This is a genomic window from Clostridium sp. AWRP, assembly GCF_004006395.2.
Taxonomy (GTDB): Bacteria; Bacillota; Clostridia; order Clostridiales; family Clostridiaceae; genus Clostridium_B.
The window spans coordinates 3,517,960-3,748,645 of the sequence record NZ_CP029758.2 but is presented as its reverse complement, the minus strand read 5'-3'; the positions used below and the strand labels follow the sequence as shown (position 1 = coordinate 3,748,645).

211 protein-coding genes, 6 tRNA genes, 2 other RNA genes, 5 pseudogenes, 3 riboswitches and 3 other annotated features (1 of these 230 cut by a window edge) are annotated in these 230,686 nt (G+C 30.8%); of the genes and pseudogenes, 166 read left to right on the top strand and 58 right to left on the bottom strand.

The genetic code is table 11. The features are described 5' to 3' along the window. Positions 1–551: 551 nt before the first annotated feature. The 4 genes from DMR38_RS17395 (at position 552) to yjfF (ending at position 5,198) form a co-directional block, all read left to right on the top strand. A complete protein-coding gene (locus DMR38_RS17395) occupies positions 552–1,544 on the top strand; it encodes an ABC transporter substrate-binding protein (protein WP_127722500.1) in 993 nt (330 codons plus the stop codon). Between the two features lie 78 nt (positions 1,545–1,622). Further along, on the top strand, positions 1,623–3,152 hold the full coding sequence (locus DMR38_RS17390) for a sugar ABC transporter ATP-binding protein (protein ID WP_127722499.1): 1,530 nt from the start codon (positions 1,623–1,625) through the stop codon (positions 3,150–3,152). 22 nt (positions 3,153–3,174) lie between these two features. Next, positions 3,175–4,194 carry an ABC transporter permease gene (locus DMR38_RS17385; RefSeq protein WP_127724139.1) on the top strand — a complete coding sequence of 340 codons (1,020 nt, stop codon included), beginning with the start codon at positions 3,175–3,177 and terminating at the stop codon, positions 4,192–4,194. Beyond that, positions 4,191–5,198 (top strand): galactofuranose ABC transporter, permease protein YjfF, encoded by a 1,008-nt coding sequence (gene yjfF, locus DMR38_RS17380; protein ID WP_127722498.1) that lies wholly within the window; start codon positions 4,191–4,193, stop codon positions 5,196–5,198. Before DMR38_RS17385 ends, yjfF begins: the two co-directional genes overlap by 4 nt. A gap of 77 nt (positions 5,199–5,275) precedes the next feature. Here yjfF and DMR38_RS17375 read toward each other — a convergent pair whose 3' ends face one another. Beyond that, a complete protein-coding gene (locus tag DMR38_RS17375; protein WP_127722497.1) occupies positions 5,276–6,025 on the bottom strand; it encodes a DUF2812 domain-containing protein in 750 nt (249 codons plus the stop codon). A gap of 3 nt (positions 6,026–6,028) precedes the next feature. Continuing rightward, positions 6,029–6,361, bottom strand: a complete 333-nt coding sequence (locus tag DMR38_RS17370) for a PadR family transcriptional regulator (protein WP_127722496.1) — start codon at positions 6,359–6,361, stop codon at positions 6,029–6,031. A gap of 186 nt (positions 6,362–6,547) precedes the next feature. On the opposite strand from DMR38_RS17370, the gene surE reads away from it, so the two are divergent. Together surE and DMR38_RS17360 are read left to right on the top strand one after the other, a co-directional pair. Then, on the top strand, positions 6,548–7,297 hold the full coding sequence (gene surE / locus DMR38_RS17365) for a 5'/3'-nucleotidase SurE (protein WP_127722495.1): 750 nt from the start codon (positions 6,548–6,550) through the stop codon (positions 7,295–7,297). Between the two features lie 31 nt (positions 7,298–7,328). After that, positions 7,329–8,129 carry an ABC transporter substrate-binding protein gene (locus DMR38_RS17360; protein WP_243124339.1) on the top strand — a complete coding sequence of 267 codons (801 nt, stop codon included), beginning with the start codon at positions 7,329–7,331 and terminating at the stop codon, positions 8,127–8,129. Positions 8,130–8,310: 181 nt separating this feature from the next. Here the strand turns inward: DMR38_RS17360 and DMR38_RS17355 are convergent, their stop codons facing one another. Together DMR38_RS17355 and DMR38_RS17350 are read right to left on the bottom strand one after the other, a co-directional pair. Continuing rightward, a complete protein-coding gene (locus DMR38_RS17355) occupies positions 8,311–9,684 on the bottom strand; it encodes an ISNCY family transposase (RefSeq protein ID WP_127722494.1) in 1,374 nt (457 codons plus the stop codon). A gap of 303 nt (positions 9,685–9,987) precedes the next feature. Next, positions 9,988–11,361 (bottom strand): ISNCY family transposase, encoded by a 1,374-nt coding sequence (locus DMR38_RS17350; RefSeq protein ID WP_127720638.1) that lies wholly within the window; start codon positions 11,359–11,361, stop codon positions 9,988–9,990. Between the two features lie 203 nt (positions 11,362–11,564). Further along, positions 11,565–11,776: a binding site (T-box leader), on the top strand. Between the two features lie 83 nt (positions 11,777–11,859). On the opposite strand from DMR38_RS17350, the gene DMR38_RS17345 reads away from it, so the two are divergent. Further along, positions 11,860–14,508 carry a valine--tRNA ligase gene (locus DMR38_RS17345; protein WP_127722493.1) on the top strand — a complete coding sequence of 883 codons (2,649 nt, stop codon included), beginning with the start codon at positions 11,860–11,862 and terminating at the stop codon, positions 14,506–14,508. Positions 14,509–14,605: 97 nt separating this feature from the next. Continuing rightward, entirely contained in the window at positions 14,606–15,952 is a 1,347-nt protein-coding gene (locus DMR38_RS17340) for a folylpolyglutamate synthase/dihydrofolate synthase family protein (RefSeq protein ID WP_127722492.1), read from the top strand. Positions 15,953–16,359: 407 nt separating this feature from the next. On the opposite strand, the gene DMR38_RS17335 is transcribed toward DMR38_RS17340, so the two are convergent. After that, positions 16,360–16,611 carry a TIGR03905 family TSCPD domain-containing protein gene (locus DMR38_RS17335; RefSeq protein WP_127722491.1) on the bottom strand — a complete coding sequence of 84 codons (252 nt, stop codon included), beginning with the start codon at positions 16,609–16,611 and terminating at the stop codon, positions 16,360–16,362. 146 nt (positions 16,612–16,757) lie between these two features. On the opposite strand from DMR38_RS17335, the gene DMR38_RS17330 reads away from it, so the two are divergent. After that, positions 16,758–17,645, top strand: coding sequence for a YncE family protein (locus tag DMR38_RS17330; protein ID WP_175413141.1), 888 nt, complete (start codon positions 16,758–16,760; stop codon positions 17,643–17,645). Positions 17,646–17,649: 4 nt separating this feature from the next. Here DMR38_RS17330 and DMR38_RS17325 read toward each other — a convergent pair whose 3' ends face one another. Next, positions 17,650–18,177 carry a DUF4364 family protein gene (locus tag DMR38_RS17325; protein ID WP_127722489.1) on the bottom strand — a complete coding sequence of 176 codons (528 nt, stop codon included), beginning with the start codon at positions 18,175–18,177 and terminating at the stop codon, positions 17,650–17,652. Between the two features lie 220 nt (positions 18,178–18,397). On the opposite strand from DMR38_RS17325, the gene pdaB reads away from it, so the two are divergent. The 3 genes from pdaB to DMR38_RS17310 all read left to right on the top strand — a co-directional run bounded on the left by pdaB (position 18,398) and on the right by DMR38_RS17310 (position 20,590). Further along, a complete protein-coding gene (gene pdaB, locus DMR38_RS17320; RefSeq protein WP_175413140.1) occupies positions 18,398–19,120 on the top strand; it encodes a polysaccharide deacetylase family sporulation protein PdaB in 723 nt (240 codons plus the stop codon). Between the two features lie 163 nt (positions 19,121–19,283). Further along, positions 19,284–19,781, top strand: a complete 498-nt coding sequence (locus tag DMR38_RS17315; protein ID WP_127722487.1) for a hypothetical protein — start codon at positions 19,284–19,286, stop codon at positions 19,779–19,781. Between the two features lie 80 nt (positions 19,782–19,861). After that, positions 19,862–20,590, top strand: a complete 729-nt coding sequence (locus DMR38_RS17310; protein ID WP_243124604.1) for a single-stranded DNA-binding protein — start codon at positions 19,862–19,864, stop codon at positions 20,588–20,590. Between the two features lie 99 nt (positions 20,591–20,689). Here the strand turns inward: DMR38_RS17310 and dapD are convergent, their stop codons facing one another. The 4 genes from dapD to DMR38_RS17290 all read right to left on the bottom strand — a co-directional run bounded on the left by dapD (position 20,690) and on the right by DMR38_RS17290 (position 23,607). Then, positions 20,690–21,406, bottom strand: a complete 717-nt coding sequence (dapD, locus tag DMR38_RS17305) for a 2,3,4,5-tetrahydropyridine-2,6-dicarboxylate N-acetyltransferase (protein WP_127722485.1) — start codon at positions 21,404–21,406, stop codon at positions 20,690–20,692. Between the two features lie 134 nt (positions 21,407–21,540). Beyond that, entirely contained in the window at positions 21,541–22,431 is an 891-nt protein-coding gene (gene hslO / locus DMR38_RS17300) for an Hsp33 family molecular chaperone HslO (protein WP_127722484.1), read from the bottom strand. A 29-nt stretch (positions 22,432–22,460) separates the two neighbouring features. Beyond that, positions 22,461–23,201, bottom strand: a complete 741-nt coding sequence (locus DMR38_RS17295; RefSeq protein WP_127724135.1) for a class I SAM-dependent methyltransferase — start codon at positions 23,199–23,201, stop codon at positions 22,461–22,463. A gap of 136 nt (positions 23,202–23,337) precedes the next feature. Continuing rightward, a complete protein-coding gene (locus DMR38_RS17290; RefSeq protein WP_127722483.1) occupies positions 23,338–23,607 on the bottom strand; it encodes a small, acid-soluble spore protein, alpha/beta type in 270 nt (89 codons plus the stop codon). Positions 23,608–24,068: 461 nt separating this feature from the next. Here DMR38_RS17290 and DMR38_RS17285 point away from each other — a divergent pair, with 461 nt between their 5' ends. The 3 genes from DMR38_RS17285 (at position 24,069) to dapB (ending at position 26,892) form a co-directional block, all read left to right on the top strand. Next, complete coding sequence (locus DMR38_RS17285; protein ID WP_127722482.1) at positions 24,069–25,061, top strand: aspartate-semialdehyde dehydrogenase; 993 nt, start codon at positions 24,069–24,071, stop codon at positions 25,059–25,061. Between the two features lie 58 nt (positions 25,062–25,119). After that, on the top strand, positions 25,120–26,001 hold the full coding sequence (gene dapA, locus DMR38_RS17280) for a 4-hydroxy-tetrahydrodipicolinate synthase (RefSeq protein ID WP_127722481.1): 882 nt from the start codon (positions 25,120–25,122) through the stop codon (positions 25,999–26,001). Between the two features lie 138 nt (positions 26,002–26,139). After that, positions 26,140–26,892 (top strand): 4-hydroxy-tetrahydrodipicolinate reductase, encoded by a 753-nt coding sequence (gene dapB / locus DMR38_RS17275; protein ID WP_127722480.1) that lies wholly within the window; start codon positions 26,140–26,142, stop codon positions 26,890–26,892. A gap of 101 nt (positions 26,893–26,993) precedes the next feature. On the opposite strand, the gene DMR38_RS17270 is transcribed toward dapB, so the two are convergent. Continuing rightward, positions 26,994–28,145 (bottom strand): aminotransferase class I/II-fold pyridoxal phosphate-dependent enzyme, encoded by a 1,152-nt coding sequence (locus DMR38_RS17270; protein WP_127722479.1) that lies wholly within the window; start codon positions 28,143–28,145, stop codon positions 26,994–26,996. A 123-nt stretch (positions 28,146–28,268) separates the two neighbouring features. Between DMR38_RS17270 and DMR38_RS17265 the strand changes: the two genes are divergently transcribed. After that, positions 28,269–28,385, top strand: a complete 117-nt coding sequence (locus DMR38_RS17265) for a L,D-transpeptidase (protein ID WP_175413050.1) — start codon at positions 28,269–28,271, stop codon at positions 28,383–28,385. Positions 28,386–28,488: 103 nt separating this feature from the next. Here DMR38_RS17265 and DMR38_RS17260 read toward each other — a convergent pair. The 4 genes from DMR38_RS17260 to DMR38_RS17245 all read right to left on the bottom strand — a co-directional run bounded on the left by DMR38_RS17260 (position 28,489) and on the right by DMR38_RS17245 (position 28,869). Continuing rightward, positions 28,489–28,562: transfer RNA gene (locus DMR38_RS17260), tRNA-Cys, on the bottom strand. 5 nt (positions 28,563–28,567) lie between these two features. Then, positions 28,568–28,642, bottom strand: a tRNA-Gly gene (locus tag DMR38_RS17255). A gap of 12 nt (positions 28,643–28,654) precedes the next feature. After that, positions 28,655–28,730: transfer RNA gene (locus DMR38_RS17250), tRNA-Phe, on the bottom strand. Between the two features lie 63 nt (positions 28,731–28,793). Next, a tRNA-Val gene (locus tag DMR38_RS17245) sits at positions 28,794–28,869 on the bottom strand. 372 nt (positions 28,870–29,241) lie between these two features. On the opposite strand from DMR38_RS17245, the gene ytxC reads away from it, so the two are divergent. Next, entirely contained in the window at positions 29,242–30,141 is a 900-nt protein-coding gene (ytxC, locus tag DMR38_RS17240) for a putative sporulation protein YtxC (RefSeq protein ID WP_127722478.1), read from the top strand. A 411-nt stretch (positions 30,142–30,552) separates the two neighbouring features. On the opposite strand, the gene DMR38_RS17235 is transcribed toward ytxC, so the two are convergent. Next, on the bottom strand, positions 30,553–31,926 hold the full coding sequence (locus DMR38_RS17235; protein WP_127720638.1) for an ISNCY family transposase: 1,374 nt from the start codon (positions 31,924–31,926) through the stop codon (positions 30,553–30,555). A 755-nt stretch (positions 31,927–32,681) separates the two neighbouring features. On the opposite strand from DMR38_RS17235, the gene thrS reads away from it, so the two are divergent. From thrS to DMR38_RS17165, 12 genes are all read left to right on the top strand, one after another. Next, on the top strand, positions 32,682–34,595 hold the full coding sequence (gene thrS, locus DMR38_RS17225) for a threonine--tRNA ligase (protein WP_127722477.1): 1,914 nt from the start codon (positions 32,682–32,684) through the stop codon (positions 34,593–34,595). A gap of 41 nt (positions 34,596–34,636) precedes the next feature. Then, positions 34,637–34,767 (top strand) — a sequence feature (ribosomal protein L20 leader region). A gap of 22 nt (positions 34,768–34,789) precedes the next feature. Next, positions 34,790–35,311 (top strand): translation initiation factor IF-3, encoded by a 522-nt coding sequence (gene infC, locus DMR38_RS17220; RefSeq protein ID WP_127722476.1) that lies wholly within the window; start codon positions 34,790–34,792, stop codon positions 35,309–35,311. A gap of 19 nt (positions 35,312–35,330) precedes the next feature. Then, entirely contained in the window at positions 35,331–35,528 is a 198-nt protein-coding gene (gene rpmI / locus DMR38_RS17215; RefSeq protein ID WP_013240073.1) for a 50S ribosomal protein L35, read from the top strand. A gap of 28 nt (positions 35,529–35,556) precedes the next feature. Continuing rightward, complete coding sequence (gene rplT / locus DMR38_RS17210) at positions 35,557–35,916, top strand: 50S ribosomal protein L20 (protein WP_013240072.1); 360 nt, start codon at positions 35,557–35,559, stop codon at positions 35,914–35,916. Between the two features lie 78 nt (positions 35,917–35,994). Further along, a complete protein-coding gene (locus DMR38_RS17205) occupies positions 35,995–36,777 on the top strand; it encodes an RNA methyltransferase (protein ID WP_127722475.1) in 783 nt (260 codons plus the stop codon). 106 nt (positions 36,778–36,883) lie between these two features. Then, positions 36,884–37,109, top strand: a binding site (T-box leader). Positions 37,110–37,170: 61 nt separating this feature from the next. Further along, positions 37,171–38,184: a phenylalanine--tRNA ligase subunit alpha gene (pheS, locus tag DMR38_RS17200; protein WP_127722474.1), complete on the top strand. Its 1,014-nt coding sequence runs from the start codon at positions 37,171–37,173 to the stop codon at positions 38,182–38,184. A 41-nt stretch (positions 38,185–38,225) separates the two neighbouring features. Beyond that, on the top strand, positions 38,226–40,607 hold the full coding sequence (gene pheT / locus DMR38_RS17195) for a phenylalanine--tRNA ligase subunit beta (protein WP_127722473.1): 2,382 nt from the start codon (positions 38,226–38,228) through the stop codon (positions 40,605–40,607). A gap of 162 nt (positions 40,608–40,769) precedes the next feature. Continuing rightward, a complete protein-coding gene (locus tag DMR38_RS17190; protein ID WP_127722472.1) occupies positions 40,770–41,369 on the top strand; it encodes a cell division protein ZapA in 600 nt (199 codons plus the stop codon). A gap of 210 nt (positions 41,370–41,579) precedes the next feature. Continuing rightward, positions 41,580–43,949, top strand: a complete 2,370-nt coding sequence (locus DMR38_RS17180; protein WP_127722471.1) for a U32 family peptidase — start codon at positions 41,580–41,582, stop codon at positions 43,947–43,949. Between the two features lie 56 nt (positions 43,950–44,005). Further along, positions 44,006–46,366 (top strand): endonuclease MutS2, encoded by a 2,361-nt coding sequence (locus DMR38_RS17175; RefSeq protein WP_127722470.1) that lies wholly within the window; start codon positions 44,006–44,008, stop codon positions 46,364–46,366. Between the two features lie 14 nt (positions 46,367–46,380). Then, positions 46,381–46,845, top strand: coding sequence for a DUF523 domain-containing protein (locus DMR38_RS17170; protein ID WP_127722469.1), 465 nt, complete (start codon positions 46,381–46,383; stop codon positions 46,843–46,845). A 121-nt stretch (positions 46,846–46,966) separates the two neighbouring features. Continuing rightward, entirely contained in the window at positions 46,967–47,983 is a 1,017-nt protein-coding gene (locus tag DMR38_RS17165; protein ID WP_127722468.1) for an alpha-hydroxy-acid oxidizing protein, read from the top strand. Between the two features lie 236 nt (positions 47,984–48,219). Here DMR38_RS17165 and mntR read toward each other — a convergent pair whose 3' ends face one another. Then, a complete protein-coding gene (mntR, locus tag DMR38_RS17160; RefSeq protein ID WP_127722467.1) occupies positions 48,220–48,690 on the bottom strand; it encodes a transcriptional regulator MntR in 471 nt (156 codons plus the stop codon). 194 nt (positions 48,691–48,884) lie between these two features. Between mntR and DMR38_RS17155 the strand changes: the two genes are divergently transcribed. The 6 genes from DMR38_RS17155 (at position 48,885) to DMR38_RS17130 (ending at position 54,927) form a co-directional block, all read left to right on the top strand. Next, entirely contained in the window at positions 48,885–50,195 is a 1,311-nt protein-coding gene (locus DMR38_RS17155) for an Nramp family divalent metal transporter (protein WP_175413049.1), read from the top strand. A gap of 181 nt (positions 50,196–50,376) precedes the next feature. Then, a complete protein-coding gene (locus DMR38_RS17150) occupies positions 50,377–50,718 on the top strand; it encodes a PadR family transcriptional regulator (RefSeq protein WP_127722466.1) in 342 nt (113 codons plus the stop codon). 36 nt (positions 50,719–50,754) lie between these two features. Next, positions 50,755–51,732, top strand: a complete 978-nt coding sequence (locus tag DMR38_RS17145; protein ID WP_127722465.1) for a permease prefix domain 1-containing protein — start codon at positions 50,755–50,757, stop codon at positions 51,730–51,732. 118 nt (positions 51,733–51,850) lie between these two features. Then, positions 51,851–52,192, top strand: a complete 342-nt coding sequence (locus DMR38_RS17140) for a PadR family transcriptional regulator (RefSeq protein WP_127722464.1) — start codon at positions 51,851–51,853, stop codon at positions 52,190–52,192. Positions 52,193–52,227: 35 nt separating this feature from the next. Beyond that, positions 52,228–53,211 carry a permease prefix domain 1-containing protein gene (locus DMR38_RS17135; protein WP_127722463.1) on the top strand — a complete coding sequence of 328 codons (984 nt, stop codon included), beginning with the start codon at positions 52,228–52,230 and terminating at the stop codon, positions 53,209–53,211. A 468-nt stretch (positions 53,212–53,679) separates the two neighbouring features. Then, entirely contained in the window at positions 53,680–54,927 is a 1,248-nt protein-coding gene (locus DMR38_RS17130) for a leucine-rich repeat domain-containing protein (RefSeq protein ID WP_127722462.1), read from the top strand. A gap of 255 nt (positions 54,928–55,182) precedes the next feature. On the opposite strand, the gene DMR38_RS17125 is transcribed toward DMR38_RS17130, so the two are convergent. Beyond that, positions 55,183–56,643: an aminotransferase class I/II-fold pyridoxal phosphate-dependent enzyme gene (locus tag DMR38_RS17125; protein ID WP_127722461.1), complete on the bottom strand. Its 1,461-nt coding sequence runs from the start codon at positions 56,641–56,643 to the stop codon at positions 55,183–55,185. A gap of 264 nt (positions 56,644–56,907) precedes the next feature. On the opposite strand from DMR38_RS17125, the gene DMR38_RS17120 reads away from it, so the two are divergent. From DMR38_RS17120 to DMR38_RS17020, 21 genes are all read left to right on the top strand, one after another. Then, positions 56,908–58,635 (top strand): phospho-sugar mutase, encoded by a 1,728-nt coding sequence (locus tag DMR38_RS17120; RefSeq protein ID WP_127722460.1) that lies wholly within the window; start codon positions 56,908–56,910, stop codon positions 58,633–58,635. A gap of 23 nt (positions 58,636–58,658) precedes the next feature. Next, the gene (locus tag DMR38_RS17115; RefSeq protein ID WP_127722459.1) at positions 58,659–59,741 is read left to right on the top strand and encodes a tetratricopeptide repeat protein; all 1,083 of its coding nucleotides are present in this window, start codon (positions 58,659–58,661) and stop codon (positions 59,739–59,741) included. Between the two features lie 35 nt (positions 59,742–59,776). Next, positions 59,777–60,694 (top strand): UTP--glucose-1-phosphate uridylyltransferase GalU, encoded by a 918-nt coding sequence (galU, locus tag DMR38_RS17110; RefSeq protein WP_127724131.1) that lies wholly within the window; start codon positions 59,777–59,779, stop codon positions 60,692–60,694. Between the two features lie 238 nt (positions 60,695–60,932). Then, entirely contained in the window at positions 60,933–62,771 is a 1,839-nt protein-coding gene (locus tag DMR38_RS17105; RefSeq protein ID WP_127722458.1) for a nucleoside-diphosphate sugar epimerase/dehydratase, read from the top strand. 18 nt (positions 62,772–62,789) lie between these two features. Next, positions 62,790–63,971, top strand: a complete 1,182-nt coding sequence (locus DMR38_RS17100; protein WP_127722457.1) for a glycosyltransferase — start codon at positions 62,790–62,792, stop codon at positions 63,969–63,971. Positions 63,972–63,978: 7 nt separating this feature from the next. Then, a complete protein-coding gene (locus tag DMR38_RS17095) occupies positions 63,979–65,091 on the top strand; it encodes a glycosyltransferase (protein ID WP_127722456.1) in 1,113 nt (370 codons plus the stop codon). Between the two features lie 32 nt (positions 65,092–65,123). Then, positions 65,124–66,125 (top strand): glycosyltransferase family 2 protein, encoded by a 1,002-nt coding sequence (locus DMR38_RS17090; protein ID WP_127722455.1) that lies wholly within the window; start codon positions 65,124–65,126, stop codon positions 66,123–66,125. A gap of 38 nt (positions 66,126–66,163) precedes the next feature. Next, positions 66,164–67,453 (top strand): O-antigen polymerase, encoded by a 1,290-nt coding sequence (locus DMR38_RS17085; protein ID WP_127722454.1) that lies wholly within the window; start codon positions 66,164–66,166, stop codon positions 67,451–67,453. Positions 67,454–67,509: 56 nt separating this feature from the next. Next, positions 67,510–68,490 (top strand): acyltransferase, encoded by a 981-nt coding sequence (locus tag DMR38_RS17080; RefSeq protein WP_127722453.1) that lies wholly within the window; start codon positions 67,510–67,512, stop codon positions 68,488–68,490. 180 nt (positions 68,491–68,670) lie between these two features. Further along, positions 68,671–70,215, top strand: a complete 1,545-nt coding sequence (gene murJ / locus DMR38_RS17075; RefSeq protein ID WP_127722452.1) for a murein biosynthesis integral membrane protein MurJ — start codon at positions 68,671–68,673, stop codon at positions 70,213–70,215. A 39-nt stretch (positions 70,216–70,254) separates the two neighbouring features. Further along, positions 70,255–71,457, top strand: a complete 1,203-nt coding sequence (locus DMR38_RS17070) for a maltose ABC transporter substrate-binding protein (protein WP_127722451.1) — start codon at positions 70,255–70,257, stop codon at positions 71,455–71,457. Between the two features lie 81 nt (positions 71,458–71,538). Beyond that, on the top strand, positions 71,539–72,855 hold the full coding sequence (locus tag DMR38_RS17065; RefSeq protein ID WP_127722450.1) for a nucleotide sugar dehydrogenase: 1,317 nt from the start codon (positions 71,539–71,541) through the stop codon (positions 72,853–72,855). 35 nt (positions 72,856–72,890) lie between these two features. Next, positions 72,891–73,994 (top strand): Gfo/Idh/MocA family oxidoreductase, encoded by a 1,104-nt coding sequence (locus DMR38_RS17060; protein WP_127722449.1) that lies wholly within the window; start codon positions 72,891–72,893, stop codon positions 73,992–73,994. A 68-nt stretch (positions 73,995–74,062) separates the two neighbouring features. Further along, positions 74,063–74,812, top strand: coding sequence for an N-acetyltransferase (locus DMR38_RS17055; RefSeq protein ID WP_063556021.1), 750 nt, complete (start codon positions 74,063–74,065; stop codon positions 74,810–74,812). Between the two features lie 20 nt (positions 74,813–74,832). Continuing rightward, positions 74,833–75,885, top strand: a complete 1,053-nt coding sequence (wecB, locus tag DMR38_RS17050) for a UDP-N-acetylglucosamine 2-epimerase (non-hydrolyzing) (RefSeq protein ID WP_127722448.1) — start codon at positions 74,833–74,835, stop codon at positions 75,883–75,885. Between the two features lie 34 nt (positions 75,886–75,919). After that, on the top strand, positions 75,920–77,179 hold the full coding sequence (locus tag DMR38_RS17045) for an O-antigen ligase family protein (RefSeq protein WP_127722447.1): 1,260 nt from the start codon (positions 75,920–75,922) through the stop codon (positions 77,177–77,179). A gap of 197 nt (positions 77,180–77,376) precedes the next feature. Then, positions 77,377–78,489, top strand: coding sequence for a glycosyltransferase (locus DMR38_RS17040; RefSeq protein ID WP_175413048.1), 1,113 nt, complete (start codon positions 77,377–77,379; stop codon positions 78,487–78,489). 14 nt (positions 78,490–78,503) lie between these two features. Then, positions 78,504–80,054 carry a murein biosynthesis integral membrane protein MurJ gene (gene murJ, locus DMR38_RS17035; RefSeq protein ID WP_127722445.1) on the top strand — a complete coding sequence of 517 codons (1,551 nt, stop codon included), beginning with the start codon at positions 78,504–78,506 and terminating at the stop codon, positions 80,052–80,054. 58 nt (positions 80,055–80,112) lie between these two features. Beyond that, positions 80,113–81,087: an acyltransferase gene (locus DMR38_RS17030; RefSeq protein ID WP_127722444.1), complete on the top strand. Its 975-nt coding sequence runs from the start codon at positions 80,113–80,115 to the stop codon at positions 81,085–81,087. Positions 81,088–81,192: 105 nt separating this feature from the next. Next, the gene (locus DMR38_RS17025) at positions 81,193–81,846 is read left to right on the top strand and encodes a sugar transferase (RefSeq protein WP_127722443.1); all 654 of its coding nucleotides are present in this window, start codon (positions 81,193–81,195) and stop codon (positions 81,844–81,846) included. A gap of 1 nt (position 81,847) precedes the next feature. Next, positions 81,848–82,561, top strand: coding sequence for a WecB/TagA/CpsF family glycosyltransferase (locus DMR38_RS17020; RefSeq protein ID WP_127722442.1), 714 nt, complete (start codon positions 81,848–81,850; stop codon positions 82,559–82,561). A 64-nt stretch (positions 82,562–82,625) separates the two neighbouring features. Here the strand turns inward: DMR38_RS17020 and DMR38_RS17015 are convergent, their stop codons facing one another. Both DMR38_RS17015 and pdaA read right to left on the bottom strand, forming a co-directional pair. Further along, positions 82,626–83,039, bottom strand: a complete 414-nt coding sequence (locus tag DMR38_RS17015) for an Rrf2 family transcriptional regulator (protein ID WP_127722441.1) — start codon at positions 83,037–83,039, stop codon at positions 82,626–82,628. 132 nt (positions 83,040–83,171) lie between these two features. Then, positions 83,172–84,038: a delta-lactam-biosynthetic de-N-acetylase gene (gene pdaA, locus DMR38_RS17010; RefSeq protein WP_127722440.1), complete on the bottom strand. Its 867-nt coding sequence runs from the start codon at positions 84,036–84,038 to the stop codon at positions 83,172–83,174. A 154-nt stretch (positions 84,039–84,192) separates the two neighbouring features. Here pdaA and DMR38_RS17005 point away from each other — a divergent pair, with 154 nt between their 5' ends. The 4 genes from DMR38_RS17005 (at position 84,193) to sigF (ending at position 87,928) form a co-directional block, all read left to right on the top strand. Then, complete coding sequence (locus DMR38_RS17005; RefSeq protein WP_127722439.1) at positions 84,193–85,947, top strand: TaqI-like C-terminal specificity domain-containing protein; 1,755 nt, start codon at positions 84,193–84,195, stop codon at positions 85,945–85,947. 437 nt (positions 85,948–86,384) lie between these two features. Further along, entirely contained in the window at positions 86,385–86,720 is a 336-nt protein-coding gene (gene spoIIAA, locus DMR38_RS17000; protein ID WP_127722438.1) for an anti-sigma F factor antagonist, read from the top strand. A 14-nt stretch (positions 86,721–86,734) separates the two neighbouring features. After that, positions 86,735–87,163 (top strand): anti-sigma F factor, encoded by a 429-nt coding sequence (gene spoIIAB, locus DMR38_RS16995; protein WP_127722437.1) that lies wholly within the window; start codon positions 86,735–86,737, stop codon positions 87,161–87,163. Positions 87,164–87,172: 9 nt separating this feature from the next. After that, complete coding sequence (gene sigF, locus DMR38_RS16990) at positions 87,173–87,928, top strand: RNA polymerase sporulation sigma factor SigF (protein ID WP_127722436.1); 756 nt, start codon at positions 87,173–87,175, stop codon at positions 87,926–87,928. A gap of 78 nt (positions 87,929–88,006) precedes the next feature. Here sigF and DMR38_RS16985 read toward each other — a convergent pair whose 3' ends face one another. Continuing rightward, positions 88,007–90,364 carry a PBP1A family penicillin-binding protein gene (locus DMR38_RS16985; RefSeq protein ID WP_127722435.1) on the bottom strand — a complete coding sequence of 786 codons (2,358 nt, stop codon included), beginning with the start codon at positions 90,362–90,364 and terminating at the stop codon, positions 88,007–88,009. A 156-nt stretch (positions 90,365–90,520) separates the two neighbouring features. Between DMR38_RS16985 and yunB the strand changes: the two genes are divergently transcribed. Continuing rightward, on the top strand, positions 90,521–91,159 hold the full coding sequence (gene yunB / locus DMR38_RS16980; protein ID WP_279230791.1) for a sporulation protein YunB: 639 nt from the start codon (positions 90,521–90,523) through the stop codon (positions 91,157–91,159). A gap of 51 nt (positions 91,160–91,210) precedes the next feature. Here the strand turns inward: yunB and hpt are convergent, their stop codons facing one another. After that, on the bottom strand, positions 91,211–91,732 hold the full coding sequence (gene hpt / locus DMR38_RS16975) for a hypoxanthine phosphoribosyltransferase (protein WP_127722434.1): 522 nt from the start codon (positions 91,730–91,732) through the stop codon (positions 91,211–91,213). Positions 91,733–92,068: 336 nt separating this feature from the next. Here hpt and hflX point away from each other — a divergent pair, with 336 nt between their 5' ends. The 7 genes from hflX to DMR38_RS16940 all read left to right on the top strand — a co-directional run bounded on the left by hflX (position 92,069) and on the right by DMR38_RS16940 (position 100,177). Further along, a complete protein-coding gene (gene hflX / locus DMR38_RS16970; protein ID WP_127722433.1) occupies positions 92,069–93,856 on the top strand; it encodes a GTPase HflX in 1,788 nt (595 codons plus the stop codon). 175 nt (positions 93,857–94,031) lie between these two features. After that, a complete protein-coding gene (locus tag DMR38_RS16965; RefSeq protein ID WP_243124337.1) occupies positions 94,032–95,012 on the top strand; it encodes an ISL3 family transposase in 981 nt (326 codons plus the stop codon). Then, positions 95,009–95,725: a transposase gene (locus DMR38_RS16960; protein WP_243124336.1), complete on the top strand. Its 717-nt coding sequence runs from the start codon at positions 95,009–95,011 to the stop codon at positions 95,723–95,725. Before DMR38_RS16965 ends, DMR38_RS16960 begins: the two co-directional genes overlap by 4 nt. Positions 95,726–95,924: 199 nt before the next feature. Then, positions 95,925–96,821 (top strand): nucleotidyltransferase domain-containing protein, encoded by an 897-nt coding sequence (locus tag DMR38_RS16955; protein WP_127722432.1) that lies wholly within the window; start codon positions 95,925–95,927, stop codon positions 96,819–96,821. Between the two features lie 169 nt (positions 96,822–96,990). Then, positions 96,991–98,385: a PLP-dependent aminotransferase family protein gene (locus DMR38_RS16950; protein ID WP_243124335.1), complete on the top strand. Its 1,395-nt coding sequence runs from the start codon at positions 96,991–96,993 to the stop codon at positions 98,383–98,385. Between the two features lie 270 nt (positions 98,386–98,655). Continuing rightward, positions 98,656–99,312 (top strand): YigZ family protein, encoded by a 657-nt coding sequence (locus DMR38_RS16945; RefSeq protein WP_175413047.1) that lies wholly within the window; start codon positions 98,656–98,658, stop codon positions 99,310–99,312. A 124-nt stretch (positions 99,313–99,436) separates the two neighbouring features. Next, entirely contained in the window at positions 99,437–100,177 is a 741-nt protein-coding gene (locus DMR38_RS16940; protein ID WP_127722429.1) for a YebC/PmpR family DNA-binding transcriptional regulator, read from the top strand. A gap of 479 nt (positions 100,178–100,656) precedes the next feature. On the opposite strand, the gene mltG is transcribed toward DMR38_RS16940, so the two are convergent. Further along, complete coding sequence (gene mltG, locus DMR38_RS16935; protein ID WP_243124334.1) at positions 100,657–101,451, bottom strand: endolytic transglycosylase MltG; 795 nt, start codon at positions 101,449–101,451, stop codon at positions 100,657–100,659. Between the two features lie 331 nt (positions 101,452–101,782). Here mltG and DMR38_RS16930 point away from each other — a divergent pair, with 331 nt between their 5' ends. The 21 genes from DMR38_RS16930 to ssrS (DMR38_RS16825) all read left to right on the top strand — a co-directional run bounded on the left by DMR38_RS16930 (position 101,783) and on the right by ssrS (DMR38_RS16825) (position 122,413). Continuing rightward, on the top strand, positions 101,783–102,607 hold the full coding sequence (locus tag DMR38_RS16930) for an MBL fold metallo-hydrolase (RefSeq protein ID WP_127722427.1): 825 nt from the start codon (positions 101,783–101,785) through the stop codon (positions 102,605–102,607). A 60-nt stretch (positions 102,608–102,667) separates the two neighbouring features. Beyond that, positions 102,668–103,270 carry a hypothetical protein gene (locus tag DMR38_RS16925; protein WP_127722426.1) on the top strand — a complete coding sequence of 201 codons (603 nt, stop codon included), beginning with the start codon at positions 102,668–102,670 and terminating at the stop codon, positions 103,268–103,270. 195 nt (positions 103,271–103,465) lie between these two features. Further along, positions 103,466–104,062 (top strand): Holliday junction branch migration protein RuvA, encoded by a 597-nt coding sequence (gene ruvA / locus DMR38_RS16920; protein WP_127722425.1) that lies wholly within the window; start codon positions 103,466–103,468, stop codon positions 104,060–104,062. A 14-nt stretch (positions 104,063–104,076) separates the two neighbouring features. After that, positions 104,077–105,123 (top strand): Holliday junction branch migration DNA helicase RuvB, encoded by a 1,047-nt coding sequence (gene ruvB, locus DMR38_RS16915; RefSeq protein WP_127722424.1) that lies wholly within the window; start codon positions 104,077–104,079, stop codon positions 105,121–105,123. A gap of 29 nt (positions 105,124–105,152) precedes the next feature. Further along, positions 105,153–106,178, top strand: coding sequence for a tRNA preQ1(34) S-adenosylmethionine ribosyltransferase-isomerase QueA (gene queA / locus DMR38_RS16910; RefSeq protein ID WP_127722423.1), 1,026 nt, complete (start codon positions 105,153–105,155; stop codon positions 106,176–106,178). Between the two features lie 15 nt (positions 106,179–106,193). Beyond that, positions 106,194–107,318: a tRNA guanosine(34) transglycosylase Tgt gene (tgt, locus tag DMR38_RS16905; protein ID WP_127722422.1), complete on the top strand. Its 1,125-nt coding sequence runs from the start codon at positions 106,194–106,196 to the stop codon at positions 107,316–107,318. A gap of 36 nt (positions 107,319–107,354) precedes the next feature. Continuing rightward, positions 107,355–107,681, top strand: coding sequence for a preprotein translocase subunit YajC (yajC, locus tag DMR38_RS16900; RefSeq protein ID WP_127722421.1), 327 nt, complete (start codon positions 107,355–107,357; stop codon positions 107,679–107,681). A 60-nt stretch (positions 107,682–107,741) separates the two neighbouring features. After that, entirely contained in the window at positions 107,742–108,110 is a 369-nt protein-coding gene (locus tag DMR38_RS16895) for a TIGR04086 family membrane protein (RefSeq protein ID WP_127722420.1), read from the top strand. A gap of 96 nt (positions 108,111–108,206) precedes the next feature. Further along, complete coding sequence (gene scfA, locus DMR38_RS16890; protein WP_127722419.1) at positions 108,207–108,344, top strand: six-cysteine ranthipeptide SCIFF; 138 nt, start codon at positions 108,207–108,209, stop codon at positions 108,342–108,344. Positions 108,345–108,429: 85 nt separating this feature from the next. After that, positions 108,430–109,797 (top strand): thioether cross-link-forming SCIFF peptide maturase, encoded by a 1,368-nt coding sequence (gene scfB / locus DMR38_RS16885; protein WP_127722418.1) that lies wholly within the window; start codon positions 108,430–108,432, stop codon positions 109,795–109,797. A 142-nt stretch (positions 109,798–109,939) separates the two neighbouring features. Further along, positions 109,940–111,214, top strand: coding sequence for a protein translocase subunit SecD (gene secD / locus DMR38_RS16880; RefSeq protein WP_127722417.1), 1,275 nt, complete (start codon positions 109,940–109,942; stop codon positions 111,212–111,214). A gap of 1 nt (position 111,215) precedes the next feature. After that, on the top strand, positions 111,216–112,091 hold the full coding sequence (secF, locus tag DMR38_RS16875) for a protein translocase subunit SecF (protein WP_127722416.1): 876 nt from the start codon (positions 111,216–111,218) through the stop codon (positions 112,089–112,091). 158 nt (positions 112,092–112,249) lie between these two features. Further along, positions 112,250–113,098: a DHH family phosphoesterase gene (locus DMR38_RS16870; protein ID WP_127722415.1), complete on the top strand. Its 849-nt coding sequence runs from the start codon at positions 112,250–112,252 to the stop codon at positions 113,096–113,098. Positions 113,099–113,200: 102 nt separating this feature from the next. Next, positions 113,201–113,719, top strand: a complete 519-nt coding sequence (locus tag DMR38_RS16865; RefSeq protein ID WP_127722414.1) for an adenine phosphoribosyltransferase — start codon at positions 113,201–113,203, stop codon at positions 113,717–113,719. Positions 113,720–113,825: 106 nt separating this feature from the next. Continuing rightward, the gene (locus DMR38_RS16860) at positions 113,826–116,003 is read left to right on the top strand and encodes a bifunctional (p)ppGpp synthetase/guanosine-3',5'-bis(diphosphate) 3'-pyrophosphohydrolase (RefSeq protein WP_127722413.1); all 2,178 of its coding nucleotides are present in this window, start codon (positions 113,826–113,828) and stop codon (positions 116,001–116,003) included. A gap of 14 nt (positions 116,004–116,017) precedes the next feature. Continuing rightward, positions 116,018–116,467 (top strand): D-aminoacyl-tRNA deacylase, encoded by a 450-nt coding sequence (gene dtd, locus DMR38_RS16855; protein ID WP_127722412.1) that lies wholly within the window; start codon positions 116,018–116,020, stop codon positions 116,465–116,467. A 204-nt stretch (positions 116,468–116,671) separates the two neighbouring features. Continuing rightward, positions 116,672–117,271, top strand: coding sequence for an MBL fold metallo-hydrolase (locus DMR38_RS16850; RefSeq protein ID WP_127722411.1), 600 nt, complete (start codon positions 116,672–116,674; stop codon positions 117,269–117,271). A 229-nt stretch (positions 117,272–117,500) separates the two neighbouring features. After that, positions 117,501–118,931 (top strand): coproporphyrinogen III oxidase, encoded by a 1,431-nt coding sequence (locus DMR38_RS16845; protein ID WP_127722410.1) that lies wholly within the window; start codon positions 117,501–117,503, stop codon positions 118,929–118,931. Positions 118,932–119,009: 78 nt separating this feature from the next. Next, positions 119,010–120,260: a histidine--tRNA ligase gene (hisS, locus tag DMR38_RS16840; protein ID WP_127722409.1), complete on the top strand. Its 1,251-nt coding sequence runs from the start codon at positions 119,010–119,012 to the stop codon at positions 120,258–120,260. Positions 120,261–120,275: 15 nt separating this feature from the next. Then, entirely contained in the window at positions 120,276–122,048 is a 1,773-nt protein-coding gene (gene aspS / locus DMR38_RS16835) for an aspartate--tRNA ligase (protein WP_127722408.1), read from the top strand. A 188-nt stretch (positions 122,049–122,236) separates the two neighbouring features. Further along, positions 122,237–122,413: non-coding RNA, 6S RNA (gene ssrS, locus DMR38_RS16825), on the top strand. Here the strand turns inward: ssrS (DMR38_RS16825) and DMR38_RS16820 are convergent. Beyond that, entirely contained in the window at positions 122,411–123,079 is a 669-nt protein-coding gene (locus DMR38_RS16820; protein ID WP_127722407.1) for a DUF6483 family protein, read from the bottom strand. The genes ssrS (DMR38_RS16825) and DMR38_RS16820 overlap by 3 nt on opposite strands. Positions 123,080–123,272: 193 nt before the next feature. Here DMR38_RS16820 and DMR38_RS16815 point away from each other — a divergent pair, with 193 nt between their 5' ends. Then, a complete protein-coding gene (locus tag DMR38_RS16815) occupies positions 123,273–123,911 on the top strand; it encodes a hemolysin III family protein (RefSeq protein WP_127722406.1) in 639 nt (212 codons plus the stop codon). 239 nt (positions 123,912–124,150) lie between these two features. Next, a complete protein-coding gene (locus tag DMR38_RS16810; protein ID WP_127722405.1) occupies positions 124,151–124,687 on the top strand; it encodes an MEDS domain-containing protein in 537 nt (178 codons plus the stop codon). Between the two features lie 127 nt (positions 124,688–124,814). Here the strand turns inward: DMR38_RS16810 and DMR38_RS16805 are convergent, their stop codons facing one another. After that, complete coding sequence (locus DMR38_RS16805; protein ID WP_127722404.1) at positions 124,815–125,465, bottom strand: hypothetical protein; 651 nt, start codon at positions 125,463–125,465, stop codon at positions 124,815–124,817. A 317-nt stretch (positions 125,466–125,782) separates the two neighbouring features. Here DMR38_RS16805 and polA point away from each other — a divergent pair, with 317 nt between their 5' ends. The 9 genes from polA (at position 125,783) to DMR38_RS16760 (ending at position 133,696) form a co-directional block, all read left to right on the top strand. Beyond that, entirely contained in the window at positions 125,783–128,413 is a 2,631-nt protein-coding gene (gene polA / locus DMR38_RS16800; protein WP_127722403.1) for a DNA polymerase I, read from the top strand. Positions 128,414–128,437: 24 nt separating this feature from the next. Next, positions 128,438–129,061 (top strand): dephospho-CoA kinase, encoded by a 624-nt coding sequence (gene coaE, locus DMR38_RS16795; protein ID WP_127722402.1) that lies wholly within the window; start codon positions 128,438–128,440, stop codon positions 129,059–129,061. Between the two features lie 19 nt (positions 129,062–129,080). Further along, a complete protein-coding gene (locus DMR38_RS16790; protein ID WP_175413046.1) occupies positions 129,081–129,680 on the top strand; it encodes a lytic transglycosylase domain-containing protein in 600 nt (199 codons plus the stop codon). A gap of 41 nt (positions 129,681–129,721) precedes the next feature. Then, positions 129,722–129,808: transfer RNA gene (locus DMR38_RS16785), tRNA-Leu, on the top strand. Positions 129,809–130,126: 318 nt separating this feature from the next. Next, entirely contained in the window at positions 130,127–130,333 is a 207-nt protein-coding gene (locus tag DMR38_RS16780; RefSeq protein WP_127722400.1) for a hypothetical protein, read from the top strand. 20 nt (positions 130,334–130,353) lie between these two features. Further along, positions 130,354–130,614 carry a spore coat protein gene (locus tag DMR38_RS16775; protein ID WP_127722399.1) on the top strand — a complete coding sequence of 87 codons (261 nt, stop codon included), beginning with the start codon at positions 130,354–130,356 and terminating at the stop codon, positions 130,612–130,614. A 283-nt stretch (positions 130,615–130,897) separates the two neighbouring features. Further along, a non-coding RNA gene (gene ssrS, locus DMR38_RS16770) (6S RNA) lies at positions 130,898–131,088 on the top strand. 411 nt (positions 131,089–131,499) lie between these two features. Next, the gene (gene glf / locus DMR38_RS16765) at positions 131,500–132,711 is read left to right on the top strand and encodes a UDP-galactopyranose mutase (protein ID WP_127722398.1); all 1,212 of its coding nucleotides are present in this window, start codon (positions 131,500–131,502) and stop codon (positions 132,709–132,711) included. Next, entirely contained in the window at positions 132,677–133,696 is a 1,020-nt protein-coding gene (locus DMR38_RS16760; protein WP_127724123.1) for a glycosyltransferase, read from the top strand. The genes glf and DMR38_RS16760 overlap by 35 nt, the downstream gene beginning before the upstream one ends. A gap of 109 nt (positions 133,697–133,805) precedes the next feature. Here DMR38_RS16760 and DMR38_RS16755 read toward each other — a convergent pair whose 3' ends face one another. Then, positions 133,806–134,531, bottom strand: coding sequence for a phosphatase (locus tag DMR38_RS16755; protein ID WP_127722397.1), 726 nt, complete (start codon positions 134,529–134,531; stop codon positions 133,806–133,808). Positions 134,532–134,792: 261 nt separating this feature from the next. Between DMR38_RS16755 and DMR38_RS16750 the strand changes: the two genes are divergently transcribed. From DMR38_RS16750 to DMR38_RS16710, 11 genes are all read left to right on the top strand, one after another. Then, entirely contained in the window at positions 134,793–136,097 is a 1,305-nt protein-coding gene (locus tag DMR38_RS16750) for a VanW family protein (RefSeq protein ID WP_127722396.1), read from the top strand. A gap of 231 nt (positions 136,098–136,328) precedes the next feature. Continuing rightward, complete coding sequence (locus DMR38_RS16745) at positions 136,329–138,023, top strand: methyl-accepting chemotaxis protein (protein ID WP_127722395.1); 1,695 nt, start codon at positions 136,329–136,331, stop codon at positions 138,021–138,023. A gap of 275 nt (positions 138,024–138,298) precedes the next feature. Then, the gene (locus tag DMR38_RS16740) at positions 138,299–138,979 is read left to right on the top strand and encodes a GntR family transcriptional regulator (protein ID WP_127722394.1); all 681 of its coding nucleotides are present in this window, start codon (positions 138,299–138,301) and stop codon (positions 138,977–138,979) included. 815 nt (positions 138,980–139,794) lie between these two features. Beyond that, positions 139,795–141,906, top strand: a complete 2,112-nt coding sequence (locus DMR38_RS16735; RefSeq protein WP_127722393.1) for an AAA family ATPase — start codon at positions 139,795–139,797, stop codon at positions 141,904–141,906. A 59-nt stretch (positions 141,907–141,965) separates the two neighbouring features. Then, positions 141,966–142,604, top strand: coding sequence for an oxalate oxidoreductase subunit delta (locus tag DMR38_RS16730; RefSeq protein ID WP_207670757.1), 639 nt, complete (start codon positions 141,966–141,968; stop codon positions 142,602–142,604). A gap of 30 nt (positions 142,605–142,634) precedes the next feature. Then, complete coding sequence (locus tag DMR38_RS22150; protein ID WP_207670756.1) at positions 142,635–142,928, top strand: 4Fe-4S binding protein; 294 nt, start codon at positions 142,635–142,637, stop codon at positions 142,926–142,928. Between the two features lie 31 nt (positions 142,929–142,959). Further along, entirely contained in the window at positions 142,960–144,150 is a 1,191-nt protein-coding gene (locus DMR38_RS16725) for an oxalate oxidoreductase subunit alpha (protein ID WP_127721322.1), read from the top strand. Positions 144,151–144,169: 19 nt separating this feature from the next. Further along, complete coding sequence (locus DMR38_RS16720; protein WP_127721321.1) at positions 144,170–145,114, top strand: oxalate oxidoreductase subunit beta; 945 nt, start codon at positions 144,170–144,172, stop codon at positions 145,112–145,114. Positions 145,115–145,262: 148 nt separating this feature from the next. Then, positions 145,263–146,159, top strand: coding sequence for an MFS transporter (locus tag DMR38_RS16715; protein ID WP_243124333.1), 897 nt, complete (start codon positions 145,263–145,265; stop codon positions 146,157–146,159). A 9-nt stretch (positions 146,160–146,168) separates the two neighbouring features. Then, positions 146,169–146,564 (top strand): MFS transporter, encoded by a 396-nt coding sequence (locus DMR38_RS22390; RefSeq protein ID WP_243124332.1) that lies wholly within the window; start codon positions 146,169–146,171, stop codon positions 146,562–146,564. 164 nt (positions 146,565–146,728) lie between these two features. After that, entirely contained in the window at positions 146,729–147,058 is a 330-nt protein-coding gene (locus tag DMR38_RS16710; RefSeq protein WP_127722392.1) for a hypothetical protein, read from the top strand. 120 nt (positions 147,059–147,178) lie between these two features. Here DMR38_RS16710 and DMR38_RS16705 read toward each other — a convergent pair whose 3' ends face one another. Beyond that, positions 147,179–149,182, bottom strand: a complete 2,004-nt coding sequence (locus DMR38_RS16705; protein WP_127722391.1) for an FAD-dependent oxidoreductase — start codon at positions 149,180–149,182, stop codon at positions 147,179–147,181. A gap of 353 nt (positions 149,183–149,535) precedes the next feature. Between DMR38_RS16705 and DMR38_RS16700 the strand changes: the two genes are divergently transcribed. From DMR38_RS16700 to moaA, 6 genes are all read left to right on the top strand, one after another. Next, positions 149,536–150,852 (top strand): M20/M25/M40 family metallo-hydrolase, encoded by a 1,317-nt coding sequence (locus tag DMR38_RS16700; RefSeq protein WP_127722390.1) that lies wholly within the window; start codon positions 149,536–149,538, stop codon positions 150,850–150,852. A gap of 41 nt (positions 150,853–150,893) precedes the next feature. Beyond that, the gene (locus tag DMR38_RS16695) at positions 150,894–151,697 is read left to right on the top strand and encodes a DUF3100 domain-containing protein (protein ID WP_127722389.1); all 804 of its coding nucleotides are present in this window, start codon (positions 150,894–150,896) and stop codon (positions 151,695–151,697) included. 1 nt (position 151,698) lies between these two features. Beyond that, positions 151,699–152,151: a hypothetical protein gene (locus DMR38_RS16690; RefSeq protein ID WP_013239973.1), complete on the top strand. Its 453-nt coding sequence runs from the start codon at positions 151,699–151,701 to the stop codon at positions 152,149–152,151. 139 nt (positions 152,152–152,290) lie between these two features. Next, entirely contained in the window at positions 152,291–153,265 is a 975-nt protein-coding gene (locus DMR38_RS16685; RefSeq protein ID WP_127722388.1) for a D-2-hydroxyacid dehydrogenase, read from the top strand. A 372-nt stretch (positions 153,266–153,637) separates the two neighbouring features. Then, positions 153,638–154,114 carry a spore coat protein gene (locus DMR38_RS16680; protein ID WP_127722387.1) on the top strand — a complete coding sequence of 159 codons (477 nt, stop codon included), beginning with the start codon at positions 153,638–153,640 and terminating at the stop codon, positions 154,112–154,114. Between the two features lie 235 nt (positions 154,115–154,349). Continuing rightward, positions 154,350–155,318 (top strand): GTP 3',8-cyclase MoaA, encoded by a 969-nt coding sequence (moaA, locus tag DMR38_RS16675; RefSeq protein ID WP_127722386.1) that lies wholly within the window; start codon positions 154,350–154,352, stop codon positions 155,316–155,318. On the opposite strand, the gene DMR38_RS16670 is transcribed toward moaA, so the two are convergent. Continuing rightward, complete coding sequence (locus tag DMR38_RS16670; RefSeq protein ID WP_127722385.1) at positions 155,319–156,131, bottom strand: lecithin retinol acyltransferase family protein; 813 nt, start codon at positions 156,129–156,131, stop codon at positions 155,319–155,321. Between the two features lie 400 nt (positions 156,132–156,531). Here DMR38_RS16670 and DMR38_RS16665 point away from each other — a divergent pair, with 400 nt between their 5' ends. The 3 genes from DMR38_RS16665 to DMR38_RS16655 all read left to right on the top strand — a co-directional run bounded on the left by DMR38_RS16665 (position 156,532) and on the right by DMR38_RS16655 (position 158,337). Continuing rightward, a complete protein-coding gene (locus tag DMR38_RS16665) occupies positions 156,532–157,074 on the top strand; it encodes a DUF2953 domain-containing protein (RefSeq protein WP_175413045.1) in 543 nt (180 codons plus the stop codon). 16 nt (positions 157,075–157,090) lie between these two features. Next, complete coding sequence (locus tag DMR38_RS16660; RefSeq protein WP_127722383.1) at positions 157,091–157,453, top strand: spore germination protein GerW family protein; 363 nt, start codon at positions 157,091–157,093, stop codon at positions 157,451–157,453. A gap of 83 nt (positions 157,454–157,536) precedes the next feature. Beyond that, positions 157,537–158,337, top strand: a complete 801-nt coding sequence (locus DMR38_RS16655) for a Cof-type HAD-IIB family hydrolase (protein WP_127722382.1) — start codon at positions 157,537–157,539, stop codon at positions 158,335–158,337. 88 nt (positions 158,338–158,425) lie between these two features. Here DMR38_RS16655 and DMR38_RS16650 read toward each other — a convergent pair whose 3' ends face one another. From DMR38_RS16650 to DMR38_RS16640, 3 genes are all read right to left on the bottom strand, one after another. Further along, positions 158,426–160,582, bottom strand: a complete 2,157-nt coding sequence (locus DMR38_RS16650) for a YhgE/Pip domain-containing protein (RefSeq protein WP_127722381.1) — start codon at positions 160,580–160,582, stop codon at positions 158,426–158,428. 450 nt (positions 160,583–161,032) lie between these two features. Beyond that, entirely contained in the window at positions 161,033–161,419 is a 387-nt protein-coding gene (locus DMR38_RS16645) for a DUF1634 domain-containing protein (RefSeq protein ID WP_175413044.1), read from the bottom strand. Between the two features lie 3 nt (positions 161,420–161,422). Continuing rightward, on the bottom strand, positions 161,423–162,259 hold the full coding sequence (locus tag DMR38_RS16640) for a sulfite exporter TauE/SafE family protein (protein ID WP_127722380.1): 837 nt from the start codon (positions 162,257–162,259) through the stop codon (positions 161,423–161,425). Positions 162,260–162,390: 131 nt separating this feature from the next. Between DMR38_RS16640 and DMR38_RS16635 the strand changes: the two genes are divergently transcribed. Then, entirely contained in the window at positions 162,391–163,263 is an 873-nt protein-coding gene (locus DMR38_RS16635; protein WP_127722379.1) for a LysR family transcriptional regulator, read from the top strand. A 22-nt stretch (positions 163,264–163,285) separates the two neighbouring features. After that, positions 163,286–163,717 carry a hypothetical protein gene (locus tag DMR38_RS16630; protein ID WP_127722378.1) on the top strand — a complete coding sequence of 144 codons (432 nt, stop codon included), beginning with the start codon at positions 163,286–163,288 and terminating at the stop codon, positions 163,715–163,717. 53 nt (positions 163,718–163,770) lie between these two features. Here DMR38_RS16630 and DMR38_RS16625 read toward each other — a convergent pair whose 3' ends face one another. Next, entirely contained in the window at positions 163,771–165,078 is a 1,308-nt protein-coding gene (locus DMR38_RS16625) for an aminotransferase class V-fold PLP-dependent enzyme (protein ID WP_127722377.1), read from the bottom strand. A gap of 114 nt (positions 165,079–165,192) precedes the next feature. Next, on the bottom strand, positions 165,193–166,824 hold the full coding sequence (aspD, locus tag DMR38_RS16620; RefSeq protein WP_127722376.1) for an aspartate 4-decarboxylase: 1,632 nt from the start codon (positions 166,822–166,824) through the stop codon (positions 165,193–165,195). A gap of 612 nt (positions 166,825–167,436) precedes the next feature. Here aspD and sdaAB point away from each other — a divergent pair. Next, positions 167,437–168,120 carry an L-serine ammonia-lyase, iron-sulfur-dependent subunit beta gene (sdaAB, locus tag DMR38_RS16610; RefSeq protein ID WP_127722375.1) on the top strand — a complete coding sequence of 228 codons (684 nt, stop codon included), beginning with the start codon at positions 167,437–167,439 and terminating at the stop codon, positions 168,118–168,120. Between the two features lie 3 nt (positions 168,121–168,123). Next, the gene (gene sdaAA / locus DMR38_RS16605) at positions 168,124–168,996 is read left to right on the top strand and encodes an L-serine ammonia-lyase, iron-sulfur-dependent, subunit alpha (protein WP_127722374.1); all 873 of its coding nucleotides are present in this window, start codon (positions 168,124–168,126) and stop codon (positions 168,994–168,996) included. 131 nt (positions 168,997–169,127) lie between these two features. Here the strand turns inward: sdaAA and DMR38_RS16600 are convergent, their stop codons facing one another. Continuing rightward, entirely contained in the window at positions 169,128–169,331 is a 204-nt protein-coding gene (locus DMR38_RS16600) for a cold-shock protein (RefSeq protein ID WP_013239953.1), read from the bottom strand. Between the two features lie 299 nt (positions 169,332–169,630). Beyond that, positions 169,631–170,266, bottom strand: a complete 636-nt coding sequence (locus DMR38_RS16595) for a hypothetical protein (protein ID WP_127722373.1) — start codon at positions 170,264–170,266, stop codon at positions 169,631–169,633. Positions 170,267–170,431: 165 nt separating this feature from the next. Here DMR38_RS16595 and DMR38_RS16590 point away from each other — a divergent pair, with 165 nt between their 5' ends. From DMR38_RS16590 to cbiM, 3 genes are all read left to right on the top strand, one after another. Then, positions 170,432–171,415 (top strand): lipoate--protein ligase, encoded by a 984-nt coding sequence (locus DMR38_RS16590; RefSeq protein ID WP_127722372.1) that lies wholly within the window; start codon positions 170,432–170,434, stop codon positions 171,413–171,415. Positions 171,416–171,487: 72 nt separating this feature from the next. After that, complete coding sequence (lipA, locus tag DMR38_RS16585; RefSeq protein ID WP_127722371.1) at positions 171,488–172,339, top strand: lipoyl synthase; 852 nt, start codon at positions 171,488–171,490, stop codon at positions 172,337–172,339. A gap of 280 nt (positions 172,340–172,619) precedes the next feature. Next, a complete protein-coding gene (gene cbiM, locus DMR38_RS16580) occupies positions 172,620–173,618 on the top strand; it encodes a cobalt transporter CbiM (protein ID WP_127722370.1) in 999 nt (332 codons plus the stop codon). A gap of 47 nt (positions 173,619–173,665) precedes the next feature. Here cbiM and DMR38_RS16575 read toward each other — a convergent pair whose 3' ends face one another. Continuing rightward, positions 173,666–174,817: an aminotransferase class V-fold PLP-dependent enzyme gene (locus DMR38_RS16575; RefSeq protein WP_127722369.1), complete on the bottom strand. Its 1,152-nt coding sequence runs from the start codon at positions 174,815–174,817 to the stop codon at positions 173,666–173,668. Between the two features lie 187 nt (positions 174,818–175,004). Continuing rightward, a riboswitch (TPP riboswitch) is annotated at positions 175,005–175,111 on the top strand. A 125-nt stretch (positions 175,112–175,236) separates the two neighbouring features. Here DMR38_RS16575 and thiC point away from each other — a divergent pair. The 5 genes from thiC (at position 175,237) to DMR38_RS22590 (ending at position 184,076) form a co-directional block, all read left to right on the top strand. Then, positions 175,237–176,550: a phosphomethylpyrimidine synthase ThiC gene (gene thiC, locus DMR38_RS16570; RefSeq protein ID WP_127722368.1), complete on the top strand. Its 1,314-nt coding sequence runs from the start codon at positions 175,237–175,239 to the stop codon at positions 176,548–176,550. Between the two features lie 357 nt (positions 176,551–176,907). Then, positions 176,908–178,398 carry a threonine synthase gene (thrC, locus tag DMR38_RS16565; RefSeq protein WP_127722367.1) on the top strand — a complete coding sequence of 497 codons (1,491 nt, stop codon included), beginning with the start codon at positions 176,908–176,910 and terminating at the stop codon, positions 178,396–178,398. Between the two features lie 386 nt (positions 178,399–178,784). Further along, on the top strand, positions 178,785–179,849 hold the full coding sequence (locus DMR38_RS16560; protein ID WP_127722366.1) for a sensor domain-containing diguanylate cyclase: 1,065 nt from the start codon (positions 178,785–178,787) through the stop codon (positions 179,847–179,849). 103 nt (positions 179,850–179,952) lie between these two features. Next, complete coding sequence (gene addA / locus DMR38_RS16555; RefSeq protein ID WP_243124331.1) at positions 179,953–183,657, top strand: helicase-exonuclease AddAB subunit AddA; 3,705 nt, start codon at positions 179,953–179,955, stop codon at positions 183,655–183,657. Positions 183,658–183,953: 296 nt separating this feature from the next. Then, positions 183,954–184,076: a hypothetical protein gene (locus DMR38_RS22590; protein ID WP_279230790.1), complete on the top strand. Its 123-nt coding sequence runs from the start codon at positions 183,954–183,956 to the stop codon at positions 184,074–184,076. 18 nt (positions 184,077–184,094) lie between these two features. Here the strand turns inward: DMR38_RS22590 and DMR38_RS16550 are convergent, their stop codons facing one another. After that, positions 184,095–184,733 carry an amino acid ABC transporter permease gene (locus DMR38_RS16550; RefSeq protein ID WP_065077839.1) on the bottom strand — a complete coding sequence of 213 codons (639 nt, stop codon included), beginning with the start codon at positions 184,731–184,733 and terminating at the stop codon, positions 184,095–184,097. Between the two features lie 20 nt (positions 184,734–184,753). Then, positions 184,754–185,560 (bottom strand): amino acid ABC transporter substrate-binding protein, encoded by an 807-nt coding sequence (locus tag DMR38_RS16545; RefSeq protein WP_127722365.1) that lies wholly within the window; start codon positions 185,558–185,560, stop codon positions 184,754–184,756. A gap of 82 nt (positions 185,561–185,642) precedes the next feature. Here DMR38_RS16545 and DMR38_RS22385 point away from each other — a divergent pair. After that, positions 185,643–186,008: pseudogene (locus DMR38_RS22385) on the top strand (undecaprenyl diphosphate synthase family protein). A 140-nt stretch (positions 186,009–186,148) separates the two neighbouring features. Here DMR38_RS22385 and DMR38_RS16530 read toward each other — a convergent pair. After that, positions 186,149–186,622, bottom strand: coding sequence for a MarR family transcriptional regulator (locus tag DMR38_RS16530; RefSeq protein WP_127722362.1), 474 nt, complete (start codon positions 186,620–186,622; stop codon positions 186,149–186,151). A gap of 355 nt (positions 186,623–186,977) precedes the next feature. Between DMR38_RS16530 and DMR38_RS16525 the strand changes: the two genes are divergently transcribed. After that, positions 186,978–188,348 (top strand): MATE family efflux transporter, encoded by a 1,371-nt coding sequence (locus DMR38_RS16525; RefSeq protein WP_127722361.1) that lies wholly within the window; start codon positions 186,978–186,980, stop codon positions 188,346–188,348. A gap of 233 nt (positions 188,349–188,581) precedes the next feature. Here the strand turns inward: DMR38_RS16525 and DMR38_RS16520 are convergent, their stop codons facing one another. From DMR38_RS16520 to thiD, 4 genes are read right to left on the bottom strand one after another with little or no spacing between them, the layout of a single operon-like run. Continuing rightward, positions 188,582–189,826, bottom strand: a complete 1,245-nt coding sequence (locus DMR38_RS16520) for an HAD-IIA family hydrolase (protein WP_127722360.1) — start codon at positions 189,824–189,826, stop codon at positions 188,582–188,584. Positions 189,827–189,859: 33 nt separating this feature from the next. Then, positions 189,860–190,471 carry a thiamine phosphate synthase gene (gene thiE / locus DMR38_RS16515; RefSeq protein ID WP_127722359.1) on the bottom strand — a complete coding sequence of 204 codons (612 nt, stop codon included), beginning with the start codon at positions 190,469–190,471 and terminating at the stop codon, positions 189,860–189,862. Continuing rightward, positions 190,462–191,271 carry a hydroxyethylthiazole kinase gene (gene thiM, locus DMR38_RS16510; protein ID WP_127722358.1) on the bottom strand — a complete coding sequence of 270 codons (810 nt, stop codon included), beginning with the start codon at positions 191,269–191,271 and terminating at the stop codon, positions 190,462–190,464. Before thiM ends, thiE begins: the two co-directional genes overlap by 10 nt. 30 nt (positions 191,272–191,301) lie before the next feature. After that, positions 191,302–192,105 carry a bifunctional hydroxymethylpyrimidine kinase/phosphomethylpyrimidine kinase gene (gene thiD, locus DMR38_RS16505; protein WP_127722357.1) on the bottom strand — a complete coding sequence of 268 codons (804 nt, stop codon included), beginning with the start codon at positions 192,103–192,105 and terminating at the stop codon, positions 191,302–191,304. A 121-nt stretch (positions 192,106–192,226) separates the two neighbouring features. Continuing rightward, positions 192,227–192,328: riboswitch (TPP riboswitch) on the bottom strand. 223 nt (positions 192,329–192,551) lie between these two features. On the opposite strand from thiD, the gene DMR38_RS16500 reads away from it, so the two are divergent. From DMR38_RS16500 to DMR38_RS16485, 4 genes are all read left to right on the top strand, one after another. Continuing rightward, positions 192,552–192,965: a universal stress protein gene (locus DMR38_RS16500; RefSeq protein WP_127722356.1), complete on the top strand. Its 414-nt coding sequence runs from the start codon at positions 192,552–192,554 to the stop codon at positions 192,963–192,965. Positions 192,966–193,176: 211 nt separating this feature from the next. Next, positions 193,177–194,199 carry a spore photoproduct lyase gene (gene splB, locus DMR38_RS16495; RefSeq protein ID WP_127722355.1) on the top strand — a complete coding sequence of 341 codons (1,023 nt, stop codon included), beginning with the start codon at positions 193,177–193,179 and terminating at the stop codon, positions 194,197–194,199. A gap of 17 nt (positions 194,200–194,216) precedes the next feature. Next, positions 194,217–194,954, top strand: a complete 738-nt coding sequence (locus tag DMR38_RS16490; protein WP_127722354.1) for an ABC transporter ATP-binding protein — start codon at positions 194,217–194,219, stop codon at positions 194,952–194,954. Positions 194,955–194,958: 4 nt separating this feature from the next. After that, entirely contained in the window at positions 194,959–196,020 is a 1,062-nt protein-coding gene (locus DMR38_RS16485) for an ABC transporter permease (protein WP_127722353.1), read from the top strand. Positions 196,021–196,028: 8 nt separating this feature from the next. Here the strand turns inward: DMR38_RS16485 and DMR38_RS16480 are convergent, their stop codons facing one another. Then, a complete protein-coding gene (locus tag DMR38_RS16480; protein WP_127722352.1) occupies positions 196,029–196,772 on the bottom strand; it encodes a DUF434 domain-containing protein in 744 nt (247 codons plus the stop codon). A 180-nt stretch (positions 196,773–196,952) separates the two neighbouring features. On the opposite strand from DMR38_RS16480, the gene DMR38_RS16475 reads away from it, so the two are divergent. The 8 genes from DMR38_RS16475 (at position 196,953) to DMR38_RS16440 (ending at position 203,561) form a co-directional block, all read left to right on the top strand. Continuing rightward, the gene (locus DMR38_RS16475) at positions 196,953–198,206 is read left to right on the top strand and encodes a hypothetical protein (protein ID WP_127722351.1); all 1,254 of its coding nucleotides are present in this window, start codon (positions 196,953–196,955) and stop codon (positions 198,204–198,206) included. A 51-nt stretch (positions 198,207–198,257) separates the two neighbouring features. Beyond that, on the top strand, positions 198,258–198,950 hold the full coding sequence (locus DMR38_RS16470) for a response regulator transcription factor (RefSeq protein ID WP_127722350.1): 693 nt from the start codon (positions 198,258–198,260) through the stop codon (positions 198,948–198,950). Then, positions 198,940–200,388, top strand: a complete 1,449-nt coding sequence (locus DMR38_RS16465) for a HAMP domain-containing sensor histidine kinase (protein ID WP_127722349.1) — start codon at positions 198,940–198,942, stop codon at positions 200,386–200,388. Before DMR38_RS16470 ends, DMR38_RS16465 begins: the two co-directional genes overlap by 11 nt. 50 nt (positions 200,389–200,438) lie before the next feature. Next, positions 200,439–200,789 (top strand): helix-turn-helix transcriptional regulator, encoded by a 351-nt coding sequence (locus tag DMR38_RS16460; RefSeq protein WP_127722348.1) that lies wholly within the window; start codon positions 200,439–200,441, stop codon positions 200,787–200,789. Between the two features lie 39 nt (positions 200,790–200,828). Then, positions 200,829–201,413 (top strand): ATP-dependent Clp endopeptidase proteolytic subunit ClpP, encoded by a 585-nt coding sequence (gene clpP, locus DMR38_RS16455; RefSeq protein ID WP_127722347.1) that lies wholly within the window; start codon positions 200,829–200,831, stop codon positions 201,411–201,413. Between the two features lie 193 nt (positions 201,414–201,606). Then, positions 201,607–201,948, top strand: a complete 342-nt coding sequence (locus DMR38_RS16450) for a PadR family transcriptional regulator (RefSeq protein ID WP_127722346.1) — start codon at positions 201,607–201,609, stop codon at positions 201,946–201,948. Further along, entirely contained in the window at positions 201,941–202,597 is a 657-nt protein-coding gene (locus DMR38_RS16445) for a permease prefix domain 1-containing protein (protein ID WP_137440577.1), read from the top strand. Before DMR38_RS16450 ends, DMR38_RS16445 begins: the two co-directional genes overlap by 8 nt. A gap of 4 nt (positions 202,598–202,601) precedes the next feature. After that, positions 202,602–203,561 carry a DUF4097 domain-containing protein gene (locus tag DMR38_RS16440; RefSeq protein ID WP_175413042.1) on the top strand — a complete coding sequence of 320 codons (960 nt, stop codon included), beginning with the start codon at positions 202,602–202,604 and terminating at the stop codon, positions 203,559–203,561. A gap of 200 nt (positions 203,562–203,761) precedes the next feature. Here DMR38_RS16440 and DMR38_RS16435 read toward each other — a convergent pair whose 3' ends face one another. Beyond that, positions 203,762–205,144, bottom strand: a complete 1,383-nt coding sequence (locus DMR38_RS16435; RefSeq protein ID WP_127722345.1) for an aspartate kinase — start codon at positions 205,142–205,144, stop codon at positions 203,762–203,764. A 319-nt stretch (positions 205,145–205,463) separates the two neighbouring features. Between DMR38_RS16435 and DMR38_RS22380 the strand changes: the two are divergent. From DMR38_RS22380 to DMR38_RS16400, 7 genes and pseudogenes are all read left to right on the top strand, one after another. Beyond that, positions 205,464–205,617 (top strand): annotated as a pseudogene (locus DMR38_RS22380) (MFS transporter); the annotation flags it as partial. A gap of 177 nt (positions 205,618–205,794) precedes the next feature. Continuing rightward, the gene (locus DMR38_RS16425; RefSeq protein ID WP_127722344.1) at positions 205,795–206,220 is read left to right on the top strand and encodes a YjdF family protein; all 426 of its coding nucleotides are present in this window, start codon (positions 205,795–205,797) and stop codon (positions 206,218–206,220) included. Between the two features lie 206 nt (positions 206,221–206,426). Next, positions 206,427–206,642 (top strand): helix-turn-helix transcriptional regulator, encoded by a 216-nt coding sequence (locus DMR38_RS16420; RefSeq protein WP_127722343.1) that lies wholly within the window; start codon positions 206,427–206,429, stop codon positions 206,640–206,642. Continuing rightward, positions 206,629–207,009 (top strand): hypothetical protein, encoded by a 381-nt coding sequence (locus DMR38_RS16415; protein WP_243124330.1) that lies wholly within the window; start codon positions 206,629–206,631, stop codon positions 207,007–207,009. The genes DMR38_RS16420 and DMR38_RS16415 overlap by 14 nt, the downstream gene beginning before the upstream one ends. 135 nt (positions 207,010–207,144) lie before the next feature. Continuing rightward, positions 207,145–208,587 (top strand): MFS transporter, encoded by a 1,443-nt coding sequence (locus tag DMR38_RS16410; RefSeq protein WP_127722342.1) that lies wholly within the window; start codon positions 207,145–207,147, stop codon positions 208,585–208,587. A 6-nt stretch (positions 208,588–208,593) separates the two neighbouring features. Further along, positions 208,594–209,535 carry a hydroxyacid dehydrogenase gene (locus DMR38_RS16405; protein WP_127722341.1) on the top strand — a complete coding sequence of 314 codons (942 nt, stop codon included), beginning with the start codon at positions 208,594–208,596 and terminating at the stop codon, positions 209,533–209,535. Positions 209,536–209,825: 290 nt separating this feature from the next. Continuing rightward, positions 209,826–209,912, top strand: a tRNA-Leu gene (locus DMR38_RS16400). Positions 209,913–210,102: 190 nt separating this feature from the next. Here the strand turns inward: DMR38_RS16400 and DMR38_RS16395 are convergent. Beyond that, positions 210,103–210,987, bottom strand: coding sequence for a LysR family transcriptional regulator (locus DMR38_RS16395; RefSeq protein ID WP_127722340.1), 885 nt, complete (start codon positions 210,985–210,987; stop codon positions 210,103–210,105). A gap of 179 nt (positions 210,988–211,166) precedes the next feature. Here DMR38_RS16395 and DMR38_RS16390 point away from each other — a divergent pair, with 179 nt between their 5' ends. Further along, a complete protein-coding gene (locus DMR38_RS16390) occupies positions 211,167–213,122 on the top strand; it encodes an FAD-dependent oxidoreductase (protein WP_127722339.1) in 1,956 nt (651 codons plus the stop codon). 129 nt (positions 213,123–213,251) lie between these two features. Here the strand turns inward: DMR38_RS16390 and DMR38_RS16385 are convergent, their stop codons facing one another. Further along, on the bottom strand, positions 213,252–213,986 hold the full coding sequence (locus DMR38_RS16385) for a Fic family protein (protein WP_127722338.1): 735 nt from the start codon (positions 213,984–213,986) through the stop codon (positions 213,252–213,254). A 497-nt stretch (positions 213,987–214,483) separates the two neighbouring features. Here DMR38_RS16385 and DMR38_RS16380 point away from each other — a divergent pair, with 497 nt between their 5' ends. Continuing rightward, entirely contained in the window at positions 214,484–214,780 is a 297-nt protein-coding gene (locus DMR38_RS16380; protein ID WP_127722337.1) for a hypothetical protein, read from the top strand. 413 nt (positions 214,781–215,193) lie between these two features. On the opposite strand, the gene DMR38_RS16375 is transcribed toward DMR38_RS16380, so the two are convergent. From DMR38_RS16375 to DMR38_RS16350, 6 genes and pseudogenes are all read right to left on the bottom strand, one after another. Further along, a complete protein-coding gene (locus tag DMR38_RS16375; protein WP_243124329.1) occupies positions 215,194–215,643 on the bottom strand; it encodes a DUF3788 family protein in 450 nt (149 codons plus the stop codon). Between the two features lie 2 nt (positions 215,644–215,645). Next, complete coding sequence (locus DMR38_RS16370; protein ID WP_175413041.1) at positions 215,646–216,089, bottom strand: effector binding domain-containing protein; 444 nt, start codon at positions 216,087–216,089, stop codon at positions 215,646–215,648. A 122-nt stretch (positions 216,090–216,211) separates the two neighbouring features. Then, a pseudogene (locus tag DMR38_RS22650) lies at positions 216,212–216,732 on the bottom strand (hypothetical protein); the annotation flags it as partial. Positions 216,733–216,764: 32 nt separating this feature from the next. Beyond that, the gene (locus DMR38_RS16360) at positions 216,765–217,061 is read right to left on the bottom strand and encodes a helix-turn-helix domain-containing protein (protein WP_127722335.1); all 297 of its coding nucleotides are present in this window, start codon (positions 217,059–217,061) and stop codon (positions 216,765–216,767) included. Further along, the gene (locus tag DMR38_RS16355) at positions 217,048–217,821 is read right to left on the bottom strand and encodes an acyl-CoA thioester hydrolase/BAAT C-terminal domain-containing protein (RefSeq protein WP_127722334.1); all 774 of its coding nucleotides are present in this window, start codon (positions 217,819–217,821) and stop codon (positions 217,048–217,050) included. The genes DMR38_RS16360 and DMR38_RS16355 overlap by 14 nt, the downstream gene beginning before the upstream one ends. 27 nt (positions 217,822–217,848) lie before the next feature. Next, positions 217,849–218,529 carry a TetR/AcrR family transcriptional regulator gene (locus DMR38_RS16350; protein WP_127722333.1) on the bottom strand — a complete coding sequence of 227 codons (681 nt, stop codon included), beginning with the start codon at positions 218,527–218,529 and terminating at the stop codon, positions 217,849–217,851. A 644-nt stretch (positions 218,530–219,173) separates the two neighbouring features. Continuing rightward, a riboswitch (molybdenum cofactor riboswitch) is annotated at positions 219,174–219,305 on the top strand. A 219-nt stretch (positions 219,306–219,524) separates the two neighbouring features. Between DMR38_RS16350 and fdhF the strand changes: the two genes are divergently transcribed. Together fdhF and DMR38_RS16340 are read left to right on the top strand one after the other, a co-directional pair. Continuing rightward, complete coding sequence (fdhF, locus tag DMR38_RS16345) at positions 219,525–221,663, top strand: formate dehydrogenase subunit alpha (protein WP_127722332.1); 2,139 nt, start codon at positions 219,525–219,527, stop codon at positions 221,661–221,663. Positions 221,664–221,724: 61 nt separating this feature from the next. Next, positions 221,725–222,294: a 4Fe-4S dicluster domain-containing protein gene (locus tag DMR38_RS16340; RefSeq protein ID WP_127722331.1), complete on the top strand. Its 570-nt coding sequence runs from the start codon at positions 221,725–221,727 to the stop codon at positions 222,292–222,294. A gap of 319 nt (positions 222,295–222,613) precedes the next feature. Here DMR38_RS16340 and DMR38_RS16335 read toward each other — a convergent pair whose 3' ends face one another. Further along, complete coding sequence (locus DMR38_RS16335) at positions 222,614–223,639, bottom strand: alpha/beta hydrolase (RefSeq protein ID WP_127722330.1); 1,026 nt, start codon at positions 223,637–223,639, stop codon at positions 222,614–222,616. 497 nt (positions 223,640–224,136) lie between these two features. On the opposite strand from DMR38_RS16335, the gene DMR38_RS16325 reads away from it, so the two are divergent. The 3 genes from DMR38_RS16325 to DMR38_RS16315 all read left to right on the top strand — a co-directional run bounded on the left by DMR38_RS16325 (position 224,137) and on the right by DMR38_RS16315 (position 225,207). After that, complete coding sequence (locus DMR38_RS16325) at positions 224,137–224,418, top strand: DUF3781 domain-containing protein (protein WP_175413038.1); 282 nt, start codon at positions 224,137–224,139, stop codon at positions 224,416–224,418. Positions 224,419–224,510: 92 nt separating this feature from the next. Continuing rightward, positions 224,511–224,720 carry a 4-oxalocrotonate tautomerase DmpI gene (dmpI, locus tag DMR38_RS16320; RefSeq protein WP_127722329.1) on the top strand — a complete coding sequence of 70 codons (210 nt, stop codon included), beginning with the start codon at positions 224,511–224,513 and terminating at the stop codon, positions 224,718–224,720. Positions 224,721–224,799: 79 nt separating this feature from the next. Next, complete coding sequence (locus DMR38_RS16315; protein WP_127722328.1) at positions 224,800–225,207, top strand: nuclear transport factor 2 family protein; 408 nt, start codon at positions 224,800–224,802, stop codon at positions 225,205–225,207. 330 nt (positions 225,208–225,537) lie between these two features. Here DMR38_RS16315 and DMR38_RS16310 read toward each other — a convergent pair whose 3' ends face one another. Next, positions 225,538–225,954: a GNAT family N-acetyltransferase gene (locus DMR38_RS16310; RefSeq protein ID WP_127722327.1), complete on the bottom strand. Its 417-nt coding sequence runs from the start codon at positions 225,952–225,954 to the stop codon at positions 225,538–225,540. Here DMR38_RS16310 and DMR38_RS16305 point away from each other — a divergent pair. Next, positions 225,950–226,321, top strand: a pseudogene (locus DMR38_RS16305) (glycine radical domain-containing protein); the annotation flags it as partial. The gene DMR38_RS16310 and the pseudogene DMR38_RS16305 overlap by 5 nt on opposite strands. A 46-nt stretch (positions 226,322–226,367) precedes the next feature. Here DMR38_RS16305 and DMR38_RS16300 read toward each other — a convergent pair. The 3 genes and pseudogenes from DMR38_RS16300 to DMR38_RS22375 form a co-directional block, all read right to left on the bottom strand. Beyond that, positions 226,368–226,814, bottom strand: a complete 447-nt coding sequence (locus DMR38_RS16300) for a DUF6194 family protein (RefSeq protein WP_127722325.1) — start codon at positions 226,812–226,814, stop codon at positions 226,368–226,370. 380 nt (positions 226,815–227,194) lie between these two features. Beyond that, positions 227,195–227,344 (bottom strand): annotated as a pseudogene (locus tag DMR38_RS16285) (transcriptional regulator); the annotation flags it as partial. Positions 227,345–227,425: 81 nt separating this feature from the next. Further along, positions 227,426–227,575 (bottom strand): shikimate kinase, encoded by a 150-nt coding sequence (locus tag DMR38_RS22375; protein ID WP_279230818.1) that lies wholly within the window; start codon positions 227,573–227,575, stop codon positions 227,426–227,428. Between the two features lie 180 nt (positions 227,576–227,755). Between DMR38_RS22375 and DMR38_RS16275 the strand changes: the two genes are divergently transcribed. From DMR38_RS16275 to DMR38_RS16255, 5 genes are all read left to right on the top strand, one after another. Then, positions 227,756–228,307: a phosphatase PAP2 family protein gene (locus DMR38_RS16275; protein ID WP_127722324.1), complete on the top strand. Its 552-nt coding sequence runs from the start codon at positions 227,756–227,758 to the stop codon at positions 228,305–228,307. Between the two features lie 323 nt (positions 228,308–228,630). Further along, complete coding sequence (locus DMR38_RS16270) at positions 228,631–229,794, top strand: 1-propanol dehydrogenase PduQ (RefSeq protein ID WP_127722323.1); 1,164 nt, start codon at positions 228,631–228,633, stop codon at positions 229,792–229,794. Positions 229,795–229,820: 26 nt separating this feature from the next. Beyond that, on the top strand, positions 229,821–230,174 hold the full coding sequence (locus DMR38_RS16265) for a BMC domain-containing protein (protein WP_127722322.1): 354 nt from the start codon (positions 229,821–229,823) through the stop codon (positions 230,172–230,174). Positions 230,175–230,185: 11 nt separating this feature from the next. Further along, positions 230,186–230,620, top strand: a complete 435-nt coding sequence (locus DMR38_RS16260) for a EutP/PduV family microcompartment system protein (protein WP_127722321.1) — start codon at positions 230,186–230,188, stop codon at positions 230,618–230,620. Positions 230,621–230,682: 62 nt separating this feature from the next. After that, positions 230,683–230,686 carry the beginning of a response regulator gene (locus tag DMR38_RS16255; protein ID WP_063600110.1) on the top strand. Its footprint extends 569 nt past the window's final position, so only the first 4 of its 573 coding nucleotides appear in the window; it begins with the start codon at positions 230,683–230,685; its stop codon lies off the right edge, out of view.

Here is a 230,686-nt window from a genome sequence, read left to right as displayed (position 1 = left end):
ATACTAATAAGGGCAAAATGGTCCAATATTTATACGAATAAATATTACTTATGCAATTATTTTTTAAGAATTTTTTATTTCAGTAAAAATATATGTATTTATTGAAATAATTATATTATCATAATATTCAATTAGAGTAATAAATAATAATATATGAAAATAATTGACATTTGTACCAATAAATATTATTATTATATTTAAGTAATCGCTTTCAAAACATTAATTGGTTGATTTCAAAAATGCAGGAGAAATATACAAAGAAATAATCCTAATTATATAAACAGATTTCTAAGTTTCAGGTGGAGTTTTTTCTCCATCTGAAACTTAGAAATTGTTATCTAGGGGCTTAGCAGCCGTTATTCCCAACTTTATAAGAAAAGCAGATATCCCAAATCTTTGATTTGGTGATAGTCGCTTGCACAGAGTGCGGCGGGAGTATTACGGCTGGCAGCCATCGGATAAAAAATTAAATTTTTACATATATGGTTTGGATGTTTTTATATATCCTGGGTTTTTTGAAATAAATATAAATATAATGGGGGGAAAGAAATATGAAATTTAAGAAGATTGCTGCTTTAGCAGCAACAGCAGTTTTAACAGTTGGTATATTTGCTGGATGCGGCGGCGGAAGTCAGCAGACAAGCTCATCAAATTCATCAAATAAGAAAAAGGTAATTGGTTTTGCACAAGTTGGAGCTGAAAGTGGTTGGAGAACAGCAGAAACTAGTTCCATTAAGGAAATTCCTAAATTAGATCCAAACTTTGAACTAAAGTTCTCTGATGGTCAGCAAAAACAGGAGAATCAAATAAAAGCTATAAGATCTTTTATAGCTGAAAAAGTTGATATAATTGCATTGGATCCTGTAGTAGAAACTGGTTGGGATACAGTATTGAAAGAAGCAAAAAATGCTAAAATACCAGTTGTTATAGTAGATAGAAATGTAAAAGTAGCAGATAATTCTCTTGTTACAGCTTTTCTTGGATCAGACATGGAAGAGGAAGGTAAGAGAGCAGCTAAAATTGTAATTGATAAATTTGGAAAAGATGCAAAGCTTAACATAGCAGAGCTGCAAGGTACTGTTGGATCAACAGCTATGATAGGACGTCAAAAAGGTTTCAATGAAACTATAAAAGATTGTCCAAACTATAAAATCATAAAATCACAAACAGGTGATTTTACTCGTGCAAAAGGTAAGGAAGTTATGGAAGCATTTTTGAAATCTGATGGAGATAAGATTAATGTTTTGTGGTCTCACAATGATGATATGGCAGTTGGAGCTATACAAGCTATAGAGGAATATGGTAAAAAACCAGGAAAAGATATTTTTATAGTTTCTGTTGATGGTATTAAAGATATGTTCAAATTAATGGCTGATGGAAAATCAAATGGTATAGTTGAGTGTAATCCTCTTTTAGGACCTCAATTGGTAGAAACTTCAAAACAGGTACTAAGTGGCAAACTTAAAGATAAAATTGTACACACTAAAGAGGGTGTATTTACTCAAGATCAAGCTAAAAAGGAATTACCTAATAGAAGATATTAAAATTATAAAATCATAATGTATGAATTGGATATTTCATATTCATACATTATGAAATTTTGATAAATGGGGGTGAATTTAATGGATGAAAGCGACATTGTTCTTAACATGGAAGGCATATGTAAATCTTTTCCTGGAGTTAAAGCTCTTTCTAATGTAGATTTTCAACTTAAAAAAGGTGAGATACATGCTCTTATGGGGGAAAATGGGGCAGGAAAGTCAACTTTAATTAAAGTGCTTACAGGGGTTTATGAAATAGATGAAGGAATCATAACTTTAAATGGAAAAAAAATTATAATTAAATCAACCCGTGATGCTCAGGAAAATGGGATAAGCACTGTTTATCAAGAAGTCAATTTGTGTCCAAACATTACTGTAGCTGAGAATATTTACATTGGAAGAGAACCAATGAAAAGGGGATTTATTGATTGGAATACCATGGATGAAAATGCATCAAAATTATTGGAAGAAAGATTAAATTTAAAAATAGATGTGAAAAAATTATTATCTAGTTATTCTGTTGCAATTCAACAAATGGTGGCTATAGCAAGAGCTGTAGATATATCAAGTGGAATATTAATACTTGATGAACCTACGTCTAGTTTGGATAGTAATGAAGTTAAACAGTTATTTAGTATTATGAGAAAGTTAAAATCTGAAGGCATGTCAATTGTGTTTGTAACTCACTTCATAGATCAGGTTTATGAAATTTCAGATAGAATAACAATACTTAGAAATGGAGAATTGGTTGGAACTTATGCTGTAAAAGATTTACCTCAAATGGATCTAATTTCGAAGATGATAGGAAAAAAGTACGAAGAAATGGTAAAAGAAAATAAACAATTATCTCGTGACTATTATAATAAGAAAGATAAAAATTTGATAGAAACCAAACAATTTGGCAAAAAAGGAACTATAGATTCTTTTAGCATGAATATAAAAAAGGGTGAAGTACTTGGACTAGCAGGACTTTTAGGCTCTGGAAGAACTGAATGTGCTAAATTGTTGTTTGGTATAGATAAATCAGATCATGGAACATTGATCATTGATGGTAAGGAATATTCATATATTTATCCTCAAAAAGCTATTCAGGAAGGTTTAGGACTTTGTCCGGAAGATAGAAAAGCAGCAGGCATAGTTGGAGAACTAACTATAAGAGAAAATATAATTTTGGCCCTGCAATCTATTAAAGGAATATTTAAATACATTCCAATGAAAAAGCAGCAGGAAATTGCTGAAAAGTATGTTAAACTCCTAAATATTAAAACCCCTAGTATAGAGCAGAGAATTGACAATTTGAGTGGTGGAAATCAACAAAAGGTTATACTGGCAAGATGGCTTGCCACAAATCCTCAAATTTTAATTTTAGACGAACCTACAAGAGGTATCGATGTAGGTGCTAAGGATGAAATAAAAAAATTAATTATAAAGCTGGCAAAAAAAGGCATGTCAATTATATTTATATCTTCCGAACTCTCAGAAATAGAAAGCTGCTGCGATAGGGTGCTCGTACTTAGAGATAGAAAAATTATAGGGGAGTTAGCAGGAGAAGAGGTACAAGAATCTAATATACTTAAGACTATTGCGGAAGGAGGCAATATTAGTGCATAATACTAAAACTTCCAATATATTTATGAAATTTTATCATATGCAGATATTTTGGCCGTTAGCAGCATTAATTGCGCTGCTTTTATTGAATTTTTTAGTAAGACCAGGTTTTCTTAATATAACAATTAGGGATGGACACTTATTTGGAAATGTAATAGATATACTTAATCATTCAGCGCCACTTATATTAATATCTTTAGGTATGACAATAGTTATTGCCACCCAAGGAATAGATATTTCTGTTGGATCTATAATTGCTATAAGTGCTTCCGCTTCTGCAACAGTTATAGTTGGAGGTGGTTCTGTTCCAGAGGCAGTGTTATCAGGAGCAATAGTAGGAGTACTTTGTGGAATATGGAATGGTTTCTTGGTAGCTTATATTGAAATTCAACCCATGGTTGCTACCCTTATTCTATACATAGTTGGAAGAGGTATAGCCCAACTTATTACAGGTGGCCAAATACTAACATTTACTAATAAGTCATTTATTTTTATAGGAACAGGATATATTTTTTTACCTGTGGCAATAATTATTGCTGCTGTAATTGTTTTTGCAATTTATTTACTTATTAGAAAAACAGCATTAGGTTTATTTGTTGAATCTATAGGTGTAAATAGCAGTGCCAGCAAATACTGTGGTATAAGGGCACGAAAAGTTATTTTCTCATTGTATATTATATCTGGTATTCTAGCAGGTATTGCAGGCATTATTTTATGCTCTAACATAAAGAGTGCAGATGCAAACAATGTAGGATTGTGGATGGAATTAGATGCTATATTAGCTACTGTTATTGGAGGAACCTCTATGGCAGGTGGTAGATTTTATTTAGGAGGAACAGTAGTAGGAGCAATATTTATACAAGCCTTAACAACAACCATTTATAGTATGGGAGTGGCTCCAGAAATTACTCTTGTAGTTAAAGCCATAGTAGTTATAATAGTTTGTATTATACAATCTGAGGCATTTAGAAAAATGCTAGTAAGAAAGAAATCAAAAAATAATACAACTAAAAGTAAACCTGAAAAAGAGGTGGCTCGTGTATGATAAAAGGGTTAACTAATAAGAAGAAGATTTTAAAATTGAATTCATCATTTATTTCGATTTACGCTACAATTGGTTTGTTTATAGTATTATTTCTAATTGGATCTGTTATGTTTAGTGGATTTTTTTCAGGACAAGTATTAGCAAACCTTTTTATAGATAATGCTTATTTAATAGTTTTAGCTATTGGCCAGACTTTTGTTATTATTACAGGTGGAATAGATCTTTCTGTAGGTTCTATGATAGCTTTTATAAGTATGATTACTGCAAGTTTATTGCAAAATGGAGTTAATCCATTTTTGGTTATGATTTTTGTTTTAATTGTAGGTATTGTATTTGGAACAGTTCAGGGGATATTAGTAGAAAAATTTGATCTTCATCCATGGATTGTAACATTAGCAGGTATGTTCTTTGCACGAGGCTCAAGTTATGTTATAAGTATAAATACTATAAGTATTAAAAATCCGGTATTTACTGCTATTTCAGGAGTTAGAATACCCATTGGGCCAGGTGTAGCGATATCTATTAATGTAATTGTTAGTTTGATAGTAGCTGCAGTTGCTATATTTGTATTAAAGTATACAAGGTTTGGTAGAACCGTATATGCAATTGGCGGAAATGAAAATTCAGCTATGCTTATGGGTCTAAATACTGGAAAAGTTAAAATTCTTGTTTATACTGTATCTGGTTTTTGTTCTTCTTTAGCTGGACTGTTATTTACTTTATATACACTATCCGGTTACGGTTTACATTGTATGGGAACGGAGATGGATGCTATTGCAGCTTGTGTAATAGGAGGAATATTACTAACAGGAGGATCAGGATATCCTATAGGACCTGTATTTGGTGTTTTAACTATGGGTATAATTCAAAGCCTTATAATGTTTCAAGGAAATCTTAATTCTTGGTGGACAAAGATTGCAGTAGGAATGCTGCTATTTATATTTATTGCACTTCAGAGAATTATTGTTATTAGAGAAGAAAAGAAAAAGGTTGTTATAAGCTGATGAGTTTTATATTTAAAGTTAGGATAAAATAAAAGGTGTTCAATTCATAATTGTTCACCTTTTATTTGGTTTATTTTTTATTTTACGAACATACTTAATAGACAAGTTATGAAAGCAATTAGACCAATTAACAAAAACGCTGCTATGCTTATAATTATAATGTTAAATAGACTTAAAAGGAACAGAGATATTACTAATATAGGTGCAATTGCTGCTAATGTATCTAATAATTTTTTTAATGTTTTATGATTTACATGAGTTGAAGAACCATCCTTAATTCTATTTAATGTAGTGTAATAAGATATACAAGGTAGTCCTGTAACAATAGTTATTATTAATGTTATTATTAATGTAGGTATTAAAATAATACCCCCAATTTTTATATATATGTGAGGTATATAATTATATTTAGCAAGTGATAATAAAATAATAAATAAAATAGAGCATACAATAAGGAATAAAAATGATGGCACTGCGATTTTTTTAGTTAATTTATACTGGCTTATATATTTTTCTGATTTGGTATCACTGTCTGTATAAATTGGTTTTGTATCTTCAGGGGCACTGAATATATGCATTGAATTTGATGCAGAACATATATGATTCCATCCTGCTTCTTTAAAGTACGAAAAGTATTCTTCATCTGCATTATATCTATAATCTAGAGAATATTGCAGTTTTTCAGGTTTAGCTTTTTTAAGTTTGTATCCCATAAAGCTAAATTTATATAAAACCCAGCCTTTGCTTGCATAATCAGAGAGCATTTCCATTTCTTCTTCTTCTCCAAAAGCTACTCCTTTGCTCATGACATATTTTGTGTTGGACATATACTATAACATCTCCTCGCTATTAAAGATTTCTTCTGCAATTTGAACCATCTTACGTTTCCTTCCAACTTCATTTTTTAGAAATTGAATACCTTTATCTGTAGCAATATAAACTTTTTTTTGATCTGATTCCTCTGTAAGTTTTATGAGTTTTGCATCAAGAAGTTTTTTTATACTTGTATATAAAGATGCAGGACCTATTGAAAACTTGCCTTCTGACATTTTCTCAACTGATTTCATAATCAAATAGCCGTGCTTTGGTTTTATTAAAGATAGCAAAATATAATAGTATGCGTCTGTAAGTTCACCCATTTCCAAAGAATTGTTTCTAGCCATTTTTACCTCCTGTATATCATTTAATGACATATCATTTAATATACTATATCATTTAATGATATATATGTCAACAGATATAAAAATAGTTTTAAATTATTATTTTTTATTTATTTCTACATTTAATTTTCTGTATTTGTAGTAGAATAGTTTTAAATGATCAATTTATATAAGTGTGGAGGCTAATTTATGAAATTATTATTGACCAACGACGATGGAGTTAATGCAAAAGGAATATATGCATTAGCTAAAGAATTAGAAAAAAAGCATGAAGTGATAATTGTTGCGCCGGATGTTGAAAAAAGTGCCAGCAGTCATTCTATAACAGTAAGAGATCCTTTATTTGTCAAACAAGTGAAGCTTGAAGGAATAAAATCGAAAGCCTACAGCGTCACTGGTACACCTGCAGATTGTGTAAAGATTGCAATAGATAAAATTGTAGATGGAAATATAGATATGGTGTTATCTGGAATAAATAATGGATTGAATATTGGATTGGACGTATTGTATTCTGGTACGGTTTCTGCAGCTATTGAGGCTGCTATTAATAAAATACCTTCACTGGCTGCATCTATGGAAGTTGAAGATGGAGTTGAAGGAGAATATGAGGATGCAGCAAAATGTGTTTCAGAAGTGCTGGAAAAGCTTGAAGATAAATATATGAAAGATGATGTTGTATTTAATTTAAATATGCCTATGAATATAAAAAAAGGAATTAAAGTATGCAAAATTGGTGAAAGAGGATATACTGGTTATTTTATAGAGGTGGATTCCAAAGATGAGGGAAGGACTTTTCAATTAAAAGGTAAGATGAGTGATTCTCTTGTTATTGACACAGATGGATATTTTATAAAACAAGGTTATGTTACTTTAACACCACTTCACTATGATCTTACTAATTTTAAACTGCTTAAACAGGTTGATAAAGTTTTTAATTAATAAAAAATAGATAAAAACTTGTGTTTTTGTAATGGTAGCAGATAAAACTATGCAGCAGGTACTTAGTAAAAGTTGTGATATTGGATTTTGTGGGCCGGAGCAGACAATATATATATATAACCAGAAAAGAAAGGATTACCCCGTACTGTTTGCACAACTTACAACTACAGATGGTTCTTTTTTAGTTGGTAGAAAAGCCGAAAAAAACTTTGATTGGAAATCTGTAAAAGGTAAAAGTATAATTGGGGGAAGACCTGGCGGAGTTCCCGAAATGGCTCTGGAGTACGTATTGCAGAAAAATGGAATTCAACCTGGAAAAGACGTTAACTTGATAACTAATATTGCTTATACTGCAACAGGAGGAGCTTTTAAAGCGAAAACAGGAGATTATGTTGCACTTTTTGAACCAACAGCTAGTATGCTTGAAAAAGATAAAACTGGATACGTAGTTGCTTCAGTAGGTAAATCTGCTGGTGTACTTCCATATACCTGTTATTTTTCAACTAAATCATATATGGAAAAGAATCCACAGACTATTCAGAAATTTACAAGTGCAATTCATCAAGGACAAATATGGGTTCAAAAACATAGTGATAAAGAAGTGGCTGAAGCTATAAAATCATTTTTCCCTGGAACAGATGAAGATATCTTGATTTCTGTAGTGAAAAATTATAGGGCTATAAATGCTTATGCGACTACTCCAGTTATAAAGCAGCAGGATTTAAACAGACTTGTGGATATAATACAAAACTATAAACCTAGTTTAATACCTTCAAGACCAGACTTTAACAAGATAGTTAATAACTCTTTTGCAGAAAAAGCTATTAAATAACTTATAGCATTTCAAAATGAAAACAAAATTTCTGTCAACTAATTTTGAAAATGTCCCAAAAAGTTTTAATTATTAGCACCAGCAATAGCTGGTGCTTTGTTACGCTTATAACATTATTTTTAGGTATAGCAAACACATCCATCAACTTAAAGTTTTTTAAGTAAAAGGGCTTTTTAGTTCTTTAAGCTATGTTTTCTTTTTGTCTATGAGCCTGCTTATTGCAATAATGTTCAAATGAAGCCTGCTTCCATGGGTGACTCATTGGCGGTATATAGTGTTTCTTTGGAGTTTTTGAGGTCTTCGCAAGATCAAAATTTTTTGATGAAGGAACATGATCCGGAAGCAATTCAAGTGCATAAACTTTTTCGTTTGCACAAAAATATAGATCATTGTTAAATGCCTTTATTACTATACCGCAGGTACCTTTATGGTAATATACTGGGTGACCATTAGCATCTACTGGAAGATAATATCCTTTATTGTATTTTACACAACTCCCATTGTCTACTTTCCTACTAGCAAGTACACCAAGAATTAAATTGATTTTCTCAATATCAGGTTGCGTTTCGAATACAGATTTGATATTATCAACAGGTAAAGCAAATCGAGCATTGAATTTTTTTATGTAGGAATTTAAAAATTCATTTGCCTGCTCAATCGTGCTTATACCAGCTAAACGCAATTCGATAGGAAGTCGTGATTGCAGTGTTTGAAACATTCGTTCCACACGCCCCTTGGCTTGTGGAATGCTGCTGGTTTTAATCTCAATTCCTAACTGCTTGCAGGCATAACCGAATTGGGTAAAAGTGTCCTCTTCGATAGAAGGGGATTTCTTTTGTTTATACTCAAAAACTGTACGCCTATCGGTGTAAAACATATAAGGAATACCATAGGTTTTCAATATTTGCTCAAGTACATGGTAATATCCATTTAGCGTTTCTTGAACATCGAAATAAGCACCTACAATAGCACCTGTGGCATCATCTACAGCTATATGAAGCTGACTTTTTTCTCCACCAAACCAAGGATGAAGAGAAGCATCCATCTGAAGCATTTCTCCAAAGTAGGCACATCTCGGACGCCTAGGATGAGCATCTTCGATAGCAAGAATAGAACTTTGAATAACACTAGCCTGCTTTTTTGACTTTGTAGATTTTTGCATATCTTTAAGTTTAGTGTATAGAGCCTTCTTAGAAGAACGGTTTGCCTTAGGAGACAGGATGAATTCCTGCAAAAGGATGGAACGTATAGTGTTTGATGAAACTTTGATTCCTTCAAATTCTTTTAAGAGTTCTGAAAAATGAGTTAAATTGGTGCCTTCATATTTTGTTCGATATAAGTCAACAATAGTCTGTTTTGTAGAATTATCTAAAGCATGGACAGGTTTTTTACCACGATTTCCATGTATAAAAAAGGCTTTTCCCTGCTCTTTATACCCTTTAATCATTCTGTTAATGTGCCTAACAGTACAGTTAATCTGTACAGCAGCTCTTTGCTTGTTACCATTGCTTTCTACTAATTTCTTGATTATGTTATATTTTGCATTCTCATTCATTGTTAAAACTACCTTTCTGATTTTGTCCACCTCACTTCTTAGTCATGAGGTTTTATTATACTATAAACTTATTTATTTGGGACATAATCAAATGCGGTATACTAAGACATTATCACAATTCAATCATAGCATTTCGAAATGAAAATAAAATTTCTGTCAACTAATTTTGAAAATGTCCCAAAAAGTTTTAATTATTAGCACCAGCAATAGCTGGTGCTTTGTTACGCTTATAACATTATTTTTAGGTATAGCAAACACATCCATCAACTTAAAGTTTTTTAAGTAAAAGGGCTTTTTAGTTCTTTAAGCTATGTTTTCTTTTTGTCTATGAGCCTGCTTATTGCAATAATGTTCAAATGAAGCCTGCTTCCATGGGTGACTCATCGGCGGTATATAGTGTTTCTTTGGAGTTTTTGAGGTCTTCGCAAGATCAAAATTTTTTGATGAAGGAACATGATCTGGAAGCAATTCAAGTGCATAAACTTTTTCGTTTGCACAAAAATATAGATCATTGTTAAATGCCTTTATTACTATACCGCAGGTACCTTTATGGTAATATACTGGGTGACCATTAGCATCTACTGGAAGATAATATCCTTTATTGTATTTTACACAACTCCCATTGTCTACTTTCCTACTAGCAAGTACACCAAGAATTAAATTGATTTTCTCAATATCAGGTTGCGTTTCGAATACAGATTTGATATTATCAACAGGTAAAGCAAATCGAGCATTGAATTTTTTTATGTAGGAGTTTAAAAATTCATTTGCCTGCTCAATCGTGCTTATACCAGCTAAACGCAATTCGATAGGAAGTCGTGATTGCAGTGTTTGAAACATTCGTTCCACACGCCCCTTGGCTTGTGGAATGCTGCTGGTTTTAATCTCAATTCCTAACTGCTTGCAGGCATAACCGAATTGGGTAAAAGTGTCCTCTTCGATAGAAGGGGATTTCTTTTGTTTATACTCAAAAACTGTACGCCTATCGGTGTAAAACATATAAGGAATACCATAGGTTTTCAATATTTGCTCAAGTACATGGTAATATCCATTTAGCGTTTCTTGAACATCGAAATAAGCACCTACAATAGCACCTGTGGCATCATCTACAGCTATATGAAGCTGACTTTTTTCTCCACCAAACCAAGGATGAAGAGAAGCATCCATCTGAAGCATTTCTCCAAAGTAGGCACATCTCGGACGCCTAGGATGAGCATCTTCGATAGCAAGAATAGAACTTTGAATAACACTAGCCTGCTTTTTTGACTTTGTAGATTTTTGCATATCTTTAAGTTTAGTGTATAGAGCCTTCTTAGAAGAACGTTTTGCCTTAGGAGACAGGATGAATTCCTGCAAAAGGATGGAACGTATAGTGTTTGATGAAACTTTGATTCCTTCAAATTCTTTTAAGAGTTCTGAAAAATGAGTTAAATTGGTGCCTTCATATTTTGTTCGATATAAGTCAACAATAGTCTGTTTTGTAGAATTATCTAAAGCATGGACAGGTTTTTTACCACGATTTCCATGTATAAAAAAGGCTTTTCCCTGCTCTTTATACCCTTTAATCATTCTGTTAATGTGCCTAACAGTACAGTTAATCTGTACAGCAGCTCTTTGCTTGTTACCATTGCTCTCTACTAATTTCTTGATTATGTTATATTTTGCATTCTCATTCATTGTTAAAACTACCTTTCTGATTTTGTCCACCTCACTTCTTAGTCATGAGGTTTTATTATACTATAAACTTATTTATTTGGGACATAATCAAATGCGGTATACTAAGACATTATCACAATTCAATCATAAGCATTTCGAAATGAAAATAAAATTTCTTGACAGGTTAAAAAATAACGTTATAATAGAACTATATAAATTTGAATTTGTTAACTGTGAAAAAGAGGATTAGAGATAATGGAGTATAAAGAGAGGAAAATCTGTTAGTTGAGAGGTTTTCTATATGGATTATCTTGAAGGTAGCTTTGGAGTTTCTTTGCTGAAATAACAGTAGGTAAAGACGGTTTTCTTAATCGTTATTTTTTAAGAGCCTGTATTTACAGGAAAAAAGGTGGTAACGCGGGTCTTCGTCCTTTATGGATGAAGGCTTTTTTGATTTAAGAATGTAAATACTTGAATTGGTATTAATATTAGAATATCTAATAATTAGGAGGAGATTTGATGGCACAAAAGAAAGAAATGGCAACTACTTATAACCCAAAAGAATTTGAAGACAGACTTTATGATCTTTGGCAAGAAAAAGGATATTTTACACCCAAAGCAGATAAAAATAAAAAATCGTATACAATAGTAATACCACCTCCAAATATCACAGGAAAATTGCACCTTGGACACGCGCTGGATGATACTATACAGGACATAATAATAAGAACAAAGAGAATGCAGGGCTACAGTACACTATGGCTTCCGGGTGAAGATCATGCAAGTATTGCAACTGAGGTAAAAGTTGAAAAAGAACTCTTGAAGAAGGGAATAGAAAAAAAGAAAATAGGAAGAGAAAAGTTCCTTGAAGAAACCTGGGATTGGAGTAATGAATACAGGGGCAGAATAAGAAACCAGGTAAAGAAGCTTGGTTGCTCTGCAGATTTTACAAGAGAGCGATTTACTATGGATGAAGGCCTCAATAAGGCAGTAAAAAAGTTCTTTGTAAAACTATATAATGATGGCCTTATATATCAGGGAAACAGGATAATAAACTGGTGTCCTAAGTGTCAGACAGCTATATCCGATGCGGAAATCGAGTATGAAGAGCAGCAGGGACATTTTTGGCACATAAAATATAAGATTGTAGGCAGTGACGAATATCTTGAAATTGCAACTACAAGACCTGAAACAATGTTTGGAGATACAGCCATTGCAGTTAATCCTAAGGATGAAAGATATAAGCATTTAGTAGGAAAGAAAGCTATACTTCCAATTATAAATAGGGAAATACCTATAGTTGAGGATGACTATGTAGACATGGAGTTTGGTACTGGAGCGGTTAAGATAACACCAGCCCATGATCCTAATGACTATCATGTAGGAAAGAGACATAACCTTCCTGAAATAATAGTAATGAATGAAGATGGAACTATAAAATTACCTGGGACAAAATATGATGGACTCGATAGATATGAAGCTAGAAAGTTAGTAGTAGAAGATTTGGATAAGCAGGGATATTTGGTTAAAATCAAAGAACATGCACATAATGTAGGATGTCATGACAGATGTGGTACTACTATCGAACCTATGCTTTCAAAGCAGTGGTTTGTGAAAATGAAATCACTGGCAGAACCTGCTGTTAAAGTTGTAAAAGATAAAAAAGTTAAATTTATACCTGAAAGATTTGAAAAGACTTATTTCAACTGGATGGAAAATATTCAGGATTGGTGTATTTCAAGACAGCTCTGGTGGGGACATAGAATTCCTGTTTGGTACTGTAAAGACTGCGGTGAAGTTATAGTAACAGATGGAGAAGCTACGAAATGTCCAAAGTGTGGTTCAACTAACTTAGAGCAGGATAAAGATGTACTGGATACCTGGTTTAGTTCTGCACTATGGCCTTTCTCAACACTTGGATGGCCAGATAAGACAGAGGATTTGAAATGCTTCTACCCTAACAATACTCTTGTTACAGGATACGACATAATATTCTTCTGGGTTGCAAGGATGATATTCTCAGGTCTTTACTGTATGGACGATATTCCTTTTGAAAATGTACTTATACACGGTATCGTAAGGGATTCTCAAGGAAGAAAAATGTCAAAATCACTTGGAAATGGTGTAGATCCAATAGAGGTAATAGAACAATATGGAGCAGATGCTCTTAGATTTACGCTTATTACAGGAAATGCACCAGGAAATGACATAAGGTATTATTCAGAAAGAGTTGAAGCATCTAGAAATTTTGCAAATAAAATATGGAATGCTTCAAGATTTGTACTTATGAACATAGATGAAGATTTGATGAATAAGTATAAAGACTGCAAAGATTACAGTGGTGCAGATAGATGGATAATGTCTAAATTAAATACTCTTGTAAAAGAAGTTACAGACAACATAGAAAAATTTGAACTTGGAATAGCTTCTCAGAAATTATATGATTTTATATGGGGAGAATTATGTGATTGGTATATAGAACTTGTTAAACCTGTTATGTATGGTGAGGATGAAAAAGCCAAGGGTGTGGCATACAACGTGTTAAACAATGTATTATCTACAAGTTTGCAGCTATTACATCCTGTAATGCCTTTCATAACTGAGGAAATATATACTCACCTTTATACAGAGTATGAATCTATAACTATATCGAAATGGCCAGAATATGATGAAAGCCTGAAGGATTTAAAGGCAGAAAAAGATATGGAATATATTATAGAGGCTATTAGAGAAATAAGAAATATTAGAACAGAAATGAATGTACCATTTTCCAGAAAAGCAAAAATCATGGTTCATGTAGCTGAAAAAGATGCATATGAAGCTTTTCAAAATGGAGAAGATTATTTCAAAAAATTAGCTTCTGCTAGTGAAGTTGAATTTTTAAAAGATAAAAATGATGCACCAAAGAATATAGTATCTGCAGTAACTAGGGGAGCAGAATTATTCATTCCACTTTTTGATCTGGTAGATATGGATAAGGAAATTGAGAGACTTAATAAGGAAAAGAAAAAATTAGAAGGAGAAATAAAGAGAGTAGAAAACAAACTTTCAAATGAAAAGTTTGTTTCCAAGGCACCAGAAACTGTAGTAAATGCAGAAAGAGAAAAAGGTGACAAATACAGAGAAATGCTGAATACTGTAGTTGAAAGATTGGAAAATATAAAATAGAATTTAATTTAGATGGGGTTTAAACTCCATCTAAATTAAATTTAACTTATCCAGAGACGCAGTCATGGGATAAAATAAAGTATGGGGGTGTGTTACTATGAATTATGATGAAGCAATCGAGTACATAGAAACTACTGCTAAGTTCGGGAGTAACTACGGACTTGATAGAACACAAAAAATGCTGGAGCTTTTAGGTAACCCACAGAAGAAAATAAAGACAATACATGTGGCAGGTACCAATGGTAAGGGCTCTATTACTGCAATGATAAACAGAATACTAATGCAAGCTGGATTTGAGGTAGGTATGTACACTTCACCTTATTTAGAGGTATTTGAAGAGAGAATCCAGATAAATGGTACTAACATACCTAGAGATGATTTGAGCAGGGTAGTAACCAAGGTATCAGAAACTGTTAAAAAGGTTATCAAGCTTGGATATGAAAATCCTACTGAATTTGAAATAATTACCTGTGCAATGTTCTATTATTTTTATGAAAAGAAAGTTGATATAGCCATAATTGAAGTGGGTCTTGGAGGGAGACTTGATGCTACAAATGTTATGGAACCATTTTCAAAAGAAGAAGATGGAGGAGTATTACTTAGCATAATTGCCTCTATAAGCTATGATCATATGCAGATACTAGGTGATACTTTGGCTAAGATAGCTCATGAAAAGGCAGGAATAGTTAAGCCGGGTATACCCGTAATACTTTATCCTGAAGAAAAAGAGGCAGAAGAAGCTATAGAAAAGGTATGCAGTGAAAGGGGAAGCACACTTATAAAGGTTCCTTGTGATTGTGTAGAGTCTGAAGATCAGGAAAAAATCAACAATAACAGTAAAGAATATGTGCAAAAGATAAAGGTACATACAAAAAAAGAAGATTACCATATTGAGTTATCTCTTTTAGGTAGACATCAGCTTACAAATTGTGCTTGTGCCCTATTTGCTATAGAGGAATTGTCTAGATATGGATTTCATATAGATAAGCAGACTATATTAAAAGCACTTTCTAATGTGAAGTGGATTGGAAGACTTGAAGTAATGCATCGTAAGCCACTAGTTGTAATAGATGGGGCACACAATAGAGAAGGAATTTCCATGCTGAGGAAAAACTTGTGCACCTATTTTAACTACAATAAGATGATACTTATACTGGGTATACTAGCGGATAAAGAAGTTGAAGTAATGGTAAAAACTATTGTTCCTTTAGCGGAGAGGGTAATAGCCGTTACCCCAAACAATACAAGAGCTGAAAATTCAAAAGAGTTAAAAAGTGTCATAGAAAAATATAACTCCAAATGTGAAGCCTTGGATAGTTATGAAGAGGCTTACGAAAAGGCACTTTCCTACTGCAGCGAAGATGATATCTTATTAATATCTGGTTCTCTTTATATGATAGGCGACATGAGAAAAATTATAAGAAAGCACAATAAAAGCAAATAATCACTATAGAGTTTCTAGATTGAAAGTTAACTTATACAAAGCATGTAATGACAAATTTTAGCACCATAAAAACTTTTGACAAGTCTAAAGCTTGGCATTTTGAAAATCTAAGAACCTCAGATAAACTCGTACCTCAAACATATCTAAGCTCCTAAGATTTTCTAAAATGCCTCGCTAAGACTTATGGAAAAGTTTTTAAAGGTGCTTTCAATTTTGTCATTACTTTTACGTATAAGATTAAATTTCAATTAGAAATCTTATATAGATTTAGATTTATATGGGCATTCTAACTTAAAAATCAACTTATACGTAGGCATATTTTTACAATAATGAACTGAAGGTTGCAAAAAATATCCGTAGAATAAGTTGATTTTTTGTTTAGAAGATCTATATGTTAAATAAATTTTTTACTTACGGCTTAAAACTAATTTTTTAAGGGCAGTTGCAAATTGATCAGGACAGGAAGTTCCTTTTCCACTGCAGGAAATTCCCTCTAATTTTTCAACAGCTTCAGCTACATCCATTCCTTCTACTAATTTTGATATACCTTGTAAGTTTCCATCACATCCTCCTACAAAATTTACATTTCTAAGTTTGTTTTCTACAACATCAAAATTTATCTGACTTGAACAAACTCCATTTGTTATATAACTGTACATTTCATCACCTTGTTTCATATAAAATAATGTATTAATAAAATAATTATATAGAATATAAAGTTAATATACAACAAAATAAATTAATTAATTAGTATTACCTATTTTAGCTAACATTCATATTATAGTTGTAAGGGGGCGATGGTGTGTTGGAGTATCTTTATATATGTAGCACTTCTTCTGATACGGTATCAAAGGTGAATTTGGATGATTTTCATGAAGAAACTAGAATACATTTAAAATCTGAGGACATGACCTATAGAGTTGGACCTCATGGTGTATGTTTAAATGATTCTAAACTTATAACGGCAAACAAATATAATAACAGTATATCTGTAATAGATATAAAAAATGAAATTCAGGAAGAAACTTATTATGTTGGGGCATGCTGCAATGATATTATTACCTATAAAAATAATGCATATATAATATGCAGTGATTTAAACAGTCTGCTTGTTTTTGATCTTAATATGAGAAGAGTGGTTGAAGAAGTTCCCTGCGGAAATCTTCCTTATAGTATATGTTTGAATAAGGAAAGGAAACTGCTAGTAATATCTAATATGGAAGATGATAGCATAACCTTAATAGACTGTAAAAAAAACGAACGTATAGCTAACATAAGAGTAGGATGCTATCCTACTAAGGCTGTGTTTGCAGTGGATGGACAGCATATACTTATCTGTGAAAGTAATATAGGCTCGGAGTTCAGGGGAAGTATAGCCATATTATCACTTAAAAACTATAAAATTATAAATAGAATTATTGTGGGAAATTCGCCAGTAGACATATACTGCAGCAGTAGATACTGTTTTGTATCCAATTTTGGAGATGGTACAATAAGTGTTTTGGATATAAATAACTATAAGGAGAAAAAGAGGTTGATTGTAGGGGGTATGCCTGCAAGTGTATTAAAGCGAAGGGGAAGTTTATATGTGGGTGATAATTATGACAATTTATTAATAAAGGTAAATTTAAAAGATGAGAATAAAAAATGTATACCTATAGGTGGAGAACCTACAGGTATGGTTGTAAAATAAATTTTTAATCGTCCATAAGTAATTCAACTATTTTATAATAAATTTCTGAAAAGTTTTTTTCCCACTTTTCACATAGTTTTTGGGCAGTTTTTTTAGAGTCCACATTTAGTTTTAAGTTCATTAAAGTGGAATTACTTTCTGATATTTTTAAATTTACCATAAAACTGTTTTTATGTTTAGTTGTATAATTTGCATTTACTGAAATTTTACTTTTTATGTCATTAAAATGCTCGTCTATATAGTTGTCTAATATATTTATTTTATCTTTGGAAATTCTATTTCCGAAGAGGGACAACACCTTTATGCCTTTTTTTGTAATTATAAATTTATGGTTATTTTGAGAATCTATCTGCTTGATAAAATTAGAAGATAGAAGTTCATTTAAATATTGCTGAAGAGTAAAATAATTTATGAAGTCATTTTCCAGTATGACTTCGGTTACTTGATTATTGGAAATAGGAAACTTGATTTTTTTAAATATGTAAAGCAGAAGTAATTTATTTTCTGCTAGTTCTAAAGTGTTTTCAAACATTTAAAATCCTCTCCATTGAATTAAGAATACTAAAATAATATATATGTATATTATAGCATAATTGTATAAAATTTTTGAATGCATATTTTTGAATGTAATATATCTACAATAAATTTTTTGAATGTTGTAATATTTGTTGTTATAAAATACTATATAAAATTATGAAATAAATATATTGTGGAGGTAAAAATTGAAATCAAAGTGTATAAAAAAAATATTTATGGTATCTATATTATTGCTTATAGCTATTGGCGTATCATTATTTGCAAATTATAGATATGAAGGGGCATTTGCAAGAGTAAATAGGAAATTACCCATTTATTGTGTTGACACAAAAGATAAAAAAATTGCTATAACCTTTGATGTTAGTTTAGGAGATGAATACATTGATAAAATATTAAATGTGCTGGATAAACATAATATAAAAGCTACATTCTTTGTAGTAGGGGATTGGGTTGATAGAAATCCGGATAAACTAAAGGAGATATATAATAAAGGACACGAAATAGGAAATCATTCAAATAGGCACCCTAATATGACAAAAATATCTAGAGATAAGATTATTGAAGATATAAATATAAATGAAGCTAAAATAAGAAATATAACAGGAAGTGGAACAAAATTGTTTAGATGTCCTGAAGGGTCTTATAATGACGATGTAATAGATACAGTAAAGAACTCAGGATATTACTGTATTCAATGGAATGTAGATAGTATAGACTGGAAAGAGCAGGGGGCAGATCTTGAATACAACAGGGTTATAAAAAGTACAAAACCTGGTTCTATAGTACTATTTCATAATAGTGCAAAGTATACACCATTTAATTTAGAAAGGATAATAGTAAACTTAAAGGAAAAAGGATACAAGTTTGTTAAGGTAGGAGATTTGATATATAAAGATAACTATAAAATGGACTATGACGGAAAGCAGATGAGAAATTAATATGGCTTATATTAAACAGTTATTGAAAAACACAATAAATATGTATTATAATGGCAATGAGGGTAAGTGTCAATGATTGGATTACAATTTACAAAATAGTATAAAAAAAAATATCCTGTTTAAAATAATTTTAAAACATATATTTTAACGGGAGGTAATAAAGATGCAATCTATAGAAATTATTGAAACTAACGCCCAGTTTAAGAGGTATTTGGCAGAGCTTCTTGATTTAATGGATTTAAACTACTGCACTTTTACAGACAATAGTACTAATAGAAAGGTAAATTATGTAGTACTAAATTCTGTAGATGCGAGATACAAAGTTTTAGATGGAGATTATTGTTTTGTAAATATGGATTTAATAAATAAAAAGAAAAATAATGTAGATATATCCGGTTGCATCATAACCTATGGACTGGGAAGTAAGAATACGGTTACTATATCGAGTTTAGATTATTCTAGTGGATTTGTATATTGCCTCCAAAGGGATATTATATATGAGGAAAAAAGGGTAATTGAAGCTCAGGAAATTCCAGTTAATATGGTACTTAGAGATATTGATGAACTTTACGCAGCTGTAGTAGCTATAACTATAGGTCTTATGGAAGACAAGTGCATTTGTGATTTGATCAAAAATAAAACATTTATGACTTTAAGCTAAATTATAAGTATATTTTTGTTTTTTGATGAATAACTATATGATAGTGAAACATTTAAAACTAAGGGAAAGAGGGGTTTATGATGGACAATTTAATGTTAAACAATAAGATCTATCTTGAAGGTACAGTAGTTTCAGAATTACAATTTAGCCACGAAATGTATGGAGAGGGTTTTTACACCTTTAATATTGAGGTTCCTAGATTAAGTGAAAGTAAAGATATACTATTCATTACAATTTCAGAGAGACTTATAGGGGGAATGGATATCAAAGTTGGAACTGATGTAATAATAGAAGGACAACTTAGGTCCTACAATAAATTTGTGGATGGGGCAAACAGATTGATATTAACTGTATTTGCAAGAAATATAGATTTTTGTACTGAAAGAAGTAAAAATCCAAATCAAATTTTTCTTGATGGATTTATATGTAAGGAGCCAGTTTATAGGACAACTCCCTTTGGCAGAGAAATCTCAGATATGCTTCTAGCTGTAAACAGGGCTTATAATAAGTCTGATTACATACCTACTATTGCTTGGGGAAGAAATTCTAGGTTCTGTAAGTCATTAAAAGTAAGTGACAATATAAGGGTTTGGGGAAGATTGCAGAGTAGAGAATATCAAAAAAAGATATCGGATACTGAAATTATAAAGAAAATAGCGTATGAAGTTTCTATATCTAAAATGGAAAAAGTTAATAGAGATAATGAAAAAACTCAAGAAGAAATGCAAGGAAAAGAGGAAAAAGAACAGCCTAAAAATGAAGATGAAAATAGCTTAGGGAATAACATAGGCGATAAGCGTATATCATAAACAGAGTTCTTGTCATCGGATAAACAGAATCTGTATTTACAGGGTATAGACCTTGTCCTTGAAATTTAAGGAGGTTATACCCTGTATTTTGCAGGTAAATTATTTTCTTAAATCTGATAAAATTTTAGTTTTGCCTTTAGTTTTATCATCTACTGATTTTACTATTTTTGCTGGACTTCCAGCAGCTACAACTCCTTCAGGTATATCTTCTGTTACTACTGAACCTGCTGCGATTACAGAGCCAGTTCCAATTTTTACTCCTTCTAAGATTACTGAGTTAGCTCCTATAAGTACATTGTCACCTATCTCACAAGGTGATTTACTAGGTGGTTCTAAAACTCCAGCTACTACAGCTCCAGCACCTAAGTGAACATTTTTACCAAGTTTTCCTCTAGCACCTACTACTGCATTCATATCTATCATAGTGCCTTCACCTATTTCTGCACCTATGTTTATAACTGCCCCCATCATTACTACTGCATTTTTGTCTATTTTAACTTTATCTCTTATAATAGCACCAGGTTCAATTCTGGCATTCATGTTTGTTAAATCAGCAAGTGGGATGGCTGAGTTTCTTCTGTCCTGTTCTATTCTAAATTGATTGATCTTATCTTTATTTTCTTCTAAAAATTTTGATATTTCATCGCTTTCACCAAAGAGAATGTAAAAATCACCGCTATTATAATTTTCTATACTGCCTAAATCACAATTTGACATGTCACCTTTAAGGTAAACTTTAACTGGAGTAGATTTTTTAGCCTCTTTTATATACTTTGCTATTTGGTATGGATCTGTAAGATCGTATTTTGCTTCCATTTTAAATCATCCTTTCCATTTTATTTATAATGAATAAATTTTAGTCTTTTATAGTAGGCATAACTACGTTTTTAGTTTTTTAAGCAAATTATAACATATAAAAGTTTAAGTATGTAGATAATTTATACTTAATATCAGGATTTTTTTGTGGAGTTTTTAAGAATTTCACCTATTTGTTCATGGGTAAACTTATAGGATGTCTTACAAAAGTTACATTTTAATTCTTCAGTTTTTCCTTCATTATAAATTTCCTCCAAATCTTTTGTGCCTATGCTTATAAGAGCTTTTTCAACTCTTTCTCTTGAACAATCACATTTATAAGTAGGTGTTAGTTCATCTAATATATTTAATCCCATATCCTTAAATATATCATTTAATATTTGTGAAATACTCATGCCCTTAGCTAACATATTTGATATAGGTGGAATTTCCTGTAATCTATATGTGACTAAGTCTGCAAGTAGATCTTCTGCTCCAGGAAGCATCTGAATTATGAATCCTCCTGAGGCCTTTATACTTAAATCTACATCTACGAGAACTCCAAGGGCTACTGCAGATGGAGTTTGCTCTGAAACTGTAAAGTAGTAAGCTAGATCATCTCCTATTTCTCCAGTTTGTATGGGAATTTTACTGGAGTAAGGTTCTCTAAGTCCCATATTTCTTATTACGGTTAAATTTCCATTAGTTCCTATGATTCCACCTACATCTAGTTTTCCTTTACTATTTGGTGGCAAATTTGCAAGAGGGTTTCCTATATATCCTTTTACATGACAGTCAGCATAAGAAGTTACAGATATACCTTTAGCTTCACCGCCTCCTGAAATTATAATGGATAAGCTATCTTTAGGTGATTTTAACATTGCCCCCATAAGGCTTCCTGCAGTAAGCATTCTTCCAAAGGCTGCTGCAGCTGTAGGGGCACATTCGTGGATTTTAACAGCTTCATTTACTAGGTTTGTAGTAGAGGCTGCTATTATTCGAATGTTATCATCTTTAGCTGTAGCTCTTATTAATTTATCTATCATTTAATTTTCATCTCCTAATCATATGTGTATTAAAGTTTAGTTACTATATATGATATTCTTTCAGAAATATCAGTTACAGTTTTATCACTGTAGTTGTCCAATTTGTTTATAATTTTAAATCCACAATTTTTCAATGTGGATTCTATATATTCACAAGTATAAGCCCTTTCACGATGGTTTTCATCAAATCGTTTATAAAAATTCTCATGACGTATAAAAAATGTGAGGTACATGTCCACAATGTCATCTTCTAAATAATTTTCCCATATGTAGGTAATATCTTCATCATCGTAAGTATAGGTATTATTACCTAGTATATTTGTAATTTTGTAATAGGAATTTATATCAAATAGGAATATTCCATTGTTTTCTAAGTGATTGGACACACTTTTAAAGTAACTTTGTAATTCTGATTCTTTTAATATATAGTTTGTAGAATCAAGACAGCAAGTTATGAGATTGAATTTCTTGTTTAACTTGAAATTAGTTATGTCTTGACATATAAAGTTTACTTTTAGTCCACTGTTTCTAAGCTTTATATCTGCTTCTGATAGCATTTCACTGGATAAATCTACTGCCCAGGTATTTTTAAAATAAAGTGCTAACTTTTCTGTCATATTACCTGTACCACAAGCTAAATCCAGATAATTTTTTCTATCTATATTTAATTTTTCACATATGTTCATAATTTTTTTAGCCCATGTGCTGTAATCTATATCGCTGTTTATTAGATTGTCATATATATGAGCAAATTTTCCATAGCAGTTCATTTGCATTTCCGTTATGAAATTTTCATAGCGGTCTTTAACTCCCTTCTTACAGGTATTTTTATAGGTGATTAAAATTAAAAAAGGTAAAATTGTATTTATCAATTAATATTATATATTTTTAAGGTATAAGTCAAATTTATTGTTTGTCTTTGCTTTTACTATGTTTTATTAGACTTTCATTTTTAGGTATATTTAGCTCCTTTTTTTTCTTAGTCATCATGCCGCCAATTCTTCCAGTTTCTTCAGCTGTTAAACTGCTCCAGCCAAATGAAGCAACTTTCTCTTTTAATCCTAGTTCTTCAGCTATTTCATATTTTAATTTTTCTCTGAGTTTTTCAGCTTCTGTAAGCTCTCTGTTTGATTTCAATTTTGCCTTTATGATTTTTTTTAATGGAGTTTTTGACATTGATACCATCCTCCCACTTTTACTATAGATTATTTTTACCCCAAAAGCGAGATTTATACATACTATAATAATTATAGTATATATTCTAAATATAATATATATTTAAAGGAGAAATTTCAATGATGTGAACGTAACTATAGGAATAATATGGTAATCAAATAAGCTTCGCAATTAGAATAATTATTTGACTTTTAAACGAAAACAATTAATTTTATTATAAGGTGCATTACATATTTCATATAATTAATTAAGAAGTATAAAGCATGCGTTATTTTTAATTCTCAATAATATTTATTTCTATGAACATATTTCAAAAGTTTAGTGTAAAATATTTAGTAAGATATATTTAAAATTAAATAGGTTATCTTTATTAAGATATCATGGTATTATATTTAATAATAGATCTTAAATTTAAATATTTAATCAATTTATATTATAAAATTTTTAGGAGGAATATTAAAATGAGTTGTAACGTGGCAGTAGTTGGATGTACTGGAATGGTAGGAAGAAAATTTATAGATGTGCTGGAAGAAAGAGATTTTCCAATAGAAAAATTGTATTTGTTTGCATCTGCTAAATCAAGTGGAAAAATATTAAAATTTAAAGATAAAGATTATACTGTAGAGGAATTAAAAGAAGATAATATAAAAAATAAAAAAATAGATATTGCTCTTTTCTCAGCAGGTGGAAGTGTAAGCCTTAAATTTGCACCTATATTTTCAAAATACGGTGCAGTAGTTATAGATAATAGTAGTGCTTGGAGAATGGATAAAGAGGTACCTTTGGTAGTTCCTGAAGTAAATCCAGAGGATATAAAATGGAATAAAGGTATAATTGCAAATCCTAATTGCTCAACTATACAAGCCATAGTAGCAATTAAACCTCTTTATGACAAATATGGAGTAGAAAGAATTGTATATTCTACATATCAGGCTGTATCTGGTGCTGGAATGGGAGGATATAATGATTTACTAGAAGGATACAAGGGAAATGCACCTAAGAAATTTCCTTATCCAATAGCAGGGAATATACTTCCTCATATAGATGTATTTTTGGAAAATGGATACACTAAAGAAGAAATGAAAATGGTAAACGAAACAAGAAAAATATTACATGATGATACTTTGAGAGTTACAGCTACTACAGCAAGAGTACCAGTAACTTATTCTCATAGTGAAAGTATAAATGTAGAACTTAAAAAAGACTTTAAAATAGAGGATATTTTTGAATTGTACAAGAATGCTGCTGGAGTAGTGTTAAAAGATGATGTGGACAATTTAGTATATCCAATGCCAGTAGAGGCAGCAGGAAAAGATGAAGTATTTGTAGGAAGAATAAGAAGGGACTTTAGCGTAGATAATGGATTAAATCTATGGGTTGTAGCAGATAACATAAGAAAAGGCGCTGCTACTAATGCTGTTCAAATAGCAGAATGCATAGTTAAGGATAAATAATAATACATTTTAAAATATGATAAGCATATTAAATTTCAATTGAGAAGGGGTGTTTTTAATGAGCTTATTTAAAGGTTCAGGGGTAGCTATTATTACCCCATTTAATGATAATGGGGTGGACTTTGATAAATTAAAAGAATTGCTTGAATGGCAAATAGAATCAGGTACAGATGCAATAATAATTTGTGGAACTACAGGTGAAGCTTCCACTATGACTGAAAAGGAAAGAAAGGATACAATAAAATTTACAGTAGATACTGTTAATAAGAGAATACCAGTTATTGCAGGTACAGGCAGTAATTGTACAGAATCTGCCGTAAACATGAGCAAATGGGCAGAAAGTATAGGAGTAGACGGAGTCCTTGTAATCACACCTTATTATAATAAAACTACACAAAAGGGATTGATAGAGCATTTTAAGGCGGTGTCTTCAGCTATAAAAACTCCTATTGTAGTATATAATGTACCTGGAAGAACAGGATTAAATATACAGCCTAAAACTTTAAAAGAATTATGCAAATTAGATAATGTGGCAGCTGTTAAAGAAGCTAGTGGGAATATAAGTCAAATTGCTAAAATGAAAGCTCTATGCGGGGATGATATTGATTTATATTCTGGAAATGATGATCAGACAGTTCCTATAATGTCTTTAGGAGGACTAGGAGTTATATCTGTTCTTGCAAATATTATTCCTAAAGATATGCATAATATGTGTAAGCTATTTTTAGAAGGCAATGTAAAAGAAGCGCTAAAGGTGCAATTAAATGCTCTTACACTTATGAATACTATGTTCATAGAAACAAATCCTATACCTATAAAAACTGCCATGAACGTTTTGAATATGAATGTTGGAAATTTAAGACTTCCACTTTGTGATATGTCCCAGGAAAATTTGGATATTTTAAAATCAGAACTTAAAAACTATGGACTTTTGAAATAAAAAGCAAGTCTATTTGAATTATTGTGTAAAATGAAAGCTAACTTTCTTTAATTTAACGTGAAAGATTAATTTCTTTCACGTTGATCAATATGTAATTTTGTAATTAATGATTATTAAATAATTTGAGGAGAGGTTTAAATGATTAAAATTATACTAAGTGGATGTAATGGTAGAATGGGAAAAGTAATAACCAATTTAGTAGAGAATTTCCCACATTTATCCATATCTGCAGGAATAGATAAGAAGGATGAAAAATCATCATTTCCTGTGTTTACCAATGTATTGGACTGTAATGTAGAAGGAGATGTAATATTAGATTTTTCAAGACCGGATTCCTTGGATTCACTTCTAGAATATGGTACAAAACATAATATAGGAATTATATTTTGTACTACAGGATATAGTGAAGAACAAGTTAAAAAAATTCAGGAAGCCTCAAAGTCTATTCCAATTTTTAGATCTGCCAATATGTCTATAGGTATAAATGTCATAAATAAAGTATTAAAAGATGTAAGTGCTCTTTTATATAAAAACTTTGATATAGAGATAATAGAAAAACACCATAATCAAAAAGTGGATGCTCCAAGTGGAACAGCATTACTTTTAGCAGATACAATAAAGGATTCTATACCAGAAAAAGTTGACTATGTAAATGGAAGAGAAGGAATTAGGAAGAGAGTTCATAATGAAATAGGTATTCATGCCGTAAGAGGTGGGACTATAGTAGGAGAACATGAAGTTATATTTGCAGGCCAGGGTGAGACTATTGAGATAAAGCATACTGCTATTTCAAGAGAAGTTTTTGCTGTAGGAGCACTTCATGCTTGTGAGTTTATGTATAATAGAGAAAAGGGCTTTTATTCTATGGAAAATGTAATTGATGGTAAATAATACAAAGGGCTAACACGCTAATTAATTAGTGAGTCAGCCCTTTTAAAGTGTATATATGTTTTTAAATAATTTACAATTAATAGTGGAAAGATATGGATGGTTTATATTTTTAAAGTGTCTAACCATCTTTCTATTTTTGATAGGGACAATTTAAGTTCTTCCATACTGTAGGCATAGGATATTCTAACATGATCTTCTCCACCTGGTCCAAAAGCTGAACCTGGTACTATGGCTACACCACCTTCTTTTAGAAGTTTTTCACAGAAATCATTGCTGTTCATACCAAATTTTTTTATTGATGGAAATATGTAAAAAGCACCTTTGGGTAGGTTTACCTCGAATCCCAGAGATTTTAACCTGTTGAAAACATAATTTCTTCTTTCCATAAATTTAGACTTCATGTAGTTTACATCTTCCATACAGCTTTTTAAACCTTCATAAGCTCCCCATTGAGAAATGGAAGGAGCACAGGATACATTGTATTGGTGCACTTTTATTATCTCATTCATAAAGTATGTGTTTGCACATACATAGCCTATTCTAAGACCTGTCATTGAGAACATTTTGGAAAAACCACCTATTAAAATAACTTTATCTTTTATTTCTTTGTATTGTGCAATAGAGTAATAATCTTTTTCAAAGCACAATGAAGCATATATTTCGTCACTTAACACTAATACATCATTTTCTTTCAGTAAATTAAATAAATTAGTACTGTCTTCTTTAGACAAAATAGCGCCTGTTGGATTACAAGGATAGGAGAGAACTATTAATTTAGGCCTTTCCTTCTCTAATATTTTTTTTAAACTGTCAAAATTAATAGAAAAGTCATGGTTTAAACTGTAGTTTATTACACTTCCACCTAAAATTTTTACACAGCTTTCATAAGCAGGATAGGCAGGAGTTGGTATCAATACTTTGTCACCTGTATTTACAAGAGTTGCAAATACATCCATTAAAGCTTCACTTCCACCTATGGTAATACAGGTTTCTTCTGCAGTGTAATGTATGTTTAAATTCGCAAGATATTTTGATATTTCTTCTCGGAGTTCTATAATTCCAGCATTTGAGGTATATCCCGTTTTGTTTTCTTCAATAGATTGTATCATGGTTGCCTTAATTTTTTTAGGTACATTAAAATCAGGCTGACCTAAGGTTAAAGATATGGCATCCGGGTAGTTAACTAATTTGTTATAAAATTTTCTAATGCCTGAAAGTTCTATAGAACTAACATTTTTTGATATACTATTCAAATTTTCACTTCCAATCTATATATTTATTTATTTGAATTGTACTCTAATTCATAAAATTATTCCACTTTTTATATATGCATATTTTCATTATGAAATAAAACACTAGTAAAGTGGAGGCTTATTTTGCTTTTCACTAATGCATCGATAATTAGAGTTGAGGAATCCAAGAAAAACATTGGAATACATGATACAAATAAACCACATAGTATAGGAGGGGAAGTTTCTCATGGATGTGTATGAAATACAGAGAAGGTTAATATAGGATAAATAATTGAATTTTAGCTGTATTATAAGACTCTTCATGTAATAAAAAAAGTAGCCTATTAATATAGACTACTTTTTATGGAGGCGCCATCCAGATTTGAACTGGAGATAAAGGTTTTGCAGACCTCTGCCTTACCACTTGGCTATAGCGCCATTACTGGAGCGGAAGACGAGATTCGAACTCGCGACGTTCACCTTGGCAAGGTGACGCTCTACCACTGAGCCACTCCCGCACGTTTTAAATCTGGTGGCCAGACCAGGAATCGAACCAGGGACACGAGGATTTTCAGTCCTCTGCTCTACCGACTGAGCTATCTGGCCAAAGACAATACATTACCTCGAATATCTATAAACTACACTATAAAGAAGTAATAGTTTATAAATTGGTGGGCACAACAGGGCTCGAACCTGTGACCCTCTGCTTGTAAGGCAGATGCTCTCCCAGCTGAGCTATGCGCCCTTACGACAATATTGTCACAACAACTAATATTATATCTTGATATATGTATATTGTCAATACTTGTGTATTAAAAATATTTGTAAAAATTTTATTTAATGACTATCTACTGTAATACTCCCACTAATTAAGATTCATTGATAAACATGGTTCTTGGCATCAGATGGAGTTTTGACTCCAATTGGTACTTATTAACATGGTTCTTAGTGATAGTCGCTTTCACAGAGTGCTTTGGAGTATTAGAGTAGGTAGTAATAGGATAAATTGATTTTTTATTGGACATTTTTGGAGAATTTGGCTGTCGATATTTGACAATAGAAATTTGAATATAGATTTATTTTAGACACATACTATTTTGGAAGGGAGTGTTGAGAGGTGCTGTTATTGACTATGGTATATAGTAAAGAAAGAGAGTGTATAATCCAGGGAATAAGAGATTTAAAAGAATATTTTAAAAATAAGAATGTACTCATTGGAGTATATGAAAATATTGAAAAGGGTACTCACTTCCTTAAAGTATTTTGTGATGGGGAAATTAGCGATAAACTTATGAATATATTTAATATGTGTGTTTCAAATATAATTTATAATATATTAGTAGATGAATTTTATGAAAAAGATGCTATGCTTTTTTTATCAGATACGTATTTCTTTTTAAAATATGAAGATTTAGAGAAAATCGGAGAAAAGAGCATGGAAGTATTAAAGGGAAGAAGCACAATTATAGATGAAAATTCTATTTACTGTATAAATAAAAAGAACGATATTTTGAATAAAATATCAGATTGTATGGCTGAAAATAAGGAAATAAACGTAGATGGTTTCATAACTTTTAGGAGAAAAGAGATTTTCAATGATTTAGAAGTTATAGTTGATAAAGTAGTGGAAAAATATATGGTAGAAAAAGAATACGATGAATTTATAAAACTTTTAAAGTATTTTGTGGATATTCAAGAGAGCAAAATAGATTATGTGAATATAATTATTGATAATGATGGAAGTTATATTATAAAGAATAAAAAAGGAGAAGAAATAACAGATAGTTTTTTTAGGGATTTAACGGAATTAAAATATGGAAGTGATAATTATTCTGATGATATTTTAATAAGTGCACTTATAACTAACTCACCTGAAAAAGTAGTTATTCACTGTGTGGAAAATTGTAAAAATACAGAACTTATTGATACTATTAAAAAAGTGTTTACGCATAAAGTACAATTTTGTAACAACTGCAGTATCTGTAAGACTATAAAAAATAGTTTAAATAGAGTGTAGATATTTTTAATTAATAGTTAAGAATGAAGAATTAATAGTTAATGTGGATTTTTTTTCGCTATACTACAAAAAATATTTGATTAAGCTTTTCATCACTCATTTCGCTAAAGCGAAATATTGATTAGTTATATAAATTTAAAGATTTTTTGCGGCAGCTAAAAATCATCCTTCACTATTAATTTTTCATTATTAATTCTTAACTTAAATTTTCGTATACGATAAAATTGGACAACTATAGAATAAAAAAATTTATATTCTTATATGTCAACTAATTTTGAAAATGTCCCAAAAAGTTTTAATTATTAGCACCAGCAATAGCTGGTGCTTTGTTACGCTTATAACATTATTTTTAGGTATAGCAAACACATCCATCAACTTAAAGTTTTTTAAGTAAAAGGGCTTTTTAGTTCTTTAAGCTATGTTTTCTTTTTGTCTATGAGCCTGCTTATTGCAATAATGTTCAAATGAAGCCTGCTTCCATGGGTGACTCATCGGCGGTATATAGTGTTTCTTTGGAGTTTTTGAGGTCTTCGCAAGATCAAAATTTTTTGATGAAGGAACATGATCCGGAAGCAATTCAAGTGCATAAACTTTTTCGTTTGCACAAAAATATAGATCATTGTTAAATGCCTTTATTACTATACCGCAGGTACCTTTATGGTAATATACTGGGTGACCATTAGCATCTACTGGAAGATAATATCCTTTATTGTATTTTACACAACTCCCATTGTCTACTTTCCTACTAGCAAGTACACCAAGAATTAAATTGATTTTCTCAATATCAGGTTGCGTTTCGAATACAGATTTGATATTATCAACAGGTAAAGCAAATCGAGCATTGAATTTTTTTATGTAGGAATTTAAAAATTCATTTGCCTGCTCAATCGTGCTTATACCAGCTAAACGCAATTCGATAGGAAGTCGTGATTGCAGTGTTTGAAACATTCGTTCCACACGCCCCTTGGCTTGTGGAATGCTGCTGGTTTTAATCTCAATTCCTAACTGCTTGCAGGCATAACCGAATTGGGTAAAAGTGTCCTCTTCGATAGAAGGGGATTTCTTTTGTTTATACTCAAAAACTGTACGCCTATCGGTGTAAAACATATAAGGAATACCATAGGTTTTCAATATTTGCTCAAGTACATGGTAATATCCATTTAGCGTTTCTTGAACATCGAAATAAGCACCTACAATAGCACCTGTGGCATCATCTACAGCTATATGAAGCTGACTTTTTTCTCCACCAAACCAAGGATGAAGAGAAGCATCCATCTGAAGCATTTCTCCAAAGTAGGCACATCTCGGACGCCTAGGATGAGCATCTTCGATAGCAAGAATAGAACTTTGAATAACACTAGCCTGCTTTTTTGACTTTGTAGATTTTTGCATATCTTTAAGTTTAGTGTATAGAGCCTTCTTAGAAGAACGTTTTGCCTTAGGAGACAGGATGAATTCCTGCAAAAGGATGGAACGTATAGTGTTTGATGAAACTTTGATTCCTTCAAATTCTTTTAAGAGTTCTGAAAAATGAGTTAAATTGGTGCCTTCATATTTTGTTCGATATAAGTCAACAATAGTCTGTTTTGTAGAATTATCTAAAGCATGGACAGGTTTTTTACCACGATTTCCATGTATAAAAAAGGCTTTTCCCTGCTCTTTATACCCTTTAATCATTCTGTTAATGTGCCTAACAGTACAGTTAATCTGTACAGCAGCTCTTTGCTTGTTACCATTGCTCTCTACTAATTTCTTGATTATGTTATATTTTGCATTCTCATTCATTGTTAAAACTACCTTTCTGATTTTGTCCACCTCACTTCTTAGTCATGAGGTTTTATTATACTATAAACTTATTTATTTGGGACATAATCAAATGCGGTATACTAAGACATTATCACAATTCAATCATATAGAATAAAAAAATTTATATTCTTATATTGACATACCCATTATAGAATAATATAATAAGCTCAAATAGGATAAAGGCCATGAAAAGGAAAAGTAAGTAAGTCAATTACCTTAAGAGAGAAGGATTTTAAGCTGAAATATCCTTTAGGCAAGATTTATTGAATACCACCTTTGAGTTGTATACTGAAATTAAGTAAGTATTTCCCGCTAATCTACGTTATGGATTCAAAGATAATAGCGTGTTGCTTTTAATTTTTTAATTAAAGCAGGCAGCTTAATCTATAAGTAATTGTGAAAAAGTTTTAATTTACATATAATGTGTAGTGTGTTTTTTGCAGTATTATTTATTTGTTTTATAAAAGATTAATGCTATTAATTTGGGTGGAACCGTGATAATACTCGCCCCATTTTGTGGGAGAGTTTTTTTATTGCTTAATTTTAAGTTTCAAGTACTGTTTGAAGATAAACAAAGTTCTTGGCATCAGGTGGAGTTTTAATTCCACCTGATGCTTAGAAATTGTTATCCAGGGACGTATCTGCTCTTTATTCCCACTTTGAGTTAGGAGTATTAGAGCAGGTAGTCATCGGATAAATTCAGTATAAAACTAACTATATGAGGAGGAGTAAATATGATAAAGATAATCTTAAAAGATGGAAAAGAACTTGAAGTAGAAAAAGGATTAAAAGTAGCTGATATTGCAGCAAAATTAAGCACTTCACTTGGTAAAAAGGCTCTAGGAGCTAAAATAAATGGTAAAGTAGAAGAACTTAACAAGGAAATTAATGAAGATTGTAAGCTTGAAATTTTGACATTTGAAGATGAAGATGGAAAAAAGATATTGAGGCATACTGGATCTCATATACTTGCACAGGCAATTAAAAGATTGTATCCAGAAGTGAAGTTAGCTATAGGACCTTCTATAGACGATGGATTTTACTATGATATGGATGCTGATTTTTCATTTACACCGGAATTGCTTGAAAAAATTGAAGGTGAAATGAATAAGATAATAAAAGAAAATGAAAAATTGGAGAGATTTGAACTCCCAAGAGATGAAGCTATAAAGTTAATGGAAGAAAAGAATGAGCCTTATAAAGTTCAGCTTATAAAAGATTTGCCTGAAGATGAAATTATATCTTTTTATAAACAGGGAGATTTTGTAGATTTATGTGCAGGACCTCATGTACCATCGACAGGTAAAGTTAAAGTTGTAAAACTTCTTTCAATTGCAGGAGCTTATTGGAGAGGAAATGAAAAGAACAAAATGCTCCAGAGAATATATGGTACTGCCTTTGAAAAAAAGAATGACCTTAAAGATTATTTAACAATGATAGAAGAGGCTAAAAAAAGAGATCACAGAAAACTTGGAAAAGAACTTGATCTTTTCAGCATACATGAAGAAGGACCTGGATTCCCATTCTTCCATCCAAAGGGAATGATCATAAGAAATGAACTTCAAAATTACTGGAGACAAGTTCACCAGAAAGCAGGATACGATGAAATAATGACTCCTATTATATTAAATGAAGAATTGTGGCATCAATCAGGACATTGGGATCATTATAAAGAAAATATGTATTTTACAAAAATAGATGATGAAGATTATGCTATAAAGCCAATGAACTGTCCTGGTTCCATACTTGTTTATAAGAACAAAATACATTCTTATAGAGACCTTCCTATAAGATATGGTGAAATGGGAATTGTTCATAGACATGAAAAATCTGGAGCTCTTCATGGACTCATGAGAGTAAGATGCTTTACTCAAGATGACGCTCACATATTTATGACTAAAGATATGATGACAGATGAAATAATAAAAGTAATAAGACTCATAGATAGCTTTTATAAAGTATTTGGATTTGAGTATTTTGTTGAATTGTCAACAAGGCCTGAAGATTCTATGGGAAGTGATGAAGATTGGGAAGCTGCAACTGAAGGTCTTAAGGCTGCATTAAAGGCTGCTGGACTTGATTATAAAGTAAATGAAGGTGATGGAGCTTTTTATGGACCTAAGATAGATTTCCACTTAAAAGATTCCATAGGAAGAACTTGGCAGTGTGGAACTGTTCAATTGGATTTCCAGATGCCAGAAAGATTTGATTTAACTTATGTTGGAGCAGATGGGGAAAAGCACAGACCAGTTATGGTCCACAGAGTTGTATTTGGATCTATAGAAAGATTTATAGGAATTTTGATAGAGAACTATGCAGGAGCATTTCCAGCTTGGCTTGCACCAGTACAAGTTGAAGTAATGAACATTACTGATGCCCAAGATGACTACGTAAATGAAGTAGTTGAAAAATTAAAGGAAAATGATATAAGAGTAGAATCAGATATGAGAAATGAGAAAATAGGATATAAGATAAGAGAAGCTCAAATGCAGAAAGTTCCTTATATGGTTGTACTAGGAGAAAAAGAAATGAAAGATAAAACTATATCTGTAAGAAGCAGAAAAGGCGGAGATATGGGAACTATGGCACTAGATGACTTCATTTCAAAACTTAAAGACGAAATAGATAAAAAAATAAGTGATATTTAAAATATATATTGACTATAAGCTATAACAATAGTATAATATAATTCGTTAAGAAGAAACTAGCCGTTTCTCACCTTACGGCACAGCCAGTAAGGTTATGAAGATTTCTTAGTTAAAAGGATTCTTTATTATTGATGTATTCAAAGGACGGCGGTAGCTGTCCTTTTTTATATGCTTTGTTAAATTCCACCTAGGAGGTGAAAATCATTAATAAAAGTTTTCTTATAAATCAGGATATAGTAGAAAAAGAAGTAAGAGTTATTTCACATGATGGAAGTCAAATGGGAATTATATCATCAAAAGAAGCATTAAGACTTGCAGAAGAAAAGGAATTGGATTTGGTTATGATATCTCCAAATGCAAAGCCACCGGTTTGTAAAATTATGAATTATGGGAAATTTATGTATGAGCAGGTTAAAAAAGATAAAGAGGCTAGAAAAAAACAGAAAGTTGTTAACATAAAAGAAGTTAGATTTAGCCCTAAAATAGAAGAACATGATATTTCCATTAAAGCTAAAAATGCAAGAAAATTTTTACTTGCAGGAGATAAAGTTAAAGTTACTGTAAGATTTAGAGGAAGGGAAGCTGATTATTCCTTTATAGGTAAAAAAATTTTAGATATATTTCATTCTAAACTTCAGGATGTTTGTGTAATAGAAAGGCAACCTAAGTTTGAAGGAAGAAACATGATAATGTTTTTATCAGCAAAGAAAGCATAATTGAGAGGAGGAATTTATTATGCCAAAAATGAAAACTAAAAGAAGTGTAGCAAAAAGATTTAAGATTACAGGAACTGGTAAGTTAAAGAGATCAAAAGCTTTTAAAAGTCATATACTTACAAAGAAAAGTGCAAAAACTAAAAGAAATTTAAGAAAAGCAGGACTTGTTTCAGAAACTCAAGAAAAAATTATGAAAAAATTAATGCCTTACGTATAATTGAAGGATTCTAAAAGGAGGTTTTACTATGGCAAGAGTAAAAAGAGCAGTAAACGCTCGTAAACATCATAAAAAAATATTAAAGCTTGCAAAAGGTTATTATGGCGGAAAAAGTAGATTATTTAGAACTGCTAATGAAACAGTTTTAAGGGCTCTAAGATATTCATATATAGGAAGAAGATTAAAGAAGAGGGACTTTAGAAAGTTATGGATAGCTAGAATAAATGCTGCAACTAGAATGAATGGACTTTCATATTCCAAGTTTATAAATGGAATAAAGACTGCAGGCATTAATATGAATAGAAAGATGCTTTCAGAAATAGCTATAAATGATCCTAAAGGATTTACTGAATTAGTTGAAGTAGCTAAAAAACAATTAAATGCATAATATTATATTACATAAGAAGTACAGCATAATTTTGCTGTACTTTTTTATAGGCAAATTATCGTAATAAGGTGGACTATTATGGATATAATTAAAAGTAAAGATAATGCACATATAAAAGAAGTAAAAAAGTTAAAGGAAAAGAAATATAGGGTTCAAGAAGGCAAATTTTTAATAGAAGGCTTTAGGTTTGTAAGAGAGGCGCTTTATTCTGATTTCAAAATATCTTCAATTTTTCTAAGCAGTGACTTTACAGATAAGTGGGAAAAATTTTTGTTAAAAGAAAACTTTGAATGCCATTTTCCTGTGTATTTTATGGAAAAAGGTGTATTTAAGGCTATGGTAAATACTGAAAATCCCCAGGGAATAGCTGCAGTAGTGGAAAACAGGGAGTTGAAAGTTAAAAAACAAAATGGATTTTATGTATTGGCAGATAAGATTCAAGATCCAGGCAATATGGGTACTATAATAAGAAGTGCACATGCTTCTGGAGCTTTAGGGGTTATAATTACAAAAGGAACGGTAGATATATACAATGAGAAGACATTGAGATCAACAATGGGATCTATATTTCATGTACCCGTAATCTATGATGAGGACTTGAAAAAAGTAGAACTTCTCAGGAAAAATGGATTTAAGTTGATAGGAAGTTCTCTGGATACGGATATTAACTTTTATAGTGCAAATTTAAAGGGAAAAGTTATAATTGCAGTGGGAAATGAAGCAAATGGTCTTAGCAAAACCATACAGGATGTTTCTGATATAAAGGTAAAGATACCAATGCCAGGTGGTGCTGAATCATTAAATGTGTCTGCAGCAGCGTCCATAATGATGTTCGAAGCAGTAAGACAAAATTTAATTTAATGTTGACAATATGTAAATATATATGTAAAATTTAAAGATATAAACAGAATTCTTAATATCATTTAGAGCAGGTAGTCATCGGATAAATAATAAAAGTTGAATAAGAACACTTACTGTGAAAGAGAAAGTAGATATATGATTTTTATCAGAGAAAAAAAGTCAGGGCTGAAAGCTTTTTTTAAAATATTATATATTGAAGTTCCTCCTGGAGTACTGGCTGTGAAATTATAATTAGTAGTCAGCGGTTAATTATCGTTAAAATATACAAAGAGGATATTATTTTTTAATAGTATCAATTTGGGTGGTAACGCGGATCAAAGTTCGTCCCTTAGAGGGATGGGCTTTTTATTTTTGTTTTAAATTAAAAAGATTGTAGTGAAAGGAGAGTTTAAAATGAAAGAAGAATTAAAACAAATAAAGGAAAATGCCTTTAGCGAATTAAAAAATAAAAAGTTAGATATAGAGGATATAAGAGTTAAATATCTAGGTAAAAAGGGAGAACTTACAAAAATACTTAGAGGCATGAAGGATCTTTCTAAAGAAGAAAGACCTGCAATTGGTAAGCTTGCCAATGAAGTGAGGAGTACACTGGAAAATGCTATAGAAGAGGCATCAAAAAAGATAAAATCAAGTGCTACACAAGCAAAGCTGCAGAATGAAACCATTGATATTACTATGCCTGGTATAAAGCAAACTGTAGGAAAGCGTCATCCTCTAGAACAAACACTAGAAGAGATGAAACAGATATTTATTTCTATGGGATTTACTATAGAAGAAGGTCCTGAAGTAGAGAAGGATTATTATAACTTTGAAGCACTTAATATACCTAAAAATCATCCAGCGAGGGGTGAACAGGACACCTTTTATATAAATGACAATGTAGTGCTTAGAACTCAGACTTCTCCAATACAGGTAAGAACTATGGAAAAACAAAAACCTCCAATAAAGATGATATCTCCAGGTAAAGTTTATCGTTCAGATTCAGTGGATGCCACTCATTCACCTATATTTTATCAAATGGAAGGTTTAGTAGTTGACAAAGGTATAACTTTTGCAAATTTAAAAGGTACTCTTGAACTATTTGCTAAAAAGTTATTTGGAAACGACATACGTACAAAATTTAGACCTCATCATTTCCCTTTTACAGAACCTTCTGCAGAAATGGATGCTAGTTGCTTTGTATGCCATGGAAAAGGCTGCAGGGTATGTAAAGGAGAAGGATGGATAGAACTTTTAGGATGTGGAATGGTTCATCCACAGGTACTTAGAAATTGTGGAATAGATCCTGAAGTTTACAGTGGATTTGCTTTTGGAATGGGTGTAGATAGGATGGTCATGTTAAAATACGGAATAGATGATATAAGAAACATGTATGAAAGTGACATGAGATTTTTAAATCAATTTTAATAGAGTTTGTAAAGATTAAAAATTTGAAAGGAGATTTTTGTATGAAGGTTCCAGTAAAATGGTTAAAGGATTATGTTAAAATAGATATTCCAGGAAAAGAATTAGGAGATAGATTGACTTTAAGTGGTTCAAAACTTGAAGAGGCAATTGTAACCGGAGATGAAATCCGAAATGTAGTTACAGGTAAGATACTTAAGATAGAAAGTCATCCTCAGGCAGATAAACTTGTTGTATGTCAGGTGGATATAGGAAAAGAAGATCCTATTCAAATTATAACAGCTGCTACTAATATGAAAGAACAAGATATAGTTCCTGTAGCACTTCATGATTCTACACTTCATGGTGGAGTAAAGATAAAAAAAGGAAAACTAAGAGGTCTTATGTCAAATGGAATGTTTTGTTCCGAAGAAGAGCTTGGCATAGCAGGAGATAAGCCTGTATATGGACTTATGATTTTAAAAGAAGATACACCAATTGGAAAGGACATAAAGGAAGTACTTGATATGACAAGTACTATACTTGATTTTGAGATAACTTCAAATAGACCTGATTGTCTTAGTATGATAGGAATGGCAAGGGAAACTGCAGCAACTTTAAATGAAAGCTATAAAATGCCGGAATTAGATTATAAGCCTTCTTGCAGCGAAAATATTGAAAACGCATTAAAAGTAGAAATAAAAGATAAACTTTGTAAAAGGTATATGGCAAGGGGCATAAAAGATGTAAAAATAGAGCCATCACCTTCATGGATGCAGGAGAGACTTTTAGAAGCAGGTGTAAGGCCAATAAACAATATAGTTGATATAACTAATTTTGTAATGCTTGAAATTGGAGAACCTATGCATGCTTATGATGTAAGGGAGATAAAATCTGGGACTATAGTTGTAGAGAGAGCTAAAGATGGAGAAAAGTTTACTACTCTTGATGAAGAGGAAAGGCAATTGGATCAGAATATGCTTACCATTAAGGATGGAGACAGAACTATCGGACTTGCAGGAATAATGGGAGGACTTAATTCGGAGATAAGAGATGATACTTCTTCTATAGTATTTGAGTGTGCCAATTTTGATGGTACTAATATAAGAGTTTCTTCACAAAAGCTTGCACTTAGAACAGAAGCTTCAGGTAGATTTGAAAAGGACCTTGATCCTAATTTAGCTGAGGTTGCTATGAACAGAGCTTGCAATTTAGTTGAGATGCTAAAAGCAGGAAAAGTTATGGAAGGTACAATTGATGTATACGATGAAAAAGTTGAACCTCACAGCGTAGACGTTGATTCCAACTGGGTAAATAAATTTTTGGGTACTGAAATACCTAAGGAAGATATGGTAGATTATTTAAATAGACTGGAATTAAAAACTCAGCTTAAAGGAGACATTTTACATATAGATGTTCCTACTTTTAGGGGAGATATAAATATAAGAGAAGATGTGGCAGAAGAAGTAGCTAGAATATATGGATACAGCAATGTACCTACTACTGTAATAAGAAGTGTAAGTACAAAAGGCGGAAAGAATCCAAAGCAAAAGCTGGATGATAAATTGATAGAAACACTTATTTCAAGTGGATTAAACCAATCTATAAGTTACTCTTTTGTAAGTAGAAAAGTATTTGACAAAATACTTTTACCTGAAGATAGCAAACTTAGAAATGCTGTAGCTATAAAAAATCCTTTGGGAGAAGACTATAGCATAATGAGAACAACTACATTACCGTCTATGATGGAATGCTTAGGTAGAAACTATTCAAGAAAAAATGAAATTGTAAGGTTATTTGAAATTGGAAGAGTGTATCTTCCATTAGAAAATGGCGATACTTTACCTGAAGAAGACAATATTGTAACCATTGGAACGTATGGTGAATGTGATTACTTTAATTTAAAAGGTATAGTGGAAAACATATTAGATACCTTAGGAATAGAGAAGATTTCTTTTAAGAGAGAAAGCGATAATCCAACTTTCCATCCTGGAAGAACAGCTGCCCTTTATGTAAATAGAAAGTTAGCAGGAGTGCTTGGAGAAATCCACCCAACTGTATCTGAAAATTATGGTATAGACGAAAGATGTTATGTTGCTGAATTAAACTTAGATGTTTTGTATAAACATGCTGATTCAGATAAAAAATATAGACCTCTGCCTAAATTCCCTGCAGTTTCTAGAGACCTTGCAGTTTTAGTGGATGACAATATAATGGTACAGGAAGTGGAGGATATTATAAGAAAACAGGGAGGAAACATCCTAGAGAAAGTTAAGTTGTTTGATGTTTATAGAGGAAAACAGATAGAAAGTGGAAAGAAGAGCATAGCTTATTCAATATCCTATAGAGCTGAAAATAAAACTCTTACAGATAAAGAAGTTAATAAAGTTCATAGCAAAATAATAAGATCACTAGAACATAATTTAGGAGCACAACTTAGACAGTAAGGATTCGTTGATCAATAAGGCTGGATGAATTTAATGTTCATCCAGCCTATTTTATGATGCTTTAGCTCTTTAAGGTAAAATAAAATATTTCATATGTGGAGAATTTGTGATAGAATGTTGTTATAAAGAATTGGAAACAGCATGATCTAAGAGGGTGTTTAAATGAGTATGGTGACGGTTTTTATAAATGGAATTGAATATAATTTAAAAGGTGACGAGCAAGAAGAATATCTACATAAAGTAGCAAGTTATGTGGATAAAAAAGTTAAGAGTATTATAAAAAATAATAGCAAATTAAGCACTTCCTCAGCAGCTGTTTTATCGGCACTTAATGTAGCAGACGATATGTTAAAAGCTCAGGAAAAAGAAGGCCAGTTGTCAGGAAGAGTGGATGAGTTAGAAAGGCTAGGAAAAGTATATGAGGATCAGATTAGTTCTTTGAGAAAGCAGCTTAGGTATACGGAAGAGCTCAATGCCGAACTTAAAATAAAACTAAAGAATAGCAGTAGTAGTGAGGCTTTAAAAGAAAAAGATGAGAAAATAGGCAAATTAGAAGAAGAAATAAAAATTATAAAAGAAGAAGCTCAAAAGTATATGAATGAAAATACCAAAATGACAGCACAAAACAAGGAACTGAAATTTCAAGTACAATCAGGTAAGTATAAAATAATAGATCTTCAACATAAGCTAGAAGAAAACCAGATAAGTCTGGCAAAAGAGAGAAAAAAGAAAAATGCTCTTTTAAATAATGGAGTAAAATAAAATCCGAACTGACAATGGTCTTGGTTCGGATTTTATTAGTGAGTGAATAAACAGAGTTCTTGGAATCAGATGGAGTTTTGACTCCACCTGATGCTTAGAAATCGTTATCCAGGGACGTAGCGGCTCTTTACTCCCACTTGGAGAAGTGGAAGTATTAGAGCAGGTAGTCATCGGATAAATTTAAATATTTAAACAGGAGAAGATGGAATAATGAAAAAAGTGGAATTATTAGCTCCGGCAGGAAATTTAGAAAGTTTATATGCGGCAGTTCAAGCAGGGGCAGATGCTGTTTATCTTGGAGGAAATAAGTTTTCTGCAAGGGCTTATGCTTCTAACTTTGATGATAGAACTATGAAAGAGGCAGTTGAATATTGTCATCTATATAATGTAAAGGTATATGTTACTATAAATACCATAATGAAAGAAAAGGAATTGAAAGAAGCTTGTAAATATGCTGAGTTTTTGTATAATGTAGGAGTAGATGCCCTTATAATACAGGATATAGGATTGGCATCTCTTTTAGGAGAAAAGCTTCCTGAACTTGAATTGCATGCTTCTACTCAAATGACAGTACATAATGGAGAAGCTGCCTTGTCTTTAAGCAAACTAGGTTTTGAAAGAATAGTACTTTCTAGAGAACTTTCATTAAAAGAAATAGAGTATATATCTAAAACTCTCAAAATAGAAACGGAAATATTTATACACGGAGCTCTTTGCGTTTGCTATTCTGGACAGTGTCTTATGAGCAGTATGATTGGAGGAAGAAGTGGAAATAGAGGCAGATGTGCCCAGCCCTGCAGGCTTCCCTATGAAATTGTAAATAAGAAAGATAAAGGTAAACATAAGGGGTATATTTTAAGCCCAAAAGATATGTGTACTATTGAAGATATTAGGGAAATAATAGAAAGTGGAGCAAGTTCTTTGAAAATAGAAGGAAGAATGAAAAGACCAGAATATGTGGCAGGAGTTGTATCAGAATATAGAAATGCCATTGATGATTTCTACCAGGAAGGTAAAAAATTAGAGGATTTATCTTATATAGAAGGTAGTAAAAAAAGACTTTTGCAATTATTTAACAGACAGGGATTTTCAAAGGCTTACTTGTATAAAAATACTGGAAAAGATATGATGGCGTATTCTTTCCCTAAGAATACAGGCATAGAAATAGGTAAAGTAAATAGTGATAAAAGCATTCTACTTACTGAAGATATATCAGAAGGAGATGGAGTGAGAATTGGAACTAGTGGTTTTACTATTTCTAAACTGGTGAAGTCCGGAAAAGAAACTGCAAGGGCTTTTAAGGGAGAAAGTGTCAAAATCTTTCCAGCAAATTATAAAGCAGGAGATAGGATATATAAAACTTCTAACTTAATTCAGCTTCAAAAGTTAGAAAAGATATATGAAGATCATTATGGCAAGAAAATCAATTTATATTTAAAAATACAATTTGAAGTTGGAAAGCCAGTTACTTTGTGCTGCAATTACGATAAAAATGATTTTAGGGTGGAAGGACAAATAGTAGAAGAGGCTCTAAAGCAGCCCTTGAGTAAAGAGAGAATATATAAAAGTTTAAATAAAACTGGAAATAATATATTTAAGTTTGACAGCATAGAATTTCAAATATTTCAACCTGGATTTTTACCTATATCTGATTTAAATGAAATTAGAAGAAGACTTTTAGATGAAATCAAGCAATACATACTAAACAAAAATAAAAAAAGTAATATTTCAAGCAAAAAAGTATATGAAATACCTGTGTTAAAAAACAATTTTGATAAAGTATATTTACCGCCTAAAATGGTATTTGTAAGTACTAATGAGCAATTGAAGGCAGCGATGGAATCAAGTTTTGAACATATATGTATAAATCCGTTCAAACAAATTAAAATAAATAATTTAAATCATCTTCAATCTAAAAAAATATATATTAAAGTTCCCAATATAGTTAAAAACGAATTTAATTATATAGAGAAATTTATAGATAAAAACTTAGATGAAATTGAAGGCATAGTTACTGCAAATTTAGGTATAATAAGTAAGTTTAGAAATAAGCTAAATATATTAGGTGACTATAAGTTAAACATAACAAACAGCTGTGCACTGGATTTTTATAGCAAAATTATGAATGGATCTTGTTTAAGTGTAGAATTAAGTAAATATGAAATAAATGAGTTAATTAGAAATAGTAATTTTAAAGCTCAAATGTTTGTATATGGTAAAGTGGAGCTTATGGTAAGTGAGTACTGTGCTGTAGGAAGCACTTTTGGAGGCAAAACTACTTCTAAAAATTGTAAAGGTATTTGTAAAGAAGGGGAGTTCTTTCTTATAGACAGAAAGAAAAAAGAGTTTCCACTAAATACGGATGAATTCTGCAGAAGCTACATATATAATTCTGTTGCAACTAACCTTATACCTCATATAGAAGAACTTAGAAATATGGGAATTGACAGTTTTAGAGTAGATTTTATTGATGAAGATTATAGCAAGACTAAAAAAATATTAGAATGTTTTGAAAAAGAAGAATTTCATGGTGATTTTAGTGAGTTTACCAGAGGACATTATAAAAATAGTATAGAGTAAGATTATAGGTAACACAAAATTAAAGTCATTTGATCTGAAGGGATTGGTAAATTTAAATGAACGAAAAATCATTAAAGGTTTTAGAATTTTATAAAGTAAAGGAAAGATTAAAGGATTATGCAAATACAGGAGCAGCTAAAGATTTAATAGAAAAATTAAGCCCTTATGACAACCTGTATGAAGTGAGAGAACATTTGCAGGAAACAAGAGAAGCTTTAAAACTTCTTGTGACTAAAGGCAATCCTCCTTTTGAAGGGGTTTATGATGTAAGACAGGGTATAAAAATGGCGGGAAAAGGTTCTACATTAATGCCAGGACAAATTCTTAAAATAGGAGCAATACTCAGGGCTGCTAGGAGAATTCAGAAGTATATAACTGCCGAAGAAGATGAAGAACATTTTAAAATTATAGAAGATATATGTGCAGGTATTGTTCCTTTAAAAAATTTGGAAGATGAAATTTTTATAGCTATAGAAAGCGAAGATGAAATATCTGATAAGGCAAGTTCTCTTCTCTACAATATTAGAAAAAGTTTGAAAGATAAAAATGCTTCAGTAAGGGATAGGGTAAATTCACTTATAAGAAGTTACTCTGATTACTTACAGGATAATTTGTATACGATGAGGGGAGACAGGTACGTGCTTCCTGTAAAAGCGGAAAACAAGTCATCCGTACCGGGACTTGTCCATGATCAAAGTTCAAGTGGGGCAACTCTTTATATAGAACCTATGGGACTTGTAAATTTGAACAATGAAATAAAAGAACTAAAATTAAAGGAAAAAGCAGAGATAGATAGAATATTAGCTGAACTATCTCAGCAAATATATGACAATATAACAGTGGTTGAAAGAGATGCAGATATAATATGGGAACTTGATTTTGTATTTGCGAAAGCTAAATTTGGCAGTGAGTTAAATGGAAATATTCCAAATGTAAGTGAAAATGGAGTAGTTAATATTATAGAAGGAAGGCATCCACTTATAAATAAAAAAACAGTAGTACCTATGGATGTATATATAGGTAGAAATTTTAGCTGTTTAGTTATAACAGGACCTAATACAGGAGGGAAAACTGTAACTCTTAAAACCATAGGACTTTTGCACATCATGGCACTAAGTGGACTTATGATACCTGCCAGGGAAAATTCTACTGTAGGATTTTTTACAGAGGTATTTGCAGATATTGGAGATGAACAGAGCATAGAGCAGAATTTATCTACATTTTCATCACATATGACTAATATAGTAAATATTATTGAAAAGTTTGATGAAAAATCTCTTGTTTTGTTTGATGAATTAGGCGCAGGTACTGACCCTACAGAAGGTGCAGCTCTTGCAGTATCGATACTTGAAAATTTGAGAAAAAGAGGATGTACTATAGTAGCTACAACTCATTACAGTGAATTAAAAGTATATGCTTTAAAAAATGAGGGAGTGGAAAATGCATCTGTAGAATTTGATGTAGAAACCTTGAGACCTACTTATAGACTTATGATAGGAGTACCGGGAAAGTCTAATGCCTTTGAAATATCCAAAAGACTTGGACTGCCGGATTTTATAATAGAAGATGCTAGAGAAAATATAGCTAGTGATGCCTTACAATTTGAAGATTTAATTCAAAGTCTTCAGGAGAAGAAATCAAAAGCTGAAACTTTTGCTAGAGAAGCAGAAATATTAAAAAGTGAGGCAGCTAAAATCAAAGAAAAATATGAAGAAAAAGCAAGTAAACTTCAAAATATAAGAGATAAGGCTATTATTGGAGCGCAGAGAGAGGCAAAGGAAATAATAAGAAGTTCTAAAGAAGAAGCTGATAAAATTCTAAAGGATATGAGAGAACTAGAAAGAATGGGATACACTTCTTCTGTAAGACATAAATTAGAGGAAAACAGAAAAAAACTTAAGGATAGGTTAGAAAAAACTGAAGAAAAGTTGTATGATAATAAAAATGATGCTGGAGAAGAGCTTAAATCTGTAAAAGAAGGCCAGGAAGTATTCATACCTTCATTAAATCAAAAAGCAGTGGTACTATCTAAACCTGACAGCAAAGGAGAAGTACAGGTTCAAGCAGGAATCATGAAAATAAGTGTTAAATTGAAAGAATTGAGAGCTTCTAGTGGCAATTCAAAAAGTGAAAAGAAAAAGTTAAAAAGAGAAGCCAAATTAAATTTAAGAAATGTTTCAAGTTCAGTGGATTTAAGGGGAATGGACTCTATAGAGGCAACCTATACTGTAGATAAATATTTAGATGATGCATACATGGGAGGACTTAAAGAAGTTACTATAATACACGGCAAGGGTACCGGAGTGCTTAGAAATTCTATAACTGATATGTTGAAAAAGCATTCTCATGTAAAGAATCATAGGCTTGGAGAATATGGTGAAGGTGGTACAGGAGTTACAATAGTTGAATTGAAATAAGGAGTGTGGCTGGAGTGATATTAGTAAGTGCATGCTTATGTGGTATTAATACTAAATATAATGGGGAAAATAATCTTTGCGAGAAAGTATTAAGTCTCGTGAAAGAAGGAAAGGCGCTGCCCTTATGTCCAGAACAGTTAGGCGGACTTAAGACTCCCAGAAATCCCTGCGAGATATGTAGTGGTACAGGTGAAGACGTTCTAAATGGAAAGGCTGATGTAGTAAGTTCTAAGAAAGAAAATTTTACAAGTGAATTTTTAAAGGGAGCTTATGAAACTTTAAAAGTAGCTAAGGCATGTAACATAAAAGAGGCTGTGTTAAAGTCTAAAAGTCCATCCTGTGGTTTTGGTAAAATTTATGATGGAAGTTTTAGTGGAAATATTATAGAGGGTGCTGGAGTAACAGCAGAACTTTTAAGTAAAAATCATATAAAAATATATGGAGAAAATGACGTTGATAAGGCATTTCAAAGAAAATAGGCTGGTATATGGATTAGCTAGTTCTCTGAAAATGCCTAAACTCAATATTTAAATAAAATATTATTTGAAAGGGGTGAAAAACTGTTAAATATTAAGAAATTTAATATTTGACGGCATTATTATGAACTATAAAGATGTATTAAAAAATGCAAGGGAAAATTTAAATGGAAGCTGCAGGGTATGTCCTGCCTGTAATGGAAACGCATGTGCTGGAGAAGTACCAGGCATGGGAGGAAAGGGAACAGGAGATTCTTTTAAAGAAAATTTTAATTCACTAAGCAAATGTAAATTAAATATGAGAGTTATACATGATGCTAAAGATCCTGACACCTCAATAGAGTTATTTGGAAAAAAGATGGACATACCTGTTTTTGCAGCACCTGTATCAGGAACTACTTTGAATATGGGTGGAAAGTTTACTGAGGAAGAGTATATTTCCTCGGTTATAGGAGGATGTCTGGATGCAGGAATATATCCTATGGTAGGAGATACAGCAGTAGATTCTTTTCTTATAACTAATCTTGAAAAACTTAAGGAATTTAATGGAGAAGGTATAGCTGTAATAAAACCCTGGGAAAATAAAAATGTTATAAGTAAAATAAAACTTGCTGAAAAAGCAGGAGCTTTTTCAGTAGGAATGGATATAGATGCTGCAGGATTAATAACCTTAGCACTTCATGGAAAACCTGTGGGACCTAAGACTTTAGAAGAAATAAAAGAAGTTGTAGAAAGTACAAAACTTCCTTTTATATTAAAGGGAATAATGACTCCAGATGAAGCAGAGCTTGCAGTTAAAGCTGGGGTAAGTGCCATAGTTGTTTCAAACCATGGTGGAAGAGTTTTAGATCAAACTCCTGGAGTGGCAGAGGTACTTCCAGAGATAGCGAAGTTAGTTAAAGGCAAGGTTACAATACTTGCAGATGGTGGTGTGAGAAGCGGTGTGGATGTACTTAAAATGTTGGCTTTAGGTGCAGATGCCGTACTTATAGGAAGACCTTTTGTAACTGCATCCTTTGGAGGACAAAGAGAAGGAGTAAAGGTTTATGTAGAAAATTTAAAGAGTGAACTAAAATCAGCTATGGTTTTGACAGGATGTAAGTCTGTTAAAAATATAGATGGTAGAATACTCTATAAATAGAAATTGAATCATATTCGAAATACAGATCATCAATAACTTCTGATTATAAAATCAGGGGTTATTTTTTTATCTAGAATTAAGAAATGCCACTACGTATAAGGTTTCCTTCGAAATTTTTATTGACAATAGCAAAACAAATAGTTTAGAAAAATGTAGAAAACAAAAAGGGCATTTCTGTCCTTAATGTTATTAGACAGTATAGAAATATTATAAATTTTTATACTGATGTATAGTTATTATTTAAAAGTATTTTTATAAGCTTTAAAACTATTAATTACTTCAGGGTTATCTTTAATAAATTCTAAAAAATCTTGAAAACATTTTGTTGTTTGCTTACTTACTGTATGCTCAATTTTTTCAGTTTCTTCCAAAACATTAGATTCTGAAACATCAAGTATCCTTAAAAAGTTTTCAATAATATTGTGACGATTTAATAATTCAGCTCCAAGAGCCTTTCCTTTCTTCTCAAGTATTAAAATTCCGTACTTTTCGTATTTTAAAAGTTGCAATTCTGATAATTTTTGTACCATTTTTGTAGCTGAAGGAGGCTGAACATTAAGTGCATGTGAAAGTTCATGAATTCTTGTAAATCCTGTATTTAAAGATAACCTATATATCATCTCAAGATAATCTTCCATGGAAGCAGTAAGATGTTTATCTTCTTTTTTCATATATTCATTAAAAGTGTAAAAATTATTTTTAGCCATATTTTCACCTACTTTCAGCTGTAGTCTTTTAATAAAGTATATGTTTGAACAAATAAAAAATTGCTTTATTGGAACATTTTTTTTGTTATTACATAGTTTATATTAGAAAAAAATTTAGTCTTAGCTAACAAGGTTAACTAGTAATAACTATTTTATTTGTGATTAACATATCTAATAAGAGGGGTGGCATTTTAATGCAGAGTGAAAAAAGTTCAATTGATGTTAGTTTAAATCAATCAGGAGATATCTCTATAAAAAAAGATATAAATAGGAAAAATGTAATAGGACAAGGTAAAATAAAAGAATTAATAAAATTTTTAGGGCCTGCTTTTGTTGTAAGTGTAGCATATATTGATCCTGGTAATTTTGCAACTAATATCAGTGGAGGATCAAAATTTAACTATACCCTAATTTGGGTGATTTTATGGAGTAATATAATGGCTATATTCTTACAAACTATGTCTGCTAAATTGGGGATAGCTACAGGACATAATCTTCCTGAAATGTGTGCCAAGGTATTCCCTAGAGCTGTAAACTGGGTGTTTTGGATTATTGCTGAGTTAGGGGCTATGGCAACAGATTTAGCAGAATTTCTTGGGGGAACATTAGGGTTATACTTATTGTTTAATATACCTATGATATATGCGGGACTTCTTACAGGATTAATAACACTTATAATTTGCTATATGGAAAAGTATGGACAAAAAATGATAGAAATTATAATATCAACACTTGTTGCTGTAATCTCTATTGCATATATAATAGAGATATTTCTTGCTAAACCAGATTGGACTCAAGTAGGCATCCATACAATAATTCCTATGCTGCCTAATGGTCAAGCTGTGTTAATTGCCGTAGGTATGCTTGGTGCAACAGTTATGCCTCATGTAATATACTTACACTCGCAATTGGTTCAAGATAGAAGTATTGATTTGTCAGATAGAGGAAAATTAAATCATTTAAGAATGGAAAAAATAGATATTGCTATAGCTATGAATATAGCTTTTATTGTTAATGCTGCAATGGTTGTGGTATCTGCAGCAGTCTTTTATAAAAACGGAATGATAGTAAATACAATGGAACAGGCTCATAAATCATTACAACCTTTAATAGGTTCTTTATCAAGTGGTGCATTTGGGATAGCATTGCTTGCATCAGGATTATCATCTTCAGCTGTGGGAACTCTCGCAGGTCAAACTATAATGAAAGGCTTTGTTAATTTAAGTATACCTATAAATTTAAGAAGACTTATAACAATGATACCAGCCTTAATTATTATTTCACTTGGAATTAATCCAATGTATGCTCTTGTTTTAAGTCAGGTAGCACTTAGTTTTATTTTGCCATTTCCAATAATCCAAATGTTAACTATAGCCAAACGTAAAGATTTGATGGGAATCTTAGTTAATAAAGGTTCTATACGACTGTTAGGTGTTCTAATAGCCACAATAATAATAATACTAAATATAGTACTTTTATACTTAACGTTTACTGGGCAGGCTTAATATTTTCTTCTATTTTTGAGTATTATTTTGCAAATAAATATGTTAATTAGAAAGTAAGGGTTCGTTAAATAGAATATGGAAATATTACCACAAACTACTTTACATTATGCAGTAGTTTGTGGTAATATAAAAATGTACTACATTATATGAAGTAATCCTTATTATAAAGAAGAGGTGTGGAATGAAATTTGAAAAGGAAGTTTTAAAAGGGTATATAGACACAATGATACTGTCAGTTCTGTATGAAAAGGATATGTACGGTTATGAAATATCAAAGAGAATTAAAGAAAAGTCTAATGATGAATTTCAAATGAAAGAAACTACACTATATGTATGTTTAAAAAGATTAGAAAAGAAAAATTACATTGAAGGCTACTGGAATGATGAAAAAAATACTGGTGGGGGAAGGAGGCGTTACTATAAAATTTTAGAAGAAGGAAAAAAGATTTTTAAACAAAAGACAAAAGAATGGAAGGCATTACAAAAGATAATGAACCGTTTCGTTTTAGATACTGATGAGTAAAGAGTTGATTCAAATTAAGCTTGGGAGGGGAAGGTCATGGACAGAATTAATAACTACATTAAGCAAATTTATAAAAGTTTTAATGATAAAGATAAAGATGTTAAGATATTAAAAGAAGAAATGAAAACTCACTTGAATGAGAGAACAAAAGAGCTTCAGAATAAGGGATTAAATGAAGATGATAGTATTGATATTGCTATAAAAGAGTTTGGACCAGTAAAGGAAGTAGATGGTGAATTATCATTGATTATTTCAAAACAGAAAAAGTTTTGGAAGTGTTTGTTTTTATGTGCTATAATTATTTACTTAATTGGTGCTGTACTAAGTTTAATATATAATAAAAATTCGAATATCCTTTATAAAAATGGTTTCGGTACCCATTACTATAAACAGTCTTCCTACATAGTTGCGGCTGAAATAAAGGATATTTTAAAAAACGAAGATAACTTTAGTAAAGACACTGAAAAAAAAATAACTGAAAAACTTGATAAGTATAATTCTCAAAACAATAATGGCATTTATTATTGTTCTATATGGAAAGATCATAAAGAATTATTTTCATATTATATAGGAAATAAAATTCCAATGTCAGAAAAGAATTCTGGTTTTGAAGTACCTTATATTTATGCTAAGGATAAAAAAACTTTAAAATATAAGGTTACTTTCAAGTATACAAATAGTCAAAATAAGTTAGACGGTAAAGGAATGGCTGAGTATGACGATTTGTATTATAAGAGCATTTGGAGTAAATTTAGAAATTATAGCTATATCTTATACCTTGCATCATGGATAGTATTTGCTATAGCATTTTTAGGCATAATTTATTCAGAAAAGAAATTACCTATATTTTTTATAGTATTAGTTTTTCTAGAAACTGGAGGTTTATTTTATCTACTCTTTGATAAACAAGGTTTGGTTGAATTTATGTCAAGATTCACCATATCAGCAATAGTTATTACTGGATTAATATCTGCAATCTTATATAAAAAGATAAATTTAAGAAAAGTGTTTTAAATTTGTTAATTTATGGCATGATTATCACAAACTATTTTATATTATGAAGTAGTTTGTGATAATATAAAAATGTACTACATTATATGAAGTAATCCTTAATATAAAGAGGAGGCGTGGAATGGAATTTGAAAAGGAAGTTTTAAAAGGATATATAGACACAATGATACTGTCAGTTCTATATGAAAAGGATATGTACGGTTATGAAATATCAAAGAGAATTAGAGAAAAGTCTAATGATGAATTTCAGATGAAAGAAACTACACTATATGTATGTTTAAAAAGATTAGAAAAGAAAAATTATATTGAAGGTTACTGGAATGATGAAAAAAATACTGGCGGGGGAAGGAGGCGTTACTATAAAATTTTGGAAGAAGGAAAAGAGATTTTTAAACAAAAGACAAAAGAATGGAAGGCATTACAAAAGATAATGAACTGTTTCGTTTTACATACTGATGAGTAGAGAGTTGATTCAATTAAGTTTGGGAGGGGAATGTCATGGACAGAATTAATAACTACATTAAGCAAATTTATAAAAGTTTTAATGATAAAGATAAAGATGTTAAGATATTAAAAGAAGAAATGAAAACTCACTTGAATGAGAGAACAAAAGAGCTTCAGAATAAGGGATTAAATGAAGATGATAGTGTTGATATTGCTATAAAAGAGTTTGGACCAGTAAAGGAAGTAGACGCTGAATTATCATTAATTATTTCAAAACGGAAAAAGTTTTGGAAGTGTTTGTTTTTATGTGCTATAGTTATTTACTTAATTGGTGCTGCATTAGGGTTAACATATAATAAAGGTTTATATGCTCTTTATAAAAACGGTTTTGGTACCCACTACTATAAACAGTCTTCCTACATAATTAAGTTTGAATTAGAGGATATTTTAAAAAACGAAGATAACTTTAGTAAAGACACTGAAAAAAAAATAACTGAAAAACTTGATAGATATAATTCTCAAAACAATAATGGTATTTATTATTGTTCTGTAAGGAAAGATCATAAAGAATTATTTTCATATAATAAGGGGAATGAAATTCCAAAATCAGAAAAGGATACTGGTTTTGAAACATACTATATTTATGCTAAGGATAGAAAAACTTTAAAATATAGTGTTGTTTTCGAGTATACAAAGAGTCAAGACATACTAGATGATAAGGGAATGGATGAGTATGGAAAGTTGTATAATAATAGCTTTTGGAGTAAATTTGAGTATTATAGCTATATAGTATACTTTGTATCATGGATAGTATTTGCTATAGCATTTTTAGGTATAATTTATTCAGAAAGAAAATTACCTATATTTTTTATAGTATTAGTTTTTCTAGAAACTTGCGGTTTATTTTGCATACTCTTTGATGATAATAACCATGGTTGGATGGGATTTATGTCAAGATACACCATAGCAGCAATACTTATTACTGGATTAATAGCTGCAATCTTATATAAAAAGATAAATTCAAGGAAAGTATTTTAAATTTGCTAATTTATAGTAGATGGACTTTCTTTTTATCTGATGGCTACCTACTGTAACACCTCCACATACACAGCGAAAGCGACTATCAAAGTTTGAGGTATTAGAACTCCTAAGCTTCAGCAATTTAGAGTTCTTATGCTATGCATAACATTAGCTACACTACTAGATAACTTATCTAAACTTAGTGGGAGAAACAAAACTCTAAAGAGAAAGTGATTCACTTTAAATCAAAGATTTAAGTTCTCTGCTTTTCCCACTAAGTAAGATTCATTGATACATAAAGATAAGCAGGTTGATTTATAAAACAACTAGGATGACGATAATAAAGCTGAATTTAATAATTTTATTATTTCTAAAATATATGAGAGTATTTTACAATACAGTGTTAAATAGTAAAAACCTTCCCTTATCATGTAGAATATAATTTACAAAAAAGGTATAATAATCTATAAGAAGGGGATGTATAAATTGAAAAATAAGTTTATAATGGTGTCTTTTTTATGTGCTTTTATATTATTTTCACCTAGTGTAAAAGCAGCTAATTTTATTAATAATCAAACAGTAGCTCCAAGCAAAACTTGGACAATTAAATTTACAGATAATATTGGGTTTGATGATGTAACTAAGCAGGGTATAACTGTTACAGACGGCTCAGGTGATGTCCTAAATGTAGGTATTCATTTAGGACAGGATGGAAAAACAGTTATAGTAACAGCTCCAAAAGGTGGATATACATCAGGAGAAAGCTACATATTGAATATTGGTAGTAAAGTACACTCTACTAAAGGGAAGGTATTGAAGAATGAATACAAGCTACATTTTAGTGTTAAAAATAACACTAATAATGATAATATAGTAATGTTCAAAGATAAAAAATTGGAACAATTAATAAGAAATAAAATAAGTAAATTAACTGGAGATATTTATAAAAGTGATATTAAAAAAATAACAGAATTAAATATAAGATATTGCGGAATTCAAGATATTAGTGGAATAGAGAAACTAACTAATTTGCAAGAGCTTAATTTGAGTGGCAATGACATTCGTTGCATAGATGTATTAAAGAATTTAACTAATTTGAAACGGCTTATTTTGTCTGATAATCCAATTAGTGGTACAGATATACGATCTTTAGAAAATGCTTTACCTGGATGCGAGATTATTGATATGGTTGTAGCTAAAAAACCTAATATATATTTATATCCAGAGAAAACGGAAGAATTATCAGTAAATGTTACACCTAAAGGTAAGATAATTAAATCAATTCCGAAATATAATGTGGGATGGAAAATAACAGTTGACCCAAGTGGAAAGATTGACAATACTTATGATTTTTTGTTTTATGAAGCTTCACTTAATTATAAATTTACCTTAAATAAAGGCTGGATCATAAATGAAGGTAATTTTAATGAAGAAATGAATAACATATTGACTTCTATAGGTTTAAATTCAAAAGAAAAAGTAGATTTTATTGAATATTGGTCAAAAGAGTTGAAATGGAAAAGCAGTAGATATGCAGCATATTATCTTGATCCGAAAGAAATAAATGAAGCAATTAAACTTAATTTATCTAAGAAACCTGATTCAATTTTGAGAGCTTATTTTTATTTTGTACCCCTTAATAATAATGAAAATTTAGACATTAAGAAACCAAAAATAAATAAATTTAAGCGTAATGGATTCACGGTTGTTGAATGGGGGGGAATTTGCAAATAATATTTCTAACTAAAAATTAAACTTATACTTAGGAATATGCTGACAAAATTGAAATTACATTTAAAAACTTTTTCAATGAGTTTCAGTAAGGTATTTTAGAAAATCTTAAAAGCTTATATATGTCTGAGGTACGAATTTACATAAGCTTTTTTAGATTTTCAAAATAGCGGACTTTAGACTTATTAAAAGTTTTTATTGTGATGAAATTTGTCAGTATGTCTCGCAGTGTAATTTTATTTTTGTTTGAGAAATATATTACTTTACTACTTTGATATATTCAACTTCAGGGTCTTCTGTACCTTGAACATATAATCCAGTATCTTTTAGCTCTTGTACGTAGTCTACAATATCTTTTGTTATTTCTTCGCCAGGGCAAAGTACTGGTATTCCAGGAGGATATGCCATTAAAAATTCTCCACTTATCATGCCTATGCTATTTTTTAATAGCACCGATGTTTTTTCAGAATTAAAAGCATCTCTTGGAATTTTTAATTGTACTGGTATAGAAGGTATATCCAGAAAATCTGATTTCCTATTTCCTCTCCCGTAGTATTCTGTGCTTACTTCTTCTAGAGAATTTATAAGGGCATCTATATTTTCTTTAGTATCTCCAAAAGAACCAACAGCTAAAATATTATATAAATCTGAGAGCTCCATTTGTATATGATACTTATTTGACAAAATCATATCTAAATCATAACCTGTAATACCCAAATCTCTACAGGTTATGGTTATTTTGGTAGGATCAAGGGATACTACGCCGGGGTTGCCAACTAGTTCTTCCCCAAAACAGTAGAATCCTGGGATATTGTTAATTTTATACCTAGCATAACTTGACAGGTCAATAGCTTTATTCAGCAGTTCTTTCCCCTGGAGAGCTATTTGTCTTCTGGCACAATCCAGCGAAGCCATTAAGACATAAGAAGGTGAAGTTGTCTGCAGTAGAGATAAAACTTGTTGAACCTTGTGTATATCAATACGTTCTGAGCGAACGTGAAGCAGCGAACACTGAGTCATGGCTCCTATTATTTTATGAGTACTTTGGGAACACATATCGGCACCAGCTTGCATAGCTGATATTGGTAAATTATCGTTAAAACCAAGGTGTGGTCCATGGGCCTCATCTACAATTAAAGGAATATCATAATTGTGTACTATATCTGATATTTTTTTAATGTCTGCAGCTACTCCGTAATAGGTAGGATTTATAATTAAAACAGCCTTTGCATCAGGATTTTGTTTTAAAGTATCCTTTACGGTTTCAGAAGTAACACCATGGGCAATTCCTATTGTTTTATCTAATTCAGGCTGCATATATACAGGTATTGCACCACTTAATATAATTCCAGCAGTAACCGATTTGTGTACATTTCTTGGAATTATTATTTTATCTCCTGAATTCACTACAGACATAATCATGGTTTGTATAGCACCAGATGTTCCGTGTATTGAAAAAAAAGCGGCATCAGAGCCATAGGCATCTGCAGCTAATTGCTGTGCCCTCTTTATTGGACCAGTAGGATGGTGAAGACTATCCACTAATTTAAACACGGTAACGTCAATTTTAAAGGGATTTTCTCCCATAAAATTTTTAAACTCTTCGTCTATACCGTTCCCTTTTTTATGACCTGGTACATGAAAAGGAATAGTATTTCTATTTACGTATTCCATTAATGCGTCAAACAGTGGAGTTTCACTTTGATCTAATTTATACACCTTGATAAACACCTTCCTTCAAAAAAAATACCCTTTAACTCTTGGAATTAAAGGGATAATCATACTTAGTAAAAACTAATATCATTATATGTTAATTCACATAGAGATTCAATAATACCAATTTATATAAATAAATTAACCTAAAATTAAGAAATAAGTTATATATATATATTATGAGGTAAAAATATGGTTGTATACATGTTTTTAGATATAGTTTATAGTATAATAGTAAATGTTAAATATTGCATATAGGAGGTAAAGATAATGTATAGAGAAAAATATGAATATTGGTTGAGTTCACCTTATGTGGATGACGATGGAAAAATAGAACTAAAAAATATAGAGGATGAAAAGGAAATAGAAGATAGATTTTATAAGGATTTGGAATTTGGCACAGGAGGTCTTAGAGGCGTAATAGGTATAGGAAGTAATAGAATGAATATATATACTGTGGGAAAAGCTACAGAAGGATTATCAAAATATCTTATAAAAAAATATAATACAAATATTTCCGTATGCATAGCTTATGATTGTAGAATAATGTCCAAGGAATTTGCACAGGCTGCTGCAAGTAATTTATGTGCTAATGGTATAGAAGTAAATCTTTTTAAAACTCTTCATCCAACACCAATGCTCTCCTATGCAGTAAGAGAACTTAAAAGCAAGGCAGGTATTGTTATAACAGCATCTCATAACCCAAAGCAATATAATGGATATAAGGTATATGGGGAAGATGGTGGACAGGTAACAGATGATTTTGCAAATAAAATACTATCTTGTATAGAAAGTATCAGTGATTTTTCAGAAATAAAACATATGGATTTAAAGGAAGCTGAAAGCAAAGGTATACTTCATATGCTGGGAGAAGATATAGATAAGTCCTATATAGATAAAGTAAAGAACCTGGCTATAAGGAAAGATCTTATAAAATCACATGCAAAAGATTTAAAAATAATATATACTCCACTGCATGGAACTGGTAATATTCCAGTGAGGAGGGCGCTTAAAGAACTTGGATATGAAAATGTGAATATAGTAAAAGAACAGGAAAGTCCAGATGGAAGTTTTCCAACAGCAGAATATCCTAATCCCGAAGATCCTAGAGTTTTTAAGCTGGCTTTAGATATGGCACAGACTATAAAACCAGATATAATATTTGGAACAGATCCAGATTGTGATAGAATAGGGATAGTAGTGAAAAATGTAGAAGGCCAGTATAAAACACTTACTGGAAATCAAGTAGGTGTTCTTTTAACCCATTATATTCTTTCATCCTTAAAGGAAACTGATAAATTACCGAAAAATGGTGTTGTAGTAAAAACTATAGTGACTACGGAGATGGCTCAAGATATAGCAAAAGAATATGGAGTAGAATTAGTAAATGTGTTAACTGGGTTTAAATATATAGGAGAAAAAATAAAAGAATTTAAAAGTAAGGGAAATAAAGACTATATATTTGGATTTGAAGAAAGCTACGGCTACTTAGCAGGAGATTTTGTAAGAGACAAGGATGCTGTAATTGCCTCTACTCTTATATGTGAAATGACATTGTACTATAAAATGAAGGGCATAAGTCTTTATGAAGCTTTACTAGAACTTTACAAAAAATATGGATTTTATAAAGAAAAATTGATTTCAGTAGAACTTAAAGGAAGAGAGGGTCATGAAAAAATAGAAAATATTCTTCAGTATATGAGACATTCCATGAAAAGAACACTTGGCGATACAAAAATAGTTAAAAAACTAGACTATAAGTTAAGTGTAGAAAAAGATTTAATAAATATAAATGAAAGTAAAATAGATTTACCTAAGTCAAATGTTCTGAAATTTATTATGGAAGATAAATCCTGGTTTGTAGTTAGGCCTTCAGGAACGGAGCCTAAAATAAAAATTTATCTTTCAATAATAGGAAATAGCTTGAAAGATGCTGAAGAGAAAATGAATGTATTTGAGAAAAGAGTTATGAAAATAATAGACGATGTAAATTGCTAATAAATTGTGTAGGTGGTAAATTAATGGATATAAAATCACATTTTGCAGAAAAATTATCTAAATTATTATTTGTAGAAGTAAATGAAAAAAGTTTAGAAAAAATATTTAAAGTTACTTTTTCAGGAGATATATATTTGCCTTTAAATTCTAAAAATATAGTTGACGATGTTAAAATTAAAAACAATATGGATAGAATACCAATAGGGTATTTTGTTGAAGGTATGTTTTACGTATTAGGTGCAGATGAAAATTTTAGGTTTAGCAATCACTATAAAAGTATAATAGTTGGAAATAATGAATATATTAGATTTATAAAAGGTATAATAGCGAAGAATTTTAAAAATAAAGAATATGAAGATGCCTATATATTATTAAAAGGCTTATCTATTATGGAAGATTCTACAGAAATATATGACAAACTTATAGTCATGGTAGATGAGATTAGAAAAACCAATAAAATCTATAAGGAAGAGGAGTTGGAAATATTAAAAAAAGCCGAATCCAAAGAAAATTATGCACTGCCATATCTTTATGAATCCCTTATTAAAAGAGAAGATGGAGATTATGAAAAAGCATTGTTTTATATAAATAACTATGTAGGAAAAGGTGGAAAAGAAACCTTAGAGATAACAGACATGAAAGAGGAACTCAAATCTATTGTACACTATGACAGGGGAAAAGAGCTTTTAGAAGATAATCCTGAAGAAGCATTAAAATTGTTGATACCTCTTATGGATACTTTTGGAGATAATGCTTCTTTGTATTACTACATAGCAGTTGGATATAGAAAACTAGAAAATTATGAAAAGGCAATTTATTACTTAAATGATGCACTTAATATAGACAGCAGTATAGTAGAAATTGTAAACGAAATGGGTATAAATTATGCATCTATTGGAGACTATGAAAAGGCTATAGCTTATTTGAGAAAAGCATTTGAAGCCACCAGATCCGTAGAAATATGCACTAATCTTATAATGTGCTATTTGGACTCTGGAAATTTACAAGATGCAAAAAAACATCTGGAAATCGCAAAGAAAATAGATCCTAAAGATGAAGTAGTTATTGAAATAGATAATTTTATTAAGAAGATTGAAAAAAAGTAATCTTATGTAACATGAATGTGAAAGGAGATTTTAAGGTGAATGTAAAAAAGGCTATAATACCAGCTGCTGGTCTTGGAACAAGATTTTTGCCAGCAACGAAGGCTCAACCTAAGGAAATGCTGCCTATAGTAGATAAACCTACCATCCAATATATTATAGAAGAAGCAGTAGCATCTGGAATAGAAGAAATTTTAATAATAACGGGAAAAAATAAGAGGGCAATAGAAGATCACTTTGATAAATCCGTAGAATTGGAACAGGAACTGGAGAATAAAGACAAGAAAGATCTTTTGAAAATGGTACAGGATATATCGAATATGGCAGATATATACTACATAAGACAGAAGGAACCTAAGGGCCTTGGCCATGCAATAAGTTGTGCAAAAACTTTTGTTGGAAATCAACCTTTTGCAGTAATGCTTGGTGATGATGTGGTAGATAGTAAGGAACCTTGCTTAAAACAGCTTATAAAATGCTATGATGAATATAAAACTTCAATTATAGGTGTACAGGAGGTTCCTAAAGAATACGTAGATAGATATGGTATAGTAAAAGGAATGTATATAGAAGATAAGGTATACAAAGTTAAAGATTTAATAGAAAAACCTAAAGTGGAAGAGGCTCCATCTAATATAGCCATACTTGGAAGATATATAATAACACCATCCATATTTGAAATATTAGAGAACACCACTCCAGGAAAGGGAGGAGAAATTCAACTCACAGATGCCCTGAGAACCTTAGCTCAAAATGAAGCTATGTATGCGTATAATTTTGAGGGAAGAAGGTATGATGTAGGAGACAAACTTGGATTCTTACAAGCCACTGTGGAATATGCCTTGAAGAGAGATGAATTAAAAAAGCCTTTTATGAAATATCTTTTGTCTCTAAAAGAACAAAAGATATTTAAAGAAGTTTATGATGATATAACTTCTAATTCTCAGAAGAAATAGAGTTTAATAAATTGCATCTATAATTTTAGAATTTATGTAAAATTATAGATGCAATTTATTTAGTAACAAAAAATTAATTAATTTATCAATACTGCTGGTGAAATAGAACAGCAGTATTAAATTGTGTGATGCGTGGCATTACCTGTTAAAAAACATGTTGAATAATTTCGTTTATGATGTAAAATAGATAAAGGGAGTTTTTATATAAAATTTTTACAATAATTTAGGAAGTGTTGAAATGCAAAAAGACAAAAAACTCATAGTATACGATATATTATTTCTTATAGGTTCCTTATATTTTGCCTTATTACTTAAATTTGATTTTAATATACAGCAGGAATATATAATATTTTTAAAAATTTCAGTTATTCCTATGGTAATTATAACTTTAGTATTTAACAAAGTTTTTAATTTATACGATAGTATATGGAAATATGCATCAGTAGAAGAGTTAATTTCTATTGTATATTCTGTTTCTGTATCCAATATTATATTTGTAATTTACAGCTATTTTATAAATTATAAGTTCCTTGAAAATAGGTATTATAGATTTCCATATACCGTACATATAATTTTTTGGATATTATCTGTGCTAACGTTAGGTGGAATAAGATTTATATATAGGCTGCTTCAAGATAAAAGCGTAGGAGAATATAAAAAAATAAGAAATAAAAGGCTGCTTATAATTGGTGCAGGAGATGCATCTGCAGTTCTTATAAAGGAAATAAAGAAAAATAGAAATTTTAATTATGATGTAGCTGGACTTGTAGATGATGATGAAACAAAAAGAAAAAAATTGATAAATGGTATAAAAGTTTTAGGAGGAAGAGATGACATACCAAGAATATGCAAGGAAAGAAGTATAGAAGAAATAATAATTGCAATGCCTTCTGCAGATATAAAGACTAAAAGGGAAATCATAAATATATGCAAAAGTACAAAATGCAAGCTTAAAACTTTACCTGGCATATATGAAATGATAGATGGAAATTTAAATATGAGCAAATTAAGAGATGTAAACATAGAAGACCTTCTTGGAAGAGATGAAGTTAAACTTAACAATGAAAATATAAATAAGTACATAAAGGATAAGGTTATAATGGTCACAGGTGGGGGAGGATCTATAGGATCTGAGTTATGCAGACAGATAGCTAGATTTGGTCCAAAGCAGCTTCTGATACTAGACATATATGAAAATAACGTTTATGATGTGCAGATGGAATTGAACTATAATTATCCAAAATTAAATAAAGCCATAATTATAGCTTCTATAAGGGATGAAGACAGATTAAGAAGTATATTTGACAAATATAGACCTGAAGTGGTTTTTCATGCAGCTGCTCATAAGCACGTTCCACTTATGGAAGGTAATCCGGCAGAAGCCGTTAAGAATAATATAATTGGTACCTATAATGTATTAAAATGTTGTGATGAATTTGAAGTGAATAAATTTGTTCAAATAAGTACGGATAAGGCAGTTAATCCAACTAATGTTATGGGAGCTTCAAAGAGATTTTGTGAAATTATGGTGCAGGCTTTTGACGAAGTTAGTGAGACTGAGTATGTAGCTGTAAGATTTGGAAATGTTTTAGGGAGTAATGGTTCGGTAATTCCACTTTTTAAAAAGCAAATAGCCCATGGGGGACCTGTTACAGTAACCCATCCTGAAATAAATAGATTTTTTATGACTATACCTGAAGCAGCACAGCTTGTAATTCAGGCAGGTGCCATAGCCCATGGTGGAGAAATTTTTGTACTTGATATGGGGAAACCTGTAAAAATAGTAGATTTGGCTAAGGATCTAATAACTTTGTCTGGATATGAACCTGATGTGGATATAAAAATAGAATATACAGGTTTAAGACCGGGAGAGAAATTATATGAGGAACTTCTTATGAATGAAGTAGCTTTAACTTCCACGGAACACGATAAGATATTTGTTGAAAAACCAGCTAAAATAGATATGACTTTTGTGGAGGAGTCTATAAAACAGTTTAGAGAAGTGGTAAATGAAGATAAACAGGAAATAATTAAACTTATAGAGGAAAAAGTACCAACCTATAAGAGAAAAAAATAGCAAAAGGATGAATAAGCCATGAAGAATGTACTAGTTATTTCACATATGTATCCCTCATGTTCTAACAGTGTTTTAGGTATTTTTGTCCACAAACAAGTGCAAAAACTCATAAATGAAGGCTGTAGGGTAAAGGTTGTGTGCCCTGTTCCCTATGTACCAGCTTTTTTAGGAAACATAAAGAAGTATAAAGCTTATATTGATATTCCATCTAAAATGGTACTTGATGGTGTGGAAGTTTTTTATCCTAGATATATAGAATTTCCGGGAGGGTTATTCCTTCAATACTCAGGATTTTTTATGTACTTAGGCATAAGGAAAATTATAAGCAAATTGTATAAAAAGTTTAAATTCGATGTAATACATGCACATACAGCTATACCAGTAGGATTTGCAAGTATAACTCTTAGTAAAAAGTATAAAGTGCCTTTTGTAGTGACAATTCATGGTCAGGATTTTCAATATACTATAAAAAAGAATAATATGTGTAGAAAAAATGTGACTAAAGTTTTGAAAAATGCAGACAAAATAATAACTGTCAGTAATAAGCTGAGAAATATTATAGAAAAAAAGGAGCTTCTAGATAAAACAGTAGTAATAAATAATGGAATTAACCCGGAAGAATATGTAGCAGATAAGCAAATTGAGTTAGAGGGAGATTATGTAATGCTCAGTGTGTCTGCTTTAATAAAGACAAAAGGAATAGATTTGAATATAAGAGCTGTTTCAAAACTTGTAAATATGTATCCTACTATAAAATATTACATAATTGGTGATGGAGAGGAATACAGGAATTTAAAAAGACTTGTAGATAATTTGAGTTTAAATAAAAATGTGATTTTCTTAGGAAAGTTACCTCATTCTCAAGTAATAAAATATATGTCCCCAAAGTGTGATGTATTTGCACTTCCAAGTTGGCAGGAAGGTTTTGGAATAGTGTATATAGAAGCGATGAATAGTGGTATACCCGTTATAGGTGTTAAAGGTCAGGGAATAGAGGATGTTATTGTGGATAAAAAAAATGGATTTTTGGTTGAACCTCATGATTTAGATGATTTAGTTTGTACTATAGATTATATATTGAGTCATAAGGATAAGGCTAAAATTGTAGGTGAAAATGGTAAGAAAACAGTATTAAGTGAATTTACCTGGCTTAGAAATGCTCAGAAAACTATTCATATATACAATGAGATTATGAGGTGAAATAATATTGAATATTGCAATGATACTTACAAATGGATTTGATCCTGATCCCAGGGTATATAAAGAGGCAAAGTCTTTGACAAAACTTGGCCATAAAATTACTATATTATGTTGGGATAGAGAAGGGACTTATATTGATAAGCCTGAAGAAAATTTGGATGGCATAAAAATAGTAAGATTTTTTGGAAATGCCCAGTATGGGAGTGGATATAAGCAGGCTTTTAAATTTTTAAATTTTAAAAGAGATGTATACAATTATTTAAAAAATAGAGATTTTCAGGCACTCCACTGCCACGACTTTGATGGACTTTTTATAGGCCTTGGTATAAATAAAAAACTTAAGTTGAAGTTAATATATGACGAACATGATCTTTTTTATATGTACTTTTATAACAGAAAAGGATTTTTAAACAAGTGTATTTATAATTTAATAATTTTAATGGAAAGACATATGTTAAAGAAAGTAGATACTCACATAGTAGTTACCCCAAAAATGAAGGAACTTTACAGTAAAATAAGTAAAAATATTTACATAGTAAACAATGCTCCTTATAAAAATCTATTTAATAACATAGAAAAAACCCCAAATGATAAACTTAGAATTGGTTTTATAGGATCTGTCAGATATTATGATGAAATGAAAGCATTAATTGATGCTTCTCAAAAATACAGCAAGTTTGTGCAAATAGTTGTTTGTGGAAGGGGAATATACTCTGAAAAGCTTGCTGAATATTCAAAAAAGTTTTCAAATGTAGATATAAGAGGAGCTTATCATATAGATCAATTAGAAGAACTTTACAGAAACATAGATGTGACCTATGCCTTTTATCCTGGAGATACGGCTACTATATCTATGCCAAATAAGTTTTATGAAAGTATAATAACGGAGACCCCAGTTATTGCAAACAAGATTACAGAGTTTGGATATGAAGTTTGCAAAAACAATTTTGGATATGGAATAGATGGTGCTAATCTTAAGAATACATTAGAACATATCATAGGAAAACTTATAGAAGATCGGGAAGAAAAGAAGAGTATAGTAGACAATATGAAAAGATTGAAGGATAATTATTTCTGGGAAGCCAATGAACCGATATTAAGTAAAATATATGAAAAGTAAACTACTTCCAGAAAACTGAAAGGGAGATTTGTATGTATAATAAGGATACAGTTTCAATAATAATTCCTGTGTACAATGAAGAAATACATATAGAAAAGTGCCTTAATTCCATAATAAATCAAACTTATGATAATATTATTGAAATATTGGTTTTAGATGGTATGTCTACTGATTCAACTAGAGATATAATAGGAAAATTTGAAAATGAGAAGATTAAAATAATAGATAATCCTAAAAAAATACAATCTGCAGGATTAAATAAGGGAATAAAGATGGCAAAAGGAGATATAGTTGTAAGAGTAGATGGCCATGCACTTTATGATAAAAATTATGTAAGTGAATGTGTAAGCACTTTAAATAAATTAAAATCACAAAATGTAGTAAATGTAGGAGGACCTACTTATCTTTTAACATCAAAATCCTATATAGAAAATTGTATTGTTTTTTTACATGAAAGTAAATTTGGGATAGGTGTAGCTAAATTTAGGCAGAAGGATTACCAGGGATTTGTAGATACAGTTTGGAATGGAGCTTTTTGGAGATGGGTATTTGATAAAGTAGGATTTTATAATGAAAGTTTAGCTAGAAGTGAAGACAATGATATGAATAATAGAATATTAAAAGCTGGATATAAAATATATCAGAATAAAGATATAATATCTTATTATAAACCAAGAAGCAGTGTAAAAAAGATAATATCTCAAAATTTTGCAAATGGGAAGGAAATAGGAGGTTCTTTAATTACAAACAGGGAAATAGTTAGAATAAGGCATCTTGTACCTTTAATCTTTCTTCTTACCATACTGTTGTTTGGTGCAACATATAGATTATTTTTACTCAGCAAAGTTATAGAAATTTTAGCACTGGGAAGTTATTTCCTTGTGGATATACTTGAATGTATAAAGATAGGTTCAAAGAATGGCATAAAGTATATGCCACTTATGTTTATATTATTTTTCTTACTGCATATTGCCTATGGCGCAGGAACTGCAGTTGGATTTTTTAAATCACTTGTGCTTGGTAGATCTAAATGATAAGTTATAAGTGATTAGTGAAAATAGGAGGTTTCTGGATGATACATAAAATTTATAATATGATAAATAAGGATAGCAAGATATTATCTATTATCTTATATTTATTCATAATAGCTGCACTAACATTTGGATATATACATTCAATAGAGTACTATAAATCTTTTAATTTTATAATAAATCAGGGTATTTTGAAAAGGTCACTTATTATGCTGCCTTTGTTTGTAGTTATAATATATACGGCTGTTTTTTTACTGCCTCATAGAATTGAAGAACTGACAAGTTTGTATTGGCTTTTGTTTTTAATTTTAAGTACTACACCACTTCTAATAGTATATATTATGAGTGGACTTGGAGATAGTAAAAATTCACCGGTATTTATATATACAATAGCTGCAGTAGGCTTAATAGGAGTTTTGCTTACTAGTAAGTTTGATTTTAAAATACCTCAAATAAATATTAGCCCTAAAACTTTTTGGATAGGCTTAATAGCATTTATGGTAGTTGGTTATGGATATATAATCTATAAGCTTGGAATGCCTACTAAAATAATTCAGGCTTTTAAAGATGTATATTCAGTAAGATTGGATTACAGGGACCACGCAGGAAGATTTGTAGATTATTTTGTACAGTGGCTTGGGAATATAATAAATCCATTTATACTTGCATTTTTAATATACAAGAGAAAATATAAACTTGTATTCATACCTTTTGTGCTTCAAATTATACTATATGGGTATGCTGCATATAAGAGTCAATTTGCAGTTCTACTTTTAGCACCGTTTTTTGGAATGATATTGAGATATGGAATAAAGAGGAGTTTTATAGAAAAAATAATGGCACTTGCTGTAGCTCTTGGAATTGCAGCATTATACCTAAAAAAATTATCGATATATTTGCTCATAATAATAAGAGTGTTCTTATGGCCTTCACTTATAGCACTAGAGTATTTTGATTTCTTTTCTATGTACCCTAAGATGAAGTTAGCTCAGAGTATACTAGGACATTTCTTTAAAAATATATACAATATGGATCCTAATTTCTATATGGCTACAGTGTATTATGGAAGACCGGATATGAGATTAAATGTAACCTGGTATGGAGATGCCTATATGAATTTTGGAATTATAGGCATAGTGCTATTTGCCATACTACTTTATTTCATAATGATAATCATAAGATCTGTAGAAAGTAAAAATATACTTTTAGTATCTACTCTGCTTTTTGGAGGCATAATGGCGCTGTTTAATGGACCTATACTTACTACACTGCTTACTAATGGCTTGGGTCTTGGGGTACTTCTGGCATATTTGCTGCCTAAGGAAATATAATATAATTAGTTTTACTAAATTTTTAGTGTTGATTGCTTGTGGAGGAGTAAAGAGTGATGAAGAAGTATTATAAGGATATGGATATAGCTAGAGGAATAGGTATATTTTTAGTAGTGCTGGGACATTCGTTCCCTGATTCACAGTTTAATGGCAGTGCGGTTTATGCCTATATATATAAACTCATATATTCATTCCATATGCCTTTCTTTTTTGTTATATCAGGTTTTTTTGCCTATAAGATATATAGTATAAAGACTGTAAGAGATTATGGTAGTTTTGTTTATGGAAAATTTAAAAGACTTATGGTTCCATATTTTGCAGTGTCACTAGTGGCGGTACCAATAAAATTGTATATGAATAACTATGCTGCGAGACCGGTAAAACTAAACAGTCTCATAACAAATATATTGATTTATCCTTTGGATATTCCAATACAATATTTTTGGTTTATATATACATTATTTTTCATATTTGCAGTTGCACCAATTTTTAAGAAATTACCTATAAATTTGACTTTAATAATAACTTTGTTTTTAAATCTGTTGTTTACAAAGCAAATAGGTTTATTTTATGTGTATGGTATAATTCATTATTTGTTTTACTTTTTCTTCGGAATATATTTGAAAAACACTTATGATAAATGGAAAAATATTAGAAATAAATATGCTGTAGTTTTAGTATTTTCCATAGTTCTTATGGCTATGAATGTATTTGATGTGGGAAAGGGAGCGTATCCTTACTACAACCTAGTTACATCTCTTCTTGGAAGCAGTATATTTTTAATGGTATCCCAACTCATAATGAATACTTCAGGTGGAGAATTGTTTAGAAAAGTGGGAAAATACAGCTATGATATTTACCTCTTGTCATGGTTTTCACAAACAGGAGCCAGGGTTTTATGTTATCAAATGTTGAAATTAAATTATAGCTTTGTAATTGTAATAATGATTTTAGTAGGATTTATACCTATTTTAATATGTAAATGGATACTTAATAAAATACCTATACTAAGTAAAGTATTTTTAGGACATCGATAAAGATGTTAACAGTCTATTTTCAATTCGTTGTATATGAAATTGATTAGTGATAAAATACTTGAAGATATAATTTACACATTAGGCATTTGAAAGAAAATAGGATAGCATACTAACTTGATATTTCTTTGAAAATGCTTTAGGCAGTGCTTAGATGCAGGTAGGATAATTTTGGAGGAAGATATGAAGAAAGATGGGCTTGTTAAAGCTGCTGGTGTAGTAATGGTAATTTCAATGGTAAGCAGGGTAATAGGATTTGTAAGGGATGCACTCATTGCCAGTGTATTTGGAGCATCTGCTAGTTCAGATGCCTACACTATGTCACTTACCATACCAAATTTGATGTTTAATTTATTTGGGATTGCGATTACTACCACTTTTATTCCAATACTCAGTGAAACATATAGTAAACATGGCAAAGAAGAAATGTTTAAATTCGCCAATTGCATAATGAACATTCTAATGATTATTTCGCTGATTTTATGTGCTTTAGGGTGGATATTTACTACAGATATAGTAAATATAATTGCTCCTAATTTTAAAGGTGCAAGGTATAACTTAACCATATTGTTAACTAGGATGAGTATGATAAATATACTTTTTTTGAGTTTAAACAGCGGCTATACGGCAGTACTTCAAACTTTAGATGATTTTACAGCTCCGGCATTAGTTGGAATAGCAATGAACATACCTATAATAGCTTATGTATTAACGGGAAGTTATTATGGGATTGTAGGACTCACAGCAGCTACTATGATTGGAAATGGACTTCAGATAGTGGTACAAATTCCGTGGCTTATAAAAAATAAGTATAAATACAGTCCTAAAATGGATTTAAAAGATCCTAAGATAAAAAAAATGCTTTCATTGATTGCTCCAGTTGTGATTGGAACAGGTGTTAATCAGGTAAATGAAGTAGTTCAAAAGAGAATGGCTTCTGGTCTTGTAATAGGAAGTATAGTGGCACTTGATTACGCAAATAAATTAAATATGCTTGTTTATTTCACTTTTGCATCTGCAATAGTTACAGTTATATATCCTTCTTTATCTAGGGATGGAAGTCTTAAAAATTATGATGATTTTAAATCACATATAAGCGCAGCAGTAAATAATATCAATATTATAGTAATACCAGCTATAGTAGGAATGCTGATACTTAGAGTTCCTGTAATAAGTGCACTTTTCATGCACGGTGCATTTAATAGGCAGGCAGTTAATATGACTGCTGATGCACTACTTTTCTTGGTATCTGGACTGGTATTTTGGGGCATAAGGGATGTATTCAACAGAGCTTTTTATGCTATTCAAGATACTACTACACCTATGATAAATGGAGCTTTAGGTGTAGCTGTAAATATAGTTATGAGTATAGTACTTGTAAAAAAGATGGGTATAGGAGGACTTACTTTAGCTACAACAATTTCTGCTTTTGTAAGCTGTGTTCTCTTAGCTAAGGATTTAAGAAAAAGAGTTGGAAATATAAATGGATTTAATATGTTTAAAGTTGGAACAAAGATAATGGCTGCTGCAGGTACCATGGGAGTGTGCATATTTTTCATAAATAATTACCTGGGAAATTTACTAGGTGGATTTAAGGGACAGCTTTTGACATTGATAATTTGTATTATAGTTGGTGTAGTGGTATATGTAATTATGCTGCTTGTTCTTAAAGTAGAGGAGCTCACTAGTATAATAAGTTTGATCAAAAAGAAATTAAAAATCGCATAGATTTGCCAATTATATAGTGAAAAGGAGAAGAAAGTTCTAATGAAGAAATTTTATAAACTTATATCTGTGGTTTTAGTATTTGCACTTTTTTTAACTGGCTGCACAGCAGATACGGCAGGTACAGGTAAAAATGAAAAGGAAATAGTAATTTGGTCACATCTTACAGATCCTGAAATAACCGAACTTAGGACTTTAGCAGATCAGTGGTCCAAAACCTCGGGATATAAGGTGATAATTCACTCAGATAAAGGAGACAACAGGGCTTATATTGAAGCATCCTTACGTAATATGGAACCAGATATAGAATTTGGGGTATCCCATGACAGAATGGAAAAGCTTCATAATGAAAAATTACTAGCACAGGTTCCAGATAACCTTATAGATAAAAATAAATATATACCATCGGCACTTGAAACTGTATCTTTTAAGAATAAGATGTATGGAGTACCTATATCTATAGAAACCTATGGACTTTATTATAATAAAGATAAAGTTAAAAAAGTACCTAAGACCCTGGAAGAATTGATTTCAATGGGAGAAAAGCAGGGATTTCAGTATGATATAAATAACTTTTATTTAAGTTTTCCTATCCTTCAAGCAAATGGTGCTTATATATTTAAAAAGGTAAATGGTGATTACAATGTAAAAGATATAGGACTTAATAATGAAGCTGCAATTAGAGGATATACCATGGTTCAGGATATGGTTCAGAAGTATAAGTTGATGCCTGAAAAGATAGATAGTATAACTGCGAGAAACAATTTTAAAAATGGAAAAACAAGTTTCTATGTAAGTGGATCTTGGGATCTTCAAGAACTAGATGCATCAGGACTTAATTATTCTGTAGTACCTTTCCCAAAATACAATGGTAAACAGATGACATCCTTTGTAACGGCACAGGTAGCTTATGTAAGTTCTAAGTCTAAGCATCAAAAAGAGGATTGGAGTCTTATGAAATATCTCATTAATCATTCTAGTACTCCACTTTTTAAAATAACAGGAAGAATTCCTCCATATAAAGTGGATTACAACATAAAAGAAGTGAAAAATGACCCTAAGGAAAGAACTTTTGTAAAGCAGTCCGAGTATGGGCAAATACTGCCAAATGTATCTGAGGTTCAGGCTCTTCAAAATGCAAACAAGGTAATGGCAGAGCTTACTTCTGGAAAGATAACTCCAAAGGAATGTGGACAAAAAATAGAAAAGGATATACTTGATTTTATTGTAAAAGAAAAGCAATAATAGGTATGTGAAGATGACAAAGAAATTGGGTTGTATTATAATGAAAAAAGTAGAAATGACGTTAAACTAGGAGGTAAAAAGATGTCGCAGTTGAGAGACGAATTAATTCAAAAATTAGAGAATAGGAAAGCTAAGCTTGGAGTAGTGGGATTAGGATATGTAGGACTTCCACTTGCAGTAGAAAAAGCTAAAGCAGGGTATGAAGTCATTGGGTTTGATGTTCAGGATAAAAAAGTTGAATCAGTAAATGAAGGACATAACTATATTGGTGATATAGTGGATTCAGATTTAGAGAAACTGGTTAAGGAAGGAAGACTTAAAGCTACTACAGATTTTAGTTTTGTAAAAGATGTAGATGCTGTTTCTATATGTGTTCCTACTCCATTAGATTTATATAAACAGCCAGATATATCATATGTAGTTAGTTCCACTAAAAGTGTTGCAAAATATTTGCACAGAGGAATGCTCATAGTACTTGAGAGTACTACTTATCCAGGAACTACGGAAGAAGTGTTAAAGCCTATACTAGAAGAAGGCGGACTTAAATGTGGAAAAGACTTTTTCCTTGCATTTTCACCAGAAAGGGTAGATCCAGGTAATAAACAGTATAAGACAAAGAATACCCCAAAGGTAGTAGGAGGATGTACTCCTGAATGTACAGAAGTGGCAGCTACACTATATAGAAATATATTAGAAAGTGAAATATATACTGTATCCTGTCCTGCAGTAGCAGAAATGGAGAAGATACTTGAAAATACTTTCAGAAATATAAACATAGGTCTTGCCAACGAAATGGCTGTACTTTGTGAAAGAATGGGAATAGACGTATGGGAAGTAATAGATGCAGCAAAGACAAAACCTTATGGCTTTATGGCTTTTTATCCAGGACCAGGACTTGGAGGACATTGTATACCTCTTGATCCATTTTATCTTTCATGGAAAGCAAAAGAATATGATTATCATACAAAATTAATAGAGACTTCTGGAGAAATAAATGATTTTATGCCAGAATTCGTAGTTGATAATGCTATGAAGCTTTTGAATGGACATAAAAAAGCTATGAATGGCGCAAAAGTACTTCTTCTTGGAGTAGCTTATAAGAAGGATATAGATGATTTAAGAGAGTCACCAGCCCTTAAAGTAATAGACCACTTGGAGAAAAATGGAGCAGAAGTAATTGTAAGTGATCCATTTATTCCTGAATTTGAACGCAATGGAAAAGTATACCATACGGTAAAATGGGAAGATGCAATAGATGAATCCGATATAGTAATTATAACTACAGATCACAGTCCTTATGATTATGAGGCTATAGCAGAAAGAGCTAAAATTGTTTACGATACAAGAAATGCTACTAAAGATGTAAAAAATAACAGAGAAAAAATTCATAAACTATAATTATACACAAATATTACTTTTTAAGAGGTGTTTTTATGAGTAAATTGAAATTTGCCATCTTAGGATGTGGAAGAATTTCTTACAAACATGTAGAAGCTCTAGCAGCTAATAAGGCAGAAGCTGTTTTGGTTGCAGTATGTGATTTGGTAGAAGAAAAAGCAGAGCAAAGAAAAAGTGAGTACATAGAAAAAGTTGGAGATGCTAAAGTATCAGTTTATACTGACTATAAAAAAATGCTTGAAGAGCAGGATATAGATGTAGTTACTATAGCTACTGAAAGCGGATATCATCCTGAAATAGCAATGTACTGCATGAACAACAAAAAGCATATAATATGTGAAAAACCTATGGCACTTTCAATAAAAGATGCAGATGATATGATAGAGTGTTCTAAAAAGAACAATGTAAAATTGTGCGTAAGCCATCAAAATAGATTTAATAAACCAGTGCAGCGGCTTAGATCTGCTGTGGAGGAAAATAGATTTGGTAGACTTGTAAATGGTACAGCTAGAATACTATGGAATAGAAATATGGGATATTATCATCAGGCACCTTGGAGAGGAACCTGGAAGCTGGATGGTGGAACATTGATGAATCAATGTATACATAATATAGACTTACTTCAGTGGATGATGGGAGGAGAGATAGACACTGTTTATGCTCAGTGTGATACTTTCTTAAGAGATATAGAAGCTGAAGATTTTGGAGCTATTGTTATAAGATTTAAAAATGGAGCTATAGGTATAGTTGAAGGTACTGCTTGCGTTTATCCTAAAAACTTAGAAGAAACTTTAAGTGTCTTTGGAGAAAAGGGAACAGTATGCATAGGTGGACTTGCAGTAAATAAGATAGAAACCTGGAATTTCGAAGATCACAAGGATTTAGATGATGAAATATTAAAATCACAAGAGGGAGATCCTGATACTGTATATGGTTTTGGACATATACCCCTTTTCAAAGATATGATAGATGCAATAAATAATAATAGAAAGCCACTTATAGATGGAGAAGAAGGCAAAAAGGGAATGTCTATAATTTTGGCGGCTTATAAGTCAAGACTTACAGGTATGCCTGTAAAATTCCCTATGGGAGATTTCTCAACTATGGATATGGTTGGAGTGAAAAAAATAAATAAGTAGCAGTTAATAATTGAGAATGGAGGCCTTTCATTCTCAATTATTAAATATGCAGGAAAAGGAGAATATATATGTCTGAAAATTATATATCGGATACTTCAAAAGTTGGCAATAATGTAAGTATAGGAAAATTTGTAGTTATTGAAGACGATGTTACAATAGGAGATAACTGCATGATAGGTCATAATGTAGTTATACATAAGGGAAGTAAAATTGGAGCTAATGTAAGGATAGATGACAACAGCGTAGTAGGTAAAGAGCCTATGAGATCAGTAAATAGTATATTTAAAGATGAGAAAAAATTTGATCCTGCTGTTATAAAGGATGGATGTCTTATTGGAGCAGGAGTTATAGTATACTGCGGCTGTGTTATAGGTGAAAATACACTTATTGCAGATTTAGCTACAGTCAGAGAAAATGTAACTATAGGAAGTAAAACAATAATAGGTAGAGGAGCTGCTATAGAGAACTTCTCTAAAATAGGTTCTAACTGTAAAATTGAAACAAATGTATATATTACAGCTTACTCAGAAGTAGAAGACAATGTGTTTATTGCACCTGGAGTCGTAACTTCAAATGATAACTTTGCGGCAAGATCTAAGGAAAGATACAAACATTTCAAAGGTGTTACAGTAAAGAAAGGTGGAAGAATTGGAGCTCAAGCTACTATACTTCCAGGCAAGATAATAAATGAAGATGGATTTGTAGCAGCAGGCAGTGTTGTTACAAAGGATGTAGAAAAGGAAATTATAGTAGCAGGTAATCCTGCTAAACAATTTAGAAAAGTTCCAGAAGATCAACTTCTTAAAAATCAACAGTAAACTTTGTAGGGAGGAAAAACATGAAGGTATTAACAGTTGTAGGGGCAAGGCCTCAATTCATAAAGGCTGCTGCGGTATCAAATGTAATAAGAAAACACCATACAGAAATATTGGTTCATACAGGTCAGCATTATGATGAAAATATGTCAAAGGTATTTTTTGATGAACTCAATATACCAAAACCAGATTACAATTTGGAAGTGGGTTCTGGAAGTCACGGAAGACAGACTGGAATGATGCTTATAAAATTAGAAGAGATATATGAAAAGGAAAAACCGGATTTTGTACTTGTATATGGAGATACAAATTCAACTCTTGCTGGAGCATTGTGTGCAAGTAAGCTTTTAATTCCTGTAGCTCATGTTGAGGCAGGACTCAGAAGTTTTAATAGAGATATGCCTGAGGAGCAAAATAGAGTTCTTACAGACCATTTGTCTAATCTTTTGTTTGTTCCTACAGAATCAGCAGTGGAAAATTTAAAAAATGAGGGAATTACAAAAGGTGTGCATAACGTAGGAGATGTAATGTTCGATGCAGTACTTAATTTTAAAAAGTTAGCAGAAGACAAGAATCAGATTATAAAAGAGATTGGACTTCAGGGAAAGGATTATATACTAACTACTATACATAGAGCTGAGAATACAAATCACATAGATAGATTAAAAAATATAGTTGAAGCTTTAAATGAATGTAATAAAGCAGTAATACTTCCCCTTCATCCTAGAACTAAAAAATATATGACAGATTATGGACTTAAATTTAATGAGAATATAAAAGTTATAGAACCTGTTGGATATCTAGAGATGATAAATCTTGAAATGAATTCTGAGAAGATAGTTACAGACAGTGGTGGAGTACAAAAAGAAGCCTTTTTTATGAAAAAACCTTGTATAACTATGCGAGATGAAACTGAATGGGTAGAAACCGTAAAAAACGGCTGGAATGTAGTAGTTGGAACTGACAAGGAAAAGATACTGGATAGTATAGTGAACTTTGTACCTAAAAGGGAGCAAAAAGATATATTTGGAGATGGAAATGCTTCTGGAAAAATACTAGAAATATTAGATAAATAAATTCTTCAGTAGCATTTGATATGGAGGTGAGGTTTTGTTTTTAAGTAGATTATTGTACTTATTGGTTTGTGCGTATATAGTACTGCTTCCACTTTTACCTAATAAGATGGCACTAGGAAGAATAAATATTCCTCCTGCAGATTGTATACTAGCACTTATTCTATTTGGATATTTTTTGAAACTTATTATATCAAAAGAGTGCAGAATTAGGTTTTCTTCAGGAATAAAGGATTTCTTTACTAATTATCTCACTATTTTTATGAGTATACTGGCACTTATGATGTTAATTTCAGTAAGTTATGCGGCAGACAAAAAACTTGCACTTAATGAAAGCTTTAGATTTATATCCTATATTATATTGTTTTTTATGATCAAGTATGAGTGGAATAAAAGAGAACTTCTAAACGGTATTTTAGGTTCTTACATATGTACTAATGTCATAATATGTGTCTATGGTATATATCAAAATTTTACAGGATTTGGACTAAGTGATGAATTCAAAAATTATGGGTATGCAAAATTTAAAATAACTGCCACTATGGATAATCCTAATAACTTGGCAGCCTTTTTAATATTAGCTATATTTCCAATGATTATGCTAGCTGTATATGAAAAGAAAAGGGAAAGAAAGGTATTTTATTTCTTGCTGGCAGTTTTGATGCTTTTTAATCTAACATTTACAGGTTCTAGAAATGCCATTGTTGGAGTGGCAATAGGAATGGTTATATTAGTCGTTATGTACAGTCTTAAGTTTATACTACCTCTTTGTATAATTGCAGGGGCATCTTTATTTATACCAGAAATAAGGGAACGAATAATGGCTATAAATGATCCAGTTCAAAATCAATCCAGAATATACCTTTGGAAAATTGCACAAAAGATGATAAAAGACCATCCTTTGTTTGGAGTTGGAAATGGGAATTACGTTAGCTTGTATGACAAATATACGAATATATATCCTCAGTATAAATTTTATGGTTACAAAGAGTGGCCCTGCCATAATTCCTATTTAAAAATGGAGACAGAACTTGGAATTATAGGTGGAGTATCCTTTGTAGCAGTACTTTTATCTTCTTTAATTAAAGTTAAAGCTTTTATAAATACAACAAAAAGTAAATTTTATAAGCATTTCTACATAGGATTTTTAGCTTCCATGATAGCTTTTTACGTTATGAATTTAGTTGACAACTTATTTTTTGTACCAAAGACTACAACTTACTTCTGGATACTCTTAGCAGTATCTCAAGGAATGATGTACAGGGAAAAGAAAGATGAAGGCATGTTTTTGAGTTAAGAATTAATAATTAAGAGTGAATAATGAATGGGGATTTTTCTCCACTATGCTGCGAAAAATCTAAAATATAGAGCTTATTGAAGCAATGCTTCAATAGCGCTATGTTTTAGATTTAGATTTTCTGTAGTGTTAGCGAAAGAAAATCAACCATAACTCTTAACTCTTAATTTTTAACTCTTAACTATTTCTAAGTGGAGGTGAAAGATATGAAGGTACTGCAGGTTATATCAGGAAATGATGTAGGCGGCGGTGGAAATTATGTGTTGAATTTGAGTTTTTATTCAAAGGACAAATTCCATTCAATTATAGGTACAATAGGCGGTGGAGGCCTTTATGATAAAAGTAAAAGTATGAATATAGATACAGTAAAGTTTAAAAGAGCTGCTACCTATGATAGATACTTAATAGATTATGTAAAAGAAAATCGTATTGATATTGTAAATTTTCATGGGGCAAAAGCATTTTTTATGCACTATTTTTTAAAAAATAAAATAGGTGTTCCTACAGTAGCTACAGTACATAGTGATTATAGAAGAGATTTTTTAAATAATAGGATTAAATACCTGTTTTTCACTCCACTTAGTGCACTAGGCTTAAGCAGCTTTAAACAATATATATGTGTATCAGATTATATAAAAAGATTGTTGGATAAGCAAAAATTTATAGGAGAGAAATTTGTAGTAAATAGCGGAATGGATTTTAATAATAGAGTTATAAAGGAAAGTAGAGAAAGTATACGAGCAAGATACAATATCTTAGAAAATGATTTTGTATATGTAAATGTAGCAAGGTGCCATCCCATAAAAAATCAGTTATCCCTCATAGAGGCATTTAATATGCTGAAAAAGCAAGTTAAAGACGTAAAGCTTATAATAGTTGGAGATGGGCCTATGGAAGAAACTCTGAGACAAAAAGTGGCACAGCTTCATTTAGAGAATAGAGTAATATTTACAGGCTATAAACCCAATGCATTGGATTTTGCAAATGCAGGTGAAGTAGGAATTTTAACTTCCTTTAGTGAAGGTGGGGCACCTCCTATGACTTTGCTTGAAAGTGTAGCAGTGAAAAAATATTTCATAGCGCCAGATGTAGGGGACATAGGGAAAGTTTTAGGTGATAATTTAATTTCATTAATAAATCCTAATTCCATAGAAGATATATACAAAAAAATGAGAGAAATTTATGAGGAAAGAAATGAGATACATCTAAAAGGTGAAAAATTATATGATGCTGTAGTTAAGAAGTTTTCCATAGATAGTTTTTGCACAAAATATTACAATGCTTATACTAAAATACTTTCAGAAAAATAGTTGGAGTGAAAAATATGGCAGAAAAGAAATTAATAAAAAGTTCCATTATAGTAATGCTTTTTATAATTGGCGGAAAAGTTTTGGCACTTGTAAGGGATTCCCTTATAGCTGCAAAATTTGGGGCTACTTATGTTACAGATATATATAATTTTGCATTGGGTATGGTATACCTTTTAACTACTATAAGTTACGGACTTACTACTACTTTTATACCGCTTAATTCGGAACATATCGAAAATAGCACTATAAGTGAGAGAAATAAATTTGTAAACAATGTAATAAACATAGCTTCCCTTTTTACAATAGTTCTCACAGCTGTACTCATAATATTTTCAAAACAGATAATATATGTTTTTGGACATGGTTTTACCTCCAACAGTGTAATATTTGCTCAGTCTGTTCAAATAATAAGGATAATGTTTTTATCACTTATATTTGTAACTTTAGGGAGTGTGGTTACAGGAGTGCTTCAGTCCCATAAAAGGTTTTATGAACCTGCTGCTATGGCATTTGTATCTAACTTAGTTTATATAGTGTATTTAGTGTTCCTAACTTCTAAATATGGTATAAAGGGATTTGCAGTAGCTACAGTAATAGGATTTTTCGCTCAATTTGTAATAAATTTGCCAAGGTATAGGAAACTTAAGTATAGATATAAATTTATATTGGACTTTAAAAATAATGATGTACATCAGATGTTTAAGCTAATGATCCCCATAGTTATAAGTACCTCAGTAGTTCAATTAAACTTGTTTGTAAATAGATGTTTTGCAAATAATATATATTTTGGAGCAGTTACAGTTCTGGATTATTCAAATAAAGTAAGTACTTTAGCTTATGAAGTTTTTGCCATAGGTATAGCTATGATTGTATATCCTACTTTATCTGAACTAGCAGTTAAAAAGGATGTTGTGAAGTATAAGAAATCCCTTATAAGTGCTATAAATACTATAATGATAATAATGATACCTGCCTCAGTGGCTATAGGAGTTTTAAGAGATCCACTTATAAACTTAATTTTTAGGAGAGGGGCATTTACAGCACAAGCTGCAAATTTAACTTCAAGTGCATTATTATTTTACTGCCCTGCAATGATTGCATATGGAGTAAGGGATATTTTAAATAAAGCATTTTATTCTGTTAAAGATGCAAAAACCCCTATGTCAAACAGTTTTGTGGGCATAATTATAAATATAATTATAAATATAATTATAATAAAATATATGAAGGTTTCAGGGCTTGCTTTAGCTACAACTATCTCTGCAGTTATTACTACCTTACTTATGATGTGGAACTTGAATAAAAAATTAGAAGGAATGAATATTAGAAAACTTGTTTTAAGTTTTGCTAAAATAGTTTGTTCTTCTGCTATTATGGGAATAGTTATATATGTTATAAATAATTTCTGTATGAATAAGATTTCATCTATTATGCAGCAAAGTATGATTTCAATTTTCATATCTTTTGTATTTGGCAGTGTAGTTTACTTTATATGTTTGTATTTTACTGGATTAGAAGAGTATAGGAACCTAATAAATGGACTTAAAAATAAAATTACAGGATAGATATTAAATATTTTGTACAAGGAAGGTGGCAGACATTACAAAGAGACGTATTTTGGAAATGGATGTAATAAGAGCACTTGCTATAGTTGCAGTAATAGTATTACATGTTTCTGCAACTATATTGTATAGGAGCACACCTTATTCTACCACTTACAATGCTAACTTTATATTGAATCAGTTTTCAAGATTCTGTGTTCCTGCATTTATAATTATTTCTGGAATGGGACTCACTATAAGTTATAAAGAAGGATGTGGCTATTTTAAATTTATAATTAGAAGATTTTTAAAAATAGTACCACAGTATATAGTGTGGTGCTTACTATATATAATAATTATAACTAAGGATTTTAATATACATACTGATTTAAACAACATAGTATATGGAAATGTATTTTATCACTTTTATTTTGTACCTTTAATTATTGAATTTTACATAATATTTCCTTTTATATACAAATTCATGGAAAAAAAGTGGTGGCTATTACTTAGTTTTTTAATGACATCATTTTTTATTGTATATACCTATTACTTTAAAATAGTGACTCCAGATCAGTGGTTTTGGAATAAAAAAAATTTATTTTACTGGATCTTTTATTTCTCATTAGGAGGATATATGGGGAAAAATCTAGATAATATATCCCAGAAATTAAAAGAAATTAGGCCTATAGTGTGTGTTATGTTTTTACTTTCAATTTTTACACTGTTGTATAGTTTTATAACGGGGAATCAGTACGGCAAAAGTATAGACTATATTACAACTTTTCAGCGTCCCTCAGTAATTTTTTATTCTACATTTTTTGTAATTTTTATATTCAGTTTTGAATGGAAGAAAGGATTGTTTATGAAAATTGTAAGGTATATATCCAATACTTCTTATGATATTTATTTATCACAGGCAGGTATACTATATTTGTATACTCAATATTATATAGGAAGATATGTGCATGTGGATAATTTAAGCTTTGGGGTAAATGCTTTTGCAGTTACATTGATAGGGTCTATAGCACTCAATGAGATAAAAAAACTTTTATGAGGAGATAGTCGGATAAAATATATGCAATATGATATAATAAGTAAAAATATAATAAGGCAGGTGAAGTAACTGATTTGTAGGTTTAAATTTACAGATCATAAAATTATGCAGACAGAAGATATAAAAATAGATGTGGATAAAGATATAAAAAGTAAAGCCTTTCAATTATTTCTCAAGAGAATAGCTGATTTTATATTATCTCTTGTAGGAATAATTATACTTAGCGTAGTATTTGTAATATTGGCTATATGGATTAAATTGGATTCGAAGGGCCCTGCTATTTTCAAACAAGTTAGAGTAGGTAAGGATGGAAAGAATTTTACCATATATAAATTTAGAACTATGGTAGTAAATGCGGAAAAAAAGAGAGAATTAGACATTGATCCCGGTGACTTAGAAAATTTTGTATTTCAAAGTAAGAACGATAATAGAGTGACTAAATCAGGAGCTTTTTTAAGAAAAACAAGTTTGGATGAAATTCCACAACTTTTTAATGTATTTATTGGAAATATGAGCTTGGTTGGGCCAAGACCTGAAATACCAGATGTAGTTAAATTCTATCCTGATTCGTATAAACAAAGATTGCTTGTAACACCAGGAATAACTGGATTGGCACAAGTAAGCGGAAGAGGAGAAATAGAACTGGGAAAGACCGTATATTATGATTTGATGTATATAAAAAAGTTTTCGCTGTGGATGGATATAAAAATTTTACTAAGGACGGTCTCATCTGTATTTAAAAGTGAAGGTGCATTTTAATATGTTTACAAGATTGTTAAAATATAATGTGTTTAATGGAAGTAAGATGGAGCTTATGGAGTATATAGAAAAGTTTTCTAAAGTAAACATAGTTTCTGGTAATCCAGAAGTACTCTATAATGGGCTTAAGGATAATTTATTGTTGACTAGTTTTACAGCAAGTAGAAGTGTAATAATTCCAGATGGAATTGGAACACTTTTGGCTTCGAAAATGGTGAAAGTGCCTATAAAAGAAAAAATAGCAGGTATAGAAATAATGGAAGATGTAATAAAAAAATGTAGTATGGAAAATAAATCTATATATCTTTTAGGTGCTAAACAGGAAATACTTGAAGAATGCAAAGAAAATCTAAAACGAAAATACCCTAAGATTAACATAGCCGGAAGCCATAATGGATATTTTGATCTAGAAAATTGCGAAGATATAGTGTGTGATATAAAGAAAAGCAATGCTTATGCACTTTTTGTAGCTATGGGTGCTCCCAAACAGGATATATTTATAGCAAGAAATATGGACATACTTCCATGTAGAGTGTATATGGGTGTAGGAGGAAGTTTTGATGTTTTGGCGGGAAAAACTAAAAGGGCTCCAAAATGGATGATAGAACTAGGACTTGAATGGTTATACAGAGTTTGCAAGGAACCTTATAGAATAAAGAGACTTTCTTCTATACCCAAATTTTTATTAAAGGTTGCAGAATATAATAAAAAGTAAATGTTAATTATCAAAACTTATATTTAAGGCTGTGTGATATTTAGTTATCAATGGCCTTAAAATTTTAAATTTTATCTTCCATTATATCTTTGAAATTAATACTCTCTAGTTCGTTAATTAGAGTACTCTGTACCTTTGAAAGAGCATTGTGCACACCACAGTGTCCTTTTTTATGGGCATTGCAATGTTCTGTATCGTATAGGCATCTGTTTAAGTAAATAGGCCCATCTATAGCTTCAATAATATTTCTTAAAGTAACATCTTCAGGCATACGATTTAAAGCATAGCCTCCATTAACTCCTCTGAAAGATTTTACTATACCCGCTTGAGTCAGTTTCCTTAAAAGTTTAAGAAGAAATCTTAGAGGCACATTTTGATCTTTAGCTATAGTCTTGGCTTCAATTTTTTTACCGTACCCCAAATTTGACAAGTAAAGTACAACTCTAAATCCATAATCTGATTCCTGTGTAATTTTCATAATATCTCCCCAAACATAAATATATTTACCTAGTTCAAAATAATGTAAATTAGGTATAACATACAGTTATATACAAGTTAATTATACCTAATTTACAGAACATTATAAAGTATAATATTAGAAAAGATATTTTTAATGTAATTTATCCAAACCCTCTAAAACATAACCTTTATTTTTCCAGTCTTTTATAAGTGAATCCAGTATTTCAGAATTTGTCTTTGACACTGCGTGAAGTAAAATAATGGCTCCATTATGAGTCCTGCGATTTATCATTTTTTTTGCTTCCACAGGTGAAGGCTGTTTTTGTCTATTCCAATCATTGTAGGCAAAACTCCAAAATATGGTTTTATATCCTAATTGCTTGGTATAAAATAAGGATAATTCACTGTATTTTCCCATAGGAGGCCTAAAGAATTTAGGCATTTCTTTACCTGTAATTTCTTTATAAGTATTTTCTGTTACTGTAAATTCCCTTTCAAATCTTATAGGATCTTTTGCAGCATCTGCCATTGAAGGATGTTTTTCTGAATGATTGCACACTAGATGACCTTCATTTACCATTCTTTTTACAAGTTCCGCATTGTCTTTTATATAAGGGGTAGTAACAAAGAAAGCGGCTTTAACATTGTTGGATTTTAATATATCTAATATCTTAGAAGTATATCCATTTTCATAACCTTCGTCAAAAGTAAGATAAAGTATTTTCTTTGAGGTATCTCCTAAATAATATCCAGAGTATTTGTTTAAGAGTTTTAGTATATCTGCAGGTTCCTCTGAAGGCATACCAGAATTATTAGGCTTAAAAAACCAATTTTTTTCTCTTCTATCTAAGTTTTGAGTATTTAGATTTTTTAACCTAGAAGAAGCATTATTATCATCTAGAGTAGTTACGTTTTTTGTATTTGTTAAAGTAGTTTTTCCTACCTGGTAACCTTTAACACTATAAGGACATAGAAAAATTGTACATAGGAGAAATATAGACACAAATTTTTTATTCAAATATAATCACCTACCTTATAAGATATATTTTATGGTATACTTAATTTAATAATTTATACTTGAGATTAATAGAGATTGTAAGAAAATTATAGCAGGGAAACGTTGTATAGCGATGTTTCCCTGTAATGCATATATTGAGTATGGAGACAAAAATATGAACAGTTTTATTGAAGATATTGAAGAAATTTACAATTTTATTAAAAAAAATATAGATGTAGAAGAGAAGATTCATTTTATAGAAACATATAAGCAGAATGCTAATATGAAGAAAGAAATTAGCTTTTCAGAAGAATATTATAAACAGAAAATTATGAATAGGAAAAACGGAGTAGTGTATACTCCTCCGGAAATGGCAGCATTTATGGTTAAAAACTTGATAAATGCCAATGATGTAATTGAAAATCCATTTATAAAAGTAGTAGATCCTTCCTGTGGATCTGGAAATTTAATTTGTAAGTGCTTTCTATACTTAAATCAAATATTCATTAAAAATATTGAAGTTATAAATAGTAAAAACAATTTAAATTTGAAATTAGAAGATATAAGTTGCCATATAGTACATAACAATCTATTTGGATTCGATGTAGATGAAACTGCAATAAAAGTTTTAAAAATAGACTTATTTTTGATTAGCAGTCAGTTTAGTGAAAAAAATTTTCAAGTAAAGGATTTTCTAGTGGAAAATATAGATATAAAATTTGATGTGTTTATAGGAAATCCCCCATATATAGGACATAAATCTGTAGATTCCAGTTATTCATATATTTTAAGAAAAATATATGGAAGTATATATAGAGGTAAAGGAGACATATCTTACTGCTTTTTTCAAAAATCATTAAAATGCTTAAAAGAGGGAGGAAAATTAGTTTTTGTTACTTCCAGGTATTTTTGTGAATCTTGCAGCGGAAAAGAACTTAGAAAGTTTTTAATTGAAAATACCACTATTTATAAAATTATAGATTTTTATGGTATAAGACCTTTTAAAAGAATAGGTATAGATCCAATGATAATATTTTTAGTAAGAACAAAAAATTGGAACAATAATATAGAAGTCATAAGACCTAATAAAAGTGAAAAAGATAAATTCGTTGATTCTTTGTTTTTAGATAAATCTGAGAGATACAAAAAATTTTTTATATCTCAAAGGTCCATAAACAGTAATGGATGGGTATTTGTTGATGAAGTTGAGAAAAATATAATAGATAAAATAAAAGCAAAAAGTGAATTCATTTTAAAGGATATATGTCACAGTTATCAGGGTATAATAACGGGATGTGATAGGGCTTTTATAGTTGATAGAGACACAATAAATAGTAGAAAAATTGAATTAAGGTTGATAAAACCATGGGTGAAAAGCAGCCATATACGAAAAAACGAGGTAATTAGAGGTAAAAAATTTATTATATACTCAAATTTAATACAAAATGAGATAGAAAGTCCTAATGCTATAAAGTATATAGAGCAGTACAAAAAAAAGCTTATGAAGAGAAGAGAATGTAAAAAGGGAACGAGAAAGTGGTATGAGCTTCAATGGGGGAGAAAACCGGAAATTTTTGAAGAAAAGAAAATTGTATTCCCATATAAATCTTGTGATAATAGATTTGCTATTGATAAGGGAAGCTATTTTAGTGCAGATATATATTCTTTAGTATTAAAAAAAGATGTACCTTTTACGTATGAAATACTTTTAAATATATTAAACAGTTCTTTGTATGAATTTTACTTTAAGACCTTCGGGAAAAAATTAGGAGAAAATCTATATGAGTATTATCCTAATAATGTGATGAAATTGTATATTCCTTCTATTGATTTTAGAGGAGAAAATAATGTAGAAAAAAGGTTGTGTGATTTTTTTGGGCTGACAGATAAGGAGATTGAGCTTGTAGAAAAAATAAAAGATAATTGCTGAGTTCATATTTGGCAATTATCTTTTTAAATTTTACTAAAAAAATTATCATTATGTGTTTAAAAATATAATAGGTGGTAAAAATAAATAATAAAATTACTAATAAAAAAAGAAGGAAAATTATTCCAAACGGAGAATAGTATTAAAGTACAGGTTTTGATTTAATAGAGGGTTACTGATTAAAAATTACAACTATGTGTACATATTTTTGGTTTATTGTAACTCCAGATTAAAAATGAAAGAAGGGGGGTAAGAGTGTCTGGCTCGGACTATGCATTATTTATGCATATGACTAAAATTCTTAGTATGAATTTTAGTCATATAACAATATGCCTTTATTGTTATATGGTAAATTAAAGTTAAAATTGAGATTTTAACGCTGAGGCTATATATGGCAGGTACTTTATTTAGTATAGCTTTAGTAGAGCTTTAGATAATATATGAATTTAGAATTTAATGTAAAGGACAATAAACTTATAGTTTATATGAGAGGAGAACTAGATCATCATAGTGCAGAAGAAGTGAGAAATAAAATAGATGATAGATTGGACAGAGATGGTTTAAACAAATTGATAATGGACTTCTCAGGAGTAAGTTTTATGGATAGCTCTGGAATAGGAGTGGTAATAGGAAGGTATAAAAAACTAAATTCTGCAGATGGCAGCGTATGTATTGTAGGTGCAATCAATTCAGTAAAAAGAGTATTTGAACTTTCAGGTATGTTTAAAATTATAGGACTTTATGACAGCGTTGCGGAAGCACTTCAGAATATTTAATGGGGGGATAAATTATGTACGATAACAATATGAAAATAGAGTTTATTAGTAAATCACAAAATGAAAGCTTTGCCAGAGTCTCAGTAGCAGCTTTTGTGTCACAACTTGATCCTACAGTGGAGGAATTGGCAGATGTAAAAACTGCAGTTTCAGAGGCAGTTACAAACTCTATTATTCATGGCTATGAAAATAAGGAAGGTGTAGTTAAAATTCAGGCCTTTATTAAAGAAAAAGAACTTATATTGATAGTAGAAGACCAAGGTGTAGGTATAGAAAATATAGAACTTGCTAGACAACCCCTTTATACTTCAAGACCTGATCTTGAGAGATCAGGCATGGGATTTACTGTAATGGAAACTTTTATGGACTCCCTTAAAGTAGAATCTGAAAAAAACAAAGGGACAAGATTAACTATGAAAAAAGTTTTTAATTCATTAAGTTAGGTGAATAGTATGAGTGAGGAAACAGCAAAAAAATTAAAATATAGTTATAATGATAATTTGGAATTGATTAAATATGCAAAAAAAGGAGATAAAGAAGCCCTGAATAAATTGGTAGAATTGAATTTACCATTAGTGGCATCTATAAGTAAAAAATTTCTAAATAGGGGATACGAGTATGAAGATATATTTCAAATAGGTTGTATGGGACTTATGAAAGCGGTAAATAATTTCAATGAAGAATACAATGTAAAATTTTCTACATATGCTGTACCCATGATATTAGGGGAAATAAAGCGCTTCTTAAGGGATGACGGAATGATAAAAGTAAGTCGAAGTGTAAAAAATACTGCAAAAAAAATCCACTATGACAGAGAAGCACTTACTAAAAAATTAAATAGAGAACCTACAATACAAGAATTAGCAGAGTATTCTGGAGTAGAAGTAGAAGAACTGATTTTTGCCACAGAATCTGCTAGCAGTTTGCAGTATTTGTATGATACTATACATCAAGATGATGGTTCACCAGTGCTTTTGATAGATAAGATAAGTGAAAATCCAAAGGAAGATGTAGAGATGGTGGATAAAATTGCACTTAAAGAAGCTTTGAACAATTTAGATGTGAAATCGAGACAAATTATAATGCTGAGATATTTTAAAGATAAAACTCAGGTACAGGTAGCAAAGATGCTAGGTATAAATCAAGTACAGGTTTCTAGAATTGAAAAAAAAGTGTTAAAAACTATGAGAGAAATTTTAACAGGTTAACATCAGATAAAATGGGATGCTCAAAGGCAATTCTTTAAATTGCTTTGAACACCCCATTTAAATTAAATCAATATAAAGTTAATTTCCTGTACTAGGAATTGTAGTAGGTAAATTGTTAACATCCTTTGATTTTTCATCGCTAGTAGTGTCTTTTTTATCTTTAGTGTTTGTATTAGTAGTTGTATTAGTGTTTGTATTAGTATTAGTATTAGAAGGATTATCATTTGTATTATTATCAGAATTCCAGTTATTTTTGTTAGTAGCGTTATTCTTTTTCCTTTTATTCTCAGGTAAGTTATCAAGTGCATTCCATGAATGAGATACATTACAATAATCTGAGGGAACTGTTCCATCTATAAAATATTCAGTATAAACTTTATTACCTGTAGGATCTGTATGACAATCTGAAACAGGAAGTTTCCCTGATTTAGAACATATAGAAGAAGTTACAACTCCATCTGGCATTTCAATATCTTTTGCTTCTAGACCTTGATGGAAAGGAGACATTATATTAGCCCAAAGTTGGGCTGCAGAGTTACTGTTTAATGAGCCATCTAATACAGAATCATTATCATTACCAATCCACACTGCAGCGGAATAATAAGGAGTTAGTCCTACAAACCATAGATCTTTGTTATCTTCAGAAGTACCTGTTTTACCACTTACAGGCATATCTCCTAAATTAGCATTGCTACCAGTTCCTTCTGCACTTACAGGACCTTTTAACATTTGATATAGCACATAGGCACTTTGTGGAGAAAGTGCTTTTTTAGTTTGGGTTTTATTATCAAGTAAAACTGTACCATCTCTATTTACTACTGTAGTGTAAAGCTTTGGAGTAGTGTATTTTCCAGAATTTCCAAAAGTTCCATAAGCAGCAGACATCAAAAGTGTATTTGTACCATGATGGAGCTCTCCAAGAGAAAGTGCTGCTATACTGGATCTATCATGCTCGTCTAAAGTTAAACCAAATTTTTCTGCATAGTCAGCTCCGGTTTTTAAACCCATTCTATCTTCTATTTTAACTGCTACTGTATTTAAGGATTTAGTTAAGGCAGTTCTTAAAGTTACGGTTCCAAAATCAGTAGATTCATCATTTTTAGGGTCATAAGGTTCTCCATTAGAAGCATATTTATTTGAAAGTTCAGGTGATAATGGAGAAGAATCTATTGTAGAAGCTGCAGTAAATTGTTTTGAATCTACAGCAGGGCTGTATACAGTTAAAGGTTTTATACTGGAACCTGAAGGTCTTAAATATTTTTCAGATGCAGCTCTGTTGAAAGATCTGGCTGGCTGGGTTCCCCTTCCACCGACTAGTGCCTTTACCTCACCTGTATGATAATTCATGACTACAGCAGAAGCCTGAGGTTGAACTATTCCATTTTTATCTGGAGATGAAGAATTAAAAATACTGTCGTTATTTAAGGTATTTTCAGTTTTTTCCTGCAAGTCCTTATTCATAGTAGTATGTATTTTTAAACCACTATACATAAGTAAATTCTCAATTTGTTCATCTGTATATTTGTATTTGGATTTTAGATCTTTTTTTACTGCATTTATAACAGGTACAGTAAACCATTCATTGTTATATCCATTGTTTACAGTAGGCTCAGACATTATATCCAGTTTACCATTTGCAATATCATTTACAGCAGTTGTGTACTGATTCTTTGATATATATCCATTCTCATACATTTTTTTTATTACAGTAGTAGTTCTATTTAAATATATAGATGGATTTTTTTTAGCTGTAGGAGAATAAGGATAATATACAGAAGGACTTTGAGGCATACCTGCAATAAAAGCACACTCAATTAAGTTTAGATCTTTTGCTGATTTGCCAAAGTACTGTTTGGCGGCAGCTTCAACACCTAATGCTCTTCCTCCTAAATAAATTGTGTTCATGTAAGCCTCAAGTATTTGGGTTTTACTCAATTTTTTTTCAAGTTTTAAGGAAAGATATATTTCTTGCATTTTTCTCTTATAAGATATTTTAGAAGATAAATATATATTTCTAACCAATTGTTGGGTTATGGTAGATGCACCTTGAATTCCAGTATTTCCACTAAGTTTGCTTTTAATATCTATAAATACTACACCTATGAGTCTTTTTAAGTCTATGCCTTTATGTTTATAAAATCGTTCATCTTCTATGCTTACGAAAGCATTTTTTAAATTTTGGGGCATACTGCTAAAAGGTATTACCGTCCTTTGCTGTGGGGTAACTAGTACGTCCATTAAATTATTTTTATCATCATATAGAACGGAAGGTTCGTTTAAATTCGATATTTGGCTTATGTCTAGTGGAGGAGAATTTTTTATAACAGCTGCAGTTAAACCCAATGCTGCAGCAAATACCAATACTAATAATCCACATAAAATTGCAGCTCCATGCTTAAAAAACTTTTTTTGAGCTTTTTTACGCTTTTTGACCATAAATTTCCTCCTTGTTTTGAAGTGTACATTTTTTAAATTATTATAACATAAATTAAATCTTTAGGTAAATACACGAAGTTATTGTCATATATATATTATGTATCAAATCATAAGGATGTGGAAGATATAAAAAGATTTCAAGTTCCCATTAAGAAAGTGAAAATTGTATTAATAATAATTGTAATAACTTTACCCACAGCAGTGTGTCTTTATTTTATAAATTCAAGGATAACTCCTGCTATAATTACAGCTTCAGATGTAGAAATCAGAGCTGTAGTTACACAAACTATAAACTCAGTTATAATGCAGGAGTATTCAAAACAATTTAATTATAAAGACATTATACAGGTGGAAAAAGATAAGGAAGACAACATAGTTATGGTTAGGGCAGATACACTAAAAATGAATAAAATCGCTTGTGATGTGGCATTGGAATCCCAAAGTAAGCTAAGAAATGTAGGAAAAATTGGCTTGAAGATTCCCATGGGATATATAATGAAAAACAATTTGCTAGCATTTTTTGGACCTAGCATTACGATTAGGATGCAGCCTATAGGTTACATAGAGACTAAATATTTGTCAAGCTTTGAAAGTGCAGGTATAAATCAAGCTAGACATAAAATAAGTGTACAGGTAAAAACAAACATGAGGGTTATGATTCCCTTTGGAAGTGAGGATGTACAGGTAAAAAATGAAGTACCCATATCAGAAACAATTATAGTGGGAAAAGTACCAGAAACGGCCATAGATTTAGGCCTTGATAAAACTGGAGTTAAGTTAAAATCCGGTAATTAAATAATGGCAAAGCTCAATGTTAAAAAGAGCTTTGCCATTATTTAAACAAAATTATTCCCAGTTAAATATATAAGGTATATTTCGATAATAGTCTCCATAATTTAATCCATAACCTGCAACAAATACATCGGGAATTTCGAAACAACAAAAATCCGGGGTCAATGAAATTTTTCTTCTGTCAGGCTTGTCTAGAAGAACGCAGCATTTTACACTGGAAGCACCTAGAGATTTTACATGGTCTATAGCAAAGTCCATAGTAATACCTGTATCTGTTATGTCATCTACAATTAAAACATCATACCCCTTCAGGTCGTCTAATATATCATTTACAATTTTTATTTCACCAGATGATGTTTCAGAATTTCCATAACTTGAAGTTGTCATAAATCCTATTTTTACAGGAAGTTTTATTTGTCTTACTAAATCTGCTGTAAATATGAAACTTCCTCTTAAAAGTGATAATACATATAAATTTTTATCTTTATATTTAGTGGTTATTATTTTACCTACTTCTTCTATCCTCTTTTCAATTCGTTCTTGGGATATCAATATGTTTTTTGTTCTGTTTTCCATAATATTCCTCCATGGTGTATATTAAATTAATGATTGCCATAATATAAAATTATATTATCAATATTAACAAGATTTCTGAAAATTTTCAATGACCTGAAGTAATGTGTTTACAATGTTTTTTATTTAGTATAGAATTATACGATAGCTACAAATTCAGTTTTTGTGCATACGAAATTTTTATTTAATATAAAAATAATATGAAGTAATCAATTTGTAATGCATGATGCACAATTCATAATGCATAATTAAGGACGATTTTTTGTTGTCACAGAAAATATACTGAAATTGTGCATTGCAAACTGTGAATTGTGAATTGATAGATATGGAGATGATATTTTGATATATGGAAATACAGAAGGAATAAAGAATTCGATATTAGATGAATTGGAAAAGATTTATGATATAAGAGTTTCAAAAGAAAGCATATGCAGCAGGGAAATTGTAGAAATGATTTCTAGAATTACTACTTATTTAAATAGAGAATTAAGCCTAGCAATTGATAAAAGAGGAACAATTGTAAGCATATCTGTTGGGGATAGTAGTACTGTAAGTATTACTGAAATTGAGGCAAATCAAAATAAGCTCTGTGGTATTAGGATAGTACATACCCACCCTAATGGAGATTCTAGACTTTCCGAAATTGATATTTCAGCCTTGGTAAAATTGAGATTAGACTGCATAGCGGCTATAGGGGTTGACAAGGATGGCATTACAGGCATTACTATAGGATTTTGCAAGGTAAAAAATGGAGAAGTTATAAGTGAAATTTCAGAAAAGCTTACTTTAGAGGACGCAGTTAACTTTAATATAGTACAAAAAGTAAATGAAATAGAAAAATCGATGAATGATGAATATGTGCTGCAAGAAGAAGGAGAGAGAGCATTACTTGTAGGAACGGATACTGAAGATAGCTTGGATGAATTAAAAGAACTGGCAAAAGCCTGTAATGTTAATGTGTTAGAAAAAATACTTCAAAAAAGAGATACTATAGATACTGCTTTTTATGTAGGAAAGGGAAAGGTAAGTGAGATAGCATTAATTGCACAGCTCAGTGGTGCAAATATAGTAATTTTTGATGATGAATTATCTGGCTCTCAAGTTAGAAACTTAGAAGAAAACCTAGGAATAAAAGTAATAGATAGAACTACTCTTATACTTCATATATTTGCTTCAAGGGCAAGGAGTAAGGAATCTAAGTTACAGGTGGAACTTGCACAACTAAAATACAGGTTAGCTAGGCTTTCAGGACTCGGTATAGTTCTTTCAAGGACTGGAGGAGGAATAGGCACTAGAGGACCTGGTGAAAAGAAGTTGGAAACTGATAGAAGACATATAAGAGACAAAATATATGAAATTAGTAAAGAACTGAAGAAAATAAAGCAGGTTAGAAAAACTCAAAGAAAGAAGAGAGATGAGATAAACAAGGTATCACTGGTGGGGTATACTAATTCGGGTAAATCTACTTTAAGAAATAAATTGTGTGAAGTAGCTGTTACTAGAGAAAATGTAAATAAGGAAAAGGTATTTGAAGCAGATATGTTATTTGCTACTTTGGACACTACTACTAGGGCTGTGGAATTGGAAGATGGCAGAACAATTGCAGTGACCGACACCGTAGGTTTTATAAAAAAACTTCCTCATGATTTGGTAGAAGCATTTAAATCTACTTTAGAAGAAGTACAATATGCTGATTTATTATTACATGTAGTAGATGCATCATCCGATTATGCAGAAGAACAGATAGATGCAGTAAATGAAGTACTGAACGAATTAGAAGTAAATGATAAACCTGTACTTATAGTATTAAACAAAATTGACAAATTGGAAGATACTAAATTAAGCAGTATAAAAGATAGATATAAAAATTCAAATGCAATATTTATATCAGCTAGATATGGTACAAATTTAAATGAGCTTTTGAAAAGAGTATTGGAAATGCTTCCTCATAATATAAAAAAAGCAGAATATTTAATTCCTTATACAGAACAATCTGTAGTGTCATTTATTCACAAATATTGTAAGGTAAAGAATGAAGATTATAGGGAAGATGGAACCTATGTAAATGCACTTGTAGATGAAAAAACATACAATAAATTTAAGAAGTTTATAATTAACCTAAAATAATTGAACATTTATAATTGGACATTTTAAAAGAGAGTATTGGTATGAAAATAGGTTCTTTCTGAGTTTTGGGTATTTACATTAAATCAAGTATCATAAGATACTTGATTTTTTTGCTATTGTTATTATTATATTTGGGTATTTTGATAAAATAATGGTATGGAAGAAGGTGCTGAAAATGAAATACAAAACTATTGGTGATTTTTCTTTTTTGCTGGATGACAATCATTTTGTCTATAATTATACAGAAAATGAAAACACCTTAGATATTTACGTCAAATCAAAACCACACAGTTGCTGTTGCCCTGAATGTGGTTCAGAAAGCAGACAGTTACATGCTACTTATGAAAGGACTCTACAGGATACTCCAATTCATTGCAAACAGACATTTCTTCATGCAAATGTTTACAAGTATGAATGTCTGAATCCTGCTTGCAACCGCAGAATATTTATGGAAAAACTACCTTTTGCAAAGTTATCACAGGTAAGAACTGATGCACTGAATTCTTTGATTCTTGGTGTGTCAATGTTTTTAAGCAACGAAGGTGCAATCAAGGTTCTTGCACTACTTGGAGTAAAAATCAGTAATGATACTATACAACGACTGTATGACAGTATAGAATTCGTAGATGATCCAGATGTGGAAGCAATAGGTGTGGATGATGTTGCTATACGAAAAGGTCAAACTTATGCGACTGCTATTTATGATCTAAAAGGCCATCATCTAATTGCTCTCTTAGAAGGTAGAGATGGACAACCTTTGAGAGAGTGGCTAAAACAGCATAAGAAAGTAAAATTGGTCGCAAGAGACCGTGTCAGTGCCTATGCATCTGCCATTAGCGAGATACTTCCGGAATGCATTCAGGTGGCAGACCGGTTTCATCTGCTTCAAAATCTCCTTGATCGGATGAAAGATATTTTTAAAGAAGATATGCCGGCAAAAATATTTATACGTAATGATGAAATATTGGATAAAGCCCCAGAAAAAGTTTTAAAGAAAAAAATGCCGAATGAGAAAATGATAGAGTCGTTTGACTATGATAATTCTGTTCCACGAACCCCTAACGGAACAGAAATTAAGTTCGATAACAAAAAACATGATCTGAATTCACCACAATATCGGGCACATACTGAAAGCAGGAAAAAAAACAGCGATTGATCTGTCAGATCCAGGAATACTGGAGAAATCTCAAAAATAAAAGAATCAAACTTGTTTCAGAAGAATTTCAAATATCCAAATTAACAGCAAAAAAATATATCAACATGACTGAGGAGGAAATCCAAAAACTTAACAATCCAGCTAATTATAAGAAAAGAACAACGATAATGGATGAATATATCAATATCGTCTTCAAGATGCAGCGTGACGGAATCAATGATGACCTGATTTATTTTTATATTTTGAAACATGGATATAGTGGAAATCAAAAATCATTATGGAACTATATCTATTGCATTGAAAAAAACAACTTTCCAGATAGAACTCCAATGAACCCCAAGTTCCTTATAGAATGGAGTTATCCTGATGATGTCATTATTATAAAAAGAAATAGTCTGTTAAAATATCTGCTTACAAAGAATCCAAAAACAAAAAAAGATGAGACTATAGGAAAATATATTAATAAACTTATTGAAAAATACAGAGATTCATCAATAGCTTCTTTTTGCAATGGTATAGAAAGAGATATTGCCCCGATCAAGAATGCAATATCTCTAAAAGTAAGTTCAGGATTTGTTGAAGGAAACAACAACAAATTCAAACTTATCAAACGTATTGTATACGGAAAATCTGGATTAGTCAATCTGGCAAAAAAATGTTTTTTGGCATTTCTCTCTAAAAGGCCATCGTTTAATCTTGTTGACTTAATCTAAAAAGAATGGCTATTCGCATCCGAATAGCCATTCTTTTTAAGTGATTGATGTACCCAAAACTCAGAAAGAACCTGAAAATATTAGATGCTCTTTTTTGGTAAAATAGCAAAAAAATAATTTTACCATTGTATTTTTATAAAAATATATTATATAATATATAGAAATTCAAGTTGATAAAGTCAAAAAGGGGGAGACTAAATTGGAAAAAACTATATTACAATATCAAAAGGCTTTTAACAGCACAATTGATAGACTTAAAGCAAATGATGTTGTCCTTGCAGTTATGGTTTTTGGAAGTATGGTCACTGGCGATTTGTGGGATGAATCTGATATCGACTTACTTGTAGTGTTTGATAATAAAAGGGGCAGTATTAAAAACATTTACACTGAGGAAAAGGGAATTCAAATTCATGTTAAACTTGTAAGCAAGAGTAACTTCCTGCAGATGCCTGAAAAAAATTTAAAGGGTGGATTTATATCTAGAATAATATCTTCATCCAGACTGGTATTTTCAAAGGATAAGGAAATAACTTCAAAATATGATACTGGAAGATATTATTCAGATTTAGATAGAGAAAGATGGAATATGTATTATATTGGAGAGTTATTTAAAAGTATGGGTATATGTAAAAAATATCTTCAAAATGACAATGTATATACTTCATATATTGCTGCAGTACGTTCTGTTGAAGAGTTTTCCAGATTATATGTAAATTCTTCAGGACATATGATAAGTAAAGATTCTATGACTATTTCTATGAATTTAAATGACAACTTTAAAAAATGTGTAGACAAATTATTTTTTAAAAATGAAAATATAGTTGATTCTATAAATAGTACCATAGATTATTTAACGGAAAATGTAAACAGAGATATAAGAAATACGACTAAGTTATTATTAAATTATATGAGAGAAAAGGATTGTTTTTTAAGTTCAGAAGATATAAAAAATGATGATTTATTTTATCATTACAACATAAATATGGAAGAAATATTAAATAAGCTGTGGGAAAGAAATATACTTAAAAAAGAAACGAGAAACTATAAGTTAAAGGATGGAACTGTATTATTTAAGGAGAATGTATATTTTATTTAATTGGATAAATTAAATTTGTATTAACATAATGCAGTTATTGTTATAAAATAGAATTTAGCACTAGGGATGTTTTGTAATAATTGACAGTTGACAATATATAATTGACAACTGTCAATTATATATTGTAAATTATAGCAAGGAAGTGAATTTTATTTCTAATAAATATTTTGTGAATCTAAATAGAGAAGAAACTGTTAAATATCTATTAATAGAAAAACACATAAAAAAATTGATAGATACAAATAAAATTGAAGATGGGGAGAAACTACCTTCTATAAGAGAAATGGCAGGATTTTTAAATGTAAATAAAATCACTGTGGTAAATGCATATAAAAGGCTTCAAGCTGAAGGTTATGCTGCTCAAAAAATTGGCAGTGGAACTTATGCCAAAAAGAGGGATGTAAATAAGAACTTTAGTAGAGAATACTCAAAGGTTCTAAAGAAAATATCTAGTAATGAGGTAGAAAATTATATAGATTTTACCGGAGAAACTCCAAGTGGTGAATTTTTTCAAATAAGTTTCTTTAAAAGTGTTTTGAATGAGGTTCTGGATAGGGATGGCTCATCGGCTTTGATATGTCAAGAATCCCTCGGATATGATGGACTCAGAAATAGTATAAGTGATGTGTTCTGGAATGGAAACATAAATAAGGATGATATACTTATAGTTTCAGGAGCGCAGCAAGGTATAGATGTAGTTTCAAAGGCTATTTTAAATACAAATGATACTGTAATAGTTGAAAAACCAACATACAGTGGGGCACTGTCTGTATTTAAATGGAGAAGAACTGAAATAATCGAAACTCCTATTGAAAAAGATGGAATTAATATAGACAACCTTGAAAAAATACTTAAAAAAAACAAAGTGAAATGTTTTTATACAATGAGTTATTTTCAAAATCCTACTGGGATAAGCTATAGCAATGAAAAGAAAAAGCAAATACTCAGATTAGCCGATATATATGATTTTTATATAATAGAAGATGATTATCTTTCAGAGTTAATTTATAATGATAACATAAAATATGGTAGTTTTAAAAGCTTAGATAGTAGTGACAGGGTTATTTATATAAAAAGCTTTTCAAAAATATTTTTGCCAGGAATACGAATTGGATATTTGATACCTCCTAAGAAATTTAAGGAAAGCATTCAAAATTCAAAAATAAATACGGATATATCTACATCCAGTCTTATGCAAAGGGCTCTAGATTTATATATAAGAAAAGGTTTGTGGCGAAATTATATAAATGATTTAAATGTAGTCTACAAAAAAAGATATGTATATATGAAAAAATGTATAGATAAATATTTAAAAAATAAAGTAGAGTTTGTAGAACCAGGTGGAGGACTGCATTTCTATTTGAAAATAAAACAGAACATAGTTATAGATTCTATAGAGCTTTTTAGAAAATCAAAAAATAGAAAAGTTTTAATTACACCAGGTACGTTGTTTTATAAAGTACCTTCAGAAGGTGAAAAGTACTTTAAAATTGGTTTTTCACATGTGGATGAAAAGAATATAGAAAGTGGAATTCAAATATTAAGTGAAATTATAATTATGTAATTTGTCCGATGACTACCCGCACTAATACTCCCACGTACTCTGTGAAAGTGACTATCACCAAATCAAAGATTTGGGATATCTACTTTTCTTCAAGTGTAAGTAAAGAGCGGCTACGTCCCTGGATAACGATTTCTCCTAAAGGATAGATATGAAGTACTAAGAAGGCTGTTAATAAGCATCAGATGGAGGAAACTCCATCTGATGCCAAGAACTTTGTTTATAGTAAAAATTAAAATAGTTTAGAGGGATATTTTGAAAGGTGGGTTATCTGTGAGTTACTTTACAGTAAAGGATGAAGCTAGTTGTCAATTTGAGGAGAAGAAGTCTATATTTATAGGAAGTATAAAAAGGGTTTATACTGAAAACGGGGCTAAAAAATTTATAAGTAAAGTAAAGGGGAAAAATATTAAAGCAACACATAATGTATATGCTTATGTAATTGGAGAAAAAATGAATATACAAAGATACAGTGATGATGGAGAACCTCAAGGAACTGCAGGAATACCAGTACTAGATGTCATAAAGAAAAAGGAAATAACAGATGTGGTAATAGTAGTTACTAGATATTTTGGAGGAACACTTCTGGGTAAAGGAGGACTAGTAAAGGCTTACACAAAGTCTGCTGCTCTTTCAATTGATCAATCTGGAATAGTGGAAAAAGTAAAAGGATGTCAGTTAGATATATTTATAGAGTATGATACTTTGGGAAAATTGCAATATATGTTTGAACAAAAGTCGATTCATATAGAAAATATAGACTATACGCAAAAAATTTGTGTGTCTATAAACTATATTTCGGAAGATGTAGATAAATTAATAAATGATATTATAGAACTTACAAATGGAAAATGTGAAGTAATAGTTGGGGATGAGGAATTTTATTTTAAGGTGGATTCAAGACTTATTAAAGAACAAATAGCAAAGTAATATTGAATTCATAAATGATTAATTAAAGGCAGGGCACATTTGTGTTTAACAGCTTTTATATGATATAATACAATTTGCATAATTAATATAAATAATTATAACCGTAAGTTAGGGGGAAATTTGTATGTCAGGACATTCAAAATGGCATAATATACAAGCAAAAAAGGGTAAAGCAGATGCAAAAAAAGGTAAGATATTTACTAAAATAGGTAAGGAACTGGCAATTGCTGCTAAAGAAGGTGGGTCAAATCCGGATTCCAATTCAAAATTAAGAGATGTTATAGCAAAAGCTAAGGCAAATAACATGCCTCAGGATACAGTACAGAGAGCAATTAAAAAGGGTTCAGGGGAACTTGAGGGAGTAAACTACGAAGAGATATCCTATGAAGGTTATGGACCAAGTGGAGTTGCTATGATAGTAAAGGCTTTAACTGATAATAAAAATAGAAGTGCTAGCAGTGTGAGGTCAGCATTTACAAGAAGCGGCGGAAATCTTGGAGCTAATGGCTGTGTTGGATGGATGTTCCAGGCTAAAGGCCAGATAGTAATAGAGAGAAAAGAAGACATGGATGAAGACGAAATAATGATGAAGGCATTGGATGCAGGTGCTGAAGATTTTACTGCTGAAGAAGAAGTCTTTGAGGTAATTACCACTGTAGAAGACTTTGGTACAGTAAGGGAAAAATTAGAGGAACAGGGTTTTGAATTCCTGTCTGCAGATATTACAATGATACCAGACAATACCGTATCTGTTGATATGGAAACAGCTGAAAAAGTTCAAAGACTTATAGATAAACTTGAAGACGATGACGATGTTCAGGACGTGTACCACAACGCTGAATTCCCAGAGGAATTTGAGGAATAAAAGGCTTTAAGGCATTTAAAGTATGCTTAAAATTCCGTATATATTCTATTATTACATATAAACATTCAAGTTTTAATACTTATTTGATTAAGAAAACCATTTCTCGTGTGATATATATGAAATTTACATGAGGAGTGGTTTTTTGTTATTAACTCAACTTTTGCAGTTTAAAAATATTACGACGCAATTAATTCACAATGCACGATGCACAGTTCACAATTAGGGATGATTTTCTTCCGTTAAAACTTCAGAAAATCTAAAATATAGCACCATTGAAGCAAAGCTTCAATAAGCTTTAAATTTAAAATTTTTCGCAGCACAGCGGAGAAAAATCTACCGAAATTGTGCATTGTGAACTGTGAATTGTGAATTCATTTAGGTCGTAATTTTTTTATTAAGTCAAAATTTTATATGTGCGAAAATTTGAGTAAATTAATAATTAAACATTGAATATAAACGTTATTCAAGAAAAAATTTTTTTATTTTCCATATAAAGACACATTCTTAATGTGCTGGGCATATGTTTCTGCAAATACGTGTGTATTGGTCTTAGTGTTCAATACGTAATAAAGGTAATTAGTTCTTTCAGGATGAATTGCAGCATTTATGGATTTTGTCCCTGGATTACATATTGGGGATGGGGGCAATCCTTTATTTAAGTAGGTATTATAAGGAGATTTTACAGTTAAATCCCTATTATATACTTTATCTTTATGTCCTATTACATAGAGAATAGTTGCATCTATTTGTAAGGGCATATTTTTATTTAATCTATTGTAAATAACACTGGCTATCTTTGGTCTGTCCACATCTTTTCGTGCTTCTTTTTCTATTAGAGAAGCTGTTATTATAACATTTCTTGTGTTTAAATTATTTTTAGTTATATAACTTTTACTTGGTTCTATATTTGCTTCAAAAGTTTTAAGCATTTCATTTATGATTTTTTTACTTGATGTGTTTTTTTCAAAAGTATATGTAGCAGGATATAAAAAACCGTCCAGCTTATGCTTGTCCTGTGGAAGACCTTTCAAAAACCAGTAACTATTATCTGACCAGTTTTCCACTTGATTCATAAAATCTTTTTCTGTAACTAATCCTGATTTTTCTAATGTCCTTCCTATTTGTTCATTTGTATATCCCTCAGGTATAACAACTTTTACTACAGCTCTGTTAACTCTATTATGCCTGCTGATTAATTTATTCCTTACATAAAATGAACCGTATAATGCTAAAACAATAACAACGAATATAGATATGATTTTTTTTAGTTTCATAATTATAATGTCTATATCAACCATAAATTATTAGGTTAACAAGAACAACTTCACTCCTTTTTATTGTTTAAATATTTTTATTATTAGTATACCATATTTTATTCAGACATATTAAAAAATAACTAGTGAGTATTCTAGAATATTTTACTGGTTATTTTCTTTTATATACCTTAGATTATTTTTTATGAAATTTTAGAATATAATTGATTTTTATACAAAAAATAAATGCAGTAATTAAGGTATTTTCAAAGAAATAACTAGTCAGTATGATGGCCTATTTTTAAATTGTTATTTTCTTTCAAATGCGTAATAGATGGAGGCTTGTATTAATTTGAAGAAGAAATTAATTGTTATGGTATTTATTATTATAATGTTTATGGGAAATAGTACTTTTGCTAAATATGGTATTTGTGAAGTACATTTTATAGATGTAGGCCAAGGAGATTGCACTTTAATAAAGTTAGGTAATAAAAATTATTTAATAGATTCAGGAGCTGCATATTATACTAACAGGGTTATAAAATATTTAAGTTCAAATAATGTAAATAAAATAGAAGGTATAATATTGACTCATTATCATGATGATCATTATGATGGCATATGCAATATAGCTAAGTCGGTAAAGGTTCGTAGAGTATATTTGCCTGATCATGAAAATAATATTAAATATTTTATAGCAGATAAATTGCTTAAAATGGGAGTATCTGTGGAATACATAGGAAAGAATTGGAGTATGAAACATTATGGTATGAATCTTAAAGTTATTGGGCCTATCTATAAAGATGGCAGTATAGAGAACAACAATTCAATTGTACTTCAAGGCAAAATAGGAAGTTTAAATTATTTATTTGCAGGAGATTGTGAGAAAAGAGAAGAAAATGACATGATAAGGACAAAAAAGCTAAAAAAATGCGATGTGCTAAAGGTACCGCACCATGGTCTTAATACCAGCACAATGGTAAAATTTTTAAATAGGATACAACCTAAAGTAGCAATTGTAACTAGTGATGGAATTAATACACCAGATAAGCGAGTTGAAAAAAGATTAGGAAGTAAAGGAATTTTAGTATGGAGAAGTGACAGACAGGGAAATATTGTAATTAAAAACAAAATTTTATTTTCCGATAAGAATAGTACTACTATAAAATTAAAATAATCCTAATATGGTGTATATAATTAAGATAAGTGTCCATAATATTCAAAAAGGAGGGATATTATGGATAATAGAAAAGTTCGTACAATAGTATTGGTTATATTTACTATTTTAATTTTAGGTTTAAGTTGTTACATATGTGTAGTTGGATTTCAAAATGTAAACATGGATAGAGAGATAAAACAGGTTAGGCAAGGGAATAGAACTTATGACACTGTAAATACAAATTCTAATATAAATACAACTGTTGCTGAAAAAGCTAAAATTATATTTAAAATAAAATATAATAAAAGTGGAGAACTTAAGACGGAAAAAGAAGAATTAGCTGGAAAATTAGCAGGTAAAAGCAAAAATGAAGTTGAAAATATATATAAAACTGCTGGATATAAGGTTGATAAGTTTGGTGCAAAAGAAGTAGTACTTGTAAAAGAAGTGGATAAATATGAGCCTAATAAATATGTACTTGGAATAAAGAATGGTCTAATTGCTATATATAAGACGGATAATCAGGGGAATATGTTTATAGAAAATGAAAAGAGAGATGTAACTGATATAAAGACAAGCAAATTAAAAGATGAAGACATAAGACTTTTAACTAAGGGAGATAAGTACTTTGAGTGTAATACAAGAGACGAAGCAGAATCACGCCTTGAAGACTATGAATAATAGCCTTTGAGGCTTTTTTTATATTTTTTGACGTTAATGAAAAAAGTATTATTATTTGTTATTTGCTGTTTAGCAAATTGTATATTACCAATTGCAGTACTTGAACTAAAGTACTTAAAATGATAAAGTATTATATGTTACAATATGATACTTTGTCCAATTTTAATAAGTTTCAATATTTTGGAGGAAATTTAGATGTATGAATACATAAAGGGAATATATAAAGGTGTAAATAAAGATTATATAGTAGTTGAGAATAATGGAATTGGCTATAAAATAAATACATCTGGCAGTACTATTGCAAAAACTCCAAAGGTAGGAGAAAACATAGTGTTGTATTTACAGCAGATAGTGAGAGAAGATTTTATAGGATTATACGGTTTTTTAACTAAAGAAGAATTGAGTATGTTTAACCTTTTACTTACTATAAATGGTATAGGGGCAAGAGCGGCACTTTCACTTTTATCCATAAGTGACGTAAATAATTTGAAATATGCTATAATATCTGAAGATGAAAAAAATTTGGTAAGGGCACCTGGAATAGGTAAGAAAACTGCCCAAAGAATCATACTTGAACTTAAAGACAAGATAGATGCAGATGAATTTACTAGTGGCGAGGATAATGTTGACAATATAAATGCAACTCAAAATACTTCTGAGGTTTTGGAGGCTCTTATAGCACTTGGATATTCGGAAAAGGAAGGAAATAAAGCCTTAGCCTCTATAGATAAAACAAAAGAAAGTTCTACTGAGGATATGATAAAGAAAGCTCTTAAATTTTTAATGAATTAGGTTAGGTGATAGGTATGGAAGATAGAATAGTTACCCCCCTTAACATTAAAGAGGATACAGAAAATGAGTATAGTTTGAGACCTAAGAGACTCAATGAATATATAGGGCAGAAAAAGGTAAAGGATAAACTAAAGATATTTATAGAGGCTGCTAGAAACAGGAAGGAAGCACTAGATCATGTACTTCTTTATGGGCCACCAGGTCTTGGAAAAACTACTCTTGCTAATATAATTGCTGTAGAAATGGGAGGAAACCTAAAAATTACTTCGGGACCAGCTATAGAAAGAGCAGGAGATCTGGCTGCGATACTTACCAGTTTAAATGATATGGATGTGCTTTTTATAGATGAAATACACAGGTTAAATAGAAGTGTAGAGGAAATATTATATCCTGCTATGGAGGATTATGCACTAGATATAGTTATAGGAAAAGGGGCTGCAGCAAAGTCTATAAGATTGGATCTACCTAAATTTACTTTAATAGGTGCTACTACAAGGGTGGGACTTTTAACAGCACCACTAAGAGATAGGTTTGGGGTACTATGTCCTATGGAGTTTTATGGAGAAGATGAACTCAGTGAAATTATAGTCAGATCAGCTGAAATACTTAAAGTAAAAATAGAAATGGATGCAGCTTTTGAAATAGGAAAAAGGTCTAGGGGAACTCCTAGAATTGCAAACAGATTATTAAAGCGAGTTAGAGATTATTCCGAGGTTAAGGGCAATGGTGTAATAGATGTTAGAACAAGTCAAGCGGCTCTTGAAATGATGGAAGTTGATAATGAAGGTTTTGATAGTATAGACAATAAAATATTAAAAGCTATAATTGATAATTTTAATGGAGGACCTGTGGGAGTAGAAACCTTGGCGTATTTTATAGGAGAAGAGTTAGATACTATACAAGATGTGTATGAGCCTTATCTACTCCAAAAAGGTTTTATAATAAGAACCCCAAGAGGTAGAGTGGCATCGGACAGTGCCTATAGACATTTTAATAGAAAGAGAAGTACAAATTCTAAAAAGAATTTTAATCAGTCTTCATTGTTTGATGACAAAATGTGATTTACACAAGATGAAATGGAGTGAAAATATTGAAAGTTACAGATTTTGATTTTTATTTACCAGAGGAATTAATTGCACAACATCCTTTAATGCAGAGGGATGAAGCAAGGCTTATGGTGCTTGATAAAAAAACTGGTGATATAGAGCATAAGGTATTTAAAGATATATTAGATTATTTGAATCCAGGGGACTGTCTTGTATTAAACGATACTAGAGTTTTGCCAGCAAGACTTATAGGTGCAAAAGAAGGCAGCGGTGGTAAAATGGAAATTTTACTTCTAAAGAGAAATGAAGATGACACCTGGGAAACTTTAGTTAAGCCTGGAAAAAGAGCTAAGGTAGGAAGTAGATTTGACTTCGGAGACGGGGAACTTAAAGCAGAAATAGTTTCAGTAAAAGAAGATGGAAATCGAATTGTTAAATTTGAATATGAAGGAATATTTGAAGAAGTACTTGATAGACTTGGTCAAATGCCTCTGCCCCCATATATAAAAGAAAAATTAGAGGATAAGGAAATGTATCAGACAGTGTATTCTAAGGAAGAAGGTTCTGCAGCAGCCCCTACAGCAGGTCTTCATTTTACCGAGGAACTGCTGAAAAAAATAGAGGATAAAGGGGTAAAACTTGCGTTCTTAACTTTACATGTTGGACTTGGAACTTTTAGACCTGTAAAGGTTGAAAATATAGAAGAACATAATATGCATTCAGAATACTACTGCATGACGAAAGAAACCGCAGATATGATAAATGAAACTAGAGAAAAAGGAGGAAGTATAATTGCAGTGGGCACTACTTCCTGCAGAACACTTGAAACCATTGGAGATGAAAATGGAAGAGTTAGGAATCAATCTGGTTGGACGGATATATTTATATATCCTGGATATAAATATAAAGTGGTAGATAAACTTATAACAAATTTTCATTTGCCCGAGTCGACACTTATAATGCTTGTAAGTGCGCTTTGTGGAAGAGAAAAAATACTAAATGCATATAACTGTGCAGTTAAAGAAAAATATAGATTTTTTAGCTTTGGAGATGCTATGTTCTTGAAATAGATTTGAGGTGTTTTAATGTATAAATTACTAAAAAAACAGGGAAGTGCTAGAAGAGGTGAATTTACTACACCTCACGGAGTAGTTCAAACTCCAGTTTTTATGAATGTAGGTACCTTAGCAGCTATAAAAGGAGCAGTTTCTACCTGTGATTTAAAAGAAATTGGATGTCAGGTGGAACTTTCAAATACTTATCATTTAAGTTTGAGACCTGGAGATAAGATCATAAGAAAACTTGGTGGATTACATAAATTTATGAATTGGGATAGACCTATTTTAACTGATTCTGGAGGATTTCAAGTATTTTCTCTGTCAAAGATTAGAAAGATAAAAGAAGAGGGAGTATATTTTAATTCGCACATAGATGGAAGCAAAATATTTATGGGACCTGAAGAGAGTATGCAAATTCAAAGTAATTTGGCATCCACTGTAGCTATGGCTTTTGACGAGTGCATAGAAAACCCGTCTCCCAAAGATTATGTTCAACGTTCTGTTGAAAGAACCACAAGATGGCTCAAAAGATGTAAAGTTGAAATGGATAGATTGAATTCTTTATCAGATACTATAAATAATAAGCAGATGCTATTTGGAATAAACCAAGGTGGTGTCTACGACGATATAAGAATAGAGCATGCTAAAATAATAAGCGAAATGAATTTAGATGGATATGCTATTGGAGGGTTAGCTGTAGGGGAAACTCACGAGGAAATGTATAGAATTATAGAAAAAGTAGTTCCTCATCTTCCACAGGATAAGCCTATATATTTGATGGGAGTTGGAACTCCAGAAAATATACTTGAAGCAGTAGAAAGAGGAGTAGATTTCTTTGATTGCGTACTTCCTGCTAGGAATGGAAGACATTCCCATGTATTTACATCAGAAGGAGAAATAAATCTTTTGAATGCCAAATATCAGCTGGATGATTCCCCTATTGACAAAGGATGCCAGTGTCCTACTTGTAAAAATTACACTAGGGCATACATAAGACATTTGTTTAAGGCAAAAGAAATGCTTGCTATGAGGTTATGTGTGCTTCATAATTTGTATTTTTATAATAATTTAATGAAAGAAATAAGGGATTCCATTGATGGAGACTATTTCCCTAAATATAAAAAGGAAAAGCTTGAACAATGGAATCAATAAAATTAGAATTCTGTTTACAAAAAGGAGGTGAAAAAATTGGATTCATTGGTTAGATTAGCACCACTTTTATTTATAGTAGTAATCTTTTATTTACTTATATTTCTACCAGAAAGCAAAAGAAAAAAGAAATATAATGCAATGCTTGAGAGTCTTAAGGTTAATGATGAAGTTATGACTAAAGGTGGCATAATAGGAAAAGTTGTAAATATCCAGGACAGAAATATAACTATTCAAACAGGACCAGATAGAGTTAGGATAAAATTAGATAAGACAGGAGTACTAAATATTTTATCTGAACCTAAAAGTCAAGAAAATTCTTCTAAGAAAATAGAGGAAAAAAAGGAAGAAAAAAAAGAAGTTTAAAAATTAGGTATAAAGCACCTTTTATCTACATAAATACTATTAGATGGGAGGTGCTTTAATTTGGAAAAAGGTAGTAATTACCTTCCTGCAGTGGAAGGAGTTCTTAGAGGTTTTATAATTACAGTTGTTTTACTTTTAATTTTTGCAGTTATAATGACTTTTATAGATATAGGTTCAAGAGGAAGATACATATTTTACGTGATTACAAACATACTTAGCATAATGTATGGAGTTATTTATGCAGTGCGAAGAATAGGTAAAAAAGGATGGCTTGTAGGTATTGGAGTAACTCTTTTATATTTGTTTATACTGTATGTAGTTTCTGTAGTTTCTGGAAACTCTGCGGCTATAAGTTCCTATGGAGTAAAACGATTGCTGCTTGACCTTATAGTAGGAGCTTTATCAGGTATGATCGCAATTAACTTATAAGGAATTCCTTGAATCTCACATTTATGGACAACTTTATTTTATTATATGTTTATGTTATAATCAAACAGATAACTTTATTAATTGGAGGAACTTAGTATGAAGCATATAAAAACTATAAATAATGCTAATATAAAAGAAAGTTTAAAAAAACCAGGATGTAAGGAATGTGCTAATTCATGCCAATCAGCATGTAAAACTTCTTGCACAGTTGCCAATTTAGCTTGTGAAAACTAATATAAATTTTAGGCAGTAACAAAATAGTTACTGCCTAAAATTTATATAATGAAAAATTATACATTTTTATTAGGAGGAGAACAATTTGGCTAATATTCATAAATTTGTCCAGGGTGGATATAGATATGTTATAGATGTAAACTCTGGTACACTTCATGAAATTGATGAACTAGTATATGATATTTTAGATGATGAAGGACTGCCAGAACTTGAAAAAGTGGTAGAACTTCTTAAAGATAAATATAAAAGAGAAGAAGTTGTGGAGGCTTATGGTGAGATACAACAGCTAGTTAAAAAAGAAATGTTGTATTCTAAAGATTTATATGAAGGAATTGCAAAAAAGCATGAAAGTGAACCTTCATTTATAAAGGCATTATGCCTTAATATTGCCCATGATTGCAATTTGAGATGCAAATATTGTTTTGCAGATGAAGGTGAGTACAAAGGACGAAGAAAACTCATGTCTGCAGAAATAGGAAAAAAGGCCATTGATTTTGTCATAGAAAAGTCAGGACCTAGAAAAAATATAGAGGTTGATTTGTTTGGTGGTGAACCACTTATGGCCTTTGATGCAGTAAAGGAAATTGTAGAGTATGCTAAGAAGCAGGAAAAGCTGCACAATAAAAATATAAGATTTACAATGACTACCAATGCTACCCTGTTAAACGATGATATAATGGATTATCTTGATAAAAACATGGGAAATATAGTACTCAGTATTGATGGAAGAAAAGAAGTAAATGACAAGGTAAGAGTTAGAATTGATGGAAGTGGAAGTTTTGATTCCATACTGCCTAAAATAAAAAAGATGGTAAAAATGAGGGACAAATCTAAACAATATTATGCAAGAGGTACTTTTACTAGAAACAATACCGATTTTTTTGAAGATATAAAATATCTTGCAGATCAGGGATTTGATGAAATATCTGTAGAGCCTGTTGTACTTCCAGAGGATGATCCATTGTCTCTTAGAGAAGAAGACCTTCCGGTTATTTATAAACAATATGATAAATTGTATGATGAAATGATTAGAAGAAACAAGGAAGGAGGAAAGTTTAAATTTTACCATTTTAATATAGACATTACAGGTGGTCCCTGTGTATATAAAAGAATATCAGGATGTGGGGCAGGACATGAGTATGTGGCTATAACACCAGATGGAGATATATATCCCTGTCATCAATTTGTAGGTAATGAAGCTTTTAAGATGGGAAATCTGAGTGATATTGATAACTTAAGGCAGGATATTTCTAAACAATTTAAAGCTGCCCATATATATAATAAACCTGAATGTAAGAAATGTTGGGCAAGATTTTACTGCAGCGGCGGATGTCAGGCTAATAATTATAATTTTAATAAGGACATGAACATACCTTACAGTCTTGGATGCAAAATGCAGAAAAAGAGAATTGAGTGTGCCATTGCACTTAAAAGTAGAATTTTGAAAAAATAGTAATAACATTTACAAAAACTTAATACATCATATTACTTTATTTGTAATATGTGTATTGACGGTGTTTTTTTTAAGTAATATAATTGCTAATGTAAATAGATGAGGATAAGAGGTAGTTGGTTATTGACGAAGGAGGATAAAAATGAAATCTAAGGCGAAAAGTACCGTAGTTTTCTTTCTATGCGTAATTTTAATAGGCTTTTTAGCTTATACGGGAGCATATGGAGTAACTTTTGGTGGATATAAATTAAAGCCATTTAGCCAAGTAATAAACAAGGGACTTGACCTTCAAGGTGGAGTTTCTGTACTTGAAGAAATACAGTCTAAAAATGTAGATCAAGACACTGTAAATAGAACTGTAGATATGATCTCACAAAGGGTTAATAAGTTAGGAGTAAGTGAAACTACGACTGTAAGAGAAGGAAAAGACAGGATAAGAATTGATATACCTGGAAAATTCGATGCAAAAGAAGTAGTAGATGGTGTAGCAAAAACTGGTGATCTTAAGTTTGTTGGACCAGACAACAAAACTATACTTACAGGTAAGGACGTGAAAAATGCTACGGCTTCTATTGACCCTCAAAATGGTAACCAGGGTGCAATAAACTTGGAGTTAAATCAATCAGGTGCTCAGAAGTTTGCAGATGCCACTCAAAAATTTATGGGGCAAGTAATTAGCATATATTTAGATAAAGATAAATTGTCAGATCCGAGAGTAGATGCACATATAACTGATGGTAGAGCTATTATAAGCGGTCATATGACCATGAAAGAGGCTCAAACAAAGGCAAATTTGATAAAGTCAGGTGCACTTCCAGTTACGGTAAAACCAGTACAGGTTAAAACTGTAGGAGCTTCTCTTGGTGCTAATGCACTTCCACTTAGTATATTAGCAGGTAAAATAGGTATAGGGCTAGTAATGATATTTATGCTTTTATATTATAGATTACCTGGACTTGTTGCAGATATAGCACTTGTGCTATATGTATATATAGTTTTAGCAGCTTTTGCCAATGTAAATGTAACTTTGACATTAGCTGGTATCGCAGCGTTTTTGTTAACAGTAGGTATGGCAGTAGATGCCAATATACTCATATTTGAGAGAACTAAGGAGGAGCTTAAAAGTGGTAAATCCATTAGGGCTTCTGTAGATGCGGGATTTAGAAGGGCCATGACGTCAATACTGGATTCAAATATAACTACTATTATTTCAGGATGTGTCCTTTATAATATTGGTACAGGTTCCGTAAAAGGATTTGCACTTACTCTTATTATAGGTACGGTTTTAAGTATGTTCACAGCTGTAACGGTAACAAGAACACTTATGAAGTTATTAGCTAATATGGGCTGGTTTAATCATAAGGAAACTATTGGTACCTTTGGTGTACATGACTTTAGAAAGGGGGTAGTAAAGTAATATGTATAAAATTATTGAGAAAAGAAAAATATGGTTTACTATATCCCTTATAGTCATTGCTATTGGAATATTTACTATGGCTACTAAAGGTCTTGAATATGGATTAGATTTTAAAGGTGGTACTGTAGTTGAAATAAATGTGGGTCAGGATTTTAATAAGCAGGATGTAGATAATATAGTAAAAAAATATTCCAGTGAGTTTCAATCCAATAAATCAGATAATAAATCTATATCTATAAAGTCTGCTACTTTAACTAATAGTGATGTTAGTAATATTGTGAAAGCTGTAAAGGCAAAGTATAAAAAGAGCAGCTTGACGAATCAAGAAAATATAGGTGCAGTTATGGGAAAAGAAACAAGGACCAAAGCTCTGCAAGCTGTTATAGTGGCAATTATAGCTATGTTTATATATATAGGTATAAGATTTGAATTAAGCTTTGGTATAGCTGCTATTATATCCTTAACTCACAACGTTCTTGTAATGCTTTCTGTATATGCGGTACTTAGAGTTTCCATAGACTCTAACTTTATAGCAGCAGCTCTTACGGTTATAGGTTATTCTGTTCATGATACTATAGTTGTTTTTGATAGAATAAGAGAAAATCAAAAATATATGAGAGGACAGGAACCTATAGTTGTTGCAGATGCCAGCGTAACTCAGACATTGGCAAGATCTATAAATACAGTATTGACTGTTGTAATAACATTGACATCAGTATATGTTTTAGTGCCTTCTGTAAGAATTTTCTCAGAACCGATACTTATAGGAATAATTACAGGATGCTATTCTTCCATATGTATAGCTAGTCCGTGCTGGGTAATTATAAAGAAACATATGCTTCGAAATAAAAAAAAGTTGCATACAGTAAGTGAATAAGCTATAAAATATACATTAAATATGATAAAATAGAAAATCTAGAGTATATTGGTACTCTGGATTTTTTTATTGCAAATAATCTAACCATAATGTATTTGTAATAGAAGACAATATCATTTATAATATAAGTGCTTTCGATAAATTTGGAGGATTTTATTATGGAGAGGCAAAAAGATAATATACAGGATTTTAATTTTTTAGGTATGCATAACCCTTTTCTTTTAAAGGATATGGAGAAAGCTTTAAGAAGAATAATAAAAGCAGTAAATGAGAGAGAAAAAATTGTAATTTATGGTACATGTGACTTGGATGGTATAACTTCGGTGTCACTTATGTTATTAGTGCTAAAATATTTAAATGCAGATGTAGAATATTTTATTTCTGATAAAATTAATGATTATAATATAAAGTCAGATATAATAAAAAACCACATAAAATTTTTAGGTGCAAAGCTTATAATAACAGCTGGATGTGGAATTCAAAGCGTTTCACAAATAGAGTTATGCAAAACTTTGGGTATTGATGTTATAATAACAGATTACCATAAATCTGTGGGAATTTTGCCGAAAGCCATTATTGTGAATCCCAATCAGAAGCAGTGTACATATCCATTTAAAGGTTTAACAGCTGTGGGTGTTACCTTTAAGTTATCTCAAGCCATATCGATGTATTATGATATGAAGTATATAAGTAAGTATTTAGATCTTGTAGCTTTAGGTATTTTTTCTCGGGGAATTGATATAACTGGTGAAAATAAGATAATGGTAAATGAAGGTATGTATTATTTAAAATGTACAAATAATTATGGAGTAAGGGCATTGCTTAAAGTGAACGATATTTCTAGTGTAAACATGGAAAATGTATGTGAATTGTCAAATAGAATGATGTGTTCAATTAAGAACAAGAGATATATAGACAATGCAAGGATTGCAGTAGAACTTTTTATAACTGAAAATATGGATAGAGCAGAACAAATAGCTAAATATTTGAAAAATGAGATTATATAAAGGTAAAAATATCTTAAACTTGAATATGTATCAATATTTAATATATAATTGTAAAGTAGGTTTCTATTGGAATGATTAAGTTATTTTTAGGGGGGATTACAGGTGGATTTAAAAGATAAAATAAGAGTAATAGATGGGTTTCCAAAGGAAGGAATAAGTTTTAAAGATATAACTACTTTGCTGCAGGATAAAGCAGCTTTTAAGTATACAGTAAATAAAATAGCTAGATATTTAGAAAATAAACATATTGACATAGTAGTAGGACCTGAGGCAAGAGGATTTTTATTTGGAGCACCTATAGCCTATGCCATAGGTGCAGGTTTTGTTCCTATAAGAAAAAAGGGAAAGTTGCCTTATGATACTTTTGCTGTTAGTTATGACTTAGAATATGGCAGTGATGTACTTGAAATGCACAAAGATGCTATAAAAAAGGGAGATAGAGTGGTAATAATTGATGACTTGCTTGCAACAGGTGGAACTACTGCTTCTGTGGTGAAACTTATAGAACAAGCAGGTGGGGAAGTTGTTACTATAGGATTTGTTATAGAATTGACGGATTTAAAAGGTAGGGAAAAATTAGAAGGATATGATGTGATTTCTCTTACTAAATATAATGTTTAGCATATATAAAATTTCAAATTGCAAGTTTTTTTAGTATATAATATAATATTAGTAAAAAATAATGGCTGGTTTGTTAAACCAGCCATTGATTTTAGGGAGTATCGGTATGTTAGAAAAATTAATGGAGTTAATAGATAAAAACTGTAATAATGTAGATAAAAAAATAGTAGAAAAGGCTTATTATTTTGCCGATGAAGCTCATAAAAAACAGAAAAGGGAATCTGGAGAACCTTACATAAGTCATCCTGTAGAAGTAGCTTGTATATTGGTAGAAATGGGACTTGATACTAGCACCATAGTAGCAGGACTACTTCATGATGTAATAGAAGATACGCAATTTAGCTATGAAGACATAAAAAGGGAATTCAGTGTAGAAGTTGCAAACTTAGTAGAAGGTGTTACTAAATTAGGAAAAATAGAATGCAAAACTAAGGAAGAGCAGCAAGCTGATAACGTTAGAAAGATGCTCCTTGCAATGGCAGATGACATAAGAGTAATACTTATAAAATTAGCAGATAGACTTCATAATATGAGAACACTTAAATACATGCCTGTGAAAAAACAGAAAGAAAAAGCAAAAGAAACTTTTGACATATATGCACCTCTTGCCCATAGGCTTGGAATGTCTAAAATTAAATGGGAACTTGAGGATTTAGCTTTTAGATATATAAATCAAAATGAATATTATTTTATAGTTAGAAAGATTGCTGAAAAAAGAGTAGAAAGAGAAAAATATATTGATGAAATAATATCTGAATTAAAAGATAATCTTAAAAAGTCGGGAATAGATTCAGACATTGAAGGAAGACCAAAGCATTTTTATAGTATATACAGAAAGATGGTAAAGAAAAATAAAACTATAGATCAGATTTTCGATTTAACTGCTGTAAGAATTTTAGTAAATACAGTAAAGGATTGCTATGCTGCGCTGGGAATAGCACATACTATATATAAGCCTATGCCAGGAAGATTTAAGGATTATATTGCTATGCCAAAACCAAATATGTATCAGTCACTACATTCTACAGTTATTGGACCTCAGGGCAAACCTTTTGAAATACAGATAAGAACTTTTGAAATGCATAAAACAGCAGAATATGGAATAGCAGCTCACTGGAAATATAAAGAGGGTGTTGATACAGCAAATGATATAGATAAGAAACTTACCTGGCTAAGGGAAATACTTGAGTGGCAAAGAGAAACTTCAGATGCAGAAGAATTTATGGAAAGATTTAAAATAGATTTGTTTTCAGATGAGGTATTTGTATTTACTCCAAATGGAAAAGTAATAAATTTACCTTATGAAGCAACCCCTATAGATTTTGCGTATAAGATACATACAGAGATAGGAAATAGTTGTATAGGTGCAAAGGTAAGTGGTAAGATGGTACCTCTTGACTATCATTTGAAAACAGGGGAAATTGTAGAAGTGCTTGTATCAAGCACGCCCAAAGGTCCAAGTATTGATTGGCTCAATATGGCGAAAAGCAATCAGGCAAAAAGTAAGATAAGATCCTGGTTCAAAAAGGCTAAAAGAGAAGAGAATATAGTAAAAGGAAAGGACCTTCTTGAAAAGGAAACAAAAAAGCAAGGATATAATTTTGGAGAAATTGCAAAGAAGGAAATCCTAGATACAGTTCTTAAAAGATATAATATGAATTCCATAGATGATTTGTATGCTTCTGTAGGAATTGGTGCTGTAACCTCTTCTACTATAGTTTCGAGAATAAAAGATATTTACATGAAAACTTCAAAGATGGATGAAGTTGATTGGAAAAAGATTCAAGAGAATCTTGATCAACCTATGGGTAAGTCTCATAAAGCAGAAAAAAGATCTCCAGGGATAATAGTAAAGGGTGAAAGCAATGTGTTAGTCAGATTTGCCAAATGTTGTAATCCTGTTCCAGGCGATGACATAATAGGGTATATAACAAAGGGAAGAGGAGTGTCAATCCATAGAAAGGATTGTAAAAATGCAGAATTCTTATTAAAGAATAAAGATAACATGGTAGTTGAAGTTTCCTGGGGAAGACCAAAAGGAGCAGAGTATATTGCTCAGATTAAAATAGAAGCTGAAGATAGGGGAAAACTTTTGGCTGAATCTATGGAAGTTATAAGTAATAGTAAGACTGCACTTTATGCTGTAAATGCTAAGCCAGTAAAAAATGGATTGGCTGTTATAGATATAAAATTAAAAATATCAAATGTAGATGACTTAAAAGATGTAATGAAAAAGTTTAGAAAATTGGAGGGCGTTATTCAGGTTTATAGAACTAAAAATTAAGGAGATATGTTATTATGAGAGCAGTAGTTCAAAGAGTCAATAGCTCTAAAGTTAAAGTGGAAGGAAAGGTTATAGGACAAATACAAAAGGGATTAAATGTACTTCTTGGAATATCTAAAGAAGATACAGATGAGGATATAATTTATATGAGGGACAAAATATTGAACCTTAGAATATTTGAAGATGAAAATGGAAAACTCAATAAATCTTTGTTGGATGTAAACGGAGAAATAATTATAATTTCTCAGTTTACTTTGTATGGAGATTGTAGAAGAGGCAGAAGACCTAGTTTTATAGAAGCCCTGGGCGGAGATGAAGCCGAGAAAATATACGAAAAATTTGTAGGGCAATGTAGAGATTTAGTAGGCAAGGTTGAGACAGGAAAATTTGGTGCAGATATGTTAGTGAGTATAGAAAATGATGGACCTGTCACTATTATGATAGATAGCAAGAAGAAGTTTTAGTTAATAGTTAAGAATGAAGAATTAATAGTTAATGTGGATTTTTTTCGTTACACTACAAAAAATATTTGGTTAAATTTTTGAAGGCTCGTTTTGCTAAAGCAAAACATTATTAATTCTTAATTTGCTAAGCTTTGTTTTGCAAAATTTTTATATTAAGTAAATCGAGTTAATTATCAATATAAAAAAAGACAAGGAGGTATTTTTATGAAATTGAGAAAAGTCATAGTAGGAGCATATGCAGCTAATTGTTATATAGTGATAGATGAAAAAGAGGGTAAGTCTGTAGTAATTGATCCTGGTGATGATGTAAAAAATATAATAGATGCTATAGATGCTTCAAATACGAAAGTAGAATATATATTGTTAACTCACGGTCATGCAGATCATACAAGTGCAGCTGAAGAAATAAGGAATAAATATAATGCACCTATAGCAATAAGCAGAGAAGATTATAATATGATGAAATCAAGAGAACTTATGTATGGAAAGCTTATAGATAAAGTTGACATATACATTGAAGATAATCAAGTGTTTGAATTTGGAAGTATAAAATTAAAGGCACTTTATACACCTGGACATACACCTGGTGGAGTGAGCTTCTTAGGAGAAAGTATGGTGTTTACAGGAGATACGCTTTTTCAAAACTCTGTAGGAAGAACTGATTTTACAGGGGGAGACTTTAATGCAATCATAGATAGTATAAAAAATAGGCTTATGACTTTACCGGATAAAATGGTTGTATTTCCAGGTCATGGTCCTAAAACTTCTATTAAAGAAGAAAAAATGTATAATCCATTTTTATAGATTTAAAGAGTCGTAGTAGAAAATTAATTTTTACTAAAATGTCTATAAATTCATAAAAATTCAAGTGAAATTTAAATCTATACCAGAGAAATATGTTGACAAAATAGAAAACACCTTTAGACTTGTCAAAAGTTTTTATGGTGTTGAGATTTGCCAGCATATGATCTGGTATAATTTAATTTTTTACTTAAGATTTTTATAAAGAAAAGAGATGACAATTTTAATTGATATGGAGATAAAAGTTAAACTAAATAGTAAGGAATATAGATATCACATATTTCAAATGATAAATTTGTTTTATGATTTTGCAAATATAAATTTTGTAGAAGATGAAAGTTGGAATTTTAATATAGAGTTACTACAAAATGAAGTTATTATATATGATAAAAGCGACATATGCAAAATGCAATTTGAAGGTGGTTTAAGTGAAAGGGAAAATATAAAAAAAGCAGTATTTTTGTATTTTACAAATAAAACAGGGAAAACTTTACCATGGGGAACTTTAGTTGGGATAAGACCTAGTAAGATAACTTTAAAATTTATAAAGGATGGCAAGAGCAAGGATGAAATAATAAGATATTTTGATAAACATTTTTGTTGTAATAAAAGTAAGGCAGAACTTTGTATAGATGTAGCAAATTCGGAAAAAAGCTTAGTAAATTCTAATAGCAGAAATATAAGCGTATATGTAGGGATGCCTTTTTGCCCAACTAAGTGTCTCTATTGTTCCTTTGCTTCTAATCCTATTAAAGGTTGTAAGGACTTAGTAGAACCCTATCTTAAAAGTTTGACTTATGAGATAAAAAAAATGTCTGAATACATAAGACAACATGAGTTAAATATAGAATGTATATATTTTGGAGGAGGGACTCCAACTTCTATAGATAATGAAAAATTTGAAAAATTAATGCATGAAATATATAATAGTTTTGTACGGGACTATAAAATAAAAGAATTTGATGTAGAATGTGGCAGACCTGACAGTATTACTTCAAGTAAACTTGAAACTATGAAAAGATATGGAGTAAATAGGATGAGTATAAATCCACAGACTATGAATGACAGCACATTAAAATTTATTGGAAGAAATCATTCAGTAAATGAGGTAAGGGAAAAGTTTCATATGGCAAGAAAATATGGATTTGACAACATAAACATGGACTTAATTGTAGGATTGCCTGGAGAAGGAATAGAGGAGGTAAATAAAACCTGCGATGAAATTGAAAAACTTGGGCCAGATAATCTAACTGTGCATGGTATGTCTGTAAAGAGAGCATCTAGACTATATGAAAACATAGTGAATAATATAAGTTATTCTATTGCAGGTCATGAAGAATTACATCTCATGTATGAAAGAACTGCACTTTTGGCTAAATCAATGAACATGAAACCCTATTATATGTATAGACAAAAAAATATGGTAGGTAACATGGAGAACATAGGATATACATCAGGAAAACATAGAGGGCTTTATAATGTGGAAATGATTGAAGAAAGACAGACTATAATAGCTTGTGGGGCAGATGCTGTTACAAAAGTCATGTTTTTAGATGAAAATAGATTCGAAAGACAGGCTAATATAAAAGATGTAGGAGAATATGTGAGAAGAATAGATGAAATGGTGAAAAAAAAGATAGATCTTTTAAATACTTTGTATTAAAATTTTTAAATGTACTTTTAAATTTCACTTATAATCTATAATTTAAGAAAATATAAAACAAAAAAGGAGTAAGTTAATATGGCTATACAAGCACCTAAAGGTACTAAAGATATATTACCTACGGAGTCTTATAAGTGGCATTATTTAGAAGATAAGTTCAAAAATATAGCAGCTTCTTATGGATATAGAGAAATAAGGACACCAGTATTTGAATATACGGAACTTTTTGAAAGGGGAGTAGGTGAAACTACAGATGTTGTTCAGAAAGAAATGTACACCTTTCAAGATAAAGCTGGCAGAAGCCTAACCCTTAAAGCAGAAGGTACATCTCCTGCAGTAAGGGCTTTTGTGGAGAGCAGTTTGTATAATGAAGTTCAGCCAACTAAGTTGTTTTATTTTACCCCGGTTTTAAGATATGAAAATGTACAAAAAGGAAGACTTAGAGAACATCATCAATTTGGTATAGAGGCATTTGGTGCAGAAAATGCTTCACTGGATGCTGAAGTTATAAGTTTGGCTATGAGAGTATATAAGGAACTGGGAGTAAAGGGAATTGAATTAAATATAAATAGTATAGGATGTGCTACTTGCAGAAAAAAGTACAATGAAGCATTAAAAAAATTCTTGAAGGAAAATTATGATGGATTATGTGACACCTGTAAAAGCAGATTCAGTAAAAATCCTATGAGGATACTGGATTGTAAAGTGGAAAGCTGCAAGAAAATAGTAAAAGATGCACCTTTGATGATTGATTACTTATGTGATGACTGTAAGGAGCACTTTGAAAGTCTACAAAAGTATTTGTCTGCTGTAAATATAGAATTTAAGATAAATCCTTTAATAGTAAGAGGACTTGATTATTATACTAAAACCGTATTTGAAATAATAAACAATGATATAACAATATGCGGTGGTGGAAGGTATGATTATTTAATAGAAGAAGTTGGAGGTCCTAAAATGCCTGCTGTAGGTTTTGGAATGGGAATAGAGAGGACACTTCTTACTCTGGAAGAAAATAAAATAGAGATACCTAATAGACCATATATAGATTTATATGTAGGAGCTATGGGAGATGATGCTAAGTTAAAGGCTCTTAATTTAGTAAATCAATTGAGAGAAAAAAATGTAAGGTGTGAATGCGACCATACAAATAGAAGTGTAAAAGCTGAAATGAAGTATGCAAATAAAATAGGGGCTAGGTTTACAGTAATACTTGGAGATAATGAACTAGAATGTGGAATTGCTAAATTTAAGAGAATGGAAGATGGCAATCAATTTGAAATTAAATTAGAAGAACTAGACAAAATTTCAGATTTAATTAGATTATAAACGGAGTGTGTTAACATGGGAGAATCATTAAATGGACTAAAGAGAACCAACATGTGTGGTGAACTTAGAGAAAGCAACATAGGTGAAAAGATTACAGTAATGGGATGGGTTCAGAGAAAAAGAAATTTAGGTGGACTCATATTTGTAGATTTAAGAGATAGAACAGGAATACTTCAAATTGTATTTGGAGAGAAGATAAATAAAGAAGCTTTTGAAAAATCAGATAATGTAAAATCTGAATACTGCATAGCAGCTACAGGAACCATTGTAAAAAGAGAATCCCCAAATCCGGAAATTCCAACAGGTATGGTAGAAGTAAAAGGAGAGTATATAAAGATATTTTCAGAGTCTCAAACACCTCCTATATACATAAAGGAAAACTTGGATGCAGCTGAAAACATAAGACTCAAATACAGATATTTGGACTTAAGAAGACCAGACATGCAGAGAATACTTATGACCAGACATAAAACTGCAAAGGTAGTAAGGGACTTTTTAGATGAAGAAGGGTTTTTAGAAATAGAGACTCCAATGCTTGGAAAAAGTACACCGGAAGGTGCTAGAGATTACCTCGTACCAAGCAGAAATTATAACGGAAAGTTTTATGCCCTTCCTCAATCACCACAGCTCTTTAAACAGCTTTTGATGGTTTCAGGATATGATAGATACTTTCAGATAGTTAAATGCTTTAGAGATGAAGATTTGAGGGCAAATAGACAGCCTGAATTTACACAGATAGATATGGAACTTTCTTTTGTAGAACAAGATGATGTAATGAACTTGAATGAAAGGTTTATTCAAAGGGTATTTAAGAAAATTCTAGATGTAGATGTAAAGCTGCCTTTAGAGAGAATGCCTTATAAAATTGCTATGGAGAAATATGGTTCGGATAAACCTGACTTGAGATTTGACATGGAAATAAATGACATAACTGAAGTTGTAAAGAATATAGATTTCAAGGTGTTCCAAAATGCTATTGAAGCTGGTGGCTCTGTAAGAGCTATAAAGGTGCCAAATTCAGCTAAAATGGGAAGAAAACAGATTGATAAGCTAGTTGAATTTGTAAAAGACTATGGTGCCAAAGGACTTGTATGGATGGCATATAAAGAAGATGGAGTTAAATCCTCTATAGCTAAATTCTTAACTGAGAAAGATACTAAAAATATATTAAATAAGTTGGAAGCAGTACAAGGAGACCTTATCCTTGTTGTGGCAGATAAAAATAAAGTGGTATTTGAAAGCCTTGGTGCACTCAGAGTTCATATGGCAAAAGAAACAGGAATATTGGATGGAAATGATGAGTTTAGATTTGTATGGGTAACTGAATTCCCTCTTCTATCCTATAATGAGGAGGAACAAAGATATCAGGCAGAGCATCATCCATTTACAGCACCTATGGACGAAGATATACAGTATTTAGAGAGTGATCCTGGAAGAGTAAGAGCAAAAGCTTATGATATAGTTCTAAATGGAGAAGAATTAGGTGGAGGAAGTATAAGAATACACGATACTAAGCTTCAAGAAAGAATGTTTAAAGTAATTGGCATTTCACAGGAAAAAGCTTGGGAGAAGTTTGGATATTTGCTTGAAGCATTTAAGTTTGGACCACCACCACACGGCGGACTTGCTTATGGGTTTGACAGGATGATAATGTTTTTAGCAAAAACAGATAATATAAAGGATGTAATAGCTTTCCCTAAAAATCAGAATGCATTTTGTCCACTTACGGAAGCTCCTAATGTAGTAGATGAATCTCAGTTAAAAGAATTGGGTATATCTATAAAATAATATGAATTACTCAAAGAGTAAACATAAATATTAGAAAGTGTAGTATAATAAAGTTATAAACAGAGTTCTTGGCATCAGATGGAGTTTTTGATTCCACCTAATACTTAGAAATCGTTATCCAGGGACGTAGTTGCTCTTTACTCCCACTTTGAGAAGAGGGAGTATTAGAGCAACTAGTCATCGGAGAAATATTCCTGCTGTGTGCGTGGAGTGAGTTAGTCTTGACCGAACATTTTATAAACGGGAATCGGACTCTTCTTGTGGAATGATATCCATTTATAATGGAGACAGGAAGCAAGAAGGAGACTCCCACCTGCTTTGGGGCGGGTTCAAAATAACTCATAATACGGCATGGCGGGATTTTATTTGTTTTGTAATATGTTTCTTAAAGAAGACAAGGACTCTTCTATTTCTTCTCTCGGTAGGTTTCCAGAGTTTAAATCATTATCATTTTTTAAAAGTAAATTTTCGTAAAATTTTATTGCGAATTCTACACATTTTGCATCATGATTATTTTCTTCGAGCATTTCATAGATTACATCATCTGCTTTATCATATCTTTTGGTCTCTGCATAGTAGTGTGCTATTTTACTTAAAAGAGTAAAGGAAAGCTTATATTCACAAAGTTTATTTATTAAAGGATCTATATCTGAAAAATAATTTTTTAAATCACAGTTGGTGCTTTCATTTAAATAAGCTTCCAAAAACAAATTTAATGATTTTTGATGTATATAAAAAGCATCATCCAGTTTGTTCTGAAATTCCAATGCATTTCCTTCTTCCTCCAATAATTTGGCCATAATTATGCACTTGTCTGTAACTATGCTCCCATTAATTTTTACCATTTCCATTATATTTTCTAGAGATAGGGAATTGAAAAATTTTATGCTCAATCTAAAAATGTCTTTAAAAGCGGTATCTATTAAATCTAAGGCTCCTTCATAATTTTTATTATCCATATCATCTAGTATTTTATATAACATTTCATTAAATTTTTTAATTAATTCAGCAGTAATAGTTCTTTTTAACATTTTGTATGCCTCCATAAATTTTGCAAATAATAATATAACAATACTTATTATACTAAAAAATCAATCTATTTACTATAAAAATGGAAATGTATATTGAACTTATACATATATCGTGTTATCATATATACATATTGTAACATAGTTTTAATAACTACGTGTCACATATGCAAAATTTATTAAGGAGTGGTTTAATATGGATAATCAACTTAAATTTTATACAAGAGGAGAGGAAATAGCTAATGCTGTAACACATGGAATAGGAACAATTCTGTCAATTGCAGCTCTTGTATTATTGATTTTATTTTCTGCTAAAATGGGAGATAAGTGGTATATAGTAAGCTATACTATCTATGGTGTTTCTATGCTTATTCTATACCTAGAATCCACTTTATACCACAGTATAACTAACTTAAAGGCAAAAAAAGTTTTTAGGATATTTGATCATGCATCTATTTATCTATTAATAGCTGGAACTTATACTCCTTTTACACTTACTATTTTAAGAAATTCCATAGGCTGGGTGATATTTGGTATAGTATGGATTATGGCTATTTGCGGTATAGTAATGAAAATATTTTGGATAGGTAAACATGAGGTTGTGTCTACACTTATATATATTGCCATGGGATGGATAATAATTTTTGCAATGAAAAGACTTTTGCTGCTTCTTCCTCCGGCTGGAATAGTTCTTTTGGTTGCAGGTGGAATCATATATACGGTGGGAGCTTTTTTATATATGTTAGATAAAATACCTTATAATCATGCTATATGGCACCTCTTTGTTATAGGTGGAAGTGCTTGTCATTTCTTTTGTGTGCTTTTATATCTATAAATGATAGGAAGAATTTTATCTTATTATGAGAAAGAGTTAAGCCCTAAAAAAATTTTCTAATAGAATAAGTAGAACAGGGTTGAATAATGTAAAAAGTGAAATACTTTATAAAAATTGAAGCATAAAAATACAGATACGTGACGAAATATTTTGTAATATATTTATGAATATTAAGAGGAGTATGTATATATTATGTAGAATACATAAGCAATAAATTTATTGTAAAGGATAAAAAAGGTATGATTAATCGTAGTATTTTTGGAATTAATTCTTCATTTTACTATTTTGGTTTAGAACATTTGATTATAAATATGTATCAATATATAAAAAAAGGTATTGAAAGAAAAGAGAAAATTTGTGTATACACGGATTTAAAATTGTATAAGAAATTATTAAAGTATTTTGGCACAAAAAATAATTGTGTGGAATACGTTGATATGACACAAGTGATTAATGAATATCAAAAGTTGGGGGTAGACAACATAAGAAAAGAAGTTTTAAAGTATATAGATCAAATTAATAAAGAGGGATATGTGGGGGTAAGATTTATTATACAGGTTGATTATGCTATCTATAATACCTCCCAGGATAACTTTTTAAATTTTGATAGAATTATATTAAATATAATTTTAGAAATGAGCGTTTCTTGTATGTGTGTTTATAATTTTGAAGATTATTTAAAGAATAGAAGGTTCATAAATGAAAAGGTTATCGAAGAATCCTATAAAATTCACAATTATAGATTATATAATAGAAAATTAATGAGTGTAAAATAATCCCAGCTTTAAACTGGGGTTACTTTACATAGAATTAATGGGAGTTATCATATCATCAAGGCAGTATAAGTTTAACCTAAATTAGCAAAAAGTATTCATAAACAGATTTCTTAGTATCAGATGAAGTTTAAGCACTATGGTGATATGTAGAATAATCTATGTAAATGTTGTGTAATTTTCTAGGTTGAAAAGGAGGTAATGTGGAAGAATTTAATATATCCAAAGATTCCTCTAAATTATCTGATAAAGTTGCATTATTAGATTTTAAATCTTCTTTTAAGCACTCATTAAAATAGTTACAATAGGCATAATAATCCTTTCGTTCTTGAGAATACATATGGTATTCTTTACCTGCCAATTGAAGTACTTCTCTGCATAAATATAAATTACAGGGATGTGGTCGTAAAGAAAAACTTAATTTGCATCCATCTTTTTTCAAAAAAGGACATAATCTAAAAAAGAGACTGCTGTCAAAATCACTGTATTTTATATTGTTTTCAGTGTAATTGTCATATTGATTTTTGAAAAAAATTCCTTTTACCCTGATATCATAACTTTCTACACAATTTGGAATAGAAGATAAATAGTATATAAAATCCATGTTCCCATTGTTTATTATATTTTTAATATCTACTAGATTGTATTTTGGAAAGTACCAGCAGCAACCTCTGTTCTTTATATTTGTGTAAGATGTAGATTCTACAAAATTACTGCAGTTTCCGCAAATATCACATTTAAATAGAGGAATGTTGTTTGAAAATTTATAGCTTAGTAACATATAAAAGCCTCCTTGAAAATAGACTGCAATTAGTAATATATAGGATATCTAGTATAGAAATTAAATAGAAAAAATTTTGGATCTGAATTGCTATAATAAAGATTTTTAATTAGTTGAAATTATTAATTGCGGTGAAAGTAAAAATTAATTATAGAATTATTAACTTGTACATGATATAATTATAGTTTTAATGTGTTTATATTAATTTTAGAATAAGATAAAAATTTTTACAATACTTTATTTCTAATTTCCGATAAAAATGATACTATATATAGAGTGTACAGTTTCTTCATAAATGAAATTTTGGAGGTAATTCAATGAATGATGAAAAGTTGCTGATATTAGATGGACATAGTTTGATGCATAGGGCATTTTACGCACTTCCAGATTTAACTAATCTAGAAGGAACCCATACAAATGCAGTTTATGGTTTTTTAAATATGCTTCTTAAGATGAAGGAGGAAATTAAGCCAGATTATGTAGTATGTACTTTTGATAGGAGTGCACCTACTTTTAGACATAATAAATACAGTGAATATAAAGCCGGAAGAAAAAAGATGCCTCCTGAATTGTCAGAGCAGTTTCCAGTAATCAAGGAAATATTAAAAATGATGTCCGTAAGTATTTTTGAAATAGATGGATTTGAAGCAGATGACCTTATGGGAACACTATCTGTCTTTGCTGAAAAAAATGGCATACAGGTCTATATAGTTACAGGAGATAGGGATGCCCTTCAGCTTGCTACAGATAAAGTAAAGGTAGTTATCACCAAAAAAGGTATTACTCAAAAAGAGGTATATGATAGAAATAGAATGATAGAAGAATATGGGGTAACTCCTACACAGTTTATAGATGTTAAAGGACTTATGGGCGATACTTCAGACAATATACCTGGAGTTCCTGGTGTAGGTGAAAAAACTGCTTTTAAATTAATAAAACAATACAAGAGTATAGAAAATGTATATGAAAATGTAGAGGATATAAGTGGAAAGAAACTAAAGGAAAACTTAAAAGATAATATGGAGCAGGCTATTTTTAGTAAAAAACTTGCAACTATTATGACTAATGTACCTGTGGAAATGGATCTTGAGTCCATTGAGTCAAAGGAAGAGTATGATGCACAGGGATTAAAGAAGATGTTTGAAAAACTTGAATTTAAATCTTTGATAAGCAAAATCCATGGACTTAACGAAATTCAGGAGGATACAGCACAGGAATTTGATGTTGAGTTTACGGAAATAGATACTTTAAACAAGTTTGGTGATTTTGTAAATTGTTTAAAAAATAATGATTTAGTATATATAAACTTTAAGGTAGAAAACGAGGAAAGCTATTCTAGAAGTTATATAGATAAGGTATTTATAAGTTTAGATGAAAAAAATTTTCAGATACATATAAATGAAATATATAATGAAGACAAGATTAAAGCAGTAGAGCTTTTTAAGGTCTTATTTGAAAATGAGGATATATCAAAGGTAGGGTATGATGTAAAAGTTCCCTGCAGCATATTATATAAAATGGGTATAAGATTTTTAAAATTAGAATTTGATATAAAAATAGCAGCTTATCTTATAGATTCATCGAGACCTGACTATGAACTTAAGGATGTTATAAGACAGTATACGGGAGTTGAAATTTCAAAAGATGACGAAAAACTTTTTGCTAAGGAAACTGTACTTTTTAGTAAAGTTTATTCCGAGCTTACAAAGAAAATAGAAGAAGCTCATATGGAAGAGCTTTTGTATAAAGTAGAACAGCCTCTTATATACGTGCTTGCATCTATGGAATGTGAAGGCTTTAAGGTCGATAAGGGTAAGCTTGTGGAACAAGAAGGTAAATTTAAAGTTGAAATAGATAAAGTACAGGAAGAAATATATTCTCTTTCTGAAGAAGAATTCAATATAAATTCTCCAAAACAGCTTGGGAAAATTTTATTTGAAAAACTTGATTTACCTGTAATAAAAAAGACTAAGACGGGATATTCCACTAATGCAGAAGTACTCGAAAAATTAAAAGATAAACATCCTATAGTTGAAAAGATAATTTACTATAGACAGCTTACTAAATTGTATTCAACATATATTGAAGGACTTAAGGCAGTAATACAGGAAGATGACAAAATTCATTCCAGTTTTAATCAAACGGTAACAACTACGGGAAGACTTTCAAGTACAGAACCTAATCTTCAAAATATACCTATAAAATATGAGATGGGTAAAGAGATAAGAAAAATATTTGTTCCAGAAAATGAAGACTGTGTTATACTTTCAGCAGACTATTCACAGATAGAATTGAGAGTACTTGCTCATATTGCTGATGATGAAAATTTGATAAGTGCATTTATAAATCACAGTGATATTCACACAAAGACTGCTTCGGAAGTGTTTAAGGTACCTATAGATGAAGTTACATCTGCGCAGAGAAGCAATGCTAAGGCAGTAAACTTTGGTATAGTCTATGGAATAGGTGACTTTAGTTTGGCTAAAAATTTGAAAATATCTAGAAAAGAAGCAAAGCTTTATATAGACACCTATTTTGAAAGGTATCCGAAGGTAAAGTTATATATGGACGATATAGTGAAAGAGGCTAAAGCAAAATCTTATGTTACCACACTTATGAATAGAAGGAGGTTTATACCTGAGATAAAATCTTCAAATAAAATAGTGAGGTCGTTTGGAGAAAGACTTGCAATGAACACACCTATTCAAGGCAGTGCAGCGGACATAATAAAAATAGCTATGGTAAATGTGTATAGAAGATTAGAGGAGAATAAATTAAAAAGCAAACTAATACTTCAAGTACATGATGAACTGATTCTAAATGTATATAAAGAGGAAATTGATAACGTAAAATCTGTAGTAAAAGAAGAAATGGAAAAAGTTTTACAACTGAAAGTTCCTCTTGAAGTGGATATAAGTGTAGGAAATAATTGGTACGAGGCTAAGTAAATTAGTATAAAGGGGAAGAAAACTGTGATTAAAATAGGGCTTACTGGAGGTATAGGAAGCGGAAAAAGTACTGTTTCTAATATACTGAGAGAGCACGGTATAAGTATAGTAGATGCAGATGTTATAGCTAGGGAAGTAATTGAAAAATATCCTGTAATAATTGAAAAAATCAAATATGGCTTTGGAGAAAGATTTATTAATCTTTCAGGTAAACTTAAAAGAAAAGAATTTGGAGATTATATATTTTCTAATCAAGGAGAAAGAGCTAAATATGAAAGTATTATAATGCCTTTCATTAAAAAGGAAATATTAAAAAAAGTAGAAGAATTAGAACAAAAATGTGAAAAAATTTGTGTTATAGATGGAGCTACCCTCATAGAAAATGGATTTTGTAATTATTTAGATGAAATGCTATTAGTTTGGGTAAATAAAGGAGTACAGATAAGCAGAGTGAAAAGTAGAGATAAATTAACTGAAGGTCAAGTGCTTAGCAGAATAAACTCTCAGATGCTTTTGGAAGAAAAGAAAAAGTATGCGGACTTTGTATTAGATAATTCTAATACCTTAGATGAAACTAAAACACAATTAAAGGATATATTTATAAGAATAAGCAGAAAATATGGGGGGGTGAAGTGTCCTAAAATATAGTTTTTAAGACACAAAAAAATTGAGGTTTCTAAAAAAAGTAGCAATAGTTATAATACTAATAATGGTAGCTGTATTATGTGTAAAAAGTATTGCAAGATATTGTTATCCATTAAAGTATTCAACTTATATAGCAAAATATGCAAAACAATATGATTTAGATCCCTACTTTGTAATGGCTGTGATTAAGACAGAAAGTAACTTTAAAGAAAATGTAAGATCTAACAAAAATGCTATAGGACTTATGCAGATAACTCCAGATACTGCAGAATGGGCAGCAGATAAAATGGGAGTATCAAATTTTCAAGATAACATGTTAAATGATCCTGAGTTTAATGTAAGAATGGGATGTTGGTATTTGAATAATTTGAAATCAGAGTTTAATAACAATATGGATCTAATTTTGGCAGCTTATAATGGAGGTAGGGGCAACGTACAAAAGTGGTTGAAAGATTCAGAGCATTCTAAAGATGGAAAGAATATACAATATATACCTTTTAAAGAAACGGATAAATATATTAAACGTGTAAAAGTAAATTACAGGGTATATAGGTACTTATATAAAAATTTACAGATAAATACTTCTACAATTATTGTAAATTTTTATAATTTTAAATTTTAGTTGACAGTTTCATAAAAAATCATTATAATAACTATTGTAATGCGAGGGTGGCGGAATAGGCAGACGCGCTACTTTGAGGGGGTAGTAAGAGAAATCTTGTGTGAGTTCAAATCTCATCCTTCGCACCAATCAGAAATCAAAAGAGAAGCAGATTGCTTCTCTTTTTTATGTCCTAAATTACCAAGTCACTAAACTCTATTTTTACCTACATGAATTACATAGGAAAAATAGGATCAATAAGATTTCATATAAAAGCAAATTCTAAGCATTCCATAATATTCTTGGAGTGTTTATGCACAGTAGATATATATCCGCAAATTCTTGCAAAGTGTTATTTATTTGAAAATGTCTAAGAGCTTATGTTTAACGATCTTGAATCTTATATACATAAATTTGATTTATAAGGTAATAATATACTTGTAAAAAAAATTAGGGAGGTAGAGATTATGACAATTGGCAACAAACAATTGGATACTGGAAACTTAAAGGTATTGAAGGATCAAATTGAGTACGAAGCACTGATGAACAAAAAGTTTAATGAGTATTCAGGAAGATGCAGTGATACACAAATAAAAAATTTGTGTAATGAAGCTGCACAAGTTCACAAACAAAACTTTACATCTTTAAAATCCTATTTAGATTCACATCAATAAAAAGAAAGGGGAATTAGATTATGAATGAACAAGAACTTATGCATGACCTTTTAGCTAGTGAAAAACAGGTTATCTCAGCATATAGTACAGGAATAACAGAAACTTCTTGTACTAATTTGAGAAACACTTTAGTAAACAATTTTAAAAGTGCCCAGGATATTCAATACAAGATTTTTGATACTATGAGACAAAAGGGATGGTATCCTACAAAAGATGCTACAGAATCGGATGTACAACAATTAAAAAATGAATCTAATCAAATTATGAGTTCATTAAGATAGTTAAAATAAAAAGCAATCTCAATTTTAAAATTGAGATTGCTTTTTATTTTCTAAGTGTTTTACCTAAGGTATGCTTCAATAGATTTAAACTAGTATTAAAATTAAATTGAAATGTTTAATTTATTGTGATAATATACATATATGGAATGATAGTAAGCTTGTTTTTAAGTTTATTAAAGATATTGATCTATAGTATTTTAGGATAGTTTCTAATAAGTGAGGTTTGAGGGACGTGTGAGTAATCACTACAGGTTTAACTTCCGTTCTTCACATTAAAAGAAAATAATTTCTGAAATATTCGATTAGCTTCTTATCTTGATCCTACAGTATTTATAAGGGAGTTCAATATTTTGATGCGTATATGTACCTTCTGTGAGACCTTTAAGGCATTTAAGAGATAGAAACATCTGTGAGGGCACCCACCTATCAGTGTGATAGGTTTCAAGAAAAAAGCGGCGGTATTTCGGATAAACATTAGATAAGTGAAGAGAGGTATTTATATCTCTCTTTTTGTTGCAATTAAAAGTAAACATTTTTTTAAAAACAAATAAATATTGTATTAGAGTCTTGCTATGAATAAAAGGTATGTGTACTATTAATTTATAAGAGTACTTATCAATGAATCTTACTTAGTGGGAAAAGCAGATATCCCAAATCTTTGATTTGGTGATAGTCGCTTTCGCTGTGTGCAAGCAGATATCCCAAATCTTTGATTTGGCCATAGTGGCTTGCGCAGAGTGCGTGGGAGTGTTACAGTAGGTAGCCATCAGATAAAAATAAAAAATAAGTAAGACTAATTTTGTATAATAGTGATTATTTCAAGATGAAGTATATAATTTTTTTACATAAGACACAATACATAATGAATGGAGGAAATATCAACAAATGAATAAAACATATGATTGCCTAGTAATAGGCTGTGGACTTGCAGGAGCGGTGATATCTAGGGAATTAGCAGAGCGGGCAGGTAAAAAGGTATTAATTATGGAAAAACGCAGCCATATTGCAGGTACTACTTATGATTGTTTAAATGAGGATGGTATACTAGTACATAAATATGGCCCTCATATATTTCACACTTATAACAAGCGTGTATTTGACTATATCTCTCGATTTACAAAGTGGAGAGATTATTCTCATGAAGTTTTGGCAAATATATATGGGAAATTGATGCCTGTCCCATTTAATTTAAATTCTCTTTATATGGCCTTCGATTTGAAAAAAGCAGATAGATTAGAACAGAAGCTTGTTTCTACTTATGGTATGGGCCAGCGATTAACCATTGCAGAACTGCGGAATAATAAGGATAGTGAATTTCAGGAACTTGCTGATTTTGTTTATAATAATGTGTTTCTCAATTATACTCAAAAACAGTGGGGCGTTACTCCAGAAGAAATAGATCCGTCTGTTATAGCTAGAGTCCCAATACTAATTTCACGTGATAATCGTTATTTTCAAGATACATATCAGGGAATACCAGCTAATGGGTATACTTCTCTTTTCAATAAATTATTGGATCATCCTAATGTAAGTTTGTGTCTTGATACTGATGCAAATGCGTTATTGAAAATTATAGAAGATGATATATTTTTTGAGGATAGACCGTTTAAAGGTATAGTGATATATACTGGTGCTTTAGATCAATTTTTTGACTGCCAGTTTGGGTGTCTTCCCTATAGGACTGTAGATTTTTTGTTTGAAACACATAATGTAACATGGTATCAGTCAAAAGGAACTATAAATTATACGGTAGATAAGGATTTTACACGAATTACGGAATTCAAGCATTTAACAGGTCAGAATATTTATAATAAGACTACTATAATGAAGGAATATCCAAAGTCATATACAGCTTCTGAAGGTGAAACACCTTACTATCCTATAATTAGTTCGGACAACTTTAAGCTTTATGAAAAATACAAACAGCTTACTAATAGATTGCATAATTTCTATTTACTGGGTAGGCTTGCAGAATATAAATACTATAATATGGATGCAATAATTGAGAGGGCACTAATTTTGGCAGATGAAATTATCTGTAGCAAGAAAGGAAATAATATTGATGAAGATAATAACATTTACAGTTCCGTGCTATAATTCAGCAGATTATATGGGACATTGTGTAGAAACTCTCCTTCCAGGTGGCGAGGATGTAGAAATAGTAATTGTTGACGATGGTTCTTCTGATAATACTGCAGAAATAGCAGATGATTATGCAGCAAAATATCCTAATATTATAAAGGTTGTACATCAAGAAAATGGAGGTCATGGTGAGGCTGTAAATACGGGCATTAAGAATGCCTCGGGTATATACTTTAAAGTGGTAGATTCTGATGATTGGCTTGATGTACCTGGAATGTTGAAAGTTATAGATGTGCTGAAAGGACTTTACAAAGATGGAAAAATACTAGACATGATGATATGTAATTATGTTTATGAGCATTCTAAAGATAATACCAGCCATGTAGTTAACTATAAAAATGTGATGCCTGAGAATCATATATTTGGATGGGATGATGTGGGTAAATTTAAGATATCACAGTATATTCTCATGCATTCTGTTATATATCGGAAATCTCTTTTGTGTGAATGTGGACTTGAGCTTCCAAAGCATACTTTTTATGTGGATAACTTATTTGTTTATGAGCCTCTTCCATATGTGCAGACAATCTACTACATGGATATCAACTTATATAGATATTTTATTGGCAGGGAAGATCAATCTGTAAATGAAAAAATCATGATAAAAAGGATAGACCAACAGCTTTATGTGAATAAACGTATGATAGACTTTTACTGTAAATTTGATAAAATACCTAATAAACGTTTGGACAAGTACATGAGAAACTATCTTTCTATGATGATGACAATTTCTTCAGTGCTCCTTATAATTTCGGGAAGTGAGGAAAACTTTAAAAAGAAAACTGATTTGTGGTCCTATTTAAAGAGTGTAAATAAAAATCTTTATTCAGATATGAGATACTGCTTATTTGGTATAATATCTAATGCTCATGGCAATTTTGGAAAAAAAATAGTTGAATATGGCTATCGCTTAACCAATAAAAAATATAAATTTAATTAGATAAACATAGTTCTTGGTTTCAAGTGGAGTTTTTTCTCCATCTGAAACTCGGATAAAAAGGTGATAGTCTGGAAAGTTGAACTTTTCAGGCTATCACCTTTTTAATATTTTATTGAATGTTTTTTCCTTTACTTTTTAAGAAACTGAGAAAATCTTCTTTACTCCTGTTTATAATTAGTTCCTCGGGCATATCTATTTGTTTTAACATTTCTATTGCAGTTTCGAAGCCGCCGATGCGGTAAGCAAAATGGGAATCACTATTCAATATTATTTTTACTCCGTATTCCTTACATAAACTTGCTATTTTGGTACAATTCTTTTCACTGCCTTTTCTTGAACTTACAAAGGAACTATTGTTTATTTCAATAAGTATATTTTTTTCTTTGGCCTTTTTAACTACTTCTTCTGCATGAATTGGAAACTTTGGATTACCGGGATGGCCTAAAATATGTACATTAGGATTATCCATAACTTTTAATAGAGTGGAGGTATTTAAGTCTGGATTTTTATTTGCCTCCATTATAGGCTCGTGGATGCTTGCTATGATTATATCTAATTTTTCCTGAAGATCTGTTGATAAATCAAGATTTCCGTCATAATCTATGATATTTGCTTCACATCCATAAAGCATAGTTACACCAAAAAGTTTTCTTGGAAGTACCTTAAGATTTTCAAAATACCATTTATGAGGAGCACCAGGCATAGAAGGTCCATGTTCTGTTGAACCTAAAAGCTCTAGTCCTATTTCACTAGCATATTTGGCATTTTCTAATAAAGTAGAATAAGCATGGCCACTAACTATAGTGTGGGTATGTACGTCAAGAATGTATTTCATTTATATTAACTCCTTTCAAAATGAACAAATATTGTTATATTAATTATATATTAGAATTTGCATTTTTGTCATTTAAAATCCAATAAGAATTGGGAAGGTATGAATATATGATAAAATTCATAGCAAAGGTTTCAGAATAGGTGTATTATATATAGTATAAAATAACATAATTATCTAATTTAGGTGAAGTTTCGTGTATTTATTTATAAAATTAATCCATATTAATAGAGTTTTGATTTATAGGAGGATTTGTAATAGCAAATGGTAAAAATTACAGAAAATAGGAAAAAAACAATAAAATTTAGAATTAACAAAAGGAAAATGATAAGGTCACTATGCATAATGATCTTATCAATTTGTGTTTTACATCTATTCCTAGTACATTTTGTAGTTAATAGGTATAATGAGCGTATATATCCTGGAGTTAAAGTAGATGGCATAAATTTAAGTGGGGAAACTGAAAAAGAGGCTGTAGATACTTTAAAGCACAAATATGTAAATAAAGCATTGAAAAAAAATATATTGATTAAAGCTGAAAGTAAAGTGTATACAATAAACTATTCAAAGCTGAATATGAATTATAACATAAAGGATACTGTAAAAGATGCTTTTAAATATGGTAAAAAGGGTGATATTTACGATAAATATAAAATTATAAGAAGTGCAAAAGAAAAACGGTTTAGTTTAAAGTATAGTTATAATAAAAACGAAGTTGAAAAAATTATATCAAAAATTGAGAATGATTTTGATATAAAACCAATAGATGCCAAAGTAACTAAAGATAAAAATGATAAATTTGAAATTACTTCTGAAAAGCAGGGGCAAGAGATTGATAAGGACAAGCTTATTAAAGACATGGAAACTGAAATTAATAGTAGAGATACTAAAGATGTAATAGTTAATGTTAAAATGAAAAAAATTCAGCCTGTAATGAAAAAATCAGATTTAAAAAAGATAGATACAAAAATATCTAGTTTTACAACTGATTTTTCATCATCCACAGATAGTAGAGCTAATAATATTAATGTGGCAGTAAAGAGTTTAGATGGAATTACAATAATGCCTAATCAAATCTTTAGTTTTAATAATATAGTAGGAGAAAGAACAGAAAAAAGAGGATATCAAGCCGCTGGAGTTATTGTAGGTGATAAATTAGAATCTGGCTTTGGGGGAGGAGTATGTCAGGTATCAAGTACTCTTCATAATGCTATAGTAAGAGCAGGTATAATACCTATAGAGAGGGACCACCATAATCTACCTGTTAGCTATGTTGGTCTTGGAATGGATGCTACAGTAGATTATGGAAATATAGATTATAAATTTAAAAATACATTGAATTATCCAATATATATAGAATGTTCAGCAAAGGATGGAAGTTTAACATTTAATATATATTCTAATTCCAAACTAACTGAAAAAACCTATAATCTTGTAAATAGCGTTAAAACAGCGAGGGAAGATAATAAAACAGTACTAACGGTAAAAGCTTACAAAGTTACTTATAAGGATGGAAAACAAATTTCTAAGCAAGAAATAAATACTGATAAATATAGACTCCCAAACTAGGAGTTTATAGAGTTTCTAAACGAAAAATCGACTTATACTCTGATACTTTTTACAACCTTCAGCTCATTAAATATTTTGAAATGTAGTGCTATTGAAGTTAGAGGTGTTTTTTACAAATTTTTATTGATGACTTAAATATTATAACAAGTTATAATATTTATAAGTATATATTTTTAATTTAATAGAAAAAGCATTAATAGATTTCATTTAAGCTAGGGGGAGTTTAAAATTATGAGCAAACTTGGGACCAAAATTCTCAGGTTAGTATGTGTAGTTGTTGGTGCTATTGTTGCAATATCTTTGATAAGTAGTACTGTTATACTTAAGAGGGCGGAATCACAACTGAGGGATAAAGCAAAACAGTCTGTCACAGAATCAATTAGTATTATTGACAAGAATAGGATAGAAAAAATAATAAAGGATAAGTCTAACAATTCTAAAGAATATGGTGAAGTACTAAATTCTATGATAGTGTTCAAGGCAAAAAAAGATATCAAAAATTTTTATGTTTACATAAAAAAAGACAATAAAACTGCACAATTTTTGATAGATGCTTCACCTGATCCAGCAGATTATTTGGAAAGTTACGAAATGCAGGGTAGAATGATCAGTGCTTTTGATGGTAGTATTGCTGTTGATAGTGAGCCATCGTCAGATAAATGGGGAACTTATATGTCAGCTTATGCTCCAATAAAAAATTCATCTGGACAAGTTATAGCTGCTATTGGAGTGGATGAAGATGTGTCCACATTTGAAAATATTAAAAAATTGTTCTTTTATCTCTCCATCTTACAAGTTATAATTGCTGTCATTATATCTTTAGTTTCGGTGTGGTTATTTTCAAAAAAATTAAAGTATAACATTGGCATAATTGAAAGTAAGTTAGTAGATATGAGTGAGGGTAATCTGCAGGGGAATTTGGAATTGAAGACAAAGGATGAAATTGAACAAATAATGCATTTTTTAAATGATTTTAGATTAAAGGTTAGTAATATCTTGATAAATATAAAAGAACATGTAAGTAATGCCCAGGGAAGTGCTGGTGATTTATATAGTATATCTAAAGAAATGTCATTGTCTGCAGAAAATGTTTCTTTAATCATTCACAAAGTGTCAGAAAATTCCGAAAAACAAGCTTATCATATTGTTAATATGGAAGAGGTGTTTGATGAATTTGGAAAAAGAATAGAAAATACTACTAAGATGATAAATGAATTTAACGTTATGGGAAATAGTATTAAGGAAAAGTCTAAAAAAAGCAGTGGTGATGTGAATTTACTAATAAAATCAATAAATGATTTAAACGTTCAATTTAAATCTGTTGTAGAAAAGATTCAAGGATTAGGTGATAATATTGATAAAATAAGCGACATTACAAATTTAATAAATGATATATCAGATCAAACTAATTTACTTGCATTAAATGCATCGATAGAAGCCTCTAGGGCTGGAGAAGCTGGAAAGGGATTTAGTGTAGTGGCAGATGAAATTAGGGTTCTTGCAGAACAGTCAAAAATGTCATCTAAAAACATTAATGAACTTTTAAAAAATGTTTCTAATCAAAGTGTTGCTGTTGTTGATGACACTAAAAATGTAGATCGTCAATTTTCAAATCAAATCGGTATTGTAAACAACATTGCAAGTTCTTTTGGGGTAATAATTGATGATATAGAAAAATTGCTGCCAGGAATAAACCTAGTTAATAAATCTATGATTGAGGCTGACAATAACAAATCTATTATAATGAATAATTTAGAGACATCGTCTTCTTCAGCAAAGGAAATTTCTATATCTTCTAAAGATATAGCTTCCATAGCTGAGGTATTGAGCAGTTCTTCAGAAGAGGTTACTAATTCAGCTGAAAAGCTATTACATGTGGTTAACGATGTAATGGAAAATGTAAATAAATTTAAAACAGAAGAATAAAACTTATACGTAGAAATATTTTTACAACCTTCAGCCCGATTAAATATTTTGATAAATCCAAGTAAAAAATCTAAAAACTTTTGAAAACTTGTAGATTAAATAACTCAAAAGTTTTTAGATTTCCATTAATTTTTTATTAGGGCTTATGTATAAAATATTTTAATAAATCTACTACAAATTGACATATAGTAGCTATTAATGATATAATTTTCTTAATATAATAAATAAAAAAATAAATTTTAATATTATGAAAACTATAAAGGAGGTAAAATAAATTGGCTTATGAATTTTCACCTATAAAGTTTGACAATACGGGTTATATTAGAGATTCGGTATTTTCTATCTTACGTAATGCTATTCTTGATGGAAAATTGGAACCAGGCCAGCGTCTTGTAGAACGTAACATTGCAGAGCAATTAAGAATAAGTAGGACTCCAGTAAGAGAAGCCATTAGAAAACTTGAAATCGAGAAATTGGTTACGCATATCCCTCGCAAAGGGGTGGTTGTTTCTGGATTTACTAAAGAAGATATAGAAGAAATTCAGGTAATTAGAATATCATTAGAAGCTCTCAGCTGTAGCATTGCAGCGACTAAAATAAAAGAACCTGAACTAAAAAGTTTAGATTCTTTTAATAATAAAATGTTAGAAGAGTATCAAAAAGGAAATGTTGCCAAGTCAATTTCATTAAATAGAAAATTTCATGAAAGTATTTATAAGGCTGCAAAAAGTCCACATCTATATTATTTTGTTAGTACACTTCGTGAGTACATTAGTAAATTTACAAAACTAACCTACACAAAACCTGGTCGACTTCAGGAAGCCTTTACTGAGCATAGTGAAATTATCAAAAATTTGCGTCAACATAATAGTGATGGATCATATAATTCGGCTAAGAAACACGTTGAGAAATCCAGTGAGACATTTTTAAAAATGGCATATTTTCAAAAAAAGTAATAATTATCACAAAATATTTTAATAGATAGTGAAAATTGAAAAATTGCTCATTTTATAGTATTATTTGTATAATTATATAAATAATATATTTTAAGTCAAACTATTGAAATAATTAATTAGTTGTGATACTATGAATATGGGGATGGAATGAAGATGTTTTCAATCAAAATTGGTATACCGTATACCAATTCTAAAAAAATAAAAATACTAAAATTTAACTTTATTAATAAACTATAGCTACTTTAATTTTTTTATTAAAAGTAAAAAGAGTGGTATGTGTAAATAGTACAACCCAATAGTATTAGATTGAAAGTTACAGAAGGTTTAGTAGAATATGTAATTAAGTTCATATAGAGCAATTACCTATATATTATTACAAATATAACAATTAAGTCTCAACATTCAAAACATTTCACAATTATTTGAATTTTTCAATAATACAAGAATTTTTCCTAATTAAGAAGTATTTATCTAATAATTATCTGTTCTAATATTTTTATCTCATATTGTAAACTCATAATGAATCAAATTTTGAACGACATATATAGAATATATCATTAAAATGTTTTTATCCAAATTTGGTATACCGTATACCAAATTTTAAAATATAAAAATGCTAAAGTCCAATTTTATTTAATTGAATTTTCTCAAGTGTATGTTGTGATCAACTACATTCCTAGATAGCGTATTTTAGCTAAATGATAACGTCTTCTAAGTGCTAAAGAATCCTGTTAATAAGCATTAGGGAGAGTTAAAACTCTAACTGATTCCAAGAACTCTGTTTATTAAAAGTAAAAAAAGAGGTGTATGTCAAAATGGTACAACTTAATAGTATTAAGCTAAAAGTTAGAGAAGGCTTAGTTGAAGATTCTCGAAAAGGCATCATTCGTATGAATAGAGAAGATATGGAAGTATTAGGATTGGATACGGGACAATTTGTAAATATCAAAGGAAAAAGAAATACTGTAGCAAAAGTTTATCCATCATTTAATGCCATTTATGGAATGCCTCTTATTCAAATGGATGGAATTATTAGGAGAAATGCTGGTACAGGCATTGATGATATTGTAACTATTAGTGAAACTAAAGTGAAAACAGCACGTAAAATAATGCTTTCTCCCATAGACACATTTTTTAAGCCAAAAGAAGATGATAAAAAAGAAATTAAAAATATGCTTAAAGGAATTCCAATGCTTAGTGATGATGAATTGTCTTTAATGATCTTTGGAAACAATGAGGTTGGGTTTTACGTAAGTGGGACAGCACCATCTGGTCCAGTAAAAATAGATGAAGAAACTGATCTTATTTTTATAGAAGGGGAGCTCGGAGATGTAAGAGCAAGAGTTACATATGAGGATATAGGAGGTTTAAACAAAGAAGTTAAAAAAATAAGAGAAATTGTAGAACTTCCTTTTAAATATCCAGGTGTATTTAAAAAATTGGGATTTGAAGCGCCAAAAGGCATTTTGCTTTACGGACCTCCAGGTACAGGAAAAACTTTAATAGCTAAAGCTATAGCATCAGAAACAAAAGCTCATTTTATTCATGTAAATGGTCCTGAAATAATAAATAAGTTTTATGGTGAAAGTGAAGCAAAAATTAGAGAAATATTTAAGGAAGCTAAAAGTAGAGCACCAAGTATAATTTTCCTTGATGAACTTGATTCAATTGCACCAAGAAGAGAATATGTACATGGTGAAGTTGAAAAGAGAGTCGTAGCACAACTTCTGGCACTTATGGATGGCTTAGAGAGTCGAGGACAAGTTGTTGTAATTGGTGCCACAAATATACCTGATTCACTAGATCCTGCGTTAAGACGAGCAGGAAGATTCGATAAAGAAATTGCAATAATGCCTCCAGATAAAAAAGGAAGATTTAAAATACTACAAATTCATACAAAAGGTATGCCTCTTGATGAAGATGTAGAATTGGAGGAGTTAGCTGATGTTACCTATGGATTTGTTGGATCAGATCTTTCAGCCTTATGTAAAGAAGCTGGTATGATAGCTTTACGTAATATTTTATCAAAAATTGGATTAGATGAAAGACTTCCCCCATTTAAAGTTTCTATGAATAATTTTATTGAAGCACTGCGAGAAATTCAACCTTCTTCTACCCGTGAATATTGTACAGAAGTTCCTGATATAAATTGGGAAGATATTGGGGGATTAGAAGAAATTAAAGACACTTTAAAAACTTTAATAGAGCTTCCACTACATGATCTCAATTTATGTAAAGAATATAATTTTACCCTCCCAAAAGGTATTTTATTGACAGGTTCCTCAGGTAGTGGAAAAACTTTACTTGCAAAAGCTGCTGGTAATTCTACAAAGGCAAACTTTATTACTATAAGTGGACTTACTCTAGCATCTCATGGGATGGGGGAAGCTGAAAAGGTTTTACATGATATATTTATTAAAGCAAAACAAAGTTCTCCTTGTATTTTGTTTTTCGATGAAATCGATGCTATATGCAGCTATAGATCTAATTCAGCAAATAATTTATCAGATAGGCTTATAAGTCGTCTTATACTCGAATTTGATAACCTAGAAAAATCTAATGAAGTCATAGTATTAGCCGCTACAAATAGAATAAATCTAATTGATCCAGTTTTACTACGAGAAGGACGATTTGAATATATACTAGAAATTCCGCTGCCAAATGTAGATGAGAGGGAGGCTATTTTAAAAATCCATTCTCAAAATTTACCTATTTCAGAAAGTGTAGATTTTATGCAATTAGCTGAAAACACCAAGGGAATGACTGGAGCAGAACTGGCTACTTTATGTCATAAATCTTCATTTATAGCACTTAGAAAAGCACTTAAAACAGGATTAAAGATTAAAATAGATGATAAAATCTTTAATCAAGCCATTACTGAGGTGAAACATAAAAAGAAATTTGAGGAGGTGATTGCCCCCAAATAGCAGTTTTACAGCTGTGTACATTACCAAGTTCAAATTATTAAAAAAGAAGGTGGAGAATAGTGACAAATAAAAATTTGTTTGCTGAACCAGATTTAAAGCAAATCACAGTTTGGGGAAGAGGAGTATATGAAAACAAAGAAGCTCGTGATGTAGTTGTCTCTCTAACTGAAGCTGCCGCACTAGAAGGTAAATGTGTTCAAGCCTGGGAAAATTATGTTGACCTTCCCGACCGTATCTATGTTCCTGTAAGGGCCTATGGTAAAATTAGCCCTAAACCAATCGAATCCAAATATGTTTATGAAAATGAAACTCCAGATATTGTTGCACTTACAGAAGAAACTCTTGTTAAGGGGATTGACATTTTAGCTGGAATTAGACCCGGGGCTGTTCTTGTAATTAATACTAAGAGGGCGCCTGAGTACTTGTTCAAATTTATCAAAAAAAATACAGAAAACCTTTCAAAAATTATAACAATAGATGCCAATAAGCTGTCAAAATCCATTATTACACTTTCAGGTGCAGAAGGTGCAACAGATGCATCCGGTATAGGTAAAGGTATGGGTGCAGCATTAGCTGCTGCTATTGTCAAAGGTACCGAAATTGTGAAGATGGATGATTTATTAAAAATTGTTGTAAATAAGAGTGCTGCTAAAAAAGCATATGAACAAGCTGTTGTTGTAGATACAAATACTTTATAAAATATTAAAATATTGAGGAGGTGCTGTAAAATGGCTGTACCATATGAAAAGATTCCTTTTGCAGGAACTGTTAAATCACCACAAAAAGAAAATGAAGGAATGATTACTGGCAACTGGCGTACAAGGAGACCAATATTGGATGCTGAGAAGTGTACAGAATGTCAGATTTGCTGGATTAGCTGTCCTGATTCATGTGTAAATCTTATGACTAAAGACAGTCCTATTAATTTTAATCTAAAATATTGCAAAGGTTGTGGAATATGTGCCGAGATGTGTCCTGTTGGAGCAATCAGCCTGGTTCCTGAACTGGATTTTGAAGATTAAGTTCATATCACATAGGAGGTGAATTGAAATAATGAAAACTAATATAAAAAGAATGTCTGGTTGTGTTGCAACAGCTAATGCAGTTAAGTTAGCTAATGTAGATGTTATATGTTCCTATCCAATTCGTCCGTATACCGGAATCATGTCAGAGCTGGCACGAATGGTAGCAGATGGAGAGCTGGATGCTGAATTTGTTCTTGGCGAAGGTGAACACGGACAATTAAGTATTGTCTATGGTGCTTCAGCTGCAGGAGCCCGTGCTTTTACAGGTAGTTCAGGAGTAGGTGTTACTTATGCAATGGAAGTTTATTCTCCAATATCAGGTGAAAGGCTGCCCCTTCAAATGGCCATTGCCGACCGTACATTAGACCCGCCAGGAGATTTTGGATCTGAACAGACAGATGCCCTGTGCTGTCGTGACCAGGGATGGATTCAAGGATGGGCATCTACACCACAGGAAGCATTGGATATGACACTTATGTACTACCGAATAGGTGAAGATCCTAGAGTTCTATTACCTCAATATGCCTGCCAGGATGGATATTTTGTATCCCACATACTTGGTGAAGTTGATGTACCGTCACAGGAACAGGTTGATTCATTTTTACCACCGTATAAGAACCACCATGTTTTAGACACAAGGGATCCTCAAATTATCGGTGCACAGATGGAACCTGAAATGGGTCCTGGTACACAATACCAGCGTCATTTAGCTGTAGAAGGTACTTATAAAGTAATTGAAGAAGTTCATGATGAATTTGCTAAAACATTTGGACGTAAATATAATCCATGGTTGGAAGAATATATGACTGACGATGCCGAGATAGTTATTTTCATGCAGGGTGGACATACTGAAACAGCAAAAAATGTTGCAATGCACCTGCGTAACCTTGGAGAAAAAGTTGGGGTAGTTAGACTTCGTACCTTCCGTCCTTTCCCGACTAAACAAGTTAGAGAATGCTTAAAAAGATTTAAAGTTGTAGGCGTAGTTGACAACTCAGTAAACTTTGGAATTTCATGTGGAGCAGGAGTTTTACTTACTGAAGCCAGGGCTGCTTTATACAATAATGATGAAAAAGTTAATACAATAGGATTTGTTGCAGGTTTAGGTGGATCAATGATTACCCATGATGAATTTTACAAGATGTTTAACATACTGAAAGAGGTAAATAAAACAGGTAAAATTGAAAAACAAAGTTATTGGGCACCATTTGAACTATAAATGAGGGGAGGAAAGTTAAATGTTAGAACAAATTAAATCTATTAAACAAGCACCAGTGGAAGAATATTATGTTCCAGGTCACCGTACCTGTGCAGGCTGCGGCCCTGCTCTGCAGTATAGATTAGTGGCTAAAGCTGCCGGTAAAAATACAATTTTCATCGGACCTACTGGTTGTATGTATGTTGCAAATACAAGTTATGGCTGTGGTCCTTGGGCTGTTCCCTGGGTACATGCACAAATTACCGGTGGCGGTGGAGTTGCATCCGGTATAGCAGCAGCCTATAAGGCAATGATTAGAAAACATAAAACAGATGCAGAATATCCAAATATTATTGTTATGGCCGGTGACGGTGGTACAGCTGATATAGGAATACAATCCCTGTCTGCAGCTTTTTATAGGGGACATAATATAGTGTTTATATGCTACGATAATGAATCCTATGCGAATACGGGAATACAAGCTTCACCAACTACACCATATGGTGCATGGACTACATTCACACCAGCCGGACCTGTAGTTCCAGAAGGTAAAAAACTTATGCCTAAAGATATTACAAAGATTATGGCACACGGACATCCAGAATTAAAATATTTAGCTACTGCTTCATTAGGATATCCTGTTGATTTAATGAATAAAGTACGTAAAGCTTGCAATGCAGAAGGACCTGCTTTCCTTTATATTCATGCCCCATGTCCAAAAGGATGGAGTTTCCCGGCAGAAAAGACAGTAAAAGTTGCCAAGTTAGCAGTAGAAACAGGAATGGTACAGCTGTACGAACTTGTTGACGGCGAATACAAGCTCACTATAAAACCAGCTAAATACAAACCAGTTAGTGAATATATTAAATATCAGGGGAGATTTAGTCATCTGCAGCCAGAACATATCCAAAAGCTTCAACAATTTGCAAATCAACGTTTGAAAGAAGTTGGAGTAGAAAATACTATATCCCAAACAATAGAATAAAGAAGTCTTAAAATAAAGGGTAAGTTACTAAAATAATATAATTATAAGCTTATTTATATTATGTAACCTCGGATCGATCAAAAAATTGTTCCGGGGTTAATATTAAATAATTTGCAAAATTGAATATGGTTTAAAGGAGGAGAAATGCATGTCTGATATTGATGAAATAAAGACAAAAAGCATTAATGAATATGGACCAATTCTTGGCAACCGTTGGATTCAACTTGTTGTTGCATTTGTATCTATGGTAATGATTGCAAATCTTCAATACTCTTGGACTCTGTTTTCAATTCCATTATCCAAACATATAGGTACTTCTCTAGTAGTCATACAATATGCTTTTACAATATATATTATTATGCAAACTTTTTCTCAGCCTGTTGCTGGCTATTTACTTGATAGGGTTGGATCAAACATGATGTTTATCTTAGCAGGTATATTAGTTGGTATAGGATGGAGTATGATGGGCCAAACTCATTCAGTTACTGGTATTTATTTTTTCTATGCATTAGCTGGAATTGGAGCAGGAATTGTTTATGGCGGAAGCGTAAGTATAGCAGTTAGATGGTTTCCCGATAGGCGTGGCCTTTGTTCTGGGCTAATAGTAGCAGGATATGGAATGGGTTCAATGCCTTTTATTCCAGTAATTTCACGTATGTTATCAAAAGGAAATGTTTCTGTACCATTTATATATACAGGAATACTTCAAGGTATTGTGATTGTAATTGCAGCAATACTTTTACGTTATCCTGTTGGTTCAAAGGTTATTACTAAAAAAGAGAAAAAAGAAGCAATTGCAAAATTGAACCAATCAGAAATTGGATTCAAGCCTTCAGAAATGGTAAAAACTCCCCATTTTTGGCTTACATGGTCAATGTTTTTTAGTATTAATGTTGGAGGTCTTATAATAACAGCTAATACAACACCATTTGGTAAAAGAATGGGCATTGCTGCTACATATATAACACTGGCTGTAACTATGAATTCTTTTGCTAATGGAACCAGTAGATTTTTTTGGGGATGGATTTCAGATAAAATAGGTTGATACAAAACTATGGCTATCGGTTTTGGATTAAATGCAATATTTTTATTTCTATTACCGATATTAGGAAGTAAAAGTAACATTTTATATGTGATATGTTTAGCATGTGTAATGTTTACATTTGGTGAAGCTTTTTCACTGTTCCCATCAGTAAATGCAGATATGTTTGGAACGACATACTCTGCTGCTAATTATGGAATTTTGAATAGTGCCAAAGGAACTGCATCACTTCTAGGTGGCGGCCTAGGTGTATTTCTTGCAAGTTCCTTTGGATGGAATATTGTATTTTCAGCTGCTGCTATACTTTCATTATATGCATCTATAATGTCGATGGTTTTACCCAAAATACCAAAACCTAAAAGAAAAGAAACTACCGCAAAAGAAAACAAACCTGTTACCATTTCATAATATTTAGTGTATTACTCCTAAGCCTCATTTAATAGGAGATATACCTTTCGGATACTTCCTCTGTTTCTTGTAGTATATCATAATACTTAAGCAATTGCAATGGTATTTGGTATACCAAGTGCTATTTACTATTAAATTATTTATTAGAATGGAGGGAAAAGTTAATGACAACAAAATTAAATGATACCAACTTTGAAGGGTTCATAAAGGACAGTTTTTATTCTGCAATAGGTTTTTATTCTCCTTCTGTAGAAAATCAGGATAAGCTGATTGAGGTAATAGAGCAGTTTTCAAAAACCCATGGTAGTGTAAGCTGTGGTATAATGGATATTACCGGACAAAATATACCTGATGAATATGGAATTGGTGAAGATGAAATCCCAATAGTTGTTGTGTTCAAACAGGGAAATCCTTTTAAAGCTATAACAGATATCTCAATTGAAAATATTGCAAATGCAATTACACCACCAGGCAAAAACATAACTTTGCAGTAAGAGATATATTCATTCTAAATGAAAACAGGGAATGCAAGAATATTAAAAAAAGTATACTTGTATTCCCTAAAAAAATTAACTTTATTTTTAAAAATTTTTACTTATAGTGTTTATTAAATCTTAGCAGTTGAGTCCAATTTCGTTGGCACTCCAAATTGCATCCATTATATTAGCAGCCTGGTATGCATCTCCAATTAAGTATAGGTCAGCTATCTTTCCATTAAGCTTGTTGTATAATTCTCTGTTTGATTTAAATCCAACGGAAATTGCGACGGTATCTGCAGATACTTCTTGTTTTTCAAATTTATCATTAATAAGTACTGCACCTTTATCTGTTACTTCCAACAGTGAATTACTTGTAATGGTTTTTACGTTATACATATTTAAAAGATCTATAAGCATGATTTTGTTCATATGTGGAATTGGTTTCCCTGCACTTAATATTGTATCCTTTGCTTCAACAATTGTAACATTTTTACCTTGTTTTGCAAGATAAAGTGCGGCTTCACAGCCTACAAGTCCGCCGCCTACCATAAGTACGTTATTGCCAACTTTTCTAGTGCCGTTTAAAAGTTGCACAGCTGTTACAACTTTATCTTTTTCTATACCAGGAACATTGATTTTAATTTCTTTTGCACCAGTTGCAATTATAACTACATCTGGTTTTTCTTTTCCTACAAGTTCTTCTGTTACTTTTGTATTGAAATTAACTTTAACTTCAAGTCCCTTTATTTCATTTTTATACCAATCAATTAGTCTTCTGTCATCTACTTTGAAATCTGGTACGGAACCTGGAATAATTACTCCTCCGAGTTTATTTGTACCTTCATAAATTGTAACATCATGGCCTCTCAATTTTGCAATTCTAGCTGCTTCCATTCCGGCAACTCCGCCTCCTACAACCATAACTTTCTTTGGGTTTAGTACAGGCTTTATTTCATAATATCTTTCTCTACCCACAGCTGGATTTACTGCGCAACTCAAGGGCTTTCCTTCAAATCCTCTACCAAGACATCCTGTATGACACCCAATGCAAGGACGAATTCTTTCAGAATTGTTCGAAAGAACTTTTTTTGGCCAGTATGGATCTGCTAGAAGTGGCCTTCCAAGTCCAATCATATCTGCTTCTTCATTGTCAAGAGCTTTTTCTGCATCTTCTGGTATACCTAATTTTCCAGCAACTATAACTGGAATGTTTACAACCTTTTTTAATTCTTTGGTATAAGGTAGATATAATCCATTCTTTTGGTAAATAGGGGGATGTGACCAGTACCATGCATCATAAGTTCCTATATCTGTATTTAGTTCATCATATCCTGCTGCTTCGAGTATTCTTGCTGCATTAAGACCTTCTTTTAAGTCACGACCTTTTTCAGCGTAGTCTTCATCTGGGAGGCCTCCTTGCCTCCAGTCTTTTATGCAGCTTTTTACGCTGTATCTTAAGCCTACTGGGAAGTCATTTCCTAGTTTTGATTTTATGCCCTGAACTATTTCTATAGGAAGCTGGAGTCTTCCTCTTAAGTCTCCACCATATTTGTCTGTTCTTCTATTGAATATGGAAAGTGTAAACTGGTCAAGTAAGTAGCCTTCATGTACAGCATGTATTTCAACACCATCAAAACCTGCTTTTTGAGCAATATCGGCACTTTCAATGAACTTTGAAACTATCCATTCTACTTCTGAGGTAGTAAGTGCTCGGCAGGTAACAGTTGGATCCCAATAATTTGGAATATCTGAAGCAGAGACAGGTTGAGATGTTAAAAGTGTTCCTGGAGCTCCACTTCTTCCAAAGCCCATTGTCAGTTGCAAAAATATTTTTGCACCATAAGCATGAACTCTTTCTGTCATCTCTGAGGATGTCATTAGAAATCTTCCTGGATTTATTGAAATAACAGGAACGATACCTGGTACAACCTTATCTAATTCATTTTCAACTTTAGTGATACTTGTTATAATAAGGCCAGTACCGCCTTTGGCTCTTTCTACATAATAGTCAATAGCCCTTTGATTATAGCAACCTTCATTATCTACAAGTCCAAAAGCTCCCATAGGTGCCATTGATATTTTGTTTTTTACTTCCATCTTCCCTATTTTAATAGGTTGAAATAAAGATTCATTTTTCATAATAATTTACCTCCTTTTATTTATTTTCCCTAATTTACTTGATTATACTACTAAAGGTAGGATATTGTTAATAAAATATCAATACTAAATTCAGAAGATTTTGCCTATTTAAAGTTAAATAATTTAGATTTTTTATATAATACTATAAATTAAACGCTATTTTAAGATATTACTCTGTTATTCTATGTGTTATGTAGTTAAGTCCAAAAAATACTACAAAAATTATATTTACAATTGATAAAGTATTAACGAAAGTAAATTAGCAATTTTTATGTTGTTTTTTGTTGAAAATGAAGTTATCATAAAATGTGCTATAATTGTATTTATAAATCAAATTTAGGGGGCATTACATAATGAAAGAAGAAGAAGTTAAAAAATTAAAGGAGTTGGTATGTAGTACAATTGAAAAAAATTCAGAAAAAATAATAAACTTCTCAAAATCTGTAGAAAAGGAGCCAGAATTAGGATTTAAGGAACAGAAAACGTCGCAGAAGGTAAAAGACATTTTTGGCGAAATAGGTTTAAAATATCGAGATGGTCTTGCTTTAACCGGAGTAAAGGCGAAATTAAAAGACCAGTGTGAAGGTGTAAATGTAGCTGTACTAGGAGAATTAGATGCCGTTATATGTAGGGGAAATAAAAATTCAAATCCAGAAACTGGAGCAGCTCACACTTGTGGCCATCATCTTCAACTAGGGGCTTTAATTGGTGCTGCTGTAGGATTAAAACTTTCTGGGATTTCAGACAAGTTAGATGGAAATGTGACTTTTTTTGCAGTACCTTCAGAGGAATGTATTGAATTTGACTACAGAGAAAAACTTCGAAAACAAGGCAAACTTCATTTTTTTGGAGGAAAGCAGCAGCTCATATATGAAGGAGAATTTGATGATATAGATATAGCTATGATGATGCACTCTTTAAAAAATAGTCCTAAACCTACTGTTTCAATAGGTAAATCCAGCAATGGATTTGTTGCAAAGACAATACAATATATAGGGAAAATAGCTCATGCTGCCGAAGCACCAGATGAAGGTGTAAATGCGCTAAATGCAGCAATGCTGGGACTAATGGGTGTAAATGCTCTTAGGGAAACTTTTAGAGATGAAGATTACATAAGATTTCACCCTATTATTACAAAAGGAGGAGACGTAGTAAACAGTGTACCTGATGATGTAAGAATTGAAAGCTATGTGCGTGCAAGAACTATAGATGCCATGGTAAAAACCAACAAAAAGGTTGATAGAGCGCTTAAAGCCGGGGGAGATGCAGTAGGTGCAAAAACAGTTATTAAAACTATACCAGGTTATCTACCTCTTGAGTGTTGTGCTAAGTTAAATGATATATATAAAGGTAATTGTAAGGAATTTCTTTCTGAGGAAAGCATTTTAGATGGAGGACATTTTTTTGCTTCAACGGACATGGGAGATGTATCTCAGTTAATACCAAGCATACATCCTTATGTGGGCGGTGTAAGTGGAAATTTGCATTCAAAGGAATTTAATGTAGAGGATTATAGGGCAGCATGTATTCTGCCAGCTAAGCTATTTGCAATGACAGTAATAGATCTTTTAGTTAATGGTGCAGAAAAAGGAAAAGATATAATAAAGAATTTCAAGCCTAAGTTTTCTAAAGAAGAATATCTAAAGATAATGGATGAGTTTAATAATTAACATAAATTCATTTTAGCTAAAAATTATTAGGGGGCAAAATAATGTTAAAAAAGTATTTTAAAATTTTTATCCTAGCTCTTATATTAGTTGTAGTAACAGAACTAATAGGGCAAAAGAAAATAAAACTAGGACCAGGATATCTTGTGTTTCTACCAATGCTCTATGCATTAGTTATTGGAATAATTATAAGTTTACCTAAGTTAAAAATTATGTCGGAAGATGAAATGAAGCTGTCAAATGATATTATGGGAATTGTAGTAATATTATTTGTTGCCAAAATAGGTGCTACAATGGGACCTTCTATTGTTATGCTGGTTAAATCAGGATGGGCACTTTGTTTCCAGGAACTCGGTCACTTTTTAGGCACAGTAATTTTAGGACTTCCAATTGCCCTTTTACTTGGACTTAAACGTGAAGCAGTAGGAGCTACTTTCTCTATTGATCGTGAACCTAATATTGCAATTATTGCAGAAAGGTATGGTATGGATTCTCCAGAAGGACGTGGAGTAATGGGAATTTATATCTGTGGAACTTTATTTGGTGCAATTTATATAGGACTTCTTGCTGGATATATTGGATCAGTAAAAATATTTAATCCATTGGCACTAGCCATGGGATCAGGGGTAGGATCTGGAAGTATGATGGCTGCAGCTTCAGGAGCTATTACTGCTGTTTTTCCTGCAAAGGCTAAAGAAATAGCTAGTTTTGCAGCAGCATCTAATTTAATAACAACCATAGTGGGAATATATTTTACGCTATTTGTTTCTTTACCAGTTGCCAATAAATTATATGGTTGGTTAGAACCTAAAATCGGAAGAAATAGCAAAAAGAGAGGGGAAATCTAGAATGAAAAGACTTATTCAGGAAGCATTTATTTTATTTTGGGTTGGAATAATTGCTTTAGTAGGAAACACTATAAAAAATAAAGTTCCTTTAAAGATAGGAATTATTGGCATGGCTATATTATTAGCTATTACTTTATTAGGTATTATAATTAAAAAAATTGTGCCTGCTAATATTCCTACGGTGTTCTGGGTATCTATAGTAGCCGTTTTGGTCACAAGCCCTCTTAATCCCTATGGTGCTTTTTTGGACAAACAGTATTTAGAAAAAATAGATATGATTGCTCTTACTACTCCAGTTTTAGCTTTTGCCGGTTTGTCACTAGGCAAGGATTTAAAACTTTTTAAATCCTTAAGTTGGAAGATAATTATTGTAGCATTAACTGTTTACACAGGTACTTTTGTTTTTGCTACTATGATCGCACAAATTGTTTTAAAAGCTACAGGCCAAATATAGGTTTTTTATAATTATAGAGTATCTAAACGAAAAATAAACTTATACGCAAAAATATTTCTGTGTATAAGTTTATTTTTTAGGTTAAAATACTTATAATTATTTTATACTTAGAAAATTTATAATTATGAGGAGAGTTAGCATGAAAATTGTTGTATTGGATGGATATACGTTAAATCCTGGAGATATAAGCTGGGAACCACTTGAAAAGCTTGGAGATTTAAATGTTTATGATCGTACTTCCCATGATAACGGTAATAATGATTTAATATTGGAGAGAATAAAAGATGTAGAAATTGTTTTTACCAATGATATAACATTATCTAGAGATGTATTGGAAAAATCACCTAAATTACAATACATTGGAATATTGGCTACAGGGTACAATATGGTGGATGTAAATGCAGCTAAGAAATTAGGGATTACTGTAACAAATATTCCGACTTATGGTACAAGTTCTGTAAGCCAAATGGCAGTAGCACTGCTTCTTGAATTATGCCACCATGTATGGGCCCATAGTGAGGCAGTAAAAAATGGAGAATGGGCAAGCAATGGAGATTGGTGTTTTTGGAAATATCCCCTTGTTGAGCTAGCTAATAAAACTGCAGGAATTATAGGTTATGGTAGAATTGGACAATCAACAGGAAAAATACTACAAGCATTTGGTATGAAAGTAGTTGCTTATGATAAACATGAGAATAAAAACTTGGAAAACGACAGTATGAAATATGTAAAATTAAATGAATTATTTGAAGAATCAGATGTTATTTTCTTACACTGTCCACTATTTGACAGTAATAGAGGTATCATTAATAAAGACTCCATAAATAAAATGAAAGATGGAGTAATTATAATAAATAATGCTAGAGGACCTTTAATTGTAGAGAAAGATTTAGCAGAGGCATTAAATATTGGAAAAGTTTCTGGAGCGGCTTTAGATGTAGTATCTACAGAGCCTATAGAGGAAAGTAATCCCTTACTGAAGGCAAAAAATTGTATAATTACACCACATATTTCTTGGGCACCTAGAGAATCAAGACAGAGACTTATGGGAATTGCAGCAGAGAATCTAGAAAGATTTTTGGAAGGATCTCCTGTAAATGTGGTAAGTAGGTAATATATGTTTTTGAGAATTATAATATATTCAATACCAAATAAATTGCTTTGCAAAATTTATAATAAAGGTTTTAAATACTGATGTTTAATGGTATAATCATCTTGTTAATAGTATTAAAATATAGTGACTGAAATTGAATAATCACGTATTTGGTAAACAAGTTTGTGTAAACTTCTGTAGTATTTTTACTATATAATTTGTGTACCCTCCAATTATATATTTTTGTATTTTATAGGAGTTTGCATAAACCTTCCTATTTATTTAGACGGATAAAACGTTTTTTTTGCTTCAAATGAAATTATATTTTTTTATTTGAAGCATTTTTGTATAAATTCACTTCTGATTATACAAAATAATTTTGGAGGTGTTTTTATGGCAATAACTTTAAGTAATAAAGAAAGAATGCTTTTAGAAGATGAAAAAAGTCATGAATCCATGTGTATACAAAAATATACAAACTATGCTAATCAAACAAAGGATTCACAGTTGAAGCAGTTATTCATAAATAATGCATCAATTGAGCAAGAGCATTTAAATTCTATTAACTGTATTTTGGGCGGTGAGGTGCCTAATTTAAACAGTAATCAAGGTACAAATAAAATGAATACAGCAGGTATAGCTAGCTCGTCTATTCCACCTGTAGGTATGTGTGAAGCACGTGATGAGGACATGTGTAAGGATATGCTTATAGCAGAAAAATATATTTCGGGAGTTTATAATTCAGCTATATTTGAGTTTAGAGATACTAATGTTCGAAATGTATTAAACCATATACAAAAAGAAGAACAGCAGCATGGGGAATCCATTTATAAATATATGGAAAGCAAGGGTATGTATAAAGTTCAGTAAGAGTACGTTCACCTGATTCCAAGAACTCTATTTATATACAAATAAAGCTGGAAGTTAATTAAAGTCTAAATCTTCATTAAATTCCAGCTATGCAAATCTTATAAGGAAAGTATATAGAAATTTTAAATTGGAGAATAAAGCTAACAATTGTAAACAATTTCATGTATAATTGAATTATGTGGTGAAGCGTAATAGATATAAAAATTAATTATAGTGACTTAGGGGGACTGATTGTATGAAAGATAGCTATGGAAGAAATATAAACTACCTTAGGATTTCACTGACAGATAGGTGTAATTTAAGATGTATTTATTGTATGCCAAAGGAAGGAATAGTAAAAAGACCTTATAGTGATTTATTAAGATTTGAAGATATATTAAAAATTATTAAAGCAGCAGCAACTCTTGGAATAAATAAAATAAGATATACTGGTGGAGAACCTCTTATAATGAAGGATATAGAGTATTTAATAAGGGAAACTGCCAATATAAAAGGGATTACGGATGTGGCCATTACTACCAACGGGATACTGCTCTTTGATATGGCAGATAAGTTAAAAGAAGCAGGATTAAAAAGGGTAAACATAAGTTTAGATACCCTAAAAGCAGATAAGTATAAATTTATAACTAGGTGTGGAGACTTGGATGCAGTATTAAAATCTATTGACAAATGTTTAAGCATAGGATTGACTCCTGTTAAAATAAATACAGTTTTATTAAAGGGGTTTAATGATACTGAAATTATGGATTTTGTAGAGTTTACTAAGAATTTACCAGTAGATATTAGGTTTATTGAACTTATGCCTATAGGAGAAGGAAAAAAATTATACGAGAATGATAATCTTTCTTCAGAAGTTGTTTTAAAGCAAATTCAAGATAATTTTGATGTAATTTCCCAGCCTACTTCTAAAAGTAGTACTGTTTCCCTATATAAGGTGAGAGGATATAAGGGAAACATAGGATTTATAAGTCCAATGAGCTGTAAATTTTGTAAAGACTGTAATAGACTAAGACTTACATCTATAGGAGATTTAAAACCATGTCTTCACTCGGATAAAGTTATAAATTTAAAACACTGCTTAAATGACGAAAAACTCCTTTTGGAAGAATTAAAACGAGGAATACTAGGAAAACCCGAGGAGCACAATATGAGTTCTAAACATAAAAGTGAAAGTGAGAAGATGATGTATCAAATAGGTGGTTGATTACTGTAAGTTTATACCCATGGCTGTGAATATTTTGAGTTGGGCTAATTTTTCTTGGGACAGGCTGTCTATCTGGTAGGATCTTGAATAACCTGTTTTAGCCCAAATTACAAAATGTTCACAGTTATTTTGTAATAAATTATAACTTTTTTCACCCTCTCGCATCTCTGCTCTTTTGATGGTTTCTTTTGAACCAAATAGTGAATTACCTTTTATGTTTAAAATAAAGTAGTGTCCTTTTCTAAAATAAGGGGATATGTCTGTTTCCTTTATCTTGGCATCTTTAGAGTTACCCGTAGTACTACAGTAATGAATAACTTTATTATTACCTACATATATTCCATAATGTGTATATTGATATCCCATAAAGGTATCTTCAGTGCCTATTATATCTCCATATTGAGGCTCCTTATGTACCTTGGACAAGGTAATATCATTTCCGCTTTTCACCTGAAAATATAACTTCTTTTCTTCCGTCATTTTATAATTTTTAAAATGTAAGTTAGGAGATAGGGTAACACAAATTTTATCATCCTCGTAAAAACCATCTATAGGTGGATTTATAAAAAGAGTTTTACCATCCACAGACGGAAAAATATAGGTATCCATAGTTTCATTGTTTTTACTTTTTACAGAGATACTTTTTATAGAAGTATCATCCCATATAATTCTATTTTTTAAAGGTATTTGAATTTCACTGTATTTATAAATAGTTGCAGTTTTATTATTTAAAGTATAAATTTTATATCCTAAAAAACTAATTGCAATTATTATAAATATAGATACTAATTTTATAAAAAAATGATTTTTCATTTAAAACATCCCTTATACTGTTTCTAAATTATTTCTATTTGTGAGGTACAAATAGTTTTATTTTATTAGATATAAGTTTCCCTTCATTATATTGTATATATTAGATAATTATCCCACATTTACAATATATGATTTAACACCTTTATCGGTTACTTCTTTTATATACTGATTTTTATTATAAGAAGAAAAGCATAATTAATTTTTCCTAACGCAAGTCACATATAGATTTTAGCAAAAAAAATGATAAAAATATATATAAATTTGTTAAACTTTTAAGTATTATAGATGTATAGTAGATAATAATGGATACTTTAAATTTAATCCGGGGGGAATCTTTATTTTGATTATTTTGAAAGTAATGGGATGTATAATTTTAATCCTTATAATTCTTTTAATCTTTTTGTTGATAAGTAATGTAACATATAGGGGAAAGTCTACTTTTGAAGAAAATAATATAATATATAATTTTGAAATTTGTTTATTTTTTAATATTATTTCTATAATATTAAAAGGGAGTAATAGTGATAGCCATTTATCTGCAAGAATATTGTTTTTTACTAAAAAGTTAAATACAAATTCTAAAAAAGACAAGATACAGGATGAATCAACTTATAAATTCTCTCATATCATACAGGGTATTAAAAAGCTTTATGAGTGTAAGAATTCTATAATAAAGATTATTTCTATAACAAAGCCTAAGTATGTTAAGATAGAAGGTAATTATGGATTTGATGATCCTTGTATGACGGGTATGTTGTGTGGGGTTTTTAATGTAATTTATTCGTTTTTCCCCAAAAATTCTATAAGAGTAAGCCCGGATTTTTTTAATGAAGTTTTTAATTTGCATTTAGAAGTTAGTGGAAAATGTAGAATAGTATTGCTTGCAATTACACTATTTAAAGCATTTCACATATCATGTATTAAAAAAGAAATAAGCTATTAAAAATGGAGGTATTTATATGGATATTAAAGAAAATACAGAAGTTTTATTTTCAAAATTGGAAAACTTTTTTAAAACAGAAACTGTTGTAGGTAAACCAATACAGGTAGGAGATATAACTCTTGTACCGTTTATAACAGTTACCTTTGGATGTGGAACCGGTGGTGGAGAGGGAACAGACCCAAAAAGTAATCAGGAAGGTGGAGGTTCAGGTATTGGTGCAGGAGCTAAAATAACTCCAAATGCAGTACTTGTAATAAAAGGAGATACAATTCAAATGCTGCCTATAGGTGATAAAAATAACCTTAGTAAACTTATGGAATTGGTACCTAACATAGTTAGCAAGTTGAAAAAGAAAAATGAAAAAAAGGAAAACATATAGAAAAAATTCATAAGGCATTTGAAAGAAAGCAGGCTGGCATATTGACTGGTTATTTCTTTGGAAATGCCTAAGAGGAGATAATTATGTACAAGTTAGTTGCAGCAGATATGGATGGAACTCTGTTAAATGAAAAACATGTTTTAAACAAGAAAACTATAGATACTATACAGAAAATAAAAAAATTAGGGGTAAAGTTAGTTTTGGTTTCTGGTAGAGGATTCAATAAATTAAAATACTTTGAAAATGAATTGAATATACGTGACTTTGCCATATGCTTAAATGGAGTAAATTTATATAAAGATAGGAAATTAATTTCTGGAGAGTATATGGAGGATGACATGATCTGTGATGTCCTGCACATTTCTGAAGGAGAAGGAAAAGATGTATATCCTATATTATTTGGGGATGATGAAAAAGTTTATGTAGACAAAATAATTGAAAATTATTCATCTATTGAACCCTATATAGGAGAAGCAAAGGCTGTAGGAGAATTGACTAAATTTTGTAGACACAATAAAATTTATAAAATAACGGTTTTTGGGGAACATGAAAAACTTGTAAAAGTGGAAAATGAAGTTCGAAATAAATTTAAGTATAATATAAATGCTTATTTTTCATTACCACAATATCTTGAAATATTTAGTAGTAAAGTTAATAAGGGAAAGATGTTACAAAAGGTTGCAGAGTATTGTAATATAAAAAGAGAAGAAATAATAGCTATTGGAGACTGGGATAATGACATACCTATGCTGAAATATGCAGGACTTGGTATAGCTATGGATAATGGATCTAAAGCTACAAAAGAAGCAGCAGATTATATAACTAAAAGTAATGTGGAAGACGGGGTAGCCCATGCTCTAGAAAAATTTATATTAAATGCTTAAATAGAGTGTGATAGTATAAAAGTAATTAGTCATTAGATAAAATAGAGAAATGTAGATAAGTATCAAGTTTTTATCTACATTTCTTTATTTATTCATTTGAAAGACCACTTTTATTAAACTTCTTAAAAAATTTCCCTACCATATTTTTAAATACTTTTTTCCATATAAGTCCTGTAATTAAAAATATAAAGAAATATACAAGGAGTATTAAAGCGTCTTTTAGTAATAAGCTAGAAATAATACCGCCTACAGTTTCTCTCATGCCTGCTACAGCATGGGTAAAGGGTAGAAGAGGATTTATTATTTGAAAAAATTTGGGAGTCACCTGTATTGGAAAAGTACCACCAGATGCTGAAATTTGCAGTACCAGAAGTATCATTACAAGAGCTTTTCCTACATTTCCAAGTACAGATACAAGAGTATAGATTATCATGGTAAATATAATACTTATAAATATTGCAAAAAGTACAAACATATATTTGTTTGCTACGTAGGTTTTCAATATAAATAAATCTCCTAAAGTCACTATTAAAGCTTGAAAAATTGATATAGTTGCAAAAGTAAGATATCTTCCAAGAAAGATTTGGTTGAGTTTTATATTTTTAATTTTTGTGTTTTTAACTTCCGTAGAAAGCATTGAAACAAGAATAAGGTCTCCTACCCACAGAGACAGCGTTGTGAAAAAAGGTGACATAGCTGAACCGTAGTTTGGTATAGAAAAAATTTTATTCATTTTTATATTAACAGGATTTGCTATGAAATCTCCTTCTTTTTTTGCGTTTAGACCAAGTATTTTTATGAGTTCGTTCAATTTGGCATCCTCATCTAGATTTTTCAGTTTTAAAGCAATGTTATGAATTGTGTTTTCCACTCCAGGGAGTACTTTTTTAATATTATCTATATCTTTTAATGCTATTTTTGTATCACTAAATGCATTTTTCAATATGTTTTGTGCTTTTGGAAGGTCACCTTTAGCATCTTTTAGTATTTTCAAAGTATTATTTGCTACCTGGATAGAAGATTTCATTATGTTGTCTATGGTAGGAGCTAAAGATGTATCATAGTCATTTATAATGTTATCTAAAAAAACTGTGATGGAAGCAGCACCTTGTTTTAAATTGCCGAGGGCATCTAGTGAAATTTTTTCTCCATTGTCTATAGCAGTTATTAGTGAATTTATGTTTTCAATACGATTTTGCATCATATTTTTTATATTGTTTAGTGTTGATATAAAATTTGATAATACCGCATTATTTTGTTTATTTAAAGAATTTAAAATGTCTATTATATTATTAATTCTTGAAATACTTGATGTATAATGATCTCGTACAGTTGCTAGTATTGTTTTAGCTGATTTGGAATCTGTATTTATGAGGGTTATGGACTCATCAATAAGCCCTTCTAGAATTTTGTTAAGATTCCGTATAGATGTAAGTTCAGATTTAATAAAAGGAGATAGATTAGTCATTGAATCTCTTGCTTTTGTAAGAAAAACTTCTCCACTTGATGCCACATTTAAAGCTGTATTTATAGTATTTTCAATTAGGGGAAGTTCATTTTGAATTTTACTGATAAAATCATTTAAATTAGAAGCCTGGTTATAAACATTTTCTACATTTTGATTTATTTCAGGTATTTTACTATCAATGTCAAATATTATACTTATAAATTCTTGTAGTATAGGTTTACTGTTTGTAAGATCTATTCCTAGCCTATTAAATACGCTAAATATTGATTCATCTACGGTTTGTACAAAGGTTGTAGTTATCTGCTGCTGTATTTTTGTAACTCCTGCTTCAGTTATTTTTGGAGCTACTGCGTTTAATTTTTCATTAACTGAATAAATCAAATCTGCTTTTTGTGGATTTGATTTTAAAAGAGAACTTATTTTAAGAGAAAAATCTTCAGGTATTGTAATACTAGCGTAGTAGTTGCCATATTTTACTCCATTAGCTGCATCATTTTCATTTATGAATTTCCATCCCATGCTTTCATTTTTCTTTAAATTTTTTACTAAGCTATTACCTATATTTATATTACTGCCATTAAATTTTACGCCTTTGTCCTTATTTACTAATGCTACAGATATTCCACTGGTGTTCTCATAAGGATTCCATAATGATTTTATATTAAACCAAGCGTAAAGTGCAGGAAGTATCATAAGTGCTATTACTACTATTAAAGCTACCCAATTTGTAAATATATTTATTATATCTGTTACATATATGTTTATTATATTTTTCATAAGTTTATCTCCTAGTTTAAATTCCATCTATAGTATTAATAGCGATGGTAAGTTCAACTAAGATTAGTATGTCCTGATATGAAAAATAATATATAGTGTATATTTTACTGCATTGTAAGCTTTTTATTTATATAGAGTTTCTAAGTAGAAAGTTAACTTGTATCAGCCATAAAATAACAAATTTCATTACACTAAAAACTTTTAATAAGTCTAAAGCTTGCTATTTTGAAAATCTAAAGGTACTTAGATAAACTTGTACCTCAAACACATCTAGGTACCTAAGGTTTTCTAAAATACCAAGCTAAGACTTATTTATAAAAGTTTTTAAATGTAATTTCAATTCTGTTAGTATATTTTATGTATAAGGTAAAATTTCAATTAGAATATTTCATATAATATTATTCCTAAAAATGAACGTATATGTAGAAAAACTCTATGATATTTAAAGATTTAGCCTATTTTTCCAATGAGAATACTGCATAAAAGTATCACAAGTACCAAAGAAGTAATTTTTACATATAGGTAGTCCCCTTCTTTAAAAAATACTAGTATGGATACTGCTACTCTGAGTACAGGTATTGCCATTAAAATCAAAAGACCGAGCAGCATGATTGCATAAGGCTTAAAATATTTACAACCTTTTAATATGTCAATAGGTTTAGTTGGATAATAATTTCCAGCGTAGCCACTGTGACCAGATATTAAAAACATTAAAAGACCTGCTAATATTACAATTGAACTTAATATGACACCTACTCTTAAAAATGTACTTATTATAAGTTCTATTTCTTCTGCACTTTTTTCGTTCTTTTCAATAGTACTATTCTGCTGTTGCATTAGTTATCTACCCCCAAATCCCTTTAAAACCATTTCTACAGATATATAAATAAGAAAAGGTACGAATATCTTTCTTATGGTTTTGCTTTTCATATTTTGCATAATTCGAGTGCCTATAGTTGCCCCTGCTAGTACACCTAGAGCAACGGGAGCAGAAATTTTAGGATCTATGCTGCCTCTTAAAAGGTAAACACCTGCACTGGCAGCAGCAGTAACGCCCATCATAAAATTGCTGGTGGCACTGGACACTTTTAAAGGCAATTTCATAAATAAGTCCATAGCCATGACCTTAAAACTACCACTTCCAATTCCAAGAAGTCCGGAGATGATACCAGCACCATACATTACTCCAAATCCACTGGGTACATTAGCTACGTTGTAGCATACGGTTTCGCCTACAATTTTGTCATAGTACTCACCATTTAGTTTAAGTTTTTTTGCAAGAGGATGAGTTTGTACACCCTGAGGCAGTTCACTTTTGCCTTTTTTGGCCATAGCTAGTGCGGAATATAGAAGAAGTAATCCAAATAGAAAGTAAAGATACTTTGGATTTATGATTCCTCCAAGAAAGGCACCGGTTACAGCACCTATAGTTGTGGCTATTTCAAGAAACATACCAACTCTTAAATTTGTTATTTTATCCTTTATATAAGCTACAGCGGCTCCACTTGAAGTAGCAATAACAGATATTAAGCTGGCACCTATAGCATATTTTATATCTATTCCAAATAAAAGAGTAAGTGCTGGAGTAATTACTGTTCCACCTCCAAGGCCCAGTATAGATCCTGCTATGCCTGCAATAACGGATACACTGAGAATTTCTAATGTTAATATTGACAAAATGCCATTCCTCCTATGTTGAATAAATTTTTGTTTTCAAGTATTATTATAGCAGGGAAAATTATATATTTAAAATACATAATTAGTATTCAAAGTATATAGAAATTATATAATAGGAGTGATATCTTTTTATGGATATTAAGCAGCTGAAGTATTTTCTGACTATTGCTAAAGAAGGTAAAATAACTAGTGCAGCTAAAAAGTTAAATATGGCGCAGCCACCTTTAAGTTATCACTTAAAGCTTTTAGAAGAAGAATTAGGTGTTAAGCTTATGGACAGGGGAAGTCATAAGATACATTTAACAAGTGCAGGAGAGATACTTGCAAATAGAGCTGAACAAATACTTAAATTAGTAAGTTTTACTGCAAAGGAATTAAAGGATTTTAAAGAAGGAGCAAAGGGAACGCTTTCCATTGGAACGGTATCTTCTTCAGGTGCTACATTGCTACCAGAAAGAATAAAGATTTTTCATAAAGAATATCCAGAGGTAAATTTTAACGTATGGGAAGGAAATACCTTTAGAATATTAGAAATATTAAACAGTGGATTGATAGAAGTTGGTATTGTAAGAACCCCTTTTAATACGGAAGGACTTGAAATAACTGCGCTGCCTAAAGAGCCTATGACTGTTGTATTTAACAAGGTGTGTGATTTGTTTGAAGATAGAGAAAGTGTTAAATTAAAGGACTTGAAAGGTAGACCTTTAATTATATACAGAAGATTTGAAAAGTTGATATTTGAGTGCTGCAATAAAGAAGGTTTTGTACCTAATATAATTTGTAACACTGAAGATGCAAGAACAGCACTTGTATGGGCAGAATCAGGCATTGGAATGGCCATTGTCCCAAAAACATCTATTGATGTGGTTAAAAATGTAGATTTGAAAAGAAAAAAGATAGATGAAGTTGATTTGGAAACTAGTATAGCTGCTATATGTGTGAAGAATAGATATATGTCATCAGTAGCTAGAAATTTTTTGCGTATTTTTTCTATGAAAAAATAGAATATTTTAGGAGACGATTTTAATGAATGAAAAAAATTTTAACTTTAATGTTAAGATACTGTTTTTTGTTGCTGTCTTAATTACCGCTTATTTTTACATAGACAAATTTGAAATAATTGCACTCGTACCTTTGGCATTATGTGTATACGATGGATTTTGTATATTTTTTAAATTTAAAAATAGGGATGGGCTTAGAATAGTTTTCTTTATGGCTACTGTTTTAACAATTATATTTGTACTTCATGTTTTAGTGGTATATGGAGTGTCCAATCCAATCCCTATAATTATTGCTTTTATAGTTACTAATTTGTTTTTTATATATAATTTAATTATCTACAAGTATTTTAAATACAATCTATTAAGTCTTGTAATTATAATTTTAGGTTGGATTATATGTGATTGTTTTCCTATACTTATGGTATTTATATTGTCAGCAGGACTTTTAAACAAATAGGAAATAGAACAATTAAACTTTAGGATAGAACACCTAAAGTTTAATTTGTTTATTTAAGCTTTGTTTTTAATTATTTCCTTTAAGGTGTCAATTAAAATATCTACTTCACTATAAGTATTGTATAAACCAAAGCTCAATCGGACTAGACCAGGATGAGAAATATCATTGTAATTGTGTTTTAAATAGGTTATATCTTTACGAGAAAGCTTAAGAAGTCTTTGTACGTAGGGTTGAGCACAAAAGCATCCACTTCTGACTGAAATACCAGATAAATCTGAAAGAAGTCTTGCTGTAATACCGTGATAAAGTCCTTTTATGTTAAAAGGAAGTATTGCAACTTTATCGCAATTTGGATTTGGGTCACAGTATAAAGTGATGTTTGGAAGACTAATGATTTTGTTTAAAGCGTAGTTATATATTTCCATTTCACTTTTGTCTATATTGTTTATTCCCAATTTGTTTAACATTTCAATAGAAGCAGTTAGGGCAACTACACCAAGTACGTTTGGAGTACCAGCTTCATTTTTTTCAGGTGGATCATTCCATATTACGCTGTTATCTGTAACTAATTTTATAGCACCTCCTCCGCTATATTCAGGTGATACACTACAGAAAGTCTTCTTGGGGCCTATCAATACGCCTATGCCAAAGGGTGCATACATTTTGTGTGCTGAGAAGGCTAAATAGTCAATAGATTCGTCTTTATAATACTGCTTCATGTATATAGGATAATGAGGTACAAGTTGTGCACCATCTACTAGAATTTCTGATCCATAATTGTGGGCAATTTTTGCAATTTTATATATAGGGTTTTTGTATCCTGTTACATTAGAAGCACCAGTTACACATACCAACTTAACTCTGCCATCATGCTTTTTTAATTTGCGTCTTAAATCTGAAAGAATTAGTTTACCGGTTTCATCTACCTCCAAATAATCTACTTTAAATTTGTTCCTCCAGGGTAAATCATTAGAATGATGTTCCATTCTAGTAGCTAATATAACAGCATCTTTATATAGATAATTAAAAATATAAGATAATTTATTAATAGCTTCAGTAGTGTTTTTTACATAGATTACTGTATTTTTTTCGGAATCGCAGTGAACAAAGTTACATATAAGTTGTCGAGATGTTTCATAGATTTCAGAGGATAATTTAGATTTAAAACCGGTTCCTCGATGAATAGAAGAATAATAGGGTAAAAAACTAACTACCTTTTCCATAACATAATTAAAAGGAGGTGTAGTAGCTGCATTATCAAAATTTATAGCAGTTACTAGCTTTCCATTTTTTAAAGGTATTTTTGTATCTACACCGGTTATTAATTCTCTATAATTATGATTTGTTTTATCATAGGACATATTAAAATCACTCCTATAAGGTACTTATATATAATATGTAATATGATTTTAAATGTACCAAATAGCTGAAAAGTTTATGAATAAAGCAAATATAGGAATAAGCATAGGCCATATTTATTTGCTGTTTTCCCAAGTGTCTTTATATTCCTGTAAAATGTTATGGAGCACATTTCCTATTTTAGAATAGGCACTGTCATTTAAATTTGCAAGTGAAATTCTCACAGACCATTTAGAGGCATAGAATCCAGAGCCTCCTAATAATACAATAGAAGATTTTTCGGCTAATTTAAAGAGTATATCTATTGGTTCGTAGCTCATGTCTAAATAATCCCCAAAGGCTTTTCCGTAATGAACATTTGCCCATTTTAATAGGTCAAATTCTGCATAGTAGTTTGCATCATAAGGATCTTCTGGCATATTTATTTTAAGGCTTTTAAATAGTAGCTTTTTTCGCCTTTTACATATTCTCTTTATCAGGTTTTTGTATTCATTTTTAGTATCCAACAGGGAGAATATTGCAAAAAAGGTCATTTGGACCTGCTGGGGCGTTGACAAACCTGCAGTATGGTGAAGTGCTACCTGACGGCTGTCTGCTGCAATTCTATCTATAAAATTAATTTCCATTGGATCGGTTGAAATGGATTCATAACGTTTTTTTATAGTACTTTTTTTATCTTCTGGCAGCTCTTTTAAAAGCTTATCAAATACATTATTTTCATGGATCGCTATAGTTCCAAGTCTCCAGCCTGTTACACCAAAATACTTTGAAAATGAATAAACTCCTATGCAATTGTAGGGGAGAGCTGATACTATGGAATTAAAGCTGTCTGGAAAAGTACCATATACGTCATCTGATATAATCATTAAATTTGGATTAGAATCTTTAATAGTGTCTATAAGATACTTAATGGATTCAGGTTCCATGGCTTCTGAAGGTGGATTGCTTGGATTTACTAAAAATAAAGCTTTGATAGTTATGTCACCTAGTTTTTTTAGTTCTGATTTTGGATACTGCCATGGACTACTTCCTTTTTCGGAATTTTCAGAGGCCATTATCTTAACTAAATTAAAATTATATCTTGGAATAATTGGAATTTCTAAATAGGGAGTAAAGATAGGAGTCATAATTGCTACTTTATCGCCTTTTTCAAGAAGTTCATTGGCAATTAATGAATCAAATATATAGCATATGGCAGCAGTAGCACCTTCTACGGCAAATAATTTTAACTTAGAATTGAACTCCTGTAAATTATATATTTCCTTACTTAAATACTGGGTTACTATCTTTTCTACATGGGTTAATATTCTGTTTGGGTCTGGGTAGTTATCACCTATAATTCCATCTGTTAGTTCATAAATCCAATCTTCTGCATTGAATCCTTGAGAATTTATACCGTAGTCTATGAATTTTTTTAATATATCTATGCCTGGACAAGTTTTGTGAGTTTCAATATAGTTATAAAAGCGTATATGTATATTTTGTTTTTCAGGCATTCCGCCTAAGTTCTTTTCATTCCATATTCGCCGTGATTCTTCTAATGCAAATTGTCCAAAAGCAAAAAAGGCTTCTCGGGGAGAAGTGGCTATCCAGTTAGGATTCCCTCTTCCTGCATCTAAAAGAGTATGTGCACTTTTTACCTTCTGATCTTTAGCAAGATTAATTAGTTTGTTTTTTAATTCAAAAGGACTTATTTTACCATAAATGCGCTCTAGTTCTAGTAGTTGAATATTTTTATCCGCATACATTTTATGTATTTCCTCCAAAAATTTTATATATTATAAAATTTATCCGATGGCTACCGGCCGTAATACCCTCCATCTTTTTATAAAGTGGGGGATAACGGCTGCTACGCCCCTGGATAACGATTTCTAAGTTTCAGATGGAGAAAAAAATTCCACCTGAAACCAAGAACTCTGTTTATATTCTGCAAATACAAACAAAAATATGCACATGAGAAGTATCAGCCTAGTGCAATTTTTTTAGTTTAATTATATACTAGTTTTTGAATGACCATAATATAATAAAAGCTGTCAGGCATTTCAAAGAAATAACTAGTCAGTATGCTAGCCTATTTTTTATCATACTGCGTCGGTAGAACCCTTAGATAGGATTCACTATCTGTGGAACCTGCCTCCTTGTCTGATAAACAAAGTTCTTGGCATCAGATGAAGTTTTAAACTTCATCCGATGCTTAGAAATTGTTATCCAGGGACATAGCCACTCTTTGCTCACACTTGGAAAAGTGTAAGTATTAGAGTGGGTAGTCATCGGATAAAAAATATTCGTCGCATCTTTGATTTGTTATTTTCTTTCAAATGCCTTATATTTTAGGACTAAAATGAAAGGATGTGCTTAATATGAGAGAATATAGTGTTTTTGATATTCTAGGACCTATAATGATAGGACCCTCCAGTTCTCATACTGCTGGGGCAGCAAGGCTGGGTAAAATTGCAAAGACTATAGCAGGCGGCAAAATTTTAAAGGTACAATTTCTGCTTCATGGATCTTTTGCTAAAACTTATAAAGGACATGGTACAGACAAGGCTTTGGTTGCTGGAATACTGGGAATGGATCCCTGGGATGAAAACCTAAAAAAATCTATTATTTTGGCAGGGGAAGAGGGAATTAGAATTGAATTTAAAGAAATAGATTTAGGAGACGTTCATCCTAATACAGTTAAATTTATTATAGAAAAGGATAATGGGGAAACTTGTGAAATGGTAGGCTCATCTATAGGTGGAGGAAATGTGGTAATAAGTGAAGTGGATGGAGACAAAATAGAGTTTACGGGAAATTATCCTACTATATTGATAAATCATATGGATGTGCCAGGTATGGTTGCAAAGGTATCTGATATACTTTATAAACATAAAATAAACATAGCTTTTATGAGAGTGTATAGAAAAAGCACTAGAGGTTCTGGAGCAACTATGGTGTTTGAAGTGGACGATTTAATTTCCGAGGACGTTGTAAATGAAATAAATGAAATTTCAAATATAAAAAAGATAAGAGCTATAAATCCTATAACAGAGGAGGAATGATAGATGGCTAATACAGGATATGAACTTATAAAAATATGTAGAGAAAAAAGTATGAAAATATGGGAATATACGGTTGAGGAAGAAATTAAAAGGGGAGATTCCAGCAGAAAAGAAATTTTAGCAAAGATGAGAAAAAATCTTAAAGTAATGCAAAATGCTGCAGAATATGGTCTGCAAAATAAAGTAAAATCTATAAGCGGACTTATAGGTGGGGATGCTTACATATTAAATAATTATTGTAGGGAAGGAAAAAGTTTAACTGGAGATTTTATGATAAAAGCCATGGCAAGGGCACTTTCATGTTCGGAAGTTAATGCTGCTATGGGAAAGATAGTGGCTGCACCTACAGCAGGTTCTTGTGGAATAATACCTGCGGCAATAATAAGTGCAGGAGAAAAGCTAAATAAGAGTGAGGATGAATTGATTCAAGCACTCTTTGCAGCAACTGGAATTGGAATGATAATAGCTAAAAATGCCACTATGTCAGGAGCTGAAGGCGGCTGCCAGGCAGAGTGTGGTTCTGCAGCTGCTATGGCAGCAGGAGGAGTAGTTGAGATGATGGGTGGTACTCCAGAGCAAGCTTTAAATGCCAGTGCTATAGTGATAAAAAATGTATTAGGATTAGTTTGTGATCCTGTGGCAGGTCTTGTAGAAGTACCTTGTGCCAAGCGAAATGTTTCAGGAACTGTAAGTGCACTAACTACAGCAGATATGGTTATGGCAGGTGTATACAGTAGAATACCTTTTGATGATACTGTTTCGGCAATGTATAGGGTTGGAAAACAACTTCCCTGTGCACTTAGGGAGACAGCACTTGGAGGACTTGCAATTACAGAAACTGGCCTTAAATTAAAAAAGCAGGTACTTGGAAAATAAAAGAAAGGGGTATGCAAATATTTGTATATCCCTTTCTTTCAAAGGTATAAAAAACCACCTTTATTCAGAGGTGGTAAAACATTCTATTCATTTATGTTAAGATGTTTTATTCTAATATTGTAAGCTATAAATTATAGTTTTACAACGTTAGCAGCTTGAAGACCTTTTGGTCCTTCTTCAACATCAAATTGAACTTTTTGACCTTCTTCAAGATTTTTTCTTGGTTCATCACTTTGGATTGCAGTGAAGTGTACGAAAACATCATTTTCGCCAGGTACTTCGATAAATCCAAATCCTTTTTCTGAGTTAAACCATTTTACTGTTCCTATTTTCATTTATTATCCTCCTAAAGATAAAACACTTATAATTGATATAGCTTGATTTTGTATATCGGTGTTTATTATTACATTAGTATAACACAAAAATGTAAAATTAACAACAAATCTTAAAATTTCACATTAAATATTGATGTTACCTAATAAACATATTATACATTAATTTTACTCTATAATCAAAGTAATTTTTAAAATAATTTTGCTGCCATTAAAAACTTTTTTATTAGTATTATTATTTAACATTTAACATTTAACATTTTTAAGAGATCCTTTTAGAAATTAGGAGGTAAAAGGATCTCCTATGTGGGTTTATTTGAATTGAAAGAGCCATTTATATTGTCCATTATCATAGTTGTTGTATTTGAGATATTGCTTATTATATGTTTATAAGTATGGTTTAATTGAGTCAAAGAAGTTACCATTTGATTATTTTTTCTTTTCTTATAATACTCTATTTTACGCAGCACTTCCTTATTTTCTTCTCTAAATATCCAGGTTAGGGTTGTACCCGTTTCGTATTGTTTTTGACATTTAATTAGAGATGAATAAGACATCTTCATGGTGTTTTTTGTAGTGTTTTTAGTAAGTGATTTGATAAGCAAATTTGAAAAATTATCTAAGGTGTCTTTAAATGCATTGTCAAGCATATTCATGTACTTTTGAGTATCGCTTCCATAAGTGCCGGATAAAATTTCTTTTTTTATCTTTTTATATTCTGAAGTATATTTTGATAGTGAAGAAAGTTTAGCATTGTCTTTACTAGAGCTTTCAATGCGGTTAAAAAAGTTACAGAGTACAATTCCATCTTTGGATATATTTGAATCATCTTTGTCTTTAAAATTTGTAGTATTATTGTGCCTAGATGAAGTTTTATGCTCGCTGACATTACACTTGGTTTTACAGAAAATTGATTTGCTAATTGCAATTGAATCCACAATAACCCCTTCTTACATTTTTATCTATATATTACAAGTATCGAAATATAATTTAATTACTGAATAATTACTTTTAAATATTAAACTTATTGTGTATAATTCATTTTAGGTAGCTTTGTAGATAAGTGTTGATGGAAAGTCTATTCTAAAAAAGGAGTAATGAAAATGTTATTTATTGAGCACCAAAATACTAACCCATATATGAACCATGCAATTGAAGAATATGTAATGCAAACATTCAATAAGGATTGTTTTATCCTTTGGAGAAACAGACCTTGTGTTTTAATAGGCAAAAATCAAAATACCCTTTCAGAGATAAACATAGACTATGTAAAAGAACATAATTTATCAGTGGTAAGGAGGATGTCAGGGGGAGGAACTATATTCAATGACCTTGGAACTTTAAATTTTACTTTTATATCTGTAGGCGAAAACAATGCCTTTGCGGATTTTGGTAAGTTTACGTATCCCATAATAAGAGCATTGAAAAAGTTATCTGTAAACGCAGAGCTTTCTGGTAGAAATGATCTAGTTATAGAAGGTAAAAAAGTTTCAGGAAACGCTCAGTATAAACATGGAAATAAGATTTTACATCATGGAAGTATTCTATTTTCTGTTAATATGAAAAATTTGAATGAAGCTCTTTATGTAAATCCTATAAAATTTTCTGATAAAGCTGTTAAATCGGTAAAAAGCAGAGTTACGAATATATATGATTATATTAAAGGTGATATGACTATAATTGAATTCAAAGAATTTTTAATGAAATCAGTTATAAGTGAAGATGAAAATCCTAAAATATATACATTTTCAAAAGAGGAATGGAAAAAAATAAAAGAAATATGTTATCTTAAATATAAGACTTGGGAATGGAATTATGGACATCTTAAAAAGTTTAATTATTCCAACGAGAAAAAATCTTTAGGAGGAATTGTACAGGTCAATATATATGTAGAAAAAGGTATTATAGACAATATAAAATTTTTTGGAGATTTTTTCAGCAGCTGCGAGATTGGTGAATTGGAAAATAAGTTTCTAGGAATTAAGTATGAAAAAGAAGAGATTCTGAAAGCATTTGAAAACGTAGATATTGAAAAATATATGCATAATATAAGCAAAAAAGATATTATGGAGGTTATGTTTAAATAGTAGTATACTAATTTTGTGGAGATGTGTTAAAAAATTAGCATATTTTAAAGAAGAAACGAGGGATTATATTTTATGTATAAGAGAAAACCTGAGTGGTTAAAAATAAAAATAATAGGGGGACAAGTTTCTCAAGATGTAAAGGATATACTTAAAAGGTATTCATTGAATACTGTATGTGGTGAGGCAAATTGTCCTAATAGGATGGAATGTTTTAATAAAAGCAGGGCAACTTTTATGGTACTGGGAAAAAATTGTACTAGAAATTGTACTTTTTGTAATGTAACTAAAGGTAAACCTGAAAAGGTTGATGAAAAAGAACCTTTTAATGTGGCACAAGCAGTGGATAAGCTAAAACTGAAATATGCAGTAATAACATCTGTTACAAGAGATGATTTAGAAGATGGAGGAGCTTCTCATTTTGCTAGTGTTGTAGAGGAAATAAGAAAGCTTAATAAAAATATAACAGTAGAAGTTTTAATACCGGATTTTAAGGGAAATGAAACTGCACTTAAAAAGGTAGTGGATTCAAAACCTGATGTAATAAATCACAATGTAGAGACGACACCTGCTCTGTATAAAGAAGTAAGACCAATGGCAGTTTATAAGCGTTCACTGGAAGTTTTAAAAAGAGTTAAGATTATGGATAACTCAATTTTAACAAAATCAGGATTTATGTTGGGGCTTGGGGAAAAAGAAGAAGATATTATAGAAGTATTAAAGGATTTAAGAAAGGTGGATTGTGACATTGTTACAATAGGTCAGTACCTGCCACCTTCTGCAAAACATCATCCTGTTGTAGAGTATGTTCATCCTGATCAATTTAAAAAATATAAAGAAATAGCTTTAGAATTGGGTTTCAAATTTGTATCATCTTCCCCACTAGTGAGAAGCTCCTATCATGCAGATGAAATGCTTGAAGGCTAATCTGGTGTCAAGAACTCTATTTATATCATTTTGATATAAAATTAAAACATAATATCATTTTGAGATAAATTTTGTATCGTTTTGAGATTAATGGACTTAGAAAAATTTCTTAGCATAAAATTTTTAAATTAACTATCAAAGCTTGTCCTACTATTGGCGTCTATTGAAAAGGTTCTGCAAAAATTATTAAAAATATATAGAAAATTGGCATATATATTGCTATGTATATTAGAGGAATACAAATTTATATATTTTTTTAAAATTCTAGGAGGTCTTTATTATGCATATTCCAGATAATTATTTAAGTCCATCAACTTGTGCTGTTATGGCAGTGGTAATGCTGCCAGTTTGGGCAAAGGCCGTAAAAAAGGTAAAAAGTGAAATAAGCCCAAAAAAAATGCCTATGCTTGGTGTTTGCGGAGCATTTTCTTTTCTTATAATGATGTTTAATGTACCTATACCGGGAGGAACAACAGCTCATGCAGTAGGGGGAACTTTGATAGCAATTTTGCTTGGACCTTATGCGGCGACTATTGCAGTTACTATAGCACTACTTATACAGGCACTTTTCTTCGGAGATGGAGGAATACTTGCCTTTGGAGCTAATACCTTTAATATGGCGTTTATAATGCCTTTTGTAGGATATACTTTGTACAGCATTATAAAAGGTAAACTGAAGAGTCCTAAAGGAGAATATATTGCAGCTTTTGTAGGAGCATATGTGGGAATTGTGGCAGCATCTTTTATGGCATCTGTTGAATTTGGTATACAGCCTTTATTATTTACAGATGCAGCTGGAAAGGCACTTTATTGTCCTTATACCTTACAAGTAACTGTACCAGCTATGGTAGGAACCCATCTTTTAGTAGGAATACTTGAAGGAGCTATAACTGCAGCAGTATATGCTTATGTTAAAAAAATGTCTCCAGATGTATTATATGAAGATAAAGGTGGAAGTAAAAAACCACTTTATGGACTTTTGGCAGTTCTTGTAGTTTTATGTCCACTAGGACTTTTAGCTGCTGGAGATGCATTTGGCGAATGGGATTCAGATGGTATTAAATCTCTTGTAGGTTACATACCTAAAGGATTTCAAAATGGAATACACTATAATGCCATTGCAGCGGATTATTCCATAAAAGGAATGAATGATATTGTAGGTTACATTATTTCAGCAGTGGCAGGAATAGCACTTATAATGATTGTATTTAAAGTAATATCTTCTTTAAGAAAAAATGCGTCAGATGTAGATAATAGAAATGTTAAAGTAAATAAATAAATGGAAAAACCCCTTTTTACACATAAAAGTTAAAAAGGGGTTTTACTTTATTTTTCGAAAACTATATTTTTTAAAGCATTTATTAATGCATCTATATCTTGCTTTTCATTAAAATATCCAATACCTATTCTCATAGCACCAATTTCATAAGTCCCCATTATCCTGTGGGCTGTTGGAGCACAATGAAATCCAACTCTTATCATTATGTCATATTCCTTATCCAGCTTAAAAGCAATATCTTCACCAGACATATTCTCTATATTAAATGAAATGACACCTACTATTTTTTCCGCATCTTTTGGGCCATATATATGAATTCCTGGAACTTCCTCTAATCTCTTGAGGGCATACTCAATTATTTTATTTTCTGTATCTCTTATCTTTTGTACTCCTAGATCATATATGTACTTAATTCCTTCTCCTAAACCAACTATTCCAGCTACATTTAAGGTGCCTGCTTCTAATTTATTAGGATAATAATCAGGTTGGTATGGATTTTTGGAATCTTCACCAGTTCCTCCAGATTTTAATGGCCTTATACAATTAGTATCGCAATTTATTAAAAGTCCTCCTGTGCCAGTAGGTCCCAAAAGACTTTTATGACCTGTGAAGGCAAGAATATCTATGTTGTCTTTTTGTACATCAATAGGATAAGCTCCGGCTGTCTGTGCACTATCTACTAAAAATAGAATTTTATGTTTTCTAGCTATAGCGCCTATCTCCCTTATAGGTTGAATAGTTCCAAGCACGTTAGAAGCATGAGTGAATACAATTAGCTTAGTATTTTTCTTTATTAATTTTTCTATGTCACAGGCTTTTGATATTCCTTCATTTGTACAGGGAAGTGTAGATATTTCTATACCTATGTCCCGTTCAAGAGTTTTTAAAGGTCTCCATACAGAATTATGCTCCAAGCTACTTGTGATAACATGATCTCCTTGATTTAAAACTCCGTTTATTATTAGATTAAGTGAATCTGTTATGTTGTAAGTAAAGATTATGTTAGAAGGGTCTTTACCGTTAAATAACTTACATATACTATCTCTGCAGTTAAATACAAGTCTATCAGCTTCAATAGCTGATTTGTAAGCTCCTCTTCCTGCAGTAGCGCCTATGTTCTTCATAAAATTTGAAATTGCATCTACAACTGCAGGTGGTTTTGGATAAGATGTAGCAGCGTTGTCTAAATAAATTCCCAATACGATTATCTCCTTTCTTTAGGTTCCTAGATTTATAAAATATAATTAATTCAACATAATTATATTATAACTTTATTAATAAGAAGTTAAAGGGGGATTTGGGTGTAAATCTCCAATTACTTATTGAAGGTATCAAAATGTACAGTTGAAAAAATTAAACATATATTATATAATTTACATATAAAATTAAATAATCTAGGGGGGTCTATGTTATAGGCTGAGATAGAACTGTTAGTTCTGACCCTCATACCTGATCTGGATAATTCCAGCGTAGGGAAGAGCTTTATATAGTTTTAAAATACAACTTTATAAGGTTGCATTTTTTTATTTATATAAAGATGAATATGAGGGAGATTTAGAATCACCTCCTTTTTTATTTAACATAATTTTCAAAAAATATGTTAAAGGAGATGTTTAAAATGAATTACACAACACAAATGGATGCTGCTAAAAAAGGTATAATTACAAAGGAAATGGAGAGAGTAGCTGCTAAAGAAAACATGAAATCACTACAACTAATGGAATTAGTTGCGCAGGGTCAAGTTGTAATACCAGCTAATAAAAATCATAATGCATTAGATCCGGAAGGTGTAGGACAAGGACTCAAAACTAAGATAAATGTAAATTTGGGAATTTCAAAGGACTGCAATTGCATAGAGGATGAATTAGAAAAGGTTAAGATAGCTTTAGAAATGAAAGCAGAAGCTATAATGGATTTAAGCTGCTTTGGAAAAACTGAAGAATTTAGAACTAAACTAGTAGAAATGTCAGCTGCTATGATAGGAACAGTGCCTATGTATGATGCCATAGGATTTTATGATAAAGAATTAAAAGACATAACTGAAGAGGAACTTTTAGGTGTAATTGAAAAGCATGCGCAGAATGGTGTGGATTTTATGACTATTCATGCAGGTATAAATAGAGAAACTGCAGCAGTATTTAGGAGAACTGAAAGACTTATGAACATTGTATCCAGAGGGGGATCCTTAATATATGCATGGATGCAATTAAATGAAAAAGAAAATCCTTTTTACGAGCATTTTGATAAGGTTTTAGATATATGTGAAAAATATGATGTAACTATAAGTTTAGGAGATGCTTGCAGACCAGGTGCTATAAAGGATTCTACAGATGCTTCACAAATTAAGGAGCTTATGACTTTAGGAGAGCTTGCCAAAAGAGCTTGGGAGAGAAATGTACAAGTTATGATAGAAGGACCAGGGCATATGAGTTTAGATGAAATAAAAGCAAATATGCAGATAGAAAAGAAATTGTGTCATAATGCACCGTTTTATGTGTTAGGACCTTTAGTTACAGATATAGCACCAGGTTATGATCACATTACATCAGCTATAGGAGGAGCAATAGCTGCATCTTCAGGAGCAGATTTTCTATGTTATGTAACTCCAGCAGAACATTTAAGACTTCCAAACTTAGAAGATATGAAAGAAGGAATCATAGCTACTAAAATTGCAGCTCATGCAGGAGATATTGCAAAGGGAATAAAAGGGGCAAGAGATTGGGACAATGCTATGAGTAAAGCTAGAAGAGAGCTTAATTGGAAAAAAATATTTGATTTATCTATAGATCCAGAAAAGGCAAGAAGATACAGAGAAGAATCAAAACCAGAAGATGAACATACATGTACTATGTGTGGAAAAATGTGTGCTGTTAGAAATATGAATAAGGTTATGGAAGGAAAAAATTTAAATGTTTTAAGAGATGATGATTAATGTGTAAGCTTAAAGGAATTGAAGGAGATAAGCTGAAAGAGGCTTGTGGAATTTTTGGCATATTTTTCAATGAAAATGTTTACTGAATATTTTTTCACAAAAGTCACTCCTTTTATTTTTTCTCTAATTTTAGGAGTGACTTTTCTATTTATTTTATAAATGTAAAAATAACTAGTTAGTGATAAATTTTGGTTTAACTTTACGCTTATGCTAAAAACTCTATATCTATAGATTTTTTGTTTTGAAATCGTTATAGGTTTGTAAATTAATATAACTGTAATTTTCAAGTTATATTTCGTATGTTATTATATAGGTATAACTATTTTAGTAAAAATTATAGAAAAGGGAGAGATACACTTGAAAGAAATTCATTATAACAGCACTAGGGGATTAAATGGAAACTATACTGCATCTCAAGCTATACTAAAAGGAATATCAGAAGATGGTGGATTGTTTGTTCCAGACAGTATACCTTCTGTAAATGAAGAAGAATTACAAAAATTTAAAAATATGACTTATAAGGAACTAGCTTTATGCATAATTGGAAAATTTTTCACTGATTTTACTGAAGATGAGTTGAAGAAGTGCATAGACCTAGCTTATGACAATAAATTTGAGTCAGATGAGATAGTACCTGTAAAGAAAGTTGGGGGCGTATTTTATTTAGAGTTGTTTCATGGACCAACTTTAGCTTTTAAAGACATGGCATTGTGTCTTCTACCACATTTAATGCAGACTGCTGCGAAAAAACAAAATTTACATAAAAAGATAGTTATACTTACAGCAACTTCTGGAGATACAGGAAAGGCAGCACTAGAAGGCTTTGCAGATGTAGAGAATACAAGAATAGTAGTATTTTTCCCTGAAAAAGGGGTAAGCGATATACAAAAAAAACAGATGGTTACCCAGGCAGGCAAAAATACTAAAGTTATAGGGATAAAGGGAAATTTTGATGATGCCCAGACTGAAGTTAAGAAAATTTTTAATGATGAAGAATTAAAAAAAGAATTAGATGAAAAGTCTTATATGTTTTCTTCTGCCAATTCCATAAATATAGGAAGACTTATACCTCAAGTAGTATATTATTTTCATGGATATATGGAACTTTTAAGGAAGGGACAAATAAAGTTAGGAGAAAAGATAAATTTTGTAGTTCCTACAGGTAATTTTGGGAATATACTTGCAGCCTATTATGCAAAAAAAATGGGTTTGCCTATAAATAGACTTTTATGTGCTTCAAATGATAATAAAGTATTATATGACTTTTTAAAAAGTGGAGTTTATGATGCTGAGAGAGAGTTTATAGTAACGATATCTCCTTCTATGGATATACTCATATCCAGTAATCTTGAAAGATTCATATATGATATAAGTGGAAAGGATTCTTTAGTTGTACAGGGGTTAATGAAAGATTTAAATAAAAATAGAAAGTATAGTGTAAGTGAAAATATGAAAGAAGAATTAAAACCGTTCTATGGTGGATTTGCAAGTGAAGGAGAAACACTTAATTCTATAAGTGATGTTTTCAAAAGTTACCATTACTTAATGGACACACATACTTCAGTGGCTTATTCCGTGTATAGAAAGTATTTGCATGATACAGGAGATGACACAAAAACCATTATTGTTTCTACTGCAAGTCCTTTTAAATTTACAAAATCCGTAATGAGTGCTTTAGACGATAAATATAAGAATCAAAAAGACTTTGAACTTATAGAAATAATGAGTAAAACTGCTTCTCTCGAAATACCTAAACCTATAGAGAAGCTAATGAAAAGTAAGGTTATTCACAGCACTGTATGCGAAAAACAACAGATGAAAGATGAGATTAGAAAATTTTTATTATAATTAAATGTAAAATCTCCCTTCTTTATAAAAAATATTTTACATATAACAACAAAAAATATACATGAATATAAGTACAATAGTAAGTCGAATATTGAAAATTAAGAGTATAAATATTCGATATATAATGTATGAAAATGCTAGGATGTATTTATAAACAGTAGTATAATATAAAATTAGAAGGTAGTTGAAAATTAGTGTTAAATTATTTTTTATAGAGAAACTAATAAAATAGTATGAGCAGTTTATATAAATTTATAATAGTATAGTATGAGGAGTTGTTGTATATATTCATGAGAAAAAGTTTTCTTGTGAATATATACTTTTATAGACACAATTATAGAAAGTATTTTTAGATTAGATATGTATTTTTAATAGGGGAGAGTTTTATGTTGACGCCATTATCAGATGAATATAATCAACTTAAAAGTGAGTATGAAGGTTATCAAAAGATGGCTGAAGGAATTATACAAAAACAAAGCATGAAGATTATAGAGTTAGATAAGAAGCTGGATATGTTGTCTCTGATAGTTCAGATAAGTCAGTATATAAACAAGAGAATAGGTAGAGGAGAAATAGTTTCTATAATAAATGATATAATGATAGGAATTCTAGGGGTAACTTATTCAAGCGTATATCTTTTAGAGAATAGAAAACTTCAATTAAAATCTACAAATTTGCCTAGTACAAAGCATCATTTTAGTATTATCGATTACAACAAAGGAAATATAAGTAGTCTAAATACTAGTATAGTAAATTGTATTGATAATATATATATATATGATAATATTCAAATTCACTCTTCCATACTCATGCCTATATATTTAAAAGATAATCTTTTAGGGGTTATTGTGGTTGAACACCATATATATAACTATTTAAATAACGAACATGTGAAGTTATTAACTGCACTTACTAATCAAATAGCCATATGTATAGAGAATAATAAACTTTATAATAAAATAAAACAAAATTCTCAAAAGGATTTTTTAACAGGGTTATTTAACAGAAATTATTTTTTCTCGGTGATAAAAGAAAAAGTAAAAAACTGCGGTAAAGGCTTTGCTATTGTAATGATTGACATTGACGATTTTAAAAGTTTTAATGATAGATTTGGACATCAATATGGAGATAGGGTTTTGAGAAAAGTAAGTGATATAATAAAAGATAGTATAAGGGAGGAAGACATGGTAGCTAGATATGGGGGAGAAGAGATTATAATATATATGTATAATGTTACAGATTCCATGTCTGTATATGAGAGAATGATAAATATAGGAAATCTTATAAAAATGAAAGCTGTAGAGTATAATGAAGCTTCGTCTTATGTAACGGTTTCAATGGGTATAGCAGTATGTACAAATAAGAATAAAGATGTTGAAGGTGCAATAAGAAGGGCTGATATGAACTTGTACAGAGCAAAAAATTCTGGAAAGAATAAAGTGGTTTATTAAATAAACAGAGTTCTTGGTATCAGATGGAGTTTTAAACTCCATCTGATACGTATTAAACAGGTTTTAGAACTTAGAAGGCGTATCCTTTAGAGGAAAATCTTCAATGAATTTTAGTAAGGTGGTAGATATGGATACAAATTGGACAGAATCTCAAAGAGAAGCTATTTTTACCCCCAAATGTAATTTACTAGTGTCAGCAGGTGCAGGAACTGGTAAGACAGCAGTGCTAGTAGAGAGAATAATACAGGAAATAACAAGTATTGATGAAGATGTTGATATAGATAAATTGTTAGTTGTTACCTTTACGAATGCAGCGGCTTCTGAAATGAAAGAGAGAATAGCAGAGGCAATTTCTAAACTGTTAGAATCAAATTATGGCTCAAAAAATCTTCAAAAACAGCTTACACTCTTAAATCAGGCTAATATAATTACTATACATGCTTTTTGCCTTAAGGTTATAAAAAGCAATTTCCATTTAATAGATTTGGATCCTAATTTTAGAATATGCGACAGTACAGAAGCAGTTCTTTTAAAACAGGATGTGCTTGAGAAACTTTTTGATGAGAAATATGACACAGAAAGTACAGAATTTTTAAAACTTGTAGATGGTTTTAAAAGTAAAAATGATATTAAACTTAAAGATATGGTACTTTCCCTTTATGAATTTTCAAAAAGTAATCCCTGGCCTGAAAAATGGTTAAGAGAAGCAGTAGAAAATTTTAATGTAAAAGAAGATTTTGATTTCGGACATACATTTTGGGCAAAAATGATTATGCACAGCATAGAGGTAGAAGTTAAGGGATGCAAGGATAGAATAGAAAGAGAACTTACCATAATCCAAAGCGTAGAAGGACTTGAGCACTATGCAGATACTTTTAAAAAAGATTATGAAAATATAAAGGAATTATCGCTTTTAAATTCTTGGGAAGAACTAAAAGAAAAGTTTTTACAATTGAGTTTTAACAAGCTTTCCACTAAAAGAGTAAAAGATGAAGTTAAAGAAGTGAAGGAAAGAGCTAAGAATGTAAGGGATGAAGTTAAAAAGAAGTTAAATAGTATAAAAGAAGATATATTTTCAGGTTCCGATAATATATATAAAGATATGCAGGAAGTATATCCTATGATGAAATGCCTGGCTTCTCTTGTAATAGAGTTTGATAAAAATTACAGCTTAAAAAAAAGGGAAAGAGGCATACTGGACTTTAGCGATATAGAACATTTTTGCCTTGAAATATTAACAGATAGAGATGAAGAGGGAAATATAGTTCCTTCAGAGGCAGCTTTAGAATATAGAAGATATTTTGAGGAAATATTTATAGATGAATATCAGGATAGCAATGAAGTTCAAGAAGTTATAATGAATATGATAAGTAGAAAATCAAAAGACTCAAATTTGTTTATGGTAGGAGATGTAAAGCAGAGTATATACAGATTTAGGCAGTCTAAACCTGAACTTTTTTTGCAGAAATATAATAGTTATTCTGAAAAAAAGACGGCTGAAAACAGAAAAATAAAATTATCTGAAAATTTTAGAAGTAGAAAGGAAATAATAGAAGGTACTAACTATTTATTTAAACAAATAATGTGTAGAGAAGTAGGAGAATTAGATTATACGGATGAGGAATGCTTAAAAAGTTCAGCAGATTATGAAAACTTATCTGGAAACTGTTGTGGAGATATAGAGCTTAATATAATAGATAAAAAAGAAGAAAGTGAAGAAGTTTTAGATAATGTTCAGGTAGAAGCACGGCTTGTAGCAGAAAAAATAAGTGAGTTCATAAATGGTAAAGAGGAAGTAGAGCCACTAAAAGTATATGACAAAAATACGAAATCCTATAGGAATGTAATGTATAAAGACATAGTAATATTAATGCGTGCCACACAAAATTGGGCGCCTACTTTTGTAGAAGAACTTAATAGTTTAGAAATACCTGTATTTGCAGATATATCTGCCGGATATTTTGAGAATATAGAAGTAAAGACAATAATATCAGTACTTGAAATAATAGATAATCCACTTCAGGATATTCCACTTGTAGCTGTGCTTAGGTCTCCTATAGAATCTTTCTCTCCAGAGGAACTTATAGATTTGAGAATGGTAGATAGAAAAATTCATTTTTATGACATATTAAAGATAATTTCGGAAAATGACTCTGAATCAGATATATCATTAAAGCATGTGGAAAATAGCTTGAAATATAAAGTAAGTGAATTTTTGAAAAGGCTTAGCAACTGGAGAAAAAAAGTAAAGTATATGCCAATAGATGAATTTATATGGCATCTTTATACTGAAACGGGTTATTACGGTTTTATAGGGGCTATGCCTGGGGGAATTCAGAGGCAGGCAAACCTAAGGATGTTATTTGAAAGAGCAAAACAGTATGAAAAGAGCAGTTATAAAGGACTTTTTAATTTTATAAATTTTATGAACAAACTTAAAAATAGTAGTGGGGATTTAGGAAGTGCAAAAATACTAGGAGAAAATGAAAATGTAGTCAGGATAATGAGTGTTCACAAAAGCAAAGGACTTGAATTCCCTGTAGTAATACTTTCAGGTACAGGAAAAAAGTTTAATTTGATGGATATGAATAAAGGGGTGCTTTTTCATGAAAAGTTAGGTCTTGGACCGGATTATGTGAATATAAAAAGGCATATATGCTATCCTACTGTTATGAAACAGGTGTTTAGAAAAAAGCTAAAAGTAGAAACTCTTTCAGAGGAAATGAGAATATTATATGTTGCTTTTACCAGAGCAAAAGAAAAACTTATAATAACTGGAATGGTAAATAATATTGAAAAAACAACTCAAAAATGGTGTGAATGTGCTTCTTATAAAGGAAATAAGCTTCCTGAATACTCACTTATAAGTGCTAGAAACTTTTTGGATTGGATAGGGGCTGCACTGGCTAAACACCCATGTGGAAAGCCTATAAGAGAAATTTCTAAAGGTGAAGATAATTTAAATCTAGTTATAGGGGACAGTTCTACATGGAAGGTAAATATTTACAAAAAGGATGATTTTAGAAGTGTATCTCAAGAAAAGGAAGATGTAGATATACTGGGTAAAATTGAAGAACTTAACTTAACCGAATATGATGGACAATATATGGATAAAGTGGATAGAAGGCTTAACTGGAAATATAAATATGAGGAAGCTTGTAAGATACCTGCTAAATTTTCTGTATCAGAATTAAAGAGAAGATTTGATTTGACTGATATGGAAGATGGCGTAAATTTGATGGAATCGGTACAATTAAAAAAACCACTTTTTTTAAGAGAGAAAAAAGGTATGACAGCTGCTGAGAGGGGAACTCTTTTGCATTTAATCTTGCAGCATATAGACATAAAAAAAGTTAATTCTTACGATGAAATAAAGGAACAGGTAGATAGATTGGTTCAGAGAGAATTTATAAGAGAAGATGAAGTTAAGTCAATACCATTAGGCAAAATATTGAAGTTCTTTAATTCTGAAATTGGAAACAGAATGAAAGAGGCGGAGAATATATATAGGGAAACTCCATTTTATATGGAGATAGAAAGTAATAAATTATATAAAGAGCTTCCAGATAAAATATATAAGGATGAAAAAATAATTATTCAAGGAATAATAGATTGCTATTTTGAGGAAAATGGAGAATTAGTGCTTATAGACTATAAGACAGATTATGTAGACGATATAGATAACATAAAAGATAAATACAAAATCCAAGTTTATTATTACGCAAGGGCACTTGAAAAGTTAACTGGTAAGCAAGTAAAAAATAAATATCTCTACTTATTTTTTAACAACAGCTTAGTTGAAATGTAATTAAAGTTTTAGCTTTATGTATTATATACTCAACTTTTGCATTTTAAAAATATTGGAAAACAATATTTTTAAGAGGACATAGGACAGTGAAGGAGGAAAACTCACCTTCATTGTCCTTTGTTATCTGGCAATTGTCCTCTGAAAAGGTTGCTTCGCTTAAGTATATTTTCTAACATAAACCTTAAAATAAAGATAAATTTTATGAGCATAATTATAATCTAAATATAAGTATTAACACTTTTTGATATTGTTAATACTATAGTAATATGATATTAAATTGATGTGGAGGGTCAAATTTGGATGATAATAATAAGTTTGAGATTACTATGGAAGTAATAGAAGAATGTTTACAGGAATGTTTAGAAAATAGTAAAGAAAACAAAGAAAATGAAAAATCAAGCCCTGTTAGTACCAAATAGCAGGACTTGATTTAAATATTAATTAATAGAATATTTTTTTTCTAATTTTCTAAAGGCCATAACTAAAACTGAGGTTAAAATAAGATATAGTATAGCAGCTATAATAAAAGGAGTAATTGTAAAATCACGAGTAACTACTTCTTTTGCTGCCCTTAGAAGATCTCCCACACCTATAGTTGCAACTAAAGCAGAATCTTTTATTAAATTGATACTTTCGTTACAAACAGGAGGAATTACATTTCTAATGGCTTGGGGAATTATTATCTTTATCATAGTTTGACAGTAATTCATACCTAAAACTTTAGAAGCTTCAAATTGTCCTTTGTCTATTGATTCAATGCCTGATCTAAAAATTTCTGCCAGGTATGCGGCATAATTTATAGTAAAAGCAATGCTTGCAGCTGCTAAGGGAGATAACCTTATGCCAATTACAGGAAGACCAAAATAGGTGAAAAACAACTGTAAAAGTAAAGGTGTTCCCCTAAAAGCCCAGGTATATAAGCTAAGTATAGCCTTTATGGGCTTGATTTTAGATATTTTACCTAGGGCTACTAGGCATCCTAAAGGTATAGAAAAAATAGCTGTTATAAAAAATAGTTGTATAGTTATTAAGCTTCCACTTAGTATAAATCCTGTAATGTCCATGATATCAGACATATAAATCACATCCTAACCAATTATTTTGCAATTATATCTTTGCCAAACCATTTTTGAGATATTTTATTTGCTGTTCCATCTTTTTTCATTGAATCCAGTGCTTCGTCAAGTTTATTTTTAAAACTTTCATCTGTTTTTCTTATACCAACACCATAGTCTTCTTTGCCGAAGTTATCTTCAAGTATTTTGTATAAACCAGGTTTCTTTTGCAAATAGTATCTTCCAACTACTTCATCTACAACAACTGCATCTATACGGCCCTGGTTTAAATCAAGTAATGCTTCTGTATTATTAGAATATTTTCTAATATTCTTTAGAGATTTTGCTGTAGTAGCGTCTGAATTCAATGCAGTTTCACTGCTGCTTCCCATTTGAAGACCTACTGTTTTACCCGACAAGTCTTTTTTATTCTTTATGTTAGAATCATTTCTTACTACAATTATTTGTTTATTTTGAAGATATACTTTTGAAAATGCTATTTGTTTTTTTCTCTTATCAGTTATAGTCAAACCATTCCATATAACATCTATGTCTTTATTATTTAAGCTAAGTATAATACCATCCCATTCTACTGGTTTAAAAACTACCTTTACTCCCATTTTTTGTGCAGCTGCTTTGGCCATATCTATATCAAATCCTACGATTTTACCTTTTTCATCTCTAAAACCCATTGGAGGAAAACTATCATCTAGGCCCACTACAAACTGACCCTTTGATTTTATATCATCCCAGGATTTATCGCTTGATTTCTGGCTTTGTCCACATCCTGTAAGTATTATTCCAAGCAAAAATATTACTAAAGTTAAAATTCCTAATTTCTTTTTCATTTCACAGACCTCCCAATTTATATTAAATTAATTATAATAAATATTATAGTTTACCATGCTAAATTTGTAAACTAGTAAATTAATTATAGTTATAAAATTCAGTAGTAAAGCTAGAGAAAATATTATGGCAAAGCATATTGGTACTACAAATATGCTTTCTTCTGAATTAATAAATGAAATTAGAAAGACAGAAAATAATTTAGACATGATATTAAATATTGCGTTAAATTATGGAGGACGTTCGGAAATAGTAAATGCTGCAAAAAAACATGATGTATGCTATAGATGGAGGAAACCTTAATGCTTATAAAATTAAATGAGGATAAGTAATTTTTTGTTATGGGAGTCTGCGAAAGCGAAGTTGTGGTTTACGAATGACTCTTGGCCAGATTTTAAATATGAACATTTAGAAAATGCAATTAAATACTATAATGCAATAAATTCATAGTATTATTAAAGAAACTTTTTTAGGAGTTCGTTTATAGTACATTATCAACACTATTCTTTAACATAGCCTAATTAAAAATATAAGCAGAGTTCTAAGCATCAGATGAAGCTTTGACTCCGCCTGATGCTTAAACTCTTTTATCATTTTTTCCTTTTGTCAAAAGTATCAATTTTTTCTTCAAGAGAATTTAAAAAATTTTTTAAGAAAGATTTTTCTGTATCGGAAGCATCTTTTAAAATATCATTAACAATGTTATCAAAATTATTATGAATTTTTTTATGATACGTATTGGCTGTTTCACCTTTTGGTGTTAAACGAAGATTCAACCTTGAAGAATTATGCGGATCAACTTCTTTAATTATCATACCCTTTTTTTGAAGTCTCATGATTATTTGGGAAACTGCTCCTTTTGTCACTCCCAGTTTTTCTGCAAGACCACTAACATGAATACCTTCATTTTCTTTTATAGCTCTGATCATATGAATTTCAGCGTAAAAGAGAGGAGTATCTGTTCCATAATAATTAGTTTGTTTATCAAGCTCAGAAAGTTTTACACCTAATCTTAAAAGCATGTAGCTAATTTCTAACTTATTATCAAAATTAAAATTCATCATATTATTAGCGTATAGCATATAAACACTTTTGTCAATATAGGGGTTAATACGAAAGAGAAATTTCAAGTAAAAAAGTTAAGTATTGCTTGACAATAGTGTATAGGTACTATACACTATCTGTATAGAAAATATAAAACTTCAATTTGTTTAATAAATAATTGAGAAATGAAAAGATAAAGGGGGTAGGTTTTATTATGTTTAATAAGGAATTTCTTACACAAAGCGTATAGTACCTATACTTATAAATAATGAAAATTAATTTTGAATCTTGGTTACTTTAACAGCAAATTGAGGCAGCGATATATTTTTAAATATAGCGTATATCATATATACACTTAAGAAAGGATATGATATTTTGAATTTGAATAATGAAAAACTTAAAATGATGCGTGATGAGAAAATCTCTAAAGTATTATTGAAAATGGGTATACCTACCATGATAGGTATGATGGTTTCTGCACTTTACAATGTTGTGGATGCTTACTTTGTGGGTGGCCTTGGAACCAGCCAGATGGGAGCAGTGTCCATTACATTTCCTATTGCGCAGGTCATAGTAGGACTTGGTATGACATTTGGTAATGGCGCTGCATCTTATATTTCCAGGCTTCTTGGGGAGGAAAATGAAACTAAGGCAAATGAAACAGCTTCTACTGCACTGGTTTCCAGTTTAATTGTGGGTATTATTTCCATAGCTGTATCTCTGTATTTTCTTGATAATATATTGATAGGTCTTGGAGCTACAAAGACAATATTACCCTATGCAAGAGAATTTGCAGTTATATACATTACAGGTTCAATTTTAAATATATTTAGTGTAACTATGAATAATATTGTAACATCTGAGGGAATGGCAAAATTAACAATGACTTCTATGCTGCTCAGTGGTATTTTTAATATTATATTAAACCCAATCTTAATCTATTCGTTAGGTTTTGGAATCAAGGGGTCAGCTATTTCAACTGTTATATCACAAGCATTAGCTTCTATTTTATATATCTGGTATATGTTAAGTAAAAAAGGCAGTCTCAGGTTTTCTATATACAACTTTAGATTTGATGGTACAATTTTTACTCAAATTTTTAAAGTGGGAATTCCAATTTTGGTTTATCAACTTCTGTCAAGTGCTTCAATGGGGCTTTCTAATACTGCTGCAAGCAATTATGGTGATTCAGCGGTAGCAGCCATCGGAGTGGTAACTCGTATTATGGCACTTGGAAGCTATGTTGTTTTTGGATTTATGAAGGGCTATCAGCCGGTTGCAGGATACAATTATGGTGCAAAAAACTATGATCGGTTAAATGAAGCCACAAAAGTATCACTTAAGTGGGCAACGATATTCTGTGCTGCAACTGCACTTATTCTGATTATGGTTCCTGATCAGATCGTGTCGCTGTTTTCTAAAAATGATGCAGTGCTCATTAATATAGGAGGAAGGGCACTTAGGGCAAATGGAATTATATTTATTTTGTTTGGATTTGAACAGGTATATATGTGCTTATTCCTTGCTCTTGGAATGGGAAAGGAAGGTGGAATTCTTAGTATTAGCCGTCAAGGAATGTTTTTTATCCCGGCTATTTTGGTTATGCCGCAATTTTTGGGGATCGAAGGCGTAATTTGGGCACAGCCTGTAGCAGATTTACTAACTGTTATTTTAACAGCACTATTTATGCTTGGGGTAAACAAAAAATTGAATAATTTTATGAATCAAAAAGAATATTTAAATTAGTGTACAAAATTTAAATTTATTTTGGTATCTGGTTTGCTAACAGTAATTGGTGCATCAATATTTGCTAATTTCATGTAGAGATAATGCTGATAAAAAATTAAAAGTAACTAATTACGAACATGTCAAAAATACCTTTAAAAAATGGTACTTTTGGCATGATATTTAGGCTTTTAATTGCATCTTTAGTATAAAGTACCTTACGTACATTTCTAACATAGAGTATAAAATATTAATTAACGTATATATGAAACTTTTTCTTTTTCTAAGGCATCTTTAAGCCATCTTGGGTGCATTGGTAAAAGATTTTTTGGTAAATAATTAAAATCGAAGTAATTCACATCTAAGGTTTCTTCTCCTTCCTTAATTAATTTACCGCCTACAACTTCACATTCAAAACAAGTTGTAATAAAATGATTAATTTTGCCACTTGGATATGAGAAAACTTGTGAAACAGGGTCAGAATATATGCCAATTAATCGATTTACTTTAACTTTTAAACCAGTCTCTTCATTAATTTCTCTTATAATAGCTTCTTCTACAGTTTCTCCAGGTTCAACATGATCTGAAGGGATTCTCCATAATCCATTGTCAGTACGCTTCATCAAAAGAACCCTTTGAGATTTATCAAATATAATACCTGCAACTCCTGCCTTAACACCATCGTTAGGCCATGGGAAATGAGGAGAACTCCATTTTCTAATGGTTACATTATTGTCAAATAAACCTTTTAGGTTTGCAATAGTAGCATCGGCATTATGAAAATCCCTAGCAGATGGAAATTTGTTTGTTTTTTCACTTGATACTAAAATAGCTGATATTCCTGCCTGATGCGCCCCTAAAATATCTGTATATGGATTATCACCTATCATTACTACTTTAGATGATGTTTTTAAACTATCTAGAGCTTTTTTAAACATATATGAATGTGGCTTTCCTATAATGAAAGGTTTTTTCTCTACTGCTACTTGAACAGCTTTCACAATTGACCCAACTGCAGGTGATGGACCGTCTGTACTTGGGAAATTATTATCACTGTTTGTGCCTATAAATTTTGCACCGTTATTAATTAATTGCACTGCTTTTTTAATATCACGGAAGCGTAAATTATCATCCCAACCTATAACAACTGCTTCTGCATCAGCTATATCATTAGTATTAATGCCTACCTTATGACATTCCCATTTTAAATTTTCATCACCAAGAACAAATACATTCTTTATATTCTTATTTTGTAAATACTGAGCGGTCACCCAGTCTGATGTAATCACTTCATTACTATTTGCTTCTATTCCAAGTGCATTTAATCGTTTTGCTATTTTTTCACGTGTTGTGCATGGATTATTTGTTAAAAATCGAATTGTTTTCTGATTTTTACGAAGTATTTCAAGAGATTCTACTGCTCCTGGAAGAGGCTTATTTCCTATATAAATTACTCCATCTAAATCAAATAGAAATGCATCAAATGCATCAAATATCATATTACTCGCTCCTTAAATTTTATTTCTATAAAGCTATTTGCAAAGAGCCTTACTAGCCGCAGTTATATTGCTTTTCCCTAAAATAGCAGATATAACTGAAATACCATCAACTCCAGTTGACAATACCTCTTTAAAGTTAGTTTCGTTAACGCCGCCTATTGCAACAGCAGGTATACTTATACTGTTATATATTTTATGGAGACCTTCTATACCTATAGGAGTATCTATATCTTTTTTTGTTCCTGTGAAAAAAATTGTACCTATTCCAATGTAATCTGCACCACTTTTTTCTGCATCTAAGGCTTCATCCACATTGCCTGCAGATATTCCAATTATTTTATCATTACCTAATATTTTTCTAGCTGTGTTTATAGGCATATCGCTTTGACCTAGGTGAACTCCATCTGCATCTACAGCTTGGGCTATATCAAGTCTGTCATTTATTAAAAAAGGAACTTTATAGTGATCAGTTACTTTTTTAACTTCCTTAGCAATTTTGTAAAATTCTCTTGTGGACGCATCTTTTTCTCTAAGCTGAACGAGGGTTACGCCGCCTAAAATTGCTTCCTCTACGGCTTGATTCAGGGGCTTGTCTTTTAAAAAACTTCTATCTGTAACAAGATATAAACTATAATCTATTTCCAAATTATTTTACCACCTTTCTTTAATTTTTCTTCACTCAATTCATATATGGAATCTATTAGCTTAACCCTAAAAGTTCCAGGGGCTTTTGCTGCTTTGTAGGCTCCTTCACCAGCTATATTCATTGAAAGTATAGCACTTATAGTAGCTGTAAATTTATCCTCAGAGGCACCTATAGCAGCACCACATAATGCTCCAAGCATACAGCCTGCACCAGTTACTTTAGTTAACATTTCCACTCCGTTTTGAATTACAGCACTATTTTTACCGTCTGTTATAAAATCTTCCTTGCCAGTTGCAGCGACTACACAGTTGTACTTTTTGGCTAAAGCTGCAGCTGAATCCAAAGCTCCTTCTCCATTATCTAGGGAATCTACTCCTCTTACGTTAGAAGATTGTCCTGCAAGAAATTTAATTTCACCTACATTTCCTTTTATAACATCTACTTTACCAACTTGCATAATTCTATTTATAACTTGAACTTTCCTTGGTATAGCAGCACAAGCTACAGGATCAAGTATTACAGGTATATTGTGAATTTTTGCAGAGGTACTTGCTAAAATTACTGCAGCTTCTTGTTCTTTTGTGAGGGTTCCTAAATTTATATATAGGGCAGAAGATATTTTTACAAAATCAAAAACTTCATCATAAGCTTCACACATGGCAGGAGAAGCTCCATAAGATAATAGAATGTTTGCACAGTCATTTATAGTGACGCTGTTTGTAATACAGTCCACAAGAGGTACTTTATTTCTTACCTGTGTTAATACTTTTGATACACTATCTAAGTTTAAATTATCCACTTTTCATACTCCTTTATATTAGAATTCTGTTTATTTGAAATCTACATCAGCTTTTTTATATAATTCAATGAAATGTCCCACAGGACCGACGCCGCTTCCTATAGAGAAGGAATTTTCTATGGCCTTAGTTATATATTGCTTTGCAAGATATACGGATTTATCGGTGCTTTCACCTTTAGCCAAGAAGGAGGCTATGGCAGAAGATAAGGTGCATCCTGTTCCATGGGTGTTTTTGGTATCTATTCTATGACCGGCTATGTTTAATATCTTGTCTTCATAAAGTAAAACGTCGTTGGCATCATTGCACCTATGTCCTCCTTTTACAAGCACGTTTTTAGCACCTAGATCTTTTATTCTAAAAGCTGCTTTTTCCATATCGCTGCTATTTTTTATTTTCATTTCTGTTAGAACTTCAGCTTCTGGAATATTTGGAGTTACAACGTCTGCAATGCTTGTCAGATCTTTTATAGCTGTTTGTGCTTCAGGTTTTAAGAGAAAGTAACCACTTTTTGATACCATTACAGGATCAATTACTATGTTTTTAGCTTTGTATTCTGTTAAAAGCTTTTTTATTACAGATATGGTTTTGCTGTTTGAAACCATACCAATTTTTACTGCATCTACTTGTATGTCATCAAATATAGATCTTATTTGTGCTTCTACAATTTCAGGAGTTACATCCATTACGTCCTGAACTCCTATGCTATTTTGAGCTGTAACAGCAGTTATGACACTCATGCCATATACGCCAAGGGCACTCATTGTTTTTAAATCAGCTTGTATACCAGCTCCGCCACAGCTGTCAGAACCTGCGATTGTTAATACTTTTTTCATTTCTAACACCTCTAATTTAGTAACTTTAAAATTATAAATTTTACTTAGTGGGAGTATTACAGTAGGTGGGCATCAGTCAAAAATAAAAGGTATATGCAGAAAAGCATATACCTTTAAAATCAAAAATGTATAAATTGCTTCCCTACGCCAGTTTTATCTGGATCAGGTTCAAAGGGTTAGAGAAAGATCTCTTCTCAGCTTTGCAGCACCCCCACAAAAGTATTAAATTTTATACATTAATTTTACTACAGTGATAAAAATTTGCAATATTAAATTTTAATATTTATTTCATTGACTAAGTTTACTTATATGTACATAAATGAAATATGGAAGGCGTTAGCAATGATGGAAGTCAATAAAAGTTTTTGCAGTACGTGTGATATAATGGCATTAATTGAAGATTTTTATTGCAAAACAAATTAATAAAAGTGATAGGATGTGTTGATATGAAAAAGAAAAAAATTTTAGTCCCATTAGATGAAACAGAAAGAAGTATGCATTCACTCGACTGTTTAAAAAAATTGTTTCCCAGAGATGAAGTACAGTTAACTATTATGTATGTATCTGAAATAGTTATAGCAAATGAAACGGGTGTATCAAATAGCATGGTAGATATGGCAAGGGAAAAAGGTGAAAATATTTTAGATAGAGCTGAAAGAAAAATTCAGGAATATAAAACTGAAAAATATTGTGTTTTTGGACGTGTAGCAGATGAGATACTGAAAAAAGCAAATTGTGATGAATTTGATATGATAATTATGACTAAATCCAACAAAAAGGGTTTGGCTAGAATGATTGGATCCGTAACAAGTAAAGTATTAAAAAATTCACAGGTTTTAGTTATGATTGTTCCAGAATAAAAATAGTTTAAAATAGCCATAATGTTGTACAAGCATTATGGCTATTTTTATCTGCATATTAAAATATTCACCTGAGATTTGGAATTATATGTAATTTGATTTAGAATATTTTTAATGATTTTTTCACATACTTTAATGAGCATTATATGAATTGCTTGAGGTACAAAATGAGTTTTGTTTAGAAACTCTATATCAGGAAGGTGTGTGGTTGATGTTTGTTCCACGTAGAGTTATTTTTGAAAAGGGTACATTAGAATATTCCCTGGGAAATGAGATATACAGTAGATTTAAAAATGATGACGAGGTGGAGATAATAAAATTGTCCTCAAATAGAGTTATGTCAGCTGTACCAGGAAAAGATATATATGAAAAGTACAGGGAAGGCAAAAAGACTTTAGTTGTGGGTGTAAAAAAGAGCTTAAAATTTCAAAGTTGTAAGCCTTCGGCACATTATCAGCTGCCACTAGTTAGTGGCTGTATTGGACAGTGTGAGTACTGTTATTTAAATACACAATTAGGGGAAAAACCTTTTGTGAGAGTTCACGTCAATGTTGATGACATTTTGAAACAGGCTCAAAAATATATAGATGAAAGAAATCCTGAAATAACTGTATTTGAAGGTGCTGCAACTTCCGATCCAGTTCCTGTGGAGCCTTATACAAATTCACTTAGAAAGAGTATAGAATACTTTGGAGATCAAAAGCTTTCAAGATTTAGATTTGTAACAAAGTACAATGATATAGATGGACTTTTAAACATAAATCATAACGGTCATACGGAAATAAGATTTAGTTTAAATACAGATAAAATAATAAAAGAATATGAGCATCATACAGCTTCAATGGAAAAAAGAATAGAAGCAGCTGCAAAACTTGCCAAAGCAGGTTATCCTATAGGTTTTATAATAGCACCTGTATTCATATATGAAAATTGGAAGCAGGAATATGAAAAAGTTTTAGACATGTTATATGATAGAATTCCTAAAACTTTAAAGAGTTCTATTGGATTTGAAATAATATCTCATAGATATACAACTAAGGCTAAAAATATCATACTACAGGTATTTCCTAAAACAACGCTGCCAATGGAGGATAGTGAGAGAAAATTCAAGTATGGTCAATTTGGATACGGTAAATTTTTGTACACGAAAGAGCAAATGGAAGAAATTAAAACCTTTTTTGAAAGAGAACTTTCAAGTAGATTTTCAAAAGAAAATATAAAATACATTATATAAGCAGGAGAATTTTAATCATGGGTGAATTAGAAAATATAGTTAAAATAAAGGATGCAGAAGTTAGATATGATAAAAAAGTTGTATTAAGAAATATTAATATGGATATAAAAAGAGGAGAGATAGTCGGATTTTTAGGACCTTCTGGTTCAGGAAAAACAACTCTTGTAAAATCTATTATTGGAATGAAAGAATTATCTAAAGGATTTATTGAAGTACTTGGTGAGAAAATGCCGTCACTTGGTGTAACTTCAAAAATAGGATATATGGCACAAAGTGATGCACTGTATGATGATTTAAGTGCAATTGACAATATATTGTTTTTTGGAGAACTCTACAATATTAAAAAAAGTATTATAAGAAAAAGAGCTGAGGGTGTTTTAAAACTTGTTAGCTTGGAAGAACAGTATAAAGATGCAGTTAAAAACTTTTCAGGTGGAATGAAGAGAAGACTATCATTAGCCATAGCACTAGTACATAGGCCTAGACTGCTCATTTTAGATGAACCTACAGTTGGCATAGATCCTGTTCTTAGAAAAAAATTCTGGGATGAATTTTATAAAATTAAACGAGATGAGGGAACTATAATTATAACTACACATGTAATGGATGAAGCATATAAGTGTGATAGACTTTTTTTGCTCAGAAATGGAATTGTAATAGCAGAAGGAAGTCCAGATAAAATAATAAAAAGCTCTGGTGGAAAAACTATTGAAGATGCTTTCCTATACTTTAGTTCTTTAAAGGAAGAGGTGTAGCTATATGAATACTTTTTCTGTAGCAAAAAGAGTTATAAGGCAAATTATAGGAGATAAACGATCTCTTGCATTATTATTTGCCGCACCAATATTTGTTCTGTATTTGTTAAGTATAATGTTGAATTCAGGTATAGATAAGCCCAATTTAGAAGGAATAAATTTACCACAAACACTTATGAAATCACTTAAAAATGAGACAAATATAGTGGAAGTTAAAGATGAAAATATGGCTCTTGACAGAGTAAAAAATAATGTTATAGATGGGCTGGTTAAATTTGAAGATGATAAAATTATAGTGACTGTTGAAGGAAGTGATATGGCAGCTTCAAATTCAGTGAAAAAATCAGTTTCAAAAGCTTTTAATGAATATATGCATACTAGTCTTGCATCAAATCCGATGCTGAAGCAGCTGGGTTTTAGAATGATTGATAGTGAGTATAAGTATATAAACGGTTCTGAGAATATGACAACTTTTGATACGGTTGCTCCGTTGATGATGGGATTTTTTATATTCTTTTTTGTATTTCTCATGGCAGGGGTATCTTTCTTAAGGGAAAGAATCAGCGGTACATTGGATAGACTTATGGCAACACCTATTAAGAGAATAGAAATTGTATTAGGATATTTTTTAGGGTTTGGTATATTTGTTATGTTTCAGACTCTAGTTATTCAGCTGTTTATGGTATATGGGCTTGGAATTATCATAAAAGGAAGTCCAATTTTAGTTTTACTTGTAAATGTGCTGCTGGCAGCAGGGTCATTGACACTTGGAACTTTACTTTCTGCATTTGCTAAAAATGAATTTCAATTATTTCAATTTATACCCATAGTCATAGTGCCTCAAATATTGTTTTGTGGATTATTTCCCCTTAGAGAAACGCCAATATGGGTAAATATACTTTCTAAAATATTTCCACTAACTTATGGTGCAGATGCCCTAAAGGGAATTGTGCTTAGAGGGTATGGACTTTCAAAAGTTTATATGGATATTCTAATACTTTTGGGTTATGCACTATTGTTTATAGTATTAAATTCGTTGGCACTGAAAAAATACAGACGGTTATAAACAGAGTTCTAAGCATCAGATGAAGAAATATTTTTACTTAAATTTATTATATTGGCATCAGGTACATAGTCTTCTATTATTTTTCTTGCAATATTAAACCAACCCAAACATTTGTCAAGAACTGCAGAATCACTTGTGACGATTCTGTCCATTTTGGAGAGAACAGGGTCTGCATTTGGTATTAATTCTACACTAGCAGGAATATGCCACTTTATTGAATGTTCAAGTATAAAGCTTTTAAGTCTTCCTGAGTTTGATACTCCAGAATCAAGAAAAAATTTAACTTTTGGTATATGAAGATCTGTAAATTCCCTGCCAATTAAATTTAAAGCTAAGTGGGTTTTGTCTATAATACTGTAAGTTCCTCTGAGTCCTGCTATATCTCTTATGGTAGTATCACTGCATAATATTAATATTCCTTTTGAAAGGGCAACTTCAAGGGTTATTATAAGATTAAATCCGTCTATATAGATACAGTCCTTAGATATACAGGAAAAAGGCAGGCATTTTTTATTTCTTTTTTGGCCATCCATTGTAGAAGAAGTTGAACGTTGAAGGGCATTTCTCTGCCTCAGTGAAAATTGGTAATGGTTGCCTACCATTTCTATAATTGAATGTATTTTATAATTTCTATCAAGCAGCCAGCTTACTTCTTCCTGTGCTTTTTGAAGTTTTAAAACTGATTCCCTTGAAAACCATCTATTGTCCTGGGGGTCCGTTCCTCTTTTTATAGATTTTAAATTGTAATCCATAATGAAATCACTTACTTCCTATTTGTATTTTAAGAATAAGGTTATTATACACCAACAGTTGAAAGAGTATTTAAGATCTTCATAAAATCTTCATAAAATTAGTAATTAATTCTTAAAAATTGTTTTGTAAAGTTAGAAGTGATGATTCAATTATAGATTAATTTTTAGGAGGAGTAGTATATGGAAGATATACATATGAGCAGATATTATAGAAATATGATGTTAGTAGCAATGTTACTTAATATATTATGGGTTGTTTTAATAAATACCCAGCCCTTTTCAGATTTTGCATATTACAATCAGATTGCAAATCAAGTGGCAAGTGGCGGTCAATGGGGAGATACTTATACCTCTGTCGGGTATTCTATTGTTCTTGGATTTATATATAAGATATTTGGAAACAGCTTGGTTTCAGCAAAAGTTTTTAATTTAGTTTTGACATTTTTAAATTATGGAATGTTTTATATTATACTACAAAAAGTAAATTTAAATGAGAAAAGGCGTAAAATTATTTATGGGTTATTTGTATTTTTCCCAAGCAATATCTTCTATAACAGTGTTCTTGCAACGGAAATATTATTTACTACTGTATTACTTTTCATAACGCTAATATATTTTTATGATATTAAATATAAATATGTAATAATTGGTGTCTTAACAGCTGCTGATGCTATGGTAAAACCATTTTTTATGGTGTTCTTTTTTGCTATATTCATATTGGAGATATGTTTAAGGATGAAATTTAAAGACGTTTTAAAACATACAGCTGTGGTACTCATAGTTAGCTGCGTTTCTATATCTCCATGGATATATAGAAATACTAAATTGATTGGTGAGTTTACATCTATATCAAACAATCCTGGAATAGTACTTTATATAAATAACAATTCTCAAAATAAATCCGGTGTTTGGATGGATGCTAAAAATGTTGAAAATTCTATTGTAAGTACTAAAGAATATATAAATGCAAATGCTACAGAAAAAAATAAAATGCTGTCTAAAGCAGCTAAAAAGTGGATATTAAGTCATCCAGTATCATTTATAAAGTTGGGCTTTATAAGGCTATTTAAGACTTATCTTGATGGAAGTGATATATTTTACAGTTTAAATGGAACAAATTTGAATTTGTTTTTTAAGATATTATTTGCAGTTTGTACTTATATAGCAAGGTATGTGGTGTTTATTCCTGCAATAATTTTAATGCTCTTATATAGTGTAAAGGTAATTAGAAATTTGATTAGAAAAAGAGAAATTGGTTCATACTCTCTATATAATTTAATTTGCTTTTACATGTTTTCTTGTGTTTACTTTATAACAGAGGGACAGCCGCGTTATTCATTTCCATCTATATTTATAGCTGTTTATTTTTTCTCATATTTTGGAGAGAAAATAAGTATACCACTTGTTAAAAGAAACAAAAGCTTAGGCAAATAAAGTGTTGTATAATAAAAATAGCTTATACAGTATTAAGAGGAGATATTTTTTATGGATAGTACTATACTAGTAGTGGATGATGATAAGGATATTTTAGATATAATAGAGATTTATCTGAAAAATGATGGATTTAGTGTTATCACTGCGGAAGATGGATTGATAGCAATGGACAAGCTTGAAGAAAATAATATAGATCTAATAATACTCGATATAATGATGCCCAATCTCGATGGTATACATGCATGTCTTGAAATTAGAAAAAAAGAAAAAATACCTATAATAATGCTTTCAGCTAAAGATGATTCAAGCAGCAAGATATTAGGATTAAATGTTGGAGCAGATGATTATGTCGCTAAGCCATTCAATCCACTAGAATTAGTTGCCAGAGTTAAATCACAAATTAGAAGGTATTCTGAATTTAATATGGAAAGACCACAGAGTAAAGAAGAAATTGTTATAGATGATATGATAATAAATACAGCATCTAGAGAAGTATTTATTGGAGAAAAGTTAATAGAACTTACACCAATTGAATTTTCAATCTTGGAAGTACTTGCAAATAATAGGGGAAGGGTTTTAAGCACGGAAAGTATTTATGAAAGTGTTTGGAAAGAACCTTTTTACAATGCCAAAAACACGGTTGCAGTACATATAAGAAATATAAGAGAAAAGATAGAAATAAATTCAAAGGATCCCAAATATATAAAAGTTGTCTGGGGAGTAGGTTATAAAATTGACAAATAAGATAAAGAAGTTTGCATTTAAGAGTATATCAAGGGAATTTTTGATTATAAATATACTTAGTTTTATCATACTTATAATTGGCATAACTTGTGCTCTTACAGTTATAATGCAGGATACAAATAACCCTCAAAATATTGTAAATGCATCAAATGACATTTATGTTCAGGTAAATAGGTATGTGCAATCTACAAATACTGAAGTTCAAAGTTATATAAATAATTTGGCTGATGAGAACAATGTAAATATAGCTGTTACTGATACCAAAGGCCGCATAATTTTTAAATCAAGTGAAGTAGAAGGCAAGTATATTGATCTTAATTATATAAAATATCGAAGACTTCGTACTACTCCCAAGGCTGGAGATATTTTATATCAGGTGTATAATATAAATATATCAGATACTAAATGTATACTTATTACATGGAAAGTTACAGGAATGTATCATAACATTTTTAGATATACATCAATGATAGTAATTCCAATAATTATTTCGCTAGTAATTGTATATTTGGTTTCATATAGAAAAACCAGGTATATAAAGTACATCTGTAATGGAATAATGAAAATCTCCCGTGAGGATTTAAATTATAGGTTGGAGAAAAAAGGTATGGATGAGCTTGGAACTTTGGCAGATGAGATAAATAACATGTCACTTAATTTAAATAATATGATAAATCGTGAAAAGTCTGTCCAAAAGTTTAAAGATGAGCTTATAACCAATATATCACATGATTTGAGGACACCTCTTACCTCATTAATGGGGTATTTGTATTTGATAAATGATAAGAATGTTTCTATAGAAGATAAGGAAGTATACAGCGAAAAATCTATGGAGAGAGCGGAAAAACTAAAAGTTTTAATAGAAAACTTATTTGAATACTCAAAACTGGAAAGTGGAGCAATAAGTCTTGAAATATGTAATGTTAATATAATTGAAATTATAGAACAAATCATAGGGGAGGTTTCTATAATTGCCAGCAAGTCTCAAATAAGTTTTGTAAAAAAGTATAGTATTACAAAGTTGAATTTGAATATTGATCCATATCTTATGAGCAGGGTATTTCAAAATATTTTATCCAATGCTATAAAATACAGTGTAAAAAATAGTGAAGTTTATATAGATATTGTACATAATGTAAATGACACTATAATTAGTTTCCAAAACTTATCAAGTAGAAAGTTGTCCTCTGAAGATATGAATAAAATATTTGATAGATTCTATATGGGGGATAAGTCTAGAAACTCTCATAAAAACAATTCTGGTTTAGGGCTTGCCATAGTTAAAAATATTGTGGATTTGCATGGTGGAGAAGTTTGGGCAGAAGGTAATGATAATATTTTTAAAATGTATATTAAGTTAAAGAATAATTCATCTAAATTTACTGTTAGCAATGGCACCCATGGGATAAATGAGCAAAAAAAGACAGGATTTACATGAAAGGTTAATATATAATATAGGAAAAGGTTTAAGGAGGTAGGTATTCTAAAATGAATTACAATGCTTGTATTAGGAAGTCTATTGATTATATAGAGAATAATTTAAACAATAAAATAGAACTTGAAGATATAGCTCACAAAGTCTTCCTGTCAAAATATCATTTTCATAGAATTTTTCATTCTGTTGTTGGAGAACCTGTAGCTGAGTATATAAGAAGGAGAAGACTTAAAGAGGCTGCAAATGAGCTTTTAAATACAGATAATAAAATTGTAGATATAGCATTAAAGTATCAGTTTAGTTCTCAGGAATCTTTTACAAAGGCCTTCAAAAAGCTTTATGGAATGCCTCCAAGAGAATTCAGAAGAAATAGAACTGCAAGTAGTATTTCTATGGCAGCTTAATATTTATTAAAACAATATTTTTACGAGGTGATTTGAATAATGAGTTATGTACCAGTAGTAATTGATCATACAAATGCAGGAGAACGTTCTTACGATATATTTTCAAGGCTTTTAAAAGACAGGATAGTAATGTTAAATGGCCAGGTAACAGATGAAACGGCAAGTTCAATTGTAGCACAATTTTTATTCTTGGAATCAGATAATCCTGACAGTGATATCAATTTTTATATAAACAGTCCAGGAGGATCTATTACAGCTGGAATGGCAATATATGATACAATGCAGTATATAAAACCTGACGTATCCACAATATGTGTTGGTATGGCTGCCAGCATGGGTTCATTTTTGCTTGCAGCAGGGGCAAAAGGAAAGAGATTTGCTCTGCCAAACAGTGAAATTTTAATACATCAACCGTCTGTATACGGTGGAATGCAGGGGCAGGCCACAGACATAGAAATTCACACAAAATGGCTTTTAGGAATAAAGAAAAAGATGAATAGATTGTACAGTGAAATGACAGGTAAACCTATTGAAAAGATAGAAAAGGATGTTGAGAGAGATTATTTTATGTCAGCTAAAGAAGCTTTAGATTATGGATTAGTAGATAAAATCCTTTCAAAATAATTTTTTAAACAGCAGCTGCATAATGAAGGAAACTTCATTACGCAGCTGCTGTTTTTTTATTTGGACATATATTTATGTTATATATATGTCCAAATAAAATATACATTGACAGGCGAAGTATGTTTTTGTATAATATAACTAAATTATTAAAGTAATTTAGTTTACAATTTAATATGCTGTAAGGAGGGAGTAGATGTCTATAACTTCAGATGTCATAAGGGGGCATACAGAAACAATAATTTTGGCGCACTTAGTTCAAAAGGATAGTTATGGTTATGAAATCAATAAATTTATAAAAGAAAAGACAGATAATAAATATGAGCTTAAGGAAGCAACTCTTTATTCTGCTTTTAGAAGGCTGGAAAAAGCTTCTCTTATAACTTCTTATTGGGGAGATCAAAATACAGGAGCAAGAAGGAGATATTATTCTATAACAGAATTGGGAAAAGAAGTACTAAAGCAAAATAGACTAGATTGGAATGAATCAAAGGAATTAATAGATAAGTTAATTAATGGAGGTAATCAAAATGCATGAAAGATTGAGAAAGAGTGTAGAAGAATTATTTGAAAATGCACCTAAAACTCATAGAGCAACAGAGCTTAAGGAAGAGCTTTTAGCTAATCTTACAGATAAATATGATGATTTGGTGTCTTCAGGAAAAGATGAAGAGGAAGCCTTTAAAATAGCTATTTCAAGTATAGGTGATGTAGATGAACTATTAGAAGGGATAAAAGATAAAAATATGTTTGATTATAATGAGGAGCAAAAATACCGAAGAAAAAATGCACTTGTATTGTCTGTGTCTGTAGGATTGTATATTATGAGCATAGTGGTTTTAATGCTGCTAAATGAGGTTTTTATGGTAAATGAAGTTGTATCCGTAAGTGTTATGTTTACAATAGATGCTATTGCAACATGTCTTATAGTCTACAATCATGCTTCAAAGCCTAAATACGTAAAAGGAGATGATACTATCGTGGAAGAATTCAAACAGTGGAAATCTTCAAATGATAGTCAAATGGAAATTATTAAATCAATTAAATCTATAGCATGGCTAATTATAGTTGCCCTATATTTTATATTGAGTTTTGTTTTTGGTGCCTGGGCATATTCCTGGGTTATATTCATAATAGGTGCTGCTGTAGAAAAAATTATAACTTTGAGCTTTAAATTGAAGGAGTAGGAATATGAATATGAATAGAAGCTTAATAAAAGTATTAATTGTAATGTGGGCTGTCATTGCAGCAGCAGGTATATGTTTCTTAATATATGGATTTTCTCACGGAGAGGGTTTTCCAATATTTGAATATGGAAATAAAATAACAGGTGCTAGGTATGTTGTACAGAAAAGTGAAAGCACATCTGTAAATAACTGTAGCAAGATAAGCTTGGGATTTTCTAGAGGAGATGTGATTGTACAGGCAACAGATGAATCAAACCTAAAAGTTGTACAAAGTGCATCTAGAAAGTTAAAAGATGGAGATAAGTTTGTAATAGAAAAACAGGGAAATAACATTGAAATTAGAAGGAGAGATGAAAATAAAGTTTTTCACAATAAAATTATCAATATATTTGATGGATTCAATACAAATGAGAAAATAGAATTGTATGTACCTAAAAGCTATGCTAAAGATTTAGATATAAGTACAACTTCAGGAGATATCTTATTTAACTCTGACATGAAATTGAATGATATAAATTGTATACAAAGTTCTGGAGACTTCAAGATGAATAATAGTATTACTGCAAATAATGTTGATATAAAAACAAATTCAGGAGACATAGGTATAACTAGCTTAGATTCTAAACATTACAATATACAAGCTATATCAGGAGATATATCTGTAAAGTCTATTTCAGGCTCTGGAAATGCAAAAATTGTATCAGGAGATATAAAAATGAATTACAAGTCCATTGACGAGTATGCTAAGGCAAGTTCTACTTCTGGAGATGTGAAGATGGTACTTCCTCAAAATTTGAGTTTTAAATTTGAAGGAAAGTGTACTTCTGGAGATATAAAAGGAGATTTTCCGTTAACCTATGAAAATGATAGAAAAAGCAAGGCATCTGCACAAGTAGGAAATGGACCATATAAGACAATAAATGTAAATACAGTATCGGGTGATATAGATATTTCAAGCAAGTAATGAATATGAAAAATAAAAAAGAATTTGAAGTTTACTATAAGCGTACCTATTGAGTATGTCCATTTGTGTGGTAAGATATGAGGACTTAATTAGTTTACAAAAATTGTTTTGCAAACTAATCAAGTCCTCTAAGTGTATTATCAGTACAGGTAACTTTTTAGCATTAGAATGAGTGCATGTTTTGAATAAGTTTGAAACATTTATTTACTTAATACATTAAAATAAATAGGAAGAGATTCATTTTCCGTATTTGATTTTTCAATTAATACAGGATTATTAATTGATTCATAAATTAGTTTAATTGTCTTGGAAAGATCAGCGTCTTCTACTCCTAAAACAATATTGGATTCACAAGATGGCTGTATAATTATTTTTATTTTAACATTTTGGTTAGATAAATTTTGAAAAATTCTATGGATAATTTGCCTAAATTTATTTATATTTCTTATAATTATTCCAACTAAAGATATATTATGATTTATAGTTATGGAACCTGGATTAAACTGAGTTTCTATCTTACTAATAAAAGAATTTTCACATTTACGTAATTGGGAATCTGGTACAATTAATGATACAGAATCTGAATTAAAAGATAAATGTTCTACAGAAATATTATCAGCGTTTATAATTGAAAATAAGTTATTCAAACCATCATTTATTAAATTGAGCTTTTCTAATGTTACTATTGAAAAATTTTCTTTGCCGGATATTCCAGCAATAGTATCTTTATAATCTTCATCGGGTAAATTATCAGATATAAAAGTACCAATGTCTTCTGGATTATTAGTGTTTCTTATATTTATTGGAATTTTACTTTCCTCAACTGGAATAATTGAATCTTCATTTAGAACATTTGCTCCCATATGAGAAAAATTTTTTATTTCTTTATAGGTCATATTTCTTATATTTTTAGGGTCTTTTACAATACTTGGATTTGCCATTAACACACCGGATACATCAGTCCAGTTTTCATATATAGAGGCATTCATAACACTTGATATTATGGATCCAGTTATATCTGATCCTCCTCTTGGAAAAGTTTTAATTGATCCATCTTTATTTGAACCATAAAAACCTGGTATTACAGCTTTTTCTACATGGAAAAGTTTGTTTAAAATTAATATTTTAGTAGCTTCTTTGTCTAATTGGCCATTTTGCTTAAATGAGATTATATCTGAAGGATCTATAAAGGTAAAATTCATAAATTTCGAGAAAATTAAACCATTTAGATATTCTCCACGGCTTAAAATATAGTCCTTAGAGGCACCGTTAAAAAAATCATTTTTTATGGCATATAAGAATTTTTTTATATCTAAATCCAATCTCAAATTATTACATATAGAAACGTATTTTCCTTCGATTATATTGAAATAATTTTCAAATAGATTTTTATTGTCAACACAACAATAGCATTTATATAGAAGATCTGTGACTTTATAATCTTTTTCAAAAGTTTTTCCTGGAGCAGAAACTATGATATATCGTCTCCTTTTATCTTGCAAAACGATTTCTTTTACTTTTTTAAATTGTTTATCATTAGCTAGTGAGCTTCCTCCAAATTTAGCAACTATTAAATTATTCATTTTTAAGTTCTCCTATGAATTATAATTTATTAAATCAGATTTCCTAATTGTAACTTTATTATATTATAGTTTAAAATTTTACACTTTTTATTGCTTTTAATGCTGGAAATATTGCTAAAAATGCTTTTGCATAAAGTACTATAATATTTTATGCAAATTAAAGTCAGAAGGTATCTGCAAAAATTTAAAGCTATGGTAACTATTTTTTATTGTCACTGTTTTATAATACATTATCCTAGTGTTAAAAATGGGTAGAAGGATATTTTATAAAATTAATTCTAAATGCAAAACTTCTTTTTCTATATTAAAAAATCCTATGATTTTCAATAACTTGGGAGCTACATTTTTAACCTATGTAATAGGCTTTGCAGGTGGTATAAAAATAACTTATGTATTTATAATACAAATATTGTTTTACATATATAGCATTAATTTCTGTATACTATAGAATTTTTAAACCTGGTAAGGTTTAAAATTTGTAAAAAACATTGCATTTTAGATGATTTTTGTTATTATGTTAATAGAGATAAAAACACAGTTTTGGTTGGTAGTCCAAAACATGGCTTGCACTTTATAAGTTAGCAGTAACCTGCCCTCCTGGGGTTGTCCGTTCTCTAGATTTTTTATTTATTAAACAGGAGGAATAGAAAATGACAGCTAATATTAAGCTAACAGTATTTTTTGAAGAGCCATTTTGGGTTGGTGTGTTTAAAATGTGGGATTCTGATACAGTATATCTTTCAAGGGTCGTATTTGGTGCTGAACCAAAAGATTATGAGGTATACGACTTTGTACTAAAGAATTTTAGTAATTTAAAGTTTAATAAACCACTAGATATCAATGATGCTGATAAAAACATTGATAAAAAAATAAATCCTAAAAGACTTCAGAGAAAAATTAAAAAAGAAACAAAAGACAATGGTATAGGTACAAAGGCGCAAATTGCCATGAAGCAGCAATATGAAGATTTTAAACTAAAAATAAAAAAAGTTTCAAGAGAAAAAAAGGAAGATGAAAAAGAGAAAAAATTTAAATTAAGGCAGCAGAAAAAATTAATGAAGCATAGGGGACATTAACTGGGATTGTCCAGGTTTTAATTTGTTTGGGGTGGCTTTTAAAATTACCTTACGGCTATTTCTGCTGAGACAGTATCTACGAAAGGGTTTGATTTTTTTAAAACCCTTTTTTTATAGCAATTATGGAAAGTAAGCTTGACATTATAAAAAAACAGTAATATTCTAATATTACAAAGTCACTTTCTATTGTGATTGGAGGCATTAATTTGAAAAACAGGCTTGAAGAAATTAGAAAACAACATGGCATCACACAAGAGGAGTTAGCACAAAAACTGGAGGTATCAAGACAAACAATTGGATCGCTTGAAAATGGACGTTATAATCCATCTATATTGTTAGCTTTTAAGATTTCTAAATTTTTTAATGTGAGTATTGAAGAAATATTTATTTATGAGGAGGATTCAGAAAATGAAAACTTTTAATTATGTATTTATTATGGTAGTAGTTGTAATGTTAATTAGTTCAGCAATTGGCATGTTTTTTGTAGGTGGATATACGTCTGAAAACATATCTTTAATCCTTATGGCAATGGCTGTGGCTTCAGTTATTAGTAACATACATTATAAATTTATTGTGAAGAAAAAAGATAAAGATGAGCGAAATATTGCCATTGAAAACAGAGCTAAAGCGAAGGCTTTTGATATTATGGAAATAGTATTTGGCATTCTTGTAATTGCATATGTTTTTTTTAGAGCTAGTTTATTTATAATTTTTCTTGCGATTGCAGCATATTTGGTTATTTTTGCAGTCTATATGGTATGTTTTTCTAAGTATCACAAGGAAATGTAAAAACTTATTAACAATGAATAATAAGATGTAACATTGATCAAACTAACTAGTAACATATATAGATACAGGCTTATTTTGATAAAAAACTTGAAAGACTAAAGGGATGAAAAGCATTTGTGAGAGGATGAGTGAAGGTTGAAAAAAATTGAAAGTGAAATGAACAAAAAAAAGTGGCTGATCCTGATTACAGTTGTTTTTGCTACATTTATGTCAACACTTGATGGCAGTATTGTAAATGTAGCACTGCCGGATATGGCATCTAAATTAAATGTAGGAATGTCAGGTATTACATGGGTTGTTACCAGTTTTTTAATAACTGTTGCAGCAACTATTTTAATATTTGGAAGGCTTGGAGACATGATAGGAAAGACAAAAGTTTTTAAATTTGGAGTCGTTCTTTTTACAATGGGTTCACTGCTGTGCGGTCTCACAAGTTCACTTCCCTTACTTGTAACAGCAAGAGTTATACAAGCAGTAGGAGCATCGGCTACCATGGCTACTAATCAGGGAATCATAACTCACGTCTTTCCGGCTAACGAGAGGGGGAGGGCACTTGGAGTTTTAGGTACATTTGTGGCATTGGGTTCTATGGCAGGTCCTCCAATTGGGGGTATTATTGTTTCAGCTATAAGCTGGGAATATATATTTTTAATAAACATACCTATAGGAATAATTGTATTTATACTTACATTAAAGATATTTCCTAAAGCACATACCACCTCTGATGAAAAACTAGATATAAAAGGAGCTTTACTATTTGTAGTAGCTACAGTTTCGCTGTTTGGAGCATTGGGACAAGGTCAGGTAAAGGGTTATGACAATATATTTATAATTTTAGCTTTTGCAATTTCATTTATAACTTTTGTATTGTTTATTATATTAGAACATAAAATAAGCATGCCCATTTTGCAATTGAGTATTTTTAAAAACAGTTTATTTTCAATAAGTATAATATGTGCTTTTATTTCATTTATCGCAATTAGTGCATCAAATATAATACTTCCCTTTTACTTTCAGTATACATTGAAGTTTTCACCGGCAGCATCTGGAATTCTCATGATGGTATCTCCTATTGTTTTATCTGTAGTGGCTCCTTTTAGTGGATATATGTCAGATAAAATTGGATCCGAGATACTTACCTTATTTGGACTTAGTTTTACAAGTTTGGGGTTGTTTTTTATATCCAGTTTAAATGAAAGGTCTTCTGTACTTTTGATTATAGCTTATATAGTAATTATGACTTTAGGAAATGGAATGTTTCAATCTCCTAACAATTCGTTAGTTATGTCTACTGTTAGTAGAGATAAGCTTGGGATAGCAGGAAGTATAAATGCCCTTATTAGAAACTTAGGATTTGTTTTAGGCACATCTCTTTCTACTTTATTACTTTACAATAGAATGAGTCATAAAATTGGGTACAGAGTGGTGGATTACATAAAAGGCAGAGATGATGTTTTTATTTATGGCATGAGATCAGTATATATAAGTGTTGGCATTATGTGTTTATTTGGAGTTTTGATAACTGCATTAAGGTTTTACTATAGTAAAAAATTAAGGGGATTATATATGAAGGGGTGATTTAGTATGAGTTATAGAGTTTTGATTACGGAAAATATATATGAAGAAGGCAAGGAGTATCTTAGAAGTCATGGTTATGAATTAAAGATGGCTTCTGATATTTCAGAAAATGTTTTGGTAGAGGAAGTAAAGGACTGTGATGCAATATTAGTTAGAATGGCAAACATTACTGAAAAAATTATGAAATCAGGAACAAAGTTGAAAGTCGTATCTAAGTTTGGTGTTGGAGTAGATAATATAGATGTTGAAGCTGCATCAAGTCTTGGAATAAGAGTCACCAATTCTCCTGAATCCAATAAGAACAGTGTGGCTGAGTATACTATGGGCCTTATACTATTACTTGCCAAAAAATTACTTATTTATGATAGAGAACTTAGAGATGGAAATTTTCAAATAAGAAAAAGTTTTGGAATGGATCTTGAAGGTAAAACCCTTGGAATTATAGGAGTTGGAAGTATAGGAGAGCTTGTTGCTTTAAAGGCTTCAAAGGGATTTGGCATGAGAGTTATAGGATTCAAGCGAAATATAACTTCAAATCAAATGGATAGTATAAAACTTACTGGAGATTTAGATTATGTACTTAAAAATTCTGATTTTGTAAGCTTACATGTTCCACTTACGGGGAAAACAAAGGGTATGATAGGAAAAAGGGAGCTGTCTCTTATGAAAGCTAGAGCTTTTCTTATAAATACGGCGCGGGGAGAAGTCGTTGATGAAGATGCCCTTCTGGAAGCACTTTCGCAAAATAAAATTGCTGGAGCTGCCATTGATGTATTTAAAGGAGAAAAACCATCTAAAGATAATCCTATTTTTAAACTTGAAAATGTAATTGTAACGCCTCATACTGCAGCACATACAGAAGAGGCAGGTATAAGAATGTCTGTTCATCCGGCAATTGGCATAGATGAAGTGTTAAGTGGAAGAGAGCCTTCCTGGCCGGTGAATTAGCATGATTTCTATAGAGGTGTATTTACTTTGAATAAACCTCTAGGGTATGATTCCTTTAGCACGGAGATATTATATGTTCAACATAAGATCTGTAAAGCAGTCAGATAAAGCAAAATTACTAGACAGCTATATAAATAAATAAGTAAGAAAGAAATGGAGCAGCAAGGTAATTAATTTTCTGCTTCGTAAATTATTTTTTTAAAAATTTTAACTTGACAAATGTGCTAGCACCTGTTATCATATTATTTGTTAACCGCTAAAGTATAGAAATTAGCAGCGGATACAGATATGCCGAAGTGGTGGAATTGGCAGACGCAACGGACTCAAAATCCGTCGTTGGTGACAACATGCGGGTTCGACTCCCGCCTCCGGCACCATGAATATCAACGGATGGCTGTATTACTTAGTTTAAGGACTATTTAATACAGCCATTTTTATTAGTTTGCAACAATATTTGCAACAACCAGAATTAAATTCAGCGTAAATTTTTATAGTAGTTTTTATGCTTATTTATTTTCAAATTTCATCTGTAATTTTTTTATAAAACGAACCTTTTACTAAAAGATGTTATATAATATGATATTTTTGGTTATTCACATAGTTCAAAAAGCATTTTATAGCAGGTGTAAGTGGACGGTTCTTTTTGGTTATTAGACATACTTCCCATGTACAATCCGGCGTGTTAAATGGAATAGCTTTTACATCTGCTACATCCATGCCTATAAAGTGAACACCTACACCAATACCTTTGTTCAATCTACTAAAATTATGTATTAGAATCAATTCCATAGTTTCTAAGTAGATTTTTGGCTCAAAACCAGCTTCTCTACATTTCTTAATGAAATTGTGTCTTAATTTAAAATTACTATTTAATAGTAAGAACTGTTCATTTTTTAAATGATGAAAATCTATTTCATCATTTTGTGATAATGGATTATCTGTACTTACAAGAATACACATTTTATTCTTTAAAATAGTTTGAGAATCAAAAGATGTTTCATCAATTGGTGCAATGCTGAAGCCAATATCTTCATGCTCATTAAGTATAGCTTCTTCGCAGGGAATGTCTTGGTATTCAGTGATATTTAAAATAATATTTGGATGTAGTAATTTAAAGTTTTCAATATATTTGTCTGGAAGTGCACTAATAACACCAAAAGATATTGCTATATTTAAGACATGTTTTTCTTTTTTTCGAATTTGTTCAAAATCCTTAGTGATTGATTCCATCTGTAATATAATTTGAGTTGCATGTTTTTTAAAGCTTTCTCCATAAGGTGTTAGAACTACCCCGGATTGATTACGAATAAATAGAGAAGCACCTAAATCGTTTTCTAAATTTTTTATAGCTGAACTTAAGGCTTGTTGAGAGATATAGAGATTTTTTGCTGATTTGGAGATAGATTTACAATTACAAATTTCTAAGAAATATTTAAAATATTGAATTTTCAATTATCTCACCTCCCTTGTGAAATAATGATTCTATACGATTACAATTATATTACATTGAAATATAATTAGTCAATTTACTATGAGCACAGATATTTTTTGTTGATATACAATATAATTTTGATATGCATGGTGATATTTTAGAGTTAGAATTGTTATAAAATTAACAGGAGGTAATTAATATGAACATCACTAAATATCCACATGTATTTCAACCATTGAAATTTGGAAATACAACATTAAAAAATCGATTAGAATTTACACCAATGGTTAGTTGCTTATCTAATGCTGAAGGGGAAGTAACAGAAGAAGCTGTTGAATTTATTGGAATGCAAGCACGTTCAGGTGTATCACAGGTAATAATTGGAGATACACAAGTAGATTGGGAGAGAGCTGTATGTTTTTATGGTGAATTAAATGTACATCATGATAAATATATGACAGGACTTTCATTGTTGGTGGAAGAGGCACACAGATATGGAGCGAAACTTTCTATTGAGTTAGCTCATGCTGGGCGTGGTGGTGTTCCTTCTATGAATGTAAAACCAGGATTTGCACCTTCGTATCTGCCTACGCCAGGTCGTATGCAAGATTTAAAAGTTATGGATCGTGCTGATATGGATTATGTTATTAATCAATTTAAAGATTGTGCAAGCAGAGTTAAACGTGCTGGTTTTGATGCTATTTTTATTCATAGTGGTCATAATAATTTATTAGGACAATTTTTATCACGTTCTAGTAATTTGCGTACAGATGAATATGGTGGCAGCATGGAAAATCGTATGCGTTTTCCATTAGAGATTATAAAAGGTATTAGAGAAGTAGTAGGATCTGATTTCCCATTAGAAATGCGTGTTAGTGGAGATGAGATGACAGGACCTGATGGTATTCATATTGAAGAAACAATTGCTTATTTAAAAGAGGCACAAAAATATATCAATATGGCACATATTTCTTGTGGAAATGTGTTTGTTGAACCAGGTGTTAAATATTCTGTACCTTTATATCTGCAAGAACGTATGCAAAATGTAAAATATGCAGAAGCTGTTAAAAAAGCAGTTGATATTCCAGTATCTGTAGTTGGAAATATCTTTACTTTAGAAGAGGCAGAAGAAATTATTGCATCAGGTAAGGCCGATGTTGTTGGTATGTGTCGTTCACTTATGGCAGATCCAGATTTGATTAAAAAATCTGTAAACGGTGAAAGTGAAGACATTCGTCCTTGCTTACGATGTATGGATGGTTGTGGTAAAATATTCAATGGTTTTCCAGTACGTTGTGCTGTAAATCCAGTTGTAGGTCGTGAGTTTAAGTACAAGGACATTCAACCGGCAAAAATCAAGAAAAAAGTAATGGTAATTGGTGGAGGACCAGCAGGTATGCAGGCAACTCAAACATTAATTAAGAGAGGACATGATGTTACTTTATATGAGAAATCAGATCAATTGGGTGGTTTACTATTAGATGCAGGTGCAGTGTCCTTTAAAAATTTAATGAGAGATTATACTAAATGGAATGTAGATACGACTATGAAATCTGGAGCAAAAATTAGGCTTAATACTGAAGTGACTAAGGAATTAGTAGAGCAAGATAAGCCAGATGCAGTCATTATTGCAACGGGTTCGACATATATTCGTCCTAATATTAAGGGAATCGATAAAGAAAATGTCAAAATGCTAAGAGATGTGGAAAATGGCAATGTAAACATTGGGAAAAATGTTATTATATGTGGTGGAGGCCTTTCTGGAATTGAAGGCGCTGTAGGACTTGCTAGAGAAGGAAAAGAAGTTACAGTAATTGATATGATTCCAGCAGAAAAATTCTGTGAAAGTATGTTTGGAATTACAAGAAAAGCATTATTTGATGAAGTAGAAGAAAGTAAAGTTAAATTAGTTGGAAGCAGTAAAATAATTGAATTCTTAGATAATGGTGTTGTTATAGAAGACCAAGAAGGCAATAGAAAAATTATGGAAGCGGATTCAATTGTTATTGCTTTAGGTTTGAAATCACAGAATAAATTAGCAGAAGAAATCATGCCCATTTTACCAGTAGACACATATATTGTCGGAGATGCTGATAAAGTAGGAACAGTACGTAAGGCAAACAAGAATGCATTTGATATAGCAGTAGAAATATAATTATATAACCAATTAAAAAATAAAAAGTTTATGTTGTACAGTTTCTAGTTTTAAATTAAAAACTGTATAGGGAATGGGGTATAGATTTGCTTTTTACATAAATCCATACCCATTCCTCAAAATGTATTTTTATTTTAAAATATACAAATACGTATCTAGACTTCTATTTACTGCTGCAGCAACAATACCTATGAAATCCTCCAAATTATTTTCAACACTTGCTTTTTCAAGGGCACTCATATATTCATTTCTGTCTTCCATTCTTATAACAGTGATTGGATATCCACATCTCATAAGGATTAAATTCATAAGTAATCTTCCACACCTGCCATTTCCATCTATGAAAGGATGTATAAAAGTAAATTTATGATGAAACTCTGCTGCAAGCTTTATAGGATGCAATTTATTTTTACTTTCGTCATACCACTTAATTAAGTCTTCCATTTCTTGTGGAACTAAGAAATGCTCTGGAGGTCTATGTTTGCTGCCGCTTATGAGTACATTCACATTTCTGTATCTTCCTGCATTTTCATTGTTTATAGTTTTAAGAATAATGTAATGTAAGTTTTTTATAACACTTTCAGTAATATCTATATTTTTATCAACTATATCTTCAATGTAGTCCATAGCTTCTTTGTGATTAATAACTTCAAGATGTTCTCTAAGAGTTTTTCCTTTTCCAATAGTGATTCCATCTTCCAAAATAACTTTAGTTTCCGTAATTGTAAGGGTATTTCCTTCAATAGCATTTGAATTATATGTAAGTTCCACATCAAAATACTCTTTCAAATTTTTAATAGTAGTTTTATCAAATGGTCTTTTACTATCAAGTATTTTTTTCTTTTTATCTATCTCTTTAATCATAATATCCCCCTTACAAACAAAATTGTTATTTATAAAATACTCTTAAGCGTATTATACCATACAAAATTTATATTTATGGTAAAATATGAATATCTCGTAATTAGTATTATCAACTTTACTGAATTTATTTAACAAGTACTAAAAAATTTTTTCTATAACTATATTATATCCACTTATTGGAGCACCTTTGAGTGCTGCTTCTGGATTTGTTGGTGGAATATTTGGAAATTCTTTGACACTTACGGTTAAAATATGATGTAAGATATAATAGTCAAGGTAATAATGATTTTAGATGCACTTTTGCGTGTGTAGGCGATGATGAGTCAGCTCTCAGGTTAGCAGGTGAAGGAGGATCAAATTTAAATTCATTTTTGTATTTGTAAGTCATTGTAAACCTTTATAATTTATGAGCATTATTGTAAAAACGTGAATTTTTTGTTACAATTATGATGAAAAATAAATGAAGATGTAAAAGAGTAAAATACAGGAGGACGTAAATGAGTAAATTGACAAATTGTAAGGCATGTGGTAAAGAAATAGCAAAGGGAAGTGTATGCTCTAATTGTGGCAAAGATCATAGAATTTTTTTTGCAAGGCATAAGATATTGATAGGGCTAGCAGTATTAATTATAGCCTTCATTGGTTTTGTTACAAATGCTTATGTGGCAGGACAGGCAACTGCGGCGGCTATATTTATTATAGCAATCATTGGTCATAGTCTTGATAAGTTAAGACTCAAGAAATTTAGAGGGTCAGATAAACCTGCTTCAACTACTAATTTAGATAGTAAATAAAGAGTTAAAAAAGGCACTTGAATATAAAATTAATATTAAGAATTATGGAATGAAAATTATATGAATTTGTGTTAAATAAATGGTAAGCATTTTTCATATTAACATAACTACATAATATTAACAATATAGCGACAAAATGAAATGAATCAGCTGAAATTTAAGTAGGATGGTTCATTTTTTGTAGTAGATAATATATGAAGGCAGCATTAGGAGATGCAAAATCCTCACAAAATCCGGAAGGCTGCTTGACCAAGGCAAAATCTCTCCTAGTTACATAAAAAATATTTGATTTGAGAACATAAAAACGTCGTAAAATTTTTTAAAATAATACGGCGTTTCAGTAAATTATTCACTTTTTAATTGTTACGTTAAATAAGAATTATCCAAATTAATACACATTAAAGTTATATATGTTATTTCTGTTTTGGCTTTTTCTTAATGCAAATAAGTTTTTCAACATCTAACAATTCACTATCATTTTCTATCCGATAATGCATCCAACCCCCATCACCACAAGGATAACGGTTTTTCCATAAATCTTTTGTTTTAGGAAGCATATTGTCTAACTCTTGGTACAGTCTCTTTAACTCACTTTTACCTATTGTTATTGTGACAGTGAATGAGTCTTTTTCAAAAAATACATAACATAAAAGCTTACTTTTACAGGTATACTTGTATCCCCAACCATAATTGTTGCCAAATGGGAACTTTAATTCTCGTATTATAACATAATTATTTTTTAAAAAGCTTTCAAATTTAATTAATCTGCAAACAGCGTTTCTTCCTAAAAGATTATCTATTTGCAAAGATGTAGGCGTTGTACTTTTATCAAAAAATCTCTCAACTATACTTTTATACATCATTATCACCTCTCTATTATAGGTGTCCACAATTCATAAGTTTCTTTGCTCCCATTAGGATAATATTCAAAATTCATACCATGTTTAGAGTTAGGAATGTATCCAGCTTCAGGAAGAATTTTCTCATAATATTCTGTCCATGCTTCTACAGCAGACATAGCTGGTGGTACATAAGCTACAGCATAGTTTGTACCAGGGATATACTTGCAATAAGCTCCTATGGGGGTTTTATCTATGTAATTAACTTCAATACCAATAAGATAACAATATTTTTGATTTTCTGTAGACCACATTAGTCCATAGAAATCATTTCTATAGCCAAATACATTAAATAGATCCTCTTTTTTGATATTAAAATCATTCCAAAGGTTAGATAAGTCTTTTTCACAGGTTTTCAAACTTGTTTCTACTAAATATCCACATATATGGAAACCCTCTCGTTTTTTCATACATAAATTCAATATTACCATCTCCACAAATTTTCTATCTATGTTCTATTGTAATACATCAATTATGACATCTGTATGTCATAATATTGGCGGTTTAGTGAACCATCTTTTTCATATAAACATTTATTCCAATACTTACCATTCTGTTTCTGTAATTCCTCTTGTTTCTTGCATCCTTTAGATAATAAAATATTTATCTGTCTATCGTGTATTTCAATAGCTTTGTCTATAAGGTTTTGGCTTAATTCATATAAATATAAAGCAAATATTGAATATCTCTTTTTTGCTTCAAATCTTCTTAATGAAAATGGCTCGTATTTAGATCCTAGCCTGGATAACTGACGAATTCTATTTGGATGTAACCCTGCAATATTTAGCTCAAGCTGTAAACTTCTTATCAATTCTAGTCTTTCTATTACTTGTGCAAATGCTTTTGGCGATGAATGTCCTTGATCTTCTTTCAACCAGCTAAGTTTTGTCTTCTAATCTCATTTATTGATAATTTTATAAGATTTATAATAATATCAATATCATAGGTCGAAAAAGTATAGTATTTTGCAATTTCACATTCACTAATGTTCTGTGGTATTTGAGTAAATTCAAGTCTTTGATCTTCTGTAAGTAAAATTTCTGCGGCGGCCACTACATATCAACTCCTTAGTTTAATTACTAGAGCTATTTATTATTAATATATCGATAAAGAGTAGTTTTGCTAACACCAGTTGCTTTCATAATTTCAGAAATGCTGTAGTTCTTGCTACTATACATTTTAATTGCCAGCTTAATATCTTTATCATTTACCTTTGGACGTCCTCCTTTTTTCCCTCTTGCACGTGCTGCATTTATTATTACATCACCAGTACGAATTTGATCTAACATCTTATTAAGTTCAGGACGCTCCCTTTTTATACCAGACACCTTTTCTTCATAGATTCTATCGCAACCTATCTGTTTCAACCTATCTATTTGCATTTAAAAAGTTAATTATTTCATTAACTGACTCATCATAAGTCAAAAAACCATGCCCCTCTAAATTTAAGCAAACATGAATTATATTATTTTTGTTCTTGCTATTTTGTGCTAGCATATTACTCATTTTTTTACTTGGCCAGTATCTGTCATTTTCTGAAGAAAGAAGAAATAGCTTTCCTTTATAGTTATCAATATTTATCAATGCCTCTTGATTAAAATTTTTCTCTATAGATTTTTCATGAATTCTACAAAAATATTGATTCTTTGTATCTTCAATATCATCTTCATTAAATTCAAACTTGATGTATGGCAGCTCCTCATTATTAAAAGACCATGAAGATTTAGGTGGTACCTGTGACATGCTGTAAAGATTCTTTGGTAAACCTTGAAATACATAACAGCTAGCTACACAAGCAATAGTAATTGCTGACTCCATATATTGGGTTAATAATATTGCGGCTTCTCCACCTTTAGAGGATCCAATAAAAATCACCTTATTATCAGCTACTTTATAATTTTCTTTAATAAAATTAGTAGCATTTATAAAGTACTCCAATGGAACAGCTTCCAAAGATTCAGAAAGTTCACCAACGCCATAATATGCTAATCGTAAAACATTATAATTAGGTATTAAATAATCCATTAATTTTTCACTTACAGGTGGAAGTCCGGGTACACTTCCTGTTATAATAACAACTAACGGTTTTCCTTCATTTTCATAAAAATCGCCATAAATTTCTTTAGTTCTATATTCTTTCATAAATTACCTCCATAAGTTTACATTTTTCTATTTGAGAAATTCTTTGTAATCTGAAATGAGTATTTCATTTATATATTGATTTACTTCATCATCCGTAAAATTAATATTCAAGGCTCTAAGGTGATAAGTACACAAAGAGAAAAGCATATCTTTAAAATTACTTGTAATTTTTTCATTAAGCCAGTATGTTATAACCCCAAATAAGCTGTTAGTAAGTAACACAGAAGTTACGTTGATATCATTAATACCAGATGAGTGGAATTGATCTAAATGTTCCAATATTCCTTTTAAATAAACATTTGTTTTGTCTAATATCTCCCAACGTTTCTTTTCGAATGATTCATTAATTCCCATAGATTTTACAAATAGTATCTTTGAGAATTCTTTGTTATTTACATATGTGCAAATTGCACTGGTCATTGCCAAAGTAAATTTTTTAACAATACTGTCTTTTACGGTCATAGAAGCATCAACGGCAGCTTTTAAACTCATATCAGAAATTTCTTCGTAAATCTGTGCTAATACTCCCTCTTTATTATTAAAGTAAGAATAAAAAGAACCTACTGATACAGAAGCTTCATTTGTAATATCCTTTATCGAAGAATCAATGTATCCTTTTTGGGAAAAAACCTTTGCGGCTGCTTGAAGAATAGCTTTTCTTTTTAAATCTTTTATTTTTTTTGCTTTAGTAAGCCCAATATTATTCATAAAAATCTCCTTTAATTGTAATGAATTTGAATTCAAATTCATTATATGCTTATTTTCATAAAGTGTCAATATATAGTATATCTCTTCGATTTTGCTTCTAACTTTAAAAAAAGTAACTAAAAGCATATATATCTTTATTCGGTTTATTAATTTTTTCCTACGATTCCGAAATAGGTATAAAAATATAAGATTAAGAATTTATTATTAACAAAACCCACGCTAAGGAACAATATTCCATATTATTCCTTAGCGTGGGTTTTGTCGGAAATGTTGGTGCTACCCCATAGGATATTTTACTAAAATCTATATTAACTTCTGCTTTCAACATTTTTTATATTATACATATTAAAGTTTAATTCTAGAAACCTGTTTTTGACAGTTTGTTCAAATAATGATTGCTAAAATGTGTTATGAGTTTGGTTATTATTATAAATTATAATATTGTAGAGGTATCATATATAAAATTCAAATAATGGTTTATGATTGATATTGTATGTAGTAAAATGTTTACATAAAGTACTATTGTTAATTTGCCATGAAGTCCAAAAGGAGCAATTAAAAGTATATAGGTTGTATTGCCAGCCTTGAAACTTTTAATGTGAAATAAGTATACATTAGTTAATAAAAACTATATTATCAAAATACAATTAAATAAACTCCGATCTATATTTAACCTTAGGCTAAAGGATAATAGGTTAAGGCTAACATGGACGTTTTGGGTGTGAAAAGTAATTTTTATGCCTGCTATTTTGCAAAGGAGTTCATATTCATATAGGTAAACTATGCCTATTATGAGTATGAACTTTTTATATTATCAAAATATTTTTAATATATATTTTATACAAAAAATATATAAGTATATTATTACTCAGGGTATTTTAATGATACTTAAAAATTTGATTGATAATGATTTTTAGGCTCTACCGAGCCTTGAAATAAAAGGGGTGAGAGTTATGAGCACGCCTATTTATAAAGAAGAAGGAGTGAAGTTATTAATGAAAAAAAAGGTATTAACTGTATGCCCTTATTGCGGTGCTGGATGCCAACTCTATCTAGTTGTTGAAGATGGACAAATAGTAAGAGCAGAACCTGCTAATGGAAGAACAAATGAAGGAACTCTTTGTCTTAAAGGACGTTATGGTTGGGATTATCTAAATGATCCTCAACTTCTAACTCCACGTATAAAAAAACCTATGTTAAGGAAAAATGGTAAGTTAGTAGAAGTAACTTGGGATGAAGCTATTAAGTTTACGTCAGAAAAGTTAACAGAAATAAAAAATAAGTATGGTGCTGATTCTATAATGACTACAGGCTGTTCTAGAGGTCCCGGAAATGAGACGAATTATGTAATGCAAAAATTTGCACGTGCTGTAATAGGTACAAACAATGTAGATAACTGTGCTAGAGTTTGTCATGGTCCCTCAGTAGCAGGATTAGCTACAGTACTTGGAAATGGTGCCATGTCAAATACTATTCCTGAAATTGAAAATTCAGATTTGCTTCTTATATTTGGATATAATCCAGCAGAATCTCATCCTATAGTTGCCAGAAGAATAGTTAAAGCAAAGGAAAAAGGAGCAAAAATTGTAGTCGTAGATCCTAGGGTCACAGAAAGTGTGAGAATATGTGATCTTTGGATTCCATTAAAAGGTGGTACTAATATGGCTCTTGTAAATGCATTTGCCAATGTATTACTTAATGAAAATTTGTATAACAAAGAATATGTTGCTAATTATACTGAAAACTTTGAAGAGTATAAATCAATTATACAAAAATATAGTCCTGAATATTCAGAAAAAATAACAAATGTTCCTGCTGAAGATATAAAAAAAGCCATGAGGATGTATGCTAATGCAAAAAATCCAATGATTCTTTATGGTATGGGAGTATGTCAATTTGGTCAAGCTGTAGATGTAGTTAAAGGTTTAGCTGGTTTAGCTTTAATGACAGGAAACTATGGTAGGCCTAGTGTTGGTATAGGTCCTGTAAGAGGACAAAATAATGTTCAGGGCTCTTGTGATATGGGTGCTATTCCTAATTGTTACCCTGGATATCAAAAAGTTACGGATAAAAATGTTAGAGAAAAATTTGAGAAAGCTTGGGGAGTAAAACTTCCTGATAAAGTCGGATATCATTTAACAGAAGTGCCTAGACTTGTTTTAAAAGAAAATAAACTAAAGGCTTATTATATAATGGGAGAGGATTGTGTTCAAAGTGATCCAAATGCAAACGATGTAAGAAAAGCTTTAGATAAATTGGAACTTGTAATAGTTCAAGATATATTTATGAATAAAACAACTTTACATGCTGATGTAATACTTCCGGCTACTGCCTGGGGAGAAAATGAAGGTGTATACAGTTCTGCTGATAGAGGTTTCCAGAGATTCCGAAAAGCTGTTGAACCAAAGGGAGCTGTTAAACCAGATTGGCAGATAATTTGTGAGTTAGCTACTGCTATGGGATATTCTATGCATTATAATAATACAGAAGAAATATGGGATGAAATGAGAAGTCTCACTCCTAAATTTGCTGGTGCTAGCTATGAAAGAATGGAAAAGTTAGGAGGAATAATTTGGCCTTGTCCTTCTGAGGATCATCCTGGAACGCCTGTGCTTTATGAAGGAAATATTTTTAGTACACCAAGTAAAAAAGGTATTTTATTTGCAGCAGAATGGAGACCTACACAAGAATCTCCAGATAAGGAATATCCATTAAGCTTATGTACAGTTAGAGAAATAGGCCACTACTCTGTAAGAACAATGACTGGTAATTGTCGTGCTCTCAAGGCACTTGAAGATGAACCAGGTAAAATTCAAATGAGTTTGGAAGATGCTGAAGAACTTGATATAAAGGATGGAGATCTAGTACGGGTAAGTTCAAGAAGAGGTTCTGTAATGTCAAGAGCCTTAGTTACAGATAGAGTTCGTAAGGGTAATACTTATATGACTTATCAATGGTGGATTGGAGCTTGTAATAACCTTACTGTTGATAATTTAGATCCTATATCAAAAACACCTGAATATAAATATTGTTCAGTTAAAGTGGAGGCAATAGAGGATCAAGATAAAGCTGAAAAATGTTTATTAGAAACATACAATGAATTACGTAAAAAAATGGGAGTGAAAAATATGTAGCATTTAGTGAAGTTGAACACTTGTTATATACAAAATATATATTAAGAAAGGAATAAATATAATGAATACTTTTGTTGTTGCAGATCCTAATAAATGTATAGGATGTAGAACCTGTGAAATAGCTTGTGTAGTAGCTCATTCTGACAAAAATATATTTACATCAGAAAGCTCTGAAATTGAATTTTATCCACGTTTAAGTGTTGTAAAAACAGCTAAAGTTAGTGCACCAATTCAATGTAGGCAGTGTGAAGATGCTCCTTGTGCTAACGTATGTCCAAATAAGTGTATTACGAATAGAAACGGAGTTGTCTCTATAAATAAAAGCGCTTGTATAGGTTGTAAAACTTGTCTTATGGCATGTCCTGTAGGTGCTATTGACTTAGTTCCTGAATTTAATAACGGAAAAAAGGTAGTACAACATGGCTTAAAAATTACAGATGATGGTAAGTTATGTTTTAAATACAAAATGGTAGGTAATAAGTGTGATTTGTGTAATGGAAGAGAAAATGGACCAGCTTGTGTAGAAGTTTGCCCAACTAATGCATTTAATATAGTTAAATCTGATGAGCTTAATGAATCTATTAAAGAAAAAAGAAAACGAAGTGCATTAGGATTAACTAATATAGGTTGATCCGTAAATTTTGTGATTTAAAAAGTATTCCATTATTTACATTAGTAGGGGTAGTTGCCTTGTACTACAAAGTAACTGGGATTAATTAACGTCTAATAAGTTCGATGTGTTGAAAATTAATTTTCCATATAGTAAATCTACTTTGCAGTACACAGAAGCTACCCTGTCACTACCTCTATGTATACTGATTTTATTTTCTGAATAATGCAACAGCCCCAACCAGTTCTTGCAGCATCCAATATTTTATTAAGAATGTCTGTTGGTGTTTCTTTAGATTTATGCTTTCACACACTCGTTCTATTGTAAATTATTTCTATGCTCATAATGAGAATGTAGTAGATAAGACCATATCAACCATCAGCCTGTTAAACTTTTCTGCTTCTTCAAAACAGGAACTGTGTGCTGATTGTTCAAACCAAACAAGTTCTTTTTTGGGTGATTTTATTGCGTGAAAGAACTTTTCAGCCACAACAGACGCAACTTGATAATCATATCTTCCAAGGAAAAAATAGATGGGTATTTCAACCTCTTTTATTGTATTAAACAAATCCGTTTTCAAGAATTCTCCCTGAGAGAGCTTGTTTCTCTCGGGTGTGTTAAGTGACTTGAAAAAGCGGACGATATCTGCAAGGTTATATTCCGTGGATGTAAAAAACCTGATAATAAACTTTCTAATACTTTTTGAGCCATAAATCGTACCACCAAAATAGTTCAGCCATTTTCTCTGTGTACGTATACCTGTAATTCCAGATGAATAAACACCATTTTGCGGTTCACCGATTGCTGTAAGTTCACGTATGGCCTTTTCGTTTTTTTGCTCTTTTGCAGCCTGAAGTGTAAATCGGTAGGATACAAACTCGCTTTCCGGCATACTAGCAACCTGTCCGGTACCAACATATGCGTAAAAAAGCTCCGAATGTTGTGACACCGCAAGGATGCCAATAAGAGTACCCCACGAATGCGCCAGAAGATAGATTTTCTCTTTTCCAAGGTATTTTTTGAGATACATTGCCAAATCGCAGAGATCCTCCACAAACATTTGGATACAAAGAGGAATATGTGCATCCTGTTTGGTATATGATTTTCCGCAGGCACGCTGATCCCAATAAACCACAATAAAGTTTTTTTCGAGCGCCGCATTGTAGTACCTGAAGAGCGGAGTTTCAGCGGAACCTGGTCCTCCATGAACAAGTAATAGTACAGGGTTGCTACGGCATTCGCCTCGGATGATAACTGACTGCTTTGTGTTTCCAAGCGGTAACATCTGCATCTCCGCAATGCTGTTTTTCAAAATATTTCCCTGCACATCTTTAAAAGCGGGAGTGTGAGCCTTAAATATTGACATAGAAATCCCTCCGAAAAGTTTATGTTCTAATTATATAGATAATCAGAACTGCAAATTACTATTTGTATTAGGAGTTTTATATACTAAATTAGCCTTTAACACCATAATAGCACCATTTGATACAAAAATGCACCCAAAAGTATAATCTATCCATCATACCATTATTCAAGCAGCTGCCTCTCAAGCTCCTTGTAAGGTGGGCTTTTAATTCTGTAGGCTCATTTTCAGAATAAGTAAAATTCTCTGTTTCTATTCCGTCAAAAATATTTTCAACATCCAGATCTTCATTAAGACATTGTTTATAAAATAGTGAAATAGATTCTTATTTTTGCTAACATAAGAAATAAAACAAATATTTTTTTACAATATTGGCCTATAATATAGTTATTGGAGGTAATAGTATGGAATTAAAGGATACTTTACAATCATAAAAAATTGTGAAGTAAAGATTATTTACATGATCCATAGACAAATAGTAATTTTGTGAAGGAAAATACATGGTGACAAAAATGAATGATAATAAATGTGAATTGATACAAAACTTAGATAAGTTGCACACAACCGAGTTGGGAGCTAAACGAATTAAAAAGAATCTTTTTTTAAATGTGGATGATGTAGTAAAATGGTGCAGCGAGGAAATACTAAATTCCAATGCCATAATAGTTAAAAGAGGTAAAAACTGGTATATAGACATAGATAATTGTGAAATAACAGTTAATGCATATAGTTATACCATTATTACTGCTCATAAGATAAAAAATAGATTAGAATTCTCATAAAAGATTAAACAAATAAATTTCAACTTATCTGTTAGGTGATATAATGAAGTTATTTTAATAATAAAATTATAATATACTTAGGAGTGATGTAAATGCCATATATAACATTAGAAAGTGGAAAATTAACTAAAGAACAAAAAGAAGAATTAATTAGAAAGTTAACAGAAGTTTCATCAGAAATAATGCATATTCCAAGTGAATTTTTCCTTACTACTATTAAAGAATTGCCTGATGAAAATATTGGAATTGGAGGAAAAACAATTAACAAAACAAAAAAGGAATATATGGGTAAGCAACATTAATGTGAATAAAAATTCCAATTTGAAGTAGATATTATTTACATATTAATTACTCAAAAATAATATATAGGAGAATTAGAGAATGGAAAGTAAGAATAATGATAATACTTTTATTAATTTCTTAAATGATTATAATGAGTGTTTTTACAATAAAGACTTAGTAGGCTTAAAAGAATTTTATGATACAAAAGATAATGTTTTAATATATTTTGATAATCATAAGAATAATGATACATATACTTTAAAAGAACATCTAGAGTTAATTTCTAATTTTTTTGAAAAAGGAAAATCGACTGAATCTGGAGAAGTTGAGCCACTTATTATAGAAAATTTAAATGTTTTTCATAAAGGCGAGACAGCATGTTTATGTTTTATTTCAAAATATAAAAGTTTTCCTGTTCCAGAAGTAAGGAGTACTTTATATTTGGAATACATGGATAATAAGTGGAAAATTATTCATGCTCACTTTTCATTCCAACCTGAAAAATAAAATTATCAAATAAATTTCAACTTAATGATAGGTATTATAAATAATAATTAAAATTAATATTTTAGAATTATTATACCAAGCCATCCTTATGCTTGCCCTGGAAAGGGCGTGTATAAGGTGGACTAGCTCTGGGCTTGTCAAAGGCGCAAACCGTGCGTGAAAAATTTAATTTAATTAAATATTTTGCGGGTAGAAGGATGACTCCAGAGGAATACACTGGCAGTACAGTTATAATATGAATATAATAATATGATAAAATTTTTTGAAATAATGCAGTTTTTTAGTAAATTATTCAATTAGGCAAATTGAAATTTGTAGTTAATCAAAATTTTATATATGCCATATATATAGTGCCATATCATAATTATTTTTTGACTTCTTCTTACCTGCATATATAAAACCTTCATTTTCATATAACATCCTCAATTTATTTCTTTGCAAATTACAATCTAATCTTAGTGAATTAATACCATTTTTTAATGATAAATTTTTGTCAAAATTGATAAGTTCTTTTGAGACACCTTTACCTGCAATCATTCTCTTAACAGCCAACTTATGTATATAAAGTGACTTTCCCTTTGAAATTTCAGGCCAATACTTTGTGTCTAAATCAGTTATAGCCATGCATCCTACAGGAACCCCATTCTGGTAATCAATATAAAAATCATTAATCTGATAATCTTTTGATAGAGAATTCCATTTTATACTGTTTTCATTCCATTGATTCTGTAATTTATTTTTTCCCATTTCTGATGCAATGAGTCCTTCACAGGGAGCAGATAAAAAAGGACCAACAGCTATAATAAAATCAGTATCTAAGATAAATGTTGAGTCCATGAGCTTAGGTATGGCTCATAATTTCAAGGTAAGCAAAAACTTTCTTGACGGAGCTGAAGGAAGAAACGATATTATTACATTATTAAAGACAGCATCAATAATGGGAAATGGACAGATGCAGTTTAATTGTGTAGATAATGCAACTTTAATCGATGCCCAGAATCATCCTGAACAGCACAGAGATTTAATTGTACGTGTTGCAGGATATTGTGCATTCTTTGTAGAACTTTGCAAAGAGGTTCAAGATGAAATCATAAGTCGAACTGTACTTGGATAACTTTAGAGAAATACTAGTTAGGAGGTAAATTAATATGAAAATATAATCATTTTCGCTTAATAAATTTCTCTTTCGAAAATTCATATGCTTCTTGTATAAGAGGTTTTAATTTTTCAAAGGTATCTTTGCTTGGACTTAATACACTAATCCAACCTATCCAGGCGTATACAGGATGTGGAATAATTGTATCTAATATTGTAAAGTCATAATTCATATCTACAATACCGCCAGCACTAGGACGTTTGGGTATTTCTCCAAACATTTCCTTAAACGTTGATTTTCTTAGACCTAAGTTAACACGAAAAATATTCTTTCTATTAAGTTCAGAACTCTTATCATTTGCTCCATCTTTTTCTTTTATTGTTAAAACATAAACGCCTCTTTTTAAAACTTTTTCTGGATTATAAAATATCCCTTTTTCTCCCCAACTTTCAATTAATGTAGTACCTTCAAGGTTATTATTACAATATTGTAAAATTTCATCTATCGTCATTCTATCACCTCTATAATAAGAACAATTATCTTATAACTATTCTTATTATATCATATTAAGAAAATATTACATTATTTAATTTTCAACGATTCATAATTTGGTTTACAGCTACCAATGAAAATTATCTTTTTATATAAGGCATAATCATCATAACAAATGAAATTAGATTATAAGCGCTGTGTGCAATTATACAACTCAAAATTGAATCTGTTTTAAGAAAAAGAACCCCGAGTATAATTCCGCATAACTAATAATTGTCACATTACTTTTATCAATCAAATTACCAATTGTTTGCTCTGGATTTTTCATTATTAAAAATACCTCCTGCTTATATTTTCTTTTATTTTAACAGGAACATATTCGGTTGTACATTACACACTTTTTTGTCCAATTCCTTTTATACCTTCTTGTAAATATACTAAAGAAGAAGCTCCTTTTCCGAGTTGCCATAATATAATGGGTTTCCATTTTCCACGAATAATATAATGGGTTAATTCTAAAGGACAAGTATATTCATTTCTTAATTTCATTATCATCCATCCTAACTGCAAATTATGATTTACAATATTCTATCTTAAATTGGAATTTTCACATCAAAATTTCAATTAAACTTATCCTTGAGAATCCTGCTTCAAATATTTATGGACTATTACTTCAGCATTTCTCCAAATATAATCATCTATATCAAGATACGGAAAATTAAGCTTTTTTGCAACTAATTTTCCCAATGTTGTTTTTCCAGAGCCAGATGAACCAAAAATAGTAATTCCTCTTTATTGAATTTATTTAGCAAGTACTGAAAAATTTTTCTATAACTATATTATATCCACAAATTTAGAAATGCTAAAATAACCGAAATCAATATACTAGTGGATTTTAAACTTGAAATGTAGTATATTAATAAGTTGTACATATTAAATAAAAACAGCAGGGAGATAGAGATGGTTACATTAATATACAAATTTGATGAATATATTCTTTCGTATATAGCAAATAATATGCATAATCAGATTTTAGACAAGGTTATGATTGCATTTACTTCGCTTGGTAATACGGGGCTTATATGGATTGCAATTTCCATAGTACTTATAGCAGGTAAGAAATATAGAAAAGTTGGAATTATGGTTTTAACAGCTATTATAATAGGATCAATACTTGGTGAAGGATTGATAAAACACCTGGTTAAACGTACAAGACCTTTTTACCTTGACCCCACTATAAAAATTTTAGTTGCAAAGCCAGCTTCCTATTCATTTCCATCAGGGCATACTACGGCATCTTTTGCAGCAGCTAGTATATTATCCAGGTATTTCAAAAAATATGCGTCAGTATTTTTTGCTGCAGCAATTTTAATAGCTTTTTCAAGAATATATTTATATGTGCATTATCCTACAGATGTGATTGCTGGAATAGTGCTAGGACTTGTATCTGGTAAAATAACAATATATTTATTTAAAAAAATTAAATCATATTTATTAGAAAAGTGTAAATAAGTATAATTGCTAAGATAATCCACTAATTAATTAGATATTATAAGATTGAGAGATTTATTTTGTAATAACGGTGATATATCATTTCCTTAGAACATGTAAACGATGTATAAAACTATTGACGATATAAGCTTAAAAGTGTAATATAAAGTCAGAAATTAGTTAAATATTAAAAATAAAATAAATTTATACAATGAAGTATGAAAAAGCGACGAAGCTTCTCAAAGAATTTTATATTCTGGGAAGCTTTTTTTGTTCCTTTGATAGCTATCAGGAGACTATTCAGTTTTTGGTAAATATTTTGTTTAAATTGGAGTATGATTATTGTGAAAAATTTTAATGTTAAACCAAAGGTTTATTTTGGTACTGATGCTTTAAATCATTTGTGTGAATTAAAATGTAAGAAAGCTTTAATCGCTGCAGATCCATTTATGGTTAAGTCATCAACGGTTGATAAAATTACTGAACAGCTTGATAAGGCACGTATAGAGTATGATATATTTTCAGATATAGTACCAGATCCTCCTGTTGAAGTTATTATAAAAGGAGTTCAGGAAGCTGTTAAATTTAAACCTGATGTATTGATAGCACTTGGAGGAGGATCAGCTATTGATTCTGCAAAAGGAATAAGGTATTTTTGTCAGTATGTAAATAATGAATTGAATAACGAAATGAAAGAGCCCCTGTTTATAGCAATTCCTACAACAAGTGGTACAGGTTCTGAGGTTACTAACTTTTGTATTGTAACTGATAAGCAAAAAGGAGTCAAATATGCTCTTGTTGATGACAATTTGACGCCGGATCAGGCGGTACTTGATATTGAACTTGTAAAATCAGTGCCAAAAGCTACCACAGCAGAAACAGGAATAGACGTACTTACACATGGAATTGAAGCATATGTTTCTACAAATAGATCAGATTATTCTGATGCACTGGCAGAAAAATCAATAAAAATCGTATTTAAATACTTGTTAGCTGCATATGAAAATGGAGATGATGAAGAAGCTAGAACGAAGATGCATAATGCATCCTGTATAGCAGGTATGGCATTTACAAATGCTTCCCTTGGACTCAACCATGGCATGGCTCATGCACTTGGTGGAAAAATTCATATACCGCATGGAAGAGCAAATGGATTACTACTTCCATATGTAATAGAGTATAATGCAAACCTTAAGAATTTGCAAGGAAAGGTAGAACCTTTTAGTGCAGCATATAGGTATACTGAAATATCAAAATTTTTGGGACTTCCTGCATCTAACCAATTTGAAGGTGTTAGGAGTTTGATTGCAGCAGTTAAAATATTGATGAATAAACTCAACTTACCTAAATGTATTAATAATTGTGAAGTTTTATGTGAAAATTTGGATAGCGAAATTCATGATTTATCGATAACTGCACTAAATGACAGATGTACAAAAACAAATCCGAGGGTTCCTGAAATAAAGGATGTTGAAAGTTTGTTTAAGAGGGTTTTTTCTAAAGAATAAATTAAATCTATAACTTTATTAAAGGAATGGTGACTTTGGAAAAAAGAGATAGAATAATTGAAGAATTTGTTCCTGGTAAGCAGATAACATTATCTCATATAATTGCACATCCAGATAAAGATCTTTATCAAAAATTAGGATTATCTGGTGAATACAATGAAGCGGTAGGTATATTGACACTGACGCCAAGTGAAGCTGCAATAATAGCTGGTGATGTTGCTACCAAATCGGGAAATGTAAAAATAGGATTTATGGATAGGTTCAGTGGAGCTCTGGTTATAGTTGGAGATATAGGAAGTGTAGAAACTGCACTGGATGGAATAATTCTTTTACTTAGAGATGTACTTAATTTTACAGTATCACCAATAACAAAATCATAGGAGGAGAAGATTTGAAAAGAGTAATGTTTGTAGGCAGAACAGGCTGTGGTAAAACTACGCTGTATCAGGCTATACATAATAAAGATATTAAATATAAAAAAACCCAGGCAATGAACTTCTTTAGTGATACTATAGATACTCCAGGTGAATATGTAGAAAATGTAAGATACTATAGAGCTCTTAATAATACTTCTTCTGATTGTGATGTTATAGCACTTGTACATGATTGTACGAGTAAAGTAAGTATTTTTCCACCTGGCTTTAGCTCTATGTTTTCAAAACCTGTTATTGGAATTATAACAAAAATTGATTTATGCAATGATGAACAAGCGCTAAAAACAGCAGAAAATTTTTTAGTTAGCGCAGGTGCAAGGTATATTTTTAAAGTTAGCTCAATGAAAAGTGAAGGTATTAGTGCATTAAAGAAATGGCTTGATATAAATTAATACTATGTATTTGAAATTCTATGCTACAATGAGGTAGAAAGTTATTAAAGGGAGAGGATAGTATGA

Excerpts from the sequence above, each read along its gene's own strand:
- DMR38_RS16815 (WP_127722406.1), top strand. The coding sequence starts at position 123,273 with ATGGATAATCAACTTAAATTTTATACAAGAGGAGAGGAAATAGCTAAT.
- aspS (WP_127722408.1), top strand. The coding sequence starts at position 120,276 with ATGGGAGAATCATTAAATGGACTAAAGAGAACCAACATGTGTGGTGAA.
- DMR38_RS17285 (WP_127722482.1), top strand. The coding sequence starts at position 24,069 with ATGAGTTGTAACGTGGCAGTAGTTGGATGTACTGGAATGGTAGGAAGA.
- DMR38_RS17135 (WP_127722463.1), top strand. The coding sequence starts at position 52,228 with ATGGACAGAATTAATAACTACATTAAGCAAATTTATAAAAGTTTTAAT.
- addA (WP_243124331.1), top strand. The coding sequence starts at position 179,953 with ATGAATTTTAGTAAGGTGGTAGATATGGATACAAATTGGACAGAATCT.
- hpt (WP_127722434.1), bottom strand. The coding sequence starts at position 91,732 with ATGGAAAACAGAACAAAAAACATATTGATATCCCAAGAACGAATTGAA.
- DMR38_RS17120 (WP_127722460.1), top strand. The coding sequence starts at position 56,908 with ATGTATAGAGAAAAATATGAATATTGGTTGAGTTCACCTTATGTGGAT.
- DMR38_RS16745 (WP_127722395.1), top strand. The coding sequence starts at position 136,329 with ATGAGCAAACTTGGGACCAAAATTCTCAGGTTAGTATGTGTAGTTGTT.
- DMR38_RS16550 (WP_065077839.1), bottom strand. The coding sequence starts at position 184,733 with ATGTCTGATATCATGGACATTACAGGATTTATACTAAGTGGAAGCTTA.
- DMR38_RS17065 (WP_127722450.1), top strand. The coding sequence starts at position 71,539 with ATGTCGCAGTTGAGAGACGAATTAATTCAAAAATTAGAGAATAGGAAA.
- DMR38_RS16755 (WP_127722397.1), bottom strand. The coding sequence starts at position 134,531 with ATGAAATACATTCTTGACGTACATACCCACACTATAGTTAGTGGCCAT.
- DMR38_RS16685 (WP_127722388.1), top strand. The coding sequence starts at position 152,291 with ATGAAAATTGTTGTATTGGATGGATATACGTTAAATCCTGGAGATATA.
- lipA (WP_127722371.1), top strand. The coding sequence starts at position 171,488 with ATGTATAAGAGAAAACCTGAGTGGTTAAAAATAAAAATAATAGGGGGA.
- DMR38_RS16310 (WP_127722327.1), bottom strand. The coding sequence starts at position 225,954 with ATGGGAAAAAATAAATTACAGAATCAATGGAATGAAAACAGTATAAAA.
- DMR38_RS16500 (WP_127722356.1), top strand. The coding sequence starts at position 192,552 with ATGAAAAAGAAAAAAATTTTAGTCCCATTAGATGAAACAGAAAGAAGT.
- DMR38_RS17180 (WP_127722471.1), top strand. The coding sequence starts at position 41,580 with ATGAAAAAAGTGGAATTATTAGCTCCGGCAGGAAATTTAGAAAGTTTA.
- wecB (WP_127722448.1), top strand. The coding sequence starts at position 74,833 with ATGAAGGTATTAACAGTTGTAGGGGCAAGGCCTCAATTCATAAAGGCT.
- DMR38_RS17005 (WP_127722439.1), top strand. The coding sequence starts at position 84,193 with ATGAACAGTTTTATTGAAGATATTGAAGAAATTTACAATTTTATTAAA.
- DMR38_RS16480 (WP_127722352.1), bottom strand. The coding sequence starts at position 196,772 with ATGGATTACAATTTAAAATCTATAAAAAGAGGAACGGACCCCCAGGAC.
- DMR38_RS22390 (WP_243124332.1), top strand. The coding sequence starts at position 146,169 with ATGGCTATCGGTTTTGGATTAAATGCAATATTTTTATTTCTATTACCG.
- DMR38_RS17115 (WP_127722459.1), top strand. The coding sequence starts at position 58,659 with ATGGATATAAAATCACATTTTGCAGAAAAATTATCTAAATTATTATTT.
- splB (WP_127722355.1), top strand. The coding sequence starts at position 193,177 with ATGTTTGTTCCACGTAGAGTTATTTTTGAAAAGGGTACATTAGAATAT.
- DMR38_RS16690 (WP_013239973.1), top strand. The coding sequence starts at position 151,699 with ATGAAAAGACTTATTCAGGAAGCATTTATTTTATTTTGGGTTGGAATA.
- DMR38_RS16805 (WP_127722404.1), bottom strand. The coding sequence starts at position 125,465 with ATGTTACTAAGCTATAAATTTTCAAACAACATTCCTCTATTTAAATGT.
- glf (WP_127722398.1), top strand. The coding sequence starts at position 131,500 with ATGAATAAAACATATGATTGCCTAGTAATAGGCTGTGGACTTGCAGGA.
- DMR38_RS16460 (WP_127722348.1), top strand. The coding sequence starts at position 200,439 with ATGAATTACAATGCTTGTATTAGGAAGTCTATTGATTATATAGAGAAT.
- clpP (WP_127722347.1), top strand. The coding sequence starts at position 200,829 with ATGAGTTATGTACCAGTAGTAATTGATCATACAAATGCAGGAGAACGT.
- DMR38_RS16325 (WP_175413038.1), top strand. The coding sequence starts at position 224,137 with ATGGTGACAAAAATGAATGATAATAAATGTGAATTGATACAAAACTTA.
- DMR38_RS16450 (WP_127722346.1), top strand. The coding sequence starts at position 201,607 with ATGTCTATAACTTCAGATGTCATAAGGGGGCATACAGAAACAATAATT.
- DMR38_RS16265 (WP_127722322.1), top strand. The coding sequence starts at position 229,821 with ATGGTGACTTTGGAAAAAAGAGATAGAATAATTGAAGAATTTGTTCCT.
- DMR38_RS16520 (WP_127722360.1), bottom strand. The coding sequence starts at position 189,826 with ATGATATTTGATGCATTTGATGCATTTCTATTTGATTTAGATGGAGTA.
- DMR38_RS17015 (WP_127722441.1), bottom strand. The coding sequence starts at position 83,039 with ATGAAAATTACACAGGAATCAGATTATGGATTTAGAGTTGTACTTTAC.
- DMR38_RS16850 (WP_127722411.1), top strand. The coding sequence starts at position 116,672 with ATGAAATTGAGAAAAGTCATAGTAGGAGCATATGCAGCTAATTGTTAT.
- mltG (WP_243124334.1), bottom strand. The coding sequence starts at position 101,451 with ATGAAACTAAAAAAAATCATATCTATATTCGTTGTTATTGTTTTAGCA.
- DMR38_RS17395 (WP_127722500.1), top strand. The coding sequence starts at position 552 with ATGAAATTTAAGAAGATTGCTGCTTTAGCAGCAACAGCAGTTTTAACA.
- DMR38_RS16635 (WP_127722379.1), top strand. The coding sequence starts at position 162,391 with ATGGATATTAAGCAGCTGAAGTATTTTCTGACTATTGCTAAAGAAGGT.
- DMR38_RS17205 (WP_127722475.1), top strand. The coding sequence starts at position 35,995 with ATGGATATAATTAAAAGTAAAGATAATGCACATATAAAAGAAGTAAAA.
- dapD (WP_127722485.1), bottom strand. The coding sequence starts at position 21,406 with ATGGAAGCAAAATACGATCTTACAGATCCATACCAAATAGCAAAGTAT.
- DMR38_RS16670 (WP_127722385.1), bottom strand. The coding sequence starts at position 156,131 with ATGAAAAATCATTTTTTTATAAAATTAGTATCTATATTTATAATAATT.
- ruvB (WP_127722424.1), top strand. The coding sequence starts at position 104,077 with ATGGAAGATAGAATAGTTACCCCCCTTAACATTAAAGAGGATACAGAA.
- DMR38_RS17295 (WP_127724135.1), bottom strand. The coding sequence starts at position 23,201 with ATGAACTGCTATGGAAAATTTGCTCATATATATGACAATCTAATAAAC.
- dmpI (WP_127722329.1), top strand. The coding sequence starts at position 224,511 with ATGCCATATATAACATTAGAAAGTGGAAAATTAACTAAAGAACAAAAA.
- surE (WP_127722495.1), top strand. The coding sequence starts at position 6,548 with ATGAAATTATTATTGACCAACGACGATGGAGTTAATGCAAAAGGAATA.
- DMR38_RS16750 (WP_127722396.1), top strand. The coding sequence starts at position 134,793 with ATGGTAAAAATTACAGAAAATAGGAAAAAAACAATAAAATTTAGAATT.
- DMR38_RS16700 (WP_127722390.1), top strand. The coding sequence starts at position 149,536 with ATGAAAGAAGAAGAAGTTAAAAAATTAAAGGAGTTGGTATGTAGTACA.
- dtd (WP_127722412.1), top strand. The coding sequence starts at position 116,018 with ATGAGAGCAGTAGTTCAAAGAGTCAATAGCTCTAAAGTTAAAGTGGAA.
- DMR38_RS16590 (WP_127722372.1), top strand. The coding sequence starts at position 170,432 with ATGTTATTTATTGAGCACCAAAATACTAACCCATATATGAACCATGCA.
- DMR38_RS16630 (WP_127722378.1), top strand. The coding sequence starts at position 163,286 with ATGAATGAAAAAAATTTTAACTTTAATGTTAAGATACTGTTTTTTGTT.
- DMR38_RS16940 (WP_127722429.1), top strand. The coding sequence starts at position 99,437 with ATGTCAGGACATTCAAAATGGCATAATATACAAGCAAAAAAGGGTAAA.
- DMR38_RS16370 (WP_175413041.1), bottom strand. The coding sequence starts at position 216,089 with ATGAAAAAACGAGAGGGTTTCCATATATGTGGATATTTAGTAGAAACA.
- DMR38_RS16655 (WP_127722382.1), top strand. The coding sequence starts at position 157,537 with ATGTACAAGTTAGTTGCAGCAGATATGGATGGAACTCTGTTAAATGAA.
- DMR38_RS17315 (WP_127722487.1), top strand. The coding sequence starts at position 19,284 with ATGCAATCTATAGAAATTATTGAAACTAACGCCCAGTTTAAGAGGTAT.
- DMR38_RS16405 (WP_127722341.1), top strand. The coding sequence starts at position 208,594 with ATGAGTTATAGAGTTTTGATTACGGAAAATATATATGAAGAAGGCAAG.
- sigF (WP_127722436.1), top strand. The coding sequence starts at position 87,173 with ATGAGTGAGGAAACAGCAAAAAAATTAAAATATAGTTATAATGATAAT.
- mntR (WP_127722467.1), bottom strand. The coding sequence starts at position 48,690 with ATGGCTAAAAATAATTTTTACACTTTTAATGAATATATGAAAAAAGAA.
- DMR38_RS16810 (WP_127722405.1), top strand. The coding sequence starts at position 124,151 with ATGATTAATCGTAGTATTTTTGGAATTAATTCTTCATTTTACTATTTT.
- dapA (WP_127722481.1), top strand. The coding sequence starts at position 25,120 with ATGAGCTTATTTAAAGGTTCAGGGGTAGCTATTATTACCCCATTTAAT.
- DMR38_RS16475 (WP_127722351.1), top strand. The coding sequence starts at position 196,953 with ATGGAAGATATACATATGAGCAGATATTATAGAAATATGATGTTAGTA.
- DMR38_RS17290 (WP_127722483.1), bottom strand. The coding sequence starts at position 23,607 with ATGTCAAAAACTCCATTAAAAAAAATCATAAAGGCAAAATTGAAATCA.
- DMR38_RS17150 (WP_127722466.1), top strand. The coding sequence starts at position 50,377 with ATGAAATTTGAAAAGGAAGTTTTAAAAGGGTATATAGACACAATGATA.
- thiC (WP_127722368.1), top strand. The coding sequence starts at position 175,237 with ATGAATTACACAACACAAATGGATGCTGCTAAAAAAGGTATAATTACA.
- DMR38_RS17175 (WP_127722470.1), top strand. The coding sequence starts at position 44,006 with ATGAACGAAAAATCATTAAAGGTTTTAGAATTTTATAAAGTAAAGGAA.
- DMR38_RS16440 (WP_175413042.1), top strand. The coding sequence starts at position 202,602 with ATGAATATGAATAGAAGCTTAATAAAAGTATTAATTGTAATGTGGGCT.
- pheS (WP_127722474.1), top strand. The coding sequence starts at position 37,171 with ATGAAAGAAGAATTAAAACAAATAAAGGAAAATGCCTTTAGCGAATTA.
- DMR38_RS16355 (WP_127722334.1), bottom strand. The coding sequence starts at position 217,821 with ATGAAAGAATATAGAACTAAAGAAATTTATGGCGATTTTTATGAAAAT.
- DMR38_RS16435 (WP_127722345.1), bottom strand. The coding sequence starts at position 205,144 with ATGAATAATTTAATAGTTGCTAAATTTGGAGGAAGCTCACTAGCTAAT.
- DMR38_RS17375 (WP_127722497.1), bottom strand. The coding sequence starts at position 6,025 with ATGTCCAACACAAAATATGTCATGAGCAAAGGAGTAGCTTTTGGAGAA.
- DMR38_RS16275 (WP_127722324.1), top strand. The coding sequence starts at position 227,756 with ATGGTTACATTAATATACAAATTTGATGAATATATTCTTTCGTATATA.
- DMR38_RS16445 (WP_137440577.1), top strand. The coding sequence starts at position 201,941 with ATGCATGAAAGATTGAGAAAGAGTGTAGAAGAATTATTTGAAAATGCA.
- DMR38_RS16645 (WP_175413044.1), bottom strand. The coding sequence starts at position 161,419 with ATGCAACAGCAGAATAGTACTATTGAAAAGAACGAAAAAAGTGCAGAA.
- DMR38_RS16925 (WP_127722426.1), top strand. The coding sequence starts at position 102,668 with ATGGATAATAGAAAAGTTCGTACAATAGTATTGGTTATATTTACTATT.
- secF (WP_127722416.1), top strand. The coding sequence starts at position 111,216 with ATGTATAAAATTATTGAGAAAAGAAAAATATGGTTTACTATATCCCTT.
- DMR38_RS17020 (WP_127722442.1), top strand. The coding sequence starts at position 81,848 with ATGTTTACAAGATTGTTAAAATATAATGTGTTTAATGGAAGTAAGATG.
- DMR38_RS17310 (WP_243124604.1), top strand. The coding sequence starts at position 19,862 with ATGGACAATTTAATGTTAAACAATAAGATCTATCTTGAAGGTACAGTA.
- DMR38_RS17090 (WP_127722455.1), top strand. The coding sequence starts at position 65,124 with ATGTATAATAAGGATACAGTTTCAATAATAATTCCTGTGTACAATGAA.
- DMR38_RS16315 (WP_127722328.1), top strand. The coding sequence starts at position 224,800 with ATGGAAAGTAAGAATAATGATAATACTTTTATTAATTTCTTAAATGAT.
- rplT (WP_013240072.1), top strand. The coding sequence starts at position 35,557 with ATGGCAAGAGTAAAAAGAGCAGTAAACGCTCGTAAACATCATAAAAAA.
- DMR38_RS17370 (WP_127722496.1), bottom strand. The coding sequence starts at position 6,361 with ATGGCTAGAAACAATTCTTTGGAAATGGGTGAACTTACAGACGCATAC.
- fdhF (WP_127722332.1), top strand. The coding sequence starts at position 219,525 with ATGAAAAAAAAGGTATTAACTGTATGCCCTTATTGCGGTGCTGGATGC.
- DMR38_RS16870 (WP_127722415.1), top strand. The coding sequence starts at position 112,250 with ATGGAGAGGCAAAAAGATAATATACAGGATTTTAATTTTTTAGGTATG.
- DMR38_RS17140 (WP_127722464.1), top strand. The coding sequence starts at position 51,851 with ATGGAATTTGAAAAGGAAGTTTTAAAAGGATATATAGACACAATGATA.
- DMR38_RS17345 (WP_127722493.1), top strand. The coding sequence starts at position 11,860 with ATGGCACAAAAGAAAGAAATGGCAACTACTTATAACCCAAAAGAATTT.
- DMR38_RS17390 (WP_127722499.1), top strand. The coding sequence starts at position 1,623 with ATGGATGAAAGCGACATTGTTCTTAACATGGAAGGCATATGTAAATCT.
- DMR38_RS16300 (WP_127722325.1), bottom strand. The coding sequence starts at position 226,814 with ATGACGATAGATGAAATTTTACAATATTGTAATAATAACCTTGAAGGT.
- DMR38_RS17070 (WP_127722451.1), top strand. The coding sequence starts at position 70,255 with ATGAAGAAATTTTATAAACTTATATCTGTGGTTTTAGTATTTGCACTT.
- DMR38_RS16470 (WP_127722350.1), top strand. The coding sequence starts at position 198,258 with ATGGATAGTACTATACTAGTAGTGGATGATGATAAGGATATTTTAGAT.
- dapB (WP_127722480.1), top strand. The coding sequence starts at position 26,140 with ATGATTAAAATTATACTAAGTGGATGTAATGGTAGAATGGGAAAAGTA.
- rpmI (WP_013240073.1), top strand. The coding sequence starts at position 35,331 with ATGCCAAAAATGAAAACTAAAAGAAGTGTAGCAAAAAGATTTAAGATT.
- DMR38_RS17060 (WP_127722449.1), top strand. The coding sequence starts at position 72,891 with ATGAGTAAATTGAAATTTGCCATCTTAGGATGTGGAAGAATTTCTTAC.
- DMR38_RS16350 (WP_127722333.1), bottom strand. The coding sequence starts at position 218,529 with ATGAATAATATTGGGCTTACTAAAGCAAAAAAAATAAAAGATTTAAAA.
- DMR38_RS16390 (WP_127722339.1), top strand. The coding sequence starts at position 211,167 with ATGAACATCACTAAATATCCACATGTATTTCAACCATTGAAATTTGGA.
- DMR38_RS17025 (WP_127722443.1), top strand. The coding sequence starts at position 81,193 with ATGCAGACAGAAGATATAAAAATAGATGTGGATAAAGATATAAAAAGT.
- murJ (WP_127722452.1), top strand. The coding sequence starts at position 68,671 with ATGAAGAAAGATGGGCTTGTTAAAGCTGCTGGTGTAGTAATGGTAATT.
- DMR38_RS17100 (WP_127722457.1), top strand. The coding sequence starts at position 62,790 with ATGAAGAATGTACTAGTTATTTCACATATGTATCCCTCATGTTCTAAC.
- DMR38_RS16735 (WP_127722393.1), top strand. The coding sequence starts at position 139,795 with ATGGTACAACTTAATAGTATTAAGCTAAAAGTTAGAGAAGGCTTAGTT.
- sdaAB (WP_127722375.1), top strand. The coding sequence starts at position 167,437 with ATGAGAGAATATAGTGTTTTTGATATTCTAGGACCTATAATGATAGGA.
- pdaB (WP_175413140.1), top strand. The coding sequence starts at position 18,398 with ATGGTATCTATATTATTGCTTATAGCTATTGGCGTATCATTATTTGCA.
- DMR38_RS16715 (WP_243124333.1), top strand. The coding sequence starts at position 145,263 with ATGTCTGATATTGATGAAATAAAGACAAAAAGCATTAATGAATATGGA.
- DMR38_RS16720 (WP_127721321.1), top strand. The coding sequence starts at position 144,170 with ATGTTAGAACAAATTAAATCTATTAAACAAGCACCAGTGGAAGAATAT.
- DMR38_RS17080 (WP_127722453.1), top strand. The coding sequence starts at position 67,510 with ATGAAGAAGTATTATAAGGATATGGATATAGCTAGAGGAATAGGTATA.
- DMR38_RS17360 (WP_243124339.1), top strand. The coding sequence starts at position 7,329 with ATGGTAGCAGATAAAACTATGCAGCAGGTACTTAGTAAAAGTTGTGAT.
- tgt (WP_127722422.1), top strand. The coding sequence starts at position 106,194 with ATGTATAAATTACTAAAAAAACAGGGAAGTGCTAGAAGAGGTGAATTT.
- DMR38_RS17350 (WP_127720638.1), bottom strand. The coding sequence starts at position 11,361 with ATGAATGAGAATGCAAAATATAACATAATCAAGAAATTAGTAGAGAGC.
- DMR38_RS16705 (WP_127722391.1), bottom strand. The coding sequence starts at position 149,182 with ATGAAAAATGAATCTTTATTTCAACCTATTAAAATAGGGAAGATGGAA.
- DMR38_RS16725 (WP_127721322.1), top strand. The coding sequence starts at position 142,960 with ATGAAAACTAATATAAAAAGAATGTCTGGTTGTGTTGCAACAGCTAAT.
- DMR38_RS16560 (WP_127722366.1), top strand. The coding sequence starts at position 178,785 with ATGTTGACGCCATTATCAGATGAATATAATCAACTTAAAAGTGAGTAT.
- DMR38_RS16545 (WP_127722365.1), bottom strand. The coding sequence starts at position 185,560 with ATGAAAAAGAAATTAGGAATTTTAACTTTAGTAATATTTTTGCTTGGA.
- DMR38_RS16775 (WP_127722399.1), top strand. The coding sequence starts at position 130,354 with ATGAATGAACAAGAACTTATGCATGACCTTTTAGCTAGTGAAAAACAG.
- DMR38_RS16385 (WP_127722338.1), bottom strand. The coding sequence starts at position 213,986 with ATGATTAAAGAGATAGATAAAAAGAAAAAAATACTTGATAGTAAAAGA.
- DMR38_RS16965 (WP_243124337.1), top strand. The coding sequence starts at position 94,032 with ATGAAATACAAAACTATTGGTGATTTTTCTTTTTTGCTGGATGACAAT.
- thrS (WP_127722477.1), top strand. The coding sequence starts at position 32,682 with ATGATAAAGATAATCTTAAAAGATGGAAAAGAACTTGAAGTAGAAAAA.
- moaA (WP_127722386.1), top strand. The coding sequence starts at position 154,350 with ATGAAAGATAGCTATGGAAGAAATATAAACTACCTTAGGATTTCACTG.
- yjfF (WP_127722498.1), top strand. The coding sequence starts at position 4,191 with ATGATAAAAGGGTTAACTAATAAGAAGAAGATTTTAAAATTGAATTCA.
- secD (WP_127722417.1), top strand. The coding sequence starts at position 109,940 with ATGAAATCTAAGGCGAAAAGTACCGTAGTTTTCTTTCTATGCGTAATT.
- sdaAA (WP_127722374.1), top strand. The coding sequence starts at position 168,124 with ATGGCTAATACAGGATATGAACTTATAAAAATATGTAGAGAAAAAAGT.
- DMR38_RS17190 (WP_127722472.1), top strand. The coding sequence starts at position 40,770 with ATGAGTATGGTGACGGTTTTTATAAATGGAATTGAATATAATTTAAAA.
- DMR38_RS17340 (WP_127722492.1), top strand. The coding sequence starts at position 14,606 with ATGAATTATGATGAAGCAATCGAGTACATAGAAACTACTGCTAAGTTC.
- DMR38_RS17335 (WP_127722491.1), bottom strand. The coding sequence starts at position 16,611 with ATGTACAGTTATATAACAAATGGAGTTTGTTCAAGTCAGATAAATTTT.
- hslO (WP_127722484.1), bottom strand. The coding sequence starts at position 22,431 with ATGATAGATAAATTAATAAGAGCTACAGCTAAAGATGATAACATTCGA.
- DMR38_RS16530 (WP_127722362.1), bottom strand. The coding sequence starts at position 186,622 with ATGATGAATTTTAATTTTGATAATAAGTTAGAAATTAGCTACATGCTT.
- DMR38_RS16415 (WP_243124330.1), top strand. The coding sequence starts at position 206,629 with ATGAAAACTTTTAATTATGTATTTATTATGGTAGTAGTTGTAATGTTA.
- DMR38_RS17235 (WP_127720638.1), bottom strand. The coding sequence starts at position 31,926 with ATGAATGAGAATGCAAAATATAACATAATCAAGAAATTAGTAGAGAGC.
- DMR38_RS16760 (WP_127724123.1), top strand. The coding sequence starts at position 132,677 with ATGAAGATAATAACATTTACAGTTCCGTGCTATAATTCAGCAGATTAT.
- DMR38_RS16710 (WP_127722392.1), top strand. The coding sequence starts at position 146,729 with ATGACAACAAAATTAAATGATACCAACTTTGAAGGGTTCATAAAGGAC.
- cbiM (WP_127722370.1), top strand. The coding sequence starts at position 172,620 with ATGCATATTCCAGATAATTATTTAAGTCCATCAACTTGTGCTGTTATG.
- murJ (WP_127722445.1), top strand. The coding sequence starts at position 78,504 with ATGGCAGAAAAGAAATTAATAAAAAGTTCCATTATAGTAATGCTTTTT.
- spoIIAB (WP_127722437.1), top strand. The coding sequence starts at position 86,735 with ATGTACGATAACAATATGAAAATAGAGTTTATTAGTAAATCACAAAAT.
- spoIIAA (WP_127722438.1), top strand. The coding sequence starts at position 86,385 with ATGAATTTAGAATTTAATGTAAAGGACAATAAACTTATAGTTTATATG.
- DMR38_RS17155 (WP_175413049.1), top strand. The coding sequence starts at position 48,885 with ATGCAGAGTGAAAAAAGTTCAATTGATGTTAGTTTAAATCAATCAGGA.
- aspD (WP_127722376.1), bottom strand. The coding sequence starts at position 166,824 with ATGTATGCGGATAAAAATATTCAACTACTAGAACTAGAGCGCATTTAT.
- DMR38_RS16380 (WP_127722337.1), top strand. The coding sequence starts at position 214,484 with ATGAGTAAATTGACAAATTGTAAGGCATGTGGTAAAGAAATAGCAAAG.
- DMR38_RS17145 (WP_127722465.1), top strand. The coding sequence starts at position 50,755 with ATGGACAGAATTAATAACTACATTAAGCAAATTTATAAAAGTTTTAAT.
- polA (WP_127722403.1), top strand. The coding sequence starts at position 125,783 with ATGAATGATGAAAAGTTGCTGATATTAGATGGACATAGTTTGATGCAT.
- DMR38_RS16680 (WP_127722387.1), top strand. The coding sequence starts at position 153,638 with ATGGCAATAACTTTAAGTAATAAAGAAAGAATGCTTTTAGAAGATGAA.
- DMR38_RS22150 (WP_207670756.1), top strand. The coding sequence starts at position 142,635 with ATGGCTGTACCATATGAAAAGATTCCTTTTGCAGGAACTGTTAAATCA.
- scfA (WP_127722419.1), top strand. The coding sequence starts at position 108,207 with ATGAAGCATATAAAAACTATAAATAATGCTAATATAAAAGAAAGTTTA.
- DMR38_RS16375 (WP_243124329.1), bottom strand. The coding sequence starts at position 215,643 with ATGATGTATAAAAGTATAGTTGAGAGATTTTTTGATAAAAGTACAACG.
- DMR38_RS16335 (WP_127722330.1), bottom strand. The coding sequence starts at position 223,639 with ATGTCAATATTTAAGGCTCACACTCCCGCTTTTAAAGATGTGCAGGGA.
- DMR38_RS16820 (WP_127722407.1), bottom strand. The coding sequence starts at position 123,079 with ATGTTAAAAAGAACTATTACTGCTGAATTAATTAAAAAATTTAATGAA.
- DMR38_RS17325 (WP_127722489.1), bottom strand. The coding sequence starts at position 18,177 with ATGTTTGAAAACACTTTAGAACTAGCAGAAAATAAATTACTTCTGCTT.
- thiD (WP_127722357.1), bottom strand. The coding sequence starts at position 192,105 with ATGAAAAAAGTATTAACAATCGCAGGTTCTGACAGCTGTGGCGGAGCT.
- DMR38_RS16780 (WP_127722400.1), top strand. The coding sequence starts at position 130,127 with ATGACAATTGGCAACAAACAATTGGATACTGGAAACTTAAAGGTATTG.
- DMR38_RS16650 (WP_127722381.1), bottom strand. The coding sequence starts at position 160,582 with ATGAAAAATATAATAAACATATATGTAACAGATATAATAAATATATTT.
- ruvA (WP_127722425.1), top strand. The coding sequence starts at position 103,466 with ATGTATGAATACATAAAGGGAATATATAAAGGTGTAAATAAAGATTAT.
- DMR38_RS16360 (WP_127722335.1), bottom strand. The coding sequence starts at position 217,061 with ATGCAAATAGATAGGTTGAAACAGATAGGTTGCGATAGAATCTATGAA.
- DMR38_RS16485 (WP_127722353.1), top strand. The coding sequence starts at position 194,959 with ATGAATACTTTTTCTGTAGCAAAAAGAGTTATAAGGCAAATTATAGGA.
- DMR38_RS17030 (WP_127722444.1), top strand. The coding sequence starts at position 80,113 with ATGGATGTAATAAGAGCACTTGCTATAGTTGCAGTAATAGTATTACAT.
- DMR38_RS16660 (WP_127722383.1), top strand. The coding sequence starts at position 157,091 with ATGGATATTAAAGAAAATACAGAAGTTTTATTTTCAAAATTGGAAAAC.
- DMR38_RS17385 (WP_127724139.1), top strand. The coding sequence starts at position 3,175 with ATGAAATTTTATCATATGCAGATATTTTGGCCGTTAGCAGCATTAATT.
- hisS (WP_127722409.1), top strand. The coding sequence starts at position 119,010 with ATGGCTATACAAGCACCTAAAGGTACTAAAGATATATTACCTACGGAG.
- DMR38_RS17355 (WP_127722494.1), bottom strand. The coding sequence starts at position 9,684 with ATGAATGAGAATGCAAAATATAACATAATCAAGAAATTAGTAGAAAGC.
- DMR38_RS16600 (WP_013239953.1), bottom strand. The coding sequence starts at position 169,331 with ATGAAAATAGGAACAGTAAAATGGTTTAACTCAGAAAAAGGATTTGGA.
- pheT (WP_127722473.1), top strand. The coding sequence starts at position 38,226 with ATGAAGGTTCCAGTAAAATGGTTAAAGGATTATGTTAAAATAGATATT.
- DMR38_RS17055 (WP_063556021.1), top strand. The coding sequence starts at position 74,063 with ATGTCTGAAAATTATATATCGGATACTTCAAAAGTTGGCAATAATGTA.
- DMR38_RS16845 (WP_127722410.1), top strand. The coding sequence starts at position 117,501 with ATGGAGATAAAAGTTAAACTAAATAGTAAGGAATATAGATATCACATA.
- DMR38_RS16340 (WP_127722331.1), top strand. The coding sequence starts at position 221,725 with ATGAATACTTTTGTTGTTGCAGATCCTAATAAATGTATAGGATGTAGA.
- DMR38_RS16625 (WP_127722377.1), bottom strand. The coding sequence starts at position 165,078 with ATGTCCTATGATAAAACAAATCATAATTATAGAGAATTAATAACCGGT.
- DMR38_RS16985 (WP_127722435.1), bottom strand. The coding sequence starts at position 90,364 with ATGGTCAAAAAGCGTAAAAAAGCTCAAAAAAAGTTTTTTAAGCATGGA.
- DMR38_RS17105 (WP_127722458.1), top strand. The coding sequence starts at position 60,933 with ATGCAAAAAGACAAAAAACTCATAGTATACGATATATTATTTCTTATA.
- DMR38_RS16490 (WP_127722354.1), top strand. The coding sequence starts at position 194,217 with ATGGGTGAATTAGAAAATATAGTTAAAATAAAGGATGCAGAAGTTAGA.
- DMR38_RS17165 (WP_127722468.1), top strand. The coding sequence starts at position 46,967 with ATGAACTATAAAGATGTATTAAAAAATGCAAGGGAAAATTTAAATGGA.
- DMR38_RS16425 (WP_127722344.1), top strand. The coding sequence starts at position 205,795 with ATGACAGCTAATATTAAGCTAACAGTATTTTTTGAAGAGCCATTTTGG.
- DMR38_RS16695 (WP_127722389.1), top strand. The coding sequence starts at position 150,894 with ATGTTAAAAAAGTATTTTAAAATTTTTATCCTAGCTCTTATATTAGTT.
- DMR38_RS16860 (WP_127722413.1), top strand. The coding sequence starts at position 113,826 with ATGTTAGAAAAATTAATGGAGTTAATAGATAAAAACTGTAATAATGTA.
- DMR38_RS17085 (WP_127722454.1), top strand. The coding sequence starts at position 66,164 with ATGATACATAAAATTTATAATATGATAAATAAGGATAGCAAGATATTA.